Annotated in this window: 229 protein-coding genes, 13 tRNA genes, 1 other RNA gene and 2 pseudogenes (2 of these 245 running past the window's edge); 96 read left to right on the forward strand and 149 right to left on the reverse strand. The window is 25.6% G+C overall.

What is annotated here, in order from left to right; genetic code table 11:
• A protein-coding gene (locus H0H74_RS03175) for a type IA DNA topoisomerase (protein WP_394798662.1) crosses the window boundary here: on the forward strand, positions 1-564 show its 3' end. 1320 nt of this gene lie to the left of the window's left edge; 564 of the gene's 1884 nt are visible here — the last part of the coding sequence; the start codon falls outside the window, past its left edge; the stop codon is at positions 562-564.
• A gap of 15 nt (positions 565-579) precedes the next feature.
• Here H0H74_RS03175 and H0H74_RS01700 read toward each other — a convergent pair whose 3' ends face one another.
• Positions 580-1002, reverse strand: a complete 423-nt coding sequence (locus tag H0H74_RS01700; protein ID WP_185849506.1) for a hypothetical protein — start codon at positions 1000-1002, stop codon at positions 580-582.
• A 288-nt stretch (positions 1003-1290) separates the two neighbouring features.
• Between H0H74_RS01700 and rsmI the strand changes: the two genes are divergently transcribed.
• The gene (gene rsmI / locus H0H74_RS01705; protein WP_185848990.1) at positions 1291-1962 is read left to right on the forward strand and encodes a 16S rRNA (cytidine(1402)-2'-O)-methyltransferase; all 672 of its coding nucleotides are present in this window, start codon (positions 1291-1293) and stop codon (positions 1960-1962) included.
• On the opposite strand, the gene H0H74_RS01710 is transcribed toward rsmI, so the two are convergent.
• Positions 1963-2952, reverse strand: a complete 990-nt coding sequence (locus H0H74_RS01710; protein ID WP_185848991.1) for an aspartate-semialdehyde dehydrogenase — start codon at positions 2950-2952, stop codon at positions 1963-1965.
• A gap of 67 nt (positions 2953-3019) precedes the next feature.
• Between H0H74_RS01710 and gmk the strand changes: the two genes are divergently transcribed.
• Complete coding sequence (gene gmk, locus H0H74_RS01715) at positions 3020-3604, forward strand: guanylate kinase (protein ID WP_185848992.1); 585 nt, start codon at positions 3020-3022, stop codon at positions 3602-3604.
• An 83-nt stretch (positions 3605-3687) separates the two neighbouring features.
• On the opposite strand, the gene H0H74_RS01720 is transcribed toward gmk, so the two are convergent.
• Positions 3688-3761 (reverse strand) — tRNA-Asn (locus H0H74_RS01720).
• Positions 3739-4194: an RpiB/LacA/LacB family sugar-phosphate isomerase gene (locus tag H0H74_RS01725; protein ID WP_185848993.1), complete on the reverse strand. Its 456-nt coding sequence runs from the start codon at positions 4192-4194 to the stop codon at positions 3739-3741. The genes H0H74_RS01720 and H0H74_RS01725 overlap by 23 nt, the downstream gene beginning before the upstream one ends.
• A gap of 135 nt (positions 4195-4329) precedes the next feature.
• Between H0H74_RS01725 and H0H74_RS01730 the strand changes: the two genes are divergently transcribed.
• The 6 genes from H0H74_RS01730 (at position 4330) to H0H74_RS01755 (ending at position 8230) form a co-directional block, all read left to right on the forward strand.
• Positions 4330-5535 (forward strand): phosphoglycerate kinase, encoded by a 1206-nt coding sequence (locus H0H74_RS01730; protein WP_185848994.1) that lies wholly within the window; start codon positions 4330-4332, stop codon positions 5533-5535.
• 83 nt (positions 5536-5618) lie between these two features.
• Positions 5619-6233, forward strand: coding sequence for a superoxide dismutase (locus tag H0H74_RS01735; protein WP_185848995.1), 615 nt, complete (start codon positions 5619-5621; stop codon positions 6231-6233).
• Between the two features lie 10 nt (positions 6234-6243).
• On the forward strand, positions 6244-6603 hold the full coding sequence (gene folB, locus H0H74_RS01740; RefSeq protein ID WP_185848996.1) for a dihydroneopterin aldolase: 360 nt from the start codon (positions 6244-6246) through the stop codon (positions 6601-6603).
• A 1-nt stretch (position 6604) separates the two neighbouring features.
• Positions 6605-6675 (forward strand) — tRNA-Cys (locus tag H0H74_RS01745).
• A gap of 59 nt (positions 6676-6734) precedes the next feature.
• Positions 6735-7499 (forward strand): uroporphyrinogen-III synthase, encoded by a 765-nt coding sequence (locus tag H0H74_RS01750; RefSeq protein WP_185848997.1) that lies wholly within the window; start codon positions 6735-6737, stop codon positions 7497-7499.
• Complete coding sequence (locus H0H74_RS01755) at positions 7496-8230, forward strand: Ig-like domain-containing protein (protein WP_185848998.1); 735 nt, start codon at positions 7496-7498, stop codon at positions 8228-8230. The genes H0H74_RS01750 and H0H74_RS01755 overlap by 4 nt, the downstream gene beginning before the upstream one ends.
• 5 nt (positions 8231-8235) lie before the next feature.
• Here H0H74_RS01755 and glmS read toward each other — a convergent pair whose 3' ends face one another.
• A complete protein-coding gene (gene glmS, locus H0H74_RS01760; protein ID WP_185848999.1) occupies positions 8236-10086 on the reverse strand; it encodes a glutamine--fructose-6-phosphate transaminase (isomerizing) in 1851 nt (616 codons plus the stop codon).
• A 32-nt stretch (positions 10087-10118) separates the two neighbouring features.
• On the reverse strand, positions 10119-10937 hold the full coding sequence (locus tag H0H74_RS01765) for a glycogen/starch synthase (protein WP_185849000.1): 819 nt from the start codon (positions 10935-10937) through the stop codon (positions 10119-10121).
• Between the two features lie 156 nt (positions 10938-11093).
• Here H0H74_RS01765 and rnr point away from each other — a divergent pair, with 156 nt between their 5' ends.
• Positions 11094-13073 carry a ribonuclease R gene (gene rnr, locus H0H74_RS01770; protein ID WP_185849001.1) on the forward strand — a complete coding sequence of 660 codons (1980 nt, stop codon included), beginning with the start codon at positions 11094-11096 and terminating at the stop codon, positions 13071-13073.
• A gap of 10 nt (positions 13074-13083) precedes the next feature.
• Here the strand turns inward: rnr and coaD are convergent.
• Positions 13084-13554, reverse strand: a pseudogene (coaD, locus tag H0H74_RS01775) (pantetheine-phosphate adenylyltransferase).
• A gap of 93 nt (positions 13555-13647) precedes the next feature.
• Here coaD and H0H74_RS01780 point away from each other — a divergent pair.
• From H0H74_RS01780 to H0H74_RS01790, 3 genes are read left to right on the forward strand one after another with little or no spacing between them, the layout of a single operon-like run.
• Complete coding sequence (locus H0H74_RS01780) at positions 13648-14694, forward strand: PSP1 domain-containing protein (protein WP_185849002.1); 1047 nt, start codon at positions 13648-13650, stop codon at positions 14692-14694.
• Positions 14695-14749: 55 nt separating this feature from the next.
• Positions 14750-17014, forward strand: a complete 2265-nt coding sequence (locus H0H74_RS01785; protein WP_185849003.1) for a transglycosylase domain-containing protein — start codon at positions 14750-14752, stop codon at positions 17012-17014.
• A 3-nt stretch (positions 17015-17017) separates the two neighbouring features.
• A complete protein-coding gene (locus H0H74_RS01790) occupies positions 17018-17965 on the forward strand; it encodes an NAD(P)-dependent oxidoreductase (RefSeq protein WP_185849004.1) in 948 nt (315 codons plus the stop codon).
• A 236-nt stretch (positions 17966-18201) separates the two neighbouring features.
• On the opposite strand, the gene H0H74_RS01795 is transcribed toward H0H74_RS01790, so the two are convergent.
• The 4 genes from H0H74_RS01795 to H0H74_RS01810 all read right to left on the reverse strand — a co-directional run bounded on the left by H0H74_RS01795 (position 18202) and on the right by H0H74_RS01810 (position 22379).
• Positions 18202-19869 carry a diflavin oxidoreductase gene (locus H0H74_RS01795; protein WP_185849005.1) on the reverse strand — a complete coding sequence of 556 codons (1668 nt, stop codon included), beginning with the start codon at positions 19867-19869 and terminating at the stop codon, positions 18202-18204.
• A gap of 276 nt (positions 19870-20145) precedes the next feature.
• Positions 20146-21057: a cysteine synthase A gene (gene cysK, locus H0H74_RS01800; RefSeq protein WP_185849006.1), complete on the reverse strand. Its 912-nt coding sequence runs from the start codon at positions 21055-21057 to the stop codon at positions 20146-20148.
• A 16-nt stretch (positions 21058-21073) separates the two neighbouring features.
• On the reverse strand, positions 21074-21898 hold the full coding sequence (locus H0H74_RS01805) for a serine O-acetyltransferase (protein ID WP_185849007.1): 825 nt from the start codon (positions 21896-21898) through the stop codon (positions 21074-21076).
• 283 nt (positions 21899-22181) lie between these two features.
• Complete coding sequence (locus H0H74_RS01810; protein ID WP_185849008.1) at positions 22182-22379, reverse strand: hypothetical protein; 198 nt, start codon at positions 22377-22379, stop codon at positions 22182-22184.
• A 160-nt stretch (positions 22380-22539) separates the two neighbouring features.
• Here H0H74_RS01810 and H0H74_RS01815 point away from each other — a divergent pair, with 160 nt between their 5' ends.
• Positions 22540-23775 carry an NADP-dependent isocitrate dehydrogenase gene (locus H0H74_RS01815; protein WP_185849009.1) on the forward strand — a complete coding sequence of 412 codons (1236 nt, stop codon included), beginning with the start codon at positions 22540-22542 and terminating at the stop codon, positions 23773-23775.
• Here the strand turns inward: H0H74_RS01815 and H0H74_RS01820 are convergent, their stop codons facing one another.
• The 6 genes from H0H74_RS01820 to menB are packed head-to-tail and all read right to left on the reverse strand — an operon-like array spanning position 23776 to position 28340.
• Complete coding sequence (locus H0H74_RS01820) at positions 23776-24822, reverse strand: AMP-binding protein (protein ID WP_185849010.1); 1047 nt, start codon at positions 24820-24822, stop codon at positions 23776-23778.
• A 12-nt stretch (positions 24823-24834) separates the two neighbouring features.
• Entirely contained in the window at positions 24835-25161 is a 327-nt protein-coding gene (locus H0H74_RS03130; protein WP_238784084.1) for a hypothetical protein, read from the reverse strand.
• Positions 25125-25916 carry an enolase C-terminal domain-like protein gene (locus tag H0H74_RS01825; protein WP_238784085.1) on the reverse strand — a complete coding sequence of 264 codons (792 nt, stop codon included), beginning with the start codon at positions 25914-25916 and terminating at the stop codon, positions 25125-25127. Before H0H74_RS01825 ends, H0H74_RS03130 begins: the two co-directional genes overlap by 37 nt.
• Positions 25917-25922: 6 nt before the next feature.
• Positions 25923-26609: a metal-dependent hydrolase gene (locus H0H74_RS01830; protein WP_185849011.1), complete on the reverse strand. Its 687-nt coding sequence runs from the start codon at positions 26607-26609 to the stop codon at positions 25923-25925.
• A 4-nt stretch (positions 26610-26613) separates the two neighbouring features.
• Entirely contained in the window at positions 26614-27519 is a 906-nt protein-coding gene (gene menA / locus H0H74_RS01835) for a 1,4-dihydroxy-2-naphthoate octaprenyltransferase (protein ID WP_185849012.1), read from the reverse strand.
• A complete protein-coding gene (menB, locus tag H0H74_RS01840) occupies positions 27516-28340 on the reverse strand; it encodes a 1,4-dihydroxy-2-naphthoyl-CoA synthase (RefSeq protein WP_185849013.1) in 825 nt (274 codons plus the stop codon). Before menB ends, menA begins: the two co-directional genes overlap by 4 nt.
• A 66-nt stretch (positions 28341-28406) precedes the next feature.
• Here menB and H0H74_RS01845 point away from each other — a divergent pair, with 66 nt between their 5' ends.
• Complete coding sequence (locus H0H74_RS01845; protein ID WP_185849014.1) at positions 28407-28817, forward strand: hypothetical protein; 411 nt, start codon at positions 28407-28409, stop codon at positions 28815-28817.
• Here the strand turns inward: H0H74_RS01845 and nhaD are convergent.
• The 39 genes from nhaD to rplM form a co-directional block, all read right to left on the reverse strand.
• Positions 28788-30056 carry a sodium:proton antiporter NhaD gene (nhaD, locus tag H0H74_RS01850; protein ID WP_185849015.1) on the reverse strand — a complete coding sequence of 423 codons (1269 nt, stop codon included), beginning with the start codon at positions 30054-30056 and terminating at the stop codon, positions 28788-28790. The two genes, H0H74_RS01845 and nhaD, sit on opposite strands and share 30 nt — an antisense overlap.
• A gap of 40 nt (positions 30057-30096) precedes the next feature.
• A complete protein-coding gene (gene eno / locus H0H74_RS01855) occupies positions 30097-31392 on the reverse strand; it encodes a phosphopyruvate hydratase (RefSeq protein ID WP_185849016.1) in 1296 nt (431 codons plus the stop codon).
• Positions 31379-31825, reverse strand: coding sequence for a 50S ribosomal protein L17 (gene rplQ / locus H0H74_RS01860; RefSeq protein ID WP_185849017.1), 447 nt, complete (start codon positions 31823-31825; stop codon positions 31379-31381). The genes eno and rplQ overlap by 14 nt, the downstream gene beginning before the upstream one ends.
• Before the next feature lie 19 nt (positions 31826-31844).
• Positions 31845-32843, reverse strand: a complete 999-nt coding sequence (locus H0H74_RS01865) for a DNA-directed RNA polymerase subunit alpha (protein WP_185849018.1) — start codon at positions 32841-32843, stop codon at positions 31845-31847.
• Positions 32844-32864: 21 nt separating this feature from the next.
• Positions 32865-33476, reverse strand: coding sequence for a 30S ribosomal protein S4 (rpsD, locus tag H0H74_RS01870; protein ID WP_185849019.1), 612 nt, complete (start codon positions 33474-33476; stop codon positions 32865-32867).
• Between the two features lie 41 nt (positions 33477-33517).
• On the reverse strand, positions 33518-33904 hold the full coding sequence (gene rpsK, locus H0H74_RS01875) for a 30S ribosomal protein S11 (RefSeq protein ID WP_185849020.1): 387 nt from the start codon (positions 33902-33904) through the stop codon (positions 33518-33520).
• A gap of 3 nt (positions 33905-33907) precedes the next feature.
• The gene (rpsM, locus tag H0H74_RS01880) at positions 33908-34288 is read right to left on the reverse strand and encodes a 30S ribosomal protein S13 (RefSeq protein ID WP_185849021.1); all 381 of its coding nucleotides are present in this window, start codon (positions 34286-34288) and stop codon (positions 33908-33910) included.
• Positions 34289-34301: 13 nt separating this feature from the next.
• A complete protein-coding gene (gene rpmJ / locus H0H74_RS01885; RefSeq protein ID WP_014726677.1) occupies positions 34302-34418 on the reverse strand; it encodes a 50S ribosomal protein L36 in 117 nt (38 codons plus the stop codon).
• Positions 34419-34454: 36 nt separating this feature from the next.
• Positions 34455-34670, reverse strand: a complete 216-nt coding sequence (gene infA / locus H0H74_RS01890; protein WP_014726678.1) for a translation initiation factor IF-1 — start codon at positions 34668-34670, stop codon at positions 34455-34457.
• A 51-nt stretch (positions 34671-34721) separates the two neighbouring features.
• Positions 34722-36104 (reverse strand): preprotein translocase subunit SecY, encoded by a 1383-nt coding sequence (secY, locus tag H0H74_RS01895; RefSeq protein WP_185849022.1) that lies wholly within the window; start codon positions 36102-36104, stop codon positions 34722-34724.
• Entirely contained in the window at positions 36101-36574 is a 474-nt protein-coding gene (rplO, locus tag H0H74_RS01900) for a 50S ribosomal protein L15 (protein ID WP_185849023.1), read from the reverse strand. The genes secY and rplO overlap by 4 nt, the downstream gene beginning before the upstream one ends.
• Positions 36567-37076 (reverse strand): 30S ribosomal protein S5, encoded by a 510-nt coding sequence (gene rpsE, locus H0H74_RS01905; protein WP_185849024.1) that lies wholly within the window; start codon positions 37074-37076, stop codon positions 36567-36569. Before rpsE ends, rplO begins: the two co-directional genes overlap by 8 nt.
• A gap of 9 nt (positions 37077-37085) precedes the next feature.
• On the reverse strand, positions 37086-37409 hold the full coding sequence (gene rplR, locus H0H74_RS01910; RefSeq protein WP_185849025.1) for a 50S ribosomal protein L18: 324 nt from the start codon (positions 37407-37409) through the stop codon (positions 37086-37088).
• Between the two features lie 12 nt (positions 37410-37421).
• Positions 37422-37967, reverse strand: coding sequence for a 50S ribosomal protein L6 (gene rplF / locus H0H74_RS01915; RefSeq protein ID WP_185849026.1), 546 nt, complete (start codon positions 37965-37967; stop codon positions 37422-37424).
• A gap of 15 nt (positions 37968-37982) precedes the next feature.
• The gene (gene rpsH / locus H0H74_RS01920) at positions 37983-38372 is read right to left on the reverse strand and encodes a 30S ribosomal protein S8 (protein ID WP_317167889.1); all 390 of its coding nucleotides are present in this window, start codon (positions 38370-38372) and stop codon (positions 37983-37985) included.
• 11 nt (positions 38373-38383) lie between these two features.
• The gene (rpsN, locus tag H0H74_RS01925; RefSeq protein ID WP_185849028.1) at positions 38384-38653 is read right to left on the reverse strand and encodes a 30S ribosomal protein S14; all 270 of its coding nucleotides are present in this window, start codon (positions 38651-38653) and stop codon (positions 38384-38386) included.
• Between the two features lie 6 nt (positions 38654-38659).
• Positions 38660-39214 carry a 50S ribosomal protein L5 gene (rplE, locus tag H0H74_RS01930; protein ID WP_185849507.1) on the reverse strand — a complete coding sequence of 185 codons (555 nt, stop codon included), beginning with the start codon at positions 39212-39214 and terminating at the stop codon, positions 38660-38662.
• An 8-nt stretch (positions 39215-39222) separates the two neighbouring features.
• Positions 39223-39444: a 50S ribosomal protein L24 gene (gene rplX, locus H0H74_RS01935; RefSeq protein WP_185849029.1), complete on the reverse strand. Its 222-nt coding sequence runs from the start codon at positions 39442-39444 to the stop codon at positions 39223-39225.
• Positions 39445-39457: 13 nt separating this feature from the next.
• Positions 39458-39829, reverse strand: a complete 372-nt coding sequence (gene rplN / locus H0H74_RS01940; protein ID WP_185849030.1) for a 50S ribosomal protein L14 — start codon at positions 39827-39829, stop codon at positions 39458-39460.
• Positions 39829-40113, reverse strand: coding sequence for a 30S ribosomal protein S17 (gene rpsQ / locus H0H74_RS01945; protein WP_185849031.1), 285 nt, complete (start codon positions 40111-40113; stop codon positions 39829-39831). Before rpsQ ends, rplN begins: the two co-directional genes overlap by 1 nt.
• Complete coding sequence (gene rpmC, locus H0H74_RS01950) at positions 40097-40297, reverse strand: 50S ribosomal protein L29 (protein WP_185849032.1); 201 nt, start codon at positions 40295-40297, stop codon at positions 40097-40099. Before rpmC ends, rpsQ begins: the two co-directional genes overlap by 17 nt.
• Positions 40294-40713, reverse strand: a complete 420-nt coding sequence (gene rplP, locus H0H74_RS01955) for a 50S ribosomal protein L16 (protein ID WP_185849033.1) — start codon at positions 40711-40713, stop codon at positions 40294-40296. The genes rpmC and rplP overlap by 4 nt, the downstream gene beginning before the upstream one ends.
• Positions 40714-40727: 14 nt before the next feature.
• Positions 40728-41432 (reverse strand): 30S ribosomal protein S3, encoded by a 705-nt coding sequence (rpsC, locus tag H0H74_RS01960; RefSeq protein WP_185849034.1) that lies wholly within the window; start codon positions 41430-41432, stop codon positions 40728-40730.
• 6 nt (positions 41433-41438) lie between these two features.
• Entirely contained in the window at positions 41439-41813 is a 375-nt protein-coding gene (gene rplV, locus H0H74_RS01965; RefSeq protein WP_185849035.1) for a 50S ribosomal protein L22, read from the reverse strand.
• A 12-nt stretch (positions 41814-41825) separates the two neighbouring features.
• Positions 41826-42110 (reverse strand): 30S ribosomal protein S19, encoded by a 285-nt coding sequence (rpsS, locus tag H0H74_RS01970; protein ID WP_185849036.1) that lies wholly within the window; start codon positions 42108-42110, stop codon positions 41826-41828.
• 44 nt (positions 42111-42154) lie between these two features.
• Positions 42155-42979: a 50S ribosomal protein L2 gene (gene rplB, locus H0H74_RS01975; protein WP_185849037.1), complete on the reverse strand. Its 825-nt coding sequence runs from the start codon at positions 42977-42979 to the stop codon at positions 42155-42157.
• 5 nt (positions 42980-42984) lie between these two features.
• Positions 42985-43269, reverse strand: coding sequence for a 50S ribosomal protein L23 (locus tag H0H74_RS01980; RefSeq protein ID WP_185849038.1), 285 nt, complete (start codon positions 43267-43269; stop codon positions 42985-42987).
• Complete coding sequence (gene rplD, locus H0H74_RS01985; protein WP_185849039.1) at positions 43266-43898, reverse strand: 50S ribosomal protein L4; 633 nt, start codon at positions 43896-43898, stop codon at positions 43266-43268. The genes H0H74_RS01980 and rplD overlap by 4 nt, the downstream gene beginning before the upstream one ends.
• Positions 43889-44521: a 50S ribosomal protein L3 gene (rplC, locus tag H0H74_RS01990; RefSeq protein WP_185849040.1), complete on the reverse strand. Its 633-nt coding sequence runs from the start codon at positions 44519-44521 to the stop codon at positions 43889-43891. Before rplC ends, rplD begins: the two co-directional genes overlap by 10 nt.
• Positions 44522-44525: 4 nt before the next feature.
• Positions 44526-44831, reverse strand: a complete 306-nt coding sequence (gene rpsJ / locus H0H74_RS01995; RefSeq protein ID WP_012840772.1) for a 30S ribosomal protein S10 — start codon at positions 44829-44831, stop codon at positions 44526-44528.
• Positions 44832-44854: 23 nt separating this feature from the next.
• Complete coding sequence (fusA, locus tag H0H74_RS02000) at positions 44855-46960, reverse strand: elongation factor G (protein WP_185849041.1); 2106 nt, start codon at positions 46958-46960, stop codon at positions 44855-44857.
• A gap of 10 nt (positions 46961-46970) precedes the next feature.
• Positions 46971-47447, reverse strand: coding sequence for a 30S ribosomal protein S7 (gene rpsG / locus H0H74_RS02005; protein WP_185849042.1), 477 nt, complete (start codon positions 47445-47447; stop codon positions 46971-46973).
• 7 nt (positions 47448-47454) lie between these two features.
• On the reverse strand, positions 47455-47832 hold the full coding sequence (gene rpsL, locus H0H74_RS02010; RefSeq protein WP_185849043.1) for a 30S ribosomal protein S12: 378 nt from the start codon (positions 47830-47832) through the stop codon (positions 47455-47457).
• A 73-nt stretch (positions 47833-47905) separates the two neighbouring features.
• Positions 47906-48733, reverse strand: coding sequence for a type I methionyl aminopeptidase (gene map / locus H0H74_RS02015; RefSeq protein WP_185849044.1), 828 nt, complete (start codon positions 48731-48733; stop codon positions 47906-47908).
• Positions 48734-48740: 7 nt separating this feature from the next.
• Entirely contained in the window at positions 48741-50294 is a 1554-nt protein-coding gene (gene gpmI / locus H0H74_RS02020; protein ID WP_185849045.1) for a 2,3-bisphosphoglycerate-independent phosphoglycerate mutase, read from the reverse strand.
• Positions 50295-50299: 5 nt separating this feature from the next.
• On the reverse strand, positions 50300-51121 hold the full coding sequence (tsf, locus tag H0H74_RS02025; protein WP_185849046.1) for a translation elongation factor Ts: 822 nt from the start codon (positions 51119-51121) through the stop codon (positions 50300-50302).
• Positions 51118-51843 (reverse strand): 30S ribosomal protein S2, encoded by a 726-nt coding sequence (rpsB, locus tag H0H74_RS02030; protein ID WP_185849047.1) that lies wholly within the window; start codon positions 51841-51843, stop codon positions 51118-51120. Before rpsB ends, tsf begins: the two co-directional genes overlap by 4 nt.
• Before the next feature lie 22 nt (positions 51844-51865).
• Positions 51866-52243, reverse strand: a complete 378-nt coding sequence (rpsI, locus tag H0H74_RS02035) for a 30S ribosomal protein S9 (RefSeq protein ID WP_185849048.1) — start codon at positions 52241-52243, stop codon at positions 51866-51868.
• Positions 52240-52692, reverse strand: a complete 453-nt coding sequence (rplM, locus tag H0H74_RS02040; protein ID WP_185849049.1) for a 50S ribosomal protein L13 — start codon at positions 52690-52692, stop codon at positions 52240-52242. The genes rpsI and rplM overlap by 4 nt, the downstream gene beginning before the upstream one ends.
• Before the next feature lie 205 nt (positions 52693-52897).
• Here rplM and dnaK point away from each other — a divergent pair, with 205 nt between their 5' ends.
• Entirely contained in the window at positions 52898-54799 is a 1902-nt protein-coding gene (dnaK, locus tag H0H74_RS02045) for a molecular chaperone DnaK (protein ID WP_185849050.1), read from the forward strand.
• Between the two features lie 25 nt (positions 54800-54824).
• Here the strand turns inward: dnaK and H0H74_RS02050 are convergent, their stop codons facing one another.
• From H0H74_RS02050 to rsfS, 4 genes are read right to left on the reverse strand one after another with little or no spacing between them, the layout of a single operon-like run.
• Positions 54825-55496, reverse strand: coding sequence for a phosphatidylserine decarboxylase family protein (locus tag H0H74_RS02050; RefSeq protein ID WP_185849051.1), 672 nt, complete (start codon positions 55494-55496; stop codon positions 54825-54827).
• A gap of 50 nt (positions 55497-55546) precedes the next feature.
• Complete coding sequence (locus H0H74_RS02055) at positions 55547-56371, reverse strand: phosphatidate cytidylyltransferase (protein WP_185849052.1); 825 nt, start codon at positions 56369-56371, stop codon at positions 55547-55549.
• A gap of 30 nt (positions 56372-56401) precedes the next feature.
• Entirely contained in the window at positions 56402-58357 is a 1956-nt protein-coding gene (gene ftsH, locus H0H74_RS02060; protein WP_185849053.1) for an ATP-dependent zinc metalloprotease FtsH, read from the reverse strand.
• 58 nt (positions 58358-58415) lie between these two features.
• Complete coding sequence (rsfS, locus tag H0H74_RS02065; protein WP_185849054.1) at positions 58416-58727, reverse strand: ribosome silencing factor; 312 nt, start codon at positions 58725-58727, stop codon at positions 58416-58418.
• Positions 58728-58839: 112 nt separating this feature from the next.
• Here rsfS and H0H74_RS02070 point away from each other — a divergent pair, with 112 nt between their 5' ends.
• Complete coding sequence (locus tag H0H74_RS02070; RefSeq protein ID WP_185849055.1) at positions 58840-59604, forward strand: biotin--[acetyl-CoA-carboxylase] ligase; 765 nt, start codon at positions 58840-58842, stop codon at positions 59602-59604.
• On the opposite strand, the gene H0H74_RS02075 is transcribed toward H0H74_RS02070, so the two are convergent.
• Both H0H74_RS02075 and H0H74_RS02080 read right to left on the reverse strand, forming a co-directional pair.
• A complete protein-coding gene (locus H0H74_RS02075; RefSeq protein ID WP_185849056.1) occupies positions 59594-61399 on the reverse strand; it encodes a YidC/Oxa1 family insertase periplasmic-domain containing protein in 1806 nt (601 codons plus the stop codon). The two genes, H0H74_RS02070 and H0H74_RS02075, sit on opposite strands and share 11 nt — an antisense overlap.
• Complete coding sequence (locus H0H74_RS02080) at positions 61396-63018, reverse strand: CTP synthase (protein WP_185849057.1); 1623 nt, start codon at positions 63016-63018, stop codon at positions 61396-61398. Before H0H74_RS02080 ends, H0H74_RS02075 begins: the two co-directional genes overlap by 4 nt.
• Positions 63019-63135: 117 nt before the next feature.
• On the opposite strand from H0H74_RS02080, the gene ffs reads away from it, so the two are divergent.
• Together ffs and clpX are read left to right on the forward strand one after the other, a co-directional pair.
• Positions 63136-63237: signal recognition particle sRNA small type (ffs, locus tag H0H74_RS02085), an RNA gene on the forward strand.
• Between the two features lie 57 nt (positions 63238-63294).
• Positions 63295-64506 carry an ATP-dependent Clp protease ATP-binding subunit ClpX gene (gene clpX, locus H0H74_RS02090; RefSeq protein WP_185849058.1) on the forward strand — a complete coding sequence of 404 codons (1212 nt, stop codon included), beginning with the start codon at positions 63295-63297 and terminating at the stop codon, positions 64504-64506.
• On the opposite strand, the gene obgE is transcribed toward clpX, so the two are convergent.
• The 3 genes from obgE to lpdA (H0H74_RS02105) all read right to left on the reverse strand — a co-directional run bounded on the left by obgE (position 64507) and on the right by lpdA (H0H74_RS02105) (position 67634).
• Positions 64507-65493 carry a GTPase ObgE gene (obgE, locus tag H0H74_RS02095; RefSeq protein WP_185849059.1) on the reverse strand — a complete coding sequence of 329 codons (987 nt, stop codon included), beginning with the start codon at positions 65491-65493 and terminating at the stop codon, positions 64507-64509.
• A 6-nt stretch (positions 65494-65499) separates the two neighbouring features.
• On the reverse strand, positions 65500-66081 hold the full coding sequence (locus H0H74_RS02100; RefSeq protein ID WP_185849060.1) for a nucleoside monophosphate kinase: 582 nt from the start codon (positions 66079-66081) through the stop codon (positions 65500-65502).
• A gap of 152 nt (positions 66082-66233) precedes the next feature.
• Positions 66234-67634: a dihydrolipoyl dehydrogenase gene (gene lpdA / locus H0H74_RS02105; RefSeq protein ID WP_185849061.1), complete on the reverse strand. Its 1401-nt coding sequence runs from the start codon at positions 67632-67634 to the stop codon at positions 66234-66236.
• A 139-nt stretch (positions 67635-67773) separates the two neighbouring features.
• Between lpdA (H0H74_RS02105) and fsa the strand changes: the two genes are divergently transcribed.
• On the forward strand, positions 67774-68436 hold the full coding sequence (gene fsa, locus H0H74_RS02110) for a fructose-6-phosphate aldolase (RefSeq protein WP_185849062.1): 663 nt from the start codon (positions 67774-67776) through the stop codon (positions 68434-68436).
• Here the strand turns inward: fsa and H0H74_RS02115 are convergent, their stop codons facing one another.
• The 5 genes from H0H74_RS02115 to H0H74_RS02135 form a co-directional block, all read right to left on the reverse strand.
• Complete coding sequence (locus H0H74_RS02115; protein ID WP_185849063.1) at positions 68437-68748, reverse strand: hypothetical protein; 312 nt, start codon at positions 68746-68748, stop codon at positions 68437-68439. It lies immediately after the preceding gene.
• A gap of 10 nt (positions 68749-68758) precedes the next feature.
• Complete coding sequence (locus H0H74_RS02120; RefSeq protein WP_185849064.1) at positions 68759-69292, reverse strand: outer membrane protein assembly factor BamD; 534 nt, start codon at positions 69290-69292, stop codon at positions 68759-68761.
• Complete coding sequence (locus H0H74_RS02125) at positions 69289-69792, reverse strand: ferritin (RefSeq protein WP_185849065.1); 504 nt, start codon at positions 69790-69792, stop codon at positions 69289-69291. Before H0H74_RS02125 ends, H0H74_RS02120 begins: the two co-directional genes overlap by 4 nt.
• Positions 69793-69809: 17 nt before the next feature.
• The gene (gene dapA, locus H0H74_RS02130) at positions 69810-70697 is read right to left on the reverse strand and encodes a 4-hydroxy-tetrahydrodipicolinate synthase (RefSeq protein ID WP_185849066.1); all 888 of its coding nucleotides are present in this window, start codon (positions 70695-70697) and stop codon (positions 69810-69812) included.
• A gap of 96 nt (positions 70698-70793) precedes the next feature.
• On the reverse strand, positions 70794-71066 hold the full coding sequence (locus tag H0H74_RS02135; protein WP_185849067.1) for an RNA recognition motif domain-containing protein: 273 nt from the start codon (positions 71064-71066) through the stop codon (positions 70794-70796).
• A gap of 203 nt (positions 71067-71269) precedes the next feature.
• Between H0H74_RS02135 and pncB the strand changes: the two genes are divergently transcribed.
• From pncB to groL, 7 genes are all read left to right on the forward strand, one after another.
• A complete protein-coding gene (pncB, locus tag H0H74_RS02140; RefSeq protein ID WP_185849068.1) occupies positions 71270-72442 on the forward strand; it encodes a nicotinate phosphoribosyltransferase in 1173 nt (390 codons plus the stop codon).
• 77 nt (positions 72443-72519) lie between these two features.
• Positions 72520-73860 carry a tRNA (N6-isopentenyl adenosine(37)-C2)-methylthiotransferase MiaB gene (gene miaB / locus H0H74_RS02145; protein WP_394798656.1) on the forward strand — a complete coding sequence of 447 codons (1341 nt, stop codon included), beginning with the start codon at positions 72520-72522 and terminating at the stop codon, positions 73858-73860.
• Positions 73861-73863: 3 nt separating this feature from the next.
• The gene (locus H0H74_RS02150; RefSeq protein ID WP_185849070.1) at positions 73864-75108 is read left to right on the forward strand and encodes a sigma-54 interaction domain-containing protein; all 1245 of its coding nucleotides are present in this window, start codon (positions 73864-73866) and stop codon (positions 75106-75108) included.
• Complete coding sequence (locus tag H0H74_RS02155; RefSeq protein WP_185849071.1) at positions 75098-75583, forward strand: hypothetical protein; 486 nt, start codon at positions 75098-75100, stop codon at positions 75581-75583. Before H0H74_RS02150 ends, H0H74_RS02155 begins: the two co-directional genes overlap by 11 nt.
• Before the next feature lie 19 nt (positions 75584-75602).
• Positions 75603-75848: a preprotein translocase subunit SecG gene (gene secG, locus H0H74_RS02160; RefSeq protein WP_185849072.1), complete on the forward strand. Its 246-nt coding sequence runs from the start codon at positions 75603-75605 to the stop codon at positions 75846-75848.
• 126 nt (positions 75849-75974) lie between these two features.
• Positions 75975-76253: a co-chaperone GroES gene (locus H0H74_RS02165; protein ID WP_185849508.1), complete on the forward strand. Its 279-nt coding sequence runs from the start codon at positions 75975-75977 to the stop codon at positions 76251-76253.
• A 48-nt stretch (positions 76254-76301) separates the two neighbouring features.
• Entirely contained in the window at positions 76302-77945 is a 1644-nt protein-coding gene (gene groL, locus H0H74_RS02170) for a chaperonin GroEL (protein WP_185849073.1), read from the forward strand.
• A gap of 55 nt (positions 77946-78000) precedes the next feature.
• Here the strand turns inward: groL and H0H74_RS02175 are convergent, their stop codons facing one another.
• The 3 genes from H0H74_RS02175 to H0H74_RS02185 form a co-directional block, all read right to left on the reverse strand.
• The gene (locus H0H74_RS02175; RefSeq protein ID WP_394798657.1) at positions 78001-78501 is read right to left on the reverse strand and encodes a KdsC family phosphatase; all 501 of its coding nucleotides are present in this window, start codon (positions 78499-78501) and stop codon (positions 78001-78003) included.
• A 140-nt stretch (positions 78502-78641) separates the two neighbouring features.
• A complete protein-coding gene (locus H0H74_RS02180; RefSeq protein WP_185849075.1) occupies positions 78642-79043 on the reverse strand; it encodes a DUF3276 family protein in 402 nt (133 codons plus the stop codon).
• A 92-nt stretch (positions 79044-79135) separates the two neighbouring features.
• Complete coding sequence (locus tag H0H74_RS02185) at positions 79136-80860, reverse strand: ABC transporter ATP-binding protein (protein ID WP_185849076.1); 1725 nt, start codon at positions 80858-80860, stop codon at positions 79136-79138.
• Positions 80861-80963: 103 nt separating this feature from the next.
• Here H0H74_RS02185 and nusB point away from each other — a divergent pair, with 103 nt between their 5' ends.
• From nusB to H0H74_RS02205, 4 genes are read left to right on the forward strand one after another with little or no spacing between them, the layout of a single operon-like run.
• Positions 80964-81908 carry a transcription antitermination factor NusB gene (nusB, locus tag H0H74_RS02190; RefSeq protein WP_185849077.1) on the forward strand — a complete coding sequence of 315 codons (945 nt, stop codon included), beginning with the start codon at positions 80964-80966 and terminating at the stop codon, positions 81906-81908.
• 26 nt (positions 81909-81934) lie between these two features.
• The gene (yajC, locus tag H0H74_RS02195) at positions 81935-82276 is read left to right on the forward strand and encodes a preprotein translocase subunit YajC (RefSeq protein ID WP_185849078.1); all 342 of its coding nucleotides are present in this window, start codon (positions 81935-81937) and stop codon (positions 82274-82276) included.
• Entirely contained in the window at positions 82254-82907 is a 654-nt protein-coding gene (coaE, locus tag H0H74_RS02200; RefSeq protein ID WP_185849079.1) for a dephospho-CoA kinase, read from the forward strand. Before yajC ends, coaE begins: the two co-directional genes overlap by 23 nt.
• A 2-nt stretch (positions 82908-82909) precedes the next feature.
• Positions 82910-83023, forward strand: coding sequence for a 30S ribosomal protein THX (locus H0H74_RS02205; protein ID WP_185849080.1), 114 nt, complete (start codon positions 82910-82912; stop codon positions 83021-83023).
• Here the strand turns inward: H0H74_RS02205 and H0H74_RS02210 are convergent.
• Positions 83020-83718 carry a zinc metallopeptidase gene (locus H0H74_RS02210; RefSeq protein WP_185849081.1) on the reverse strand — a complete coding sequence of 233 codons (699 nt, stop codon included), beginning with the start codon at positions 83716-83718 and terminating at the stop codon, positions 83020-83022. The genes H0H74_RS02205 and H0H74_RS02210 overlap by 4 nt on opposite strands.
• 85 nt (positions 83719-83803) lie before the next feature.
• Here H0H74_RS02210 and H0H74_RS02215 point away from each other — a divergent pair, with 85 nt between their 5' ends.
• The gene (locus H0H74_RS02215) at positions 83804-85090 is read left to right on the forward strand and encodes an NAD(P)/FAD-dependent oxidoreductase (protein WP_185849082.1); all 1287 of its coding nucleotides are present in this window, start codon (positions 83804-83806) and stop codon (positions 85088-85090) included.
• Here the strand turns inward: H0H74_RS02215 and H0H74_RS02220 are convergent.
• The gene (locus H0H74_RS02220) at positions 85083-86123 is read right to left on the reverse strand and encodes a chorismate-binding protein (RefSeq protein ID WP_185849083.1); all 1041 of its coding nucleotides are present in this window, start codon (positions 86121-86123) and stop codon (positions 85083-85085) included. The genes H0H74_RS02215 and H0H74_RS02220 overlap by 8 nt on opposite strands.
• On the reverse strand, positions 86107-86562 hold the full coding sequence (locus H0H74_RS02225) for a hotdog fold thioesterase (RefSeq protein WP_185849084.1): 456 nt from the start codon (positions 86560-86562) through the stop codon (positions 86107-86109). Before H0H74_RS02225 ends, H0H74_RS02220 begins: the two co-directional genes overlap by 17 nt.
• A 112-nt stretch (positions 86563-86674) precedes the next feature.
• Between H0H74_RS02225 and H0H74_RS02230 the strand changes: the two genes are divergently transcribed.
• The 7 genes from H0H74_RS02230 to miaA all read left to right on the forward strand — a co-directional run bounded on the left by H0H74_RS02230 (position 86675) and on the right by miaA (position 93903).
• A complete protein-coding gene (locus H0H74_RS02230; protein ID WP_185849085.1) occupies positions 86675-87226 on the forward strand; it encodes an isopentenyl-diphosphate Delta-isomerase in 552 nt (183 codons plus the stop codon).
• Positions 87223-87633, forward strand: coding sequence for a 6-pyruvoyl trahydropterin synthase family protein (locus H0H74_RS02235; protein WP_185849086.1), 411 nt, complete (start codon positions 87223-87225; stop codon positions 87631-87633). The genes H0H74_RS02230 and H0H74_RS02235 overlap by 4 nt, the downstream gene beginning before the upstream one ends.
• Positions 87620-88729 (forward strand): glycine cleavage system aminomethyltransferase GcvT, encoded by a 1110-nt coding sequence (gcvT, locus tag H0H74_RS02240; RefSeq protein ID WP_185849087.1) that lies wholly within the window; start codon positions 87620-87622, stop codon positions 88727-88729. Before H0H74_RS02235 ends, gcvT begins: the two co-directional genes overlap by 14 nt.
• A 73-nt stretch (positions 88730-88802) precedes the next feature.
• Positions 88803-90107 carry an MATE family efflux transporter gene (locus H0H74_RS02245; protein WP_185849088.1) on the forward strand — a complete coding sequence of 435 codons (1305 nt, stop codon included), beginning with the start codon at positions 88803-88805 and terminating at the stop codon, positions 90105-90107.
• A gap of 122 nt (positions 90108-90229) precedes the next feature.
• Entirely contained in the window at positions 90230-91882 is a 1653-nt protein-coding gene (locus tag H0H74_RS02250; protein WP_185849089.1) for a DEAD/DEAH box helicase, read from the forward strand.
• A 6-nt stretch (positions 91883-91888) separates the two neighbouring features.
• Positions 91889-92974, forward strand: a complete 1086-nt coding sequence (aroC, locus tag H0H74_RS02255; RefSeq protein WP_185849090.1) for a chorismate synthase — start codon at positions 91889-91891, stop codon at positions 92972-92974.
• 38 nt (positions 92975-93012) lie between these two features.
• The gene (gene miaA / locus H0H74_RS02260; protein WP_317167890.1) at positions 93013-93903 is read left to right on the forward strand and encodes a tRNA (adenosine(37)-N6)-dimethylallyltransferase MiaA; all 891 of its coding nucleotides are present in this window, start codon (positions 93013-93015) and stop codon (positions 93901-93903) included.
• On the opposite strand, the gene H0H74_RS02265 is transcribed toward miaA, so the two are convergent.
• Together H0H74_RS02265 and H0H74_RS02270 are read right to left on the reverse strand one after the other, a co-directional pair.
• Positions 93863-93938, reverse strand: a tRNA-Val gene (locus H0H74_RS02265). The two genes, miaA and H0H74_RS02265, sit on opposite strands and share 41 nt — an antisense overlap.
• A 5-nt stretch (positions 93939-93943) precedes the next feature.
• On the reverse strand, positions 93944-95212 hold the full coding sequence (locus H0H74_RS02270; RefSeq protein ID WP_185849091.1) for a bifunctional folylpolyglutamate synthase/dihydrofolate synthase: 1269 nt from the start codon (positions 95210-95212) through the stop codon (positions 93944-93946).
• Positions 95213-95328: 116 nt separating this feature from the next.
• Here H0H74_RS02270 and glnS point away from each other — a divergent pair, with 116 nt between their 5' ends.
• Positions 95329-96987: a glutamine--tRNA ligase gene (gene glnS, locus H0H74_RS02275; RefSeq protein WP_317167891.1), complete on the forward strand. Its 1659-nt coding sequence runs from the start codon at positions 95329-95331 to the stop codon at positions 96985-96987.
• A 2-nt stretch (positions 96988-96989) separates the two neighbouring features.
• Here glnS and rpoC read toward each other — a convergent pair whose 3' ends face one another.
• The 17 genes from rpoC to ileS form a co-directional block, all read right to left on the reverse strand.
• On the reverse strand, positions 96990-101222 hold the full coding sequence (rpoC, locus tag H0H74_RS02280) for a DNA-directed RNA polymerase subunit beta' (RefSeq protein ID WP_185849092.1): 4233 nt from the start codon (positions 101220-101222) through the stop codon (positions 96990-96992).
• 32 nt (positions 101223-101254) lie between these two features.
• Positions 101255-105064 (reverse strand): DNA-directed RNA polymerase subunit beta, encoded by a 3810-nt coding sequence (gene rpoB, locus H0H74_RS02285; protein WP_185849093.1) that lies wholly within the window; start codon positions 105062-105064, stop codon positions 101255-101257.
• A gap of 39 nt (positions 105065-105103) precedes the next feature.
• On the reverse strand, positions 105104-105475 hold the full coding sequence (gene rplL / locus H0H74_RS02290) for a 50S ribosomal protein L7/L12 (protein WP_185849094.1): 372 nt from the start codon (positions 105473-105475) through the stop codon (positions 105104-105106).
• Positions 105476-105524: 49 nt separating this feature from the next.
• Positions 105525-106067, reverse strand: a complete 543-nt coding sequence (gene rplJ, locus H0H74_RS02295) for a 50S ribosomal protein L10 (protein WP_185849095.1) — start codon at positions 106065-106067, stop codon at positions 105525-105527.
• The gene (gene rplA / locus H0H74_RS02300) at positions 106064-106768 is read right to left on the reverse strand and encodes a 50S ribosomal protein L1 (protein ID WP_185849096.1); all 705 of its coding nucleotides are present in this window, start codon (positions 106766-106768) and stop codon (positions 106064-106066) included. The genes rplJ and rplA overlap by 4 nt, the downstream gene beginning before the upstream one ends.
• A gap of 10 nt (positions 106769-106778) precedes the next feature.
• Positions 106779-107216 (reverse strand): 50S ribosomal protein L11, encoded by a 438-nt coding sequence (rplK, locus tag H0H74_RS02305; protein WP_185849097.1) that lies wholly within the window; start codon positions 107214-107216, stop codon positions 106779-106781.
• A 7-nt stretch (positions 107217-107223) separates the two neighbouring features.
• Positions 107224-107778, reverse strand: a complete 555-nt coding sequence (nusG, locus tag H0H74_RS02310) for a transcription termination/antitermination protein NusG (protein ID WP_185849098.1) — start codon at positions 107776-107778, stop codon at positions 107224-107226.
• Positions 107775-107960, reverse strand: coding sequence for a preprotein translocase subunit SecE (secE, locus tag H0H74_RS02315; RefSeq protein ID WP_185849099.1), 186 nt, complete (start codon positions 107958-107960; stop codon positions 107775-107777). Before secE ends, nusG begins: the two co-directional genes overlap by 4 nt.
• Before the next feature lie 21 nt (positions 107961-107981).
• Positions 107982-108054 (reverse strand) — tRNA-Trp (locus tag H0H74_RS02320).
• Between the two features lie 18 nt (positions 108055-108072).
• Positions 108073-109260 carry an elongation factor Tu gene (tuf, locus tag H0H74_RS02325; RefSeq protein WP_185849100.1) on the reverse strand — a complete coding sequence of 396 codons (1188 nt, stop codon included), beginning with the start codon at positions 109258-109260 and terminating at the stop codon, positions 108073-108075.
• Between the two features lie 28 nt (positions 109261-109288).
• Positions 109289-109360, reverse strand: a tRNA-Thr gene (locus H0H74_RS02330).
• Between the two features lie 62 nt (positions 109361-109422).
• A tRNA-Gly gene (locus tag H0H74_RS02335) sits at positions 109423-109495 on the reverse strand.
• 10 nt (positions 109496-109505) lie between these two features.
• A tRNA-Tyr gene (locus H0H74_RS02340) sits at positions 109506-109589 on the reverse strand.
• A gap of 3 nt (positions 109590-109592) precedes the next feature.
• Positions 109593-109666 (reverse strand) — tRNA-Thr (locus H0H74_RS02345).
• A gap of 84 nt (positions 109667-109750) precedes the next feature.
• Positions 109751-110413: a lipoprotein signal peptidase gene (locus H0H74_RS02350; RefSeq protein WP_185849101.1), complete on the reverse strand. Its 663-nt coding sequence runs from the start codon at positions 110411-110413 to the stop codon at positions 109751-109753.
• Between the two features lie 7 nt (positions 110414-110420).
• Positions 110421-110816, reverse strand: a complete 396-nt coding sequence (locus H0H74_RS02355; RefSeq protein ID WP_185849102.1) for a TraR/DksA family transcriptional regulator — start codon at positions 110814-110816, stop codon at positions 110421-110423.
• Positions 110813-114277: an isoleucine--tRNA ligase gene (ileS, locus tag H0H74_RS02360; protein WP_185849103.1), complete on the reverse strand. Its 3465-nt coding sequence runs from the start codon at positions 114275-114277 to the stop codon at positions 110813-110815. Before ileS ends, H0H74_RS02355 begins: the two co-directional genes overlap by 4 nt.
• Positions 114278-114321: 44 nt before the next feature.
• Here ileS and mutS point away from each other — a divergent pair, with 44 nt between their 5' ends.
• The 3 genes from mutS (at position 114322) to H0H74_RS02375 (ending at position 117114) form a co-directional block, all read left to right on the forward strand.
• Positions 114322-116895, forward strand: coding sequence for a DNA mismatch repair protein MutS (gene mutS / locus H0H74_RS02365; RefSeq protein ID WP_185849104.1), 2574 nt, complete (start codon positions 114322-114324; stop codon positions 116893-116895).
• A gap of 51 nt (positions 116896-116946) precedes the next feature.
• Positions 116947-117019, forward strand: a tRNA-Gly gene (locus tag H0H74_RS02370).
• Between the two features lie 10 nt (positions 117020-117029).
• Positions 117030-117114 (forward strand) — tRNA-Leu (locus tag H0H74_RS02375).
• 6 nt (positions 117115-117120) lie between these two features.
• Here H0H74_RS02375 and guaB read toward each other — a convergent pair.
• Positions 117121-118587 carry an IMP dehydrogenase gene (gene guaB, locus H0H74_RS02380; protein WP_185849105.1) on the reverse strand — a complete coding sequence of 489 codons (1467 nt, stop codon included), beginning with the start codon at positions 118585-118587 and terminating at the stop codon, positions 117121-117123.
• A gap of 174 nt (positions 118588-118761) precedes the next feature.
• Between guaB and H0H74_RS02385 the strand changes: the two genes are divergently transcribed.
• The gene (locus H0H74_RS02385; protein WP_185849106.1) at positions 118762-119037 is read left to right on the forward strand and encodes a hypothetical protein; all 276 of its coding nucleotides are present in this window, start codon (positions 118762-118764) and stop codon (positions 119035-119037) included.
• 60 nt (positions 119038-119097) lie between these two features.
• On the opposite strand, the gene rplS is transcribed toward H0H74_RS02385, so the two are convergent.
• The 9 genes from rplS to H0H74_RS02430 all read right to left on the reverse strand — a co-directional run bounded on the left by rplS (position 119098) and on the right by H0H74_RS02430 (position 129421).
• A complete protein-coding gene (gene rplS / locus H0H74_RS02390; protein WP_185849107.1) occupies positions 119098-119442 on the reverse strand; it encodes a 50S ribosomal protein L19 in 345 nt (114 codons plus the stop codon).
• 24 nt (positions 119443-119466) lie between these two features.
• Positions 119467-120855: a phosphoglucosamine mutase gene (gene glmM / locus H0H74_RS02395; protein WP_185849108.1), complete on the reverse strand. Its 1389-nt coding sequence runs from the start codon at positions 120853-120855 to the stop codon at positions 119467-119469.
• 53 nt (positions 120856-120908) lie between these two features.
• Positions 120909-122114 carry an ABC transporter permease gene (locus tag H0H74_RS02400; RefSeq protein WP_185849109.1) on the reverse strand — a complete coding sequence of 402 codons (1206 nt, stop codon included), beginning with the start codon at positions 122112-122114 and terminating at the stop codon, positions 120909-120911.
• Between the two features lie 12 nt (positions 122115-122126).
• Positions 122127-123701, reverse strand: a complete 1575-nt coding sequence (dnaB, locus tag H0H74_RS02405; RefSeq protein WP_185849110.1) for a replicative DNA helicase — start codon at positions 123699-123701, stop codon at positions 122127-122129.
• Between the two features lie 37 nt (positions 123702-123738).
• A complete protein-coding gene (locus H0H74_RS02410) occupies positions 123739-124695 on the reverse strand; it encodes an acetyl-CoA carboxylase carboxyltransferase subunit alpha (protein WP_185849111.1) in 957 nt (318 codons plus the stop codon).
• Between the two features lie 22 nt (positions 124696-124717).
• A complete protein-coding gene (locus tag H0H74_RS02415) occupies positions 124718-125482 on the reverse strand; it encodes a succinate dehydrogenase/fumarate reductase iron-sulfur subunit (protein WP_185849112.1) in 765 nt (254 codons plus the stop codon).
• Between the two features lie 21 nt (positions 125483-125503).
• The gene (locus H0H74_RS02420) at positions 125504-127528 is read right to left on the reverse strand and encodes a fumarate reductase/succinate dehydrogenase flavoprotein subunit (protein ID WP_185849113.1); all 2025 of its coding nucleotides are present in this window, start codon (positions 127526-127528) and stop codon (positions 125504-125506) included.
• Between the two features lie 15 nt (positions 127529-127543).
• Entirely contained in the window at positions 127544-128194 is a 651-nt protein-coding gene (locus H0H74_RS02425; RefSeq protein ID WP_185849114.1) for a succinate dehydrogenase cytochrome b subunit, read from the reverse strand.
• Positions 128195-128266: 72 nt separating this feature from the next.
• Positions 128267-129421 (reverse strand): cysteine desulfurase family protein, encoded by a 1155-nt coding sequence (locus tag H0H74_RS02430; RefSeq protein WP_185849115.1) that lies wholly within the window; start codon positions 129419-129421, stop codon positions 128267-128269.
• A gap of 246 nt (positions 129422-129667) precedes the next feature.
• On the opposite strand from H0H74_RS02430, the gene rny reads away from it, so the two are divergent.
• The 3 genes from rny to lpdA (H0H74_RS02445) are packed head-to-tail and all read left to right on the forward strand — an operon-like array spanning position 129668 to position 133701.
• Positions 129668-131239 (forward strand): ribonuclease Y, encoded by a 1572-nt coding sequence (gene rny, locus H0H74_RS02435; RefSeq protein ID WP_185849116.1) that lies wholly within the window; start codon positions 129668-129670, stop codon positions 131237-131239.
• Positions 131240-131251: 12 nt separating this feature from the next.
• Positions 131252-132226, forward strand: coding sequence for a deoxyhypusine synthase family protein (locus tag H0H74_RS02440; RefSeq protein WP_185849117.1), 975 nt, complete (start codon positions 131252-131254; stop codon positions 132224-132226).
• Positions 132227-132276: 50 nt separating this feature from the next.
• Positions 132277-133701 (forward strand): dihydrolipoyl dehydrogenase, encoded by a 1425-nt coding sequence (gene lpdA, locus H0H74_RS02445; protein WP_185849118.1) that lies wholly within the window; start codon positions 132277-132279, stop codon positions 133699-133701.
• 10 nt (positions 133702-133711) lie between these two features.
• Here lpdA (H0H74_RS02445) and H0H74_RS02450 read toward each other — a convergent pair whose 3' ends face one another.
• Together H0H74_RS02450 and H0H74_RS02455 are read right to left on the reverse strand one after the other, a co-directional pair.
• A complete protein-coding gene (locus H0H74_RS02450) occupies positions 133712-134401 on the reverse strand; it encodes a uracil-DNA glycosylase (RefSeq protein WP_185849119.1) in 690 nt (229 codons plus the stop codon).
• 21 nt (positions 134402-134422) lie between these two features.
• Positions 134423-134761 (reverse strand): 4Fe-4S dicluster domain-containing protein, encoded by a 339-nt coding sequence (locus H0H74_RS02455; protein WP_185849120.1) that lies wholly within the window; start codon positions 134759-134761, stop codon positions 134423-134425.
• Positions 134762-134784: 23 nt separating this feature from the next.
• Between H0H74_RS02455 and H0H74_RS02460 the strand changes: the two genes are divergently transcribed.
• On the forward strand, positions 134785-135846 hold the full coding sequence (locus H0H74_RS02460) for an acyl-CoA reductase (protein WP_185849121.1): 1062 nt from the start codon (positions 134785-134787) through the stop codon (positions 135844-135846).
• Here the strand turns inward: H0H74_RS02460 and ribD are convergent.
• From ribD to H0H74_RS02480, 4 genes are all read right to left on the reverse strand, one after another.
• Positions 135789-136847 (reverse strand): bifunctional diaminohydroxyphosphoribosylaminopyrimidine deaminase/5-amino-6-(5-phosphoribosylamino)uracil reductase RibD, encoded by a 1059-nt coding sequence (gene ribD / locus H0H74_RS02465; RefSeq protein WP_185849122.1) that lies wholly within the window; start codon positions 136845-136847, stop codon positions 135789-135791. The genes H0H74_RS02460 and ribD overlap by 58 nt on opposite strands.
• Positions 136837-137607, reverse strand: coding sequence for a shikimate dehydrogenase family protein (locus H0H74_RS02470; RefSeq protein WP_185849123.1), 771 nt, complete (start codon positions 137605-137607; stop codon positions 136837-136839). Before H0H74_RS02470 ends, ribD begins: the two co-directional genes overlap by 11 nt.
• Positions 137608-137617: 10 nt before the next feature.
• Entirely contained in the window at positions 137618-137815 is a 198-nt protein-coding gene (rpsU, locus tag H0H74_RS02475; RefSeq protein ID WP_185849124.1) for a 30S ribosomal protein S21, read from the reverse strand.
• A gap of 15 nt (positions 137816-137830) precedes the next feature.
• Positions 137831-137905, reverse strand: a tRNA-Val gene (locus H0H74_RS02480).
• Positions 137906-137964: 59 nt separating this feature from the next.
• Here H0H74_RS02480 and recG point away from each other — a divergent pair.
• The 7 genes from recG to H0H74_RS02515 all read left to right on the forward strand — a co-directional run bounded on the left by recG (position 137965) and on the right by H0H74_RS02515 (position 146176).
• A complete protein-coding gene (gene recG / locus H0H74_RS02485) occupies positions 137965-140043 on the forward strand; it encodes an ATP-dependent DNA helicase RecG (protein WP_185849125.1) in 2079 nt (692 codons plus the stop codon).
• Between the two features lie 48 nt (positions 140044-140091).
• Positions 140092-142188 carry an ATP-dependent helicase gene (locus H0H74_RS02490; RefSeq protein ID WP_238784086.1) on the forward strand — a complete coding sequence of 699 codons (2097 nt, stop codon included), beginning with the start codon at positions 140092-140094 and terminating at the stop codon, positions 142186-142188.
• 9 nt (positions 142189-142197) lie between these two features.
• Positions 142198-143202, forward strand: a complete 1005-nt coding sequence (locus H0H74_RS02495; protein ID WP_185849127.1) for a cation diffusion facilitator family transporter — start codon at positions 142198-142200, stop codon at positions 143200-143202.
• A 9-nt stretch (positions 143203-143211) separates the two neighbouring features.
• Positions 143212-143802, forward strand: coding sequence for a DUF4290 domain-containing protein (locus H0H74_RS02500; RefSeq protein ID WP_185849128.1), 591 nt, complete (start codon positions 143212-143214; stop codon positions 143800-143802).
• Between the two features lie 10 nt (positions 143803-143812).
• Positions 143813-145126, forward strand: coding sequence for a UDP-N-acetylglucosamine 1-carboxyvinyltransferase (murA, locus tag H0H74_RS02505; protein WP_185849129.1), 1314 nt, complete (start codon positions 143813-143815; stop codon positions 145124-145126).
• A 167-nt stretch (positions 145127-145293) separates the two neighbouring features.
• Entirely contained in the window at positions 145294-145776 is a 483-nt protein-coding gene (gene greA, locus H0H74_RS02510; RefSeq protein ID WP_185849130.1) for a transcription elongation factor GreA, read from the forward strand.
• Complete coding sequence (locus H0H74_RS02515; protein ID WP_185849131.1) at positions 145769-146176, forward strand: HIT family protein; 408 nt, start codon at positions 145769-145771, stop codon at positions 146174-146176. Before greA ends, H0H74_RS02515 begins: the two co-directional genes overlap by 8 nt.
• 11 nt (positions 146177-146187) lie before the next feature.
• Here H0H74_RS02515 and H0H74_RS02520 read toward each other — a convergent pair whose 3' ends face one another.
• Positions 146188-146958 carry a type III pantothenate kinase gene (locus H0H74_RS02520; protein ID WP_185849132.1) on the reverse strand — a complete coding sequence of 257 codons (771 nt, stop codon included), beginning with the start codon at positions 146956-146958 and terminating at the stop codon, positions 146188-146190.
• Between the two features lie 102 nt (positions 146959-147060).
• Between H0H74_RS02520 and H0H74_RS02525 the strand changes: the two genes are divergently transcribed.
• Both H0H74_RS02525 and H0H74_RS02530 read left to right on the forward strand, forming a co-directional pair.
• Complete coding sequence (locus tag H0H74_RS02525) at positions 147061-147861, forward strand: alpha/beta fold hydrolase (protein WP_185849133.1); 801 nt, start codon at positions 147061-147063, stop codon at positions 147859-147861.
• An 11-nt stretch (positions 147862-147872) separates the two neighbouring features.
• A complete protein-coding gene (locus tag H0H74_RS02530; protein ID WP_185849134.1) occupies positions 147873-148466 on the forward strand; it encodes a 5-formyltetrahydrofolate cyclo-ligase in 594 nt (197 codons plus the stop codon).
• Here the strand turns inward: H0H74_RS02530 and rseP are convergent.
• On the reverse strand, positions 148450-149769 hold the full coding sequence (gene rseP, locus H0H74_RS02535) for an RIP metalloprotease RseP (protein ID WP_185849135.1): 1320 nt from the start codon (positions 149767-149769) through the stop codon (positions 148450-148452). The two genes, H0H74_RS02530 and rseP, sit on opposite strands and share 17 nt — an antisense overlap.
• Before the next feature lie 54 nt (positions 149770-149823).
• Between rseP and H0H74_RS02540 the strand changes: the two genes are divergently transcribed.
• Together H0H74_RS02540 and feoB are read left to right on the forward strand one after the other, a co-directional pair.
• Positions 149824-150057 carry a FeoA family protein gene (locus H0H74_RS02540; protein ID WP_185849136.1) on the forward strand — a complete coding sequence of 78 codons (234 nt, stop codon included), beginning with the start codon at positions 149824-149826 and terminating at the stop codon, positions 150055-150057.
• Positions 150057-152108 (forward strand): ferrous iron transport protein B, encoded by a 2052-nt coding sequence (gene feoB, locus H0H74_RS02545; protein WP_185849137.1) that lies wholly within the window; start codon positions 150057-150059, stop codon positions 152106-152108. The genes H0H74_RS02540 and feoB overlap by 1 nt, the downstream gene beginning before the upstream one ends.
• A gap of 132 nt (positions 152109-152240) precedes the next feature.
• Here feoB and H0H74_RS02550 read toward each other — a convergent pair whose 3' ends face one another.
• Complete coding sequence (locus H0H74_RS02550) at positions 152241-153212, reverse strand: D-alanine--D-alanine ligase (protein WP_185849138.1); 972 nt, start codon at positions 153210-153212, stop codon at positions 152241-152243.
• Between the two features lie 52 nt (positions 153213-153264).
• Between H0H74_RS02550 and H0H74_RS02555 the strand changes: the two genes are divergently transcribed.
• Positions 153265-154152 (forward strand): PASTA domain-containing protein, encoded by an 888-nt coding sequence (locus H0H74_RS02555; RefSeq protein WP_185849139.1) that lies wholly within the window; start codon positions 153265-153267, stop codon positions 154150-154152.
• Positions 154153-154156: 4 nt separating this feature from the next.
• A complete protein-coding gene (locus H0H74_RS02560; protein WP_185849140.1) occupies positions 154157-155158 on the forward strand; it encodes an RluA family pseudouridine synthase in 1002 nt (333 codons plus the stop codon).
• Here the strand turns inward: H0H74_RS02560 and mgtE are convergent.
• Positions 155153-156502 (reverse strand): magnesium transporter, encoded by a 1350-nt coding sequence (mgtE, locus tag H0H74_RS02565; RefSeq protein ID WP_185849141.1) that lies wholly within the window; start codon positions 156500-156502, stop codon positions 155153-155155. The genes H0H74_RS02560 and mgtE overlap by 6 nt on opposite strands.
• A gap of 165 nt (positions 156503-156667) precedes the next feature.
• On the opposite strand from mgtE, the gene leuS reads away from it, so the two are divergent.
• From leuS to rpoN, 6 genes are all read left to right on the forward strand, one after another.
• A complete protein-coding gene (gene leuS, locus H0H74_RS02570; protein ID WP_185849142.1) occupies positions 156668-159457 on the forward strand; it encodes a leucine--tRNA ligase in 2790 nt (929 codons plus the stop codon).
• 144 nt (positions 159458-159601) lie between these two features.
• Positions 159602-161032, forward strand: coding sequence for a Glu/Leu/Phe/Val family dehydrogenase (locus H0H74_RS02575; RefSeq protein ID WP_185849143.1), 1431 nt, complete (start codon positions 159602-159604; stop codon positions 161030-161032).
• Positions 161033-161072: 40 nt separating this feature from the next.
• Entirely contained in the window at positions 161073-161789 is a 717-nt protein-coding gene (pyrH, locus tag H0H74_RS02580; RefSeq protein ID WP_185849144.1) for a UMP kinase, read from the forward strand.
• Between the two features lie 4 nt (positions 161790-161793).
• On the forward strand, positions 161794-162348 hold the full coding sequence (frr, locus tag H0H74_RS02585) for a ribosome recycling factor (protein ID WP_185849145.1): 555 nt from the start codon (positions 161794-161796) through the stop codon (positions 162346-162348).
• On the forward strand, positions 162342-163742 hold the full coding sequence (asnS, locus tag H0H74_RS02590; protein ID WP_185849146.1) for an asparagine--tRNA ligase: 1401 nt from the start codon (positions 162342-162344) through the stop codon (positions 163740-163742). The genes frr and asnS overlap by 7 nt, the downstream gene beginning before the upstream one ends.
• 3 nt (positions 163743-163745) lie before the next feature.
• Positions 163746-165188 carry an RNA polymerase factor sigma-54 gene (gene rpoN / locus H0H74_RS02595; RefSeq protein ID WP_185849147.1) on the forward strand — a complete coding sequence of 481 codons (1443 nt, stop codon included), beginning with the start codon at positions 163746-163748 and terminating at the stop codon, positions 165186-165188.
• On the opposite strand, the gene H0H74_RS02600 is transcribed toward rpoN, so the two are convergent.
• From H0H74_RS02600 to H0H74_RS02625, 7 genes are all read right to left on the reverse strand, one after another.
• On the reverse strand, positions 165183-166541 hold the full coding sequence (locus H0H74_RS02600) for an aldehyde dehydrogenase family protein (RefSeq protein ID WP_185849148.1): 1359 nt from the start codon (positions 166539-166541) through the stop codon (positions 165183-165185). The two genes, rpoN and H0H74_RS02600, sit on opposite strands and share 6 nt — an antisense overlap.
• Positions 166542-166551: 10 nt before the next feature.
• Positions 166552-166995 (reverse strand): SufE family protein, encoded by a 444-nt coding sequence (locus tag H0H74_RS02605; protein ID WP_185849149.1) that lies wholly within the window; start codon positions 166993-166995, stop codon positions 166552-166554.
• A 45-nt stretch (positions 166996-167040) separates the two neighbouring features.
• The gene (gene metE, locus H0H74_RS02610; RefSeq protein ID WP_185849150.1) at positions 167041-169338 is read right to left on the reverse strand and encodes a 5-methyltetrahydropteroyltriglutamate--homocysteine S-methyltransferase; all 2298 of its coding nucleotides are present in this window, start codon (positions 169336-169338) and stop codon (positions 167041-167043) included.
• A gap of 87 nt (positions 169339-169425) precedes the next feature.
• Positions 169426-170292, reverse strand: coding sequence for an LbetaH super family domain-containing protein (locus tag H0H74_RS03135; protein ID WP_317167892.1), 867 nt, complete (start codon positions 170290-170292; stop codon positions 169426-169428).
• The gene (locus tag H0H74_RS03140) at positions 170229-170612 is read right to left on the reverse strand and encodes a putative sugar nucleotidyl transferase (protein WP_238784087.1); all 384 of its coding nucleotides are present in this window, start codon (positions 170610-170612) and stop codon (positions 170229-170231) included. The genes H0H74_RS03135 and H0H74_RS03140 overlap by 64 nt, the downstream gene beginning before the upstream one ends.
• A 14-nt stretch (positions 170613-170626) precedes the next feature.
• Entirely contained in the window at positions 170627-170881 is a 255-nt protein-coding gene (locus H0H74_RS02620) for a type B 50S ribosomal protein L31 (protein WP_185849151.1), read from the reverse strand.
• Between the two features lie 2 nt (positions 170882-170883).
• Positions 170884-171987: a 3-oxoacyl-ACP synthase III family protein gene (locus tag H0H74_RS02625; RefSeq protein WP_185849152.1), complete on the reverse strand. Its 1104-nt coding sequence runs from the start codon at positions 171985-171987 to the stop codon at positions 170884-170886.
• 73 nt (positions 171988-172060) lie between these two features.
• On the opposite strand from H0H74_RS02625, the gene ubiE reads away from it, so the two are divergent.
• The 5 genes from ubiE to H0H74_RS02650 are packed head-to-tail and all read left to right on the forward strand — an operon-like array spanning position 172061 to position 177712.
• Positions 172061-172789, forward strand: coding sequence for a bifunctional demethylmenaquinone methyltransferase/2-methoxy-6-polyprenyl-1,4-benzoquinol methylase UbiE (ubiE, locus tag H0H74_RS02630; protein ID WP_185849153.1), 729 nt, complete (start codon positions 172061-172063; stop codon positions 172787-172789).
• Between the two features lie 43 nt (positions 172790-172832).
• Positions 172833-174353: a GH3 auxin-responsive promoter family protein gene (locus tag H0H74_RS02635; RefSeq protein WP_185849154.1), complete on the forward strand. Its 1521-nt coding sequence runs from the start codon at positions 172833-172835 to the stop codon at positions 174351-174353.
• 42 nt (positions 174354-174395) lie between these two features.
• Positions 174396-174659, forward strand: a complete 264-nt coding sequence (rpsO, locus tag H0H74_RS02640) for a 30S ribosomal protein S15 (RefSeq protein WP_185849155.1) — start codon at positions 174396-174398, stop codon at positions 174657-174659.
• Positions 174660-174693: 34 nt separating this feature from the next.
• On the forward strand, positions 174694-176835 hold the full coding sequence (locus tag H0H74_RS02645) for a polyribonucleotide nucleotidyltransferase (protein WP_185849156.1): 2142 nt from the start codon (positions 174694-174696) through the stop codon (positions 176833-176835).
• 13 nt (positions 176836-176848) lie between these two features.
• Positions 176849-177712 carry a sigma-70 family RNA polymerase sigma factor gene (locus H0H74_RS02650; protein WP_185849511.1) on the forward strand — a complete coding sequence of 288 codons (864 nt, stop codon included), beginning with the start codon at positions 176849-176851 and terminating at the stop codon, positions 177710-177712.
• Between the two features lie 10 nt (positions 177713-177722).
• On the opposite strand, the gene H0H74_RS02655 is transcribed toward H0H74_RS02650, so the two are convergent.
• The 3 genes from H0H74_RS02655 to H0H74_RS02665 form a co-directional block, all read right to left on the reverse strand.
• Positions 177723-177797: transfer RNA gene (locus tag H0H74_RS02655), tRNA-Arg, on the reverse strand.
• 30 nt (positions 177798-177827) lie between these two features.
• Complete coding sequence (tpiA, locus tag H0H74_RS02660; protein ID WP_185849157.1) at positions 177828-178586, reverse strand: triose-phosphate isomerase; 759 nt, start codon at positions 178584-178586, stop codon at positions 177828-177830.
• 32 nt (positions 178587-178618) lie between these two features.
• Entirely contained in the window at positions 178619-179125 is a 507-nt protein-coding gene (locus H0H74_RS02665; protein WP_185849158.1) for a DUF1599 domain-containing protein, read from the reverse strand.
• Between the two features lie 45 nt (positions 179126-179170).
• On the opposite strand from H0H74_RS02665, the gene folP reads away from it, so the two are divergent.
• From folP to H0H74_RS02690, 5 genes are all read left to right on the forward strand, one after another.
• Positions 179171-180004, forward strand: a complete 834-nt coding sequence (folP, locus tag H0H74_RS02670) for a dihydropteroate synthase (protein WP_185849159.1) — start codon at positions 179171-179173, stop codon at positions 180002-180004.
• A gap of 23 nt (positions 180005-180027) precedes the next feature.
• Positions 180028-180819, forward strand: a complete 792-nt coding sequence (locus tag H0H74_RS02675; RefSeq protein ID WP_185849160.1) for a diadenylate cyclase — start codon at positions 180028-180030, stop codon at positions 180817-180819.
• A 34-nt stretch (positions 180820-180853) separates the two neighbouring features.
• Positions 180854-182164, forward strand: coding sequence for a UDP-N-acetylmuramoyl-tripeptide--D-alanyl-D-alanine ligase (locus tag H0H74_RS02680; protein WP_185849512.1), 1311 nt, complete (start codon positions 180854-180856; stop codon positions 182162-182164).
• 78 nt (positions 182165-182242) lie between these two features.
• On the forward strand, positions 182243-183247 hold the full coding sequence (gene pdhA, locus H0H74_RS02685) for a pyruvate dehydrogenase (acetyl-transferring) E1 component subunit alpha (RefSeq protein WP_185849161.1): 1005 nt from the start codon (positions 182243-182245) through the stop codon (positions 183245-183247).
• 20 nt (positions 183248-183267) lie between these two features.
• Entirely contained in the window at positions 183268-184425 is a 1158-nt protein-coding gene (locus H0H74_RS02690) for a dihydrolipoamide acetyltransferase family protein (protein ID WP_185849162.1), read from the forward strand.
• Here H0H74_RS02690 and H0H74_RS02695 read toward each other — a convergent pair.
• Both H0H74_RS02695 and H0H74_RS02700 read right to left on the reverse strand, forming a co-directional pair.
• The gene (locus H0H74_RS02695; RefSeq protein ID WP_185849163.1) at positions 184417-185136 is read right to left on the reverse strand and encodes a DUF475 domain-containing protein; all 720 of its coding nucleotides are present in this window, start codon (positions 185134-185136) and stop codon (positions 184417-184419) included. The genes H0H74_RS02690 and H0H74_RS02695 overlap by 9 nt on opposite strands.
• Before the next feature lie 2 nt (positions 185137-185138).
• Entirely contained in the window at positions 185139-186968 is a 1830-nt protein-coding gene (locus H0H74_RS02700; protein WP_185849164.1) for an ABC transporter ATP-binding protein, read from the reverse strand.
• A 107-nt stretch (positions 186969-187075) separates the two neighbouring features.
• Between H0H74_RS02700 and secD the strand changes: the two genes are divergently transcribed.
• Together secD and H0H74_RS02710 are read left to right on the forward strand one after the other, a co-directional pair.
• Positions 187076-189805: a protein translocase subunit SecD gene (gene secD, locus H0H74_RS02705; protein ID WP_185849165.1), complete on the forward strand. Its 2730-nt coding sequence runs from the start codon at positions 187076-187078 to the stop codon at positions 189803-189805.
• Positions 189802-190071 (forward strand): Sec-independent protein translocase subunit TatA/TatB, encoded by a 270-nt coding sequence (locus tag H0H74_RS02710; RefSeq protein WP_185849166.1) that lies wholly within the window; start codon positions 189802-189804, stop codon positions 190069-190071. Before secD ends, H0H74_RS02710 begins: the two co-directional genes overlap by 4 nt.
• A 3-nt stretch (positions 190072-190074) precedes the next feature.
• Here H0H74_RS02710 and H0H74_RS02715 read toward each other — a convergent pair whose 3' ends face one another.
• From H0H74_RS02715 to H0H74_RS02725, 3 genes are read right to left on the reverse strand one after another with little or no spacing between them, the layout of a single operon-like run.
• On the reverse strand, positions 190075-192192 hold the full coding sequence (locus H0H74_RS02715; RefSeq protein ID WP_185849167.1) for a SurA N-terminal domain-containing protein: 2118 nt from the start codon (positions 192190-192192) through the stop codon (positions 190075-190077).
• Positions 192189-193466: a hemolysin family protein gene (locus H0H74_RS02720; RefSeq protein WP_185849513.1), complete on the reverse strand. Its 1278-nt coding sequence runs from the start codon at positions 193464-193466 to the stop codon at positions 192189-192191. Before H0H74_RS02720 ends, H0H74_RS02715 begins: the two co-directional genes overlap by 4 nt.
• Before the next feature lies 1 nt (position 193467).
• A complete protein-coding gene (locus H0H74_RS02725) occupies positions 193468-193776 on the reverse strand; it encodes a hypothetical protein (RefSeq protein ID WP_238784088.1) in 309 nt (102 codons plus the stop codon).
• A 246-nt stretch (positions 193777-194022) separates the two neighbouring features.
• On the opposite strand from H0H74_RS02725, the gene H0H74_RS02730 reads away from it, so the two are divergent.
• Positions 194023-194095, forward strand: a tRNA-Phe gene (locus tag H0H74_RS02730).
• Between the two features lie 17 nt (positions 194096-194112).
• Here H0H74_RS02730 and H0H74_RS02735 read toward each other — a convergent pair.
• From H0H74_RS02735 to H0H74_RS02750, 4 genes are all read right to left on the reverse strand, one after another.
• Positions 194113-194625, reverse strand: coding sequence for an OmpH family outer membrane protein (locus H0H74_RS02735; RefSeq protein WP_185849168.1), 513 nt, complete (start codon positions 194623-194625; stop codon positions 194113-194115).
• Positions 194626-194654: 29 nt separating this feature from the next.
• Positions 194655-197171: a BamA/OMP85 family outer membrane protein gene (locus H0H74_RS02740; protein ID WP_185849169.1), complete on the reverse strand. Its 2517-nt coding sequence runs from the start codon at positions 197169-197171 to the stop codon at positions 194655-194657.
• Between the two features lie 12 nt (positions 197172-197183).
• A complete protein-coding gene (locus tag H0H74_RS02745; RefSeq protein ID WP_185849170.1) occupies positions 197184-197915 on the reverse strand; it encodes an isoprenyl transferase in 732 nt (243 codons plus the stop codon).
• Between the two features lie 61 nt (positions 197916-197976).
• Positions 197977-198861 (reverse strand): NAD kinase, encoded by an 885-nt coding sequence (locus tag H0H74_RS02750; protein ID WP_185849171.1) that lies wholly within the window; start codon positions 198859-198861, stop codon positions 197977-197979.
• 76 nt (positions 198862-198937) lie between these two features.
• On the opposite strand from H0H74_RS02750, the gene H0H74_RS02755 reads away from it, so the two are divergent.
• The 3 genes and pseudogenes from H0H74_RS02755 (at position 198938) to aroQ (ending at position 201018) form a co-directional block, all read left to right on the forward strand.
• Positions 198938-199873 carry a mevalonate kinase family protein gene (locus H0H74_RS02755; RefSeq protein ID WP_185849172.1) on the forward strand — a complete coding sequence of 312 codons (936 nt, stop codon included), beginning with the start codon at positions 198938-198940 and terminating at the stop codon, positions 199871-199873.
• Between the two features lie 10 nt (positions 199874-199883).
• On the forward strand, positions 199884-200597 hold the full coding sequence (locus tag H0H74_RS02760; protein WP_185849173.1) for a pseudouridine synthase: 714 nt from the start codon (positions 199884-199886) through the stop codon (positions 200595-200597).
• Positions 200594-201018 (forward strand): annotated as a pseudogene (aroQ, locus tag H0H74_RS02765) (type II 3-dehydroquinate dehydratase). The gene H0H74_RS02760 and the pseudogene aroQ overlap by 4 nt, the downstream one beginning before the upstream one ends.
• Here the strand turns inward: aroQ and H0H74_RS03145 are convergent.
• Genes H0H74_RS03145 through H0H74_RS02790 form a run of 6 tightly spaced genes read right to left on the reverse strand, consistent with a single transcriptional unit; the run spans position 200985 to position 204710 of the window.
• Positions 200985-201305 (reverse strand): hypothetical protein, encoded by a 321-nt coding sequence (locus H0H74_RS03145; RefSeq protein ID WP_238784089.1) that lies wholly within the window; start codon positions 201303-201305, stop codon positions 200985-200987. The pseudogene aroQ and the gene H0H74_RS03145 sit on opposite strands and share 34 nt — an antisense overlap.
• A gap of 29 nt (positions 201306-201334) precedes the next feature.
• Positions 201335-201613: a GTP-binding protein gene (locus H0H74_RS03150; RefSeq protein ID WP_317167882.1), complete on the reverse strand. Its 279-nt coding sequence runs from the start codon at positions 201611-201613 to the stop codon at positions 201335-201337.
• Positions 201588-202382 carry an alpha/beta fold hydrolase gene (locus tag H0H74_RS02775; protein ID WP_185849174.1) on the reverse strand — a complete coding sequence of 265 codons (795 nt, stop codon included), beginning with the start codon at positions 202380-202382 and terminating at the stop codon, positions 201588-201590. Before H0H74_RS02775 ends, H0H74_RS03150 begins: the two co-directional genes overlap by 26 nt.
• 18 nt (positions 202383-202400) lie before the next feature.
• On the reverse strand, positions 202401-203162 hold the full coding sequence (locus H0H74_RS02780; protein WP_185849175.1) for a ribonuclease III family protein: 762 nt from the start codon (positions 203160-203162) through the stop codon (positions 202401-202403).
• Positions 203152-204411: a beta-ketoacyl-ACP synthase II gene (gene fabF, locus H0H74_RS02785; protein ID WP_185849515.1), complete on the reverse strand. Its 1260-nt coding sequence runs from the start codon at positions 204409-204411 to the stop codon at positions 203152-203154. The genes H0H74_RS02780 and fabF overlap by 11 nt, the downstream gene beginning before the upstream one ends.
• A 29-nt stretch (positions 204412-204440) precedes the next feature.
• Positions 204441-204710 carry an acyl carrier protein gene (locus H0H74_RS02790; RefSeq protein ID WP_185849516.1) on the reverse strand — a complete coding sequence of 90 codons (270 nt, stop codon included), beginning with the start codon at positions 204708-204710 and terminating at the stop codon, positions 204441-204443.
• A gap of 89 nt (positions 204711-204799) precedes the next feature.
• On the opposite strand from H0H74_RS02790, the gene pckA reads away from it, so the two are divergent.
• Positions 204800-206383 carry a phosphoenolpyruvate carboxykinase (ATP) gene (gene pckA, locus H0H74_RS02795; protein WP_185849176.1) on the forward strand — a complete coding sequence of 528 codons (1584 nt, stop codon included), beginning with the start codon at positions 204800-204802 and terminating at the stop codon, positions 206381-206383.
• A gap of 6 nt (positions 206384-206389) precedes the next feature.
• Here the strand turns inward: pckA and H0H74_RS02800 are convergent, their stop codons facing one another.
• Positions 206390-206986, reverse strand: coding sequence for a riboflavin synthase (locus tag H0H74_RS02800; protein ID WP_185849177.1), 597 nt, complete (start codon positions 206984-206986; stop codon positions 206390-206392).
• Between the two features lie 50 nt (positions 206987-207036).
• On the opposite strand from H0H74_RS02800, the gene pdxA reads away from it, so the two are divergent.
• Positions 207037-208077: a 4-hydroxythreonine-4-phosphate dehydrogenase PdxA gene (gene pdxA, locus H0H74_RS02805; RefSeq protein ID WP_185849178.1), complete on the forward strand. Its 1041-nt coding sequence runs from the start codon at positions 207037-207039 to the stop codon at positions 208075-208077.
• Here the strand turns inward: pdxA and H0H74_RS02810 are convergent.
• Both H0H74_RS02810 and atpD read right to left on the reverse strand, forming a co-directional pair.
• The gene (locus H0H74_RS02810; RefSeq protein WP_185849179.1) at positions 208069-208308 is read right to left on the reverse strand and encodes a F0F1 ATP synthase subunit epsilon; all 240 of its coding nucleotides are present in this window, start codon (positions 208306-208308) and stop codon (positions 208069-208071) included. The two genes, pdxA and H0H74_RS02810, sit on opposite strands and share 9 nt — an antisense overlap.
• Before the next feature lie 4 nt (positions 208309-208312).
• Entirely contained in the window at positions 208313-209818 is a 1506-nt protein-coding gene (gene atpD, locus H0H74_RS02815; protein ID WP_185849517.1) for a F0F1 ATP synthase subunit beta, read from the reverse strand.
• A 76-nt stretch (positions 209819-209894) separates the two neighbouring features.
• Between atpD and H0H74_RS02820 the strand changes: the two genes are divergently transcribed.
• From H0H74_RS02820 to H0H74_RS02825, 3 genes are read left to right on the forward strand one after another with little or no spacing between them, the layout of a single operon-like run.
• Entirely contained in the window at positions 209895-210836 is a 942-nt protein-coding gene (locus H0H74_RS02820; RefSeq protein ID WP_185849180.1) for a bifunctional riboflavin kinase/FAD synthetase, read from the forward strand.
• Complete coding sequence (locus tag H0H74_RS03155) at positions 210817-211278, forward strand: hypothetical protein (protein ID WP_238784090.1); 462 nt, start codon at positions 210817-210819, stop codon at positions 211276-211278. Before H0H74_RS02820 ends, H0H74_RS03155 begins: the two co-directional genes overlap by 20 nt.
• Before the next feature lie 23 nt (positions 211279-211301).
• A complete protein-coding gene (locus H0H74_RS02825; protein ID WP_238784091.1) occupies positions 211302-213410 on the forward strand; it encodes a PD-(D/E)XK nuclease family protein in 2109 nt (702 codons plus the stop codon).
• Here the strand turns inward: H0H74_RS02825 and leuB are convergent.
• The 4 genes from leuB to H0H74_RS02845 are packed head-to-tail and all read right to left on the reverse strand — an operon-like array spanning position 213404 to position 217653.
• Positions 213404-214462, reverse strand: a complete 1059-nt coding sequence (gene leuB, locus H0H74_RS02830; protein WP_185849181.1) for a 3-isopropylmalate dehydrogenase — start codon at positions 214460-214462, stop codon at positions 213404-213406. The genes H0H74_RS02825 and leuB overlap by 7 nt on opposite strands.
• A 5-nt stretch (positions 214463-214467) precedes the next feature.
• Positions 214468-215061 (reverse strand): 3-isopropylmalate dehydratase small subunit, encoded by a 594-nt coding sequence (leuD, locus tag H0H74_RS02835; protein ID WP_185849182.1) that lies wholly within the window; start codon positions 215059-215061, stop codon positions 214468-214470.
• Positions 215036-216430: a 3-isopropylmalate dehydratase large subunit gene (gene leuC, locus H0H74_RS02840; RefSeq protein WP_185849183.1), complete on the reverse strand. Its 1395-nt coding sequence runs from the start codon at positions 216428-216430 to the stop codon at positions 215036-215038. Before leuC ends, leuD begins: the two co-directional genes overlap by 26 nt.
• Before the next feature lie 2 nt (positions 216431-216432).
• Positions 216433-217653 (reverse strand): 2-isopropylmalate synthase, encoded by a 1221-nt coding sequence (locus tag H0H74_RS02845; protein ID WP_185849184.1) that lies wholly within the window; start codon positions 217651-217653, stop codon positions 216433-216435.
• A 139-nt stretch (positions 217654-217792) separates the two neighbouring features.
• On the opposite strand from H0H74_RS02845, the gene H0H74_RS02850 reads away from it, so the two are divergent.
• The gene (locus H0H74_RS02850; RefSeq protein ID WP_185849185.1) at positions 217793-219352 is read left to right on the forward strand and encodes a hypothetical protein; all 1560 of its coding nucleotides are present in this window, start codon (positions 217793-217795) and stop codon (positions 219350-219352) included.
• Positions 219353-219759: 407 nt separating this feature from the next.
• A complete protein-coding gene (tyrS, locus tag H0H74_RS02855; protein ID WP_185849186.1) occupies positions 219760-221034 on the forward strand; it encodes a tyrosine--tRNA ligase in 1275 nt (424 codons plus the stop codon).
• A 2-nt stretch (positions 221035-221036) separates the two neighbouring features.
• Here tyrS and era read toward each other — a convergent pair whose 3' ends face one another.
• Positions 221037-221915: a GTPase Era gene (gene era, locus H0H74_RS02860; protein WP_185849518.1), complete on the reverse strand. Its 879-nt coding sequence runs from the start codon at positions 221913-221915 to the stop codon at positions 221037-221039.
• Between the two features lie 10 nt (positions 221916-221925).
• Positions 221926-224559, reverse strand: coding sequence for an ATP-dependent Clp protease ATP-binding subunit (locus tag H0H74_RS02865; protein ID WP_185849187.1), 2634 nt, complete (start codon positions 224557-224559; stop codon positions 221926-221928).
• 92 nt (positions 224560-224651) lie between these two features.
• Between H0H74_RS02865 and prfB the strand changes: the two genes are divergently transcribed.
• The 6 genes in view from prfB to menD are tightly spaced (at most 26 nt apart) and all read left to right on the forward strand, a layout consistent with a single transcriptional unit that may run on beyond the window.
• Positions 224652-225749 carry a peptide chain release factor 2 gene (gene prfB, locus H0H74_RS02870; RefSeq protein ID WP_185849188.1) on the forward strand — a complete coding sequence of 366 codons (1098 nt, stop codon included), beginning with the start codon at positions 224652-224654 and terminating at the stop codon, positions 225747-225749.
• Positions 225750-225775: 26 nt separating this feature from the next.
• Positions 225776-227167, forward strand: coding sequence for a type III PLP-dependent enzyme domain-containing protein (locus H0H74_RS02875; RefSeq protein WP_185849189.1), 1392 nt, complete (start codon positions 225776-225778; stop codon positions 227165-227167).
• Between the two features lie 2 nt (positions 227168-227169).
• Positions 227170-228027, forward strand: a complete 858-nt coding sequence (gene speB / locus H0H74_RS02880) for an agmatinase (protein WP_238784092.1) — start codon at positions 227170-227172, stop codon at positions 228025-228027.
• Between the two features lie 20 nt (positions 228028-228047).
• Positions 228048-228740 carry a (d)CMP kinase gene (gene cmk, locus H0H74_RS02885; RefSeq protein WP_185849190.1) on the forward strand — a complete coding sequence of 231 codons (693 nt, stop codon included), beginning with the start codon at positions 228048-228050 and terminating at the stop codon, positions 228738-228740.
• A 7-nt stretch (positions 228741-228747) separates the two neighbouring features.
• On the forward strand, positions 228748-229482 hold the full coding sequence (gene fabG, locus H0H74_RS02890) for a 3-oxoacyl-[acyl-carrier-protein] reductase (RefSeq protein WP_185849191.1): 735 nt from the start codon (positions 228748-228750) through the stop codon (positions 229480-229482).
• A gap of 7 nt (positions 229483-229489) precedes the next feature.
• Positions 229490-230686, forward strand: the 5' portion of a protein-coding gene (gene menD, locus H0H74_RS02895) for a 2-succinyl-5-enolpyruvyl-6-hydroxy-3-cyclohexene-1-carboxylic-acid synthase (RefSeq protein ID WP_185849192.1). 501 nt of this gene lie beyond the right edge of the window; 1197 of the gene's 1698 nt are visible here — the first part of the coding sequence; it begins with the start codon at positions 229490-229492; its stop codon lies off the right edge, out of view.

The following is a 230686-nucleotide window of genomic DNA, read 5'->3' on the forward strand; positions in this document are numbered from 1 at the left end:
GAAATGGGAATTTTAACTACTGATTTTTTAAAGAAAAATTTTCGTGAAATAATAAATTATGATTTTACTGCAAATTTGGAAAAAAATTTTGATATCATAGCTAAAGGAAAACAATCTTGGATCAAAACTATTGAAAACTTTTATGATGAATTTCATAAAAAAATACAATATGTTAAAAACAATGTTGATAAAATTCATAAAGAACGTTTTCTTGGAAAAGATCCAATATCTAATAAAAAAATTTTTGCAAAAATTGCGAGATATGGTCCTATTGTTCAAATGGGAGAATTTAATAAAAAAGAGAAACCTAAATTCTCTCCTTTATTAAATAGACAAAAAATAGAAACAATTTCTCTTTCAGAAGCTTTGAAAATTCTAGAACTACCTAAATCATTGGGGTTTTTTGAAAAAAAAGAAGTTTTATTAAAAATAAACAAATACAATATTTATATAAAATATAACAATAAATCAATTCCAATTGATGAAAAAATATTTTTCAACAATTTGTTAAATTTAGAACGAGTTATTAATATAATAATTGAAAACCGGAATAAAATAAATTGAATAATTATCTAATTATCAACTATCAAAATATCTTTGATTTAAATAAGTTGTTGGATACGCTTGATCATGACCTGTACGTCTAATGTGATCTAAATATTTAGGAATATAAGATAAAGCTTTGACTCTATCAGATAAAGACATACGATTCCAAATATTTTCAGCCATTCTTTTTTTTCCTACTTTATATTTATAATCCATCCAAAAACGGTTAAAAGATAAATCCGTAGGAATTTCTTCTATAGAAAAAGACGCTCTAGCATTTTTCATTTTATTTATAATAGACTCATTATAAGGTAAATATTTACCTATCCATATATAATGTGATAAAGAAAGTTTTTCAGGAAAAATAACTTCTCTTAAAAAACCATTCAAATCATATTTAAATATAATATCTCCAGATACTAAACGGCTTCTAAATATATATTGTTTACCTCTCATTATTATTAATTTCATCAGCATTAATTAATTTTTTTAATGCATTAACTTAATTATTATCACACGAATAACTATTTGACTTGGTGATGAAATTTTCAATTTTTTAAAAAAAAATATTTTACATAATCTAGATCTAGATATTTTAGAACTATTAAAATTTTTAATAAAACTGTAATAATTATTGTAAAAATTTCTCGTAAACTTCATAGCAAAAGTTATGAATTTTTATTTTTACAAAAATAGATTTACTCTATCTTTTTTCAGATAATTTTGAACATTTTAAATTTTAGTATGTTATATATTGTCCCTACTCCTATAGGAAATTTAGAAGATTTTACTTTCAGAAGTTTACGTATTTTGAAAGAAGTAGATTTGATTTTAGTAGAAAGTTATAAAACTTCCAGAAAATTATTGGATTTTTATAATATTAAAACTAATATAAATAAATATCATATTTATAATGAACATAAAATAATCCCCTCTCTCATCAAAGAAATTAAAAAAGGAAAAAAATTAGCATTAATATCTAACGCAGGAACTCCAAGTATATCTGATCCTGGTTTTTTACTTATAAGATCTTGTATTAAAGCCTCTATTTCCATAGAATGTTTGCCTGGTCCTACAGCTTTTGTTCCAGCATTAGTTTGTTCTGGAATATCTACTAATGAATTTATTTTTATTGGTTTTTTACCCAAAAAAAAAAGAAAAATAAAATTAGAAAATTTATCTAAAGAAAATAGAACCATTATATTATATGAATCACCTTACAGATTATTACAAACATTAAACGATATGAAATATTTTTTTGGATACAAAAGAAATATTGTTATATGCAAAGAAATATCTAAATATTTTCAAAATATCTCAAGAGGAAATATAGAAAAAATGATTTTATATTATCAAAATATAAAAAAAATATTAGGAGAGTATACTATCATTATAGAAAAAAATAATGAAAAATAATTAAACATATTTATTTTCTATTAAATATTCTGCAATTTGAATAGCATTGGTTGCCGCACCCTTACGAAGATTATCTGCCACTATCCAAATATTTATAGAATTTTTAAACGAAAAATCTTCTCGTATTCTTCCTACAAAGACTTCATCTTTTCCATGAGCATATAATGGCATTGGATAAATGTTTTCTTTTGGCTTATCTTGAACTATTATTCCTTTTGTTTTCAATAAGATTTCATATATACGATCTATACTAGGTTTTTTTGTAAATGTTATATTAACACTTTCTGAATGTCCTCCTATAACAGGGACACGCACAGCTGTAGCTGTTATTGCTATATTATCATCATTTATTATTTTTTTTGTTTCATTTATTAATTTCATTTCTTCTATCGTATATTCTTTATCTGTAAAATGATCACAATGAGGTAAAACATTTTGATAAATAGGATGTGGATACACTCTACAAGAAAAATTTCCATCTTTTTCTTTATATAACTGATCCAAAGCTTTTTTTCCAGTTCCTGTTACAGATTGATAAGTAGAAACAATAACTCTGTTAATTTTATATTCTACATGTAATGGGAATAATACCATAACTAATTGTATTGTAGAACAATTTGGATTGGCAATGATTTTATCTTGTTTACATAAACAAGAAGCATTGATTTCAGGAACAACTAGTTTTTTGTTTGGATCCATTCTCCATGCAGAAGAATTATCTATAACTATAGATCCTATTTTTGAAAATTTTGGGGCCCATTCTTTCGATATGTCAGACCCTGCTGAAAATAAAACAATATTAGGTTTTTTTAAAAATAAATCATATATACTAATAATTTTATATATTTTTTTTTTAAAAAAAAATTCCTTTCCTATAGATTTGTTGGAAGCGGAAAGATACAACTCTTTTAATGGAAAATTTTTTTTTTCTAAAATATCAATCATTACACGACCTACCATACCTGTTACACCTATTATTCCTAATTTCATTTCATATGAATTTTTATAAAAACTTAATTTTCCATGATGTTATAATAAAACAAAGTTAGATAAAATAATGAAAAAAGGAAAAATGATTATTTTGTCAGGTCCTTCTGGATCTGGAAAAACTACGATTTCGCATTGTTTACTTTCAAAATTTCCGGAATTAAAATTTTCTATATCATGTACTACGAGGTTAATTCGGGATGATGAAAAACATGGAAAAGATTATTACTTTTTACCTGTTAGTTCTTTTATTTCTAAAATAAAAAAATCCCAATTTGCAGAATGGGAAGAGGTTTATCCTAAATTATTTTATGGAACTTTGAAAAAAGAAATTTCCAAAATTTGGAAATCTAATCAACATATCTTATTTGATATAGATGTGAAAGGAGGATTAAATTTGAAAAAACAATATCCAAATAATTCTTTATCCATATTTATAATGGTAAATTCTATAAATCTTTTAAAAGAAAGACTTCTCACAAGATGTTATAAAAATTTAGATAAAAATAATACAAACATAAATATTCGTTTAAATAAAGCTAAAGAAGAAAACAGTTATGCTACTTTATTTGATTTTGTATTATTGAATATTAATTTATCTCAAACAAAAAAAAAAGCGATTCAAATAGTTTCCAATTTTATTTATGGAAAATGAAAATCGGGTCGATTGAATTTGAACCACCGACCACACGTTCACTAGACGTATATTCTAACCAATCTGAGCTACACCCCAATTGACTCCTCAGGCTGGATTCGAACCAGCGACACCCTGATTAACAGTCAGGTGCTCTAACCAACTGAGCTACTGAGGATTTTTGATATTTTTTCTGTTCTTATTTTATGTCTTCCTCCTTCAAAACTTGTTTCTAAAAAAATTCTCACAATTTCTATAATTTCATTCTCTTTTATGAGATAACGTGCTGGTAAACTAATAATATTAGCATTATTATGCTTTCTCGCCAAAACTGCAATTTCTTTTTTCCACACCAAAGCTGCACGAATTTTTCTATATTTATTGGCCGTCATTGCTGCTCCATTTCCGCTTCCACATATGATTATACCAAAATCAGCTTTTCCTTTATTTACAAATTCCGCTGTAGGATGAATAAAATCCGGATAATCAACTTTTTTTCCATATTCAGAAAAACCAAAATCTTTGATTTTATATCCTTTTTCAATTAAAAAATTATTTATTGCATATTTATAATGTACTCCTGTATGATCAGAACCTATTGCTATTAGCATTACATTTTTTAAAAAAAAAGTAAAGAAATAACAAATATACATTAAAAATTTTACAAAAAATATTTTATTTTCAATTGTTTTAGTTTTTAATTTATATTTTTATATTTATTTATATATATAATATGATAATTGATAATGACAAAGAAGATCAAAACTATTAACGATTTTAATTTTGAAAATCAAACGGCTCTAATAAGAGTTGATTTTAACGTTCCTATTAATAAATCTTATGAAATAACAGATGATACACGTATTCGATATAGCATTCCTACCATTCAAAAAATTCTTTATGAAAAAGGAAAAATTGTTCTTATTTCTCATTTTGGTAGACCCAAAGGAATTTCTTCTAAAATTTATTCTTTAAAATTCTTAGTTCATTATTTGTCTAAACAATTAAAAGTCACTGTAAATTTTCACGAACACTGTGTGGGTGAAACTGTAAGAAAAAAAGTTAATGAATTAAAAAACGGTGAAATTTTATTATTGGAAAATCTACGTTTCTACAAAGAAGAAGAAGAAGAAAATGAAAATTTTGCTTATGAATTATCGAAGTTAGGAGATATTTATGTTAATGATGCGTTTGGAGTTTCACATCGTTTTCACAGTTCTATTACTATTCTTCCGAAATTTTTTGGAAAAAAAAAATGTATTGGTTTTCTCATGAAAAAAGAAATACAGTTCATAGATAAATTTTCATATGGAAAAGGAAAAAGACCTATTACTATTTTATTAGGGGGAGCAAAAATATCTTCTAAGATAAAAATTATTGAAAATATTATTAATTTTGCAGATTATATTTTGATAGGAGGTGCAATGTCTTATCCTTTTATAAAAATGAAAGGAGGAATGATAGGAGATTCCATGATTGAAAAAAATCAATCAATTGAAAATACATTAAAAAAAATTTTCCATAAAAATAAAAATAATATCATACATCTTCCAAAAGATGTAATAATAGCTGATTCATTTAAAAATGAAGCCAACACTAAAATTTCTCCTATTCATTCTATTCCAAACGGATGGATGGGGTTAGATATAGGTCCTTTCTCCATAAAAAATTTTTGTAAGATTATAGAAAAATCTGAAACCATTTTATGGAATGGACCTGTAGGTGTTTTCGAGTTCTCAAATTTTTCTTATGGAACTAGATCAATAGCAAAATCTGTTGCAAATACAACTGAAAAAGGAGCATTTTCTTTAGTAGGAGGAGGAGACTCTATTGCTTCATTAAAAATGGAAAAATGTGATCAAAAAATCAGTTATTTATCAACAGGAGGAGGAGCTATGTTAGATAGCTTAAAAACTCAAACACTTCCTGGAATAAGTGCAGTAATACAATAATATAAATATAATATATAAATCCCAAGGTTTTTAATTATATTTGTTTTCAAACAAAAAACATATAAAATTAAAAAAAAATAACTATGTCATTTAAACTTCCAAAATTGCCTTATTCATATAAAGATTTTGAACCTTACATAGATAGAAAAACTATGGATATCCATTATAATAAACATCATGCTGCTTATACTAACAATCTAAATCAAGCTATTTTAAATACAAATATGATTAATCTTTCCATAAAAGAAATTTTGAAAAGAACTCATATGGAATCTCCAATAATACGAAATAATAGTGGAGGCTTTTATAATCATAATTTATTTTGGGAAATATTAACACCCAACACAGAATATACTCATCCAAGTCCATATTTAAATGAAATTTTTAAAGAAAATTTTAATTCTTTTGATTCTTTTAAAGAGAATTTTTCAAAAGTAGCAGCTAATCATTTTGGCTCTGGATGGATTTGGTTATGCGTAAAAAAAGAAAAATTAAGTATTTGTTCCACAATAAATCAAGATAATCCTCTTATGTATGGAATGGGTTGTGAAGGAATCCCCATATTGGGATTAGATGTATGGGAACATGCTTACTATCTACAATATCAAAATCGTCGTTTAGATTATATTTCTTCTTTTTGGAATATCGTGAATTGGATAAAAGTGGAAGAAAATTACAAAAAAAATATGAAAAAATAATACTTTTTTCATGGGAAAAATTGTACTAGAAAATATTAAACTATTTGGATTTCATGGATGTATGCCGGAAGAAGAATATGTTGGGTCTCACTATACGATAACTTTAGAAGTTGAATTTGATTTTTATCAAGCATCTGTTAGTGATGATTTATCCAAAACTATTAATTATGTAGATTTGTATTACATTGTTAAAGAAGAAATGAAGATCAATTCTAAATTGATTGAACATTTAGCACAAAGAATAATTCAAAGGATAAAAAAATACAAAAAACCTTTGATTAAATATACAAAAGTGAAAATTTGCAAAGAAAATCCACCATTACAAGGAAATATAATAGATAGAGTATGTGTGATTTTAGATAATAGTTAATGGCACTGTGGCCGAGTGGAAAGGCAGAGGTCTGCAAAACCTTTTATAGCGGTTCGATTCCGCTCTGTGCCTCTAAGAAATTTTATTTTAAATATTTTTGGCATTAAAAATTAAGAAATTCTGTTGCATATATGCATATAAAAAAAAGGATAAATAATATTCTTATTTCACAACCTCTTAGCACTGGTAATAATACTCCATATATAAAACTTAGCAAAAATAAAAACGTAAATATTGATTTTAGATCTTTTATAGAAGTAAAAGGAGCATCATCCAGTGATGTAAGAAGACAAAAAATCAATTTCTCTGATTTTACCGTAGTTCTTTTTATTAGTAAAAAATCTGTAGATCATTATTTTAGATTAGCAAAGTCTATGCGTTTTAAAGTTCCTATCTCAATGAGATATGTATGCCAAACAAAAACTATAGCTTATTATTTGCAAAAATATATTGTCTATAGAAAAAGAAAAATTCATATTGGAAATAAATCATTTAAAGATTTACTTCCTTATGTCAAAAAATATTCCAAAGATAAATTTCTTTTACCTTCTTCTGACATATTAAAAACAGAAATTCCAGATATGTTAAATAGACAAAATATTTTTTGGAGAAGAGCTATTTTATATAAAACAAATTCTAGTGATTTATCTGATTTAAAGCATATATATTATGATATTTTAGTTTTTTTTAATCCAGCAGAAATCAAATCTTTGTTTGATAATTTTCCTAACTTTGATCAGAATAATATCAAAATTGCTACTTTCGGAAAAAATACTTTAGACGCCGCTTATAAAGCAGGATTAAAAATTGATATAAAAGTTCCTACACCAGAATTTCCTTCTATGGCTATGGCTTTGGAAAAATATATTAAAAAATTAAACACAATTAGATATTGAAAATATTTTTTGTTTTCTTTTCTTTTTCAATTTTAATTTCTTGCGCAAATTATAAACCACTCACTGGAGGAAATATAGATATGTACCCTCCACGTTTTATATATTCTATTCCTAATAATTTTTCTACTTATGTTCAAATCAGTTTAAAAGAAATAAAAATATTTTTTGATGAAAATATTATATTAGATAATATATATGATCACAATCATATAATTATGAATCCTTTTTATATACGAAAATATGTGATTATTCATCCTGTAAATTTTCCTAAAAAATATATTAGTATTCGATTTATAAAATCTTTAAAAAAAAATACGACTTATAGTATTCAGTTCAATAACTGTATAAAAGATAATAAAGAAGGAAATGTTTTATATTTTTTTAAATATATTTTTTCTACTGGTAAAAATATAAATACAACCCATATTAAAGGAAATATAAAAAATTTTCTTGAATTTAAAAATAAAAAAAATACAATTATAGGATTATATGAATATAATGAAACAAATAAATATAACATTGAAAAAAAACCGGATTTTATTGCTTTTATAGATTATAAAAGTAATAAATATCAAATTCTACACATAAAAAAAGGAAAATATTTGTTATTTTGTTTCTATGATGAAAATGGAAATCAAATATATGAACCAAACAATAAAGAATTAATTTTTTTTAGAAAAACTTTATTCTTATTAGAAGATAAGGAATATCACATACAAATTTCAAAATAGTCTTATTATTCTACTGTTACTGATTTTGCTAAATTTCTTGGTTGATCAACATTTTTTCCACGTATATAAGCAATTTGATAAGCTAATAATTGAAGAGGAATAACAGTTATTAATGGACTAAGTATTTCAGAAATATTTGGGATTTTTATCACATGATCTGCCAAAAGATTAACTTGAACATCTCCTTCATTAATTATAGCAATAACTTTACCTTTTCTAGCTTTAATTTCTTGTATATTCCCAATAATTTTATCATAACATCCTTTTTTTGTAGCAATAATAACCACTGGCATGTTTTCATCAATTAAAGCTATAGGACCATGTTTCATTTCTGCAGCAGGATATCCTTCTGCATGAATATAGGATATTTCTTTTAATTTTAAAGCTCCTTCTAAAGCAACTGGAAAATTTATCCCTCTACCTAAATAAAGAAAATTGTTTACATCATAATATACTTGCGATATTCTTTTTATGGAATCATACATTTTCAATGTATAATCAACTTTTTCTGGAATAGAGCCAAGTTCTTTGCATAAGGATCTATATCGACTATCATTGATTATAGACCTATGTTTTCCGATGATCATAGCTAATAAAACAAGAACTGTAATTTGTGCACTAAAAGCTTTTGTAGAAGCTACACCAATTTCAGGACCTGCATGTGTATAAGCTCCGGCATCTACATTTCGTGCAATAGATGACCCAACTACATTACAAATTCCAAATACAAAAGCTCCTTTATTTTTTGCTAATTTTAGAGCGGCTAAAGTATCGGCTGTTTCTCCAGATTGGGAAATTACAATGATAACATCATTTTTTCCTATAATAGGGTTTCTATACCGAAATTCAGAAGCATACTCTACCTCTACTGGAATACGAGTCAGCTCCTCTAATAAATATTCTCCAATTAAACTAGCATGCCATGAGGTTCCACATGCTACTATAGTTATACATTTAGCATTAACAAAAATATCTTTATTAGATTCAATTCCATCAATACAAATAATTTTTTCCGGAATCAATAATCGTCCCCTTAAAGTATCCAAAATTGTTTTAGGTTGTTCATATATTTCTTTCAACATGAAATATTTATATTCTCCTTTTTCAATTTCTTTTAAATTAATTTTAAGTTTTTTAATGATTGGATTTAATTTATGATTATCTAGAATCTTTCTAAGATCTAATTCCTTCTCTTTTTTAAGAATAGCCATTTCTCCATCTTTTAAATAAAGAACATTTTTGGTATAATCTATAAAAGATATAGGGTCAGATGAAATAAAAAATTCTTTTTCTTTAATTCCTAAAGACAAAGGACTTCCCAATTTAGCAACGATAATTGTATCAGGATGAGATTTTTCTACTATAGCAATAGAATAAGCTCCTACGATTTCATTTAAAGAAATTCTTACAGCTTCTTCTAAAGATAATTTATTTTCTTTTTTAATATATTCAATTAAGTTTACAAGAACTTCTGTATCTGTTTTACTTTGAAAAGTAAATCCGTTTTTTAATAAAATAATTTTAATAGCATAATAATTTTCTATAATTCCATTATGAATCATAACAAGTTCATTAGAATTGGAAACATGAGGATGAGCGTTAATATTATCTGGAATTCCATGAGTGGCCCATCTTGTATGACCTATTCCAGTTGTTCCTTTTAATTTCGCTTTACAAGAAAAAATTTTTTTTTCCAATTCATAAACTCTTCCTTTGGCCTTATACAAATTATATCCAGTTTCATAAAAAACAGCTATTCCAGAACTATCATATCCTCTATACTCCAATTTTTTTAATCCATTAATGATAATAGGATAAGCTTCTTTATGACCCAAATAACCAATTATACCACACATTCTAGATAAAATTAGAAGTTTTTATCTATTTTTTAATTTATCTGTTCTAAAACAGTTTCTTTATAAAATTGTTGATAAACGGTCTCTATCTCTTCTACAGGATAATATTTTAAGACTAACAACTTGGTTGTTTTTATATAATCCTCTATTTCTTTTGGAAAAAAGAGATCTCCTTTTATAATAGCATCCGAGAAATACATACATAATTTGATTAGATTAAGATAATTTGGATTTTCTAACAATTTTAATTTTCTAGATTTGATGCCATCAAATTTTATCTTTTTAATGATATCTTTATTTAAAAACCCTTTAAAAGGTTTATTGTAAATAGATACAACTATTTTTACATTTTGATACACTGGATCACTTTTGTAAAAATGTTTAATATATAAAGGAATCAAAAAACTCATCCATCCATATATATGGATTATATCAGGTTTCCAATTTAATTTTTTAACAGTTTCTAAAACACCTTTTGTAAAAAATAAAGCTCTTTCATCGTTATCTTGAAAAAAAATTCCATTTTCATCTTCATCTATAGCCTTTCTTTTAAAATATTCTTCATTATCTATAAAATAAACTTGTAACCTAGCATCAGGAATGGATGCTACTTTTATTAACAAAGGTTGATCTATATCATTAATCACTAAATTCATACCTGATAAACGAATGACTTCATGTAATTGATGCCTTCTTTCATTAATTACTCCAAAACGAGGCATAAATATACGTACATCATTTCCTATTGATTGCATAAATTTAGTGGCTTTTAACACTGATAAAGATATCTGATTCTCTGAAGAAAAGGGAAATAAATCTGAAGAAACATATAGTATACGTTTACCTATCATCTTAGAGTTATTTTTATTTTTATAGTAAAAAAACGGATCATTGCAAATATAATAAATAATATCCTAAGTTTAATAATAAAAATGTAAAGTAATTTTTTTTGTCTAAAATCTTTAGATTGTAAAGTTTTTAACTCTTTATAGATATATGTTTTTGTTATGAAAAAGGAAAGAAAAATAAAAAAGAAACATCATAATTTATCCACAGGATTTATTAATATCACTAATCATGGATATGCATTTGTTCATATTAACGGATTGAAAAAAGATGTTTTTATTCCGAAAAATAAAACAAATCGAGCTTTAGAAGGAGATTTAGTAAAAGTTAGATTTTATAGTAAAAAAGGAATAAAAATGGAAGGAGAAGTATTAAAAATAATTAAAAGAAAAACCAAAAAATTTATTGGAATATTAAAATTTAACGTTAAAAATGAATACGGAATAGTATATAATACTAATCTTCATGTAGATATATTAATTCCAATACAAAAATTGGAAAAATGTCATCACAATGATAATGATAAAGTATTAGTTCAAATTATATCATGGCCTAAAAAATTTAAAAATCCTTTAGGAAAAATTATAAAAGTATTTGGATCTTCTGGAGAATATAAAACAGAAATTTATTCCTTATTAGAAGAATATGGAATGTCATACAAATTTTCAAAAAATTTGGAAAATGAAGCTAAAAAAATTTTTAACAAATCAATTTTAGATTTGGATCTAAATTTCAGAAGAGATATGCGAAATGTTAATACATTTACTATAGATCCTTTAAATGCAAAAGATTTTGATGATGCTCTTTCTATTAGAAAATTAAACTATGATACTTGGGAAATAGGAGTACACATATCTGATGTCTCTCACTATATAAAAGAAGGAAGTTCACTGGATAAAGAGGCATATTTACGTGCTACATCTGTTTATCTTGTAGAAGAAGTTATTCCTATGCTTCCCAAAATATTGTCTAATAATCTTTGTTCATTACAACCAAAAAAAGATAAATTAAGTTTTTCTTATATTTTTAACATTAATAGTCAAGGAAAAATATTGAAAGACTGGTTTGGAAAAACCATAATACGATCTGATAAAAAATTTTCATATAATGAAGTTCAATCTATTATAGATCAAAAAAAAGGAGATTATTATGAAGATATTTATACATTATTTTTATTTTCTAAAATATTAATTAAAAATCGATTAAAAAATGGAGCATTTTTTATAGAAAAAGTGGAAGTAAAATTCCATTTAGATGAAAAAAATAACCCAATATCTTTATATTTAGAAAAAAACAATGATGCACATCGTTTAATTGAAGAATTAATGTTATTAACTAATCGAAAAATTTCAGAATTTGTTAGTTTAAATTTAGATGGAGGTCTTTCTAAAAAACTCTATATATACAGAGTACACGATGTTCCAGATTTTCAGAAAATTTTTTTTCTCAAAAAAATTATAGAACCTTTAGGTTATTTTTTAGATATAAAAAATCTAAAAACTTCTATTAATCATTTATTAAAACAGATTAAAGGAAAACCAGAACAAAATATGATTGAAAATTTAGTTCTTCGTTCCATGAGCAAAGCTAAATATTCCACAAATAATATAGGGCATTATGGGCTTTCTTTTATTTATTACACACATTTTACTTCTCCTATAAGGAGATATTCAGATATAATAGCTCATCGTTTGTTATATCATTATTTAACAGTAAATAAAAATGAAATAAAAAATAAAAATGAAGAATATAAACTGAAAACAATAGAATTTTATGAAAAACAATCCCATTATTGTAGTTATAAAGAACGTTTAGCTATAGATGTAGAAAGAGAATTTTTAAAATATATGCAAGTTAAATATATAAAAAAATTTATAGGAGAAGAATTTTATGGTATTATTACAGGATTTACTGATTGGAGTATTTATATTGATTTATTATTGTTTCAAACTGAAGGAATGGTACGATTACGTGATATTAAAGAAGATTTTTATGTTCTAAATCCAAATAATTATAGTATAATTGGAAAAAAAAAAAGAAAAATTTATCATTTAGGAGACAAAGTAAAAGTAAAACTTATAGATGCTAATATAGAAAAGAAACAAATTATTCTTGATTGGATTGATAATATTAATATATAATTTTATTTTACTAAACTCTAACAGTGGAAGGCACAAATATAGTGTAATCTCCTCCATTTTTTATAATATCTCTTACAATATAAGAACTAATATGAGATTTTTCATGAGAAGAAAAAAGATAAACTGTTTCATTAATATTTTATTTGTAAAATTCATTTTCAGTCATAAATATATTTTTTTGAAATTCCAAATCTAATTGATTTCTAATTCCTCTTAACAAAAATTTAGCTTTTTTTTTTATGCAAAAAGAAATAGTCAGTCCATCAAATGAATCAATTTCTATTTTTTTTGACAACTTTAAAAAAGTTTTTTGTATCCACTTTTTTCTTTTTTCAAGAGAAAACATATTTTTTTTTTCAAAATTTTCTCCAATAGCTATAATAATTTTATCAAACAAATTTAAAGCTCTAATAATAATATCATAATGTCCTAAAGTAATAGGATCAAAAGATCCAGGAAATATTGCTATTTTTTTATTCATTTTTTAGAAATATATTTATATGTAAATTTTTTATTGAAACAAATAAAACAATTTATTTTTTTCTTTATAAACTTATTATTTTAATTAAATTAAATGAACAAATCATGTTCTGATTGTTTAAATAAATGTGCAAAAAAAGAAAATTTTTTTCAAAAAAAACAATGTTGTAAACTTAATACATTGGATTGGTTATCCAATATTAAATCTCCTTTTGAATATCAAAAATATGATATTGTAGAAATACAATTTAAAAATGATAGAAAAGAATTTTTTCTTAATCAAGAAAAAATTCCCCTTGATCAGGGAAACATTGTGACTGTAGAACCTAAATCTGGTATTGGATACGATGTAGGTATAGTTTCTTTAACTGGAGAACTCGTGAAATTACAAATAAGAAATAAAACTATTAATTCAAATACTTTTAAAAAGATATATAGAAAATCAACACATAAAGAAATAAATATTTGGAAATTTTTTAAAAAAAAAGAGTTTTCAACTCTTTTAAAAGCTAAAAAAATTGCAAAAAACTTGAATCTTTCTATGAAAATTTGTGATGTGGAATATCAAGGAGATGGAATAAAAGCTATTTTTTATTATACAGCCGAAAATAGAATTGATTTTAGAAAATTGATAAAAGAATTTGCTGTATATTTTCATACACGTGTAGAAATGCGTCAGATTGGATATAGACAAGAAGCGGCAAAAATTGGTGGAATTGGTTCTTGTGGTCGAGAGCTTTGTTGTTCAACTTGGCTGAAAAATTTTAAAAGTGTAACTACTAATTCTGCAAGATATCAACAACTTTCTATAAATATTCAAAAATTAACCGGCCAATGTAGCAAATTAAAGTGCTGTCTCAATTATGAATTAGATACTTATTTAGATGCCATAAAAGATTTTCCAGATTTCAATATCAAAATTCATACAGAAAAAGGAATTTCTAAGTGTATGAAAATTGATGTTTTTAAACGAGAGATGTGGTTTTCTTATATTAAAAATCCCAATACATGGTTCAAAATAAAAGTAAAAAAGATTAAAGAAATTTTAGAAAAAGATCAAATAGCACCCCCTTTAGAGGAATTGTCAACGGCCAACAGTATTCAAAAAACGGAATTAACATTTAAAAATTTATCTATATAATAACAAAAATATAATCATATTATTATGATAATAATAATAAAATTATTTTTCTTTCGTGTATAAAATTCATAAGTTTATTTTTTATTTTTGGTTTTTATTTATTATCGGAATAAGTAGTATCATTCTCATTTTTTATGCAGCTTCTAAAGGTTATTTAGGGACTTTACCTAGTACAAAAGATATAGAGAATCCTGCTATGAAAGTAGGATCAAAAGTTTATGATTCTAACGGGATATTATTAGGAAAATTTTTTTCCGAAAATAGAACTTTAGTTACTTATCAACAACTTCCAAAAGATCTTGTAAATGCACTTATTTCGAAAGAAGATATTCGTTTTAAATATCATTCTGGAATTGATGCTAAATCTTTTCTTAGAGCAATTCTTTCTTTAGGAAAAAAAGGAGGAGGGAGCACTATATCACAACAGTTAGCTAAACTTCTTTTTACAGGTCCATCTGCAAAAAATAAACTACAAAGAATTCATCAAAAACTTTTAGAGTGGGTAATGGCTATTGAATTAGAAAAGCGTTACACAAAAGAAGAAATCATTACTATGTATTATAATAAATTTGATTTTTTGTACAACGCAAAAGGAATAGAAACAGCAGCTCATACTTATTTTAATAAAAAGGTTTCGGAACTCAATTTAGGAGAATGTGCAACATTAGTTGGAATGTTAGAAAATCCTTCTTTATACAATCCAAAAAATTATCCTAGCAGAGCTAGAAAACAAAGAAATTTAGTTTTATATCAAATGAAAAAATATAATTTTTTAAATGTATATAAATATAAAAAAGAGTTGAGTAAACCTATAAAAATTAATTTTAAAATACAAAAAAAAGATTTTGAATTACTAACTTATTATGGTGAATTTTTAAAAAAAGAAATTCAGGAAGCTTTAGATGAACATAAAGAAAAAACTGGACAAAAACTTGATCTTTATTCTAGTGGATTAAAAATATATACATCTATTGATGCTAGAATGCAAGATTATGCAGAAAAAGCTGTAAAGAGACATCTTAGTCAATTACAAATTTCATTTAATCGTTTTCAAAAAAAAAATAAAAACGCTCCATTTTTAAATATTTCTCAAGAAAAAACAAAACGTATTCTCATATCTGCAATGCACAGGACGATTCTTTACCAAGATTTAAAACAAAAAGGATTAACGGAAAAAAAAATTATAGAAGAATTCAAAAAACCACAATTAATTAAATTATTTACTTGGAACGGCCCCAAAAAAATATTAATATCTCCATGGGATTTTATCCGGTATCAAAAAAGTATAATTCAAGCAGGAATGTTATCGATAGAAACCTCTACTGGATTTATTAAAGCATGGGTAGGAGGAATAGATTTTAATCATTTTCAATATGATCATGTAGCACAGACACAACGTCAAGTTGGTTCTGTTTTTAAACCTATTTTATATGCTGCAGCTATTAATGAATTACATTATAATCCCTGTACAAAAATTTCAAATGAAAAATTTCACTTAGGAAAATGGAGTCCTAGAAATTCTAATGGAAAATATGGAGGTTTTCTTACTTTAAAAGATGGATTAGCTTTTTCTGTAAACACTATTTCAGCTCGTTTAATATCACAATTAACTCCAGGTCCAGTAATTAATTTAGCAAAGGATATGGGGATAGAATCTATAATTCCTAAACATCCATCTATTGCGCTAGGTTCTGCAGATTTAACTTTATATGAAATGACAGGAGCATTCAATACATTTACTAATTATGGAATTTATGTTAAACCTAGTATTTTAGTAAAAATAGAAGATGAAAATGGAAATTTAATTAAAGAACATGTAGACATTAGTCAAAAACAAGTTTTTAGTGAAGAGGTAGGATATATTATGTTAAAATTAATGCAAGGAGTAGTAAAATATGGAACAGCCAAAAGATTACAATCATATAATCTTATAGGAGATATAGCTGGAAAAACAGGAACAACTAATGAAAACTCAGATGGATGGTTTATAGGCATGATTCCTAATTTAACTACTGGAGTTTGGGTTGGTTGGGAAGATCGGTTTTCTCATTTTGAGAACATTAAATTAGGACAAGGAGCAAATATGGCTTTACCTATATGGGCTTATTACATGAAAAGTTTATATAAAGATATTAATTTGATTTATCATAATAGATTATTGTTTCATAAGCCTAAAAATTATCAATCTTATTGGGACCATTGTAATGAAATCCATAAAGAAGAAAACATAATCAACGATAAAAAAAAAGAAGAAAATTCTTTAAATATAGATTTTGATATAAACTTAAATTCAGAAAGCAATAAAGATTATGATAAATGATATATGAAAATATTAATTTTAGATAAAAATCACCCTTTTATTGTATACAAACTAAAAAAAGAAGGATTTATTTGTGATGAAAATTACAATGATTCAATAGATAATATTAATATATCTGCATACGATGGCGTTATTTTAAGAAGCAGATTAAAGATAGATAAAAAATTTATTGAAAAAGCTATAAACTTGAAATTTATAGCTCGCATTGGATCTGGAATAGAGAATATAGACAAAAATTATGCTATCAAAAAAGGAATAACTTTAATTTCTTCTCCAGAAGGAAATAAAGATGCGGTAGCAGAACATGCTATAGGTATGCTTCTATGTATGATGAATTATATTATTCATTCACATATACAAATTACAAAAGGAAAATGGAGTAGAGAGGCTAATAGAGGAACAGAAATTATGGGAAAAACAATCGGTATTATTGGATATGGTAATACGGGAAAAGCCTTTGCAAAAAAACTTTCAGGTTTTGATGCTAAAATATTATGTTATGACATTTTATCTGAAATAGGAGATATTTACGCAAAACAGGTAAACATGAATACAATTTTTCAAAAATCAGACATAATAAGTTTACATGTTCCTTATACCAAAAAAACGGAAGGTATAATCAACTATAATTTCATAAAAAAATTTAGTAAACCTTTTTATTTGATAAATACTTCTCGTGGAAAATGTGTAATTACAAGTCATTTAGCAAAAGCATTAAAAAATGGAAAAATATGTGGAGCGTGTTTAGATGTATTGGAATATGAAAATTTTTCCTTTGATAATATTTCTATCCATCGAAAATTTACTAAAAGTTTTCTTGATCTTATTCATTCTAATAAAGTGATATTCACTCCACATATTGCAGGATGGACTAAAGAATCGAAATCCAAAATGGATAAAAAAATTGTAGAAAAAATTATTTTTTTTGAAAAAAAATTGAATCAAATATAATTTGATCAAATTCTAATGGATAAACAAATATATGATATTATAGTAAATTTTTTGTTAAACTAAACATTGCTGTTTAAAGTCATCCTTGTTATTTTTTTTGTGATTCTTTATGTTTACAGTAAAATCTTTATCCTAAAACTAAAAAAAGAATATAAAATGATATTATTGGTTTAATGTTATAACACTCTCCTATTATTTAGGCGATATATTTTCATATTTATAATTGAATTTTTAACTCAATACACATCTTTTAAATATCTCCCTTCTTTTTTCATTTTTTTTAGAAAAAGTTTTGAATCACATTTCCCTACTTTTTCTATAACATCACAAATCATTTTTTCTACATCTACACTCATAGGAATTTTGTTTCCACAAACATAAACATAAGCTCCATTTTTTATCCAAGAAAAAAATTCTGTTCTATTTTCCCATATTTTTTTTTGAACATAAATTTTTTTTTCTTGATCCCTAGAAAAAGATAGACTTACACGATGAAGAATTCCTTTTATTTTCCAATTTTGGATTTCTTTTTGATATAAAAAATCTGTATCAAAGTGTTGATCCCCAAAAAATAACCAATTTTTACCTATAGCTTCTGTTGCTTCTCTTTCATATAAAAAAGAACGAAATGGAGCAATACCAGTTCCAGGTCCAATAAGAATTATATCTTTATCTGATTTGGGTAATTTAAATAGTTGATTTCTATAAACAAAAAAATATAATTCATCTCCTATTTTGAGTTGAGATAAAAAATTAGAACAATGACCATATACAGTTTCTCCATTTAATTGAAAACGATGACGAGATACCGTAATATGAATTTCATTCCCATGAGCTGTAGGTGATGAAGAAATGGAATATAATCTAGGTTTTATGGGTTCCATAATTTTTATCAGATTTTTTAAAGAACATTTTTCCTTCATAGGAAATTCTATTAATAGATCAATAAGTTTCCATTTTTGATTTAATAAAATATTTTTTTTTTCTCTTAGATCAGATAAAAAAGAATATTTTTTCAAAAAATTTTCAGATAAACAAAAGATGTTAAAATTTTTCTTAAAAAGATCAAAAATTTTATTTTTATATTTTTCAAATTCTTTTTTCCTATTCTTTTTTACGTATTCTATAATCTTATCTACTTCATTAGAAGGATTTTCAGGAAAAACCCCTATAGAATCTCCAGGAAGATATTTAATTCTTTTTTGAAAAAAAATTTCAATATGATGAATTTCTTTCTTAGAACCCTTATCCTGATTGTTTAAAATTATATTATTTAAAATTTTACCATATATTTTTCTATTTTTCGTATTTATTTCACATTTTTTTTTTTTTAAAAAATTTATAATTTCAGAAAACCATTTTTCTGCTTGATTTTCATAATCAACATCACATTTATATATTGGAACAATTCTTCTGGCTCCTATGTTATGTAAACGTTTATCTACATCTTCTCCTGCTTTACAAAAATAAGTATAGGATTTGTCTCCTAATGCTAATACGCTATATTTCATTTTATTTAGAAAAAGATTTTTATTACAATGAATAAAATTAAAAAAAGATTTCGCAGAAGAAGGAGGATCTCCTTCTCCATGTGTACTCATTATAATGAAAAAATAATCCTCGTTTTCTAAATCTTGTAAACGGTATTGATCTAAACTGATCAATTTTATTTTCAATTTTTCATTTTTTGCTTTTTGATAAATATCAAAAGCCAAATTTTTAGCATTTCCTGTTTCCGTTCCATAAACTAACGTAATTTTTTTTTCCTCTTCTTTTCTAAATTCTTTAAAATCTTTTTTAAAAAATAACAATCCAGATATGTATCCATTCATCCATATAATTTCTTCTTTAGAGGATTCTTGTATTAACTTAAAAAATATTTTGCTATTTGACTCAGATAACATTTTAATTTTATTTTATACTTTAGAAGAAAAAAACTTTAAAATATCAGAATTAAAAACCATTATTTAATCTACAAATATTAAAAATTTCTACTAATTTTAATTTCATTAATTCATCTATAATATTTTAAAAAATAAATGAGTTAATATTTTATTAAATCAAAAAATTTTTTTCTAATTTCAGAGAACTAAAACGATTTTTGATTTTATGTAAAATTAATAACAATTTAGTCAAAATTACCTGATTTTGATAAAATCAAAATTTCCTTTTTTTTCTCATCATAAAAAAAGATTATCAACTGATAAATATCTTTCTCCAGTATCATAATTTAACGTTAATATTATGGATTTTTTTGAAAATTTAGATAATTCTTTTTCTATAGCAGACAGAGAAGCTCCAGTAGATATTCCAACAAGAATTCCTTCTTTTTTTGCAGTTTTTCTAACATAATGAAAAGCTTCTTCTTTAGATACTAAAAAAGATCCATCTAGTATTTTAACATTTAAAATAGACGGAATGAAACCTGCTCCTAATCCTTGTAAAGCGTGAGGATTGGGTTCCCCTCCAAATATAACTGGAGATTCTATAGGTTCTACAGAAAATATTTTTATATTTGGAAACTTATTTTTTAATACTTCTCCTATTCCAGTGATATGACCTCCAGTTCCTACTCCTGTAATGAAATAATCTATTCCTTTAGAAAAAGCATTAATAATTTCTTTTGCTGTTGTATTTTTATGTATATTAGGATTTGAAATATTGTCAAATTGTTTAGGCATCCAGGAATTTGGAATGGTCTCAATTAATTCTTCTGCTTTTTGAATAGCCCCTTTCATACCATTTTCTTTTGAAGTGAGAACAAATTTTGCTCCAAAAATAGAAAATAATTTTCTTCTTTCAATACTCATCGATTCTGGCATAACTAAAATGAGACGATAACCTTTAACAGAACAAACCATAGCTAATCCTATTCCTGTATTTCCAGAAGTAGGTTCTATGATAATATCTCCTTTATGAATAATTCCTTTTTTTTCTGCATCCTCTATCATAGATAAAGCAATTCTATCCTTTATGCTTCCTCCAGGATTATTTTTTTCCAATTTTATCCAGACCTGATGATTCGGAAACAATCTTTTAAGATGTACATGAGGCGTATTTCCGATAGTTTTTAAAATGCTATCAACTTTCATTTTGAATTTTTTTTGATTATATCATAAAATTAATGGGGTCAGGAAAAGGACTATTATTTCTCATTTTTATTTCGCTTTTTTGGTATACTATAGAAAAAGGGGGGATACTTTTTGTAACCCAAACATTCCCTCCAAGAACACTATCATGACCTATTACAGTTTCTCCTCCCAAAACAGTAGCTCCTGCATAAATTGTGACTCTATCTTCTATTGTAGGATGACGTTTTATATTTGCTAGTTTTTTATCTACATAAATTGCTCCTAAAGTTACACCTTGATATATTCTTACTTTATCTCCTATTTTAGTACTAGAACCTATAACTATTCCTGTTCCATGATCTACGGAAAAAGCTTTTCCTATTTTTGCAGAGGCATGAATATCTACTCCAGTTTTACTGTGTGCATATTCTGTAATCAATCTTGGAAGAATTGGAACATTTTGTATCCATAATTGATGTGCCATCCTATATAATGCAGTAGCAAAAAAACCGGGATAAGAAAGATAAATTTCTTCTATGACCGTTGCTGCAGGATCCGATTTTAATATCGCATTAGCATCTATAATCAACGTTTTATAAATATTAGGGACCTCTTTAAAAAAAACTTGCGTAAGATTATTGGAATCTTTTTCATTTATATCCAATTCAATAAAAATTTCATATAAAAGTATTTGTAATTTTTTGTAATGTTTTTTAAAACAAATTGCATTATTCAATATATTTTGATCTGGAGTAAATAAAGTATGAAATAATTTTTTCACAAAATCTTCAGATTTTTTTTTATCGGAAAAAACGTATTTTTTTTTATTATTTTCAAATAAAGTTGTTAAAAAATCTAACATTTATTTTTTTGATTTTTATTGTATCATATCACATATCCTGTATACAAAATGTATAACAGATTATTTCATATATTATTATATTATTGATCATTGAGTCTTCTTTCTTATTCTTTTGTTTGTAAGTAAAGATCATATGAAATTATAGATATTGTTTTGATTTTACTTTAACTAAATCTTTCCTAAAAAGTTTTTTTTATACACTGTCATAAAAAGAATTTTTATAATTTTTTTGATTCAGATAATCAATAGGAATGGAGGATTTATAAAATCGATTGATATCGTTTCATACTTGACTTGTATGAAGTTCTTGAAAAAAAATTTTATTTAATAAAATCAAATATAAGATTTGATTAATCCCTAAAAATCGTATAAAAACTATTTTTTTACAGAAAAAAAAAGTTTTTAATTCATCTTTTACATATATAGAATTAAGCTTAATTTTTTTGCAAAGATCAGATATATATGGGATTTTCCATTTCATATTTTTTATTCATTGTCATAGGTAAGGATAAGATATGGGTGATTATTATCCAATAACTATATAAACAATACACAAATATAAGAATTTCTTCTTTTTAAAAAAACATGTTATATTATATATATAATAATAAATCTTACAAAAAAAATAGCACAAAAAATTCATGAAAAAAATTAAAGTCACTAATCCTATAGTAGAAATAGATGGAGATGAAATGGCAAAAATTATATGGAAATATATAAAAAAATATTTTATTCTCCCTTATTTAGATATAAATATCATTTATTTTGATTTAGGAATAGAAAATAGAAATATTACAAATGATAAAATTACTATAGACGCTGCTCATGCTATAAAAAAATATAATGTAGGAATTAAATGCGCAACAATTACGCCAGATGAAGATAGAATGGAAGAATTCCATTTAAAAAAAATGTGGAAATCTCCAAATGGAACGATTAGAAATATTATTAATGGAACTATTTTTAGAGAACCTATTATAGTAAAAAATATTCCTCGTTTGATTCCAAATTGGAAAAATCCTATATGTATAGCTCGACATGCTTATGCTGATCAATATCAATCCACAGATTTTGTTATTGAAAAAAAAGGAAAATTATATATTTCTTTTGTTCCAGATGACAACGAAAACAAACCAAAAAAATTTAAAATTCATCATTTTATGGGTCCTGGGGTTGCCATGGGTATGTACAATACAGATCAGTCTATTTATGGATTTGCTCGTTCATGTTTTAACTATTCTATATATAAAAAATGGCCTCTATTTTTATCTACCAAAAATACTATATTGAAAGCATATGATGGAAGATTCAAAAATATCTTTCAAGAAATATATAATAATGAATTCAAATCAAAATTTGAAAATTTACAAATAACTTATGAACACCGCTTGATTGATGATATGCTTGCAAAAACAATTAAATCAAATGGAAAGTTTATATGGGCTTGTAAAAATTATGATGGAGATGTGTTATCGGATTGTATAGCTCAAGGATTTGGTTCTTTAGGAATGATGACTTCTATTTTACTTACTCAAGATGGGAAAACTTTAGAATCTGAAGCTGCTCACGGAACTATAACAAAACATTATAGATTGCATCAAAATAAACAAGAAACATCCACTAATCCTATTGCTTCTATTTTTTCTTGGACTCGTGGTCTTAAACATCGTGCAATTCTAGATAAAAATAGAGATTTAAAATTTTTTTCGGAAAAAATGGAACAAATATGTATAGACTTTATAGAATCAGGAAAAATGACTAAAGATTTATTTAAATTATCTTATGAAAACAAAAAAGGAGATAACTATTTGAACACTAAAACTTTTCTTAAAGAATTAAAAATATTTTTCGATAAAAAAATGAATGAAAATACATAATTATATTTTTATCAGTTTTTTTATAATTTCTTTTCTTTTAAATTTATCTAATAAATTTTCTGTAAAATGAGAAATAAAAAAAATATTTTTTGGTTTATAGAATTTTTTTTTATCGTTAAAAATATTATCTGGAATGTGTAATGAAAAAGGATTTCCTTCAATAATCAATATTACTTTTTCTCCTAAAAGTTGATCTGGAATTGAGGATATAAAAAATCGTTTATCACAAGGAATGAAAGAACTGATTTCTTTTTCTATTAATTCAGGAATAATTTTAATTCCCCCACTATTAATAATATTATCATATCTTCCTATCCAAGAAAATGTATTTTTTGATATCATATAAACAATATCATTTGTTTGCACAAATGAATCCATACAACATGAAGAAAAAATCCTTAAACAATTTCTATTATCTACACTCAAAGATATATCTTGAAATGATTTATAAAAAGTAGATTTATTTGATCCATTAATTTTTTTTATAGCTATATGACCTGAAGTTTCTGTCATTCCATAGGTTGAATAACAAATTGTTGAAATATTTTGCAATTTTTCTTCTAAAAAATTTGAGATAGAGTATCCTCCTATTAAAACAATTTTAATGTATTTTAAATATTTTAAACTGAAATAAACTTGTATAGGGACCATTGATGTAATATCAAAATGTTCTTTAATATTTTTTAAAGGATTAGATGATGGAGGAACACAATATATTTTCCATTTAAAAATAATAGCGCGGACTAAAAACATTTTAGCAGCTATAAAATCTGGAGATAAACATAATAATCCTCTAATTCCTTTTTTATTAAGTCCCAAAAATTCTACTGTTTTTACAGCTCTTTCATACATATGTTTTTTACGTAAAAAAATAACTTTAGGAATACCTGTTGTTCCAGATGTAAAAGATAATATAGGTTTATTATTATCATACCAATTTTTTAAAAATAAAAAAATGGTTTTTTTCCATAAATCTTTTTTTTTATTTTTTTCTTGAAAAAAACAAGAAGATGTTAATATTTTTTTAGAAGAAAAATCTATCCACATTTCTTTATGTATTTAATATAATAATGTTTCTATTCTCCATTTTTTAAATGGATTATACCAAATAAAACCCTTTTTAATTTCTAAAGGAGAAATCCAATTATTTACGTATAAAATACCAGTATTTAATCCATGTGTATTAAAATAACTACTATATTTTTGTTGCATTATAAAAGTCCATTGAGCAATAGCATTAATTCCAATATTACTTTCCAAAGATGAACTGATACACCATTTTATTTTTCTTTTATTGGCTTCTAATATCCATTCTTCAGATCCACGAAATCCACCGTTTATACTGGGTTTCAGTATAATGTATTTTGGATGAATAATATCCAACAACTTTTTTTTTTAATAAAAATACTGACACTTTCTAATTCTTCATCTAATGCTATAGGCAATTTGGATTTTTCACATATTTTTGACATATCACTCCAATTTCCAGGTGATATAGGCTGTTCCATTGAATCAACTATTCCCAAATCATAGAATTTATTTAAATAATATAAAGCTATCTGAATATTTTTAAAACAACCATTTGCATCCACACGTACTTTTATTAATGGATATCTCTTTTTTATCTCTTTTAAAATAAAAATTTGATAATCAATAAGTTTTTGATTTATTTTCATTTTTATGAACGAAAAACCTTTAGTAATTTGATTTTTTATTTCTTTTATTGGACTATTATTAAAAGAATTTAACCATATTAAACTGTTTATAGGTATTCCTTTTTTTCCATGTAAAAATTCAGAATGATATAATACAGGAAACTTATTTTCCAAACTTAAAAATGCTTGTTCTAATCCAAATAAAATAGATGAATATGAAATGTATTTATAATAATAATATATTTCTGTTTTTTTTAAAAAAAAAATTTTTTTAGAAAGATTTTCTAATTCTGTTTCAAATTTTTTTAAGTTTTTTAAAGCGGATTTATCCAATATTGGATTACATTCTCCTATTCCTACTTTATTATTTTTTTTTAATATAATAAACCATATAACATTTTTTTTAAATGTTCTATTGGAATTAAATATTTTTTTTCTAAAAAAAAATGTTTTTTTTTTTAAAAAACAATTTATATCTCTATGCATATTCAATTAAACATATATAATTTTTTCTTTCTCTAATAAAATTAATTCTTTTCCCTTTTCAAAAAATCTTTTTTTTGCTTGTTTTTTATCAATTTGAATATCTTGAAAAGTATTGTAATGAACGCCCAATATTTTATCACATTTCAAAAAATCTGAAGCAAGAATAGCTTCTTCTATATCCATAGTGTATCTTCCTCCTATTGGTAGAATAGAAAGTTTTAATTTACCAAAATGAGGAATCAAATTCATTTCATACATGACAGATGTATCTCCTGATATATATAAATTCCCTTCATCTGTATGTAAAAGAAAACCCCCTGGATTTCCTCCATAAGTCCCATCGTTAAAAACACTGGAATGGGTCGCCCAAACATATTTCAATTTTCCAAAAGGAAAAGATATAAAAGAACCATAATTAATGCCATATGTTTTTATTCCTTTTTTTCCAAAAAAAATAGATATTTCATAATTAGAAATTACTAAAGCATTATTAAATTTATGCGAAAATAATTCTACATCACAAACATGATCATAATGTGCATGAGTTAACAAAATATAATCTATTTTTTGAAATTTTTTCAAAAAATTCGTGTTTTTAAAAATAGGATTTTCAGAAAAAAAAGGATCTATTAATAAACATTTTTCATGTATTTCTAACATACATGTACTGTGAGAAAAAAAAGTAACTTTCATAAGTTTAATTTATGAAACTAATTCCTATACTAAATTCATATAAAAAAGTAAGCATCACTAATTTTTTCAATTCAGAATTAAAAAGTTTTTTTTCTTTCATATAAATTATATTTTTAATATGCAATATTAAAAATATAACAGGAAAAATAAAAAAAAACCATTGATAAATAGTTTTTTTATTTAAAAAAATAAAATATATTCCTAAAAGTATTGAAAGTGATATAACAAATGTATGATATAATTTCGCATATTTAATACCTAACCAAACAGCTGTAGTATATTTTCGATTTTCATAATCGTTATCCAAATCTCTCATGTTATTAATATTTAAAACTCCTATATTCAAAAGTCCTATAGATAAAGAAAGAATAAATATATCTATACATAAAGTGTATGTATACAAAAAATAGCTTCCTTCTACTGAAAAAAAACCAAAAAAAATCAGAACAAATAAATCGCCCATTCCTACCACATATCCATAAGGATATGATCCAATAGAATATTTTATTGAACTGCATATACATATAAAAATTCCTATAAATGATATAATAAAAATGAAAAAATTTTTCCATAAGATAGTTTCACAAAGCAAAAAAAATCCTGAAAAAAAAGATAATATAGAAAATATGTAGATAGCCTTTTTCATTTCTGATAAAGAAATAAAACCACATTGAATTGTTCTTTTAGGACCTATTCGTTTAAAATTATCTACTCCTGTTATACTATCTCCATAATCATTTGAAAAATTAGCCAATATTTGCAATAACAAAGCAGTAATAATACATAAAATATAAGCGATGATATTTACATTTGTTCTAGACTTGGATATAAAAAAACTCAAAGTGACTCCTGAGAAAGATAAAGGTAAAGTATGAATGCGAGCTGCATAAATCCAATACTTCAATTTCATAAAAATCTCGGAAATTTTTTAAAATCTGGAGATCTTTTTTCTAAAAAAGCTTTTTTTCCTTCTTGAGATTCTTCCATTAAATAAAACATCAAAGTAGCATCTCCTGCTAATTGCATTAATCCATGTTGTCCATCTAATTCGGCGTTTAGACAACGTTTGATCATCCTTAAAGACATAGGACTTCTCTTTTGTATAATTTTACACCATTCTATGGTTTTTTTTTCCAATTCTCTTTTTTTTACTACTTTATTAATCAATCCCATTTCTAAAGCTTCTCTAGCAGTATATTTTTTACATAAAAACCACATTTCTCGTGTTTTTTTCTGTCCAATATGACGGGCTAAATATGAACATCCAAATCCACCATCAAAAGAACCAACTTTTGGACCTACTTGACTAAAAATTGCATTATCAGAAGCTATAGTTAAATCACAAACAACATGCAAAACATGACCTCCTCCTATTGCATAACCATTAACCATGGCTATAACCGGTTTGGGTATTTCTCTTACTTTTTTATAAAAATCTAAAATATTTAATCTGGGAATTCCATTTTGATCTAAATACCCTCCCATTCCCCTTGTAGTTTGATCTCCTCCAGAACAAAAAGATTTTTCTCCAGATCCAGTTATAATTAATATATCTATATCATTTCTATTTCTACATATATTTATGGCATCTATCATTTCATTCACTGTTTCTACACGAAATGCATTATGACACCATGGTCTATTAATCTCTATTTTAGAAATTCCTTCTCCAAAAAAAAATAAAATATCTTTATATTTTTTAATTGGAACCCAATCTATAGTATAATTCATAATAAAAAAAATTAAAAATTGATGTTTATTTTGACAAAAAAACAAAAAAAGAGATTTCATTATGTTATGTTTCGTAACATGTTATCTATATCCACAGGAGTTTCAATAGGTATTATAGAAATACTTTTTTCCATTAAACTTGTTAAAAAATGGTTTACAAAAATACAATTTATACCATTAAAAAAATTTAAATATGTTTTAGTTGAAGCTCCTACTGAATTTTTTGTAATTTTAATTTTCTTTTATGCTTTTAGCGCCTTATTAGGAGGAATGATAACTGCTTTTTTTGCAAAAAATGCAAAAAAAGCTTATGCAATATTAACAGGTTTAATTTTATTTATCATTGTATTATTTCATATGTTTTTCTATCCATTTCCATTATGGTTTAAAATAATAATTTTACCTATTTTTTTTCCTTTTTCATACATAGGAGGAAATTTTATAGAATTATTGAAAAGAAAAAAATGGATAAATTAATAAATAAATAAATCCAGATATATATCCTATTAAAGCTATCCAACTAATTTTTTTTAAATACCAAAAAAAATTTATCTTTTCCATACTCATAGCTGCCACACCTGCAGCAGATCCTATAAGAAAAATACTTCCTCCTGTTCCAGAAACATAAGCCATAAAATGCCATAAATCATGATTTACAGGATAAGAAAACATAGCGATAGTAGCAGCGACTAAAGGAACGTTATCTATAATAGAAGAAATTAATCCAAATAAAAAAGTTGTAATTTTCCATGTATAAACAGTTTCATTAATCCAATGAGATAAACTATATAATTTTCCCATAGATTCTAAAGAAGAAACAGAAAGTAAAATTCCCAAAAAAAATAAAATACTAGACATATCTACTTTTTTGAACGTGTCATCTAAAATAGATTTTGATTTATATTTTTTAGATGCTATAAAAAGCATAATTCCTAAAGAAAACATCATACCCATATATGGAGGAATACCTATTATAGTTTTAAAAATTGGAACAAGTAACATTAAAAATAAACCTATTTTTAACATAAAAAAACCTCTATTTATAGAATCTCTTGATAGATTATTTTTTTTTATTTGAATATCTCCATTAAAAATAGGAATATAAGAAGCTATTAAAGTAGAAATTACCATACACAATATAGATGGTATAAATATTTTTTTTATGAGATGAGTTGTAGTTACTTTATTAGAAATCCATAACATAGTTGTTGTTATATCTCCAATAGGAGACCAAACTCCTCCTGCATTAGCAGATATAATAACTAATCCTAAATAATATAAACGATCTTTATAATTAGAAACTGTTTTTTTTAAAAGAGAAATCAAAACCATGGTAGCTGTAAGATTATCTATTATAGCAGATAACAAAAAAGAAACTATACTTATAATCCATAAAAATTTACGTTTTGTACTTGTACAAAACAATTCTTTTAAAGCTTCAAATCCAGAGTGTTTTTCAATGACAGCAATAATAGACATAGCTCCAATAAGAAAAAAAACAATTTCAGATGCTTTTCCTAAATGAAATAATAATAAATGTTTAGGATTTTTTTTCAGAATTAAATGTTGATCTAGTTCATAAACAGGAATATTTAAGTATATAATTAAAGACCAACAAGTAACAGCCATCAAAATAGATGGAATAACTTTATTTAAAGAAAAAAAATTCTCAAGAGTAATTAATAAATATCCAAAGATAAAAATTAAAATCACCATTGATTTTTATATTTTTCTATTTCTATTATTTATTAATTATTTAATTCCATTTTGAATAAAATGAATACTTTCCAAGATTATTTTCAATACGTAATAATTGATTATATTTTGAAATTCTTTCAGAACGACATAAAGAACCTGTTTTTATTTGTCCAATATTAAACGCGACAGAAAGATCCGAAATAAAAGAATCTTCAGTATCTCCAGAACGATGAGAAATTATATTTTTATATTTATTTTCTTTAGCTACATTTATTGTTTCAATTGTTTCTGTTAATGTTCCTACTTGATTGAGTTTAATTAAAATAGAATTTGCTACTTTTTTTTCTATTCCTTTATTCAATCTATTTACTTGTGTAACAAATAGATCATCTCCAACTAGTTGAACTTTATCTCCTATTTCATCAGTTAATAATTTCCATCCTTCCCAATCATCTTGACCCATACCGTCTTCAATAGATATAATTGGATATTTTTTTATTAAGTAAGATAAATAATTAATATGTTCTTCTCTTGATTTTATTGAATTTTTTGTTTTTTTTTCTGATTTTTCGAATTTAGAATAATTATATTGGTCATTTCTATAAAATTCAGATGCAGCACAATCTATAGCTATTGCTATTTGATCATAAGGTTCATAGTTTGCCGTATGTATAGCTTCTAATATATGATCTAGAACATCTTCAATTCCATTATTGAAATTAGGAGAAAAACCTCCTTCATCACCTACATTTGTAGAATAACCTTTTTTATTTAAAATGTTTTTCAATTGATAAAATACTTTATGTCCCATTTGAATTGCTTCTCCAAAAGAGTTTGCTTTCATAGGGACTATCATAAATTCTTGAAAAACTATGGAAGAAGCATTTGAATGTATTCCTCCATTTACAATATTTATTAAAGGGATAGGAAGAAAACAGGGATGAACTCCTCCTATATATCTATAAAGAGGAAGATCTAATTCATTAGATGCTGCTTTTACAGTTGCTAAAGATATTGCTAAAATAGCGTTAGATCCTAATCTTCTTTTATCTTTTGTTCCATCTAATTCTAACATTAGTTTATCAATACAGATTTGATCTAAAACAGATTTTCCAATCAATTCAGGAGCGATAATATCATTGACATTTTTAACGGCTTTTAAAACTCCTTTTCCAAAAAAAACATTTTCTTTATTATCACGTAATTCAAAAGCTTCATTTTTCCCTTTTGATGCTCCAGATGGAACAGAAGCACGTCCTAGTATGTTATTTTCTGTTATTACATCTACTTCTACAGTAGGATTACCCCTAGAATCCAATATTTGTCTAGCTTGAATTCTTTTAATTTTTATCATTATTCATTTTTTTATCTATTTTTTTTCTGCTACGTCTTACAGATTTAACTCTTTTTTTAGAAGTATAAATTTCATTAAAATCCACTAATTCTATAAGAGAAAAAGGAGCTTGATCTCCAAAACGAAATCCAGTCTTTATTATTCTAGTATACCCACCAGGACGTTCACGGACTTTTTCAAAAATGTTTTTATTAAATAATTCTGATACAGCTGTTTTATCTCTCAAATACGAAAAAATATTCCTTTTGGAATGAATTGTTTTAATTTTTGATTTTGTAATAATAGGTTCTATATATTTTCTCAAAGCCTTAGCTTTAGCTAAAGTGGTAAAAATTCTTTTCTTTTTTATAAGAGAAGAAGCCATATTGGAAAGAAGAGATTTACGATGTCCACATTTTCTTCCTAAATGATTATTTTTATTTCTATGATTCATTACAGATTTAATCTTTCTTTTATGATTCCTTCAATTTATATTCTTCTATATTCATTCCGAAATATAATCCTTTTTCCTTCATTTTATTTTCTAATTCATCTAGGGATTTTTTTCCAAAATTTCTCATTTTTAACATAGTATTTCTAGTACAACTCACTAAATCTTCTATAGTAATTATAGAGGCCAATTTTAAGCAATTTTTTGTACGAACAGATAAATCCATGTCACTTAATTTAGATTTTAACAATGTTCGCATTCGAATAAATTCTTCATTATATTTTTTATTTTCATTAATTTCTTCTTGTTTTTTTTCGCCTATTTTTTCATAAGAAAAAATAGAAAAATATTGAATTAATATTTTTGAAGCCTCTATTAAAGCTAATTTTGGACAGATTGATCCATCTGTTTTGATTTCTAATGAAAGATTTTCAAAATCAGTTTTCTGTCCTACACGACAATTTTCTATCGTGTATCTTACATTTTTGATAGGAGTAAAAATAGAATCTATAGGAATTGTTTCAATTGAATCTTCATTATTTTTTTTATTCTCTTCTGCTGGAATATAACCCCTTCCCTCTTCAATCGTAAAACTTATTTCTAAAGGAACTGATTCATCTTTATTACAAATAACTAAATCATCATTTAAAATCTGAAATCCAGAAATGAACTTATTTAAAATTTTTCCTGTTACTTGTTTTCCATGATTGACATAAGCGTTTACTTTTTCTTTACAAGTTCCTGATATGTTTTGTTTAAAACGAATTTTTTTGAAATTTAAAACAATTTCAGTTACATCTTCAATGACGCCTTTTATAGTAGAAAATTCATATTCAACTCCTTTAATTCTAATAGAAGTAACTGCAAATCCTCTAAGAGAACCCAATAAAACTCTTCTTAATGCATTTCCTAATGTAATTCCATATCCAGGTTCTAAAGGTTTTAAATGAAAAATACCTTTATTATCTGAAAACTCAGATATTGCAATTCTATCAGGTTTTACAAAGTCTAGAATAGCCATATAATTAATTTATCTACTATTTTATTTCGAATATAATTCAACAATTAATTGTTCTTTAATATTTTCGGGGATTTGTATTCTTTTTGGCATTATTCTAAATATACCAAACATGTTCTTTTCATCCAAAATTAACCATTCTACTAATGGACCTGTTTTTTTATTATGTATAGAATTTAATATTACAGGATGTTTTTTGGATTTTTCTTTTATTCCTATTTTATCTCCAGGTTTTAACCTAAAAGAAGGAATATTAACTACTTTATCATTAACAACAATATGTCTATGAGAAACAATTTGACGAGCGGAAGATCGAGATGGTGCAAATTTTAATCTAAAAACTATATTATCTAAACGACTTTCACATGCTTGTAATAATAATTCTCCGGTTATTCCTTTTTTTTTTGCCGCTTCAAAAAATAAACTTTCAAATTGTCGTTCCAATATTCCATAAGTATATCTCGCTTTTTGTTTTTCTATTAATTGAATAAAATATTCTGAACGTTTTCCTCTACGACGATTATTTCCATGTTGACTAGATGGGGATTTTTTTCTTTCAAAATATTTATCTTCACCATAAATACATTCTCCAAATCTTCTAGAAATTTTAGTTTTAGGTCCTGTATATTTTGCCATAATTTTTTGATCTTGATTTGAAAAATTTGATTTGAAGAAAATTAAACTCTTCTCCTTTTAGGAGGTCGACAACCATTGTGGGGAAGGGGAGTTATATCCTTAATCATTGTAACCATAATTCCAGTGTTACTTAACGCTCGTATAGCCGCATCTCTTCCAGCTCCAGGTCCTTTAACCTTTACTTCCACTTTTTTTAGTCCAGCATTTAAACCTTCTTTTGCTACATTTTCTGCTACCATTTGAGCAGCATATGGAGTATTTTTTTTAGATCCCTTAAAATTCATTTTTCCAGCAGAAGACCAGGCAATTACATCTCCTTTTTTATTTGTTAAAGTTATAATAATATTATTAAAAGTAGCTTGAATATGAGCCTCCCCGACAGAATCAACTACTACTGATCTTTTTTTCCCCAATGATGATTTTCCCATATTTTATTTGGTAACTTTTTTCTTATTTGCTACAGTTTTTTTTCTTCCTTTTCTAGTTCTACAATTATTTTTTGTTTTTTGCCCTCTTAATGGAAGTCCTTTCCTATGCCTAGTTCCTACATAACAACCTATATCCATCAATCGTTTAATATTAAATTGTTTTTCAGACCTTAGTTCTCCTTCAATCTTTACATATTCGGATATATACTTTCTGATTTTACTGATATCATCATCAGACCAATTTTCCACTTTTTTATTTTCATCTATTCCAATAGAGTTAAGTATTTTTTTTGACAAACTTTTTCCTATTCCATACAAATAAGTAAGACCAATAACACCTCTTTTAAATCTAGGAAGATCCACTCCTGAAATTCTTACAGACATAAAAAAAATTTACTTAACCTTGTTTTTGTTTAAATCTAGGATTTTTTTTATTAATAATACGAAGACGTTTTTTTCTACTAACAATTTTACAATTATCAGTTCTTTTTTTCAAAGATGCTCTTACTTTCATAATATAATTTTATTTTAAATTAAATATAATAATCTATTAATATCTATAAGTTATTCTTCCTCTCTCTAAATCATAAGAAGACATTTCTAATCTAACTTTATCTCCTGGCAATATTTTTATATAATGCATCCTCATCTTACCTGAGATATGAGCTTTAACAATACATCCATTTTCCAATTCTACACGAAACATTGCATTTGGAGATGACTCAATAATAGTACCATCAACTTCAATATGCTTTTGTTTAGCCATATGCAATAAAATAATAAACAATCATGTATTATAATATACACAAAAAAATTATTATCTAGTATATCTATTACTACGATAGTTCACCATCATTAATTCATCATAATGATAGTTCAACAGATATATGTTAACTTGTTGTGAAATATCTAAAATTACTCCTACTACGATTAGTAATGAAGTTCCTCCATAAAATAATGCAAAACTCTGAGTAAATCCCATACGGAAAACTATAGATGGAAGTATTGCTATGATTGCCAATAAAACGGCTCCAGGTAATGTTATTGTTGACAAAATATGATCTATGTATTCTGCAGTTTCTTTTCCAGGTTTAATTCTGGGAATATGTCCTCCATTTCTTTTCAAGTCGTCAGCCATTTGATTTACTGGAATAGCAATAGCTGTATAAAAGAAAGTAAAAACTATAACTAGTATAAAAATAGTTAAATTATACCATAAACCATAAATGTCTTGAAAAAGATGAAAAAAGTTTTTAATTTCGATATTTTTTACATAATCAGAAAAAGTTAATGGAAACAGCATAATAGCTTGAGAAAATATAATCGGCATAACACCAGCTGATGTCATTTTTAGTGGAATATATTGATGTTTCTTATGAATTAATTGAGAATCTAATTCTAAAGATTTATAATGAGAAACATATTGTACTGGAATTTTTCTAATCGCTTGAATGATTATAATAGAAAATAAAATAACTAATAACCATAACAAAAATTCAAGAAATAAGACTATTAATCCTCCATTTCCAGTTTCTAATTTACTAAAAATTTCTTTACTTATGGCATTTGGAAAGCGCGCTATTATTCCAGACATAATAATTAAGGAAATTCCATTTCCTATTCCTTTATCTGTTATTTTATCTCCTAACCACATAGTAAATAAAGTTCCAGAAGTTAAAATCATTATTCCTACAATCCAAAACATACTTTTTCCATAAAAAGTATTTAAGTCAATTAAATAAGCGTCCTTAGATGAATAAAAAGGAATAAATTGTTGAGTTAAAGAAATAAGATATACAGGAGCTTGTATTAAGCATATTCCTACCGTTAACCATCTAGTAATAAAACTAATTTGTTTTCTCCCACTTTCTCCATCTCTTTGTATTCTTTGTAAGTAAGGAATAATTATACACATTAATTGTATTATAATAGACGCAGATATGTAAGGCATAATACCTAAAGCTAAAATTGAAGCGCGATTAAAAGCTCCTCCTGTAAAAGAGGATAAAATCTGCATTAATCCTTTAGAACCTGAATTAAATTTTTCTATAAAATCACTAATCCCCAAAGGATTAATTCCTGGAAGAGGAACATAAGCACCAAAACGATATACTAATAATAAACTTAAAGTTATTATGATTTTTCTTCGTAATTCTTTTACATTCCAAATATTATAAAAAGTTGTTATAAAATTATTCATATAAACATAACTTTTCCTCCTATTTTTTTTATAGAATGTAAAGCTTTTTTGCTAAATTTGTGTGCATATATTTCTAATGGAGTATGAAGTTCTCCTCTCCCTAAAATTTTTACGATACTGTTTTTCTTAACTAAATTTTTTTTCAATAAAAATTCTTTATTTACAATATTATTATTATTTTCTTTTTTTTGATCAATGCAGTTTTGAATCGTGTCTAAATTAATTCCAACAATTTTTTTTCTGCAAGTTTTACCTTTAAATCCAAATTTAGGAATTCTTCTTTGAAGAGGCATTTGTCCTCCTTCAAATCCTTTTTTTTTAGAAAAACCAGATCTAGATTTTGCGCCTTTATGTCCTCTTCCACAAGTTCTTCCCTTACCAGAACCTTGTCCTCTTCCTAATCTTAATCTACCTTTTTTAGATCCATTATTTGGATGTAAAGAATTAATATTTAAGCAAGTTTTATCCATTATACACTTTTTTTGTAGTAATTCCTCTCTGTTTTGCTATAACATGAACATCTCTTATATTACTTAATGCTTTAATAGTAGCCTTTATAACATTGTGATGATTAGATGATCCCTTAGATTTAGATAAAACATTTCTCAATCCTACAGCTTCCAAAACAGCTCTTAAAGGTCCACCAGCAATGATTCCTGTTCCATCAGAAGCTGGTTTAATAAGAACACGTGCTCCCCCATATTTAGCTTCTTGCTCATGAGGAATAGTCCCATTAGAAATACATACTTTATAAAGACTTCTTTTTGCCTGTTCTCCAGCTTTATGAATGGCATCAGGAGCTTCTTTAGATTTTCCGAAACCATAACCGACTATTCCGTTTTCATTTCCTTTAATAACAATAGCGCTAAAACTAAAATATCTTCTTCCTTTAGTAACCTTACACACTCTTGTAACTCCAACTAGTTTTTCTTTCAATTCTAATCCTGTATATTTTATTTTCTTTTCAGACATATTTTTTTTTTAAAATTCTAACCCTGTCTCTCTAATTCCATCAGCTAGAGATTTTACCCGACCATGATACAAATATTTTCCTTTATCAAATACTAGTTTCTTTATTTTCAATTTTTTTGCTCTGTTTCCTAATAATTTACCTACCTCATTAGCTAATTCCGTTTTATTTTTTTTATTTTTTATAAAATCCTTTTCTACTGAAGAAGAAGAAACTAAAGTCTTTCCAGATAAATCATCTATTATTTGTGCATATATTTCTTTATTACTTCTAAAAACAGAAATTCTAGGTCTGAATGGATATCCAAAAATTTTTTTCGATTTTTTATTTTTCATTTTAAAATCATTCTAAGCAGATTTACCTGTTTTTCTTCGAACTTCTTCTCCAAAATATCTGATCCCTTTTCCTTTATAAGGTTCTGGTACTCTAAAAGATCTAATTTTTGCGGCTATTATACCTAATAATTGTTTATCATATGATTTTAGAATAATGATGGTATTTTTACTTTTTTCAGATTGAATCTCTATATTAATTTCTTTAGGAAGTTGTATCATAATATTATGAGAAAATCCCAAATTTAAATCTAAAATTTCTCCATTATAAGAAGCCCTGTATCCAACTCCTACTAACTCCAATTTTTTTTGAAATCCTTTTGTAACTCCTATAATCATATTTCTGATTAATATATTATATAAACCATGTAAAGATTTAGATTTTTTATTTTCTTGATTTCTCAAAATCAATAATTGATTATTATTTAATTTTAATTGGATTTCTTTTGAAATTTTTTGACTTAAGCTCCCTAAATATCCTTTAACTAATATTTTTTCATCAGTAATTTCTATATTTACATCATTAGGAATGAAAATAGGTTTTTTTCCAATTCTAGACATTTTTTAATTATTTAATCAATACACATAACATAATATTTCTCCTCCTATTTTTTTCTTTTTCGCTTGTTTATCTGTGATAATTCCACTGGAGGTAGAAATTATAGCAATCCCTAACCCATTTAACACTCTAGGGATATTTTTATATTTACAATATTTTCTTAATCCTGGTTTACTGATTCTAATAATTTTTTGAATAACAGAAGTTTTTTCTTTATAATATTTTAAAGCTATTTTTATTATTTTTTTATTGTCTTCTGTTTTATAACCTAAAATATATCCATTTTCTAATAAAACACGAACGATTTCTTTTTTTATTTTAGAAGATGATACCTCAATAATTTTATGTTTTGCTAAACTAGCATTTCTAATTCTAGTTATAAAATCAGCGATTACATCCATATATATACATTATTTTATTACCAACTTGCTTTTTTTACCCCAGGAATAAGTCCTTGAGAAACTAAATTTCTAAAAACAATACGAGATACTCCAAACTGACGCATATATCCTCTACACCTTCCAGTAATAGAACATCTATTTCTTAAACGAACAGGAGAAGCATTTTTAGGCAATTTTTGCAATAATTCATAATTTCCAGCTTTTTTTAAAGCTTTTCTTTTATTCGCATATTTCAAAACCATTTTTTCTCTTTTTCTTTGTCTTGCTTTAACAGATTCTTTAGCCATTTTTATTTATTTATTTTTTTTAAAAGGTATTCCAAATAAAGATAAAAGACTTTGAGCTTCCTCATTTTTTTTTGCAGAAGTAACAAACGTTATATTCATTCCCATATTTTTTTTGATTTTATCAATATTTATTTCAGGATAAATCAACTGCTCTACAATCCCCATATTATAATTTCCATGATTATCAAAACTACTTTTTTTGACTCCATTAAAATCTCTTACTCTAGGTAGAGAAACTACAATAAGTCTTTCCAAAAATTCGTACATCTTTACTCTTCTTAAAGTAACTTTAACTCCTATAGGCATTCCTTTTCTAAGCTTAAATCCAGATTCGTCATGTTTAGAATAACAAAAAATAGCTTTTTGTCCTGTAATATTTGTTATTTCATTCATAGAATGATCTATTATTTTTTTATCTAAAACGGAAGAACCAACCCCCTGATGAACTACTATTTTTTTTAATTTAGGAACTTCCATAATAGAATTATATCCAAATTTTTTTATTAAACTAGGAACTATTTTTTCTTGATAAAACTTTTGTAAGTTTGATTTATAAATCATTTTCATTTCTATTTAATTTTTTTTAAATTAGATAGATGTATGGGGGCTTCTTTTTTTATAATTCCTCCTTTAGGTCTTTTTGGAGTAGGTTTTGTATGTCTTTTTATCATATTTATACCACGTACAATAGCTTTATTTTTTTTATAAAAAACTTTTACGATCATTCCTTCAATTCCCTTGTAATTTCCTGATAAAATTAATACTTTATCTTCTTTTTTTATTTTTTTCATAAAAAAAATTTTTTTACAAAACTTCCTGTGCTAAAGAAATAATTTTCATATATTCTTTTTCCCTAAGTTCTCTTGCTACTGGACCAAAAACTCTTGTTCCCATTATCTCTCCAGAAGCATTAATTAATACACAAGCGTTATCATCAAAACTTATATAAGATCCATCTTTTCTTCTAGTTCTATTTTTTGTTCTAATTATCACAGCTTTACAAACTTGACCCTTTTTAACTGTACTACCCTTAGAAGTTGCTACTTTTATAGTAACTACTATTGTATCACCTAATAAAGCGTATCTTTTTTTAGATCCACCTAAAACTCTGATAATTAAAACTTCTTTAGCTCCTGTATTATCCGATACTTTACATCTAGATTCTTGTTGCAACATTACATATCAGATTTTTCCAAAATAGAGACTAATCTCCAACATTTTCTTTTACTCATAGGACGCATTTCCATAATTTTTACTTTATCTCCATTTTTAGATATATTTTTTTCATCATGAACCATATACTTTTTGTTTTTTGTTATACTTTTTCCATAATATTTATGCTTCATTTTTTTCATTTCATATACAATAATAGTTTTATCCATTTTGTCACTAACAACTACTCCTTCCCTTTGCTTTCTAGAATTCCGGATGTTTTTATCAGATTCACATTTTTTTTTCATTTATTCTTTTATTGTATTCAGTTTTTAATTTAGCAATCTTTCTTCTAAGAAATTTAATTTTTATAGGATTTTTGATCATCTTAATATGATGATTAAATTTTAAATTTTGAAAATTTCTTTGATCCTTATCAATTTGATTCATCAAATCACGAACTGACAAATTTTTCACGTTTAAACTATTCATGATTTTACTTCATTAGAAAAAATGAATTTCATTTTTATAGGAAGTTTTTGAGCAGCTAATCTTAACGCCTCTTTAGCTACATCCATTTCCACACCATTTATTTCAAATAAAATTCTACCAGGTTTAACTACAGATACCCAAAATTCAACAGGACCTTTTCCTTTTCCCATACGTACTTCTTGTGGTTTTTTCGTAGCAGGTTTATCAGGAAAAATATTTATCCATAATTGTCCTTCTCTTTTCATGTATCTTGTAGCAGCAACTCTAGCAGCTTCTAGTTGTCTAGAAGTTATCCAAGCCCCTTCTAAAGCTTTAATTCCATATAATCCTCTAGAAAGAAATATTCCTTTTTTAGCATTTCCACGAATTCTTCCTTTTTGTTTTTTTTTATATTTTGTTTTTTTTGGTTGTAACATATGATAAAAACAATTTATTTGTTTTTTTTTCTGTTAAAATGATAGGATTTATGTCCTCTTTGTTTTTTTTGAATCCCCAATAATGGAGATAATTCTCTTTTCCCATATATTTCTCCTTTCATTATCCATACTTTAATTCCTATACTTCCATAAACAGTATGAGCAACCGACATATGATAATCTACATCAGCACGAAAAGTTCCAAGAGAGATTCTTCCTTCTTTATAAGTTTCACATCTTGCCATTTCTGATCCATTAAGTCTTCCAGAAATCTGAACTCTTATACCTTGAGCATTCATTCTTATAGCAGAAAGAATAGACAATTTAATAGCTTTTTTATAAGAAATACGATTTTCTAATTGTCTAACTAAACCTTTAGCAACCAATGGAGCATCTAATTCAGGACGTTTGACTTCAGAAATATTGATTTGAACTTCTTTTTTAGTAAGTTTTTTCAATTCTTTTCTTACTGTATCTACTTCATCTCCTCTTTTCCCTATAACAAGTGCTGGTCTTGATGTTCTTATAGTAATTGTTATAAATTTTAAAGTTCTCTCTATAATAATGCGAGAAACAATTCCTTTTGGAAATCTAGCTTCTATATATCTTCTTACTTTAAAATCTTCTTGTATTCTATCTCTATAATTATTACACCAACTGGATTGCCATCCGGTTATAATTCCTAGGCGATTCACAATTGGATTTGTTTTTTGTCCCATAAAAAACTATGTTTCTTTTTTTTTATCTAATAAAACTACGATATTACTCGATCTTTTTCTTATCCTATGTCCTCTTCCTTGAGGAACAGGCCTTAACCTTTTCAAGGTTTTTCCTTGATCTACTTTAATTTCTTTTATGTATAAAAATCCTTTGTTTTCAGAATCATAAGATTGATTATTTTTTTTTTCCCAATTAGATAATAAAGAAAGAAGTAGCTTTTTGAAAATAAAAGAAACTTTTCTTTTTCTACTATGACTTAATAAGTCTATAGCTGTTTGTATTTCCTTATTTCGAATTAAATCTGCTATCAATCTCATTTTTCTCGGAGAATTTCTTACTCCATTCAAAGAAGCTGAAACTACATTAGTTTCTTGTTTCATGTTCCCCTAATTTTATTTTTTTATTTTTAATTTGCTCTTAGATCCAGCATGTCCTCTAAAAGTACGAGTAGGAGCAAACTCTCCAAGTTTATGACCAATCATATTTTCCGTAATATATACATTAATAAATTGTTTTCCATTATGAACAGCAAAAGTTTGTCCTACAAAATCAGGTAAAATAGTAGAAGGTCTAGACCAAGTTTTAATTATGCTTTTTTTATCTAATTTGATATTTTTTAATACTTTTTTGTGTAATTTTAGAGAAACATATGGTCCTTTTTTTAAAGATCTTGCCATAATTATTTTATATAAAATTTTTATTTTTTTCTTCTATAAAATTTTTATTTTTTTCTTCTTTGCAAAATATATTTATCAGAACTTTGTTTTTTAGAACGAGTTCTAAATCCCTTAGAAGGTTTTCCTTTTCTATTTCTAGGAATTCCTCCGGAAGCTTTTCCTTCTCCTCCTCCCATTGGATGATCTATAGGATTCATGGCAACACCACGTGTTCTAGGTCTTCGTCCTAAATGCCTATTTTTTCCTGCTTTACCATATATTTCTAATTGGTGATCAGGATTAGAAACAATTCCAATTGTGGCCATACAAGTAATCATTATCATTCTGATTTCTCCAGAAGGAAGTTTAATTGTAGCATATTTTTCATCTTTTGCAAACAGTTGTGCAAAAGATCCTGCACTTCTAGCTATTTTAGCTCCTTGTCCTGGTTTAAGTTCTATACAGGATATATTAGTCCCCAAAGGAATATTACTTAAAAAAGTAGAATTTCCTATATTGAAAGGAATGTTTTTACCAGAAATTACTTTTTGTCCTATTTTGAATCCTTCTATTGTAGGAATGTATCTTTTTTCTCCATCTTCATAATGAAGTAAAGAAATAAAAGAAGACCGATTAGGATCATATTCTATGGACTTTATAACGGCAGGAATCCCAAATTTTCTTCTTTTGAAATCTATTATTCTATATTTTCTTTTATGTCCACCTCCAAAATAACGCATGGTCATACGACCTGTATTATTTCTACCTCCAGATTTATTTTTTCCTTTTATTAAGGATTTTTCAGGATTAGAACTAGTAAGTTGATCAAAACAATTTACAATTCTAAAACGTTGACCAGGTGTTATAGGTTTTAATTTTTTTATTGACATAAAATTTATTTTCGATTTAGAAAATCAATTTTTTGATTTTCATGAAATTGAACAATAGCTTTTTTTATTTTATTAGTTTTTCCACAAAGAAATCCTTTTTTAGTATATTTGGATTTGTTTTTTCTAGGATAAATCATAGTTCTAATATTTTTTATAGAAAATCCAAATAGTTTTTTTATTTCTTTTTCAATTTGAATTTTATTACAATTTATATTTACAGAAAAAGTGTAACAACTATATTTTTCTCCTTTATAAGATTTTTCCGTAATAAAAGGTTTTATTAAAATCATATTATGGACAAAAATTTATATATTTTATTTATAGAATTTTCAGAAAGAATAATATATGGAAAATTTATCAGCGAAAAACAATCTAATTCATTTGCACTTAATAATTTAAAATTCTTCAAATTCCTAGAAGATAAATACAAATTTTTATTTGTTTTTCCAATTATCATTAATGACTTTTTATTTATTAATTTCAAGGATTTTAATAAATTTAAAATAAATTTAGTTTTTGGGGCATTTAATTGAAAATCTTCTATGATCATAATTTTATGATGCACTAATTTCTGCTCTAGAATAAACTTTCTAACCATATTTTTAGTACGTTTATTTAATTTTGTCAAATATTTTCTTGGTTTAGGCCCAAAAGTTCTGCCTCCTCCTCTAAAAATAGGATTTTTTATGTTTCCTTTTCTAGATCCTCCAGTTCCTTTTTGTCTATGTAATTTTCTGGTACTTCCAGAAATTTCTCCTCTTTCCTTAGATTTATGTGTACCCTGACGTTGAGCTAATAAATATCTTTTAACCTCTAAATATGTAGAGTGATGATAAGATTTTTTTAAAAAAATCTTATCATTAAATTCTATTTTTTTATTCGTGTAATTTCCTTTAATATCTAAAATTTTTAATTCCATTCTTTTTTTTGAATCATTAAATATGAATTTTTGTTACCTGGAACTGAACCTTTTAATATTAAAAAATTCTGATCAGAATCTATTTTCAATATTTTTAAATTTTTAACGGTTACATTTTTTTTACCCATTTTTCCAGCCATTTTTTTTCCTTTAAAAACACGTGAAGGATCAGATCCAGCTCCTATTGATCCTGGAGCTCTTAAACGATTATGTTGTCCATGAGTTCTTTCTCCTACTCCTGAAAAATTGTGTCTTTTAATTACACCTTGAAATCCTTTACCTTTAGAAATTCCTTTTACATGAACAAATTCTCCTTCTTTAAAAAAATTAATATTGATCGAATTTCCTAGAATGAAATTGGATATTTTGTTCACTCTAAATTCTAATAATTTTTTTTTTGGAGATAATCCTGCTTTTTTAAAATGATTGAATAAAGATTTATTAGTTTTTTTGATTTTCTTGTCATCTACACCCAATTGAATAGAAGAATAACCATCATTTTCTATTGTTTTTATTTGAGTGATATAACAAGGCCCCACCTGAATAATAGTACATGGAACATTTTCTCCATTTTTTAGAAAAATACTAGTCATCCCTATATTGATTCCGATTAGTCCAGACATATTTTCATACTTTTATTTCTGCTTCCACTCCACTAGGTAATTCTAATTTCATCAGTGCATCTACTGTTTTAGACGAAGCGTTATGAATTTGTAAAAGTCTTTTATGAGTAGGAAGAAAAAATTGTTCTCTAGATTTTTTATTTACGTGAGGAGAACGTAAAACCGTAAATATTTTTTTTTCAGTAGGCAAAGGAACTGGTCCATTCAATACTACTCCTGTTGGAAGGACTGAATTTACAATTCTTTCGGCCGATTTATCTAATAAATTATAATCATAAGATTTTAATTTAATTTTTATATCATGACCCATAGTATATCAATTTTTTTCTACTATTATTTTTTATTTATGTTTTTATTTTCTACAATTATATTGTCTATTACATTTTCAGGTACTGTATTATAATGAGAAAATTCCATAACAGAAGTTCCCCTTCCAGAAGAAAGTGTTCGCAATATGGTAACATATCCAAACATTTCTGATAATGGAACTAGAGCTTGAATTACTTTTATATTATTTCTGCTATTCATATTTTGCACAATTCCTCTTCTACGATTTAAATCTCCTATTATATCTCCCATATTTTCTTCCGGAATTAAAACTTCCAGTTTCATAATTGGTTCTAATAAAACAGGATTAGCTTTTTTAGCTGCTTTTCTAAAACCTAATTTTCCTGCTAATTCAAAAGATAATTGATCAGAATCAACAGAATGATAAGAACCATCTAAAACAGTAACCTTTGCACTATCTATTTCATATCCAGATAAAGGACCACTTTTCATCATTTCTCTAAATCCTTTTTCTATAGAAGGAATATATTCTTTTGGTATATTTCCTCCTTTTATTTTATTAATAAAAACTAAACCGGATTTACCTATATTTCCAGGTTCTAATCTAAATAATATATCAGCGTATTTTCCTCTCCCTCCTGTTTGTTTTTTATAAATTTCTCTATGCTCTACTAAACTGGTTAAAGCTTCTTTATATTCCACTTGAGGTTTTCCTTGATTTACCTCAACTTTAAATTCTCGTTTCATTCTATCTACAATTATTTCTAAATGAAGTTCACCCATTCCGGAAATAATAGTTTGACCTGTATAATCATCTGTCCTTACCTGAAAAGTAGGATCTTCTTCCATTAATTTTGATAAAGCAAAACTCATTTTGTCTATATCTGATTTGTATTTAGGTTCAATAGCTAAACCTATTACTGGTTCAGGAAATAATATTTTCTCCAATAAAATTGGATATTTTTCATCACACAAAGTATCACCTGTTTTAATGTCTTTAAAACCTACCACAGCTGCTATATCTCCAGCTCCAATTTTATCTACCGGATTTTGTTTATTTGCATGCATTTGATATATTCTAGAAATACGTTCTTTATTTCCGGATCTAGCATTAAAACTATAAGAACCTGATTTTATCTTTCCAGAATAAACTCTGAAAAAAGCTAAACGTCCCACGAAAGGATCACTTGAAATTTTAAAAGCTAAAGCAGAAAAAGGTTCGCCTTCACTAGGTTTTCTTTTTTCTTTTTTTTGATTAATAGGATTAATTCCTACTATATCCTTAACTTCAAGAGGAGAAGGTAAATATCTACATATAGCATCCAATATAGCTTGAACTCCTTTATTCTTAAAAGAAGATCCACATAAAATAGGAATTATTTTCATTTCAATTGTATTTTTCCGTAAAGAAAAAATAATATCCTCTTGTGATATAGAAGAATAATTTCCATATAAAAATTTTTCCATTATTACATCATCATGTTCAGATAATGTTTCAATCAATCTATTTTGATAATCATTGGCTATATTTCTCATATCATTTGGAATAGGAATTTTTTGATATGTCATTCCATAATTTTTTTCATCCCATATTATAGCCTGATTAGCTATCAAATCAACAACTCCTTTAAAATTATCTCCAATGCCAATAGGTATTTGTAAAGGAACTGAATTTGCTCCTAAAATTTTTTGTATTTGAGAACAAACATTAAAAAAATCGGAACCTTGACGATCCATTTTATTTACAAAAGCTATTCTAGGAATTCCATATTTATCTGCTTGTCTCCAAACAGTTTCAGATTGAGGCTCAACTCCATCTACTGCACTAAATAAAACTACCATCCCATCCAAAACTCTCATAGATCTTTCTACTTCTACGGTAAAATCTACATGTCCTGGAGTATCTATAATATTAATTTGATACTTTTTACTATTACACGTCCATTCACAACATGTAGCCGCAGAAGTTATAGTTATTCCACGTTCTTGTTCTTGTTGCATCCAATCCATAGTAGCAGCCCCATCATGAACTTCTCCTATTTTATGATTAATTCCCGTGTAAAATAAAATTCTTTCTGTTGTAGTAGTTTTTCCTGCATCAATATGTGCTGCAATTCCTATATTTCTTGTATATTTTAAATCTTTTGTCATAAAAAAACAACTAAAATCTGAAATGAGAAAAGGCTTTATTTGCTTCTGCCATTTTGTGAATATTCTCTTTTCTTTTCACAGCTTCACCTTGTTCTTGAAAAGCATCCCATATTTCATACGCCAATTTGTTAGCCATTGTTTTCTCATTTCTAATAGAAGCACAAGAAATTAACAATTTCATTGCTTTTGTTATTCTACTGTTAGAAGAAATAGGAACAGGAACTTGAATGTTAGATCCTCCCATACGACGACTTCTGACTTCCACATGAGGCATTACATTTTTTAATCCTTCTTTCCATATTTCCAACGCAGATTTTTCTTCTTTTTCCTTAATAACATCTATTTTTTTCATAGCATTATAAAATATACTATAAGCTATATTTTTCTTTCCACTTTTCATTAAATGATTAACAAAACGAGAGACCAAAGAATCATGGAATTTAGGATCAGGAAAATATACTTTTTCTTTTTTTTTAACTTTTCTCATTAATAATTTAATCTTTTTTCACTATTTTAGCTCCATACTTACTTCTACTTTTTTTTCTTCCATTAACTCCAGCTGTATCTCTAGCTCCCCGTACTATTTTATATTTTACACCGGGTAAATCCTTAACTCTACCCCCCTTAACCAAAACAATTGAATGTTCCTGTAAATTATGTCCTTCTCCTGTAATATAAGTAATTACTTCTCTACCATTTGTAAACCGAACGCGAGCTACTTTTCGCATAGCAGAATTGGGTTTTTTTGGTGTAGTAGTATAAACTCTAGTACATACTCCTCTTTTTTGAGGACAAAATTCTAAAGCTACAGATTTCCGTTTTTTAGAAACAGAAGTCCGTCCTTTTCTAATTAACTGCTGTATAGTAGGCATATCCTATATTTAAAAATGCAAATTATGCTATTTAATAATAAATTACAAAACTTATAAAAAAATAAAATTAATACTAAAGATTATCAATATGAATTTTTTGATTCTGAAATAGATCTTCTTCTAATGATTTAATATTAAGTTCTTTGTAAATATAACGAAAAGTTGAAAGTAAACAAGGCAATCCATCCACAATGGCTACATTATGTTCATAATGAGATGAAATTTTATTATCCAGTGTAGTTACCGTCCATCCATCTTTTTGAAAAACGATTTCAGAAGAGCCAATATTTACCATTGGTTCTATAGAAAGAACTAACCCTTCCTTTAATTTTAAACCTTTTCCTCTTTTTCCAAAATTTGGAATTTTAGGATCTTCGTGCATATTTTTTCCAATTCCATGACCCACAAAATCTTTTACTACATTAAAACCATTTTTTTCAATAAAAGATTGTATTGAGTAACCTATATCTCCAATACTATTTCCATATTTGCAATTAGATATTCCAATGTAAAGAGATTTTTTAGAACAATCCAAAAATTCTTTTGTCTTACGAGAGACTTTTCCAACTTCGAAAGTGTAAGCATGTTCTCCATAAAATCCATTCATATAAACTCCACAATCTATAGATAATATATCTCCTTCACATAAGGGCCTTTGATCAGGAATTCCATGTACAACTTGATGATTTGGAGAAACACACAAAGTATTTGGAAAATTATATAATCCTAAAAAAGCAGGTTTACCACCATGATCACAAATAAAATTTTGTGCAAGTTTATCCAAATAAAGAGTATTAATCCCTGGTTTTACTTCTTTAGCTAACATTCCTAATGTTTTGGAGGCTAAAAAAGCACTTTTTTTGATTAAAATTATTTCTTCAATAGTTTTCAACTGTATCAAAATAAAATTATTTTTTATGATATTTTATGATTATAGAAGTTCCACTCATAATTTTAGGAATAGGTAATTCCATTAATTGTAGAATGGTAGGAGCTACATCTGATAAAACTCCTTCTTTTCTTAAAAGAAGATCTTTTTTTTTTATATTTTTACCTAAAATAATAAAAGGGACTAAAGATGTGGTATGAGCTGTATGAGGGGTTCCATCTGAATTTATCATATAGTCTGCATTTCCATGATCTCCCACTATAATAACTGTATATGAATTTTTCATAGCTTCTTCAGAACAACATTTTACACATCTGTCAACAAACTCACATGCTTCTATTGTTTCTTTCATTTTACCAGTATGTCCAACCATATCGGGATTGGCAAAGTTTAAACAAATAAAATCTGATTGTTTTCTTTTTAATTCCGGAATAATTTTTTTCACAATATTTTCGGCACTCATTTCAGGCTTTAAATCATAAGTAGGAACTTTAGGAGATTGGCATAAAATTCTTACTTCTCGATTAAAAGGAGTTTCTCTTCCTCCTGAGAAAAAAAAAGTAACATGTGGATATTTTTCTGTTTCAGCTATACGTATTTGTTGTTTTCCTTCCCTTTCTAAAACTTCCCCCAAAGTATCCGACAAATATTCTTTTTCAAAAAGAACATGTACTCCTTTATATTTAGGATTAAAACAAGTCATAGTTATGTAATAAGATAAATTTAATTTTTCTATTCCTGAAAAAGGAATATTATTCCCCGTCAAAAGTTCTGTAATTTGCCTGGAACGATCAGAACGAAAATTAAAGCAAAAAACGACATCTCCATTTTTTATTCTTGAAACAGGAACTTCATTTTCATCAACAATTATTAAAGGAGACATAAACTCATCTGTTACTCCATCAGTATATAATTTTTCTATAGAAGAAACGATATTTCTAGTATATATTCCTTTTGAATGAACCATTGCATCATATGCTTTTTTAGTTCTTTCCCATTTATGATCACGATCCATAGAATAATACCTTCCAATAACGGAACATAATTTTCCTACATATTTATTAGTCACATTTAAAAGTTCTTTTATATAAAAAATACTTTTTTTTGGAGGAGAATCTCTTCCATCTGTAAAAATATGGATAAAAACATCTTTTATTTTTTTTTCGTGAGCTATTTTAAGAAAATAAAAAAGATGATTCATATGTGAATGAACACCTCCATCAGATAATAATCCAATAAAATGAATTCTTTTTCTAGAAAAAAAAATTTTATCAAAAAAAATATTTATTTTTTTTGCAAGCGAATTTTTTCTTATAGAAGTATTAATTTTTTCTAGACTCTGAATAATCTTACGACCAGATCCTAAATTAATATGACCTACTTCTGAATTACCCATCTGCCCTTTAGGTAATCCAACATCGGTTCCTGATGCTTTTAGTTTACTATAAGGATAATTTATAGAACAATAATCTATAAATGGAGTAGAAGCTTGTTCTATTGCGGAACAATAATAATTTTTTTGACAAGAAGATAAACCCCAACCATCTAGAATTATTAACATCAATTTTTTCATTTCATTCAACAATTAAAACTTACTCTTTTAAAGATATTTATTTTTAAATTTTTATCATATTTATCCAAATATTTTTGAACAGTTATTTTATTATTTTTTATAAATTTTTGATTTAAAAGAGTATTATCCCATACAAATTTTTTAATTTTTCCCTGAATTATTTTCTTTTTTATAGAATCAGATATATTCTCTTTTTCAACTTGGGTTTTAATAATTTCGGTTTCTTCATTGATTAATGAATCAGGAATTTCTTTTTCATTAATAGCGATAGGATTCATGGCAGCCACATGCATCGCTATATTTTTAGCCACAGATATATTTATTTCAGAGGAAAACCCAACTAATGATGCAATTTTGTTAGTATTGTGAGTATAATTTATAACAAATGGAGAATCAATTTTTTCAAAAATTTTTAATTCTAATTTTTCTTTTACTACCCCCATTTTACTTACAATCATTTCCCGAATATTTTCATTGTTATTATATGAACTATTCAAAAAATCAGTTTTATTATTAAATAATAACGATTTTTTCGAAAGTATGGATAAAAAATCCAGAAATTCATGGCTTTTAGATAAAAAATCAGTTTCGCATCTAATTCCTATAATTGTTCCACAAGAATGATTCAAATTAACGGAAGCAATAAGAGCTCCATCCTTCATTTGATACGAAGAACGATTGATTACTATTTTTTCTCCTTTTTTTCTTAAAAAACGGATTGCTTCATTGATATCCCCATTAGAATCAACTAATGCTTTTTTACAATCCATAATTCCAATTCCTGTTATTTTTCTAAGTTTATAAATTTCCTTTACAGAAACTTTCATAATTTTTTATTTGTAAAATTTTTGTTTTCACGTTCATTTTTATTAATAGAAATTCCATGTTGAATTGCTTCTGATACAAATTTTAGAATAATATCTATAGACTTAGAAGAATCATCATTAGAAGGGATAGGGTATTGAATATCATTAGGATCTGTATTAGTGTCTACCATGGCAAATACAGGTATTCTTAATTTTTTAGCTTCAGTCAAAGCTATTTTTTCTTTATTAGGATCTACCAAAAAAATACCACCTGGTATATGATTCATATTTGAAATACTTCCTAAATTTTTATATAATTTAGCATATAATCGGTCAATTAATAATCTTTCCTTCTTGGACAAAGTATCAAAAGTCCCATTTTTTTTCATTTTTTCTATATTATTCATTTTTTTTACAGACTTACGAATCGTTGTAAAATTTGTAAGCAATCCTCCTAACCATCTTTCTGTTATACAAGGCATATTTATACTTTTTGCATAAAAAGCAACTTTTTCTCTAGCTTGATCTTTGGTTCCTACCAATAATATCTTTTTTCCATTTATTGCTATTTTTTTTAACTCATTACAAGCTTCTTCTAATTTTGAAATTGTTTTTGATAAATCTATAATATGAATTCCTCCTTTTTTCATAAAAATGAAAGTACGCATATTAGGATTCCATTTTCGTGCAATATGTCCAAAATGAACACCAGCTTTTAATAAATCTTGAGTATTGATTTTCATTATATGTTTGTTAATTTAATTTCTAACGTTTTGAAAATTGATACTTTTTTCTAGCTTTTTTTTGACCAAATTTTTTCCTTTCTACTTCTCTAGAATCACGAGTTAATAAGCCTTCAGATTTTAGTTTACTTCTATTTTTCATATCAACTTGACAAAGCGCACGAGATATAGCAAGACGAATTGCTTCCGCTTGACCATTAAATCCCCCTCCAAAAACTTTTACATTTATATCAAAATGACTTAATTTTTTTATTATCTCAATAGGATACAGTATTTTTTTATGAAGATACACTGGAAAATATTGATCTAATTTTTTAGAATTAATAGTTATCAATCCATTTCCTGTTTTTAAATATATTCGTGCGAGAGACCTTTTTCTTCTTCCTATAGTATGTATCATGATTTTTTCAATTTCAATAAAATAGGTTTTTGAGCTTCATGTTTGTGTTTAGATTCTGGATATACATGTAGATTTTTAAATATTAAGCGTCCTAAACGATTTTTAGGTAACATTCCTCTAACTGATTTATATATTATATTTCTTGAATTTTTATTAAACAAATTTTTAATGGGAATAATTTTTTTTCCACTGGGATAACCAGTATAATAAATATATTTTTTATCATTCCATTTTTTTCCAGAAAGTCTAATTTTATTGGAATTAATAACGATTACATGATCTCCGCAATTGATATGTGGGGAAAAAAAAGGTTTATGTTTCCCCATTATAATACAAGCAATTTTAGTAGATAATCTCCCTAAAATTTGATTAGTTGCATCTATTATTATCCAATATTTGACCACTGAATTTTTTTTAGCCGAAATCGTTTTAAAACTCAAATAATCCATATTGTGTTTGATTTGATCTTATCAATATAAGGAATTTTAAAAATTTTTAATAAATGACTTTTTGTCATAAAAAACTTTTTTTATAAAAGCTTTTTATTGTCATACATCATCTATCCTTTATTTGTAAAGGTTTTATTTTCATTATGGCATAATGATTGAAGAAGTGCTATTGAATGAAATTAACATATGAAAAAACGTACTAAAAATGAGTAAAATTATAGGCATAGATCTGGGAACAACAAATTCTTGTGTAGCTGTAATGGAAATCAATGATCCTATTGTGATTCCTAACTCAGAAGGAAAAAGAACGACTCCATCTATAGTAGCTTTTGTAGAAGGAGGAGAAAGAAAAATAGGAGATCCTGCTAAAAGGCAAGCAGTAACTAACCCGCAAAAAACTATTTTTTCAATCAAAAGATTTATGGGAAGAATGTACTCAGAAGTCACTGAGGAATTAAAACATATACCTTATAAAGTTATAAAAGGGGGAAATAATACTCCTAGGGTTGATATAGAAAAAAGATTATATGCACCCCAGGAAATATCTGCAATGATTTTACAAAAAATGAAAAAAACAGCAGAAGATTATCTAGGAGAGGAAGTTAATAGAGCCGTAATCACGGTCCCTGCTTATTTTAACGATGCACAAAGACAAGCTACTAAAGAAGCTGGAGAGATAGCGGGATTAAAAGTAGAAAGAATTATAAACGAACCGACTGCAGCTGCTTTAGCTTATGGTTTAGATAAGAATAATCAAAATAAAAAAATAGTTGTATACGATTTAGGAGGAGGGACTTTTGATGTTTCTATTCTAGAGTTAGGGGATGGAGTTTTTGAAGTGCTGTCCACTAATGGGGATACTCATTTAGGGGGAGATGATTTCGATCAAGTTATCATTAATTATTTAGCAAATGAATTTAAATCTAAAGAAGGATTAGATCTTAGAAAAGATCCTATGGCTTTGCAACGTTTAAAAGAAGCGTCTGAAAAAGCTAAAATAGAATTATCTTCTTCAAATCAAACGGAGGTGAATCTTCCTTATATTACTGCTACAGAATCAGGCCCTAAACATTTAGTTTTAACCTTAATTCGGTCAAAATTTGAACAATTGTCAGAAAAATTAATACAACGTTCTATTCATCCTTGTTCTAAAGCATTAAAAGATGCAAATTTAACAACTCAAAATATAGATGAAGTAATTTTAGTAGGAGGATCTACTCGCATACCAAAAGTGCAAGAAGAAGTAGAAAAATTTTTTGGGAAAAAACCTTCTAAAGGTGTAAATCCAGATGAAGTTGTAGCTATTGGGGCTGCTATACAAGGAGGAGTATTAACAGGAGATGTACAAAATGTGTTGCTATTAGATGTTACTCCTTTATCTTTAGGAATTGAAACTTTAGGTGGAGTTTTCACTAAACTCATTGAATCTAATACTACAATACCCACCAAAAAATCAGAAATTTTTTCTACAGCATCTGATAATCAATCAGCCGTAACTATACGTGTAGGACAAGGGGAAAGGCCAATGTTCAACGATAATAAGGAAATAGGTCGATTTGATTTAGTAGATATTCCTCCAGCTCCTAGAGGAATTCCTCAAATTGAGGTAACTTTCGATATAGATGCTAATGGAATCCTTAATGTTTCTGCAAAAGATAAAGGAACAGGAAAAGAACAATCTATTCGTATTGAAACTTCTTCCGGTTTAAATCAAGAAGAAATAGAAAAAATGAAAAAAGAAGCAAAAGAAAACGCTATAAAAGATGAAAAAATAAAAAAAGAAATCGAAAACCTAAATGCTGCAGATAATCAAATTTTTCAGTCAGAAAAGCAATTGAAAGATTACGGAAACAAATTATCTGAAAATAATAAAAAAAATATAGAAAATTTTTTAGAAAAATTAAAAACAGCTCATTCTAAAAAAGATTTCGTTTCTATTGAAAATTATATGAAAAAATTAAACGAGGCTTGGACTAATGCTTCTAAAGAAATTTATAATACAGAAAATAAAAATAATCAATCAAATAAAAAAGAAAAAGAAGATGAAGAAAAAAGTAGCAAAGGAAATGAAAATGTACAAGATGTAGATTATGAAGAAGTAAAATAAAAAAATTGATGAAAAAGGGAGTATTTCATGATGGAATAATGGAGATTTTAGTTTCTCCTCCGGTAACTTTTTCTCCCTTTTTCACTAAAATTATAGAGTTTAATGGTAAGAGAACATCAACTCGAGATCCAAATTTAATAAAACCAAATTCATCTCCTTTTTTTACTATAGAATCTTTTTTCGCATAAAGAATAATGCGTCTAGCCAAAAAACCAGCTATTTGTCGAAATAATATTTGTTCTCCTTTATTTGTTTCCACTACTATTGTTGTATGCTCATTATATGAGGAAGATTTAGGAAGCCAAGCCATGATATATTTTCCAGGATGGTATTTTACATAAATAATTTTTCCAGAAACAGGAAATCTATTAACATGTACATTAAAAGGAGACATAAAAATGGAAATGCATATGCAGTTTTTTTTTAAAAATTCATTTTCAAAAATTTTTTTCACATTTAAAATTTTTCCATCAGCAGGAGAAATAATTATTTCTTTATTATAACTTTTTTTATGAATTTCATAAAAATTTCTTTTTGGATTTCTAAAAAAGAAAATTAAGAAAAAATAAAGTATAATGGAAAATACTGATATGGAGATACAAATTAATCGAGATAATAAAAAGAAAGAAAAAATTACTAACAATAATAGTATTACTAGTACGTATCCTAAAAATGGAATTCCTTCTTTATGAATCATGATTATAAGATTTTATTATAAATAAATCATGAATATTTTTACAATTTTATTTAAAAAATATAAACAATGCTAGCTACTACAGTAGCTATAATAGGGATTACAAAAATAAAACTATCTAATCTATCTAAAAAACCTCCATGTCCAGGAAACCAAATTCCAGAATTTTTTACACTATAAGATCTTTTGATAGTAGATTCTACAAGATCACCAATGGTAGAAAAAATAGGAACAGTAAAAGATAAAATAAACCAATATTTTTTACCCCATATTTTGTATAACAAAAATCCTAACATGATGCAAAAAAACAACCCCCCAATAACTCCTTCCATTGATTTTTTAGGAGAAATAGATGTAGCTATTTTTCTTTTCCCCCATTTTTTTCCTATTAAATAGGATAAAGAATCATTTGTCCATATTAAAATAAATATACCTAAAATTAATTGTTTTCCATGAAGAATCATAGTATATATATAAGATGCTAAATAAAATGGCATAATAATATAAGCCAATCCAAAAATTAGATGACTGGCTTGTACTATTTTTTCTTTATGAGAATATTTATCAGAGAATAGTTGAATAACAAGAAAGATTATAGAATAAGGAATAAAACAAATTATATATGGAATGAAACCCTTTTCTTTTTTCACAAAAAAATCTATAAGAATAGGAAGTAAAAAAAATAAAGAAGTAACTTTAATCAAAGTTGTATTAGTTTTTAATATTAATAAAAATTCAAATAAACAAAAAAAAGACAACATCATCATTACAATTCTAAAAGTTCTTTCTCCTTTTTCTATAGAAAAAATAATTGAAGTAACATAAATTAAACCGGTAAAAAATCTTATCAGTAAGTCTAAATCCTTCTTTTGTTTCATTATACATACTTTAAACAAAAATAAAAAAAATTAAGGAGAAGATATATTACTAACAGAACTTAACATATCACCAATTTCATCAGGATAAGGTCTTTCTCCAAATATTTTTTTCAAATCTTCTCTAAAAATAACTTCTTTTTCCAATAATTCATTGGCCAACATAGATAATTTTTTTTCATTGTTTTTCAATATATTTTTAGCTCTTTGATATTGTTCTGTTACAATCTTAGATATTTCTTCATCTATAATTTGAGCAGTTTTTTCGCTATAAGGTTTAGAAAAAGAAAATTCATTTTGTCCTGTAGAATCATAGTAAGAAATATTTCCAATTTTTTCATTCAATCCAAAAATAGCTACCATAGATTGAGCTTGTTTAGTTACTCTTTCTAAATCATTTAGAGCTCCAGTAGAAATGCTACTAAAAATAATTTCTTCTGCCGATCTTCCTGCTAATAATGCACATATTTCATCTTTCATTTGTTCAGGAGTTGTTAATTGTCTTTCCTCTGGGAGATACCATGCAGATCCCAATGATTTTCCTCTTGGAACTATGGTGACTTTTACTAAAGGAGAAGCATGTTCGAGCAACCAACTTATTGTTGCATGTCCAGCCTCATGATAAGCAATTCGTTTTTTTTCATTTGGTTTTATGATTTTATTCTTTTTTTCTAAACCTCCAATAATACGATCTATTGCATCAAGAAAATCCTGGTTTTCTATTTGAGATCTATCTCTTCTTGCCGCTATAAGAGCTGATTCATTACAAACATTAGCAATATCCGCTCCACTAAATCCTGGAGTTTGTCTTGATAAAAAATCTGTGTCTACGTTATTAGATAATACTAATTTTTTAAGATGTACACGAAAAATCTCTTTTCTTTCATTTAACTCTGGAGGATCTACTAATATAGTACGATCAAAACGACCAGGACGAAGTAAAGCTTTATCTAAAATATCAGATCTATTAGTCGCAGCTAATACGATTACATTAGTATGAGTACCAAACCCATCCATTTCTGTCAAAAGTTGATTTAAAGTATTCTCTCTTTCATCATTTGATCCAGCTATACTACTTTTTCCACGAGCTCTTCCTATAGCATCGATTTCATCGATAAATATTATACATGGAGATTTTTCCTTAGCTTTTTCAAATAAATCCCTTACTCTAGAAGCCCCGACTCCTACAAACATTTCTACAAAATCTGATCCTGATAAAGAAAAAAATGGAACTTTTGCTTCTCCAGCCACAGCTTTAGCCAATAAGGTTTTTCCTGTTCCTGGTGGTCCTATCAATAAAGCTCCTTTAGGAATTTTTCCTCCAAGCTTAGTATATTTTTTAGGACTTTTTAAAAATTCAACTATTTCTTGAACTTCTTCTTTAGCTCCTTCTAATCCAGCAACATCTTTAAACGTTATTTTTACATTATCATTTTCATCAAATAATCTAGCCTTAGATTTTCCTATATTAAATATTTGTCCTCCAGGACCTCCACTTGTAGATCCTATTCTCTTAAATAAAAAAATCCAGAAAATAATTAATAATATGAAAAATATACCATAATCAAAGAAAAATTTAGTAATGGTATATTCTTGCTGATTTTTAAAATCAATAAGAGTATTTAAATTATATTTTTTTTTATACTCTTCAAATTTTTTTTGAAAAAATTGCAAATCTCCTATTTCAAATTCATATTGTAATGGCTGTGTTATGAATCTTCTTTCATTTTCATTATTTCTAATAATATTTCGAGTAGAATTATTAAATGATAAAAATTCTTTTTTTAAATAAACATATACTATTTCTCTATGTTTTACTATTATTTTTTGCACTTCTCCTTTTGACAGGATGTCAAAAAAAGTATCTTGATCTATTTTTCTGGGATTCGAAAAAGAAGATTTAAAAAAAAATATTCCTACAAATATGGAAAATATGACTGCATATACCCAAAAAAAGTTATTTTTACTTTTTATTTTTTTATCTATCATATAGGTTTCTTCATTACTTAATTTTTAATAAAAACCTTAGTTATATTTTTTATGAATTTTAACTCCAAAGATTCTCTATATCATAATGTAATCTTAATTTTTTTTGAAAAATATGAACAACAATAGAAATATAATCAACTAAAATCCATTCTTTATTTTTTAACCCTTCTATATGCCAAGGTTTTTTTTGGAATTTTTCTATCGTGATTTTCTCTATAGATTGAAAAATAGCATATACTTGATTATTAGAATCTCCATTACAAATAACAAAATAATCACAAATAAAATTCCTTCTATCTTTTAAATTTATAATAGATATATTTTCTCCTTTAACCATTTGAATTCCTTCTATAATTTTATCTAATAGCAAAACAAAAATTATTTTTTAATATTGTTAAATAAATCAGCATTTATTAAATTTATTTCAAAAAACAAAAATAAGGTTTTCGTTTTAAAGAAGTTAATTTCCAATATAAAACATTTTGAAAAAATTTATTTGGCCTATCAATCTAATTATATTAAAAGAAACCAACTCTACAAATCAATATGCAAAAAAATATATTTATGAAAAATATAATTGGATAGTTATTTGGACGATGAATCAAACCAAAGGAATAGGAATGAACAAAAATTTTTGGCATACGGAAAACAAAAAGAATTTGACTTTTAGCATTGTTTTTAAACCTATTAAAACTTTATATATAAAAAAAATATATATCATGAATGTTATTACAAGCAATGCTATACATAAAACTTTGTCTAAATATTATAATCCAAAAAATAAAAAAAAAATTTGGATTAAATGGCCCAACGATATTATTATTGATGATAAAAAAGTAAGTGGAATTTTAATAGAAAATAATTTTTTTTCACAAGAAATTCATACTACTATTATTGGTATAGGTTTAAATGTTTATCAAAAAGAATTTAAAAAAGAATGGAATGCCTCTTCTTTAAAAAAGATTTTCAATCTAGATTTTGATTTAGATTATCTTTTTTATAGCATTATATACTTTATTCAAGAAGAATATCTTCTTTTTATAACTCATGGAGAGAAATTTATACGAGAATATTATATCAAACACCTATACTTAAAAGATAAAAGTGCTTTTTTTTATGTTTATAAAACAAATAATTATATTATCGGAATAATACGATCTATAACAGATCAAGGTTTTTTAATTGTTGAATTAAATAAAAAATTCTATTTTTTTTATCACAAAGAAATAAAATTTCTTATTCCGTAGCATTTCTATCCCTTTTATTTGATATTTCTTTGATTATCTTTTTCCAAGAATTACGTTTTATAATTTTTTTTTCCTGAATTTTTTCAAAAATTTTTTTTTCATCCAACATTAATTCCTTAATGAAAAAGAAAAATCCAATATTAATCATATTAGATGTTAAATAATATAAAGATAAAGCAGATGCATAGCTATTTATAAATAAAAGCATAACAATAGGCATTAAATATAATATAAAATTCATATTAGGAATAGAAGAAATATCACTTTCTTTTTGAGAAAAATCTCTTTTCCCATTATTACTCAATTTTGTATAAAATAACAATGCAGAAGAATACAATAAAGTAAGTAAACTCACATGATTTCCGTAAAAAGGAATAAAAAAAGGCAATTTTAAAATTGAATCATATGAAGTAAGATCTTCAACCCAAAAAAAAGATTTTCCTCTCAAATTAATTAAAGTAGGAAAAAATTTAAATAAAGAATAAAAAATAGGAATCTGAAATAATGCAGAAATACATCCAGACATTGGATTAATTCCTACATTATGATACAACTCCATAATAGCTCTTTGTCTTTTGAAAACATCTTCTCTATATTTATAATTTAATTTTTCTATCTCTGGACGAATTAATTTCATCATAGCACTTAATTTATATTGTTTATAAGTAATTGGAGATAGTATAAGTTTTACAACTATAGTCATCAAAACAATAATAAGTCCATAATTTAAATTTGTTTTCTCCAAAAATTGAAAAACTATTAAAAAAAAATACTTATTGATCCATTTAAGGAAACCCCATCCAAATGGAATAATATTTTCAAATCCATTTTGATATTTTTTTAACAAATTCAAATCTAAGGGACCAAAATAAAGACGAAAAGAAAGATGAAATTCTTTATTTTTTTCCGTGTTTATAAATGTTCGAAATTGAATTTTTTTTAAAAAAGATCCTGAAGAAAAATTTTCAGATCTAACAAAAACATTTTTCAATACTTTCTCAGGAACAAAAATAAAAGAGAAAAACTGTTGTTTATGAGCAATCCAATTTGCTTTATATATATTTATATCTTCCGTTTTTTTTTCAGACAAATATTTTACAGAAGCAGAAGAACCATTTGAATTATCATTAGAAACAGAATAATATACTTGAGTATAAGAATTTTCCCAATCTCTATCCTTTTCTAAGGATAGCATTTTATGTTCTAAATTTAAATAAAATCCTTTTTTTTTAAAAAAAGGAAAATTTCTAGTTTGTATAGAAAAACCAATATCATATTGGTTTTTTTTTCCTATTGTATATATATAATCTAAAAATCCTTTTCCATAAGGATTTTTAGCTCGCATAATAAGAGTTTGAATTCCCGATATTTCATCTTTTTCTAAAGAAAAAGGTTGAAAATATAAAGTATTTGTATCAATATTTAATCCTTCTTGATTAAGAAAAGATAATTTGTATAAAAAACTATAATTTTTTATTAAATAAAGATTTTTAGCATGATATGATAATAAAGAATCATATGCCTTATATTTCTTTAATAAAACTTCATTAATTCCCCCTCCTAAGCTAGATATTTTAAGCTTCAAAACATTGTTTTCTAACAAAAAAAAATTATTTTTTTTCCTTTTATCCTTTTCTGTGATAAAAATTTCTTTTTTTGTAAAAAATTCTTTACGATTAAAATCTTGTTTTCTGAAATTACTGTTATTGTTATTGATATAGGTAAAAATTATTAAAACAAATGATATAAGAATTAATCCTATTATAGAATTGTAATCTAAATTTTTATCCTTCATATATAAGAATAATTCTGAGAATTTATAGATACTTGTATAAAAGTAGTAAATAAAGGATGTGGATTTGTCACTCTACTTTGATATTCTGGATGATATTGAACTCCCAAGAAAAAAATATGATTTTCTAATTCTAATGCTTCTACTAAACCCGTATCCGGATTTATTCCAACTACTTTCATTCCAGCATTGGAGAAACATTCTAAATAATCATTATTAAATTCATATCTATGACGATGTCTTTCAAAGATTTCTTTTTTTCCTCCATAAATAGAAAATATTTTAGAACCTTCTAAAAGAGTACATTTCCAATCCCCTAAACGCATTGTTCCTCCTGTATGAGTTAATTTTTTTTGTTTTTCCATTAAACTTATTACTGGATAAGATGTTTTTGGATTTGTTTCATGACTTTCTGCTTTTTTTAATCCTAATACATTTCTAGCAAATTCTATTACAGCAATTTGCATTCCCAAACATATTCCAAAAAATGGAATTTTATTTTCTCTAGCATATTTTGCTGCAAGTATTTTTCCTTCTATTCCTCTATTTCCAAATCCTGGAGCGATCAAAATTCCTGAAATTCCTTTAAAATATTTTTTTATATTTTTTTCTTTAATCATTTCTGAATAAATCCATTTTATATCAACATAAGTTTCATTTTCTGTTCCTGCATGAATTAAAGCTTCTGTTATGGATTTATAAGAATCATGCAAAGAAACATATTTTCCAACTAATGCTATTTTAATTTCATATTTTGGATTTTTATATTTTTTAATATAAGTTTTCCATTTTTTTAAATCCGGAATAGTAATGGTAGATAAATTCAAATGATTTAATACTGCTTCATCAAAATTTTGTAGATGTAATAAACAAGGTATTTCATATATAATTTTAGTATCTATTGATTCAATAACATGCTTTGGTTTTACATTACAAAATAAAGCTAACTTTTTTCTAATATTATTGGATATATGTTTTTCTGTTCTACACACTAGAATATCTGCTTGAACTCCATTTTCCATTAAATGTCGTACAGAATGTTGCGTTGGTTTTGTTTTGATTTCTCCAGTAACTGCAATATGTGGAAGTAATGTCAAATGAATAACTAAACCATTAAACTTTCCTAATTCCCACTTTAATTGACGTACTGATTCAACATAAGGTAAACTTTCAATATCACCTACAGTCCCTCCTATTTCAGTAATAACAATATCATAATTTTTAGATTCTCCAAGAATTTTAATTCGTCTTTTAATCTCATTAGTAATATGAGGTATGACTTGTACTGTTTTTCCTAAATAGAATCCTTTTCTTTCATTATCTATCACGGTTTTATAGATTAAACCTGACGTTACGTTATTTTCTTTCGTTGTAGATTGATTTAAAAATCGTTCATAATGTCCTAAATCTAAATCTGTTTCTGCTCCATCTTTAGTTACAAAACATTCACCATGTTCATGGGGATTTAAAGTTCCTGGATCTATATTAAAATAAGGATCTAACTTTAATATAGAAACTTTATATCCCCTAGCTTTTAATAACATACCTAACGAAGCGGATACTATTCCTTTTCCCAATGAGGAGGTTACTCCTCCTGTAACAAAAATATATTTTGTTTCCATTATAAAAAATAAAATAACCAAATTCAACAGAAGATATTACCCCTATTATTAATAACAGAGAATTCTCATTCAAAAAAATGAGAATTTATGATTTTTTTTTTATATTTACCAAACTTGGAGCAAGTCCTACACAATCAGCTCCCTGTAAAATCCTCCAGGGTGGGAACACAGCAAAGGTAGTCAGGTTGTAGCGATGTGATGTAGTAAAGCTTGCTCCTTTTATGTTTATATATGTTATTATATAATATGTAAATCTAAAAAAAAGAATGGGTATTTATGAAAAATTCATTAAAATGTAATTTATGTGGAATAAATAAAAATGATACAACTTTTTTTGTATCAGGGATTAACGGACATATTTGTAATTTCTGCATAGAAAAAACTTATTCCATTATTCACAAAAAAATTTTAGAAAAAAATACTCATAAATACAATAACAATTTTAAAAAAGTCAAAAAACCCAAAGAAATAAAATCTTTTTTAGATCAGTATGTTGTAGGACAAAATGAAGCAAAAAAAATCATATCTGTCGCTGTTTATAATCATTATAAACGTATTCAACAATATAATAATAAAGATTTAACAAATGTAGAAATAGATAAATCTAACGTATTATTGATTGGAAAAACAGGAACAGGAAAAACTTTATTAGCAAAAAGTATATCAAAATTTTTGAAAATACCCTTTGCTATTGCCGATGCTACTACACTAACTGAAGCAGGTTATGTAGGTGAAGACGTGGAATCTATTTTAACAAAATTATTACAATCTGTGAATTATGATATAAATTCTGCTGAAAAAGGAATTATTTTTTTGGATGAAATAGATAAAATTTCTAGAAAAAGTAATAATCCTTCTATTACTCGAGATGTATCTGGAGAAGGAGTACAACAAGCTCTACTCAAAATATTGGAAGGATCCGTTATTAATGTTCCTCCACAAGGAGGAAGAAAACATCCAGATCAAAAAATGATACAAATAAATACAGAAAACATATTGTTCATAGCTGGAGGAACTTTTGATGGAATAGAAAAAATCATTTCTGATAGAATAGAAAAAATGCCTATAGGTTTTATTACTCATATCACTCAAAATAAAAGAAATAGAAAAAAAAATTATTTAAAAAATATTCTTTCTGAAGATTTAAAAAAATTTGGATTAATTCCTGAGATTATAGGAAGATTTCCTGTTGTTACTTATTTAAAACCATTAAACAAAAGCATGTTAAAAAATATTTTATTAGAACCAAAAAACGCTTTAATAAAACAATATCAAAAATTATTTGATATGGATCATATATCTTTGAATATTACAGACGAAGCACTAAATATTATAGTAGACAAGACTTTTCAACTAGGTTTAGGCGCTAGAGGACTACGTATATTTTGTGAAAAAATATTTTTAGATTATATGTTTGATATAGAAAATACTCAATCCACATTAGATATAAATAAAGATATTGTAGAACGGAAACTATCTTGTTCCTAATCATTCTTTAATTAACTTCCATAATATTTTTATCAATTCTGATAATCCCTCTTTTGTAAAAGAGGAAATGAAAATAATATTTTCTTTTAATTTTACAAAGAATTCTTTTATTTCTCTTTTTTTTTCATTATTTATTAAATCTGATTTAGATATCGCTAGTAAACGTTTTTTTTTTAAAAGACTTGAGTTAAATTTTTTTAACTCATTTAACAAGATAAAATATTCTTTTTTTTTATCACTTGTATCTGAAGAAATTAAAAATAACAAAACGGTATTTCGTTCTATATGTCTTAGAAAATAATGTCCAAGACCTTTCCCCTCAGATGCTTTTTCTATAATTCCAGGAATATCCGCTACTAAAAAAGAATTAAAACCTATCTCTACTACACCTATATGTGGTACTTTAGTTGTAAAAGCAAAATTTCCTATTTTTGGTTTTGCTTTTGTAATTGTAGAAAGTAAAGTAGATTTACCAGTATTAGGAAAACCTATAAATCCTACATCGGCCAAAATTTTTAATTCTAAAAAAACCCAATTTCCTTTTGTTTTGATTCCCGGTTGTGCATAACAAGGAGATTGATGAATTGAATTTTTAAAGAAAGCATTTCCTTTTCCTCCTTTTCCTCCTTCAAATAAAATTTCTTCCTGAAAATCTTTGGTTATTTCCATTATTATATTTTTCCTTTCATCTTTTACTACGGTTCCTATAGGAACTTCTATCAATAAATTATTTCCGTTTGCTCCAGTTATATTATTTCCTTTTCCTGGAGATCCGGATTTAGCTATCCAATGTTTATGATATCTTAAATGTAAAAAATTATGAATGTGAGAATTTCCTTTAATAATGATGTCCCCTCCTTTTCCTCCTGTTCCTCCATCAGGTCCCCCTCTGATTGTACGCCTATCTCTATAAAAATGTACGGATCCTATTCCTCCATCTCCACTTTTACAATAAATTTTTATAAAATCAACAAAATCATTTTTCATAATATATTAATATAACAGATTTATGATTTTTTTCTCTATAAAAATAGAAATTTTATCTACAGATAAAGAAGCGTTCAATTTTATTATATTATTTTTCCATTTGTGATTATTCCATATCAAAGAAGTTTCTTGATCATATTCTTTTATTCTTCTTTGAACTGTCATAATATCTGTATCATCATTACGATAACTCGTCTTTCCCCTTTTTAATAATCTATTTATTATCAAATTTTTTTGAATAAAAAAATAGAAAATTATATTAATCTCACCTAGACAAAATTTAGTTAATACTTCTTCTAAAGAGAAAATTTGATTTTTAGTTCTAGGATATCCATCATAAATGATTCCTTTAGCCTTAAAATGTTTTTGAATTTCTATGTTTAACATATTTGTAGTAATTATATCAGGAACTAATATTCCTTTATTAATATAACAACTAGCTAATTTTCCTAAATTAGTCTTTTTTTTCATGTGATCTCTGAATATCATTCCAGTAGATAGATGAATGAAACCAAATTTATTTGATATGATTTTAGCTTGAGTTCCTTTTCCACAACCTGGTGGTCCAAACAATATAATATGTATCATAAAATAATAAAAGTTATGAATTCCATGCAAAAAAAACACAGTATATGAGACATAAGAAAAATAGGTATTCTATTATCCGTATTAAGTACACAACAAAACGAATATATGTGTGGAAATATAGAAGAAAGAAGTGTATTTCTTAATTGAAAGACTTATAAATGAATAGCTTTTCCATAAGCATGAGCTATAGATTCTATAATAGATTCACTTAATGAAGGATGAGGGTGTATACTCTCCAAAATTTCATGACTGGTTGATTCTAATTTTCTAGCAACAACTACTTCTGGAATCAAATCTGTAACATGATTTCCTATCATATGACATCCTAACCACTCATCATATTTATCATCAAAAATAACTTTTACGAAACCATCCGTATTCTCATCAGAAATAGCTCTACCCAAAGCGCTAAAAGGAAATTTTCCTACTTTTATTTGAAATCCTTTCTCCTTAGATTCTTTCTCTGTATAACCTACTGAAGCTATTTCAGGAAGTGAATAAACACATTTTGGAATATTATTATAATCTATTTTTTTACAATTTAAACCTTTGATATTTTCAATGCAATTTATGGCCTCATTAGAGGCTACATGAGCTAAAGAAGGAGTTTTAATTACGTCTCCAATAGCATAATATCCATCTATATTTGTACGATAATTTTCGTCTACAACTATAAATCCTTTTTCTGTTTGAATTCCTACTTCTTCCAGTCCGATATGTTTAACATTGGGAACAACTCCTATTGCATATAGGATCGTATCTGCTTTTAATACAAGATTTTTCAATGATAATGTTTTAATATCAATGATTACTTCATTATTTTCAGTATTATATATAATTTGATTTATACTAGAAGATACATAGCTTTTAATTCCTATTTTATCAAAACAACGTTTCAAATAATCAGATATATCATCATCTCCACTAGGAAATAACTTAGGACATATTTCTATAATAGTAACTTTTGTTCCCATAGAATGATAAAAATAAGCCAATTCCAATCCTATAGAACCAGACCCTATAATTATCATTTTTTTTGGTAATGAAGAGAGAGACAGAGCTTCTTTATATGTTATAATTTTTTTTCGATCATATTGAATTTCTGTATCTATTTTAGGAATAGCTCCAGTAGAAATAATAATATGTGAAGCAGAGTATTCTCCTATACTTTTTTCATTTTTAAAAATTTCTATTTTTTTTCTTTTCTTTAACTGTGCATTTCCATAGATAACATGAACTCCATTTTTTTTCATCAAAAATAAAATCCCTTTTTTTATTTGATCTACGATTCTTCTACTTTTAGAAATAATTTCAGGATAATTTATTTCAATATTTTCATTTTTTATCCCAAACAATTCTCCATTTTTCTTTATAGATTGCAAAATTTTGGCACTATTCAAAAGTGATTTAGTAGGAATACAACCCCAATTTAGGCATATACCTCCAAGAGATTCTTTTTCTACTATAGCAGTTTTCATTCCAAGTTGTGCTGCACGTATAGAAGCTACATAACCTCCAGGACCACTACCTAAAATAATAACATCAAAATGCATAATCGTATTTATAAATAAATAAATTTACAGATTTTTCTGTTCAATATTAATTTCCTAAAGAAAAAACAATAAAAGTTCTTTATTCGTATGAATAATAATATATATAAATTTGTTTATATTTTTAGTACAAAAAAGAAATATGAAATTTTTCATAGATACAGCTAATTTAAAAGAAATAGATGAAGCGAGATCATTGGGGATGTTAGATGGAGTCACAACAAATCCATCTTTGATATCAAAGGAATCTGTCTCAAATCAAAAAGAAATTCAAAAACATTATATATCTATATGTGAACGTTTAAAAAATGATGAAAATGTAAGTGCAGAAGTTATCAGCACTAATTATATTGATATGATTAAAGAAGGAGAAAAACTTTCACTTCTCCATCCCAGAATTGTGGTCAAAATTCCTATGACAAAAAATGGAATCAAGGCCATTAAATATTTTTCTAATAAAATGATTAAAACAAACTGCACTCTCATTTTTTCTACAGGACAAGCTCTACTAGCAGCTAAGGCTGGAGCTAATTACGTTTCTCCATTTGTGGGTAGATTAGATGATGTGTCTTATAATGGATTAAATCTGATACAAGAAATAAAAAATGTGTATGATAATTATGATTTTGATACCAAAATATTGGCAGCTTCTATACGTCATTCTTTACACATTATAGAATGTTCCAAAATTGGTATACATGCTGTTACCTCTCCTATAAATGTTATTTATTCTTTATTAAATCATCCATTAACTAATATAGGACTAGAAAAATTTATAAAAGATTTTCATAGAAAAATAAAATAATCAAACTTTTATTTTTCCATTTAATAAATATTGAATAGAAATAGATGTAGATTTTGGTAGTTTTTCATATAATTTTGATAATTCAATTTGTTCTTTATTTTCAAAGATTTCTTCTAAATTATTTTTATTCAAAAAATTGAATTCTTCTAATTTAGAATCTAAATCTTTTTTAATTTGATTATTGATTTTCTGACATATATTTTCTAATATGCATATAGTTTCATATATATTTTTTCCCGATATTTTTTCCAATTGAACACGATCTACAGTTTCCGTATTTATTGGAACATTAATATTTTTTAAAAAATTCATAAAAAATTTATTATTGTTTTAATTTTTTATATAAAATCTTTAATTTTTTTGCATTAGAAGAATACGAAAAATCGTTCATATATTTTTCGTATGATTTTACAAAATCTTTTTTCTTAGAAAGTTGATATTGAGATACGCAAATTTTATACATAACTTTTTCTTTGAAACGGCTTTCTGGAAAATCGTTAATAAGATCTTGAAAGTAAATCAAAGAAGCCTGATATCTACCCATTAGAAAATAAGAATTAGCAATGCAATAATTTTTTTTTTCTATCTTTTTTAACAAATTATCAAGTAATCTATAAGCTTCTTTAATTTTTGAACTATCAGGATATTCTTTAATAAATTGATTGAATTTGTTAATTGCAATGTTAGTCTTTGTTTGATCTAAATCAAAATTTAGAGATGAAAAATAATGACGTTTTCCTTGTTCAAATAGGGTTTCTTCTTCTGAAAGAACTGATTTTTTTTCTGGTAAAAAAGAACATCCTTCAAAAAGGAAATTAATAAATAACACTGATATCAGAAAAATAATTCTAATCACAATTTTTTATTTTTATGAAAATTTTTCATATCTCTGTCAAATAAATATAATCCCCCTTTATCTTCTCCTATTAATTCAATTTTATCTAAAATCATTTTACTTAAAGCTTCTTCTTCTACCTGTTCTTCAACATACCATTGAAGAAAATTATATGTAAAATAATCTTTTTCATGCAAAGAAATTTCTACTAAAAAATTTATTTCCTTAGAAATTTTTTTCTCATGTTCAAACAATATCATAAATAATTCCCTTAAGGATCTGTATGTTATATTCATTGTTGAGATATTATTCAAAACAACATTTCCTCCTCTTTTATTAATATATCTAATTAACTTTAACATATGTGTTCTTTCTTCATTTGAATGATCATACAGAAATTCACATATTCCTTCATAACCTTTTTTTTCCACCCAAGAAGCCATATATAAATATAATTGAGAAGATTCTGATTCTTTATTTAATTGTCTTATTAATCCCGTTTGTATTTTTTCACTGAACATATTATATTTTTATAAAGTTATGAATTATTTATTTTCTTTAATGAATGTAAAATCTTTTTTCTTAAAGATGAAGTTCCCATTAATAATGGTAATCTTACATATGGATCACATATTCCTATTATATTTAGGAAAGTTTTAATCCCTGTAGGATTTCCTTCTTCATAAATAAGATCTATTATTTTAATAATTTTGTAAAAAATTAAAAAAGCTTTTTTTACATCGTTATTTCTCGCTAGAGAAATCATATTAGAAATTTGATCAGGCATTCCTTGAGCAATAACAGAAATAACACCTTCTCCTCCACCTAACACAACAGGTAAGGTTATAAAATCATCTCCTGATATTACACTAAAATTTTCTGGTTTATGTTCTAAAATTTTATAAGATTGTAAAATATTTCCGGAAGCTTCTTTTATCCCTATTATATTTTTGAAATCAAAAGCTAAACGTAAAGCAGTATCCGGAATAATATTAGATCCTGTTCTTTTAGGAACGTTATAAAGAATTATGTCGGCATCTGTACAATTGACAATAGATTTAAAATGTTGATATATTCCTTCTTGAGAAGGCCTATTGTAATAAGGAGAAACCGAAAGAATAGCATAAAAATCCGATAAGTTTTTTATGCTATTTATTCTTTTTATAACGTCTTTTGTATTATTCCCTCCTATTCCTAATATTAAAGGAATTTTTTTATAATTAGCGTTTTGAATACATTTTATAATGTCCGATTTTTCTTCCTTTTTTAAAGTAGCTGTTTCTGCTGTTGTTCCCAATGCAACTAAATAATCAACATTATTATCTACTACATATTTTACAAGATTTTCAAGTCCGTTGAAGTCAATTGTTCCATCCTTTTTAAAAGGAGTAACTAACGCTACACCTGTTCCATATAATTTTTTCATAGATGAAGTTTACTACATTTGATATTTATTATTTTGATATATTTAATCATTATTTGAAAAAATAAAAACAGATGTAAGCGCACATAGAAATAATGACTAATAATCTTTTTTTGCTCTTGGTCTAGCTGCAGATACAATGATATTCCTCCCCATAAATTCTGTTCCATTTAATTTTTCTATAGCTTGCTTGGCATTTTCTTCATTAGACATTTCTATAAATCCAAACCCTTTACTTCTTTTACTCGAAGTAGATTCATCAAAAATAATCTTGGCATGAGTAACCTCTCCTATAGATTCGAAATATTTTTTCAATTCTTGTTCTGTCATATCATAAGATAAATTACCTACGTATAGTTTCGTATTGTCCATATTAAAAATAAATTGTTTTAAAAGCAAATTTAGAGAAATATTTTTTCTAAAAAAGAAAAATATATTACTTGAATCAAAAGCAGTTTAAATAATGATTTATTTTTTTATTAAAAAAAAGTTTAAAAAAGGATAAAAAATGAATTTTTTAAATTTTTTGTATTAAATTGGAAAATTTTTTTCAATAATTATAAAAAATACCTTTAATGAATAATTTTTCTATTGTTTCATCATTATTGGATAATGATTTTTATAAATTTACAATGCAAAATGCTATTATTAAATTATTTCCATTAGTAAAAGCTAAATATGAATTTATAAATAGAGGAAAACACTCTTTTCCTAAGAATTTTGCTAAAATTCTAAAGGAAAACCTAAACAAAATGGCTTATTTAAAACTTTCAAATGAAGAAAGAATTTTTTTGGAAAAACACTGCCCCTATTTAGATTCTAAATATTTAGATTTTTTAAAAAAATATCAATATAATCCAAAAGAAGTAAATATATTTCAAAAAGGAGAGAATATACGAATGTATATAGAAGGATTATGGAGTCGTACTATATTGTGGGAAGTTCCTTTAATGGCCATTATATCTGAATTATATTATAAATTAACCGGAGCTAAAAATGTTTCAGAAAATAAAATTATAAGTATAACAAAAGAAAAATTAAAAAAATATAAAAAATTACAAGTTAAAATTGGAGAATATGGAACTAGAAGAAGATATTCTTATCAAGTACATAAATTAGTTTTAAAAATTTTAAAAGAAGAAGGCGAACCTTTTTTTATAGGAAGCAGTAATCTTCATCTTTCTCATGTTTTTTCAATAAAACCAATAGGAACTCATGGACATGAATGGGTAATGTTTCATGGAGCAAAATATGGATTTAATATAGCAGATCGAATTGCTATGGAAAACTGGTTGAATATTTACAAAGGTAATTTAGGAATAGCTTTATCCGATACATATACTTCTCCAATTTTTTTTAAAAATTTTAATAAAAAACTTTCAAATATTTTTAAAGGAGTAAGACACGATAGTGGAGATCCAATTTTCTTTGCTAAAGAGACTATAAAACATTACAAAAAATTGAAAATCAATCCTACAAGAAAAAAAATTATATTTTCAGATAATTTGAATCCATGTAAAGTAGCTTATATTTCTTCTTTTTGCAAAAAAAAAATAAATACTTGTTTTGGAATAGGAACAAATTTTACTAATGATGTAGGTTTTCCTTCTATGAATATTGTCATAAAAATGGTAAAAGCTCTTCCAGAAGAAAAATGGATATCAGTAGTCAAACTTTCTAATGTTAAAGAAAAATCTACAGGAAAAAAAAATATGATTTTTTTGGCCAAAAAGATCCTTCATATATAAGAGTTTTTTTTATCTATGACATAATGACATTATGTATTTTTATTGTAGTATGTATATATTAATAAAAATATAAAAATATGTATATGAAAAACAAAAGTTTTTATATTGAAAATTATGGTTGTCAAATGAATATATCAGATAGTGATATTATTACTTCTATTTTATTAAATAATGGTTTTATTTTATCTGAAAATTTAAATCAAGCAAACGTAATTTTGTTAAATGCTTGTTCTATTAGAGAAAAAGCAGAATTAACTCTAAAAAAAAAATTGGAACAATTAAAATTTTTAAAAAAAAAGAAAAGAATTTGGATTGGTATTATAGGATGTTTTTCAAAAAAAATTAAAAATTTTTTTTTGCAGGAAAAAATGGCTGATTTTTTTGTAAATCCAGATTCTTATAGAGAAATTCATAATTTTATTTATTATTCTATAGCAGGAAAACAGTATTCTCATTTTTCTAAAAAAAATGAAACTTATTCGGACATAAGTTTTGTAAAAACATCACATAATAAAAACAAAATAACAACTTTTTTAAGTATAACAAGAGGTTGTAACAATATGTGCACATTTTGTATCGTACCTTTTACCAGGGGAAGAGAAAGAAGTAGTGATCCATATTCCATAATTGATCAATGTAAACGTTTGTATCAAAACGGATATAAAGAAATAACTCTTTTAGGGCAAAATGTAGATTCTTATTCGTGGACAGAGATGATTCATAATCAGAAAAATATTGTAGAATTTTCAAAACTACTGGATCTTTTAGCTAAAGAAATTCCTCTTATGAGAATCAGATTTTCTACATCTAATCCTCATGATATGTCTGATAAAGTATTAGAAGTAATTTCTAAACATAGAAATATTTGTAAACATATTCATTTACCTGTTCAATCTGGAAGCAATAAAATATTAAAATTAATGAACAGAAAATATACACGGGAAAAATATCTTTTATTAGTTAAAAAAATTAAAAATATTATACCTGAATGTTCTATTTCTCATGATATCATGACCGGATTTTGTAACGAAAATGAAGAAGACCATCAAGAGACCATAAGTTTAATGAATGAAATCAAATATAATTATGGTTACATGTTTTCTTATTCTTCTAGGCCTGGGACTTATGCATATAGAAAATTTCAAGATAATGTTCCTGAAGATATAAAAAAAAGACGATTAAAAGAGATTATTGATTTGCAAATCAAACATTCATTTTATAGAATGCAAGAGCATTTAGGAAAAGTAGAAGAAGTTTTAATAGAAGGAGAATCAAAAAGAAATAATCAGTATTGGTATGGAAGAAATACACAGAATTTAATCGTAGTTTTTCCTAAAAAAACTTTAAATGTAGGAGATACAGCCTATGTAGAAATAATAGATACAACATCTGCTACTTTAATAGGAAAACAAAAATAAAATATGGAATCCGTTTCTATCCAAAATATAAAACAAAAATTTGGAATCATTGGATATGATTACGCTTTACATAGAGCCTTAGAAAAGGCTATACAAGTAGCTCCTACTGATATTTCTGTATTAGTTCTTGGAGAAAGTGGGGTCGGTAAAGAATTTATACCTAAAATTATTCATCAATATTCTTGCAGAAAGCATCATGGTTATATTGCAGTAAATTGTGGAGCTATTCCAGAAGGAACCATTGATAGTGAACTTTTTGGACATGAAAAAGGTTCTTTTACAGGAGCAACAAGCATGCGTAAAGGTTATTTTGAAGGATCAAATGGAGGAACAATCTTTTTAGATGAAGTCGGCGAACTTCCTTTAACTACACAAGTCCGTCTTCTTAGGATATTGGAATCTGGAGAATTTATTAAAGTAGGATCTTCTAAAATTCAAAAAACTAATATACGTATTGTTGCTGCTACTAATTTGAATATGATAGAATCCATACAAAAAGGAAAATTTAGAGAAGATTTATATTATCGTCTAAATACAGTACAAATTAATGTTCCTCCTTTACGTTTTCGTAAAAACGATATTAAATTTTTATTTAAAAAATTTTCCAATGATTTTGCAGAAAAATATCATATGCCTCCAGTAACGTTAACTGATGAATCTTTAAGATATTTGGAAGATTATTCTTGGCCTGGAAATATTAGACAATTAAAAAATCTCACAGAACAAATTTCTGTGGTGGAAACTAAACGTGAAATTTCTGTAGAAAAATTAAAAGAATATATTCCAGAAAATATTCCATCGATATCTTTTTCTAATCATAATGTAATAGAAACATCTTTTCATGATAGAGAAAGAGATTTTCTTTATCAAATTTTATTTGATATGAAAAAAAATTTTAATGATTTAAAAAGTATTACTTTTCAATTAATTAAAAATAATTCCGATGATAAATTTTTCGAAGAAAATCAACAACTTATGGAAAAAGTTTTTGGAAAAATAATTCATAATAGAGATGATTCCATTTTTCAGCTAGAAGATTCTTCTAAGTCTGAAGAAGATTTAGATTATGAAGAAGTAGAAGAAGATTTATCCAAAAACGAGTTATCTTCTTTTTCTTTACAAAAGAAAGAAATTGAATTTATTCAAAAAGCTTTGAAAAAAAATAATGGAAGAAGAAGAAAAACTGCAAAAGAATTAGGAATCTCAGAGAGGACTTTATACAGAAAAATTAAACAGTATGGCTTATAAAAGATTTTTTTTTATTTTTATTTTCACATTTTCTATAATTAGTTGTTACCATTCTTCTATTTCATCATTTTTTGATCCAAAAAAAACAATAGAAATAGGAGAAATTACAGAAGTAGTTAACATACCTAAAAGATCTATTTCTTTTGATTTCAAAAGAAATATTATGGATTATATAATGAAACATAATCCTTCTAATTTAGTATTAAGAAATGGAGATGTCGTTTTAGAAGGTGTATTTTTGAATTACGCCATTATTCCAATGGAAAATTATCCGTTAAAAAAAATTAAAGTTACAGCAAAGATATATTACAGAGACAATTTTGAACCAGAAAAAAATTGGGAAGAAAGTTTTGTTGTGTCTGAAGAATTTTATAATAAAAAAAATTTCTTTTCAAAAGAAATTATTGATAAAATCATAGAAAAATTAACAGTTAAAGTATATCATAAAATATTTCATGATTCTTCCATACAATAATTGGTAATAAAATAAATAAATGGAAAATACATCCATAATCATATTTGGTTTTTTTATTATTGTAATATGCCTTTTACTTATATTGGTAATATTAATACAAAACCCTAAAAAGGAGAGTATTCAACAATCTTTTATGGAAAAAAATTTTAGATTTTTTGGAATTAAAAGAACAAATACATTTTTGGAGAATATTACTTGGTTTTTATCCATTATTATATTTTTTTTAACTCTATTTTTCAATTTTTTATTGAAATCAAAACATTAAATAAAATAAAGTATGTCATAATGACATTTATCATTGCTCAAATAAAAAAAATTGTAAATTTTTTCATTTGGCATGTTTTTGGCTTTGAACGATGTAGAATCATTAACCTTAAAAATTATTTATAATATGGTGGAAGTTAAGATTAAACCTTTAGCAGATCGCGTTCTTGTACAACCTGATCCTGCTGAAACAAAAACTGCTTCAGGTATTATTATTCCTGATACAGCAAAAGAAAAACCACAAAAAGGAACTATAATAGCAGTAGGTAAAGGAAAGAAAGATGAACCTATGAATCTAAAAGAAGGAGATAGAGTTTTGTACGGAAAATACTCTGGAACAGAATTAAAATGGGAAGGGGAAGAATATCTCATTATGCGAGAATCTGATGTTATAGCTATCATATGATTCATATAACTTTATTAATAAGGTAAATTCATTAAAATTTAAAAAATTATGGCAAAAGATATTAAATTTGATATTGAAGCGAGAGATAAGTTAAAAAAAGGAGTAGATGCATTAGCGAATGCAGTTAAGGTTACTTTAGGACCAAAGGGTCGTAATGTTGTATTGCAAAAATCTTTTGGAGGACCTCAAGTAACTAAAGATGGTGTTACTGTTGCTAAGGAAATTGAGTTAGAAGATCCTATAGAAAATCTTGGGGCTCAAATGGTTAAAGAAGTCGCTTCTAAAACTAATGATGTAGCTGGAGATGGAACTACAACTGCTACTGTATTAGCTCAAGCTATTGTTAGAGAAGGATTAAAAAATGTGGCTGCTGGAGCTAATCCTATGGATTTAAAAAGGGGGATCGATAAAGCTTTAGAAGTCGTTATATTAGATTTAAAAAGACAATCTAGGGAAGTTGGAGGAAATACAGAAAAAATAAAACAAGTAGCTTCTATTTCTGCAAATAATGATGAAAAAACTGGTTCTTTGATTGCGGATGCTTTTGAAAAAGTAGGAAAAGAAGGAGTTATTACTGTTGAAGAAGCAAAAGGAACAGATACATCTGTAGATGTGGTTGAAGGAATGCAATTTGATAGAGGTTATCAGTCTCCTTATTTTGTAACAAATACTGAAAAAATGATAACAGAATTTGATCAACCTCAAATTTTATTATCTGATAAAAAAATAGCAGCAATGAAAGATTTGTTGCCTATATTAGAACCTGTAGCACAATCCGGAAAACCTTTATTAATTATTTCTGAAGAAGTAGAAGGAGAAGCATTAGCGACATTAGTTGTCAATAAAATACGAGGAACTTTGAAAGTCGCAGCTATTAAAGCTCCTGGTTTTGGAGACAGAAGAAAAGCTATGTTAGAAGATATTGCTATCCTTACAGGGGGAACTGTAATTTCTGAGGAAACAGGAAGTAAATTAGAGGATGTAAAATTACATATGCTGGGAAAAGCAGAAAGAGTTATTATAGATAAAGATAATACTACAATAGTTAATGGAGGAGGAAATAAAAAAGATATAAGAGCACGTGTGGATCAAATTAAAGCTCAAATAGAATCTACAACATCTGATTATGATAAGGAAAAATTACAAGAACGTCTTGCAAAATTAGCTGGGGGTGTAGCTGTTCTTTATGTTGGGGCAGCTTCTGAAGTTGAAATGAAAGAAAAAAAAGATCGTGTAGATGATGCTTTGAATGCAACTAGAGCAGCGGTTGAAGAAGGAATAGTTGCAGGAGGTGGAGTAGCTTTGGTTCGTGCTATAAAATCTTTAGATAATGCAAGAGGAGATAATACAGATCAAGATACTGGAATCCAAATAGTAAGAAGAACACTTGAAGAACCTTTACGTCAGATTGTAGCTAATGCAGGAGGGGAAGGATCTGTTGTTGTAGCTAAAGTTGCAGAAGGAAAAGGAGATTTTGGGTATGATGCTAAAATTGGTGAATATAAAAATATGATAGTGGAAGGAATCATAGATCCAACTAAAGTAGCTAGAGTCGCATTAGAAAATGCTGCATCTGTATCAGGGATGTTACTAACTACTGAATGTGTTGTCACAGAAATAAAGAAAGACGAGTCTAATGCCGCTCCTCCTATGCCAGGAGCTGGAGGAGGTGGAATGGGTGGAATGATGTAAACACAATTAAAAAAAAAATAGTGTCCTTGTGAGACACTATTTTTTTTTTAAAGTATTAAAACCAATTTTTTTGAATTTTCAGAGTTTGTTCTATAACATCTCTAACACATCCTCTTCCTCCTTTTTTAGGAGAAATATATTTCGCTACATCTTTAACTTCTTGAACGGCATCTATTGGAGAACAAGGTAAGGCTACAGATTTCATTATCTCTATATCAGGAATATCATCTCCCATATAGAGAACTTTTTTTTTAGTGATATTTAAAATATTGCAGTACTCATCTAAATATTTTTTTTTATCATCCACTCCTTGATAAATATAACGAATATTCAAACCTCTTAAACGTTTAAAAACCATTAAATCTGATCCTCTTGTTATAATACATAAATTATATCCTTTTTTTTTTGCTAATTGCATTGCATATCCATCTTTAACAAACATTTGTCTAACCAGATTTCCATCTGGAAATAGATTTAAAGTGCAATTTGTTAATACTCCATCTACATCAAATATGAAAGTATTAATATCATTCATTATACTTATATAATTTTCCATATGTTCCATTAAACATAATAAAAATAAAATAAAATAGTTATTTTATTTATTGTTGTTTTGTAATGCAAACAACTTCACAAATAAAAAAGAATATTATTACAACATACTGCTATTTATTATTAATATTAAATAATTAATTTTTAAATATCTTCAAAATTAATATTTGTAAAATTCTTTATTTCTGATGTTTTTTTTTGCACATCCTTAACTTCTTGATTATATGTAGTGTGATTTTTAAAATCTTTTTGATGACGTTCTGAAATTACTTCTCTTCCTTTTTCATTAATAATAAACCGAATCATATCATCAAGTATACTTTGAAATTTTGAAAAATCTTCTTTATACAAATAAATTTTGTGTTTTTTATAAGTAACTTCTCCTGTTTCAGAAAAATTTTTCTTACTTTCAGTTATAGTCAAATAATAATCACCAGCTCTTGTTTCTCTTGCATCAAAAAAATAAGTTCTACTACCAGTTTTTAGAGTTCGTGAACAAATTTCATTTCTTTCATTTCTTTCTTTGATATTTTCTTTTTCGTCCATTTCAATATTATATTATAATCCTAATTAGCAAATCTAAACAAAAAAAATGGTCCATACTATTTTTAATATAATTATTCAAAATTAAATTTTGACTAAAAAATATTATAATTTTTTATTTTTGATATTTTTCCGTTTTTCAAAACAATAAACAAATCAAAATCAGAAATATAAGAAATATCATGAGTTATGATAATAATAGTGCTATACTTCATTTTTTCTTTAACATAATGAATAATTAATTTTCTGGTTTTTTGATCTATAGCAGAAAAACTATCATCAAATATAAGAATTTTTGGATTTCTTATTATAGCTCTAGCTATACATATTCTTTGTTTTTGTCCTCCAGATAGAGTAATTCCTCTTTCTCCTATAATAGTTTCATATCCATTTTTAAAATTTATAATGTCATTTTCTATCATAGCTATTCTAGCTGCATCATATACTTCATATGGAGTGACTTGATCTACAGTTCCTAAAGCTATGTTATTATAAATAGAATCTGAAAAAAGAAAAGATTCTTGAGGTACATAACCAATATTATTTCTAAAATTGTACAAATTATGATTTTTTAAAGATAAATTATCTATTAATATTTCTCCTTGATTTGGGTCATATAAACGGGATATTAGTCTTCCTATGGTTGTTTTACCTGATCCTGTTTCTCCTGTTAAAATCAAAGTTTTTCCTTTCATCAAAGTAAAAGATAGTTTTTTAACTGTATGATTATATTGTTTTACATTTTTGCTATTACAATAAAAAAAACTCACATTTTTAAATTGAATTTTTCCAAATATTTTCGTTTCTATCAAATTATTATTCAATATATCAGGTTTCTCTTTCAAAAATTCACTAATACGAATTTGCGATACTTTAGCTCTTTCTGCAATAGAAACGACCCACCCTAATATAATAAAAGGAAAAATTAAAACATTTATATATGTGAAGAATTCAGCAATACTTCCAATTTCTTTTATTTCTCCTTCAAAATATTTTTTTCCTCCAAAAAAAAGAATTAATAAATGACAAATTCCCATAAAAAATATAATAACAGAGGATAATATAATGTCAATTCTAGCTAATTCTATATTTTTTTTTTGGTATTTTAATATAATTTTTCTATATTTTTTTTGAAAAAAAGATTCTGATACAAATGATTTAATAACATGAATTCCTGAAAAAGTTTCTTGTATAAAAGAACAGATAAGAGATTGAAAATTTTGAACTTCTTCGCTTTTATTAGTAATATAAACACTAATATAATAGATAAAAATAAAAAGAATAGGAATAGGTAAAATAACATAAAAAGTTAAAATTTTGTTAATTCGTAACATTTGCATAAAAACCATAAAAAAAAGAATAATAAGATTCAAAAAATACATTATTCCAGGACCTATATATTGTCTAATAAAAGAAACATCCTCTGTAAGACGGTTCATTAAATCTCCTGTAGAATTTTTTTTATAGAAGGATAAACTCAATTTTTGATAATGTGAAAAAATTTCATTTTTTATATCAAATTCTATCATTCTAGACGTACTAATTATACATTTCCGCATATGATACTTTACAAACCCAGCTATAATTGGAACTATTAATATAATACTGGTATAAATACAAATCTCTTTTTTTATAGAAAAAGAATTTGATGTATTTGAAAAGTTTGTAAACAGATCTTTTATGGTATTAACAGACTTTCCTATATAAGGAATAGGAAGTATAGTTAAAATATTTGATATTAAAATTAATAAAAATCCTATACACAAACGTAATTTGTACTTTTGACAATATCTTTTGCTAAAAGCAAATAAACCACTCATATAACACACAAAAATACAAACTTTTTAAGTTTGATTTTTTATTTATATTAATTATACAATAAATTTTTTCGTGCATAAAAAATCAACATTATTACAATAAAAAATGTCAATAAGACGACACTTCAGAATAAGAAGTTTACAATTTTTATATGCTCAACATTTATCTAAAATGGATTCAAAAAAAGTTGAAGAAAATATGCTTAAAAGTATTGATTCCTTGCATCACTTGTATATTTTTCTTCTTTATTTAATTTTAAAAATTAGAGAAAATGTTATAAAAAAAAATTTATATAACAAGAATAAAAATCAAACAAACATCATACAAAAATTTGCATACAATTCAGTAATAAAAATTTTATCTAAAAATAAATATTTAATAGAAGAATATCATTCCACAAAAAATTCAGGAAAAATTTTATGGAATCAACAAGATGAATATATTTTTATGTTTTTGCAAGAAATGCAAAAAGAATCAAATTTTTGCAAAAAATATTATGGAAAAACCTTTTCTTCTTCTTTCGAAGAAGAAAAAAGATTTATAATAATGTATTATAAAAATTTTGTTATTCCAAATAAAAAATTAATGGAATCTATAGAAGATTTATATTACATTAATGGAGAAGAAGATTTATACATAGCTCATACCATGGTATGTAAGACTTTACAATTTATCAATCATTCAACTCCTAAAAATTTTAAATTATACAATATTTATAAGAATGATGAAAATAAGAAATTTATTATCGATTTATATAGAAATACAATTTTTCATAAAGAAGAATTTAATGATTTAATTAATGATATATCAAATAATTGGGACATAAAAAGAATAGCAATTATAGATTTAATTATATTGCAAATGGCTATTTGCGAATTTTTATATTTTCCAAATATCCCCCCTAAAGCAACTATGAATGAATATATTGAAATTACAAAAATATTTTGTATGGAAAAGAGCAAAATTTTTATTAATGGAATATTAGACCAAATATTTAAATTTTTATATAAAAAAAATAAAATATTCAAAATAGGAAAAGGACTTATGTAAGTCCATTAAACAAAATATTACGTTTTATGTTTTTCTCACTACAACAAAATTCTATTGCAAACACTATTTGTATGTTTGTATTGATTTTCATTATATTTTATTTTTTTATGATCCGTCCTCAAATAAAAAAGCAAAAAATTGAAAAACGGTTTCAGGAAAATTTAAAAAAAGGAAATCATATAGTAACAAATTCAGGAATACATGGTAAAATCACAGATGTTACAGATCATTTTTGTATACTAGAGACTATTACAGGAAAAATAAAAATTGAAAAAAATACAATTTCAAAAGAATTAACACAATTACGTTATAGTAGTAATAATAAGAACAATACTATTATAGATTATGACAAAAAAAACAGAAAATAAAAAAATAAAATTAGTAGGAATAACAGGAAAAATGGGATCTGGAAAAAGCTTATTTTCTTCTTTTTTCAAAAAAAAAGGGATTCCTGTTTATTCTTCAGATCAAAGAGGAAAAATATTGATGAATCAAATCGAGATTATAAAAAAAAATATTATAAAATACTTTGGTAAAAATTCTTATGAAAAAGATAAAATAAATAAATTTTATTTATCTAAAATTGTATTTAAAAATCCTATTGCGCTAAAATTATTGTGTTCCATTGTACATCCATGGATATTATTTGATTTTAAACAATGGATATCATCTATATCTAGACGGAAACAAATACAGAAACAAACTATGTATGTAATAAAGGAATCAGCCATATTATTTGAAAGCGGAAGTTATAAAGAATGTGATTTTGTTATAACTATAACTTCACCCAAAGAAAATATGATCGAAAGAATAATAAAAAGAGATAATTTAAATGAAAATCAAATTGCAGATCGTTTAAAAAATCAAATATCTAATATAAAAAGAGAAAATAAATCCGATTTTATAATTAAAAATTATTTATCCACATACCATTTACAAAAAGAGGCTGATATAACACATAAATTGTTAAAAAGACTAATTCTACAAAAAAATCAATAAATATGGGCAAAGGAGATAAAAAAACTAGAAAAGGAAAAATAAGAAATAAAACCTATGGGAATCTTCGTCCAAATCCAAGAAATGCCAAAAAAAAAAAGAAAAAAAAAAGTAATTAAAAATGTTCTTCTTTTTTATCAGTGAAAATAGATAAAAAATATATTAATTGAGCTAAACTACCTAAAGCAGAAACCACATAAGTCAAAGCTGCCCAATTTAGGGATTCTTTTGCTTTATGATATTCTTGATAATTCACCACATTTTTATTCCTGAGCCAGGTTAAAGCTCTGTTACTCGCATCAAATTCTATAGGTAATGTGATAAAAGAAAAAACAACTACTAAAAAAAATAATCCTATTCCTAATTGAAGAATTAAAGAGTCTTTTCCTCCTGAACTATAAAAAATAGTTAATCCAGACATTATTGCTATATTAATAAATTTAGAACTAAAATTCAAAATAGGGACTAGGTGATTCCGTAATTTTAATAAATTATAACCTAATCTGTGTTGTAAAGCATGACCACATTCATGAGCAGCTACTGCTACTGAAGCTGCAGTTCTATCGTTATACACTTTTTCGCTCAAATTAATTGTTTTATTTATAGGATTATAATGATCTGTTAATTCTCCTTCTACAGAAAGGACATTAACATCAAATATTCCATGATCTGTCAACATTTTTTCTGCTATCTCTTTTCCACTCATACGCGAATGTAAGTAAACCTTAGAATAAGCTATAAACTTATTCTTTAATATTGTATTAACTATAACACTTATTAAAAAAGTAGTTCCCACAATGAAATAGTAAGTCATAAAAATCTATTTTTGAACAAAATTATTAATTTATCAATTAAAATGAAAATATATATAAATTAGCTTATATGTCAAATTTTTGACGATGAATATACCAAGAGTAAACAACCTAAAAAGAGTCGTTATTATTGGTGCTGGATTTGCTGGATTACAAGTAGCAAAAAAATTAAGAAGAGATAAATTTCAGGTGGTGCTTATAGATAAAAATAATTACCATACTTTCCAACCCTTATTATATCAAGTGGCTACAGCAGGTTTAGAACCAGACTCTATAGCGCACTCTATTAGAAACATTATAAAAAAAACAAAAAACTTTTTTTTTAGATTAGCAACCGTTCATTATATCAACACAAAAGAACAAAAAATATACACAAATGTAGGAAGTTTATCCTATGATTATTTGATTATGGCAACAGGATCTGTTACTAATTATTTTGGTAACAAAAATATAGAGTTTTTTGCTTTGCCCATGAAATCTATTCCAGAAGCTTTAAATTTGAGAAGTCTCATTTTACAAGATTTTGAATCCGCTTTATTAACAAAAAATGATAAAGAAAAAGAAAGATTAATGACTTTTGTTATTGTAGGAGGAGGCCCGACTGGAGTTGAATTAGCTGGAGCTTTAGCTGAAATGAAGAAATACGTATTGCCACATGATTATCCTGATTTAGATATTCAACATATGAATATTCATTTACTACAAGCTACTTCTAGATTATTAGATGGAATGTCTGAACAATCAGCTAAACAAGCTTACAAAAATTTGAAAGAATTAGGAGTTATCATTTGGTTGAATTCTTTAGTTAAAGATTATAATGGTGAAATAGTTTTTATGGAAAAAAATAAAAAAATAGAATCTTCTAATGTAATATGGGCTGCGGGAGTCAAAGGAGCTATTATAAAAGGTTTTATAAAAGAAGATGTAGAAGGAAATAGAATTTTAGTAGATAATTATCTTAAGGCTATAAGATATAAAAATATTTTTGCTATTGGAGATATAGCTTGTATGAATAAAAATAATTACCATCCTAATGGTATTCCTATGACAGCTCAACCTGCTATACAACAAGGTAATTATTTAGCTAAAAATTTAAATTGTATTGATGATAAAACAAATATAAAACCTTTTGTTTATAAAAATTTAGGTTCTATGGCAACTATTGGTAGAAATAAAGCGGTATGTGATTTCCCTTATTTAAAATTAAAAGGTTTTTTAGCGTGGATAGTTTGGATGTTTGTTCATTTGGTCAGTTTAGTAGGTTTTAGAAATCGAGCAATAGCTTTAACAAATTGGATTATTCAATATTTTCATTATAATAAGAGTGTACGTTTAATTATAAGACCATTTCATAGAAAAAAAAAAATCATTTAAAAATGAGTTGAGAAAGAATATTTTTTATTTTATTTTCTGTTTCCATATACTCTTGATAAATATTGCTATCCACAGTAATTCCACTTCCAGCATATAAAGTCATTTCTTTTTTATCTTCTTTGATTCTGACACATCTTAAATTAAGATACAATTCCATTTTTTTTTTATTGACTATTCCAATGTATCCTGTATAGAAATTTCTTTCATATCCCTCATTTTTATGAATAAAATCTAAAGATTTTTTTTTTGGAAATCCACATATAGAAGGACTTGGATGCAAACGATTTAATATTTCATAATAATCAGGGTCTTCATAAAAAGAAAAAGAAATTGGAGTTTCTAAATGTTTTAAGTGACCAATTTTTATAACTCTAGTATTTTCTATATGAACAGAACCTTGATAAGATTTTAATAAATGAAGAATATGTTTGATTACAATTTTATGTTCTTCTATTTCTTTCATCGTCCATTTACTAGTAGATTTCCAAATAGTTCCTGCTAAAGCTGAAGTTTTTAATTTTTTATTATAGCATTTCATTAGTAATTCAGGAGAACATCCTATCCAAAATCCATAATGAAAATCATACCAAAGATTAATTAAAGCATTGGGATAAGCATAAATTAATTTTAAAAATGTATTTCTAAAATAAAAATTCCGAAAAGGAATTTTTATAGATCTGGATAAAACAACTTTCTTAAAAAATCCTTCTTTTATATTTTCAATAGCCTTTTTTATTAAGTTTTTATATTTACAAGAATGCCTTAAAAAGGCAGAATTTTTTTCCCAAAAAAAAGAAAAAATGTTCCCTTTTTTTTGTATATCTACATAATAAATTTTTTTTGGATATATTTTAATAGTATGATCTTGATTAAAATTTTTAATTAAAAAAAATTTTTCACCTGCATAATCACAGTGAGAATAAAAAAATATTTTTTGATCATAAGGTTTTTTAAAAATAACAAAATTATTTTTTTTATAATAATTTTCTATAATTTTTTTATAGAAAGAAAAATAACTAATTTTTGTTGACATATTTGTTTTTATAAATTATAATATTAGTTAGTTTACAAAAACTAATGATATTTTTTTTCTCATCAAAAACATTAACTTGAATAAAATGTAAAATATTTCCTTTATGAGAAATTTGAGCTTTGGCAAATAAAATTCCTTTTTTTATAGTTCTAATATGATTTGCAGAAATTTCAATACTAAAAACATTAAAATTATTCTTTTTTTCATTTTTAATGTTTATAAAAGAAATACAACTTCCAACACTTTCAGCTAAAATTATAGTAGCTCCTCCATGAAGATATCCAAAAGGTTGTAGTATTTTATGATTTATAGGCATTTTTGCTATCAATGTATCTAATTTAGTAGATAAAAAAACAAACTTAATTTGCATTATATTTATCAATGTGTTTTTTTTAAAATTATTTAATTCGTTTAATAATTCTTGAATTTTTTTTCTCATAATTAATACTAAAAAAAAGAAAAAACATAAATAAATAAAAATGAATTAATTTAATATTATTTTGTCTATTATTTTTTTAATATGCCAAAATAAAAAATCAGTAAATATGAATATGAAAAGGAAAAAATTAGATAAAAATTATGAAAATCTTATTCCTTTAATAGGAATAGAAAATCAAATTATCGGATTTGAAAAAAAAGAAAAAATTCATACAGAAGGATTATTACATAGTGCAGTTTCTGTTTTTATTTTTAATTTGGAAAATAATTTAATGTTGCAAAAAAGATCTTCAAAAAAATATCATTCTTCTTTGCTTTGGACTAATACTTGTTGTAGTCATCCTAGGAAAAACGAATCTGTTTTAACAGCTGCTCATCGTTGTTTGATAGAAGAAATGGGTTTTGATTGCTTTTTAGAACAAAAGTTTAGCTTTACTTATCATGAATTTTTAAGTAATGGATTAATAGAGAATGAATTAGATCATGTTTTTGTAGGATTTTATGAAAAATCGCCAATTATAAATTTTAAAGAAGTAGACAATTGGAAATGGATTTCATTAAATGAATTAATTGAAAATATTAATGTTTATCCAGATTCTTATACCATTTGGTTAAAAATTATTGTTAAAAATTATTTAAATCAATTAAAATGTATTAAAATATGATAGCTACTATAAGTCGAAAAGGATATTTTAGTGCGGCACATAGACTGTACAATAATCGTTGGGATTATCAAAAAAATGTTGATACATTTGGTAAATGTGCATATTTAAACTATCATGGACATAATTATGAATATATTGTAAGTATAACAGGAGAAATAAATACGGAAACAGGATTTGTTTTCAATTTACAAAAATTGAAACATATTCTTTCTGATGAAATAGAAAAATTTTTTGATCATAAAAATATTAATTTAGATATTAAAGAATTTTCATCTATTAATCCCACAATAGAAAATGTTGTGATTTTCATGTGGAATCAAATAAATAAAAGAATATCTTCTAACTTAAATTTAAAAATAACTTTGTACGAAACGAAAAACAATTTTGTTGAATATGAAGGAAAATAATATAATTAAAAAAACTATTTTATATGATAATCACGTTCGTTTAGGGGCAAAAATGGTTAATTATTCCGGTTTTTATATGCCACTTCAATATACTTCTTCTTTGACTGAACATATGTCTGTAAGAAATTATGCTGGAATTTTTGACGTAAGTCATATGGGAAAATTCATTTTGAAAGGAAAACATTCCGAAAATCTAATTCAATATTTAACCACAAATGATCTATCTAAAATAAAAATTGGACAAGCTCAATATACTTGTTTAATTAATAAAAAAGGAGGAATTATAGATGATTTAGTTATTTATAAAATATCAAAAGATAAATTTTTACTTATAGTTAACGCTGTTAATATTGAGAAAAATAAGAAATGGATAAATGATCATATTACAAAATATGAATATTCTGACATAAAATTAATAGATAATTCTTTAAAATATTCTCTTTTAGCTATTCAAGGTCCATTATCTTTATTTTATATTCAAAAATTAACAAATATTTCGTTAAATAAAATTTCTTTTTATCATTTCGAAATAGGAGAATTTTCAGGGATAAAAAATATATTAATTTCTAGAACAGGATATACAGGATCTAAAGGAGTTGAAATCTATGTTTCCAATAAAAATGCGGAAAAAATATGGAACAATATTCTAAAAATAGAAAATAAAATAATTCCTTGCGGAATAGCAAGTAGAAATTCATTGAGATTAGAAATGGGATACCGTTTATATGGACAAGATCTTTCTGAAAAAATCACTCCTATAGAAGCCAATTTATCTTGGATAATTAAATTTGAAAAAGAATTTATAGCAAAAAAAATATTACAAAGGCAAAAAAAAGAAGGAAAATATAAAAAATTTATATCCTTTATTATTGAAGATAAAAACAAAATTCCAAGAGAAAAACACTTATTAATAGATGAAAATGATACTACTATTGGTTATGTGACTTCTGGTGTTTACTCTCCAATTCTAAAAAAAGGGATTGGATTAGGATATTTAACAAATCAAAAAAAAATAAATTCTGTATTCCTTTTTATAAGAAATAAAAAAATCCCCATAAAGATGGTAGAATTACCTTTTATTAGAATAAAAAATTAAATATTCAAAAAAAAATCATAGTTCTATTGAAAAAAAAAACATAATTTATTTTAAACATATTAAAAAAAATTTTTTGTTAGCTATTCCTATATTTTTTACTCAATTAGGTGTAATATTTATAGGATTATCTGATAATATAATGGTTGGTCTTTTGGGAAAAAAAGCTTTAGCCTCAGTTTCATTAGCCAATGCGGTTTTTTTTATTATGATTATTTTTGGATTGGGAATATCCACAGCTATTTCTTCTTTAATCGCATCGATAGATGTAAAAGAAGAATACAAAAAGGGGGCTATTATTTTTCATCATGGATTAGTTTTGAATTTTTTTTTATCCATATTTATGTATGGATTAACACATATATTTTGTTATATTTTTCCTTATTTAGGACAACCTGAAGAAATATTAAATGAAACTATATCTTTTTTAAAGATAATATCCATTTCTTTTATACCTTGGATGATATTCGAAGTTTTTCGAAAATTTTCAGAAGGATTATCACTTGTAATTCCTGGTCTTATTGTAACTTGGATCTCTGCTTTTATTAATATTATACTAAATTATATATTTATCAACGGAATTTATGGGGTTCCTAAACTAGGCCTTGTTGGTGTCGCTTATGCCACTTTAGTATCTCGTACAATTATGCTAATTGGCATTTTTATCTTGTTATATAAATACAAAAAAATACATAATTATTACAATCAGTTAGAATATTTTCTTTTAGAAAAAGAATATATGAAAAGAATATTGAAAATAGGAATTCCTTCTGGATTACATATGTTATTTGAAATGAGTGCTTTTGCTGTTTCTTCTTTTATATCAGGAAAATGTGGAATCAAAGTGTTAGCAGCGCATCAAATAGTTATTAGTTTAGTTTCTTCCACTTTTCTTTTGAGTACAGGTTTTTCTGTAGCTGCTACTATAAGAATAGGTAATCAATTTGCTTTAAAAAATTATTTAGAATTAAAAAGAATAGGAAAATCTATTTTTTTTATGGGGATTATTTTTATGTTAATCTGTAGTTCTTTCTTCTTTTTCTTTCGAAATTATATCCCTTACATTTACATAAAAAATGATGATGAAGTTATAAAACTTGCAGAAAAAATGATTGTTATTGCTAGTATTTTTCAATTATCTGACGGATTACAAGGAATTCTTCTCGGAGCATTAAGAGGATTACAAGATGTTCATATTCCAATGTGGATTAGTTTTTTTTCTTATTGTGTTATTGCTATACCTGCAGCATGGTTTTTATCTATTAAAATGGGTGGGGTAGGAATATGGATTGGATTAGGATTAGGATTAACTATATCAGCTATATTACTTTTTATAAGATATAAAACTATAATTAAAAGACTCATGAAAGAAATTCAATAAACGTTTAATATTCAACTGAATAATTATATATATGATATTATAGTTCATATTAAATATATATATTTGTTGTGCAACATATTGAGTAAAAAATTTTAATATCATTTTTACTATTCTCTTAATTTATGAAAACATTTCAAGAATACAATTTTTTCAACGAAAATATAATTAAAGCTATAGAATCTATTGGATTTAAGCATCCAACCCCAATACAAGAAAAAGTTATCCCTTTTTTATTGTCTTCAGAAAAAGATATTATAGCACTAGCTCAAACTGGTACAGGAAAAACAGCAGCTTTTGGACTCCCAATCATTCAAAAAATAAATTTTGAATCATCTTTTCCTCAAGCTTTAATTTTGTGTCCTACAAGAGAATTATGTATACAAATAACACGTGATCTTTGTCGTTTTTCAAAATTTTCGTCATTTATAAAAATTGTTTCTTTATATGGAGGAGCTAATATAAATTCTCAAATACAATCTTTAAAAAAGAAAACTCATATTATAGTAGGAACTCCAGGAAGAATTATTGATTTAATCAAAAGAAAAAAATTATTTTTTAACAAAATTCAATATTTAGTGCTCGATGAAGCAGATGAAATGTTAAATATGGGATTTAAAGATGAATTAGATTATATAATAGAAAAATTGCCAAAAAAAAAACAAAGTTTATTGTTCTCGGCAACAATGTCTAGATATATGAACGTGATAGCTCATAAATATTTAATAGATCCTGTAGAGATTATTACAGGAAAAAAAAATATAGGTTCCGATGATGTTAAACACGTTTATTATATGATAACAAATTTGAATAAAAAATATTTTGCTTTAAAAAGAATTGTAGATATAAATCCTGATATTTATGGAATTATATTTTGTAGTACTAAAAAAGAAACCAAAGAAATAACCGAATTTTTAATTAAAGATGGTTATAATGCTGATGCTTTACATGGAGATCTTTCACAAACACAACGTGAATTTGTTATGAATAGATTTAGAAACAAAAATTTGCAATTCCTTGTCGCAACAGATGTTGCCGCTCGTGGATTAGATGTGAACAATATTACTCATGTAATTAATTATAGTATTCCAAAAGAAAGTGAAATTTATGTCCATAGAAGTGGACGGACTGGAAGAGCTGGAAATACAGGAATTTCTGTTTGTATTATTCAAGCTAAAGAAATTAGAAATTTAAAAGAATTTGAAAGAAAAATTGGAAAAAATTTCGACCGTATTATGGTTCCTACTGGAGAAGAAATATGCGAAAGACAATTGTTTCATTTTATAGAAAAAGTAAAAAAAGTAGTTGTAGATGAGAAATTAATGAAAAAATTTCTTCCTGAAATACAAAAAAATCTAGAATTTCTTGATAAAAAGGAGTTGATAAAACGTTTTTCCTGGATTGGATTTAATCATTTTATAAATTATTATAAAAATTCTAAAGATTTAAATCCTATTTCTTACAAAGACAAAGAAACCTATAATTCTAATTCTTTATATCATAAAAAAAGATTTTTTTCAAAAATAAAAAAATCAAAAAAAGAATCTTTTTCAAAACTTTTCTTAAATATAGGATCTAAAGATAATTTAACAAAATTAGGATTGATAAACTTGATCAACCAAGCAGTTAATAATTCACGTATTAATATTGGTCATATAGAAATTTTATCAAATTCTTCATTATTTGAAGTAGAAAAACGTTATAGAAATAAAATATTAATAGGAATGAGCAGAATCAATCATCTGGGAAGACCTCTTTCGATAGAAATTAAAAATTAAACTTTTATGGCAGGGAATATTTTTGGAAATTTGTTTAGAGTTAGTACTTTTGGGGAGAGTCATGGAATAGCATTAGGTGGGATTATTGATGGATGTCCAGCAGGAATAGAGTTAAATTTTCAAGAAATTCAATATGAATTAAATAGAAGAAAACCTGGACAATCATCCATCGTTACTCAAAGAAATGAACCTGATAAAGTAAATTTTTTATCTGGTATTTTCAATAACAAGACCACAGGAACACCCATAGGTTTTATTATTGATAACAAAGATCATAAATCTGATGATTATAATCACATTAGAGAAATTTATCGTCCGTCACATTCAGATTTTACATATGAAAAAAAATATGGAATAAGAGATTACAAAGGAGGAGGACGTTCTTCTGCAAGAGAAACTATATGCCGAGTAGTAGCTGGTGCTATTGCTAAACAATTAATAAAAGATATTACAATTACATCTTATGTTTCCTCTGTAGGAGAGATATCTATAAATAAATCTTACCAAGAACTAGATTTATCTAGAGAATCAATAGAAAAAAATCCTATAAGATGTCCAGATCCATATACTGCGGAAAAAATGATATCTAAAATTAAAAAAATAAAAAATCAAGGAGATACAATAGGAGGGATTATCACTTGTGTGATTAAAAATGTCCCAATAGGAATTGGAGAACCTGTTTTTGAAAAATTACATGCTGAACTAGGAAAAGCTATGCTTTCAATTAATGCTGTAAAAGGATTTGAATATGGAAGTGGATTTCATGGAACTAAAATAACAGGTTCTCAACATAATGATTTGTTTCAAAAAGATGGAACAACTAAAACAAACTTATCCGGAGGAATACAAGGTGGAATTTCAAATGGAATGGATATTTATTTTAGAATTGCGTTCAAACCTGTAGCCACAATTATGAAAAAACAAAAAACTATAGATAAACATGGAAATTTTATATTTATGGAAGGAAAAGGAAGACATGATCCTTGTGTTTTACCTCGCGCCATTCCTATTGTTGAATCTATGACCGCCTTAGTTCTAGCAGATTATTGGATGTATACTAAATTATCTAAATATTCTTCAATTTCAAATTGAATCAAAAATTTCTCATTTTTATTTTAGGTCCTACTTGTGTGGGGAAAACTTCTCTTTCCTTATTTCTAGCTGAAAAATTCAATACTGAAATTTTATCTTGCGATTCTAGACAATTTTACAAAGAATTAAAAATAGGGACTTCTATGCCCACTATGAAAGATTTATCTCGTATTCCTCATCATTTTATAGGACATTTAAGTATTCATCAAGTATACAATGCTAAATTGTTTGAAATAGATTCCTTAAAAAAAATTTCAAAATTATTCACTAAATATTCCATATTGATTATGGTAGGAGGATCTGGTTTATATGAAAAAGCAGTAACAGAAGGATTATCTGAATTTCCTGAAATCAATTCCGATATTAGAAATCATTTGATTTATCATTTTAAAAAAAAAGGAATTTCCTTTTTACAAAAAGAATTCTTAAAATTCAAAAAATCAGGAGAATCAATAGATATTTCCAATCCTATACGTTTAATTCGGTATTTAGAAATAGTTCAGTCTACAGGAAAAAATCCTTCTTTTTTTTACAAAAAAAAAAAAAGAAATTTTGTAATCTTGAAAATAGGATTAATAATGCCTAGATATGATCTCTATTCTAGAATAAATAATAGAGTAGATAATATGATAAAAATAGGTTTATTAGATGAAGCCAAGCTTTATTATCATTACAGAGATTTAAATAGTTTACAAACTATAGGATATAAAGAAATATTTGAATTTTTTTATGATAAAAAAAATGATTTGAATGAAAGTATAGAAAAAATAAAAAAAAATACTAGAAAATACGCAAAAAGACAATTGACTTGGTACAAAAAAGACACATCAATTATATGGTTTGATCCGAAAGAAAAAGATAAAATTTTTAATTTCATTTTAAAAATAGTGGGCAATACTGGATTTGAACCAGTGACCCCCTGCTTGTAAAACAGATGCTCTAAACCAAACTGAGCTAATTGCCCTATTTTCAAATGTAAGAAAAAAAATTTTTATAATATAACAAAATTTCAGATACAACAAACGTACTTCCAGTTATTAAAATCAAATCATTTTGATTTGCTTGATTTTTAGCATGCAAAAAAGCTTTTTTCACAGAAAGAAAAAAATTTATTTTCTCATGATTTTTAAATATTTTATTAACTAATTTTGTTAAATCATGAATAGAATATTTTCTATCTATGTTAGGTTGACAAAAATAATAAAAAGATTCAACAGGAAAATATTTTAATAATTGATCTACTTTTTTTTCTCTAACAAAACCCAAAACTAAATGTAATTTTTCATATGATTCTTTTTTTAATTGTCTATTAATTACATATGCACCTTCTTCATTATGGGCTATATCACAAATAATTTTTGGATTTTTTTGTTGTAAAATATGCCATCTTCCTTTAAAGGAAGTATTTTTTATCACATTTTTTAATCCTTTTTTTATCGATTGATTAGATACTATGATATTTTTTCTATAATGTAAAACATTTATAATTTTTAATACTACACTTCGATTTAAATTTTGATAATCTGCTTCAAAAGGCATCTTATATTGAGAATCTTTTTTAGATTTTATAGAAAAATAAATTGGAGAATTTTTTTTTAAAGCTTCTTGAATAAAAATAGATTGAACATCTCTCAATATTTTGCTTCCTATTATGACTGATACGTTTTTTTTTATAATTCCTGCTTTTTCCAAAGCTATTTTTAATTGATTATTTCCAAGAGTTTCTGTATGATCTATACTAATATTTGTAATTACAGATATTTCTGGGGTAATCAAATTAGTAGAATCCAATCTTCCTCCCATGCCTACTTCAATAATTGCTATATTTATCTTTTTTTCTTTAAAATATTTAAAAGCTAATGCCGTATTCATCTCAAAAAATGAGATTCTTTCTTTTTCTATAAATTTTTTATTTTCATTTATAAAATCTATGATAAAATTTTTTTCTATTAAAATACCATTACAGGTTATTCTTTCTCTAAAATCTATTAAATGAGGAGAAGTAAACAGTCCTATTTTATATTTTTCTTCTTGTAAAATAGAAGATAACATATGTACTGTAGATCCTTTTCCATTTGTCCCTCCCACATGTATACTTTTAAAAAAATTTTGAGGATCTCCTAAATAAGAACAAAAATTTTTTATTCTCTCTAAACCTGGTTTATATGATTTCAATCCTGTTTTTTGATAAATTGGAAGACGTTCAAAAATCCATTGAACTGTTTCTGTATAATTCAAGTCCAAACTATTAAAAATAATATAGCACAAAAATATATTTTTTTCAAAAAATTGATTATATTCGCACTATAATTGATTTCTAATTATTTTTTGTAATAGAATCACACCTACATTTTATTGAAAAAATTATAGAGGAAGATATAAAAAATGGATTTCCTATTAAAAAAATTAGATTTCGTTTTCCTCCTGAACCTAATGGGTATCTTCATATTGGTCATGTGAAAGCTATATGTTTGAACTTTGAGTTAAGTAAAAAATATAAATCGCCAATAAACTTAAGATTTGATGATACCAATCCTATAGGAGAGAGTAAAAAATTTATAGATTCTATAAAAAAAGATATTCTTTTTTTAGGGTTTCACTGGGATAATGAAAATTATGCTTCAGATTATTTTCATAAACTTTATGAATGGGCTATAAAATTAATTACAGAAAACAAAGCTTATGTCGATGATCAACCTCAAAATATCATCCAATTTCAAAGAAAAAATCCTTTTGAAATTGGAATCAATAGTAATTATAGAAACAGATCTACAGATGAAAATCTGTTTTTATTCGAAAAAATGAAAAACGGGTTTTTCGAAGAAGGATCTTGTGTTTTGAGAGCTAAAATTAATATGAGTTCATCAAATATGAACATGCGAGATCCAATTATGTATAGAATTTTAAAAAAAAAACATCATAGAACTGGATATCAATGGTGTATTTATCCTACTTATGATTGGACGCATGGTTTATGTGATTATATAGAACAAATATCTCATTCTTTATGTTCTTTAGAATTTGAAAATAGACGTCCATTATATAATTGGTATATAAATCAAATTTATAATAAAAATAAAGAAGATAAAATAAAACCTAAACAAATAGAGTTTTCAAGATTAAACTTGAGTCATACTATAACTAGTAAAAGAAAAATTCAATATTTAATTGAAAAAAAAGTTATTCAATCTTGGGATGACCCACGAATTTTTACAATATCTGGATTACGTCGTAAAGGATATACTTCTGTTTCTTTAAAAAATTTTATTCATCAAATAGGAATTACAAAAAGGAATAATATCATAGATATATCTTTTTTAGAATTTTGTATTAGAGATCATTTAAACAAAATAGCTCCTAGAGCTATGGTCGTATTACATCCCATTAAATTAATTATTGATAATTATTTAAATAATATCACTGAGTGGGTAGAAGCAGAAAATAATCCAGAAGATTTTAATTTAGGAAATAGAAAAATTCCATTTTCTAAGTTTCTCTATATTGAAAAAGATGATTTTTTGGAAAAAGAAGAAAAAAATTTTTTTCGTCTTAGTATCGGAAAAGAAGTAAGACTTAAAAATGCTTATATTATAAAAGCAAATTCTGTAATAAAAAATTCTGAAGGAAAAATAAAGGAAATACATTGTACCTATGATCCTAAAAGTAAATCTGGAAAAAAAAATAAAACTGAAGAAAAAGGAAGAGTGAAAAGTACTTTACATTGGGTATCTGTAAAACATTCTTTTCCCATAGAAATTAATTTATATAATTCTCTTTTTTTAAAGAGAAATCCAAACATAGATGATTTTCAGACATTTATTAATCCTAAATCTATAGATAAAATTATAGCTTGTGCAGAACCTTCCTTAAAAAAGGCAAAGAAAGGTGATCATTTTCAATTTCAAAGAATTGGCTATTTTTATGTGGATAGAAAAATTACAAATGATAAAAATCAAATCATTTTCAATAAAACAGTGTCTATAAGAAACCAATGGAAAAAAATGAAAAATTAAATTTATTCCAATATTTCTGGATAAATGTTTTCATACTCTCTTAATCCGGTTCCTGCAGGAATTTTGTGTCCTACGATTACATTTTCCTTTAATCCGTGTAAATAATCAACTTTGCTACTTATAGCTGCTTCACTTAGAACCTTTGTTGTTTCTTGAAATGAAGCAGCAGATATAAAAGATTTAGTTTGTAACGCTGCTCTTGTTATTCCTTGTAATATAGGCCTTGCTGTAGCAGGAATTGCATTTCTGGTTTTTATTAATTTTTTATTTTTATATTTTAAAACTGCATTTTCATTTCTAAGATCTCTGTAACTAATAATATCTCCATTTTTAAATATTTCAGAATCTCCGTAATTTTCAACTACTCTCATTTGAGAAATTTTATCATTTTCTTCTATAAAGTCATCTTTATATTCTATACTTCCTTCCAAAAATTTAGTATCTCCTACATCTATAACTTCTACCTTTCTCATCATTTGTAAAACGATAACTTCAAAATGCTTATCATTAATTTTTACACCTTGTAAACGATACACCTCTTGTATTTCTTTTATTAAATATTCTTGCACGGCCCTAGGTCCCCTTATATTCAGAATATCATTAGGAGTAACAGCTCCATCTGATAAAGGCATCCCTGCTTTTACATAATCATTTTCTTGTACAAGAATTTGATTGGATAATTTTACAAGATATTTTCTAACTTCTCCAGTCTTAGATTCTACAATAATTTCTCTATTTCCTCTTTTTATTTTTCCATGACTAACTATTCCATCCATTTCTGATACTACTGCTGGATTAGATGGATTCCTAGCTTCAAACAATTCAGATAAACGAGGTAATCCTCCTGTAATATCTCCAGACTTAGCTGTTCTTCTTGGAACTTTAACTAATATTTTTCCTATATCTATTTTCTCTTCATCTTCTACCATTAAATGAGCTCCTACTGGTAAATTATATACTTTTAATTCTTCATTCTTTTCATCAAGAATTTTTAATGTTGGTATCAAATTTTTATTTCTAACTTCCGTTATTACTTTTTCTTGAAATCCAGTTTGTTCATCTATTTCTACTTGAAAAGTAACACCTTGTTCTAAATGTTGATAAGATATCACACCAGCAAATTCTGCAACAATAACTGCATTATACAGATCCCATTTGCAAATCAAATCTCCAGATTTTAATTGATCTCCATGTTTGACATATAAATAAGCGCCATAAGGAATATTATTGACCATTAAAACAGATGATTTTTTCAAGTTGAAAAGTTTCATTTCTGTAGATCTAGAAACTACTATTCCTATTTGATCAGAATCTTGTTTCGTTTTTACTAACTTTAAATCTTCAAATTCTACAATTCCATCATATTTCGCTTTTATTTGTGAAGATTCTGTAATGTTTCCAGCTGTTCCTCCAACATGAAAAGTACGTAAAGTTAATTGAGTTCCTGGCTCCCCAATAGATTGAGCTGCAATAACCCCAACAGCTTCTCCTTTTTGAACTATTTCTCCTGTAGATAAATTACGACCGTAACATTTAGAACAAATCCCCATTCTTGCTTCACAAGTCAAAGGTGATCTTACTTCTACTGTTTCAATTTCAGATTTATCAATAATTTCCGCTATTTTTTCATCAATCATCTCTCCTGAAGAAACTATCAATTGATTTTCTTTATAAAAAATATCATTTAAAGATATACGTCCCAAAATTCTATCAAATAAAGTTTCCACTATTTCTTCATTTTTTTTCAATGCAGAGATTTCCAATCCTCGTAAAGTTTTACAATCTTCCATTTTAATAATAACATCTTGTGCTGCATCTACCAAACGTCTTGTAAGATATCCGGCATCTGCAGTTTTTAATGCAGTATCCGCTAACCCTTTTCTAGCTCCATGAGTAGATATAAAATATTCTAAAATAGAAAGTCCTTCTCTAAAATTGGATAAAATAGGATTTTCAATAATCTCACCTCCAGAAGATCCTGCTTTTTGAGGTTTAGCCATTAACCCACGCATACCTGAAAGCTGACGTATTTGCTCTTTAGAACCTCTTGCTCCAGAATCTAACATCATATATACAGGATTAAATCCTTGTCTATCTTCTCTCATATATTTCATGACTTTTTCTGTAAGCATAGCATTAGTGTTTGTCCATATATCAATTACTTGATTATAACGTTCATTATTCGTGATCAATCCCATATTATAATTCATTTTTACGTTATCTACTTGTTTAATCGCATAATTAACCATCTTTTTTTTATTGTCAGGAATAATAATATCTCCTAGCCCAAAAGATAAACCTCCTTTAAATGCATTATAAAAACCTAATTCTTTAATATTATCCAGAAAATTAGCAGTAGTAGGAACATCTGTTATATGTAATATTTTACCTATAATTTCTCTTAGAGATTTTTTAGTAAGAGATTCATTAATAAATCCTACTTTTTTAGGGACAACTTGATTAAATAATACTCTACCTACAGTAGTTTCTATTATTTTAGAAACAAATTTTTCTTTTTCACGAAGATTAACTTTAACTTTTATCAAAGCATGTAAATCTACTACACCTTGATTGTATGCAATTTCCACTTCTTCTGGAGAATAAAAAATAATCCCCTCTCCTTTTACTTTTTTTGTTAAATTTGAAAGTAAAGGTTTAGTCATATAATATAATCCTAAAACCATATCTTGAGAAGGAACTGTGATAGGAGATCCATTAGCAGGATTCAATATATTTTGAGAAGCCAACATCAAAATTTGAGCTTCTAATATAGCTCCATGAGATAATGGCAAATGAACGGCCATTTGATCCCCATCAAAATCTGCATTAAAAGCAGCGCAAACTAAAGGATGTAATTGAATTGCTTTTCCTTCTATTAATTTTGGTTGAAATGCTTGAATACCTAATCTATGTAACGTAGGAGCTCTATTTAATAATATAGGATGACCCTTTAAAACATTTTCTAAAATATCCCAGATCATAGGATCTCTTTTATCAATAATTCTTTTAGAAGATTTTACTGTTTTTACTATTCCTCTTTCAATCAACTTTCGTATAATAAAAGGTTTATAAAGTTCTGCAGCCATATCTTTAGGCAATCCACATTCATGCAATTTTAAGTGCGGGCCTACCACAATAACAGATCGTGCTGAATAATCTACTCTTTTTCCAAGAAGATTTTGTCTAAAACGACCTTGTTTTCCTTTTAATGTGTCGGATAAGGATTTTAAAGGACGATTACCTTCTGATTTCACGGCAGAAACTTTTCTTGAATTATCAAAAAGAGAATCTACTGCTTCTTGTAGCATTCTTTTTTCATTTCGTAAAATGACTTCAGGCGCTTTAATTTCTATAAGTCTTTTTAAACGATTATTTCTTATAAGCACACGACGATACAAATCCGTCATATCAGAAGCCGCATAACGTCCTCCATCCAAAGGAACTAAAGGTCGTAATTCAGGAGGAATAACGGACAATACATGAATAATCATCCAAGATGGACTTCCTCCATTTTTTTTCCCTTCTTTAAAAGATTCAACAACTTGCAAACGTTTCAACGCTTCAATACGTCTTTGTTTAGAAGTTTCGTTATGAGCCTGATTTCTCAGTTCCATAGATAAAAGATCCAAATCTACTCGATTTAAAAGATCTTCTATACATTCTGCTCCCATTTTAGCAATAAACTTATTTGGATCAGAATCTTCTAATTGTTGATTTTCCTTTGAAAGTTTGTTTAAGGTTTGTAAATATTCTTCTTCAGTAAGAAAATCTCCTTTTTGGAAAGAGGATCCATCTGAACGGATCCCTGTTCCTCCTTGAATAACAACATATCGTTCATAATAAATAATCATTTCAAGTTTTTTAGAAGATAAACCTAATAAATATCCTATTTTATTAGGAGAAGATCGAAAACACCAAATATGAACAACAGGGACTACAAGATTTATATGTCCCATACGTTCTCTTCTTACTTTTTTTTCAGTAACTTCAACTCCACATCTATCACAAACAATACTTTTATAACGAATTCTTTTATATTTTCCACAAGCACATTCATAATCTTTCACTGGACCAAAAATTCGTTCACAAAAAAGGCCGTCTCTTTCTGGTTTATGAGTCCGATAATTGATTGTCTCTGGCTTTAAAACTTCTCCATGAGATTCCTTTAATATAATTTCTGGAGAAGATAATCGAATAGTTACTTTATTGAAGTTATTGCTTTTTTTTCTATTCATTTTTTATTTTATCTATAGAACAACAAAAAAATTTACTCTTCTAAACGAACATCCAATCCTAATCCCTTTAATTCATAACAAAGAACATTAAAAGATTCTGGATTGTTAGGTTCAGGCATTGGTTCTCCTTTCACTATGGATTCATAAGTTTTAGCTCTCCCAGACACATCATCTGATTTAACAGTTAAAATCTCACGTAAAATATTAGAAGCTCCAAAAGCTTCTAAAGCCCAAACTTCCATTTCTCCAAAACGTTGCCCTCCAAATTGAGCTTTACCTCCTAAAGGTTGTTGGGTTATTAAAGAATAAGGCCCTATTGAACGTGCATGCATTTTATCATCTACCATATGACCTAGCTTTAACATATATATCACTCCTACAGTAGCAGGTTGATCGAATCTTTCTCCCGTACCTCCATCAAATAAATAAGTGGTTCCAAAACGAGGTATTTTTGCTTTATCTGTATATTTACAAATTTCTTCTATAGTGGCTCCATCAAATATAGGCGTTGAAAATTTCATATTTAATTTTTGTCCAGCCCACCCCAATACAGTTTCATATATTTGTCCTATATTCATTCTAGAAGGAACTCCTAAAGGGTTCAAAACAATATCTACAGGACTTCCATCTTCTAAAAAAGGCATATCTTCTTGTCTTAAAATTCTAGCTACTACTCCTTTATTTCCATGTCTCCCTGCCATTTTATCTCCTACTTTTAACTTCCTTTTTTTAGCAATATATACTTTAGCCATTTTTATAATTCCTGAAGGTAATTCATCTCCAACCGTAATAGAAAATTTTTTGTGTTTAAAAGTACTCTTTAAGTCATTTACTGCTATTTTATAATTATGTAATATTTCTGATATCAAATCATTAATTTTTATATCATCAATCCAATTTCCAAAACGAATTTCTATATAATCCTTAATACTACTAAGTATTTTTATAGTAAATTTCGTCCCTTTTTTTATAATTTCTTGTTCTTTTTCATTAAAAATAGAACTATTACATAACTTTCCATCTAAAATAGTCCCTAATTTTTTAACCAATAAATTTTTAAGATTTAAAAATTTTTTTTCATATTCTTTTTCTAAACGTGTTATTTTAATTTTATCCTGAGCTCTAGATGTTTTATCTTTTATACTTCTAGTAAAAAGTTTTGTATCTATAACAACTCCAAATAATGACGGTTCAGCTCTTAAAGAAGCATCCTTTACATTTCCTGCTTTCTCCCCAAAAATAGCTCTTAATAATTTTTCTTCTGGTGTGGGATCAGATTCTCCTTTTGGAGTTATTTTTCCAATAAGAATATCACCGGGTTTTACTTCTGCTCCTACTCTTATAATTCCATTTTCATCTAAATCTTTAGTTGCCTCTTCACTAACATTAGGAATATCATTGGTTAATTCTTCCATACCTAATTTTGTATCACGAACTTCTAAAGAATATTCATCTATATGAATAGAAGTGAACCAATCTTCACTTACTACTTTTTCGGAAATTAAAACAGCATCTTCAAAATTATAACCATTACATGGAATAAAAGCAGCTTTTAAATTTCTTCCTAAAGCTAATTCTCCATTTTCTGTAGCATAACCTTCACATAAAATTTGACCTTGAATTACTTTCATTCCTTTTTTTACAATAGGTTTTAAAGTTATACATGTATTCTGATTTGTTTTTCTGAATTTGATTAAATCATAAACTTGAATTTTAGGATCAAAACTAGATAAATCTTCTTTATCTGTTTTATCATAACGAATAATTATTTTTTTCGCATCAACATATTCTACAAATCCATTTTTTTTTGCATTAATTAATATACGAGAATCTCTCGATACTTGTTTTTCTAATCCAGTTCCTACAATAGGTGCTTCAGGTTTTAATAATGGAACCGCCTGACGCATCATGTTAGATCCCATTAAAGCTCTATTTGCATCATCATGTTCTAAAAAAGGAATTAGAGAAGCGGAAATAGAAGCTATTTGATTAGGCGCTACATCTATATAATCGACTTGATTCGGATTTACTATAGGAAAATCTCCATCTTCACGAACTATAATTCTATCAGATAAAAAATTTCCATATCTATCAATAGCATTAGCTTGTGCTATAATTTTTCCTTCTTCTTCTTCTGCACTTAAATATTTTACTTTAGACTGTAAATCTACTTTTTTATTAGAGACAATTCGATAAGGAGTTTCAACAAATCCCATATTATTTATCTTTGCAAATACAGAAAGAGAAGATATTAATCCTATATTAGGCCCTTCTGGAGTTTCTATAGGACATAATCTTCCATAATGAGAATAATTAACATCTCTAACTTCAAATCCTGCTCTTTCTCTAGAGAGACCACCAGGACCTAACGCTGAAAGTCTTCTTTTATGAGTAATCTCAGACAAAGGATTTGTTTGATCCATAAACTGAGATAATTGATTTGTTCCAAAAAAAGTATTTATTACAGATGATAAAGTTTTAGCATTAATAAGATCTATAGGCATAAATACTTCATTATCACGAACATTCATTCTTTCTCTTATAGTTCTAGCCATTCTTGCTAAACCAATACTGAATTGAGTATAAAGTTGCTCTCCTACTGTTCTTACTCGTCTGTTAGATAAATGATCAATATCATCCACTTCTCTTTTTGAGTTAAATAAAGCATTCAAATGTTCTACTATTGCAATAATATCTTTTTTAGTCAAAACTAAATAATCAGGATTTATATTTAGACCAAGACGTTTATTTAAACGATATCTTCCTACAGGACCTAAACTGTATCTAGCATCAGAGAAAAAAAGTTTATCTATAACACCTCTAGCTGTTTCTTCATCTGGAGGCTCAGTATTTCTGAGTTGTCTATAAATATATTCTACTGCTTCTTTTTCAGAATTAGTTGGATCTTTATGTAAAGTATTATAAATAATAGAATAATCTTTTTTTCTTCCTCCTTCCTTATGTAATAAAATAGTTTTTATTTCATGATGAATCATAAGATCAATATGTTCTTCTTTCAAAACAACATTTCTGTCTATAAGAATTTCATTTTTTTCCACAGATAAAACTTCTCCTGTATCTTCATCAACAAAATCCTCATGCCAAATTTTCAGTACTCTAGCTGCTAAAGTTCTATTTAGAATATTTTTTTCATTTCCTATGATTTTCATTTCTTCTGATAAATCAAATATTTCTAGTATATCTTTGTCCCTTTCATATCCTATCGCACGTAATAAAGTTGTCATAGGGAGTTTTTTCTTTCTATCAATATATGCATACATAACATTATTAATATCTGTAGCGAACTCTATCCATGATCCTTTAAATGGAATAATTCTAGCGGAATAAAGTTTGGTTCCATTCGCATGGTGAGATTGACCAAAAAAAACACCAGGAGAACGATGTAATTGAGATACAATGACTCTTTCCGATCCATTAAAAATAAAAGAACCAGAAGGAGTCATGTAAGGACATGTTCCTAAATAAACATCTTGATACACTGTTTCAAAATCTTCATGTTCAGGATCAGTACAATACAATTTCAATTTAGCCTTTAAAGGAACACTGTAAGTTAAACCTCTTTCTATGCACTCTTCGATTGAATATCTAGGAGAATCTATAGAATATCCTTTAAATTCTAAAACAAAAGAATTCCTAGCATCAGAGATAGGAAAATTTTCTGTAAAAGCTTTGAATAATCCTTCGTTTTTTCTATCTTCCGGTTTCGCGTCTAATTGAAAAAATTCTTTAAATGATTTGATTTGAATATCCAAAAAATCCGGATATTCCACTTGTTTTGCTACTGAAGCAAAAGTGATTCTTTTTTTTTCTATATTCACCAATTTTAATTTAATGGATAATTTAAAAAAAATGCAAATTTTCTATTTCAATTCAACTTCAGCTCCTATTTCTTCAAATTTATTTTTAAAATCTTCTGCTTCTTTTTTATTTACAGATTCTTTAAGAAGACTGGGAATATTATCTACTAAATCCTTAGACTCCTTAAGACCTTTTCCAGTAATTTCTTTAACTAATTTTACTACAGATAATTTAGAATTTCCAGATGATTTCAAAATTATATTAAAAATACTTTTTTCCTCTTTTTCAGAAGTTTTTTCTTCTTTAGATAAAGTATTTTCCATTTTAACTGAAGTAGATGGTTCTATTCCATATTCTTTTTTTAAAAGTGTAGCTAATTCATTAACTTGTTTTACAGTTAAATTGACTAATTGTTCTGCTAGCTTTTCTATCATTTTGTTATTTATTTTTTAATATTAGTTAAGTAATAGAGTACTTAGATTTTCATTTCTTATCAGAAGATAAAGCTTCTAAAATTTCACATATTTTATATTTTGTCGAATTTAAAAGAGATGAAACAATATTTCTTGTTGAAAATTGAAGTATATTTAAAATTTCAGTAAGGAGATATTCTTTAGACTTAAGATGAATCAGTAGATTCAAATCTTTATTTCCTCCAAAATAAAAAGATTCTTGAGCATAAACTCCTTTTAAATAAGGTTTATCAATTTTTTCTTGAACATGAAAGTTCATTATAATCTTTGAAGCAACATTTGCCCCATTCGAACTTGAATACAACATAGTTGTATTTCCATTTAAAATAGGAAAGAAAGAATCAAATTTTTGATTTTTTATTTTGTTTATAGCTTTTTTTAATAAAGTATTTTTTACCATTTTCATTTTAATGCTATGTTCATGAAAATTTTTTCTTAGAATAGATATTTGATTAGAATTTAAATCGGATATATTAATCAAATATATTGTTTCATTATTAGATAGTATGGAAACTAGTTCCAACAATTCTTTTCTTTTATTTTCTTTATTCATTTGTTCACGAAACTTTTTAAATCTAATGCTAGACCATAACTCATAGTACTAGATAAATAAATACTTTTTATATAAGATCCTTTAGATTTATATGTAGAAGGTTTATTACGAATAATTGTTTTTATAAATTCTTTGATATTTTCTAATAAGTATTGATGTAAAAATGAAACTCTTCCTATCGAAGCATGAACAATTCCATAACGATCTGTTTTGAAAGTTATTTTTCCAGATTTAATTTCTCTGATAGGTTTTTCTGGATTTACGGAAATAGTTTCCATTTTTGGGTTGGGCATCAATCCTTTAGGCCCCAATATTTTTCCTAGAGTACCTAATTGATTCATTACAGAAGGAGTCGCTACAATAATATCAATGTCGGTCCATCCAGATTTAATTTTTTCAATATAGTTTAATCCAACATAATCCGCACCTGCTTCTTTAGCTTCTGACTCTTTATCTTTTGGGACTAAAGCTAAAATACAAATATTTTTACCTGTTCCATGAGGTAACGAAACCGTCCCTCTTACCATTTGATTAGGCAAACGAATATTTACGCCAAGATGAACAGAAATATCAACAGATGCATCAAATTTTACAAAATCAATTTCTTTAATAAGAAGTATTGCTTCTTCTAAAGAATACTTTTTTTTACTAGAAATTTTATCTAGAATTTTCTTTTTATTTTTAGTTAATTTTTTTGACATGAAGTTTTTTTTATCTATAAATTTCTATTCCCATAGATCTAGCGGTTCCGGAAACCATAGATATAGCAGATTCAATAGAAAAACAATTAAAATCTTCCATTTTATTATTCGCAATTATTCTAACTTCATTTAAACTTATTTTTCCTATTTTAGAACGATTAGATTCTTTAGAACCTTTTTCTTTTTTTACTATATTCAGCAACTGAATAGAAACTGGAGGCTTTTTGATTAAAAAAGAAAATGATTTATCTTCATATACAGTTATTATTACAGGACATATTTCTCCTATTTTATTTTGAGTCATAGAATTATATTGTTTACAAAATTCCATAATATTTACTCCAGAACTCCCCAAAATAGGCCCGATAGGAGGAGCTGGACTAGCCTTTCCTCCATTTAGGTTTTGGATTTTAATTCTTTTTATCACTTTTTTATTTGTTTTAATCATGATTTTCTTAGATTTTTTCTATCTGTGTAAAATTCAATTCTAATGGAGTTTTTCTACCAAAAATTAAAACAGCTAATTCCAATTTTCTTTTTTCTTCATTTATCTTTTCAATTGTTCCATTAAACCCTGTAAAAGGACCATCTATAACTTTAATTGTTTCTCCTACTATAAAAGGAATACTAATATTTTCATAACTTTCAGAAAGTTGATCTATTTTTCCTAACATTTTATTTACTTCTTCTTTTCTCATAGGAATAGGAATAGCGGAAGGCCCTTTTCCTTCACTTAAAAAAGTTATGACACCCGGAACATTTTTGATCGCATGAGAAGCTTCTCCTTCTAAATTTGCTTCTATCATAACATATCCAGGATAATGAACTTTTTCTCTATGTATTTTTTTCCCTTTTCTCATTTGTATAACTTTCTCGATAGGAACTAATACTTTTCCTATCTGTTCTTGAAATCCATGATCTCTAACTTCATTCTCAATATATGATTTCACTTTGTTTTCTTGTCCACTCATAGTTTTTATGACATACCATTTTCTTTCTAAATCGCTCATAAAGAAAATAATTTTTTAATCAAAAAAATAAAAAAACCATCCACCCCATATAAAAATATGGATAAGAATATGGAAAAAAAAGAGACAATCATTGTTGTTGATTGTAAATCATCCCATTTAGGCCATGTAATACAATGAAAAAATTCGTTATAAATTTCTAAAAAAAAATTATTTCTTTTCATGTATATATATAATACTCAATGCACGGACGGTAAGAATCGAACTTACGACCTTCGGTTTTGGAGACCGATGCTCTACCAACTGAGCTACATCCGTTTTTTAATATTTGTGAAATCAATCCATTATATGAATAACTTGCCCCGCTCCTACAGTTTTTCCTCCTTCACGAATAGCAAAACGTAAATTCTCACTTAATGCTATAGGCTGATGTAATTCTACTTCCATAGAGACATTATCTCCAGGCATTACCATTTCTACTCCATTTGGAAGATGAATTTCCCCTGTAACATCTGTTGTTCTAAAATAAAACTGAGGACGATATTTATTATGAAAAGGAGTGTGTCTTCCCCCTTCCTCTTTTGTAAGAATGTATACTTCTGCTTTAAATTTCTTATGAGGTTTTACAGATCCCGGTTTTCCTACAACCATTCCTCTTTTGATATCTTTTTTTTCTATTCCACGTAATAATAAACCTACATTATCTCCTGCTTGTCCTTTATCTAAAATTTTTCTAAACATTTCAACTCCTGTTACTGTAGATGATAATTTATTTTCTCCCATTCCAATAATATCAACTAAATCTCCTGTATTCACAATTCCACTTTCAATACGACCTGTCGCTACTGTTCCTCTTCCTGTTATAGTAAAAACATCCTCGACAGGCATCAAAAAAGGTTTGTCCATTTCACGAATGGGTTCAGGAATATAATCATCTAACATTTTCATCAAATCTTTTATTTTTTCTACCCATTTTTTTTCTCCATTTAAAGCACCTAAAGCTGATCCTTGTATAATAGGAATATTATCTCCATCATATTCATACTTGGAAAGTAGCTCTCTAATTTCCATTTCTACTAATTCTAATAATTCTGAATCATCTACTTGATCTACTTTATTCATAAATACTACAATTTTTGGAACACCTACTTGTCGAGATAATAATATATGTTCTCTAGTTTGAGGCATAGGGCCGTCTGTAGCTGCTACAACTAAAATAGCTCCATCCATTTGAGCTGCTCCTGTGATCATATTTTTAACATAATCTGCATGTCCAGGACAATCAACATGGGCATAATGTCTTTTCTCAGTTTCGTATTCTACATGAGAAGTATTAATAGTAATTCCTCTAGCCTTCTCTTCAGGAGCATTATCTATTGCATCAAAACTTTTTTCTTCTGCTAAACCAATTTCTGATAAAACTTTTGTAATTGCAGCAGTTAATGTTGTTTTTCCATGGTCTACATGACCCGTGGTTCCTATATTTACATGTGGTTTGTCTCGTTTAAATTTTTCTTTTGCCATGATATTAAAAATATTGAGTTTTTTGAAAAGCCAACGGCGGGAATTGAACCCGTGACCTCTTCCTTACCAAGGAAGTGCTCTACCACTGAGCTACATTGGCCATATTTTTGTATTATAATAATAAATCTCATTCCATCATATATATATACCTACTAACCATAGAGCGGAAGACGGGATTCGAACCCGCGACATTCAACTTGGAAGGCTGATGCTCTACCAACTGAGCTACTTCCGCTATATTATGATGGGGAGAGCAGGATTCGAACCTGCGAAGGAAAAACCAACAGATTTACAGTCTGTCCTCGTTAACCGGACTTGAGTATCTCCCCAAAAGCCGATGGAGGGATTCGAACCCACGACCCCGAGATTACAAATCACGTGCTCTGACCAACTGAGCTACACCGGCTATTCAAATTTGATTCGTAATAATGAAAATCAAGGCAATACAAATCTATAGAGATTTTTATAAATCTCAAAAAAATAATAAACGTTATAAAATTTCTACATTTTTAATTTTACGTTTAAATATGAGTAATGAAAATCCACCAATGGATATCACAATATCAGATAAATTAAAAATGGGTTTAAAAAATTGGAAATTATAATTTCCAAAAAATGGAATCCAGTGAGGAAGATTAGTGTCTATTATAGGAAAATAAAACATATCAACAACACATCCCTCCATAAAAGAAGCGTATCCTCCTGTATGATCTTTTCCAAGATTAAAAAAATCGGAATTTATTTTAGATATTCCAATGTAAGGAATCCATTCTTGGGATTTTTGACTATAAATCGTTCCAGAATTGAATAAAACCCCATATAAAGCACTATCTAAAAAATTTCCCACAGCTCCTGATAAAATTAAACTAATAGGAATAGTTAAATATTTAGAAGATCCTTTTTTTATATTTTTGTAAAGAAAAATAAAAATAAAAAAAACTAAAAAAAATCGAGAAATACTCAATAATATTTTTCCATAATATCCTCCTCCAAAATTAACACCATAAGCCATTCCTGGATTTTCTACAAAAAAAATCCAGAAAAAAGGGAAAATAGAAATTCCACTCCCTAATTCAAAATGAGTTTTAATATAAATTTTTAAAACTTGATCTATTGTTAAAATAGAAAAAATAATTAAAAAAAATTTTTTCAAAAAAAATTTATCTATTTATTTTTTCTACCAATCTTTTTCCTTCAACACTTAAAGTAGTATGAGGGACTGCCATGAGACGTTCTTTAGGAATTAATTTTTTAGTGATCCGACAAATTCCATAATCCTTGTTTTCCACTCTAATTAAAGCCGAATTTAAACTTTTAATAAACTTCTGTAAATGTTCCACTATTTGTGCATTTTGTTCCTTACTCAATGTTTCTGATCCTTCCTCAAAAGCTTTGAAAGTAGGATAAGTGTCATCTGTTCCATTATTTTGATCATTGTAAAAAGATTCCTTAAAAATTGATAAATCTTTTTTTGCTTTTTTCAATTTTTCAAGTATAAGTTTTCGAAATTCTTTCCTTTCTTCCATAGAATATCTTTGTTTTACTTGTCCTTTCATTTTTTTATATTTTCTTCTACTTTTCGAATCTGCATATATAATATGAATTTTTTTTCAAAATAGATTTTTTCTTTTTTCTCCTCTTTATCTATCTTTTTTTGTAAAAAAACGTTGACAGAAAGAGTTTCTCTACAAATAAAATCTTTGTTTTTTTGTAAAATGATTTGTATTTTTTGAAAATCATGATTTTCCTTTACACTTAAATACACAAGTATTTTTTCGATTACATTATATTTACGATATTTTCTTAATTTTTGTATATATCGAATTAATTCTCTTATAAATCCCTCTTCCCAAAGAGAATCTGTAATACGTAAATCTAATGCTATCGTAAATTTCGAATCAAATAAAACTGACCAACCTTTAATATATTCAGTACTAATTTTGACATCTTCTAAAAAAAGAAGAATTTTTTCTTTTTTCAGAAAAAGAAAACATTTTTTATTTTTTTCTATTTCTCTAATTTTTTCTTGACTAAATTTTTTGATAAGCTCAGAAATTATTGGAACTTTATTTCCGAACTTAGGTCCAAGAGATTGATAATTAGGTTTTATATATTTTATATATTCAAGATTTTTGTAGGAAGAAGGAAATTTTACTTCTTTTACATTAGCTTCTTGAAAAATTATTTCAGAGAATTGTTTCAATTGAAAACGAATTTTTTTATCAGAAACAAGAATAAGCAATTTTTGTAAAGGTTGTCGAATTTTTATTTTATTTTTTTTTCTTACAGAAAAAACCATAGCAATTATTTTCTGAATCCAAAGCATTCTATTTTCCAATTCTTTATTAATTAAATTATAATCATAACTAGGATAACTTGTTAAATGAATGCTTTTAAAATTTTCTTTTTTAGTAATAGAATTTAAATCAACATATAATTTTTCAGAAAAAAATGGAACAATGGGAGAAATTAACTTGGCTACAACAATTAAACATTTATAAAGAATTTGATATGCAGATATTTTATTTTTTGTATATTTTTCTTTCCAAAACCTTCTTCGGCATAATCTAACATACCAGTTACTTAACTTGTCTATAACAAAAGATGAAATCAAACGTGAAACTTTAGTGGGATTATAGTTAGCATAGTAATTATCTGTTTTTTGAATAAGAGTGTTTAATTCAGAAAGAATCCAAAAATCTAATCCTGTATAAGAATTAAAACATTCCTTTTCTTTTTCTTTATAAGAAAAACCATCAATATTAGCATATAAAACAAAAAAAGAATAAATATTATATAGTGTTCCAAAAAATTTATTTATAATAGTGTGAATCTCCTTTATGTCAAATTTTAAATTATCCCAAGGTTCAGAATTGAATATAATATACCAACGTATGGCGTCAGGACCATAATTATCGATTACGTCAAAAGGATTTATAGTATTCCCTTTGCTTTTTGACATTTTACGACCATTTTGATCCAAAATTAATCCAGTTGATACAACATTTTTATATGCTATAGAATTAAATAACAAACTACTAATAGCATGCAAAGTAAAAAACCATCCTCGTGTTTGATCTATTCCTTCAGAAATAAAATCAGCGGGAAATAATATATTTTTATCTATATATTCTCTATTTTCAAACGGATAATGAAATTGAGCATATGGCATTGCTCCAGAATCAAACCATACATCAATTAAATCAGATTCTCTTTTCATAGGTTTTCCTTTAGAAGAAACCAAAATGATTCTATCCAAAACATGTTTGTGTAAATCTATTTTATCATAATTATGATCACTCATATCATCTAATGTAAAATCTTCAAAAACATTATGTGACATAAATCCACATTTAATAGATTTTTTAATTTCCAAGATTAACTCTTTAATTGATCCTACTACTATTTTTTCATCTCCTTTTTCTGTACTCCAAATAGGAAGAGGTGTCCCCCAATATCTAGAACGTGAAAGATTCCAATCTTTTATATTTCTTAACCAAGAATCAAAACGTTTTTTTCCTGTAAAAGGAGGATGCCATTGAATTTTTTGATTTAAACGAATCATTTTATCTTTCATTTCTGAAGTTTTTATAAACCATGAATTTAGTAGATAATAAAGTATTGGTTTTTCCGTCCTCCAACAGTGTGGATAAAAATGAATATGTTTTTCCGTCCTAAATATTTTTTTTTCTTTTTCTAGAAAAAGAATTATCTCTTGATCTACTGAAAAAAAATTTTTTTGATTTGTAGTATTAAATTCATTTTTAACATATTTTTCAGAAAATCCATAAGGAAAATTTTTTATAAATTTTCCTTGAAAATCAACCAAGGGAATAGGAATATTTTCTTCATTTAAAACTAACATTGGAGGAATGTCATATTTCTTAGAAATTATAAAATCATCCATTCCAAATGTAGGAGAGATATGAACAATTCCAGTTCCTTCATTTACATTAACAAAATCTCCTGCTATGATTCTAAATGCATTTTTTTCATTATAATAAGGTTTAAACCAAGGCAATAATTGTTCATATTTACAAAATATTAATTCTTTTCCTTTAAACTTATATACTATTAAATAAGGAATTTTATGACTTTTATTATTATAAGCATCTAATTCAGTATTAGTTGAAACAGAATAGAACTGATCTGACAATAATATTTTATGAATTAATTTTTCAGAAAAAACAATATTTTCTTTTAAAAAAGTATAGGTGTTATAGGTTTTAACTAATACATAGTCTATATCATAACCAAAAGCTAATGCTGTATTTGAAGGAATGGTCCAAGGAGCAGTTGTCCATGATATAAAATATATATCACCTAAAATGTTTTTAAATTTTTCAGGTAAAGTATTTTTAATGGCCTTAAATTTTAAAAATGGAGATAATTGTTTTACTTCTTTATAAGTTCCCGGCATGTTCAATTCATGATAACTTAATCCTGTTCCTGCAGCAGGGGAATAAGGCTGTATTGTAAAACCTTTATAAATAAGACTTTTATCATATAATTTTTTAATTAGCCACCATACACTTTCTATATACTTTGCATTATAAGTAATAAATGAACTATCTAAATCTATGAAATATCCTATTTTTTCCGTAAAAAATTTCCATTTTTTCAATGATTTGTTCACAAAACTTTTACAAAGATTATTATATTCTTCTACACTAATTTTCTTTCCTATATCATTTTTAGTAATTCCTATATCTTTTTCTACATTTAATTCTATAGGGAGTCCATGCGTATCCCACCCTGCTTTTCTAAATACTTTTTTACCTTTAAGAGCATGATATCTACAAAAAATGTCCTTGATAATTCTGGTTAAAATATGATGAACACCAGGATTTCCATTTAAAGATGGAGGCCCCTCATATAAAATATACGAAAGAGCATTTTTCCTGTTATAAAAATTAGAATTATTTTGAAAAATCTTATGTTTTTTCCAATATTGATATATTTCTGTAGTTATATGATTAAGATCCAATTTTTTATATTCTCTAAATATTTTTGACATAAGGCAATAATAAATTAACAATCTTCTATTTTAATAATTTTGATATGAACAAAAACGAAACCTTTTATTATAAAAAAAAAGAAGAAACTCCATTAATTAAGCAATATAATGATATAAAAACTAAATATCCAGATACAATTTTATTATTTCAAGTTGGGGATTTTTATGAAACTTTTGGAGAAGATGCCATTAAATGTTCTCAAACGTTAAATATCGTTTTAACCAAACGAGCCCACATACATTTAGCAGGGTTTCCTTATCATTCTTTGAGTACTTACTTACCGAAATTGATACGTTCAGGATTCCGTGTCGCTATTTGTGATCAATTAGAAGAGCCAAAAAAAGGTAAAAATCTTGTAAAAAGAGGGGTCACAGAACTTGTAACTCCAGGAGTATCTATCAATGAAAATATTGTATCCTCTAAATCAAATAATTTTTTAGCCTCTATTTACGTAGAAAAAAATCAAAATTTTGGGTTAAGTTTCTTAGATATTTCTACTGGAGAATTTTTTGTAACAGAAGATACAAAAAATAATGTTTTACAATATTTAAAACATTTTCATCCTAGTGAAATCATTTTTCAAAAAAAGGAAAAAAAATTTTTTGATAAATTTTTAAAAGGAAAATATTATACTTTTTTTATGGAAGATTGTATGTTTGATTATTCATCAGCATATGAAAAATTAATATCGCACTTTGAAATTAATTCTTTAAAAGGATTTGGCATTAATGATTTAAAATTAGGTATTATTTCTTGTGGAGCCGTTTTATCTTATTTACACAATACATTACATTTCAACATAAAACATATTTCTAATATACGAAGAATAAAAAAGGAAGAATATATGAAAATAGATGATTTTACCTTTAAAAATTTAGAAATATTTCATCCTTTGAACAAAGAAGGAGCTTCTTTAATAAATATTTTAGACCATACTATAACTCCTATGGGGGGAAGATTATTAAAAAATTGGATTATTTTTCCTTTAAAAAATTTATTTCATATCAGAAAACGTCATCAAATAGTGGAAGAATTATGCATTAACAACATAATACGTACTTTTATAAAAACAAAATTAAAAAGTGTTTACGATATAGAAAGAATAATTTCTAAAATCGCCATTGGAAAAATTTCTCCCCGTGAAATGTATACGCTATATAAATCTTTGATTTCTATAAACGAAATACAAAAAAAATGTTTATGTCAGGGATCTGAAATTCTTACAAACATTGGAAACTCTTTTCAAGATTGTAATTTAGTATGTGAAAAAATAGCTAATACAATACAAGAAAATCCTCCACATCAAATTGAAAAAGGAAAAGGAAATGTTATAATTAAAGGATTTTCTAAGAAATTAGATGAAATTCGTATGATATATTTTTATCAAAAAGAATATTTAGAAAAACTTTGTTCAATAGAGAAATTAAAAACAGGAATTAATAATTTAAAAATCGGATATAACAATATTTTCGGATATTTTTTTGAAGTAAAAATTTCTAAAAAAGAAAAAGTACCCTCACACTGGATCCAAAAACAAACATTGACAAATTCTATTCGATATATTACTGAAGAGTTAAAAAATTATGAATTAAAAATTTTCAATGCAGAACAAAAAATTTTTTTTTTGGAAAAAGAAATATTTCATAATCTAATGAATCAAGTATTAGAAAAAATAATCCCCTTACAAAAAAATGCAAAAACAATTGCCAAATTAGATGTATTATGTTCTTTTTCTAGTTTAGCGTTAGAAAATAATTATGTCGAACCAACAGTTAACGATTCTTCAAAAATATCTATAATAAAAGGACGACATCCAGTTATTGAAAGACAATTTATTTCAAAAACTTCTTATATTCCTAATGATATTATTTTAAATAAATCTAATCAACAAATATTAATCATCACAGGTCCTAACATGTCAGGAAAATCTGCTTTTTTACGTCAAACTGCCATTATTATACTTATGGCTCATATTGGAAGTTTTGTTCCTGCTAAACAGGCAGAAATAGGATTAGTAGATAAAATATTCAGTAGAGTTGGTGCATCCGATAATATTTCTTTAGGAGAATCTACTTTCATGGTAGAGATGAATGAAACAGCAAATATATTAAACAATCTTTCCAAAAGAAGTTTTCTCATTTTAGATGAAATAGGAAGAGGAACAAGTACTTATGATGGAATTTCTATAGCAAAATCTATCATTGAATTTTTACATGAAAAAAATTTTCGCCCTCTAACTTTATTTGCTACACATTATCATGAATTAAATGAAATGAGTCTTTCTTTTAAAAGAATAAAAAACTATCATATTTCTGTAAAAGAAATAAATGACAACATTGTTTTTATGCGAAAACTAGTAACTGGAGGAACTGAACATAGTTTTGGGATTTATGTAGCTAAAATATCGGGTATGCCTATAGAAATTATTGAAAGAGCAAAAGAAATACGAAATACATTAAAATTAAAAAAAAATAAAACAGAAATTAATAAAGAAAAAACTTTTTTTTTATTAAAAAGAATAATTTTTTCTTTAAAAAGAATAAAGAATATTGATTCTTTATCACTACAAGATGCAATAATTAAAATTAACGAAATTAAAGATTTGTTGAATTATTAAAATTTGCTCTATATATAAAAGAGTATTTAAATTAGTTATTTTAAAATCAGTGCGAGAATAGCTCAATTGGTAGAGCACGACCTTGCCAAGGTCGGGGCTGCGGGTTCAAATCCCGTTTCTCGCTTTTATTAACCACCCGGATGGTGGAATTGGTAGACACACAGGACTTAAAATCCTGTGATCATTGTGATCGTACGGGTTCAAATCCCGTTCCGGGTATTTTTCTTATTTACTATAATGAAAGTAATTAGGTGATTCTTTAGTGATATTTACACTATGCGGATGGTTTTCTTTCAATCCTGAATTAGTTATTATCACGAATTTACCTGTTTTCATGAGTTCTGTGATATTGGAAACTCCACAATACCCCATTCCAGAACGTAATCCTCCACAAATTTGATAAATTACATCTTTCATTTTTCCTTTATAAGGAACTATAGCTTCTATTCCTTCTGGAACAGATTTTTCGTTAAATTGGAAATAACGATCTTTACTTCCTCTTTTCATAGCTATTAATGACCCCATTCCTACATAAGTTTTAAATTTTCTTCCTTGAAAAATAACTTCTTCTCCTGGAGCTTCATCTGTTCCAGCAAATAAACTTCCAATCATAACAGCACTAGCTCCAGCAGCAATAGCTTTTACTACGTCTCCTGAATATCTTATACCTCCATCAGAAATGATGCTAACATTTCTTTTTTTAGCATATTCATATACATCATTAATAGCTGTAATTTGTGGCATACCTACTCCAGCAATAACTCTTGTTGTACATATAGAACCGGAACCAATTCCTACTTTTAAAACACTAGAACCTGCATCTATTAAATCTTTAGCTCCCTCCATAGTTACGACATTTCCTGTCAATAATGTTATTTCCGGAAAAGAATTCCTGATTAATTTTATTGTTTCTAATATTTTATAAGAATGACCGTGGGCTGAATCTATAGCTATGATATCAGCTCCTACTTTTACCAAAGATTTTACTCTTTCCATAGTTTTTTTATCTATTCCAACCGCTGCCCCTACACGTAAACGACCTCTAGAATCTTTACAGGCATTAGGATATTCAATAAGATTATCAATATCCCTAATCGTAATTAATCCCACTAATTTATTATAATCATCCACAATAGGTAATTTTTCTATTCTTCCTTTTAATAAAATATTTTTAGCTTTTTCTAGAGTTATATTTTTTTTAGATGTAATTAATTTTTCTTTTGTCATAACTTCTTCTACTATAGAGTCCAAATTCGGACGATACTTAATATCTCTTCTGGTAATAATTCCTACTAATGAATGATCTTTTTCTATGACAGGTAATCCGGAAATTTTAAATTTTTCCATAAGATATTGAGCATATCTTAATGTTGAATCTCTAGAAAGAGTAATGGGATCATCTATCATTCCACTTTCACTTCTTTTTACTCTATAAACTTCTTCTGACTGATTTTCTATATTCATATTTTTATGAATAATTCCTATTCCTCCTTCTCTAGCTATGGATATGGCTAAAGATGATTCCGTTACTGTGTCCATGGCAGCGCTTAATATAGGAATATTCATAGTAATATCAAGTGTAAGAGAAGTTTTAAGAGAGACTTCTGATGGAAGAGTAGAAGAGTAAGAAGGAACAAGTAAAACATCATCAAAAGTAAGAGCTTTTTTTAAAATTTTTTTATTTAAAGACATAATTTTTATTTTAAAATATATAATTTTGTTTTATTATAGTTTATAAAACATAATATTCTTATTTTCAATCTCTTTTCAAAAGAAAAAAAAAAATACAAATAATGATATATTTTTTCATTCCAAATTTTTATATAAATTTGCCCAGAATATGTAATAACTGAAATACTATCGATTATGATGAAAAAATTAAGAATTACAGTCACTACGATTTTGTTAGCAATATTTTTATTTACTATTAGTTGCAATAACAAAAATAAAAATGAAAGTAACTCTACTACAACAGAAGAGGATAAGACAGCTAATAACAATGAAAATCAAACAGATTCTAATAACACGAATACACCTCCTACAACTAGTGAGGACTCCTCAAAAAATAACAACAATGAGGAAAACAACAATAATACATCTGAAAAAGAAAAAGTAACAACTGAAGAAAACGATAAAAAATAGAGAGAATAAAAATTTAAGCAGAAGCGAAAAAAAAAGTGTACGCACTTTTTTTTTCGCTTCTCAGCTTTTTACTCTTGCTTTTTTTCCTTTTAGAGTTCTAAAATAATAAATTTTGGATCTTCGGACTTTTCCTTTTTTATTTACCTCTATTTTTCGTATGTTAGGTTGATTAAAAATAAATATACGTTCTATTCCTATTCCTGCACTTATTTTCCGAATAGTAAATGTTTTAGTTAATCCTTTTCCTTGTTTTTTTATAACCACTCCTTTAAAAGATTGAATTCTTTTTTTTTCTCCTTCTTTAATTTCAAAAAAAACAGTGATTGTATCTCCTGAATGAAATAATGGAAAATGATTTTTAGATAAAAATTTATCTTCTATATATTTTAGAATATTTTGAAACATGATTTGATTGTAATTAATAATTAATCATAATTTTTTAATCTCATATATAATTTCTTTCGATAAGAAATCAGCTCTTTTTCTTGAAGTACTTTCTGAATGTATTCTGATAATATTTTCAGTATTTGATTTTCTTATATGTATCCATTCATTATATTTAAAATAAATTTTAATTCCATCACTAAAATCCATTTTTTTTCCTTTATATTTTTTTTTTATTGTTTTTAATAATATTTTAATTCGTTCATGAGAATAAAACCGAATTTTTTTTTTCGACATAAAATAATTAGAATATCTTTTCTTTAATTTAGATAATGGAATGTTGGAAAATTTAGCTATTTGAGTAAGAAATAACGCAATTCCAATCAATGCATCTCTTCCATAACGTAAATTAGGATAAATAATCCCTCCATTTCCTTCTCCTCCAATAACAGCATTAACTTTTTTCATTTTTTTTACAACATGGATTTCTCCAACAGGAGTTGAATAATAAGAAACCCCTTTTTTTATAGAAAGATCTTTTAATGCATGAGAAGATGATAAAGTAGAAACAACAGGACCTAATTGATTTTCCAATATGTAATCTGCTATAGACACTAAAGTATACTCTTCTCCAAAAAAGTCTCCGTTTTCGCAAACAAACACTACACGATCCACATCAGGATCCACGGAAATTCCTAAATTTGCTTTTAGATACGGAACTTTTTTACATATTTCTCTTAAATTTTTTTTAATAGGTTCAGGGTTGTGCACAAAATCACCATGAGGATCACAATACATCTCAATAACATGAACCCCCAAATATTTTAACAAAAGAGGAACTGCAATTCCTCCTGTAGAATTAATTCCATCTACTACAATTTTTAGTTTAGCTTTTTGAATAATATTTTTGTCTATAATAGGTAACGAAAGAATTTTTTCTATATGTTTTTGAATATAATTTTTTTTATAATAAAGTTTACCTAATTTTTTATATGAAGAAAAATTAAAATATTTTTTTTCTACTATATAGATTAATTTTTTAAAATCTTTTTCAGATAAAAATTCTCCATAAGAGTTGAACATTTTCAATCCATTCCAATTTTTAGGATTATGACTTGCCGTTAACATTACACCGCCATCAGCTTTTTCATTTATCACAGCAAAACCAACAGTCGGGGTTGTAGATAAACCGATATTTACAATATTCACACCAAGACTTTGAAAAGTAATTATTAAAAATTGTTGAAATAAATCAGAAGAAACTCTTCCATCTCTTCCTAATATTATAATAAATTTTTTTTTATTTTTATATTTTTTTTTTATCCAAAAAATATATCCTGCAGCAAATTGAATTATATCTATAGGAGAAAATCCATTTCCCACTTTTCCTCCCAAAGTACCTCTTATTCCAGATGAAGATTTTACAAGAACCAAAGATTTATAAATTTTTATTTATAAAACAAAAATACAAAATTAAATTTTTTGATTTATTCAAATTCTATAACTTTTATGGGATAGATTTTTTTAATGAAAAACAAAGAAGGGAAAAATATTGTAATAAAACAAATAAAAATAACAGATAAATTGATAATGATAATATGATATATTTTAAAATAAATGGGAACAAAATCAACAAAATATTGTATTTTATTTAATGATATTAAATGAAATTTTTTTTGCCCTATTAATAAAGAAATTCCAATGCTATTTCCTATAATTAATGAAGGAATCAATATTTGTATGATATAAAACAAGAATATTTTATGTATAACTTTATTTTCAGCTCCTAAAATTTTTAAAATACCTATGGTTTTGATTCTTTCTAAAAGAAGTATTAAAATAAATACAATCATATTAATAGTTACGGATGCAAAAATAATCAGACTAATAACGATAATATTTACATCAAAAATGTTTATCCATTTTATAATATCATGATTGTTTTGAATAGTTTGAACTGAAAATTCTTTAGGGATTTTATGAAAAATTTTTTTCTCTATATTATCATAGGAAACAAAAATTTCAAATTTTTCTACTAAATCTTTTTTACACCCGTAAATCTGTTGAATAGATTTTATATTTCCAATAATATATATATCATCAAATTCAGATATTCCAGTTTCATATAAACCAGAAACTTTAAATCTTTCTGAAAAAAGAATAGGTTTTCCTTTTTTATCAAAAAACATAAAATTTATTTTTATGCTTGATCCAATGTTTAATCCTAGTGATAAAGATACTTTTTTAGATAAAATCACATTGTGATTCCACAAGAGTTTTTTTTTATTTTCTGTAATTAAAAAATATTGAAAAAAAACGGGATTATAATCTTCATATAATCCTTTAAATATATATCTATCTATTTTTCTATTTGTAGAAACAATCACATTTTTTTCAGAAATTCCATGAATTTGTTTAACTAGATTAGATTTGAAAAATTTCTTTTTTTTTATAGAAAAAAAAGGATTACTTTTTGTTGAATTATTTTTATGTACAAGGATTTGTCCTCTAATATTTAATAGTTTATCTTTTATGATTTTTTTAAAACCAAATCCTATAGAAAAAGTTAAAAAAGCTATAATCAGACCAAAAATTATTGTTGTTTGTGTTATTAGAACTATTGTTCTAAGAGTTTTATTTTTTCTACAATCTTCCCAAACTGTTTTTCGGGAAAAAAACCATTCAAAATTCAATTTTATATTTTACTAAATATCTCCATCCAAATAATTTTCATTATTGGAGTCCATTTTATTAGATTCTGATAATGGATTATTTTCAAAATCTTCATAAGATTCATTAGAAGGAGACATAAAAAAATCTTCTTGATCAAGAACATTTTTTTTGTAATCTTCTTCCCAAACTAATGAAGTATATTTTTTTTCTTCTAAATTTACAAATTGAGATTGATCACTTATAAATTTTAAACGAAATTTATCTAATCCTCCATTTCTATGTTTGGAAATTATAATTTCGGCTTGACCTATGCAAGAATCATTGTCTTCATCCGAGTCCCAAATTTTAAATCCATAATATTCGGGTCTATAAATAAATAGAACTATATCTGCATCTTGTTCTATAGCACCTGATTCCCGTAAATCAGATAATACAGGACGTTTACTCCCTCCTCTTGTTTCTACTGCTCTAGAAAGTTGAGATAAAGCTATTATTGGAATATCAAGTTCTTTCGCTATAGATTTTAAACTTCTAGAAATAACTGATATTTCTTGTTCTCTATTTTGGAATTTAGAACCATGATCATGAATTCCCATCAACTGCATATAATCTATAAATATTAATTTAATTTTATGTTGGGATATTAAACGACGACACTTTGCACGTAAACTAAATATAGATAAAGAAGGAGTATCATCTATAAATAAAGGAATATTCTTTAAATTTTTTGTTTTATGAAGTAAACGATCCCAATCTAATTTAGATAAATTTGCTCTTTTAATTTTTTCTGATGATATCCCAGTTTCTGACGAAATTAACTTTGTAATTAATTGAATTGAAGACATTTCTAATGAAAAAATTATAATTGGAATTTTTTGATCTACAACTATATTTTTAACCATAGATAACATAAAAGTTGTTTTTCCCATTCCAGGTCTGGAAGCTAATATAATTAAATCAGAATTCTGCCATCCAGAAGTAATATGATCCAGTTTATGAAATCCAGAAGAAATACCACTTAATCCTTCTTTCTCTGTTTTTTTAATTTTTTCAATAGCTTTTTGTATAAGACATTGAGTGGTTTCATATTTCTTTGTTATTAAATATTTTTGATTAATTTCAAAAAGTTTTGATTCGGCATGATCTAAAAGATCAAAAACATCTGTACTTTCATCATAACATTTTTGAATAATATTAGAAGATATACTAATTAATTTTCTTAAAATAAATTTTTGTAATACTATGCGACTATGATACTCTATATGTGCAGAAGAAATAACTTTTTGTGTTAATTCTATTAAATATAATTCCCCTCCTACTGATTCCAATTTTCCACTTTTTCGAAGTTCATTTAAAACAGTGTATAGATCAACAGGTTTAGAATTATGATATAATTTTTGTATCGAAAAAAATATTTCTTGATGTTCTTTTTTATAAAAAATTTCAGGAAAAAGTATATCAATAACTTCATCTAAACCTTTTTTATCTATCATAATAGCTCCTATTATAGCTTCTTCTAAATCATATGCTTGAGGAGGTATTTTTCCTTTTTTTGTTATTGAATTGAAACAAAATTTATTCGTTTTTTCCTGTATAATATTATTCATAAAATCATTTTAAAACATGGACAAATAGAATAAAAATTTATTCATCAAAAAAACCAATAGAAATATACTTATTTTTTCTTTTTTTAATAAGAGATTCTATCTTAATTTCAGATAAAGTCTTATAATGTTTAATAATTTGTTTTTTTACAAATTTAAAAGCTTTTTCAGGAAAAAAATGAGCTCCTCCTAAAGGTTCCTTAATTACATCATCTACAAGATTTAACTTGTACATATTTTCTGCCGTCAATTTTAATGCTTCTGCCGATTTTTCTTTATTATCACGATTACCCCAAAGTATTGTAGAACAACTTTCAGGAGAAATAACAGAAAACCATGAATTTTCCATCATTAACACTTTATCTCCTACTCCAATCCCTAAAGCTCCTCCACTAGCCCCCTCTCCTATAATTAAAACAATAATAGGAACTTTTAAACACATCATTTCATAAATATTTTTCCCAATCGCTTCTCCTTGACCTCTTTTTTCTGCTTCAATTCCAGGAAAAGCTCCTGGTGTATCAATAAAAGTTATAACAGGTTTTTCAAATTTTTCTGCTAATTTCATAAGACGTAAAGCTTTTCTGTATCCTTCCGGATTCGGCATCCCAAACCTTCTATATTGTCTATCTTTGGTATTTTTTCCTTTTTGAGTTCCAATTAACATAAAAGTATAATCCTCTATTTTTCCAAAACCTCCTACTATAGCTTTATCATCACCAAAATGACGATCTCCATGTAATTCTATAAAAGAATCTTTTTTTGTTATGGAATGTATGTAATCTAAAGTATAAGGTCTATTTGGGTGTCTAGATAATTGGACTCTTTGCCAAGGAGTTAAATTATTGTGTACCTTTTTAATGGTTTTCTCCAATTTGAATTGCAATTGATTGCAAACTTCTTTCATGTTTATTCCACTTTTTTTTTCTATTAGTACACAGTTTATATATTGATCCTGAATTTCTTGTATTGGTTTTTCAAAATCTAAATATTCCATATTCAAAAAAAAAAGAACAGATTTAAATAATAAATGATTGAATGTATTCCCGATTCATAAAAGAAATATACTCTGTAGATATTCCTTTTGGACATTCAACTTCACATGCTTTAGTATTAGTACAACTACCAAATCCTTCTTCATCCATTTTTTTTATCATATTTGAAACTCTTTTTTTTCTCTCTATTTTTCCTTGAGGTAACAAAGCAAGTTGTGAAACTTTTGCTGAAACAAATAGCATAGCCGATCTATTTTTGCATGCCGCTACGCATGCTCCGCAACCAATACATGTAGCAGCGTCAAAAGCTTTATCTGCTTTTTCTTTTGGAATCGGAATCATATTTCCATCTATTGTTTTTCCAAATGTATTTACAGATATGTAACCACCTGACATAATAATTCTATCAAAAGAAGACCTATCGACAACAAGATCTTTAATTATAGGAAAAGGTTTTGCCCTCCAAGGTTCTACATATATAGTTTCTCCATCATGAAAACGACGCATATGAAGTTGACAAGTCGTAATTAAATTATCTGGGCCATGAGCTCTTCCATTAATATATAGAGAACACATTCCACAAATTCCTTCACGACAATCATGATCAAATGATATAGGAGAAGACCCTTTATCCTTACTGCATATAATTTGATTGTTTAAAATATCTAACATTTCTAAAAATGAACTATTAGGAGATATATTATCTATTTGATAAGTTTTAAAATAACCTTTTTCTTCACGATTTTTTTGTCTCCATATTTTTAACTTAAAATTCATAAGTTCTTTCATATAAAAAACTTTAATTGTGTTTTATTTATAAGAGCGAGACTGCACTTTTACAAAAGTAAAATTTAAATTTTCTTTGTGCATGATTTCATCACTTATAGGATGATTTTCTTTGTATTCCCATACAGAAACATATTTATAATGAATGTCATCACGAAGAGCTTCTCCTTCTTGTGTTTGATATTCTTCACGAAAATGACTACCACAAGATTCTTTTCGATTTAAAGCATCCATAGCCATTAATTCTCCTAATTCTAAAAAATCTGCGACACGTCCAGCTTTTTCTAATTCAAAATTTAATCCATCTTCAATATTTCCGGGAACAAAAGCATTTTTCCAAAATTCATTACGAAGTTCTTGTATATTTTTTATAGCTTCACGTAATCCAACATGATTTCTACTCATCCCTACATATTTCCACATAATATTTCCAAGTTTTTTATGAAAAAAATCAACAGGCATATTTCCATTATTTTGGATAAGTTTTTGAATTCTATTTTTCACATTTTTTTCTGATAGCTGAAAAGCTACATGTTTTGTAGAAATTTTTTCTGTTATACATTCAGATAAATAGTCTGCTATGGTATATGGTAAAATGAAATAACCATCAGCTAATCCTTGCATTAATGCAGAAGCTCCTAAGCGATTAGCTCCATGATCAGAAAAATTAGATTCTCCTATAATATAACATCCAGGTATAGAAGACATTAAATTGTAATCTACCCATAAACCTCCCATTGTATAATGTACTGCTGGATAAATTTTCATAGGAGTTTGGTAAGGATTACTATTGGTTATTTTTTCATACATATGAAATAAATTTCCATATTTAGATTCCATTACTTCTTTTCCTAATTTCATTTGATCCAATGAATTGGATTGTTTAATTCCAAGTTCATTTGTTTTTTCTTTTCCATATTTTTCTATAGAAAAACTAAAATCTAAAAATACACCTTCTTTATTTTCATTATTCTCTATTCCAAATCCTTTATCACAACGTTCTTTAGCAGCTCTAGAAGCGACATCCCTTGGAACAAGATTTCCAAATGAAGGATAGCGTCTTTCAAGATAATAATCTCTATCATCTTCATTTATATCCTCTGGTTTTTTAGATCCATTTCGTATAGAAATAGAATCTTCTAATTTTTTTGGGACCCATATTCTTCCATCATTTCTTAATGATTCAGACATTAATGTTAATTTTGATTGATAATTTCCATGAACTGGAATACAAGTAGGATGTATTTGAGTGTAACAAGGATTAGCGAAATATCCTCCTTTTTTATGAACTTTCCATATAGCACTAGCATTAGATCCCATAGCATTAGTGGATAAAAAAAATATATTACCGTAACCTCCTGAAGCGATAACGACAGCATGTGCTGCATGTCTTTCTATTTCTCCAGAAATAAGATTCCGAGCAATAATACCTTTAGCGGAACCATCTACAATAACTAAATCTAACATTTCATGACGATTATACATTTTTATTCTTCCTAATCCTATTTGTCTAGACATAGAAGAATAACATGCTAATAAAAGCTGTTGACCTGTTTGTCCCTTAGCGTAAAAAGTTCTAGAAACTTTTGTCCCCCCAAAAGATCTAGTGTCTAAATATCCGGCATAATCACGAGCGAATGGGACTCCTTGAGCTACACATTGATCGATAATATTAGACGATATTTCTGCTAAACGATATACATTTGCTTCTCTAGATCTATAATCACCACCTTTAATGGTATCATAAAAAAGTTGATAAATTGAATCATTATCTCCTTTATAATTTTTAGAAGCATTAATTCCACCTTGTGCTGCCACAGAATGAGCTCTTCTTGGAGAATCTTGATAACAAAAGGCTTTAACTCTATATCCCAATTCTGATAAAGATGCAGCAGCTGAACCTCCAGCAAGTCCTGTTCCAACTACAATAATTTCAATATTGGATCTATTATTGGGAGATACTAATTTTAAAGTAGATTTATGATCTTTCCATTTATGAGTTAACGAACTGACTGGAATTTTAGAATTGAATTTATAAGAACTTATCATCAAAAAAATTAGTTATCATTCATTAAAAAAAAACCAAATAGCAATAATAGAAAAACCAGAACAAATAAACCAAAGATATAAAAAACTAAATTTTTGTATCCAAGCTAATCTTTTTTTATTGGATAAACCTAAAGATTGGAAAGAAGATTGAAATCCATGGTTTAAATGAATCCCTAAAATAAAAAATGAAAATACATATATCAATGTATAAAAAGGATTTTTGAACAAAGAAACAACTATATTATAATCAGAAATTAGATGACGATGATCTGAGTACTTCATAGGAATCATGAAATTAATAAGATGTAAAACTAAAAAAGATAAAATTAAAATTCCTGTATATACCATTGAACGACTACTAAACGAAGTAATGGAATAAGAATTTATAGCGTAATCTATTTCTCCTTTGACTTTTTTATTTTCTAAATGTAACTTAATTCCGAATAAAATATGAATAAAAAAACCTATAGCAAGAACATATTCCATTATTCGAATAAATATATTTTCTCTCATAAAAAAAACAGCATCGTTAAAAGCTTTTTCTCCTGAAAAAAGAAATAAATTAACACTCAAATGCAATAGCAAAAAAATCATTAAAAAAACTCCTGTTATAGACATAACCACTTTCTTCCCAACAGAGGATTGAAAAAAATTGCAATGATTCACTGATTATATTTATGTTATGTATATGTAGTAAATATAAATAAGATATTTGAATTACAAATATTTATTTGACCCTTATTTTCTAATTTTTTGTAGAGCTTCCACAAGTAAATCTACATCTTTTTTCTCATTAAAAATTCCAAAAGAAATTCTAATAGGCATTGTTTGGTTTAATAAAAATTTATCTGTTATAGATTGAATCACATGAGATTTTTTTTTAAGATTGCTATGGCAAGAACTCCCTTTAGAAACAGAAACTCCCATCAAATCTAAATGAAAATATAATAAATGATTTTTTTTTGTGGGATACAAAAAATTCAATATAGAAGGAATGCTTTTATCAGGATGAGATGATAATCCATTAAAAATAATATTAGGAATTATTTTTTTCAATTCTGAAATACAATAAGATTTTAAATTTTGTATTTTTTTTATGTGACTTGTAGAATTGCAATAAGATAATCGTATAGCTTCTGATAACCCCGCTATTCCATGTATATTTTCTGTTCCTGAACGAATTCCATACTCCTGAAAACCTCCAGTAATCAAAGGTTTCATTTTTTTTAAAATATTATTTCTTATAAAAGCAAAACCTATTCCTTTTGGCCCATAAAATTTGTGTGCACTTGCAGTAGCGAAATCAAAAGATAATTTTTTTACGTTAATAGGAAAATTTCCTACAACTTGTATAGTATCTGAATGAAAATAAGCATTATATTTTTTACATAAAAAAATTACTTTCTCTACTTCTAACAAATTTCCGATTTCATTATTAGCATACATTAAACTCACAAGCGTTTTTTTATATATATTTTTTTTCAATACTTCTTCCATATTATTAAAATCTAATACTCCTTTTTTATCAATTGAAATAAAATTTACAGATATTTTATATCTGAGAGATAAATCTAAAATTGTTTGTAAGACAGATGGATGTTCTAACTGTGAAGTTAAAATATGTCTAATCTCTAAATCTAATATTGAAGATCTTAATACAAGATTATTTGCTTCAGTTCCTCCTGAAGTAAAAATAATCTCGGAAGGAGATGCTTTAATATTTTTAGCTACACAAATTCTAGATTCCTCTAAAATAGAACGAGCTTCTCTTCCATAACTATGCTGTACTGAAGAAGGATTCCCTAATGAATATTTTAATGTGTTTGTCATTACTTTCACAACTTCGTTTCTTATAGGAGTAGAAGCTGCGTTATCCAAATATGCTCGTTTCATTTCCTATTCTTAAAATTTTTAAATACACATACAAAAATATATAATGTATTCAAATTCCGTTTGTTAAAATATATTCTAATAAAAAATCTCATCTTTAATTTTGTATATTTATTTATAGTTTTTTTTGGGGGGAAAAAATCTTCTTTGTAAAGAAACTTTATAGTTTTTGTTAAATATTTGTTGTTTTAATTAATAATAATAATGTTATTAAAATGTCTATTTTATTTTTATTTAAATTGAGTGAATATGAAAATAAATGTTGGGTTTTCGGTCCTAATGGGGTTTTTGATTGGAATTATTACATGTTATTTTTTTGGAAAAAAAACTATATTAAAAAAATATATTCAATTATTAGAAAAAGCTAATTTTCAAGCAAAAAAAATCATAAAAAACGCAGAAAAAGAAGGAGAATCCATAAAAAGAAAAAAGATGTTTCAAGTAAAAGAAAAATTTATAGAACTTAAATCTAAACATGAAAAAGATGTTTTTTTAAGAGAAAAAAGAATAATTGATATAGAAAACAAAACAAAAGAAAAAGAAAATAGATTGTCTAAAGAAGTAGAAATTTATTTTAAAAAAAATAATCGTTTAGAAGCACAAATACATGATTACGAAAAAAAATACAAAATTCTTAAAAAAAAACAAGAAGAATTTGAAAATATGCATACTCAACAAATGGAATTACTTGAAAAAATATCTAATTATTCTTCTGAAGAAGCTAAAAACGAATTAATTGAAATTCTTAAAGGAGAGGCAAAAGCGAAAGCACAAACTCACATACAAAACATTATAGAAGAATCACAATTAACTGCAAAAATGGAAGCAAAAAAAATTGTTATTCAAGCAATTCAAAGAATTGGAACAGAACAAGCTGTTGAAAATGCCGTATCTGTTTTTAACATAGAATCAGATGATGTGAAAGGTCGTATAATTGGAAGAGAAGGAAGAAATATAAGAGCTTTAGAAAAAGCAACAGGAGTCGAAATTATTGTAGATGATACTCCGGAAGCTATTCTTTTATCTTGCTTTAATCCTATACGAAGAGAAATAGCGAGACTATCTCTTCATAAATTAGTTCTAGATGGACGTATACATCCAGCTAGAATTGAAGAAATAGTAGAAAAAACAGAAAAACAAATTGAAGAAGAAATAATAGAAATAGGAAAAAAAAATATTATAGATTTAGGAATTCATGGAATACATCCTGAATTAATCCGAATGATAGGAAGAATGAAATATCGCTCTTCTTATGGACAAAATCTTTTACAACACTCTCGTGAAGTGGCTCATTTATCAGGAATATTAGCTTCTGAATTAGGATTAAATTCAAAATTGGCAAAACGTGCCGGATTATTACATGATATAGGAAAAGTACCTGAAAATGAATCAGAACTTCCTCATGCTATTTTAGGAATGCAATGGGCAGAAAAATATGGAGAAAACATGGAAGTTTGTAATGCCATTGGTTCACATCATGATGAAATAGAAATGAAAGTATTACTATCTCCCATAGTACAAATTTCAGATTCTATTAGTGGAGCCCGTCCTGGAGTAAGAAGAAATTCTTTTGAATCTTATTCAAAAAGGCTAAAAAATTTGGAAGATATAGCATTTAGTTTTGATGGAGTCAAGAAAGCTTTTGCAATTCAAGCAGGAAGAGAACTACGTGTATTAGTTGAAAGTGATAAAATTGATGATAAAAAAGCCTTTCAATTATCTTGTGACATAACGGAAAAAATAAAAAACGAAATGACTTATCCTGGTCAAATTAAAGTGACAGTGATTAGAGAAACTAGAGCTGTACAAATAGCTAGATAAAATAATAAAATTATGAAAGACTCTCCTATTACTTCTTTTATTAAAAAATACTTTCTTCATTTTAATGCTTTAACTTTATCAGAAGCAGCTAAAGCATATAAATCTCATATTCAAAATAATGGAAAAATGATGATTACATTAGCAGGAGCAATGAGTACGGCAGAATTGGGAAAAATTCTATCTGAAATGATACGAAAAGACCAAGTTCATATTATTTCTTGTACAGGAGCTAATTTGGAAGAAGATATATTGAATTTAATAGCTCATTCTTTTTACAAAAGAATACCTAATTATAGAGATTTAACTCCTAATGAGGAAAAAAATTTTTTAAAAAAAGGTTATTACAGAGTAACAGATACTTGTATTCCAGAAGAACAAGCTTTTAAAAAATTACAAAAATATATCTTAAAAGCATGGATCAAAGCTCAAGAAAAATCAGAACGTTATTTTCCTCATGAATATATTTATCAATTATTATTAGAAAATATTTTAGAACCCTATTACAACATAAACTCAGAAGATAGTTGGGTATTAGCTGCAGCAAAAAAAAATTTACCTCTCATAGTTCCAGGATGGGAAGATAGCACAATAGGAAATATTTTTGCTTCATATTGTATGAAAAAACTATTTAAACCTTTTCTTGTAAAAAACGGAATTGAATATATGATGTATTTAGCAAAATGGTATCAAAAAGAATCTGTTAAACATAAAATAGGTTTTTTTCAAATTGGAGGTGGAATATCAGGAGATTTTCCTATTTGTGTAGTTCCTATGTTATCTCAAGATATAGGATTTCATCCTACTCCGTTCTGGTCTTATTTTTGTCAAATTTCTGATTCGACTACCAGTTATGGATCTTATTCTGGAGCTATTCCTAATGAAAAAATAACTTGGGGAAAACTTGATGAAGATACTCCAAAATTTATTATTGAATCAGATGCAACTATAGTTGCTCCGCTTATTTTTGCATACATATTAAATATGTAATTTAATTATGATTATGTATGTAACTTTATAAAATATAAAATATTTTTGTAATGAAAAATTTATATGATCTTATTGTTATTGGTTCTGGACCAGGAGGATATATATCCGCTATTAGAGCAAGCCAATTAGGCCTTCGTACTGCTATTATAGAAAAGGATCAAGAATTGGGGGGGACATGTTTAAATGTCGGTTGCATTCCTTCTAAATCTCTTTTGGATTCTTCTAAATATTTTTCATTAGCTAAAAATAATTATTCTTCACATGGAATTTTTTTTGAAAAATTATTTTTTGATTTCGGAAAAATGATGAATAGAAAAAATGAAATAGTAAGAAATATAAATAGTGGGATAAAATATTTAATGAAAAAAAATAAAATTGATTTATATCAAGGAATAGGTTCGTTTAAAACAAAAAATATTCTATCTCTAAAGGATATAAAATCGTTGCAAGAAAAAAAAGAAATACAATTTAAATATTGTATAATATCTACAGGATCTAAGCCTTTAGGTTTGTCTAAGCTCAATTTTGATATAAAAAATAGAATTATTTCATCTACAGAAGCTCTTAACTTAACAGAGATTCCAAAAAAACTAATCATAATTGGAGGGGGAATAATCGGATTAGAGTTGGGTTCTGTTTTTAATAGATTAGGAAGTAAAGTTATCATCATAGAAAACATGAATCAAATCATATCAAATATGGACGATTCTTTAAGTCAAGAAATGCGAAAAATATTAGAAAAATCTTCTATTCAAATAGAAACTTCTTTATCTATTACCAATATATTTAAAGAAAATCATGAAGAAGTATCTGTTTTTGCTAAAAATCATCATAATGGAAAAGAAGTTAAATTTATAGGAAATTATTGTCTTTTATCAATAGGAAGAAAACCATATACAAAAAACTTGGAATTAGAAAAGATCCAAATTAAAATCGATGAAAAAGGATTTATACTCGTTGATGATAATTTGCAAACTTCTATTAATAACATATATGCTATCGGAGATGTTATAGGAGGAAAAATGTTAGCACATAAAGCTGAAGAAGAAGGTCTATATGTAGCAGAACATATAGTGGGACAAAAACCGAATAAATTAAACTATGATTTAATCCCATCGATAATTTATACTTATCCTGAAGTATCTAGTATTGGGAAATCAGAAAATGAAATTAAAAAAGATAAAATAGAATATAATGTAGGTATTTTTCCTATGAAAATCTTAGGAAGAGCTCGTACTAGTGGCTGTACAGACGGTTTTTTAAAAATGATTTCTCACAAAAAAACAGATGACATATTAGGAGTTCATATAATAGGAGATCATGCTGCTGATATGATTATGGAAGCATCTGTAGCTATGGAATTTAAATCATCTTCAGAGGATATATATAGAATATGTCATCCTCATCCTACTTTTAGTGAAGCATTCAAAGAAGCAGCTCTATTAAATTTTGAAAATCGTTCTATACATATGTAAATATTTTTAACTAACACCAAAGAATAGTTTTTTTCCCTATTTTTTTTAGAAAATCATTGGTTTTTTCAAAATGTTTAGATCCAAAAAATCCCATATGAGCAGAAAAAGGAGATGGATGTGATGTTTTTAAAATGTAATGATTATGAAAAGAATTAATTAAAGATATTTTTCTTTGAGCATATTTTCCCCACAGAAGAAAAACAATATTTTTTTTTCTATTAGAAATAGTTCGTATTATTTGATCTGTAAAAAATTCCCATCCTATATTTTTATGAGATAAAGGATAATCTTTTCTAACTGTTAATATTGAATTTAACAATAGGACTCCTTGTTTCGCCCAATGAATCAAAGATCCACTAGTAGGATATAAATTTTTTTTATCATTATTTAAACAATTATTTACTTCTGTAAATATATTTTTTAACGAAGGAGGAAAAGGAAGCCCATCAGAAACCGAAAAACAAAGACCATCAGCTTGATTTTCTTTATAATAAGGATCTTGTCCTATAATAACTACTTTTAATTTTTTAAAAGAACAATATTTGAAACAAGAAAATATATTTTCTTGTTTAGGAAAACAAACAAAATGATTATACTCGATTCTAAGAATATTTAATAATTTGATAAAATAAGATTTATGATATTCATTTTTTAAGAACATTTTCCAATGAAAATTCACATTTGATTTCTCTCCTAGCATAGCATATTTATAATATTACGATTAACTAAGATTTCCATGCAAAAAATTCTTTTTTTTTAAAAGGTCCTTTTTATTTTCATAATTTTTTGTATCCGGTATACAACATTGAACTGGACAAACTATAATACATTGTGGTTCTTCATAAAACCCTACGCATTCTGTGCATTTTTCAGAAACAATAAAATATATATCTTTTTTTTTAGGTTCTTGAAATATGGTTGGATCCAATATTTCATTCTTTTTCAAAGAAGTTCCATCTGACATTCTCCATTTTTTTCCTCCTTCATAAATTGCTTGATTCGGACATTCGAGTTCACAAGCCCCACAATTGATACATTTTTCTGTAATTTCTATGGACATAGAATTTGAAAAAATTAAAAACTATGATTAAAACTTTCGATAAGTTAGGATGTTTCTTAAGAGAAGTTAAGAAATTTTATACACATGATAAATATATTTCCAAAAATTTTTTAAAATTTTTTCCTTTTTTTCAAAAAATTATAAAAAAAATAACTATAGAAAATAATTGGTTTAGAATAGAGGATTTATTAATAACTTTTGATCAATGGGGAGAAACTCTTAAAAAAGAAAAGTTAGAATGTTGGATTAACAAATACTCCTTTCTTATTGCAAAGAAATCTAAAAAAATTCTTGTTATTATGCCTGGAAACATTCCTATGGTGGGATTTCATGATTTTCTGTGTGTGCTTTTATCAGGACATAAAATCATAATTAAATTATCTAAAGAAGATAATTTATTAATTCCATTTTTATGTAGAATAATAATACATGAAAAACCCATATTGAAAAATATGATAAAATTTACAAATAACGTTTTTTATGAAGAATTTGATTATGTAATAGCTACGGGAAATAATAATACAGCCCGTTATTTTGAATATTTTTTTAGAAAATACCCTATATTACTCAGAAAAAGTAGAACATCTGTTTCTGTATTACAAGGAGATGAAACAGAAGAGGAATTGATTTCTTTAAATCAAGATATATTAACTTATTCAGGAAGGGGATGTAGAAACGTAGGTAAGATATTTATACCTTATGGATATGATGTTCATTTGATTTTAAGGAAATCATTTATATCCGAATATATTACAAAAAACTACAAGTATACAGATAATTATAGATATTATCTATCCATTTATATTATGAATGAAGTTTCTTTTCAAAGAAATCATTTTGTTCTTTTCAAAGAAGAAAAAAATGATCATAGTCCAATATCTGTAGTTTATTATGAATTTTATGAAAACTTAAATCAAGTAAGAAAAATAATTTTAGAAAAAAAAAACCATATACAATGTATAGTATCTAAAAATTTTTTAGAAAAAGAAATTCCTTTTGGAAAAACACAACATCCGAAATTAGAAGATTATGCAGATGAAATTGATACAATTGAGTTTTTGACTGGATACTTCAATATGAATTGATCTTTATCAAGATCAATTTTCTTTGAAATTATTCCTTTTATTTTAGGTGCTTTCAGTCCACTTTTTAATATTTTTTGGCACATGAAAATACGGCATTCATCCCAAATATTTTCTTTTATAAAATTTTCTAGGGTTTTTTTTCCTCCTTCTACTATTAATGATAATATTTTTTTTTTATATAAAAAATTCAATATTTGATTTATTATTTTTTCTTCAAAAGAAATTTGAATATACTCTATATTTTTTCGGTTTTTTTGGTATTTTTCTGTAAATACAATAGTGTGTTGTGAACTATCCAAAATAAAATAAGAATTAGAGATGCTTAGTTTTTGATCAATAAAAATTCTAACAGGGTTTTTTCCGAACCATTTTCTAACATTTAATTTTGGATTATCGTTCAACACAGTTTTTTTTCCTACTAAAATTCCATCTTCTTCAGATCTCCATTTATGATTTAGTTGCCTAGCATATATTCCACTGATCCAATTATCTTTTTTATTTTCTGAATATATAAAACCATCATTACTTTGTGCCCATTTTAATATGATAAAAGGACGCTTTTTTTCATAAAAAGTAAAAAAACGTTTATTTAAGACCCGACATTGATCTATTAAAACATTTTCTATAACTTCAATTCCATATTTTTTTAATTTTTTAATGCCTAATCCTTTGACCTTATCACAAGGATCTTGTATCCCCACTACTACTCTTGGAATATTTTTTCTAATTATCAAATCAACACAAGGAGGAGTTTCTCCAAAATGTACACATGGTTCTAAGGTTACATATAAAGTACAATCGAGAAATAAGCATTTATTTTTTATATTATTAATAGCTAAAAATTCAGCATGATACATTCCTTTTTTATAATGACATCCTTCTGATAAAACAAACCCATTTCTTTCTATTACACATCCAACCATAGGATTAGGAGATGTAAGTCCTAATCCATTTTTAGCTATCTGTATAGCTCTTTTCATAAAAATTTCTTTATATTTCATGAATTTGATTTTTCCATATATTCCAAGACTCCTCTGCTTGAATATATAACATTTCTAATCCATTTTTGATTAAAGCTCCTTTTTTTTCTGCTTTTTTTAAAAACAAAGTTTTATTAGGATTATAAACTAAATCATAAAAATAATGTTCAGAAGAAATATATTGATAAGGTAAAGATGGACATGAATTTATATTAGGATATGTTCCTACAGGAGTGCAATTGATGATAATTTTGTATTCTTTTAATAAATTTTGATTTATATCTTCATAAACTAAAAAACTTTTTTTTCTTTTTCTAGAAACATATTGATATGAAATTTGCAATTTTTCCAAAACAAATGAAATTGTTTTAGAAACTCCTCCCGTTCCTAAAATTAATGCTTTCAAATTTCTTTTATTTTCAAATTGATTTAAATCTTTTTTAAAAGAATACTCAAATCCTAAAACATCTGTATTAAACCCAGTTCTACATTTATTGTGAATTTTTACTACATTTACGGATCCTATAGATTTTGCTTTAGGCATAATTTTAGTTAAAAAAGGAATAATACTTGTTTTATAAGGAATTGTCACGTTACACCCTTTCAAATAAGGATTTTGAAAAACAAACAATACATTTTCTATTCTGGGAATATCAAAAATTTCATAATTTACATTGATGATAGACTCATTTTTGAATTTTTCTATAAAAAATCTTTTGGAAAAAGAATATTTAATATCTCTTCCTATCAGTCCATAAATTTTTGTTTTTTCATGTTCCATAAAAAAAAATCTATTCTTCTTTTTTCAATTTCATACGTTCTCTATATTTTGCTTTTAATATTTCATTTCTTCTTCCTTCAGAAGGTTTTATATATTGTTGTTTTTCTCTAAATTCTTTTAGAATACGAGTTTTATCAAATTTTTTTTTACATTTTTTTAAAGCTTTATCAATTGATTCTCCTTCTCTAACAGTAGTAATTAAGATCATAATAAATAGTTCTTGTGGACACTATCGGATTTGAACCGATGACCTCTACTCTGTCAAAGTAGCGCTCTAAACCTACTGAGCTAAATGTCCTTTAAAATCAACAAAATTAAGTATTTTTTGATATATAATGGATTATAATTTACTTTTTTATGTCCTGTAATATTCTAAAAAAATCTATAAAATATTTAAAAGGATTAAGTTTAAGAAAAGCTTATTTATTTAATACTGAATTAAATCTTTATACATATGAAGACTTACTTTCTTTTTATCCTAAGGCATACATGCATATATACACACTAAAAAATATATCAGAATTATCAAACAACAATAATAATTTTGTCCAAATACTAGGAAAAATAACTAAGATTGAAGAAATAAATTATAAAAATAAAAAAGGAAAAATGTTGATAGCATATCTGGCAGATCAAACAGGTATTATTGAGTTAATTTGGTTTCGAAAAAATAATTTTATAAGAAATATAACAAAAAATGTTACAGTAATAGTTTCCGGTAAAATTAAATACTTTCAAAATAAAATTCAAATTGTTCATCCAAATATTAAAGAATTCCAATCTTCTTCTTCAGTAAAGAATCATTCTATATTTCCTGTTTATTATATTCCTAAAAATTTAAAAGAAAAAGGAATAAATAATTCTTTTATGATCAATTTGTTACAAAATCTTATAAAAGAGTCAAAAAATGACATAAATGAATTTTTTTTTCAAAACTTTATTAATAAAAAATTAATGTCAAGAAAAAAAGCTTTAATTCAAATTCATTTTCCAGAATCTTTAGATTCTTTATCACAAGCTCAACATTCTTTAAAATTTGAAGAATTATTTCTATTAAAACTCTTTTTTTTATCTAAAAAAGAAATAGCACACAGTTCTCCTTTTACAAAATTAGGGAAGAATTTTCATAATTTTTATAAATATTTTCTACCTTTTACTCTAACAGAAGAACAAAAAAAGGTATTTAAAGAGATATGGAATGATTTAAAAAAACCTATTCAAATGAATAGACTATTGCAAGGAGAAGTAGGATGTGGAAAGACTATCATAGCTATGTTATCTATGCTTGTGGCTTTAGATAATGGATTTCAATCTTGTTTAATGGCTCCTACTGAAGTTTTAGCTATACAACATTATTATTATATAAAAAAAATGTTTTCAAAAATTGGAATTAAAATATCGTTATTAACAAGTTCTATTTCTGATTCTATACGAAAATCTCTCTATCATGAAATATTAACAGGAAAAATATCTATTGTAATAGGGACACATTCTTTAATTCAAGAAAAAGTTCAATTTCAAAATCTTGGATTAGCTATCATAGATGAAGAACAACGTTTTGGAGTAGAACAAAGAGAAAAAATTTGGAAAAAAGATAATAAGCCTCCTCATATTCTAATTATGACAGCAACTCCTATTCCTAGAACCTTAGCTAAGATTATTTATCATGATTTGAATATTTCTATTATAAAAAAACTGCCTTTAGGAAGAAAACCTATTAAAACTATTCATTTTTGGAATAAAAATCGAGATGATGCTTTTCAAATAGTAAAAGATCAAATTTTAAAAGGAAGACAAGTTTATATTATATATCCAACCATAAATACTTCTTTGAAATATAAAAACTTAATGAAAGGATATCAAGAAATCAAAGAAAAATTTAAAAATTTGGAAAATGAAATTGGAATTTTGCATGGAGAAATGAATTTTCAAGAAAAAAATATACAAATTAACCGATTTTTACGCGGAAAAACTAAAATTTTAATAGCAACTACAGTTATAGAAGTAGGGGTCAATGTACCTAATGCATCAGTCATTCTAATAGAAAATGCAGATTTTTTCGGATTATCTCAATTGCATCAATTAAGAGGAAGAGTAGGAAGAGGAATTCATAAAAGTTATTGTATTCTTATTACTGACAAAAAAATCAGTGTAGAAGGTTTTTTAAGAATTAAAAAAATGTGTGAAACAAATAAAGGATTAGAAATTGCTAAAGAAGATCTAAAATTACGTGGTGGTGGGGATTTAATAGGAACTAAACAAAGTGGAAAAAATTATTTCCGTATTGTAAATCTGATTAAGGATTATAAATTAATCAAAGAAGTTTTTCCAATTACTAAAATTTTTTTGAAAAAAAATCCTAATTTTTTAAATGATATGAAAACAAGAAATATTATTTATGAATACTATAAAAATAAATGGAAAATTTGTAAATAAATAAGTGATGATTATATGAATTCTCTAAATAGCTTTCAACGTAAAATTATGGAAACTATTAATGGGCCTATACTAGTTATTGCTGGAGCAGGATCAGGAAAAACTCGTGTCATTACACACCGTATTGTTCATATGATTCAAGAGATAGGAATATCTCCTTCTAATATATTGGCTTTGACTTTCACCAAAAAGGCTGCTAACGAAATGAAAAATCGTATTTCTAACATGATGACGAATCAAATAAATTTTGATCAAATAACACTAGGAACTTTTCATTCTGTATTTTCCAGTCTTTTAAGAAAAGAATCCCATTGGTTAGGGTTCAAATCAAATTATACTATTTATGATCATAAAGATTCAGAAAATGTTATAAAAAAAATATTAAAAGAGGTAGATATAAATACATCCTTGAATTATAAAGAAATAAGAATAAAAATTTCGGAGTACAAAAACAATTTGTATTATTTTAATAAAGAATTGGAAGATAAAAAATTAGATTTTTTTACTAAGATCTATAAATCTTATATAAAGCGTTGTTTTCAATCGAATGCGTTAGATTTTGATGATATATTACTTCATACCAATTACTTGTTTTTTTATTTTCCAAATATACTTAAAAAGTACCAAAAAAAATTCAAATATATATTAATTGATGAATATCAAGATACTAATTTATCTCAATACACCATCATAAAAAATTTAGTTTCTAAACACAAAAACCTTTTTGTAGTAGGAGATGACGCTCAAAGTATTTATTCTTTTCGTGGAGCTAATATTTCAAATATTTTAAATTTTCATATTGATTATAAAAATGCTAAAATTTTTCGTCTTGAACAAAATTATCGTTCTACTAATCATATAGTGCAAGCCTCTAATAGCATTATTTCTTTTAATAAAAATCAGATATTTAAAAAAATATGGACAAATAATGAAAAAGGAGAAAAAATAAGAATATATTGTGCTTCTTCTGAATTAGAAGAAGCACAATATATTGCTTCTTCTATTCTTTCAATAAAAAATAAAACAAATTTACGATATGAAAATTTCGCTATTCTTTACAGATCAAACAGACAATCACATATTATAGAATCTTCATTAAAGAAAAAAAAGATTCCATATCGGATATATGGATCTATTTCACTTGAAAATAGAAAGGAAATTAGAGATTTTTTAGCTTATCTTAGAGTTATTGTAAATCCAAATGATGAAGAATCTTTATTACGTATTGTAAAAAAAGGAAACCAAAAAATAGTAAAAAACATATTAAGTTTATCTAAAAAAAAAGAAAACACAGTTTACGATATAATAAAAAATATTGAAAATTATCAATCCTTATTAAGGATAAATAACAAGACAAAAAATAGACTTATCAATTTAACTTACGCAATAGAAAAGTTACATATTAACGTAAAACAAGATAATGCATATATCATAGCAAAAAATGTAGTAAGTTTTTTATTAAAAGAAAACTATAAAAATTATAATTATGAAGATTTTCAATATATACTTGATAATATATTTCAATACGTTAAAGAACAAAAAGAATTAAAAGATAATGGAGATACAAGTTTATTTGGTTTTTTACAGTGTTTTTATTTGGAAATAAATGATGATATCAATGATGAAGAAGATGAAAAAAATAAAGTTTCATTAATGACAGTTCATTTATCCAAAGGATTAGAATTTTCCATTGTTTTTATTACAGGATTAGAAGAGAATTTATTCCCATCAAAATCTGATTTTGAAAATCAGTTCAAAATAGAGGAAGAACGTCGTTTATTTTATGTTGCTTTAACTAGAGCTCAAAAAGAAGCAATTCTAACTTATGCAAAATATAGATTTATATGGGGGAAAAAAAAAGAAAATACTCCTAGTCGTTTCATTAACGAACTTAATAAAAATTTCATTAATATAGAAAATTATGAATATATACCAGAAAAAAAAGAAATTCATTCTTTGAATCATGAAGATAAAAATTCTAAATGTTTAGAAATCAAAAAAGGAATAAAAGTTTTTCACAAAAATTTTGGAGTGGGAACTATTGTAAAATTACAAAATCAAAATCAAATAGCTTTAATAAAATTTCAAAAATCGGGAGAAAGAAGAATTTTGCTCAAATTAGATAAACTTGTTATTTACTCATAACAATAATTTATGGATGATTCAAAAAAAATTAAATTAAATTTTTATTTACAAAAAATAATTTGTTTTGTAGCAATTGTTTTATTTTTCATAAAATTAATCACTTGGCATATTACTTCTTCACTTTCTATATTTAGTGATGCGATGGAAAGTTTAATTAATATCATTAGTGGTTTTATTGGATTATGCAGTCTTTATATATCATCTTTACCTAAAGATCAGAATCATCCGTATGGACATGGTAAGATAGAATTTATATCAACAGCTATAGAAGGTGTTTTAATTTCTATAGTAGGAATTACTATTTTTATAAATACTTTTATACGTATTAAATATAACATGCATGAAATTCTTTTCTCAAGATTAGATTATGGTCTTTTTTTAATGTCTTTTACCGGTATTATCAATTATTTTTTAGGATTTTTAGCTTGTAAGATAGGACATAAAAACGGAGCTTTAACATTAGTGGCTAGTGGCAAACATCTTCAAATAGATACTTATTCTACTTTTGGAATAGTTGTAGGATTAATTTTATTAAATATTACCAAATGTGCATGGATAGACCCTATTATTTCTATTATTTTTTCATCCGTAATTTTGTATACAGGATTCAAATTATTGAGAAATGCTACAGCTGGTATCATGGATGAATCTGATAAAAAACTTTTAAAAAAATTATCCTTCTATCTAAACGAAAATAGGGATATTCATTGGATCGATCTTCATCATTTAAAAATCATTAAATATGGAAGTGCATTGCATATAGATTGTCATTTAATTGTTCCATGGTTTTTTAATATAAAAGAAGCTAATCAGGAAGTAAAAAAGTTAACTCAACTAACTAAAAATGAATTTGGATCTAAAGTAGAATTATCGGTTCACGTTGAAGCTTGTTCTAATAAGCATTGTACATTTTGTTTTAACCATTTTTGTAAAGTAAGAAAAAACATCTTTCAAAAAAGAATTCTTTGGACTTTGGATAAAATATCTTATTACAACAATAATACTAAATTTTAAATAGATATTATGGAATACAACACTAATCGTTTCAAATTGGTGATACCAGAATATGGGAGAAATATTCATAAAATGATAGATTACGCCATACAAATAAAAAATAGAAAAAAAAGAAATCAATGTGCATGGGGTATTATAAAATTAATGACAGGTTCTGTTCATCCTAAATTTCAAAAGTCAATTCCTTATTTTCAACATAAACTATGGAATCAGTTATTTATTATGTCTAAATATCAATTAGATATTGATACTCCCTTTCCTAAACCGAATCCAAAAGAAACCTATAAAATTAATTTTTGTAACAAAAAAGTAGTATATCCTGAATACTTAACTAAGTTTAGATATTATGGAAAAATAATAAGAAATATGATTCACGCAGCAATACGTTGCAAAGATACGCAAAAAAAAGAAGGATTATTTTATGCAATAGCTAATACCATGAAAAAAAATTATTTAAGATGGAATAAAAGTATGGTGGAAGATGACGTTATTTTTAAAGATTTAAAAGAACTTTCAAAAGGAAAAATATGTTTGATGAAAAATACAGATTCATTATTACAATGTTCTCATATTTTGAGATATAAAAAAAAATATTACTAAAATAGTAATAATGGGGACTTTCAAAATAAAAGGAGGATTATCTTTAAAAGGAGAAATTCAACCACAAGGGGCAAAAAATGAATCTTTACAGGTATTATGTGCTGTATTATTAACTTCAGAAAAATTGAGAATAAAAAATATTCCAGAAATAGGAGATGTTAAATGTTTAATGCAAATTCTTAAAGATTTAGGAGTTTTAATAAAAAAAAATGGAATTGGAGATTATACTTTTCAAGCAAAAAATATAAACACTGAATATTTAAATACAAAAAGATTTCGTGAATATGGAAAATCTATAAGAGGATCAATCATGATTGCAGGGCCTTTACTTGCTAGATTTGGAAAAGTTCGTATTCCGATTCCTGGAGGAGATAGAATAGGGAGGCGACGTTTAGATCCTCATTTAACAGGATTAAGATTATTAGGAAGTAATATACATTATTATAATGAATCCAAATATTTTGATTTACGTATAACTAAAAATAGTTTAACTGGAGAGTATATTTTAATGGAAGAAGCTTCTATAACGGGTACAGCTAATGTTATTATGGCTTCTACTTTAGCTAAAGGAAAAACTACTATTTATAATGCAGCTTGTGAACCTTATATTCAACAATTATGTAAATTATTAAATAAAATGGGAGCAAAAATTAAAGGAATAGGATCTAATTTAATTAATGTAATTGGAGTTAAAGAATTAGGAGGATGTGATCACACCATATTGCCTGATATGGTGGAAATAGGGAGTTGGATCGGGTTAGCTGCTATTACTTGTTCTGAAATTAGAATTAAAAATGTTAGTTGGAAAAATTTAGGAATCGTTCCTTATACATTTCAAAAAATGGGAATTAAATTAGAAAAAGATAAAGATAACATTTATATCCCATCACAAAAATCTTACCAAATTAAAAAATCATTAAATAATGCAATATTAACAATATCCGATGCTCCATGGCCTGGACTAACTCCAGATTTATTAAGCATTTTAACTGTAGTAGCCACTCAAGCTAAAGGAAGTGTTTTAATTCATCAGAAAATGTTTGAAAGCAGATTATTTTTCGTAGATAAACTCATTGAAATGGGAGCTCAAATCATATTATGTGATCCTCATAGAGCTACTGTTATAGGACTAAATCATAAATCTTCTCTAAAAGGATCGATATTAAATTCTCCCGATATAAGAGCAGGAATTTCTCTTCTTATAGCAGCTCTTTCTGCTAAAGGAACTAGTATTATTAAAAATATAGAACAAATAGATAGGGGATACGAAAATATAGATCAAAGACTACGTCTTTTGGGAGCAGATATTCTAAGAACAAAATGATTAAAAATTCAAGTTTTTATACTTTTACAAAAAAATGAGATATTTTTTGCTATGTATGAAACATGTGTTTTATTTCAAAATCATATAACTTTATCATAGAACTTTATATGTCGTTTAAATAGATAAATTGAATGAAAAAGATCAGAAAAAAATAATAATGAAAAATTATGGACAAATTTGAATATATAACTAAAGAAGGATTAGAAAAATTAAAAAAAGAAATAGAAAGACTAGAAAACATAGAACGTCCAAAAATATCCATGCAAATAGCGGAAGCTAGAGATAAAGGAGATTTATCAGAAAACGCAGAATATGATGCGATAAAAGAAGCTCAAGGTTTTTTAGAAATGAATATAGCTAAGTTAAAAAAAAAATTATCCAACGCACGGATCATAGATGAATCACAAATTAATAGAACTAGAGTTTCTATTCTTTCCACTGTGAAAGTAAAAAATTTAACCTATGGAGGAGAGCAAATATATACCTTAGTTCCAGAGGGAGAAGCAGATTTAAAATTAGGAAAAATATCTATAAATACACCTATATCAACAGGATTACTTGGAAAACAGGTAGGTCAAATAGCTCATATTAAGTTGCCTAATAAAATGATACTTGATTATGAAATTTTAGAAATAGCATTTAGTGAATAGCAATATATTTCAAAAAATAATTAATAATGAAATTTTAGCTTATAAAATAGCGGAAAATTCAGATCATTTAGCTTTTTTAGATATTTATCCTATAAAAATAGGACATACTTTAGTAATACCGAAAAAAAGTGATAGAGATAAAATTTTTTCTTTATCGGAAAAAGAATTTATCTCTATTATGTCTTTTACAAGAAAAATAGCTATAGGAATAGAAAGAATCATTCCTTGCAATCGTGTAGGTATATTTGTGATGGGTTTTGAAATTCCTCATGTGCATATTCATTTAATTCCTATGGATAAAGAAAGTGATGCAAATTTTTCTAAAAATAGAATGGTTTTATCTTCAAAAAATTTTCAAATTTTGTCAGAAAAAATAAAAAAATGTATTCAAAAAATATAAAAAAAATAATTTTAATGATTACAATGAAATAGAATTTTTAACCCTTTTATAGTGTGTAATTTGTCTTTTATATGAATTTTTTTTGTCAAAGGTGTATATATATGAGAAAGTCCTCCGGTAGCAATAACAAAACAATTTGTTTTCAACTCTTGATTCACTCTATTTATTAAACCTTCTACCATACTTAAATACCCATATATAATTCCACTTTGAATACATGTTTCTGTATACTGTCCTAATATACTAGTAGGCTTTTTTAATTCAATTTGTGATAATTGAGCTGTATTCCCAATTAACGCTATTAAAGAACTGTTAACTCCCGGAGCAATAATAACACCTTTAAGTTTTCCATATTTATCTGTACAAGTTAAACTTAATGCAGTTCCAAAATCTACTACTAAAGTGGTATTTTTATTATTGTATAATGTGTATGCAGCTATAGCGTTAGCATACAAATCTGTACCTAACTGATGAGAGTGATGTTTCACAGGAGAAACTGAATTTCTATCAACAATAATAGGTTTTATTTTATGTATTTCATATAAAGATTGTTCCACAATATTTGTAAGAGTAGGAACAACTGATCCAATCACAATATTTTGTATAAATTTATAAAAAATACCATACTGTTGATAGATATTTCTAAATAAGAAAATATATTCATCTAGAGATCTATGTGGAGTACTATTAATAATCCACGAACAATTGCATTCTAAATTAGAATTATTATCAAATAGTCCAAAACGAAGACTAGAATTTCCAATGTTTATTGTTAATAACATGATTCATCTCATTTTTGAATATTAAAAACGTATTTTGAATCAAATAATTGTTATTCTGCAATTTCATATTATAATATATAATAATAGTATAATATATATCATATGACTAATATTTGTAAAATAAATTTTAAAATAAAAGGAAAAGGAATTCCTATAGTATTATTACATGGATTCATGGAAAGTTTAGATATATGGAATTATATATATTGCAGTATTTCTAATAAATATAGAGTTATTTTAATTGATTTTCCAGGTCATGGAAAAAGTATTTTAACGTTAGAAGAAAATACAATTTTTACGATGGAAAAAGCTGCAAAGCTTGTTAAAGAAATTTTAGAAAAAGAAAATATACAAAAAGCTGTTTTTGTGGGACATTCTATGGGGGGATATGTTTCTTTAGCTATGGCAGAAAAATATCCAGAAATGTTTTTAGGTTTATGTTTACTACATTCTACAACAGAATCAGATACACTTGAAAAAAAAAAGGTACGTATTCATTCTATTCAATTGGCTATTAACAATTATCCATTATTTATATCCACAAGTATAAAAAAATTGTTTGATTGTAAAAAATTATCTTCTTTACAAGAAGAAATTTTTTTTACAAAAAAAATTGCTTCATATACTTCTATTCAGAGTATTATTTCTTTTTCAAAAGGAATGTTAATACGAAAAAATAGAAAATTTTTGCTAGAAACAACTAAATTTCCAAAATTATATATAGCTGGTTTATACGATTTAATTCTTGACATAAATAAAATCTATAAAGAAACTAAAAACGGAAATAAAACTTATTTTGTTGCAATACCTACAGGTCATATGGGGCACATAGAAAACCCTAAAGAAGTAATAAAAATATTAGAAAATTTTATAAATTTTTCTATTCTTTCTTATAGTATATAAACATAAATTTTATGAATAAAAAAAAATTACGTGAAAAATATTTTCATATGAGAAAGTCTATTCCTCAAAAGGAAATTTCAAGAATGAGTTATGAAATTTTTTTCCAATTAAAAAAAATATTTTTTATTTGGAAAAAAACATATTATCACATTTTTTTGCCCATATATGAATATAAAGAAATAGATACATTTATCATGATTAATTTTTTACTCAAGATAGGAAAATGCGTTACGATCCCCTGTTCTAATTTTCGTGAGTTATCTATGGATAATTGTTTATTTCATAATAATATTATTTTAAAAAAAAAAAAATATGGGATTTTAGAACCTATTCCTATACATAAATACACTGTTTCAATCTCTCTTATTGATGTAATATTTATTCCTTTATTAATATTTGACTTAAAAGGTTATAGAGTAGGTTACGGAAAGGGCTTTTATGATAGATTTATCTCTTCATGTGAAAAAAAGGCTATTAAAATAGGTTTAAGTTTTTTTCCTCCCATAGGAGAAATTAAAAATATACATAAAAACGACTTATCAATAGATATAGGAATTACTCCCAATCATATTTTTTTCTTTGAAAAATTTAAAGGAAAACTTTGAAAATATCCCAAATGATGATAAACATCATAATTAAACTAATTATGAAAAATCCGTAAACAGTGCAACGTTCAATAATTTCTTCATTTATTTTCTTTCTTGTTATCATTTCTATCATGATAAATAATATATAACCCCCATCTAATGATGGAATGGGAAATAAATTTAAAAAAGCTAACCAAATGGATAAAGTAGCAGTTAAAGTCCAAAAAATATCCCAATTCCATTTAGATGGAAATTCTTTAGCTATGGAAAAAAGACTCCCTATTTGTTTATAAGCTTTAGTTTCTATATGAAAAACATTTTTAAAAAAAAAGATTTGATTTTTTAAAACATACCAAGCTTTTTTTATTCCATGAGGAATGCTTTCAAAAAAAGAATAATTCTTTTTTTCCAATAAAAAAATTTGATCTAAATCCATAAAATTCTTTAAATAAATTCCTAAAATTCCTTTTGAATTCAGGAAAATTTCTTTTTGAATAAGTTTTCCATTTCTATTAATGGATATTAATATGTTCTCATTTTTATATTTTGATAATAAATCCTTTAATTGATCAGAAAACAGGACAAATTCAGAATTTATGGCTAATATTTCATCATTATTTTTTAATCCATACTTTTCTGCTTCAGAATTTTGGATCACATAATTGATTATAGGAGGAACGCGAGGTTTAATAAAAAAATTAAACTCTTTCCTATCAAAAAGGAATTTTTTCTTGTTATTATTTAATGATAATTTGATAATATTACCCATACGATCTACAGTAATAGAATTTCCAAAAATAATTTCTTTAGAAATATCATTGAAGTATGGAATATATTTATCGTTTACGAATAAAATTTTATCTCCATTTTTTAATCCTATTTTTTCTCCTAAAGAATCAACTTCTATTCCGTATTTAACATTTTTTGTAGGAAGATAAGTTTCTCCATATTTAAACAATAAAAAAGTAAAAATTAAAACGGATAATAATATATTAAAAAAAATGCCTCCAGAAATGATTAATAATCTTTTTATTGATGATTTAGAGCGAAATTCCCAATTTTTAGTTTGATTTTCTGATTTGTCATCCATCATCATTCCAGACATTTTAACATATCCTCCTAAAGGAAGCCAGCCTATTCCATAAATAGTATGTCCTATCTTTTTTTTTAAAAGAGAAAACCAAGGGTCAAAAAATAAAAAAAATCTTTCAACTCTTACTTTAAATACCTGAGCTATAATAAAATGACCTAATTCATGGACAACAACTAATATAGAAATGCTAAGTAGCAATTGTATAGATCTAATTAAAATTGATGACATTTCTCAAATTTAAAAAATATAAATTTAAACCTTTATTCCAAAATAAAATATATTTTGAATTTATCTAATCTTAAAAAAGGAGAAAAAGGAGTTATTAAAGGATATAAAAATGATAATTTTCCCATAAAATTATTAGAATTAGGAATTTTACCTGGTGTAAAATTCGAAATTATTTTTGTTTCTATTTTTTATGATCCATTATGTATAAGCTATGATCAATCTTGCTTAGCTTTACGAAAAAAAGAAGCTGAAAATATTATAATAGAACCTATTATCAACAAAAAATAATGCAAAAAATTAAATTAGCGCTTGTTGGAAATCCAAATGTAGGAAAAACTTCTTTGTTCAATAAATTAACTGGACTTAACCAAAAAGTTGGAAACTATATAGGAGTTACAGTAGACAAAAAAATAGGATATTTTCATTATGAAAACATATGCTATCAAATTATAGATCTTCCTGGAACTTATAGTATATATTCTTCATCTGAAGATGAAGAAATAGTTAGCAGATTGCTAAACAATATAAATGATTTAGATCACCCAGATAAAATTATGGTAGTAGCAGATTCTTCAAATCTGAAGAAAAGTCTTCTTTTACTTAGACAGATACAAGATTTAGGATTTCCTGTTCTTTTTGTATTAAATATGCTTGATGAAGCAGAAAAAAAGGGAATATTCATTAATGTAGAAAAACTAAAAAAATTTCTTATAACAGAAATTGTCTTGATTAACGCAAGAAAAGGAATTGGTTTGAATGAGATTAAAAAAAAAATAAAAAACTTAAATCAAAAAACAAGAGAAACCTATTTTTTCAATCCAGGATTACATTATTCTCTTGCTATTAATGATGTAAAAAATAATTATAAAGTAAATACTTATCAAGCTTGGTACTATTTAGCTCATAATATAAAATTTTTAAAAGAAGACTGTTTATTATTATTAAATGAAATCAAAAAAAAATATAATATTTTTCCAAAAAGATTACAGATAAAGGAAATATTAGATAGATATGAAGAAATAGAAAAAATTTTATCAAAAACAGTTTATAAATTAATTTCAAATAAAGAAAAAAACTATTTAGAATTTTCTAAAAAAATAGATAATTGTTTAATAGTACACCCTTTTTGGGGTTATTTTATTTTTTTATTTTTTTTATTTTTCATTTTCCAATGTATTTTTTTTTGGTCAGAAATTCCCAAACAATTTATAGAATTTTTTTTTTCTTTTATACAAAAAAAATTAGTGAATGTTTACCCCGGTCCTTTAAATAATTTTTTTTTACAAGGAATATTACCTGCAGTAAGCACCATAATCTCTTTTATTCCACAAATCTCTATTTTACTATTTTTTCTTCTTTTTATGGAAGAAAGTGGTTACATAAGCAGAGTTATATTTTTAATGGATAGGATTATGCGTCCTTTTGGATTAAATGGAAAAAGTATTGTTCCTCTTATTTCTAGCATAGCTTGCGCTATTCCCGCAATTATATCAGCTCGACATATCGAAAATCCCAGAGATCGTTTAATTACTATTTTAGTAACTCCTTTTATGACCTGTTCTGCAAGATTACCTGTTTATACTTTAATTATATCTTTAATTATACCGGATAAAAGATGGTATTTCATTCAACTAAAAGGAATAGTGCTCATGTTGATGTATATTTTAGGAATTATATCCGCTTTGAGTGTATCAATAATTTTGCATCATTTCTTGAAAAAGAATTATAAAAGTCATCTTATAATGGAAATTCCTACCTATAAAATCCCTATGTTCAAAAACATATTGATTACTCTATGGATAAATCTGAAATCGTTTATTATAAATGCAGGAAAAATGATCTTATTGATTAATATACTGATTTGGGTTTTGGGAACTTTTGGCCCTTCAGAAAATTCATCGAAAAAAAATTTAATCATAAATATACAAAGAAAAGAATTATCTCATTCTTATTTGGGACTATTAGGAAAAAAAATGGAACCTGTAATTCATCCATTGGGATATGATTGGAAAATCGGAATAGGGTTGCTATCATCTCTTGTAGCAAGAGAAGTTTTTGTTAGTACTATGGCTTCTGTATACAGTATAGAGGAAAAAGAAAATTTTTTAAAGGAAAAAATGAAAAAAGAAATTTCCCCTAAAACTAAAAAACCTATTTATAATTTAGCAACAGGAATTTCTTTACTATTCTTTTATGCGTTTTCTATGCAATGTATGAGCACCTTATCCATAGTAAAAAAAGAAACAAAATCTTGGAAATGGCCAATAATACAGTTTTTTTTTATGACTTTATTAGCTTATATAGTTTCATTGTTAACATATCAAACATTAAAAAAATAAAATGTGTCAATATATTATAATAGGTTTATTTTTTTTATATTCAATTTTTTATTTACTTAAGAGATTATTAAATTTTTTTTGTGCAAAAAAAAATTTATGCAAGAAAAAATGTAATTGCAAATTATGAAATTTTTATTTATTCATTTTTTCAATTATAGAATTTTTAAATACATCGGATAAAGAAATCCCAACTTTTTTCAATTGTTTTGGAAAAATACTCTCTTCTGAAAGACCTGGAACTGTATTAATTTCTAAAAAAAAAGGTTCATCATTTACAATGATATATTCAGCTCTAGATATTCCTGATAAATTTAGGAAATTATATACTTTTTTTGCTATTTTTCGTATTTTATTCTCAATATTAGGTAATAATTTTGCCGGTGTGATTTCTTTAGATTTTCCAGAATATTTTGATTCAAAATCAAAAAAATCATTTTGACTAATTATTTCTGTTATTGGTAAAACAATAATTTCATTTTTAAATGAAAAAACACCTACTGAAACCTCTCTTCCTTTAAGAAAAGATTCTATAATAATTTCTTCATCTTCCAAAAAAGCTTTTTGTACTGCATCAAATAAATTTTTTTCTTCATAAACTTTACTGATTCCTAAACTAGATCCAGATCTGTTCGGTTTAACAAAACAAGGAAGTCCTACTTTGTTTAAAATTTTTTTGATACAAAAAACTTGATTTTTATTTAAAAAAAAAGATTCAGCAGTATTAATTCCAAAATATTTCAACAAAGTTAAACAATACTTTTTATTAAAAGTAACATTAGCATGATGAAAATTACATCCTGTATAAGGAATTTTTAATAGATCAAAATAAGCTTGTAATATTCCATCCTCTCCTGGAGTTCCATGTATAGCATTAAATACACAATCAAATTTTAGGTGTTTCATTCCGTAAACAGTAAAATCTTGTTTATTTATGATATATTCTTTATTTTTTTCATCTTTCATAAACCATTTATCTTTGAAAAGATATACCCGATAAGGATCAAATTCTTTCCTGCATAAGTTTTCGTAAACAACTTTTCCGCTTTTTAGTGAAATAATAGATTCTTTTGAATATCCGCCCATAATAACAGCTATTTTTTTCATGAATTATTTTTAATTTTATTGATTTCATTTTATTGGAATATTTATTTTTTTCATGAATTATTCAAAATATTTTGTAATATTCATCATAAATTTTTTAATTGCTGTATTGATTTTATATAAAATGACTCAACTGGCATTAAAATGGGTAGATATTTATACAAAACATGGTTCTTACGTTGTAGTTCCTGATTTGAGAGATTTGACTTTATCTCAATCTATATCTGTTTTAAAAAAATTAGGTCTTAAATACGATATAGATACATCACGTTATGATCCTAATTTTAGGATTAATCAAATTATTTCCTTTTCTCCAGAAGCTGGGGATCATGTAAAAGAAGGAAGACATGTATATATACAAGTGAATTCTAAATTCACTCAATCTGTTTTACCTAACATCATAAATAAAAACAAACAAATAGCAATAAAATTGCTTCATGCTAATCATATATCTGTTAAAGAAATCAAATATATTCATGACATGAATAAAGATACCGTTTTAAAAGTTTTATATAAAAAAAAACCTATTCAATTTGGATATAAATTTCCTATGATCCAAGATGGAATCACTTTGATCATTGGAAAAGGATATGAAAGGAATAATTTTGGAGTTCCTAATGTGATTGGAATGTCATTACATTCGGCTATTTATACTTTAAAAAATCAATCATTTCATGTTATTAATTTTTACTATGATCATAGTATAATAAATCCTTATAAAAACGCAAAAGTATATCGTCAAAAACCTGATCCTGGAACTATTCAAGATAAAAATAAATCTATTGAACTTTGGTTAACTTCAAAAGAATTGTTAGATCATTTAATTCAAGGAGAAGAAAAAGATTTTAAAAAACAAGAAGAAAAAATTCAAGGGGAAGAAAAAGATTTTAAAAAACAAGAAGAAAAAATTCAAGGGGAAGAAAAAAAGATAGAATCAGATTAGTTTAATGAAAAAAATTAAAATTATTGCAAATAAAAATCAAAAAGAAATTCGTATTGATAAGTTTTTGAAAAAAAATATACAAAATATTAGCAGAAATCAAATTCAAAAATTAACTTCTTTAGGAAAAGTTACAGTGAATCAAAATGATGTAAAAAAAAATTATAAGATAAAACCTTTGGATTTTGTAGAAATAGAAGTTTCTAATATTCCTATATTAGATTATTTAGAATATAGAAATATTATTGCAGAAAAAATAAATCTTGATATTGTCTATGAAGATCAAGATATTATTGTAGTTAATAAACCTGCAGGAATGGTGGTACATCCGGGATATGGGAATGAGAAAGGAACATTAATTCATGGAATTAAATATCATTTCCAAAATTCAAATTTAAATAATTTTGATTTATATAGAAGTGGATTAATTCATAGATTAGATAAAGATACATCAGGTTTATTAGTTTTAGCGAAAAATGAATATTCTAAAAAATATTTATTCCAACAATTTTACTCCAGAACCATTCAAAGAGAATATAGAGCTTTAATATGGGGAAATTTACTTGAAGAAAAAGGAATTATAACTGGTTTTATAGGAAGAGACCCTAAAAATAGAAAAAGAATGGCTATTTTTAGAAAAAATGAACCTTATAAAGGAAAATATTCTGTAACACATTACAAAGTATTAGAAAGATTTAAACATTTAACATATATTTCTTGTAATATAAAAACAGGAAAAACACACCAAATAAGGGCTCATTTTAAATATTTGGGTCATCCATTATTTCACGATTCTATTTATGGAGGAAATAGAATTTTTATGAAAAAAAAATGTTCAAATCAAAGTATAGAATTTTTGAAAACTTGTTTAAAAATATTACCCAGACAAGCTTTACATGCTATATCTCTTTCTTTTATGCATCCAAAAAATGAAAAATGTTATTTTTACTGTCCTATTCCTGAAGATTTTAAAATTGTTTTACAAAAATGTAGAAAAATTTTTTTATAATAAAGTTCCATGCAAAAGAAAACAAGATATAGAAAAATATATAATGAGTCCAACAACATCTACTAATGTAGCGACAAAAGGAGCTGAAGAAATAGCGGGATCTCCTCTTAATTTTTTAATGATAAAAGGCAACATTGAGCCACTTAATGTTCCCCACAATACCACTCCAATCAAGGATAAAAATACTGTAACTCCTACTAATATCCAATGAGATCCATAATTAAACAAATTGATTTTATGCCAAGCAATTACACGGATAAAACCTGTTAATCCTAAAATACTACCTAAAAAAAAGCCACAAATAATTTCTCTTCGCATCACGATCCACCAATCTTTTATTTTTACCTCCCCTAAAGACATTGCTTGTATAATTAAGCTTGCAGCTTGAGATCCACTATTTCCACCACTTGAAACAACTAAAGGAATAAACAAAGCAAGAACTACAGCTTTTTCTATAACACTTGAAAATTTTTGCATAACTGTAGTTGTTAACATTTCTCCTATAAACAATAAAATCAGCCATCCTGCTCTTTTTTTAATAAGTTTATATAAAGGAACGTTTAAATAAGATTGATTTAAAGCTTCCATTCCTCCTATTTTTTGAAAATCCTCTCTATAATTTTCATTTAAAACCCATAAAATATCATCTACAGTTACTATTCCTAATAAAAAATTCTGATCATCTATAACTGGAAGTGAAATTCTATTAGTCATAGAAAACATTTTATTAGCTTTTTCTTCCGAATCTGTAATATTTAAAGCTTCAACAGATAGACCATCTATTAAATCGTATACTTTTGTATTTGGATCTACTAATAAAAATTCTCGTATTTTTATATCATCTATTAGTTTCCCTTTTTGGTCTATGATATAGACGATTTCTATAACATCACTATTCTTGACCTCTTTACGAATATAATCTAAAACTTCTTGCACACTCCAAGTTTCTTGAACAGCAAGATAATATGGAATCATCAAACGACCTACACTATTTTTAGGATATCCTAGAGATACTAAAGTTTCACATTTTTCTTCTGGATTTAAATATTTAATTAAATCTTTCAAAACACTTTTTGGTAGATTTTCTAAAAAATAAACACGATCATTCACCGATAAATTATTTAATAATTCCATTTTTTTAATGGAAGACAAACCTTTTATAATTTTTTTTTTTATAGATAAATCTAATACTCTAAAAATAGAAATAGCTTTACGTAATTTTAACAAACTAAATATTTTTACAATATTATTAGGATTGTTATGAATAATTTTTATTAATCTATTTACAGTTTGATTATTTAGAAATTTATCGTTATTTAAATAATCTTGTTCCTCATTAAACATTTTTTATTTGTTTTTATAAAAATTTTTTGAGATAATAACATGATTGGATTCATTTTCGCAAAAAAATAAAGTAATTTTTATATTTTTCTGCAGAAAAAAATTAAAATTACGTAATAAAATCATTGTAATATATATGAATATGCATAGTTTTAAAAAAAACTAAAAATGGAATATAATTTTCGTGAAATAGAAAAACGTTGGCAAATATATTGGAAAAAACATAACGTTTTTCATACAAAAGAGAATGAAAAAATAAAAAAATACTACATTTTGAATATGTTTCCTTATCCTTCTGGAACAGGTCTTCATGTAGGACATTGTTTAGGTTATATAGCATCAGATGTTTATGCTAGATATAAACGAGCAGAAGGATATAATGTTTTAAACCCCATAGGATTTGATTCCTTTGGACTTCCTGCAGAACAATATGCTATACAAACAGGAAAACATCCTAACGATACCATTCGTGAAAATTCACGTAGATATAAAAAACAAATGAATAAAATAGGACTTTCTTTTGACTGGAATAGAAAATTATATACTAGTAATCCAAATTATTATCGATGGACTCAATGGATGTTTATTCAAATTTTTAATTCTTGGTATGATAAAAATAGTGAACAAGCTAAATCTATAGATATTTTAATTGAAGAATTTAATAAAAACGGAAATAATTTCATTAACGCAAACACTACGTCAAATTATAAATTCAATTCAAAAACATGGAATCAATTTAATCCATACGAAAAAGAATCTATTCTTTTAGATTACAGATTAGCTTTTTTATGTAAAAATACAGTTAATTGGTGTCCGGATTTAGGAACGGTATTAGCCAATGATGAAATAAAAAATGGAAAAAGTGAAAGAGGAGGATATCCAGTATACAAAAAAAAAATGTTACAATGGCATATAAGAATTTCTGCATATGCAGAAAGACTCATAAAAGGATTAAATCTTATTCATTGTTCTCAATCTTTAAAAAAATTACAATATAATTGGATAGGAAAATCAATAGGAGTTTCTATTTTATTAAAAATTATTTCACCTATTGGTGAATTTAATCAAATTGAATTATTTACTTCTCATCCAGAAATGATATTTGGAATGACTTTCATCGTATTATCTACAGATCACCCTCTTGCAGAAAAGATAAGTATTTTTTCTTTACAAGATCATAAAAATGTTTTAACATATCTTACTAAAGAATTTTCCACATACGAAAATACGAAAAATATTTCTGGGGTTTTTACAGGAAATTATGTTTTACATCCTTTTATTTCTAATAAAAAAATTCCCATTTATATCAGTAATTTTTTCACTGTAAATAATCAAACTAAATCTATGATAGGAATCCCTGGGGATGAAGAAAAAAGTAAAAAATTTGCCCAAAAATTTGGAATAGAAATCATAGAAGTTTTAGATATGAATGAAACATGTATTAATTCTAATTTTTTAAATGGATTAAATCGTAAACAAGCAAAAGAGAAAATCATAAAAGTTCTCCTAAATAAAAAAATAGGAAAAGCTAAAACTAGTTATAAGATTCGTGATGCTGTTTTTTCTAGACAAAGATATTGGGGAGAACCAATTCCTATTTATTTCAAAAATAAAATCCCCAAAACAATTCCCGTTAATAAATTACCTATTATACTTCCCAAAATAGATAATTTTCATCCTGAAGATGGAAAACCTCCATTAAGTCGAGCTATAAATTGGGCTTGGGATGAAAAAAATATGAAAATTGTTCCTAATATTCTTATTGATCAAAAATATGTTTTTCCAATAGAAACTAGTACAATGCCTAGTTGGGCAGGATCAAGTTGGTATTTTCTTAGATATATGGACGCGCATAATAATAAATTTTTTCTTGATAAAGAAAAAGAAAATTATTGGAAAAACGTTGATTTATATATTGGTGGATCTGAACATAGTACTGGGCATTTGATCTATGCTAGATTTTGGAACAAATTTTTACTAGATAGAGGATGGATCACGACTGAGGAGCCTTTCAAAAAAATATTGAATCAAGGAATGATTTTGAGTTATTCTGCTATTATACTTAAAGTAATAGGGGAAAATATTTTTGTGTCTTATGGATTAAAAAATAAAAAACATGCATATTCTTCTTTTCAAGAAGTATATGTGGATCTCTTTTTAATTAAAAAAAACAATGAATTAGATATTAATAGGTTTAAGAAATACAGGCCTGAATTTTATTCATCTGTTTTTATTTTGGAAAGAGGGGTCTTTTTTTGTAAAAGGAAATTGGAAAAAATGTCAAAATCTAAATATAATGTAATAAATCCTGATGATATTTATGAAAAATATGGATCAGATATATTTCGTATTTATGAAATGTTTTTAGGTCCTATTAATCAATCTAAACCTTGGGATGAAAAAAAAATAAATGGAATAAAAAATTTTATAAATAAATTTTGGTGTTTATTTCATAATAATAAAATCTTTAAAATAAGTGAAATCAATCCAACATTTCAAGAATTTCAAATTTTACATAACACCATAAAAAAAATACAAAATAAAATGCAATCTTTTTCTTGGAATACATCTATTAGTTTATTAATGATAATAACTAATCAGTTAACTACGTTAAAATGTAATAAAAGAAAAATATTAGAACCTTTGGTTCAATTGATAGCTCCATTTGCTCCTCATATATCCGAAGAATTATGGTATAAGCTGGGGAAAAGAAAATCTATTATATATTATAATATTCCAATTTTTAATCCAAAATATATAGTGGAAAAAGAAATAACATATCCGATTATGTTTAATGGAAAATTAAAATTTTTAGAAAAATTTGATTCTAGAACTTCAATAGAAGAAATAAAAAATAAAATATTGAGTCATCCTAAAACAAAGTTTTTTTTGAAAAAAAAGACTTTTCAAAAATTAATTTTAGTCCCTAAAAAAGTAATAAATATTTTATTTAAATAAATTTTTTAAAATGACCTCATGTTCCATTATTAAATCCATATTTTTATGGATTAAAATTTATACATAAAACGTAGATTTGTACTCGATAATGTAGCATTCATTTTTGTATTTTTCATTCTATAGAAATGTGTAAAAACTTTTTTTATGTCAAAAAACCAAAATAAAACTGGTGCATATAGTTTTTTTAATTGTATAGAAAAAAATTTTGATAAAGCTGCACGATTTATTTCTTCTATTGAAAAAGGTCTTTTAGAACAAATTAAAGCTTGCAATGCTGTATATCGAATGCATTTTCCTGTGAAAATAGGAAAAGAAATTAGAGTCATTGAAGCGTATAGAGTTCAACATTCTCATCATAAACTTCCTTGTAAAGGAGGGATTCGATATAGTATTAAAGTTAATCAAGATGAAGTTATGACTTTAGCTGCTTTAATGACCTATAAATGTGCTATAGTTGATGTCCCTTTTGGAGGAGCTAAAGGTGGAATAAAAATTGATCCTCAAACTATATCAGCAGAAAATATAGAAAAGATAACACGACGTTATACCTCTGAATTAATTAAAAAAAATTTTATTGGACCGGGAATAGATGTTCCTGCTCCTGATTATGGAACTGGAGAAAGAGAAATGAGTTGGATTTTTGATACTTTTTTATCTCTTCGTTCTGGAGACGTGGATGCATTAGCTTGTGTTACAGGAAAACCCGTTTCTCAAGGAGGAGTCAGAGGAAGAAAAGAAGCAACAGGATTAGGCGTTTTTTATGGAATAAGAGAATTATGTCATGTGAAAGAAGATATGTATTCTGTTGGTCTTGATGTTGGATTAGTGGGAAAAAAAATTATCATACAAGGATTAGGAAATGTTGGGTATCATGCGGCCACTTTTTTTCATGAATCAGGAGCTCTAATAATAGCTTTAGCAGAAAGGGAAGGTGCTATTTATAATGAAAAAGGATTAAATGTATCCAAAGTTTTTTCACATTTAAAAAACACTGGATCTATATTAAATTTCCCAGAATCAAAAAATATAGAGAATACAGAAAAGGCCTTAGAATTAGAATGTGATATTTTAATACCAGCAGCGTTAGAAAACGTGATTCATAAAAATAATGCGAATCGTATTAAAGCTAAAATTATTGGAGAAGCAGCAAATGGACCTATAACTCCTGAGGCTGATGAAATATTGGAGAAAAAGGGAGTAATTATTGTTCCTGATATTTATTTAAATGCAGGAGGAGTTACTGTTTCTTATTTTGAATGGCTAAAAAATTTAAGTCATGTCCGTTATGGACGTATGGAAAAAAAATTTAGCGAAAATATGAATACAGAATTATTACAAGTTATAGAAACAATATGCAAAAAAAAGATTTTAACAGAAGAAAAAAAAATTATTTTAAGAGGACCAAGAGAAATAGATTTAGTACGTAGCGGATTGGAAGATACAATGATCAATGGATTTCACAAAATCCGTGATTTAAAAAAATCATCAAAAATAGAAAACATGCGTACTGCAGCATTTGTACTAGCTATAAATAAAATTATAGATTCTTATGAAAAACTAGGAATTTTTCCATAACATACTTTATTCTGAAAAAAACGATAAAAATATATTTTTCATGAAGTACAAAAGATTATTATTGAAATTGAGTGGAGAAGCTCTGATGGGAGATAACGAATTCGGACTTCATTCTACTCGTCTTCAACAATATGCTGAAGAAGTAAAAAAAGTCGTGGATATGGGAGCTCAAGTGGCTATAGTTATTGGAGGAGGGAATATATTTAGAGGATTTTCTAGAATAAAGGAAAAAGCTATTAATCGTATTGAAGGAGATTACATGGGGATGTTAGCTACCGTTATTAACGGTATAGCCTTTCAATCATATTTAGAAAATGTAGGAATATGTGCCTATATTCAAACAGCTATTAGAATGGATGAAATTGCGGAACCTTTTGGAAAAGATAGAGCGATACACCATCTTGAAAAAGGAAGGGTTGTTATATTTGTAGCAGGGTTAGGAAATCCTTATTTTACTACAGATACAGCCGCTGTTTTACGTGCTATTGAAATAAAAGCGGATGTATTATTAAAAGGAACCAGAGTAGATGGCATTTACACAACAGATCCAGAAAAAGATAAATATGCTAAAAAACTCAAAAACATATCTTTTGACATGGCATATAAAATGAGAATTCAAGTAATGGATCAAACCGCTTTTATTTTAGGAAATGAAAATGATTTACCGATTATTATTTTTGATATTAATAGAAAAGGAAATTTTAAAAAAGTAATTTCTGGAGAAGAAATAGGAACTATGGTTTCTAAAAAAAAATAAAATTATGGATGAATTAAACAACATTTTTTCCTCTTGCAAGGAAGATATGGAGGCAATTTTGAAAAAACTGAAAAAAGAAATTCATCGTATTCGATTAGGCAGTAAATCTGTCTCTTCTTTTTTAGAAAAAATAAAAATAAAATGTTATGGAACTTTTTTACCACTTATAGAAGTAGCCAATATTTCTATTATAGATAATATGAATATTTCTATTCATCCTTGGGATTGTTCTATTATTTCATCTATAGATAAAGCTATTATTGATGCTAATTTAGGTTTTATTCCGACAAATAAAGGAGATTCTATTCATATACATTTACCTGTAATTACAGAAGAAAGTAGAAAAAATATGATAAAAAAAATCAAGTTACAAACAGAAGATGCAAAAGTTTTTGTAAGAAAAATTAGAAAAAAAAATAATCAACATGTAAAAAAATTAAAGATATCAGAAGATGTTTCTAAAATAGGAGAAAATCGTATACAAAAAATAACGAATGAATATATACAAAAAATAGAAAATTTCTTTCTTCATAAAGAAAAAGAAATATTAAAATGGTAAGAAAATATTCAGTCAAAGAATTATTAAATAAAGGAAAATTTTTCATAAATCAAAAAGTATTAGTTGAAGGATGGATCCGCTCTTTTCGTTCTTCTATTTTCATTATTTTAAATGATGGATCTACAATTAAAAATCTACAAATTATTTTGTCCAAAAAATTGGATAAAATAATTATAAAAAAAATAACAATTGGAAGTTCAATTAGAGTTATAGGGATCGTAAAAAAAAGTATTGGTAAAAAACAATATATTGAACTTCAATCTTTAGATATAACTATATATGAATCAGTAAATCCAGAAATTCTTCAAAAATCTATTTTGCAACCTAAAAAGCATAGTTTTAAAAAACTTCGTGAACAGGCTCATTTACGTTTTCGAACAAACATTTTTAGTTGTATTATGCGAATTCGTCATCATGTTGCTTTTTGTATTCATAAATATTTTCATGAACATGGTTTTTTTTATCTTCATACTCCAATTATTACTACTTCAAATTGTGAAGGAACCGGAAAAATGTTTCAGATTACAACTATGGATTTTAAAAATAAACCAATAGATTATGAAAAAGATTTTTTTAAATGTAAAACTTATCTTAGTGTATCTGGACAATTAGAAGCAGAAACCGCTTCTTTGGGATTAGGAAAGGTGTATACTTTTGGTCCTGTGTTTAGAGCTGAAAACTCCAATACTTCTAGACATTTATCGGAATTTTGGATGATTGAACCGGAAATTGCTTTTTATCACTTAGAAGAAAATATAAATTTAGCTGAAGATTTTTTAAAGTTTATTATCAAATACATTATTGAAAATAGCATAGAAGATTTGGTGTTTTTAAATCAATATTTGGAAAAATGGAACGAAAAGAAAAAAAACTACCTTTTAGAAAAACTAGAACTTATCTTAAAATTTCCATTTAAGAAAATTAGTTATACAGAAGCTGTAAAAATTCTTGATCAAGAAAAAAATGTAAAATTCTTACACCCAATTACTTGGGGAATGGATTTACAATCTGAGCATGAACAATATTTGGTCGATAAATATTTTAAAATTCCTGTAATTGTATTTGATTATCCTTGTAGCATTAAAGCTTTTTATATGCGCATAAATGATGACGGAAAAACTGTTAGAGCTATGGATGTTTTATTTCCTGAAATAGGAGAAATTATTGGAGGATCTCAAAGAGAAGAACGTTATGATATATTATTGAAACGGATGAAAGATACAAATACAGACGAAAATAAACTTTGGTGGTATTTAGATACACGTCGTTTTGGTTCTGTTCCTCATAGTGGATTTGGGTTAGGTTTTGATCGTTTAGTTCAATTTATCACAGGAATGAATAACATTCGTGATGTTATCCCATTTCCTAGGACTCCAAACAATGCAGAATTTTAAAACATGTTGAAACAACAGTTATTACAAAAAGGGCAACATAAGCTTTCTCCACAACAAATCAGATTAATGAAATTAGTTCAATTATCTACTTTAGATTTTGAACAAAGAGTTCAACAAGAATTGGAAGAAAATCCAGCTTTAGAATTAGAAGAAGAAGAAAATTGTTCGGACTTAGAAGAGTATTCGGATACATTAGAAAATGAGGTAAATCTTACAGAAGATCAAAATATTTCACCTGAAATTGATGAATATTTTAGTGATGATGAAATAGAAGATTTTAAAATTAATAGCCAAAATTATACTATGAAAAAGTATATTCCTATTATTTCCGGAATTTCTTTTCAAGAATATTTAAAAAATCAATTGCATACATTTCATTTAAATGAAAAAGATTTATTAATTGCTGATTTTATATTAGGAAATATAGATGATGATGGTTATATTAGAAGAAAAATTACATCTATAGTGGACGATATTTTTCTAATACTTGGAATATTTGTTTCTAAAGAAAAAGTTGAAAAGTTACTTGTAAATTATATACAAAAACTAGATCCTATAGGTGTAGGATCCAGAAATCTACAAGAATGTTTGTTGATTCAATTAGATCAAAAAAAGATCACTCAAGAAGTTTTTTTATCGAAAAAAATCATACAAAATTATTTTGAATCTTTTGTAAAAAAACATTATAAAAAATTACAAAAAAAATTGGGGATAACAAAAAAAAATTTAAAAATAGCTATTGATCAAATAAAAAAATTAAATCCTAAACCAGGTAAAATTTACTCTGATAATACTAAAAATTTGGATCATATTATTCCGGATTTTAATATTTATATTTCAGATGAAAAATTAGAACTTTCTATAAATCAAAGAAATATTCCAGAATTAAAAGTATCATCTTTATATTTAGATATGTTAAGATCTTATAAAAAAAATATAAAGAGAAATGAAAAAACGATTGTGTTTTTAAAACAAAAAATAGATTCAGCAAAATGGTTTGTCGATGCTATAAAACAACGTCAAAATACATTGATGCTTATAATGAATGCTATTATGGATTATCAAAAAGAATATTTTTTAACTGGAAATCCAATTAAAATCAAACCTATGATTTTAAAGAATATTTCCAAAAAAATTGGAGTGGGTATTTCTACTGTTTCGCGTGTAGCTAATAATAAATATGTTAATACACCATATGGAACTTTTTTAATTAAAAGTTTTTTTTCTGAAAAAATGATAAATCAAGAAGGAAAAGAAATTTCTTCCATTGAAATTAAAAAACTTTTAGGAGAATCAATAGATAAAGAAAATAAAAAAAAACCTTTCACTGATGTAAAATTATCCGAAATACTCAAAAAAAAAGGCTATCTAGTAGCTAGAAGAACTATTGCTAAATATAGAGATCAAATGCATATTCCTGTTGCAAGAATGCGAAAAAATTTATGATTTTTTTATAATTACAGTTTTCCAATTAGAAAATTCTTTTATAGATAAAGATGACAATTCTCTCCCATATCCGGATTTTTTTACTCCTCCAAAAGGAAAACGTGAATCTGATTTTACAATTTCATTAATGAAAACCATCCCAGTATCTATTTCTTTTGAAATTTTTTCTGCTTTTTCTAAATCTTTTGTCCAAATAGAAGCTCCGAGTCCATATGGGGTATTATTGACAATATTAGAAATTGTTTTTTCTTGAGAAAAAGAGGAAACAATTCCTATCGGACCAAATATTTCTTCTTTTTGTACTATACAGTTTTCATTTTCTACTCTTAATAAAGAAGGGGAAAAAAAATTACCATCTCTGGTAATTTCTAAACATATTTTTCCTCCATTCAATATAACATCCTTATATTGTTGATACAGTTTTTCAGATAAATCATTACGAGAAATATAACCTATTTTAGTTGATTTATCATATAAGTTTGCTTTGTGATATTTTTTCATTTCTTGTATAACTGCATCTATAAAATCATTCATGATTGTTTTATCTACAATAAATCTTTTTGCAGAAAGACATGTCTGTCCTGTATTATTCAATCTAGATTCTGTAGCTAATTTTGCTATTTTTTTTATATTTTCTACATCTTTCATCACAACAAATGCGTCATTTCCTCCTAATTCTAAAATAGATTTTTTAATATATTTTCCAGATAATGATCCTATAATACTCCCAACTAAAGCACTTCCTGTAAAAGTGACTCCTTGTATTACAGGATGTGCTATAACAGATTCTATCTTGTTAACATCTATTAATAAAATTTGAAAAGTCCCTTTAGGAAAACCGGATTCTAAAAATATTTTTTCTAAAATTAGAGAAGATTCTGTTGTATTAAGAGCTGGTTTAATAAGAATTACATTTCCTAATAATAAATTAGAAATAGTAGATCTTATCGTTTGCCAAATGGGATAATTCCAAGGCATTATTCCTAATATAGCCCCTATAGATTCAAACTTTACATAAGAAAGTTCATATTCAGTATGAATTTTTTCAAAAAAGATAGATTCTTTTAATTCACAATAATATTTACACAAATTAATACTTTTATTTACTTCTGCATAAGACTGAGTAATGGGTTTTCCCATTTCTTGAGTAATAGAATAAGCTATAAAATCTATAGATTTTTGCATACAAGAATAAAGTTTCATTAAACATTTAATCTTAGAATTAAAGGAATAATTTTTCCATTTATTGTATGCATTATGAGCCTCATTCAATTTAATATTAATATTTTTATTAGATAAAAAATAATAAGTTTTTAATACATTATCATCTACAGGATTAATAGTCTGAAACATATCATTTTTTTTAAATTCGGTCATTCAAGCTAACAGATATTTTAGCATTAAAGGCTATAGCATAAAATTTTATTTTTTTTAAAAATAAAAGCATTCCATTAGCTCTAATAGGAGATAAGAAAGTTTGAAATCCTATTTCATAAATAAAATTAGCATTAGAATAAATAATTTCAAAAGGAAAGAGTCCTGAATATACTCGAATCATAAGAGCAGCCATTCCTCTAGGTAATAAAGCATCACTATCCGCTTCAAAAAAAATACGTGATTCATTCAATTTAGCCTCTAACCAAACTTTGGATTGACATCCATGAATTAATTTATCTTTAGACCTAAATTCAGGTGATTTTTGAGACATTTTTTTTCCTAAGTCTATCAAATACTCATATTTCTCCTCCCAATTTTTAAGAATTTTAAATTCATTTTTTATTATTTTTTCTTTTTTGTGTAAAGTCATTTCTAAATTTTTAGATCAACATAAAAATATACACTTTTCTTCTTTCTAAGATAGATTGGATAATTTTAGTCTAGCCATTTTTGCAGCTTTTGTCATGTTCTGAAGAGATATCAATACTTCCTTCCATTTTCTAGTTTTTAGACCACAATCTGGATTTACCCAAAGATTTTTTATAGACAATTTTTTTGAAGCTTTTTCTATCAAGTCAAATATTTCTTCTACGGTTGGTATTCTTGGAGAATGAATATCATATACTCCTGGACCTATTTCATTAGGATAAGAAAAAACTGAAAAAGCTTTTAACAACTCCATTTTAGATCTAGAAGTTTCTATTGTGATGACATCTGCATCCAGATCTGCTATATATTCAAATATATCGTTAAATTCACTATAGCACATGTGTGTATGTATTTGAGTTTCATCTTTTACTACACTTGAAGAAATACGAAAAGCCTTAATAGACCAATCAAAATAAGATTTCCAATCCTTTTTTTTCAAAGGAAGTCCTTCTCTTAGAGCTGGTTCATCAATTTGAATAATCTGAATCCCAGATCTTTCTAAAGATAGAACTTCTTCTCGAATAGCCCAAGCTATTTGATTTGCTGTATGAGAAATAGGTTGATCATTTCTAACAAAAGACCATTGTAAAATTGTAACAGGACCAGTTAGCATTCCTTTCATTAATTTTTTTGTTTGAGATTGGGCGAAACATATCCATTCAACAGTCATATCTCCAATACGATCAACATCTCCATAAATAACAGGAGGCTTAACACAACGACTGCCATAACTTTGTACCCATCCATTTTCAGTAGAAAGCATTCCTTTTAATTTATCGGAAAAATATTCTACCATATCAGTTCTTTCGAACTCTCCATGAACTAAGACATCTAAATCTATTTCCTCTTGCTTTCTAATAACATCTACAATAAAATTTTTAATTTTTTCATCATATTTTTCTTGACTCAGTTCTTTTTTTCGAAATTTATTTCGCAAACTCCGTATTTCTTTTGTTTGAGGAAAAGATCCTATAGTGGTAGTAGGAAATAGAGGAAGATGAAATTTTTCTTTCTGCTTTTTTTGTCTAATATGAAAATGATTATCTCTTTCTATATCTTTATCTGTTATCTTTGTCGCTCTTTCTTTTATTTTTTGATCACAAAAAATAGAGGATGATTTTTCAAGTAAAGAAGAATTACTAAATAAAATACTTTTCTCTCCTTTTATAATTCTTTCTAAATCATTCAATTCATAAATTTTTTGTTTTGCAAAAGACATTCTATTTTTAATATCTATGTGAATAGAATGCTCAGACTCTATATCTATAGGAACGTGCAAAAGAGAACAATTAGGAGCAATCATAATTCTATCTTCTCCTATAGATTCTATCGTTTTTTCTATCTTTTGAATAGAACTAGCATAATTATTTTTCCATATATTTTTTCCATCAATAAGTCCTAAAGATAGAATCATTTTTGATTCACTTGAAAAAAAGGAAAGTATTTTTTCCAATTGGGTTGAATCTTCCACTACATCTATATGTAAAGCTTGAACAGATATATTTTGAAAAAGAGATATATTATCTGATATTCCATCAAAATAAGAAGTTAACATAATATTAATTCCAGAACAAAATTTAGATATTTCCCCATAAGCATATTTAAAAACTTCTTTTTCTTTTTCAGACATATCTAAAACTAAAATAGGTTCATCTAATTGAATCCAATGAACTCCTACTTCTTTTAATTTTTTTATGATTTTGATATAAACAGGAATAATATTTTCTATTAAATCCATTCTATGAAAGGATTTTTCTTTTTCTTTTCCTAAAAATAAATAGGATACAGGTCCAATTAATACAGGTTTAATTTTTTTGACCAATTTTAATATTCTTTTAGATTCCTCTAATTCATCAAAAATTTTTTTCGAAAAAATAAAAAATTTTTGATTTTTATTAAATTCTGGAACTATATAATGATAATTAGTATTAAACCATTTTGTCATTTCCATAGCTTTAATATCCCATCCATTTTTTTGAAAACCTCTAGCCATAGAAAAATATAAATCAATATTACTGTGAATTTTTGGAATAGAAAAATAAGATTCTGAAATCACTCCTAACAATAAAGACATATCCAGAACATGATCATAAAAACTAAAATCATTGCATGGAATTAAATCTAAATTAGCCTTTTCTTGCGTTTTCCAGTTTTCTACTCTTATTTTTCTTCCCACTTCAAACAAAGCATTAGAATCAATTTTGTTTGACCAATAAGCTTCACAAGCTTTTTTTAACTCTCTTTTTATCCCTATGCGAGGATAACCTAAATTATGTTTCAGCATAAAACAACTTTTTATTATTTTTATTTTTATCCATACATATCATACAAGCAAGATATACGATGTATAATAAAGAATAAAAAAAATTCATTAAATATCCAATAATTGATATAAATATTCTAAAATTTTTTTGTCTAAAATAGAAAAATTTTTATTTCTTCTATTCATCATAATTGTAGCAGTTTCACAAATTTTATTGAAAGGAATTCTTTTCTGATTTTGAATTCCTCCCAAAGAAAAAGAAGGAATATATCTAGGAGGAAATCCATATCCAAAAATACTATCACTAACACCTACGATCGTAGCTGTATTAAATTGAGTATTTATTGCTGATTTGGAATGGTCTCCCATTATTATACCAATAAATTGTAAATCGGTAGGAAAAAAGATTTTTTTCTCATAATTCCAAATTGTTACTTTTTGATAATCATTCCTCAAATTAGAAATATTAGTTCCAGCTCCTAAATTACACCACTCTCCTAAAACAGAATTTCCTAAAAATCCATCGTGAACTTTGTTAGAATAAGAAAAAATCACAGAATTAAAAATTTCTCCTCCTACTTTACAAAAAGTAGCAATAGTTGTTCCTCCATATATTTTTGATCCTATATTCAATGTAGTGTTTTTTCCAATTGATACTGGACCTCTGATTACGGACCCTTCCATAATTTTAACTCCCTTTTCAATATATATGGGACCATATTGAGCATTTAATACAATATTATTTGCTTTTATATCCTCTTCTAAAAAAACTTTATCCTTGCAAATAACATGATTGTTACCTAACAAAGGAGAAGATTTTTTTCCTTTTGTGAAAAATAAAAAATCTTTTTTTAGTACTTTTTCATTATTTATAAATATATCCCATGGATATTGAATATGAATAACTCGTTTTACATGATACGTTTTTTTGTATATTCTTGAAAAAGAAAGAATATCTTCTTTATCGAAAAAAATTTTTTTTTTATAGCAATCATTTTTTCATTAAAAAAAATAGTTTCATTTTCTTTTAAAGAAAAAAGAATTTGAATTAACTCTTCATTAGGAAGAAATGAAGAATTAATTAACAATATATTTTCAAAAAATGAATATTTTTTTTTTGAGTATTTTTCAGATAAAAATGGTTGTGTAATAACACAATTCACATTTTTTCCAATATATTTTTCCCATCTTTCTTTTATTGAAAACAATCCTAATCTAATTTCTGATACAGGTCTAGTCAGTGTTATAGGAAATAATTTTTTCCATTCTATTCCATCATATAATATAAAATTCATAACTGAATATATTTTTATAATTTTTTATATTTTTCATATTTTTTCTTAAACTTCTCAGCTGGACCTGTTTTTCCTAAAAACCTTTTTTCTCCAGTAAAAAATGGATGTGAATAACTAGATATTTCCATTTTATATAATGGATAATCACTTCCATCTATATGGATGAAATCTTTTGTTATAACTGTTGATTTACAAATAATCATTTTTTCATTATTAATATCTTTGAAAACAACAGGTCTGTAATTTTCTGGATGTATTTTTTTTTTCATATTTATTTTTTTTTGTTTGGAAAACGGTAAATCATTCCATTAATATTCATTCCAGCCCCTAAAGAAGCCATAATAATTGTATCTCCAGGATTTATCTCATGAGGAGGCATTTCCCCTTTAAGAATTAAATCTAATAAAGTAGGAACAGTCGCAACAGAAGAATTTCCAAATTTTTGTATTGTCATAGGCATAATTTTTGATAGAAAATCCTTTTTTAAGGATGTGTAATTATATAGTTTCAATAATCTTTTCAAAATTGCATAATCCATTTTAGCATTAGCTTGATGAAGAAGAATTTTTTTGATATCCTTAAGATGTAAATTTGCATGATCAAGTATATTTTTTAACATATTTGGAACTTCTGTTAGTGCATATTCATAAATTCTTCTCCCATTCATTCTAATATTTACTAAAGATTTTTTATAGTTGGGATTTAAAGAAGGACCATTAGTTAAATAATATAATTTCTCATTGTTATCACATTGAGTATCGTAATGAATAATTCCATGTCTTTCTCCTTCTAAATATTCTGTAGCAGACAATACAGCTGCTCCTGCCCCATCGGAAAAAATCATTGCATTTCTATCATGTGGATCTATAACTTTAGATAAAGTTTCAGAACTAGTAATCAATATATTTTTTGCATATTTAGATCGTAAAAGTTGATCCGCAAGAATCATTCCTTCTATCCATCCTGTACAACCAAAAATCATATCATACGGCCTACATTTTTTATTTCTTATTTGAAGTTTATTCTTTATTTTAGCAGCTATGGAAGGCATAAAATCAGATTGGAAAGAAATAGGATGAATATCTCCATAGTTATGAGCCGATATGATATAATCTATTTTTTCTTTATAAATTTTAGAATTTATCAAAGCTCTTTTTGCCGCAATAGCAGCAATATCAGAATTTAATAATCCTTTATTTATATATCTTCTTTCCTCTATTTCTGTAATTTTTTGAAACTTGTTAATAATTTCCTCATTAGGTTTTTCAATTTTTAATCCTTTTTGATCGTAAAATCTATGTTTCAAAAAATGATCTTTTCTTATAATTTTTTTTGGTAAATAATGTCCTGTACCTGTAATGATTGATCGAATCATTTCTTTAAAAAAATTAAAAAACCATTTTTTTTATTCATATTTTTCTGAATTTAAAAAGTAAATTCCAAATATTATGAACAAATATTTTCTTTCTTCGAAAGAAGAGAAATTGAAAAATATGTTTGATCATATTGCTAATAAATACGATTTGATCAATCACGTATTATCTTTTGGAATAGATTTTATATGGAGAAGAAAAACAATTCATTTATTATACAAATTTAGTAAAACAAAAATTCCAAAAATACTAGATTTAGCTACTGGCACTGGAGATATAGCTATTTTGTTAGCCAATAAGTTCAAAGACGCTTCTATCACAGGATTAGATCCATCTGATAAAATGATAAAAATAGCTAAACAAAAAATAAAAAACAATTTTTTAGAAAAAAAAATTAAAATCATTCAAGGATATTCGCAAAATATTCCGTTTCAAAATGAAACTTTTGATATAGTAACTATTGCTTTTGGAATAAGAAATTTTCAATATATTCATCATTCTATTAGAGAAATACATAGAATCTTAAAACCTTCAGGAATTTTAGTAATTTTAGAATTTTCTAAACCTTCTAACTACTGGATAAAAAAAATTTATTATTTTTATTTCCATTTTGTAAAAAAAATCGGATTTTTTATATCTAAAAATCATTTTGCCTACAATTACTTAAAGGAATCTATATTATCTTTTCCCTATTGGGATAAAAAAATGAATAATCTTTTAAAATATCATAAATTCGATCCAATCCATATACAAAAATTAACATTTGGAATTGTTTCTCTTTACTTATTCAAAATAAATAAATGACAAAATTCATTTTTATAACTTTTAACTAAAATATTTTTTCATAATGATCAAGTATTTATCTGGATATTTTACATCTACTTTTCTTAAAAAAAGAATTAAAAACATAGAATTTTTTATGCGTTATCCAATAGAAATACAAAATCAATTAATCAATCAATTAATTTTGTATGCAAAAAATACAGAATTTGGAAAAAAATATGGATTTCGTGATATCAAAAAATATCAACAATTCTCTGAAAGAATTCCTATATGTAAGTATTCTGATTTACAATCAGTCATTAACAGAATCCGTAGAGGAGAAAAAAACATATTATGGCCAGGAGAAGTAAAATGGTTTGCAAGATCCTCTGGTACAACTAACGAAAGAAGCAAATACATTCCTGTAACTAAGTTATCTATGAATGCATGTCATTATAAAGCAGGAAAAGACATGTTATCTATCTATATTCATAATCATCCTAAAACAAAGATTTTTTTTGGAAAAGCTGTTCGTTTAGGGGGAAGTTACGAATTACATAGAAAATATAATACATTTTATGGTGATTTATCTTCCATTTTAATTAAAAATATGCCTTTTTGGGTTGAAAATATTTGTGTTCCTAAAAAAAAAATAGCCTTAATGAGTGAATGGGAAAAAAAATTAGAAAATATAGTGAAAGAAACAGGTCATAAAGATGTTAGAATTTTATTAGGCGTTTGCTCTTGGTTATTGATTTTTTTAAAAAAATTATTAAAAAAATTTGACAAAAAAAAAATAAACGAAATATGGCCTAATATAGAGGCCATATTTCATGGAGGAGTCTATTTGAAACCTTATATTCATCAATATGAAAAATTATTTGATAAATCTATAAATTATTATGATGTATATAGTGCATCAGAAGGTTTTTTTGCTATACAAGATCAAAAAAATGTTGAAGATCTCTTATTATTATTAAATCATGGTATATTTTATGAGTTTATTCCTACAGAAGAAATAGATAATACGGAACCCAAAATCTTTTCTATTGAAAAGGTAGAATTAAATAAAAATTATGCGCTTGTAATTTCTACTAATGCAGGATTATGGAGATACGTAGTTGGAGATACTGTTAGATTTACTAGTTTATCTCCATATCGAATTTCTATTTCAGGAAGAACAACTCATTATATAAATTCTTTTGGGGAAGAATTAATTGTTGAAAATGCAGAAAAAGCTTTAAATAAAGCTTGTATGAAAACAAATTCCATTATTCATGAATATACTGCAGGACCTGTATATATGAATCAAAAAAATTCTGGAGCTCATGAATGGATTATCGAATTTGAAAAACATCCAAGAAATTTATGTGATTTTAGGAATATTTTGGATAATGAATTAAAATCTTTGAATTCAGATTACGAAATTAAACGATATAAAAATATAGTTTTAGGGCCTCCTATTATATATGTGGCCAGAAATGGTTTATTTTATGACTGGTTAAAAAAAAACAAAAAATTAGGGGGACAAAATAAAGTCCCTCGTTTATCCAATGATAGAAGATATATTGATTCCATTCTAAAAATGGAAAAAAATAAAGTATAGTTTCAAAAAAATATTTTTAACTTTAAAAAGTTATTATGAAATATGGAAATAGAGAAAAAAAAAGAAATATTCAAAACTTATGGAAGTTCTGTTTACGATACAGGTTCTTCCAAAGCTCAAGTTGCTTTATTTACTTATCGTATTAATCATTTAAATAATCATCTTAAAAAGAATAAAAAAGATTTTAATACAGAAAGAGCTTTAGTAAAAATGGTAGGAAAAAGAAAAAAACTATTAAAATATATAGAAAAACATGACATTAACAGTTACAAAAATATAATTAAACATTTAGGATTAAGAAAATAAAACTAACGCTATTTCTACAGATAAAATAAAAAATATGCCAGATATAGTAAAAGAAACCATCTCTATGAAAGATGGTCGTACTATTATTATAGAAACAGGAAGATTAGCAAAACAAGCAGATGGATCAGTTATAGTACGTGTAAAAAATACGATGCTTTTGGCAACTGTAGTGGTTTCCAAAGAAATAAAAAAAGAAACCAATTTTTTGCCTTTAACAGTAGATTATAGAGAGAAATATTCTGCAGGAGGAAAAATTCCTGGAGGTTTTATAAAAAGAGAGGGAAGACCTTCTGATGAAGAAATTTTAACAATGAGATTAGTAGATCGTGTTTTAAGACCAACGTTTCCAGACTGGTTTAAAAAAGAAATACAAATTATGATTTCGTTACTTTCATATGACAAAACCGTTTTACCAGATGGTTTAGCTGGATTGGCTGCATCAACAGCTTTGTCAGTTGCAGGTATTCCTTTTAATGGCCCGATATCAGAAATTCGTATTATCCGTTTAAATGGAAAATTTATTATTAATCCTAGTTTAGATCAGTTAAAAGAAGCAGATATAGATTTGATAGTAGGGGCTTCAAATCATTCTATTCTTATGATAGAAGGAGAAATGAAGGAAATCAAGGAAAATGAATTTTTAGAAATTATAATTGCAGCCCATCAAGCTATAAAACCACAAATAGAAGCTCAAATTCGTTTAGTTGATAAACTATCAAATAATCGTATTTTTTTCTTTGATGATCAAGAATTAATGAATTCTTCCCAAGAAAATAATATGTTGAAAAAAGAACTTTTTTCATTTTCATATGAAAAAATTGAAGAAATTTACAAAAATTTTTTAGATAAAAAAACTAGATCCAATCAAGAAAAGATTGTACTAAATGATTTCAAAAAGAAATTTTTAACAGAAGAAAAAATAGAGGAAAAAAAAACTATTATTGATCAATTTTTTGAAGAAATTAGAAAAAATATAACTAGAAATTTAGTTTTAAAGAAAGGAGTTCGATTGGATGGGAGGACTAACAAACAAATACGTCCAATATCTAGTTTAGTTGATTATTTACCTGGAGTTCATGGTTCCGCTCTATTCTCAAGAGGAGAAACTCAATCTTTAACTACAGTCACATTAGGATCGTCTTTAGATGCGAATAGAATTGATAATGTTATTATGGAAAATCAGGAAAAATTTTATTTACATTATAATTTTCCACCTTTTTCTACAGGAGAAATTCGTTCTATAAGAGGAGTTTCTAGACGTGAAGTGGGGCATGGAAATTTAGCTCAACGTGCATTGAAAAATATTATACCAAAGAATCCATATACAATTCGTGTTGTTTCGGATATTCTAGAATCTAATGGATCGTCTTCTATGGCTACAGTTTGTGCTGCTAGTTTAGCATTAATGGATGCAGGAATCCCTATAAAAAAACCTGTTTCCGGAATTGCTATGGGATTGTTTATGGAAAATGAAAAAAAAGTTATAATATCAGATATTATAGGAGAAGAAGATTATTTTGGCGATTTAGATTTCAAAATAACAGGAACTAAATGTGGAATTACAGCTTGTCAAATGGATGTAAAAAAAATGATAGGAGTAACATACGATCTTTTGAATCAAATTTTAATGCAAGCTCTAGAAGGGCGTCTTTTTATTTTAAAAAAAATGTTAGAAACTTTACCTAAATATAGGAAAAAAATGAAACCAAATGCTCCAAAAATATATACTTTTAATATTCCAAAATATTTTATAGGTTCAGTTATAGGTCCTGGAGGAAAAGTAATTCAAGAAATACAATCATGTACAAATACAAATATCTTAATTGAAGAAAAAGGAGATTTAGGGTGCATTGAAATCATAGGAAAAGATGATGAAAAAATAGAAAAGGCAGTCAATAGAATTAAAAAAATTGCTTTTGTCCCTGAATTAGGAAAAGTTTATAAAGCAAAAGTAAAATCCATAAAAGATTTTGGTGCTTTTGTTGAAATTTCTAAAGGAATAGAAGGGTTGTTGCATATTTCGGAAATAGGATGGAGAAGATTGAATAATATAGAAGAAGAGTTACATGTAGGAGATATTATTGACGTTAAATTTATGGGAATGGATGAAAAAAATAAAAAAATGAAACTCTCTAGAAAAGTACTTTTACCCCGTCCTGGAAAAAAAAATGAATAAAAAGAAAAAAAATATGAGACAACTTAAAATTACTAAACAAGTAACTAATCGTGAGTCTGAATCGTTAGATAAATACCTTCATGAAATAGGAAAAATTCCGTTATTAACTCCAGAAGAAGAAGTAGAATACGCTCGTAGAGCAAGGGAAGGAGATGCGAGTGCTATAGATAAACTTGTTAATGCCAATTTACGCTTTGTTGTTTCTGTTGCTAAACAATATCAAAATCAAGGATTAAGTTTGTGTGATCTCATTAATGAAGGAAATTTAGGTTTAATAAAAGGAATATTACGTTTTGATGAAACAAGAGGATTTAAATGCATATCCTATGTTGTTTGGTGGATTAGACAAGCTATTTTACAAGCTATCGCTGAACAATCACGTTCGATTAGACAACCTACCAATAAATTAGCTTTATTAAATAAAATATTGAAAACTCTTGCTCAATTAGAGCAAGAATTACAAAGAACTCCTTCTGCAAGAGAAATAGCAGAATATTTAGATATGAATGAGAAAGATGTCGAAGACTCCATAAAAAATTCAGGAAGACATGTTTCAATGGACGCCCCATTGATAGAAGGAGAAGATTCAAATTTATATGATTTAGTTAGATCTGATGAATCTCCTCGTCCAGATGAACATTTGGAAAAAGAATCTTTACGAAAAGATATAAAAAGAATTTTAGAAACTTTAAGTGAAAGAGAACGTCGTGTTATCATTTTACATTTCGGATTAAATGGATCACCACCTATGACTTTAGAAGAAGTAGGACAATTTTGCGATTTAACAAGAGAACGTGTTAGACAAATTGAAAGCATAGCTTTAAAAAGATTAAAACATTCTTCCAGAAGCAAAATATTAAAACCTTATTTAGGGTAATAGGACAACACGACCTCGAAGGGATTCGAACCCATAACCTTCTGATCCGTAGTCAGATGCTCTATCCAAATTAAGCTACGAGGCCTATATATATGATTAAATATACTAATAAATATTATGATTGCACAATTTTCAAAAATTTTTCAATCTGAAGAGATGAGTTTCCTACAAGTCCTCCATCTATATCCTTTTGAGAAAAAAGATCTTTTGCATTAAGATCATTAATACTTCCTCCATATAAAATGGATATTTTATTAGAAACACTTTCTCCATACTTTTCTAAAAATAAGGAACGAATAAATTCATGCATTGTCTGAGCTTGTTCAAATGTAGCAGTTTTTCCTGTTCCAATTGCCCATATTGGTTCATATGCTATATAAAAATATTTTATATTATTTGAGGGACATTGAAAAACAGTTTCTTTTAACTGACATTCAACCGTTTTAAATTGTTGATTATTAGATCTTTCATATAAAGATTCTCCTACACAAAAAATAATATTAAAATTATATTTTAATGCTATTTTCATTTTTTCTAATAAAATATTTTTTTTTTCAAAAAAAAATTCTCTACGTTCACTGTGTCCTAATATAACTTTTTGAATTCCTATAGACTTTAACATGGAAGCTGACACTTCTCCTGTGTAAGAACCTTTGTCTTTATGATGAATATTTTGAGCCGCAATATTTAAAGTTGTTCCTTGTAAAATTTGATTTGAAATATGCAAAAAAGGAAAAGAGGGAGCTAAAATAATTTCTTTATTATGATTTATTTTTCTCTCAAAAACAATTTTTAAAAAATTTCTAATAAAAAAAGTTGTATCATGAAAGTCATAATTCATTTTCCAATTTGCAATAACAACCTTTTTCCTCATTTTTGTTACGAAAATATTTATAAATATAAATATTATTTTTTTAAAAAATTTTGTTTTAATAAAAAAATGATTTCTACTAATATTTCAAAACAAAATTTTTCTAATTCTTTGAATAAAATTTTTTCTTTATTCTTTTTTAAATATGAAATATGTTCCAAAACATTATTTATAGAAAAAAACTTTAAAGTTTTGTCTGTATTATTTGTATAATTTTTTATTTTTTCAAATTTTTTATTATAGATTAAAATCACATCATTGTGTGATATTTCATGAAAGTTAGATGTAAAATAAACATCCAATTTGATTAGTATAATTATCAAATAATTTACGATATCTATATACGTATCTGTTATTTTTTCCTCTTTAATTTTTTGATATCCTTTTGATCGAATATTCTTGATCCGGATTACTTTAATAAAAATTTGATCTATTATAGAATAATTATGAAAAAATTTCCATGATAATCCATAATCTTTTAATTTTTCTAAAAAAAGTTTTCTACATTTTTGAATAATCAAATCAACAGAATAAAGATTCATATCATTTAATTTTATAACAAATTACATACAATAAATAGTTTTTTCATGATAATTAATTGTGCAGGTGCTTTATTACATTTAAAAGAACCAAAAGTAATGGGTATCGTAAATTTAACTCCTGATTCTTTTTATGATGGTGGAAAATTATGTTCTGAATATAAAATATTACAACATATAGAAACTTTATTAAATGAAGGTTCTGATTTTATAGACGTTGGAGGTTGTTCCACTAGGCCAGGATCCAGATCTATAACAGAAGAAGAAGAAATAAAAAGAGTAATAAAACCTATTCATACTATAATAAAAAATTTTCCAAATATTAGAATATCTATAGATACCTTTCGAAGTGAAGTAGCTAGAATAGCAGTAGAAGAAGGAGTGGTAATGATAAATGATATATCAGGAGGGAAACTTGATAAAAATATGTTTCCCTTATTAGGAAAACTTAAAATTCCATATATATTAAATCACATGAAAGGAATTCCTGAAAATATGCAAAAAAATCCATATTATAATGAAAATATAATAACAGAAATAAATAATTTTTTCTCTGAAAAAATTTACTATTTAAAAAAACATGGAATTCAAGATATTATTTTAGATCCCGGATTTGGTTTTGGAAAAACATTAGAACAAAATTTTCAATTATTAAAACATTTATCTTTATTTGGATTTCAAGATCATCCAATTTTAGTTGGGATATCCAGAAAATCTATGATAAAATTCATTTTAAAAACTTCTTGTGAAGAATCATTAAATGCTACTTCCATTATTCATACCATAGCCCTTTTAAATGGATCCAAATTTTTACGTGTACATGATGTTAAAGAAGCTGTAGAATGCATTAAATTAGTGCAATATTATAGAAAAATTTTATAATTCATTAATACTTGTATTATTTTTTGCGTGAATTTTTTTTTTCATTATTACATTTATTGAAAATTTCTATCATTGATATTTTAGATATTTTTTTAGTAACCATTATTCTATTTCAAATATACAGACTGGTTTACAGAACTCCTGCTTTAAACATTTTTTACGGAATCATTGCAACTTTTATTTTCTGGAAAATAGTAGAAATTTATCAAATGAAACTTCTTAGCATAGTTATAAGTGCTTTTTTTAAAGGAGGTTTTTTAGCTTTAATCATTGTATTTCAACCAGAAATTAGAAAATTTTTACTCATAGTAGGGAGCAGGATTTTTTTCAAAAAATTTATATTTTCTCTTTTTAAAAAATCAGGAGTTTCAATTAAAACTGAAACTATAGATAGTATTGTAAATGCTTGTGCTATCTTTTCTGGAGATAAAACAGGAGTTTTAATAGTTATTCAGTTACATCAAGATTTAAAAGAATTTATACAAAATGGAGATGAAATGGATGCTAAAGTAAATATTTCTATTTTAGAAAGCATTTTTTATAAAAATAGTCCGTTACATGATGGAGCTGTAGTTATTATAGAAAATAAAATAATAAAAACAAGAGCAATTCTTCCTGTTTCTTACAATAAAGAAATTCCATCTCGTTTGGGGTTACGACATAGAGCTGCCATTGGTTTATCTGAGAAAACAGATGCTATATGTCTTGTTATATCCGAAGAAACAGGTTATATCTCTTATATAAAAGATCAAAAAAGAACTGTTATCACTAACATTAATAATTTAAAAATGAAACTTGAAGAAGACTTACTTTAATTAATAAAAGTAAGTACATTACATGATTTATTTTATGAACATTCAAAATATATATCAATTGTATTCTATTTCTTCTGGTATAGAAATAAACAGTAAAAAAGTTAAAAAAGGATCTATATTTGTTGCTTTAAAAGGAAAAAATTTTGATGGAAATCAATTTGCATATGAAGCAATTTCAAATGGAGCGATACTAGCTGTAGTTGATGATAACAAAAAATATGCTTTTTGCAAAAAGATTGTTTCTGTATACAATACATTATATTTTCTGCATGAATTAGCAATGTATCATAGATATAGATTACACCATGTTCCTATTATAGCTATAACTGGAAGTAATGGAAAAACTACGACAAAAGAACTTACTACAACTATTCTGTCTAAGAAATACAAAAGAGTTCATTGTACCCAAAATAATTTCAATAATCATATAGGGGTCCCATTAACTGTACTTTCTATGCCTATGAATACACAAATATCTGTAATGGAAATCGGGGCAAATCATGAAAGAGAGATAGAAAAAATGTGCAATATTATTCATCCAGATTATGGATATATTACTAATTTTGGAAAAGCTCATTTAGAAGGTTTTAAAAATATAGAAGGGATCATCCGTGGTAAATTAGAGTTATATGATTTTTTAAAAAAAAATAAAAAAGTGGTATTTGTAAATGGAGATGATCCTATACAATTGTGTAATAGTATAGGAATGAACAGATATATTTTTTCAGAAAAAAAAAAAAAATCCAATATAAATTCGGATATAAATATTGAATATTTATGGAAAAAGAATAATCTGAAATCTGTTTTATGTATTAAAAATAGAAAAATTATTTCCTCTTTAATAGGAAATTATAATTTATATAATATAGCTTCTGCTATTGCTATTGGAACATATTTCAAAGTTCCTTTAAAAAAAATAAAAGAGGCAGTAGAAGAATATGTTCCTAATAATCATCGTTCTCAAATTTTAAAAAAAAAGAATGTAAAAATTATTATAGATTGTTATAATGCTAATCCAACTAGTATGATAGAAGCTCTAACCTTTTTTAATAATATAAAAGGGAAAAAAATAGTAATATTAGGTGATATGTTAGAATTGGGATTATTTTCTAATGATGAACATGAAAAAATTATTTCTTTTATAAAAAAAAGCAATATTAACTTTTCTTTTCTAATCGGAGATATTTTCTTTAATACAAAAAAGACTTCTTCTAAAATTAGAAAATTTATAAACAAAAAAAATTTTATCGAATGGATTAAAAAATATTCTATTCAAAAAACGGATTATATTCTTATCAAAGGATCTAGAAGAATTGCATTAGAAAGTCTTATTGGTTTAATTTAAATTCTGTATATTGAATTTTACAAGATTAAATTTTTTTTGTATTATGATGTTTGTATTAAATTTTTCTTTATTCATGAAATGAAAGAAATTACCCCAAAAACCTATATAAAGTGGTTTAAAGATATGTCGTTTTGGAGAAAATTTGAGGATAAATGTCGTTCCTTATATTTAAAACAAAAAATTAGAGGATTTTTGCATTTGTATAATGGACAAGAAGCAATTCCTGCTGGATTAACCCATGCAATGGATTTATCCAAAGATAAGATTATTACCGCTTATAGATGTCATATTTTGCCAATATCTATGGGAGTAGATCCGAAAAAAGTAATGGCGGAACTTTTAGGAAAAAAAACAGGAACTTCTCATGGAATAGGAGGATCTATGCATATATTTAGTAAAGAACATCGTTTTTATGGGGGTCATGGAATTGTGGGAGGACAAATTCCGTTAGGAGCAGGAATTGCTTTTGCTGATAAATATTTTAATAGAAAAGCTGTAACTCTAACTATTATGGGAGATGGAGCGGTTAGGCAAGGATCTTTACATGAAACATTTAATATGGCCATGATATGGAAACTTCCTGTTGTCTTTATATGTGAAAACAATAAATATGCTATGGGAACTTCTGTAAAAAGAAGTAGTAATGTAGAAGATATTTATAAGATAGGAGAATCATATGGGATGCCTTCTTATCCTGTAGATGGAATGGATCCAGAAAAAATAGCACAAGCTGCTTATGTTGCTTTAGAAAGAGCTAGAAAAGGAAAAGGTGCTACTTTTTTGGATATTAAAACATATAGATATAGAGGACATTCTATGTCAGATTCTGAATTTTATCGGAGTAAAGAGGAAGTCCATTTGTACAAAAAAAAAGATCCCATTATAAAATTAAAAAACATTATTATCCAAAATAAATGGAAGACCATAGAAAATTTAAATGCGATAGAAAATGAAGTTAAAGAAGAGGTGGAATCCTGTGTTGATTTTGCAGAAAATTCAGATTTTCCTTCTTTAGAAAAAATGTATGATATTGTTTATCATGAAAAAAATTATCCTTTTTTAGATCAAGTTTTACCTTCATAAAATAACTTAAAATAAAAATAATGGCAGAAATAATATCTATGCCCCAATTAAGTGACACAATGAAAGAGGGGACTGTAATCAAATGGAATAAAAAAATAGGAGATAAAGTTTCAGAAGGTGATATTTTAGCTGAAATAGAAACTGATAAAGCTACTCAAGATTTTGAGATAGATGTTAGTGGTGTTTTACTTTTTATTGGAGTTAAAGAAGGGGAAACTACTCGTGTAAATGACGTATTAGCGATCATAGGAAATGAAGGGGAAGATATAAGTCATATCATTTCTAAATTAGAATCTAAAAAAAAAGAACAAGGAAATCAAGAAATCAAAAAAGAGAACGGAAAAAAAAATAAAAAAATATTTATCTCTCCTGTAGCAAAAAAAATGGCTAAAAAAATAGGTATTCCTATAAATAAAATAAAAGGAAGTGGAGAATATGGGAGAATTATCAAAAGAGATATAGAATTTTACGAAAAAAAAAACCAAAATGAAAGTGAAACCCAAGAGACTGTTCATTCTTCTATTAGAAAAAAAATAGCAGAACATTTAACTTATTCTAAATTCTCAGCTCCACATTATTATTTATTTAGTGAAATAAATATGGATAAGTTAATTGGATTTAGGAAAAATTTAAATGATAAACTTTCCTTAGAAGAAAAAATATCATTCAATGATATTATTATAAAAGCAGTGGCTAAATCTCTATCAAAACATCCTGATATGAATGTATCATGGAACGAAGAAAGAATCATAATACATCCAAATATTCACATTGGCGTTGCTGTAGCTATAAAAGATGGATTAATAGTTCCAGTTATTAAAAATGCAGATCAAAAATCATTGCTGCAAATTTCTAAAGAAATTAAAGATAAAGCGTCACGTTCAAAATCAAAAAAAATACAACCAGAAGAAATAGAAAATAGTACTTTCACCGTTTCTAATTTAGGAATGTATGGAATAGAATCTTTTACTTCTATTATAAATACACCTAATACGTCTATATTATCTATAGGATCTATTATGATACGTCCAATTGTTAAAAATTATAAAATTGAAATAGGAAATATTATGAAAATTACATTATCTTGTGATCATAGAATTATAGATGGAGCTAAAGGAAGTGAATATATTCATTCTCTTAAAAATTTTCTAGAAGATCCTATTACCATATTATTTTGATTTATTTATTATTTTTTTTATACATGATAAAAAAATGGGAAATATGAATATTGAAAAAATTAATAAAGAAAATGTTTTTTCTGAAAAGAAAAATGAAAATAAATTAGGAATATGTTTTTTTGAAAAAAAAACAAGTTTCATTCCGAGAATAATAATTACGAAAAAAGCAGAATGTTTTAATTCTGGAAATTTATCCATTAATTGAACAAAAAATTGTGCAATTAATCGCATCGACAAAATTCCTATACATACACCTAAAAAAATTAATATTAAATTTTCTGATAAAGCAACAGAAGCAAAAATATTATCAATAGAAAAAGCTAAATCCATCATTTCTATCATAAAAATGACTTTCCAAAAATAATATTGTGTATTTTCATTTTTTAGATGATTTGATATAGAATTTTTTTTTCGAAAAAAATGATTTAATCCTACAAAAATCAAATAAATTCCTCCTAATGGTTTTAACCACCATATTTTTATTAATATGGAAGCAAATAATAGACATAAACCTCGAAAAAAATAAGCGCCAATAATTCCATATTTTATGGCTTTTTTTCTATCTTCTTTTTTAAGATTTATAATCATAGAAGCTAACACTGTTGCATTATCTATAGATAGAATACTTTCTATTAAAAATAAGTTTCCTATAATATAAATAGATAGAAGAGGATGATGAATAATTTCTGAAAAATATTTTTCAATATTCATTTTTAAAAACTTTGTATAGCCATTAACTTACTATAAGTTCCTTTTTTTGAGATTAGAGTATTGTGTTGTCCTTGTTCTATAATTTTTCCTTTTTCCAACACAATAATATAATCTGCATTTTGTATAATATAAGAAGATAATTTATGTGCTATTACAAGAGATGTTCTATTTTTTATTAGATCATTTAATGCTTTTTGAACTGTAATTTCCGATTCTGGATCTAATAATGAAGTTGCTTCATCCAAAATCATAATTGGAGGATTTTTAAACACAGCTCTAGCTATGCTAATTCTTTGTTTTTGACCTAAGGATAATTTATTTCCGTTATATCCAATAATTGTATCATATCCTTTTGGTAGTTTTTCTATAAAACAATGTGCGTTAGCAATTTTAGCTGCTTGTATGACAGAATTGATAGATATTTTTTCTGATCCTAATGCTATATTATTAAAAACAGAATCATTAAAAAGAACCGGTTCTTGAGTTACAAATCCTAATAATCTCCTATAATCTTTAATTTTTAAATGTTTAATATTCGTTCCATCTACAGTAATTTTACCAGATGTTGCATCATAAAAATTAGCTAATAAATTAGCAATAGTAGATTTTCCACTACCAGATCTACCTACTAAAACTACAGTTTTTCCTTTTTTTAAAGAAAAACTTAAATTTTGAATTAATATCAATTTATTGTGAGTATATGACACATTACGAAATAAAATTTCATTTTCAAAATGAAAAATAGATTTATATTTAATTTTATTATTTGATACACATTTTGTATTCAAAATTTCGACAATACGTTCTGCTGCTGCTCTTCCTTTTTGAATATTGGATATAGAATTAACTAAACTTTTCGCTGGATTAATAATTTGGAAAAATAGTCCTATAAAAGGAAAAAGTATTTCTGCACCCATTCCTTTTTTTTCCAAAAAAAGTTTTCCTCCATACCAAATAATTAAAATTATTGTTATAGAGCCTAAAAATTCGCTCATAGGAGAAGCGAGTTCTTTTTTCCTATTAACACGAGAAGAAAGTATTTTCTGATATTCAGATACTTGTTCAAAACGTTTTTGCATTTGATTCTCTGCATTGAAAATATTTATAATTTTAGTAGAATTTAAAGTTTCTTCTATAACAGAAAATAATTTACCTAACTGATTTTGAGCTCCTCTTGCATCTTTTTTTAAACTATTTCCTATAATAGATAAAAAAAAACCCATTAAAGGGAGCAGCAAAAAAGAAAATAATGTCAATTGATAATTCATAAAAAATAAGGTAAGCAAATGAAAAGTAATCATTATAGGAGAACTAATCAAATTAGCTAAAGAACTAACAATGGAAACTTCTATTTCATTAACATCATTAGATAATCTAGACATTAAATCTCCATTTCTATTGTTTGAAAAAAAAATTATGGGTAAAGAAAGTATTTTTTTGTGAAAATCGTTTCGAATATTTCGAACTATAGAAGTCTTTATTCCTATTAAAAAATATTCAGCTAAGTATCGAAAAACATTTCTAATTAAAAAAAGAAAAATAATGAAAATACAAAATACAGCTAAAGTATTTATTTTTCCATACTTATATGATAATATTTTGATGTGATTATGAAAATATTTTATAATAAAATCAAAATATTCATTAAAAGAATTAAAAAATGTTGTTTTATTTTTGTGTTCTGATGATTCAAGTAAAATGCTCAACACAGGTGAAATAGATATTATGGATATAACTGAAAATAAAGAATATAAAAAATTACATATTATATTAATAATATAATGATATTTATAAGCCTTTGAATAAGCTAAAATTTTTTCAAGTGCATTCATTTAATTCTCTTAAACCCAATAAAGATAATTATAAAAATTTTTTAATCTGTTGATAAAATAATAATTTCACATATAAATTTTTTTATGCAAATCGATAGAAAAAAAAAATGCGTATAAGAAACTTTTTTACGATTTTTGTAACTATAATATTGACCACAATTTGTTTATATTACATATCATATAGCATATATTCTGAAAAAAATAATAAAAAAACTTTAAATCTAGGATTAGATTTAAAAGGAGGAATTAGTATGATTTTAGATATATCTGAAAAAGATTTGTTACAAAAATTTTCTGAAAATTCTCAAAATTTTATTTTTCTAAAAGCATTAGAAAATGCAGATATTAAAAAAAAAGAAAATCCAAATATAGATTATTTATCATCTTTCATTAATTTCTTTAATCAAGAAACAAAAAATCAAAAATTAAATATCAATTTATCTTCTACAAATTTATTTGGAAATAATTCGAATAATGAAGATATTAATTTTAATAGTTCTGATTCAGAAGTGGAAAAATTTTTAAGAAAAAAAGTAGAATCATCTATGATTTCTATTCAGAATATTTTAAGATCTAGAATAGATAGATTTGGAATCATACAACCCAATATTCAACGAATAAAAAATTCTAATCGAATTTTAATAGAATTGTCTGGAATAAAAAATATAGATAGAATAAAAAATATTTTAGAAAAAAAAGCGGAATTACATTTTTTTGAAACTTATAATTTTCAAGAAATTATTTCATACTTTAATACAATCAATAAAAAATATTATGGAAATAAATTTTTTATTGATTTTTTAAATCTTCCTCTTATAAAATCTTCAAATGTAGTCGGATTAGTTCATATAAAATATAAAAAAATCATTTCCGATTTTTTAAATTCTCCAGAAGCTATAAATTCTTTACCCTATCATTTACATGATGTAAAATTTTTGTGGGGATCTAAAAATTTAGATAACTTTTTTCAATTATTTGCTGTAAAAATCAATAATGAAAAAACATTTCATTCTTTAAATGGAGATGTGGTTACCCATGCTTACAAATCTTTTGGTCCTTTAAATGAAACATTTATAAATATAAAAATGAATCAAGAAGGAACTAAAAAATGGAAAATGTTCACAGAAAGAAATATGGGGAAAAGTATCGCAATAGTACTTGATAATTTAGTATATGCAGCCCCTGTAGTAAAATCAGTCATCCCAAATGGGATGTCTCAAATATATGGAAATTTTTCAATACAAGAATCTAATGATTTAATAAATGTATTAAATACAGGAGAATTGCCTACCTCTGTAAGAGTAATTCAAACTGACATAATGGGTCCCTCTTTAGGAAAAGAATCTATTCTAAGAGGAATCATATCTTTTTTAATAGCCTTATTTTTTATATTTATTTGGATGTTTTTTTACTACTCAATTCCAGGGTTATATGCTGATATTATTCTAATTTTTAATATCATATTTATTTTTGGGGTTCTCATTTCTATGAATGCAGTGTTAACTTTTCCTGGTATCGCAGGGATTATACTAACATTAGCAATGTCTATGGATGCTAATATTATCATTTATGAAAAAATAAAAGAAAATATTCAAAATAAGATCTCCACATTAATATCTATTAATAATAGTTACACATTACAGGGGGCTTTATCATCTATTATAGATGGACAAATAACGACTTTATTATGTGGAATCATTTTATTTTATTTTGGAACAGGACCAATTCGAGGATTTTCTACTACCTTAATTATTGGAATTATTATATCTATGTTTACTTCAACTTGTTTAGGAAGATTATTTTTAGAATGGCATTTAAAAAAATATAAAAAAATTTTTTTTCAAAAAAAAATGTTAATTCTTGTTTTGAATAAAATTAAAAATATGCAATATGACTTTTTGACCAAAAGAAAATGGGTTTATATGATTTCTTGTGCTCTCGTTATTATTAGTATATTTTCTTTTTTCTTAAAAGGATTCAATCTTGGATTAGATTTTGTTGGAGGACGTTCTTATGTAATTCTTTTTGATCGTAAAATAGTTCCTGAAAAGATTTCAGAAATTTTATCAAAAACATTCATAGAAAATGGAAAACCTTCCTTTCCTAGGGTACAAACATTCGGAGATGAAAATCAACTCAAAATAGTCACAAAATACAAAATATGGGAAGAAAATAACCAAGCTGACGAAATAATTTTAAAAAAAATGTTCACAGCTTTAAAATCTTTTTTTCCTATAAATTTTGATAACTTTAAAAATATAAAAAAAAATAAGTCATTAGGCATTATATCTATTGAAAAAGTAGGACCTATAGTCGCTATAGATATGATTCACAAAGCTTTTATTTCTATTACAATTTCTTTAATAGGTATTTTTGCATATATCTTTATAAGATTCAAAAAATGGCAATTTGGATTAGGAGCAGTAGTTTCTCTAATTCACGATTCAATTATCGTTCTTGGAATATTTTCTTTTTTTCACAAAAAATTTCCTATTCTAGAAATAGATCAAACTTTTATAGCTGCTTTATTAACGATAATAGGCTATTCTATCAATGATACCGTAATAGTTTATGATAAAATTAGAAACATTTCAAAAGAAACATTGTTTATGATGAAAGAAACCATAAATAAAGGAATCTGTAGTTCTCTTACTAGAACTATAAATACTTCTTTTATTACTTTATTAGTAATTTTGATTATTTTCTTATTTGGAGGAAAAGTTCTTCATAGTTTTCTATTAGCTCTATTTATTGGAATCAGTGTTGGAACTTATTCCTCCATATTCATAGCTCCATCTATAGTATATGATTGTTGTAAAAAAAATATAAAAAAATGAAAAATTTTTTATTTATTAGTATAGAAGAAAGTTTCTTTATCATTTTTATAGCCATACTTGTTTTTGGCCCTAAAAAAATACCAGACATAGCTCGTGGATTGGGAGAAGGAATACGTTATTTAAGAAATGCTAAAACGAAAATTAAAAATGAAATAATTCAAAATAATGTTAATCAATCTATAAAAAAAAAAGAAATTTATGAAGAAAAAAAAGGAAACAAACATATCCCTCCTTATTCTATAAAACGAAATAATTCAATCAATTAAATATTATATATTTTTTCTATAATCTTTAATATTAGATTTTTCAATTAATACATTTCCTATTTCTTCTAAAATATTTTTTCTTAAAAAAGTATTCAAAGTTTCTATCTCGGAATAAGAAAATTTTTTATATGTATTAAAACGTTTCAATGGTCTTATAAAAAAGACACCTTTTTCTCCTAATATTGGTTTAGAAGTTTCATATAATTTTGAGGAAAAAGCATATCCTGCCACTTTAGGTTCTTGATTGTTTTCAATCATAGACTGATAAAAATTGATTTTGCAAGATTTATTTATTTTTTTAGAAAAAAGAAAAGCTATTTCTTCCAAATTTTTACATTTATTTTTCATTATTTTATATAGATAATGATCTATTTTTTTATTAATCAGAAAAGGAATAATATTGTTTTTTATTTCTTCAATGGGAAATCCTTTTTTTTGAATCTTAGATAAAAAAACCATGATGTAATCTTTATTTGAAGTGTAAAAAATTTTTTTATCTCCCTCTTTTCTCTTTTTTTCATAAGACCAATTTATGATTTCTTTGTCCAATTCTGTATTCAAATCATCAATATTCCATTGATAATTTTTTATTTCTTTCAAAAAAATAGTTTCATATCTTTTTTTTCTTGCATTATTAAGAAACGTATTAAGATTTAAATTTTTATTTTCTTTCATAAATTGTACAACTTCTTGATACAAAATATTTTCTGTTTTTTTTGATGGAGTTAGTGTTTTGATTATTATAGCAAATTGATAAGTAGGTTTGATATCTTTTACTTCATCAATTCTAATAATATGGTATCCAAATTTAGTTTCAGTCAAACCTATTGTTCCTTTTTTATTTTTTGAAGAAAAGAAATTAAACGAACCCTTAAATGCTTCATTTTGTTCTTCATATTTTATCCATCCTAAACTTCCTTTATTTTTTTTTGCACTGATGACATCATCAGATTTTTCCATTACTAAAGAATTGAATTTATTAGGATTTTTCATAACAATATCATATATTATTTTCGCTATTTTTTCAGCTTTCTTTTTAGTTCTATTTTTAGGAAAACGTATAGAATCCTTATGAGAAATTAATATATGACTGGATAAAACTGTATTATATACCATTTTTTTTCCAGTGAGTTTAGCCATAATATAAATATTATTGTCTTTAACTGGACCAAACATACTTCCGATTTTATTTTTCTTATCCAAGAAATGTTGCAAAACAATAGGAAGATTTTTTTTCAAATAAAAATTTGAATCAAAAGGTTTTTCAGATTGATTAGAAACAATTGTAGAATTATGATTGGAAAACTTAAATTGATTAAACAATTTTTTTATTTCTATATCCATATTTCTTTCATCAGAAGATGATGGATGAGAACGAAAAATTACAAAACTAAGATTTCTTAAATTTTCTTTTTTGTAAAGAAATTTGTTTTTTTTAATAAAATCATAAATTTCATGACTTTTTATTATATTACATTTTTTTTCTATTTCTGAATAAGGAATAAATATATAATCTATTATAGAAAATAAATTTTTATCTTTATAATTTAATTGAGCTTCTATAAAAGATGTATTTAATCCATGCATTAACATTTCTACATATTTTTTTGTAATTATTCTTTTCGGAATATTCTTTTTTTCATAAGACCAAATATTTTTTTCTATTTCTACTTGAGGGGTTAAATTCAAAGGTAATTTTTCTAAATATTTTAAATATAATTGAAATTTTTTCATATCCATTTTTCCTTTTTCATTTTGAAAATCAATAATTTTACTATATATCGATTGCTTTTCTATTGCTTTCCAAAAATCTTTTTCTGTACTTTGTATTCCTAATTTTTTGGCTTGTTGATTTAATACTTTTTCATGAATTAATAATTTCCAAGCATCATTTTTCAAATAATGATCAGGCTCATTTTCACGAAATCGTTTCAAAAATTTAAAACAATCAAGGTATTCTTCTAAAAAGACATTCTCTCCATTTACTTTTCCAATAATAGTGGAATTTTCAGTAAAAAATTTAAGCAAAATGTTAGGATCTAATATAAAAAATATCAAGGATATGCTTATAAAAAAGAAAATTATCCATGTATTTTTTCTAATTTTTTCTAAAAAACTCATTCTAAAATTTCTTTTTTAAGGAAAACTTCTTCTATTTTATTTTTAGACACTTTTTTTATTTCAATATAAAAATTTTTCTTGAGAAGAATTTGATCTCCACTTCTTGGAATATCTCCTGTATAAGTTACAATCAAACCTCCTAAAGTTTCATATTTATCAGATTTAGGAAGATCTAAATTATATTTAGCATTAATAAAATCGATTTCTAAACGAGCAGAAAACAAAAATTCATGATCATTTAATTTATTATCCAATAATAAATTTTCATCATGTTCATCTCTAATGTCTCCAAGAAATTCTTCTAAAATATCTTCTATAGTTATCATTCCTGCTGTCCCCCCATACTCATCTAATACTATAGCGATACTTCTTTTTTTTTTGATTAAAAGATCCATGATTTCCCTGACGGGAGTTGTGACATAAACTAATTCTACTGATCTAATTATAGAATCAATATTTTTTGGTTTTTTCAATAATTCTAAATAATGAATGTAACCTATAATATTATCTATGTTATTTTTATAAATAACGATTTTAGATAATCCACTTTCTGTAAAAAGATTTCTAATATTATCTATAGAAGAAAAAACTAGATTAGAAGAAACTATTTCTTTTCTAGGGACCATACATTCTCGTGCTTTTTTTTCAGAAAAATCCAAAGCTTTATGAAAAATTTCAATTTCAGATTCTATGAATTCTTTTCCTCTTACATTTTTTTCTATATTTTCTGATAAAAAACAAATCAAATCTTCTTTATCAAAAATTTTTTTTTTATCATTTTTTTGTTCTCCTAAAATTTTTAAAAAAACATTAGAAATCCAAATAATAGAATTCGTAATAGGATAAAATATTTTGTATATAACATATACAGGAACAATGAATAAACTCAATAATTCATTTGAATACACACTAAATATTATTTTTGGAATAAATTCTCCAATAATTAAAATAATAGTAGCAGAAAAAACTGTTTCTAAAAAAATTATCCATAAAGAATTATCCAAGAATTCTTTTGGAAAAAAAGACAAAAATAATTTTCCCATATGAATACCATATATAACTAAAGATATGGTATTACCAATTAGCATTGTCGTAATAAACTTTTTAGAATTACTAATACTTTTTGAAAGAAGTTTAGAATGAAAAGATCCTTTCTTTTTTTCTTTTTCTAATTCTATTTTAAATAAACTAGAAGAAATTAAAGCCATTTCCATTCCAGAAAAAAAAGCAGATACAAGTATAGTAATAAAAACTATACTAATATGAAAAATTATATTATTTAATAGGAAAAGTCCCACTAATATTTTTTAATCTAATTTTTTTTAAATCTTCAGAAGCTTCTATTCCATTTGTCGCATGCAGTATAATCCCATTTGAATTAGATATAACTGTATATTTGTTATTAAATATTCTTTTATTTCTTCTATCCCAGAAAATTTCATCAGTTTTCAAAAAAAACCCTTCAGGATTCATAATTTTGATATTTCCTTTAATGTGATAAAATATTTTATCAACTGATTTTACCCAATCTGCACTAAGATAAGTATATTTGTTATCATTTTTATCATAAATAAATAAATTCAAACCATTTGGAAATAAAGTATAAAAAGCATATTCTTTGATTACGGAAGAATAAATTACAAATTTTAAAAATCCTTTTTCTTTATAAAAAAAACTTGTTTTAATAAAAATATTTTTAGGAACTTCTTTTTTATTTATCCTTATTAAGGATTTTCTATTTACACAAGAAAATAGAAAAAAAAATAATAAAAAAAAATAATAACAAAATTTATTACTGATTATTTTATTGTACTTTTGTTTTTATGTTTTGGTATCTTAGCTCAGTAGGTAGAGCAAAGGACTGAAAATCCTTGTGTCCCCGGTTCGATTCCGGGAGATACCACTTTTCCACTTACTTACTTATCTTACTCCTAATTCCTTTTTAACTTCTTCAGTTATATCTTCACCTTTATTAACTAAAACGCCTTTTCCAGGACTACAATCATCAACTCTTATAATACTTTTATCTTTATCTATTACTTTATGAATAGCATTTTCTATTTTCTTATATATAGGATTTAATAATTTATTTTGTTTTTTGGTTAAATCATCTGAAGCAGTTTTTTGATAAGCATGAGCTCTTGCTTGTAAAATCTCTAATTCTTTTTTAAGAATTGGATTTTTATTTTTTTGAAATTTTTCTGCTTTTTTATGAAATTCTTTTGCTAATTTATCTAATATATTTTCATGAATTTTGCTAATTCTATCTAATTCCTTTTGAGCAGTAGAAAATTCTGGCATTTTCTCTATCAAAGCCATACTATTAAGACAAACTATTTTTTTATGACATTCTTGATCCTTAGAATATGAAGAATATGAATATCCAAATAAAGAAATAAATAATAGAAAATAAAAAATGGTATTTTTTTTCATATAATTTTTGTGTTTTTATTTGTATTGTTTTACAAATCTTTTCCTACTATAAAATGTATTTTCCATTTTGATTTATTAAAACCATGAATTATATCACTATTTATAGGATATCCAAAATCCACTCCTAAAAAACCTATTGGAGTCCAAAATAAACGAAATCCAAATCCAAAAGATTTATTCATAATTAATGGATTAAATTTTTGATAAGAATCACTAATATTTCCTCCCTCCATAAAACAAGTTGTCCAAATTTTTAATTTGGATAAATTCTTAATTAAATAACGTATTTCAAAAATAAGTTTGTTATAAATTGTTCCTACATTATCAGAAATTTGATGATTAAAAGAATATCCTCTTAATGGAATATGATCTTTATCATATAATTTTGATCCTAAAAAATTATTATGCACTCCCCCCATATAAAATTTTTGAAACGAAAATAATTCTTTTGAATGGTTATATTGTCCTAAATAACCTAATTCTCCTCCCGTTTTCAATATCATATTATCTATGATTTTTTTATACCAAAAGAAAATTATTTTCAATTTAAAATATTCCATCCATTCTTTATTATTATTCTTCAAAATTACGGAATATGGAAGAGTAAACATGCTATTCAACTGCATTTTGGATCCTTGAAATGGAAAAATAATATCAGGTTTTATTGAAAGTCTTTGCAATGAAATTAAATAACTTAGATTATTGAGTTTATATTTTGGATCTAAATTAGAAGAGGTTTTTTTTTGAAAAATGAGTTGTTCGTAATCTATAGATGTCAAAATTTTTGAATAAGGATCTAAAAAATTTAAAAACTTATTTAAATAAACAGAAATTCCTATTTTTTCTAAAAATTGATTTTCTTCATGTGATACTTTAATATTCTTATATACTTGAGATAAAAAATTTAAATCTTCTTTGGTTTTTATTTTTTTTATTGAATATTGACTCTTAAAAGTAAGAGAAGTAGGATTGTTTCTCTCTATCCAAGGTTCTGTAAAAGAAAATCCATAAGATTTAAAATCTTTTCCTAATTGACTATGAATAGTTAATTTTTGTCCATCTCCTTGAGGAATAGGACCTTTAAAATTCCATTTTAAAATATTTTTAAAAGAAAAATTTCCAATATTCAACTTAAAATTTCCAATAACTTTTTTAAAGTCTGTTCCTCCAAAACCTCCATGAAACTGAAATTCATTAGTATTTTTTTCTACAACATGCCATTCTACATCTATCAATCCATCTTTTTCATTTAGCTTAATTTTATGATATATTTTATCAAAAAGACTTAATTTTTCTAAATTTAATAAACTATGTTTTACGTTATGAATAGAAAAAAGATCACCCGGATAAGTTCTCAATTCTCTTCTAATAACATGATCTTTAGTTATTGAATTTCCTAATATTATGACTTTATTTATATATGCAGGTCTATTTTCTTTTATTCGAATTTCCAAATCTATTTTATTATCTAAAATTTTTTTTTCTATAAAAAAAATATTAACAAATAAATAGCCTAAATTTACATAAGAATAGAGAATACTCTTAGTATAAGAAGAATTTAAAATATTTCTTTTAATTTCAACTTGATTATATACATCTCCCTTTTTGTAAAAAAAAATCTTATTCAAAAAATCTGTTTTTAAGTTTTTATTTCCTAATATATTAACGTTTCCTAAATAATATTTTTTTCCTTCTATAATTTTTATTTTAATTCTATAATTTCCGGATTTTTTTCTCCACACAGAATCCAAAAATACCTGAATGTCAAGATATCCCATAGATTTATATTTGTTGATAATATTTTTTAAATCTTCTTTTATATTTTCTTGAACAAAAAGAGGTTTTTGAATTATGGAAATTATGGGATAAAGATTTTTTTTAGTTTTACTCATTAAATCAAGTAATTCTTTCTCTTGAATTACTTGATTACCATCAAATAATATTTCTTCTATTTCAATTTTTTTTCCTTTATTAACATACAAACATAGTACATTTTTATTATTAAAATTCTTATTTATTTCACATTTTATATCAACTTCATGATATCCTTTTTTTGTATAATATTCTTGTATATCATTTTTTATAGTTTGAATTAAATCACCAGATATTTTATCTCCAATTTTTATTTTTTTTATGTTAGGAAACTGATCTTTTTTAATTCCTTTCAATTTTATTTCATGAATTTCTTCTAAATCTTCCAGTTCAAAAAATAAATCAATCTCATTTTTATACACATTTTTTTTAAAAACAGATACTTTTCCAAAAAGATTACTTTTCCACAATTTTTTTATAGCATTATCCGTTTTAATTCCATCAATATCAATCGATTCTCCAGTATAAATTCCTGACAATCTAGAAATAAAATGACTATCATATTTAGTTTTACCTATAATATGAATTTCTTTGACAATGAAAGAAGAATTATTTTTGTTATTATTTGCATTAGAATAGTGTTCTTCATTTTGAACAAATAATGAATATCCTGGTTGGATTTGTATTATTATTAATAAATAAAAAATGCTGCTTATTAAAATGTTTCTTTTCATGAATACAAAAAATTATTCTACGTTTCCAAAACGACGTTTTCTTTTTTGATAATTTATTATAGCTTCGAAAAAATCTTTCTTTCGAAAATCAGGCCATAAAATATTTGTAAAATATAACTCCGCATAAGCAGACTGCCAAAGTAAAAAATTGCTAATACGTTGTTCTCCACTAGTTCTTATAATTAAATCTACATCTGGTAAATCTTTAGTATATAAATGATTTTGAAAAAAAGAACAATTTATATCTTTTAATGAAAAGAAACCATTGTATATTTTTTCAGAAATATTTTTTGTTGCTCTTAAAATTTCTTCTCTACCACTATAACTCAATGCTAAAATCAAAGTAACAGATGTGTTATGTTTTGTTTTTTTCATGAAAAAAAATAATTCTTTTTGAATTACTTCAGAAAATTTTTCCATTTCTCCTATGGTAAGAATTTTTACATTTTTTTCATGAATTTCTTCTAAATGAATTTTTAAATTAGTATGAAATAAATGCATTAAATTATCTATTTCTTCTTTAGGTCTATTCCAGTTTTCTGATGAAAACACATATAGAGTGATATAAGGAATTCCTAATTCTTTACATCCATTTATAGTATCTCTTACAGATTGTATCGCTTTTTCATGACCAAATGTCCTTATTTTTCCTCTTTTTTCAGCCCAACGACCATTTCCATCCATGATAATAGCAACATGATGAGGAATGTTATTATAATCTATTTTTTCTAATAATTTTTTCATAAAAAGTCATAAACACATCTCTTAACAAAGATATAAATAAAAAATAAAGATATTTTCACATTTAATTTCGTTGATCCATTCCCCATAAAAGTTTTTCTCTCAATGTTTTATAATATGTATTTTTTTTTTCTTGAATAAGATATATGTAAAAAGGAGCTTTTTGAATATATAATTTATTCTCCTGATTCAAAGAAGTTAATCTTGTATCCATAGACAAAGAATAAGATTTTACACGACTATGTATTTTTAAGTAAACTTTTTGATGATCTGATATAATTAATGGGCGTGAGAATAAATTATGTGGAGATATAGGTGTTAAAACAAAATTTTTATTTTCAGGACTAATAATAGGCCCACCACAGCTCAGAGAATATCCCGTCGATCCAGTCGGTGTGGAAATGATTAATCCATCAGCCCAATAAGAAGTTAAAAATTCATTATCTATATAAACATCTATAGTGATCATAGATACTGTTTCTTTTCTAAGAATAACAATTTCGTTTAATGCAAAATTAAAAAATTTTTTATGATTTTTTATAGAAGTTTCTAACGATAATAAACTTCTGGGCATTATATAAAGTTTTTTATTAAAAATTTGATCTATTTTTTTTATAAAAACATCTTTATTAAAAGTAGCTAAAAAACCTAAATTCCCTGTATTAACTCCAACTATAGGAATACCGGAATCTCTAATTAATGTAATAGCAGATAATATAGTTCCATCTCCTCCAAAAGTAAACATTAAACTAAAATCTCTATTTAATTCTTTATAATGAGAAAATACAGGAAAATCTAAATTTTTGAATTCTTCAAAAGAAGACAAAACATTAAAAAATGATTTTTCAATATGGATTTCTATTGAATGACTAGAAGCATAACCTATGAACTGATTTAAATATGGTATATTTTTTTCACAAAACCTTTGTCCATATATGGCTATTTTCATTGTTTAAATTTTCTAACTAAATTGGAAAAATTACGAAATTATATATTAATTATAAAAATTAAGAGTTTTTTTTAGAATGAAAGAATCTTTGTTTCCTGCAAAAATATTACTATTTGGAGAATATGTAATTTTGAAAAATTCAAGTGGACTTTCTATTCCTCATAATATTTACAAAGGAACTTTAAAAGTTCCTTCTAATTCTGGATTAGATAAAAATATTTTATATTCTAATTCTGAGATTAAAAAATTTCATAATTTTTTATCTATCTATGCTAGAAAAAAAAAATGCATTTCAACAAAACTAGATTTAAAAAAATTGCATGAAGATATACAAAAAGGTATATTTTTTCATTCGAACATTCCTCAAGGATATGGAGTGGGAAGTTCTGGAGCATTAGTAGCTGCTATTTATGATAAATACGCAAAAAATAAATTGAATAAATGTTTTAAAAAACAAAATATCATAATCTTAAAAAAGATATTCAGTCAAATGGAATCTTTTTTTCATGGAAAAAGTTCTGGTATAGATCCTTTAATTTGTTATTTAAATCAACCTTTATTCATTAGATCAGAAACAGATATTTCTATAATAGGGATCCCAAAAAAAAATACAGGAAAAGGAGCTATTTTTTTATTAAATTCTGGAATTCCAAGTAAAACTAATTCTATGATAAAATTGTTCTTAAAAAAATTAAAACATGACAGTTTCAAAACTATTCTTATAGAATTTATAAAATATAATGAAAAATGCATTGAAGCTTTTTTAAAGGAAGATTTTAATATTTTATTAAAAAATGTTAAACTATTATCTAATTGGGTCTTTCATCATTTTAGTCCTATGATTTCTAAAGATTTTTTGAAAATATGGGAGTATGGTATATTCAATAATATTTACTATTTAAAGTTATGTGGTTCTGGAGGAGGTGGTTTTTTTTTAGGATTCACATCGAATTATGATTTATCCAAAAAAAAATTGAAAAAATACACAATGGAAGTCCTTTTTCGTTTTTAATTCATTTTTTATGCATAAAAAAATTAGATTAAATCATTATTTATCCAATGCAGGGATTGCTTCCAGAAGAAAAGCGGATGAACTTATTCAATCTGGAGTAATAGAAGTGAATGGAAAATTTGTTTTCAAGTTAGGAACTGTTATTTGTACAAATGATATTGTAAAATTTCATGGATCGAGAATTAAATCTAAAAATAAAGTTTATATACTACTCAACAAACCTAAAGGTTTTATTACTACTACACGAGATCAATTTAATAGAAAAACAGTAATGAATTTAATCCCCTTCTTCTTTGAATATAGAATTTTTCCTGTAGGAAGATTAGATTATTCTACTACAGGTGTTTTGCTTCTAACAAATGACGGATATCTAGCTGAAAAGATGACTCATCCTAAATATCATGTAAAAAAAATATATCATGTATCATTAAATAAAAAAATTAAAAATGAAGATTTAGATAAAATAAGAAAAGGAAAAATTTATCTAAAAGAGGGAAAAGTAAAAGTCATTTTTATAAATAAAAAAAATAACGCTAAAAATCAAATAGAAATAGGATTGTATATAGGATGGAATAAAGTCATTAAACGAATATTTAAAAAACTAGATTATCAAGTTATTCGATTAGATCGTATTAATTTTGGGGGACTTTCAAAAAAAAATCTAAAAATAGGAGACTGGTGTTTTTTAAATAAAGAAAAAATAGAAAATATTACTAAAACATGAAAAAAATAACCATTATCAACGGTCCTAATTTAAATCTTTTAGGAATAAGGGAACCTGAATTATACGGAAATCTAAATTTTTTAGATTATCTCAACGAATTAAAAAAAAAAAAATATTTTCTAATATAGAAATTATTTATTATCAAAATAATAGTGAAGGAAAAATTATAGATATTTTACATACTGTAGGATTCAAATCGGATGGAATTGTCCTAAACGCAGGTGCTTATACTCATACTTCTGTAGCAATTGCTGATGCTATAAAATCCATTCACTCTCCTGTTATAGAAGTTCATATTTCTAATATTTATTCCAGAGAATCTTTTAGACGAAAGTCGTTTCTTTCTTCTGTTTGTAACGGTACAATTTTTGGTTTTGGATTAAAATCTTATGAATTAGGAATAATGAGTTTTTTTTTATGATCTTGATAAGAATCATTTAGTTTTTTGATAAACTGAATTAAATTATTAATTCCATATTTATCTTTCACGGAGACTTTAAACCATATAGGCATATAAAATCCATTTTTTTGAATTTTCTTAATACATAAAGAAATATTTTCATCAACAAGTCTATGATTTTTCAATTTATCTGTTTTTGTGAAAATAATACTAAAATGTATTTTCGCATCATTTAGTTTTTGAATAAAATCTAAATCTATTTTTTGTATAATGAATCTACAATCTATTAATAAAAATAAAAAAGTCATGTTTTTTTTATAAAAAATATAATCTTTAATTAATCCTTGTGTTTTTTTTTTATTTTTTTTGCAGAAAAAAATCCATATCCTGGTAAATCTACCAAATACCATTTATGATTTATTAAAAAATAATTTATGCATTGTGTCCTTCCAGGATAAGAAGAAATTTTGGCTATTTTTTTTTTAGCTATGCTATTTATTAAACTAGATTTTCCAACATTAGAACGCCCTATAAAAGCATATTCAGGAAAATAATGAATAAATAATTGATTAATGTTTTTTAAACTTCCTTTAAATTTTACAGAAGTAATTTTCATGGTTAAAATCAAATTTGGAAAGCCATTTTTCTAATATTTCTATAAATGTTTTGGGGTGTTCCATCATAGGAACATGTCCACATTTATCTATCCAATGTAATTCTGAATGAGGTAATAATCTATGAAATTCTTTTGCTACTTCTGGAGGAGTGACATGATCTTGTTTTCCCCAAATTAAGCAAATAGGTTGATGAATGATAGATAAATCTTTAGACATATTATATTTCATAGCACTTTTTGCAATATATAAAGTTTTAATTCCTTTTTTTTTATCATTTACAATATGAAAAACTTCATCTACTAATTCTTTAGTAGCTATATTAGGATCATAAAATACTTCTTGTGATTTTTTTCTAATATATTCATAATTTTCTCTTTTAGGGAAAGCATCTCCAAAAGCTTTTTCGAATAAACCGGAACTTCCTGTCAAAACTAGAGAATGAACTAAATCTATTCTTTTTTTTGCTATAATTAAAGCAATATGTCCTCCCAAGGAATTTCCTATTAAAGTAGCTTTTTTAATTCCTATTTCCATTATAAATTGAGTTACATATTTAGATATATTATAAATATTAGTCAATAGCAATGGCATATTATAAAGAGGTAATGAAGGAATGATGACTTGATAACCTTTTTTTGGAAAAAAATCTAAAAGAGCTTTGAAATTACTCAACCCTCCCATTAATCCATGTAGCAAAATCAAAGGATGACCTTTTCCTTTTTTTATATAAGGAAATTTTTTTTCTTTTTTTTTAATAAGATTAAGCATAACATCATACGATTTTCTTTATTTTATGTTTTTAAGTATTTTTTTATTTTTTTTGCATTGTTTTTGAACGATCAAATAAGCTTCTTTAGCTGCCATTTCTTCTGATTTCTTCTTAGAATAACCTCTTCCTTTAGTTTGAATTCCACATTCTGATATTGTAAATTCAGACAAATAAATAATTTTATTTTTATCTTCTTTGTCTTCTCTAAAAGTTTTAAAATTTATAAAAAATTTATTTTTTTGAGACCATTCTATAATCCATACTTTATAACTGAAAATTTCATTTTGTAATTTTTCAATATTTACATGGTTGTGTAAAATTTTTTTATGTACAAAATCTTCACATCCTTGATATCCTGTGTCTAAATAAATGAATCCTATTAAAGCTTCAAGAGTATTCCCCAGTATATTATCAGATATTATAGATTTATCCAAAAAAATATCTGTAATAGTTAATTTTTTAGAAATTTCATTTAAATTTCTTCTACATACAATTTTAGATCGTATTTGAGTTAGTTCTCCTTCTTTTTTTTCAGGAAATTTTTCACACAAAAAATGTGATATGATAGAATTTAATACAGCATCTCCCAAAAATTCTAACCTTTGAAAATTAATAGAATAATTTTGATTTAAATTTCTTTTTTTTGTAGAAAAACTATATATAAATACTTCTTTTAAAAATTTAGTATTTTTTGGACGAAAACCTAATATTTTTATTAATTTATCAACTAATACAGAATAGTCATTTTTTTCAAAAAAAGCACTATTTTCAGATAACATTTATTTTTTTAAATAAAATACAAACATTATGTCCTCCAAAACCAAAAGTATTGCATAGACTAATTTTAACTTCTTTTTTTATTGCTTGATTCGGAGTTAAATTCACTTTCGAATTAATATTTTTATCTATATGGAATAAGTTTATAGTTGGAGGAATAAAGCCTTTTGTTAAAGGAAGAATAGATGCAATTGCTTCTATTGCTCCAGCTGCCCCTAATAAATGTCCCGTCATAGATTTTGTAGAATTAATATCTATATTATGTATATTTTCATGAAATACTTCTTGAATAGCTTTTATCTCTGCAATATCTCCTAATCTAGTAGATGTCCCATGAGAATTAATGTGATCAACTTCTTGATATTCAATACCTGCGTCTTTAATAGCGGATTTCATAGCTAAAACAATTCCTTTTCCTTCTGGATGAGGAGTCGTGATATGATAAGCATCTCCAGACATCCCCACTCCTACTATTTCAGCATATATATTGGCTCCTCTTTCTTGAGCATGTTGATATTCTTCAAGGACAAGACAACCAGCACCTTCTCCTAATACAAAACCATCTCTATTTTCGTCAAAAGGGCGTGATGCAGTTTTATAATCTTCGTTTCTAGTAGATAATGCATGTAAAGCATTAAATCCTCCTACTCCACTTTGTGTTATAGCAGCCTCAGACCCTCCAGTAATCATAATATCAGCTTTTCCTAAACATATTAAATGATAAGCATCTACAATAGCATTAGAAGATGAAGCGCAAGCAGATACCGTAGCATAATTCGGTCCATGAAGACCATAATTCATAGAAATAAAACCAGCAGTAATATCTATTAGCATTTTAGGAATAAAAAACGGACTAAATTTAGGATATTTTCCTCCATGTACATAATCGGAAATAGACTCCTCTAAATTTAATAGACCTCCAATTCCAGATGCCCAAATTACTCCTATTCTTTCTCTTTCTTCTTTTGAAAAATTGATTTCACTATTTTTTATCGCTTCTTCAGAAGCGATAATTCCATATTGTGCACAAGGATCTAATTTTCGTATTTCTTTTTTATTAAAAAAAATACTTGGATCATAATTTTTTAACTCACAAGCAAATTTAGTCTTATATTTTTTAGTATCAAAATAAGTAATAGGACTACAACCATTTCTTCCGTTAATAAGAGAGACCCAATACTCTTCCACAGTATTACCTATAGGAGTAATAGAACCAATGCCAGTTACAACTACTTTTTTTAAGTTATCCATATTCATAATCCATAAAAAAAAATGTCTGTCTAATCAATTTTTTTTTCTTCTGCATTTTTTTTATCCATCAAAAGATTTTCTATAGCTTGTATGGCTTCACCTACTGTTGTTATTTTTTCAGCTTTTTCATCTGAAATACTAATATTAAACTCTTTTTCAAATTCCATAATGAGTTCTACTATATCTAGGGAATCTGCTCCTAGATCATTGGTAAAATTAGCGGTAGGAGTTATATCACTTTCTTCTACACTTAATTTTTCTACGATAATAGCATTGACTTTAGATGCAATATCAGACATAAATTCATAATTTTTTTTATGATACAAAATTAGTAAACTTTTGTAAATCATATATAAATTTGCTTTATGCATAATATAGTATATGACATATGATATCTTTTGATATAGAAAATTATGGAATTTTTAATTCTTCATATAATTGGCAATTGACACCCGATGAATTACAAAAAATCATTGTTCAAAAAAAAATGGGAGTAGAAACAGAATCAGGAGTTATAGCCATAAATACAGGTTTTTTTACGGGAAGATCTCCTAAAGATCGATTTATTGTAAAAGATGATGTTACAGAACAAAAAATTTGGTGGGATGAAAAATTTAATCAATCTTTTGATTCAAAAAAATTTGATTCTTTATATCAAAAAATGACTCAATATTTATCGGGAAAAACATTATATATCCGAGATGGATATCTTTGTTCCGATAAACGTTATCAATTAAATGTTCGTTCTATTAGTGAATATCCATGGTCTGATCTATTTATTCATAATCTTTTTTTAAGATTTACAAAAGGGGAAAGAGTTTTTCCGAATTGGTTATTATTATGTGCTCCAGGATTTCAGGCAAATCCCATAAAAGATGGAACACGAAACAAAAATTTTTCTATATTAAATTTTTCTAAAAAAATAATTCTGATTGGGGGGTCAGGATATACAGGAGAAATCAAAAAATCTATATTTTCTGTTCTAAATTTTATACTTCCTATGTATAAAAATGTTTTTCCTATGCATTGTGCTGCAAATGTAGGAAAAGAAAAAAAAGATACAGCTCTTTTTTTTGGATTATCCGGGACAGGAAAAACTACTATTTCTAGTGATTTCAACAGAAATTTAGTAGGAGATGATGAACATGGATGGACTTATGATAACATAATCTTTAATTTTGAAGGAGGATGTTATGCTAAAATATTGGGTATTTCTCAAAAAAATGAACCTATGATTTATCATGCTATAAAGAAAGGAGCTATGTTAGAAAACATAATTTTTAAAAAAAAAACTAGAGAAGTTGATTTTTTAAATGATACCATTACTCAAAATATAAGAATTAGCTACCCCATTTATTTTATAAAAAATATAGAAAAAAAGTTATTATCTTCTAATATAAAAAATATTTTTTTTCTAACATATGACGCTTTTGGAGTTTTACCTCCAATATCTAAACTCAATAAAGCACAATCTTCTTATTATTTTTTATTAGGATACACATCTAAAGTAGCTGGAACTGAATTAAATATTAAAAAACCAAAAGCAACTTTTTCTTCTTGTTTTGGAGCTCCATTTATGCCTTTACATCCTATTCAATATACAAAAATGTTAATGAAAAAATTAGATGAGACTGAAATAAACGTTTGGATGGTTAATACCGGATTGATATCGGGAGGTTATTCGTCTGGATATCGTATGAAATTAGATGATACACGTAAAATTGTCCAAAATGCTTTGGATGGTTTTTTATCGGAAGTCCCTTATGAAAAATATCCTATTTTTAATTTTAAAATACCGAAATGTTGTCCAGGAGTATCGTCTAACATATTAAATCCGAAAAACTCATGGAAAAATGAAAAAATGTATCAAGATCAAGTTAAAACACTTGCCAAAAAATTTATTAAACATTTTGATATATACAGACAATACATAGATAAAAACATTTCATCTGGAGAACCTTTTTTAGAATAAGTATATTTATATAAAATATTCTTTGATATATTTTTTAATATATTTTCCTATAATATCAAATTCTATATTTACAATATCACCGACTTTCATCATACGTAAATTGGTTTTTTCATAAGTGTAAGGCAAAATAGATACATTAAATATATATTTATCACATGTTATTATAGTAAGACTTATTCCATTAATAGCAATAGAACCTTTTTCTACAACTATAGAATCCAATTTTTTTTGAAATCTAAAAAAAAATAACCAGCTTCCATTTCTATTTTCAATTTTAATAATCGTAGCAATCGTATCAACATGTCCTTGAACTATATGCCCATTTAATCTCCTATGCAATGTTATTCCTCTTTCTAAATTTACTTCATCTTGAATTTTTAAAAAATTTAAATTAGTACATAATAAAGTTTCTTCAGAAGCTAAGACGGAATAAGTTTTTTTATTAATATTCATAATACTTAAACATATTCCATTATGACAAATACTTTGATTGATTTGAATTTCGTTATTCAAAAATGGATTATTAAAAGTTATATAAAGATTATTTTTATCACGATTTAATTGATATACTTTTGCCGTGCATTCTATGATTCCAGTAAACATAATGATTTATAATTTTTTTCAAATTAATTAAATATTATATATTATTATTTATGAATTATAGAAAAAAAAAAATTAGAGTAGGGTTTACCACAGGTGATATTAACGGAATAGGAATAGAGATTTTTTTGAAAGTATGTTATAAAAAAAAACTTTTAGATTTTTTTACCCCAATATTATTTGGATCTACTAAATTATGTTTTTATTATAAGAAAATTTTAAATATGGATATTAGTAATATACGAGAAGTAAAAAATTTGAAAGAAGTTATTGATTATAAAATAAATGTACTCAATATATGGAAAGAAGATATTAAATTTGAATCTATAAAAATAAATCATCCCGAATCAGTAAAATATCCCGTTTTATCTTTAAAAAAAGCTGTAACAGCTTTAAAAGAAGGAAAAATAGATGTACTTGTAACAGCTCCAGTTAATAAAAAATGTATGAATTTCAAAAATTTTTCATTTGTTGGTCACACTGAATATCTACAAAATATTTTAGAGGGTGAATCCTTAATGTTAATGATTCACGATATTTTAAAAATAGCTTTAGTAACCAATCATTTACCCTTAAAAAGGGTAAGTTCAGAATTAAGTATCAAAAAAATAATAAAATCAATTAAAATTTTACATCAATCTCTTATCATTGATTTTTCTATAGAAAAACCTAAAATTGCAGTTTTAGGATGTAACCCACATTCAAGTGATAATGGATTAATGGGAAATGAAGAAAAAACAAAAATTAAACCAGCTGTTGATAGTTTATTTCAAAAACAAGGGTGGTTAGTTTTTGGCCCTTATTCTTCAGATAGTTTTTTTGGAAATCAAAGTTATAGAAATTTTGACGCTGTTTTAGCTATGTATCACGACCAAGGATTAATTCCTTTTAAAACATTAACTTTTAATCAAGGAGTTAATTTTACAGCTGGTCTTTCTCACATACGAACATCTCCCGATCATGGTGTCGCCTATGACATAGCTAAAAAAGGAATAGCCAATGAAAATTCATTTGAAGAAGCGATTTTTAGTGCTATAAAAATATTCAAAAATAGAAAAGAACATAAAAAATTTAGTTCATATAAATTATTGTAAAATTACAGTCACTATATTTTTTTTTACTTGTAAAAGTCCACCTTTTATTTTAATTTCCTTATTTACATCTTTTTTATCTGATTTTAATTTCAAAAGACCATTTTTTAATATAGAAATGAATGGAGCGTGATTTTTTAATATTTGAAAATATCCATGAAATCCAGGGGCTATTACAGAAATAATATTTTCTTGATACAAAATTTTATGAGAACTAATAATTTTTATTTTCATAAGTTTATTCAGATAACATTTTTTTTCCACTTTCCATAACCTGTTCAATTGTTCCTTTTAAATTGAAAGCGGCTTCTGGGATATCATCTAATTCTCCATCTATTATCATATTAAATCCTTTTATAGTGTCTTCAATTTTTACAAATTCTCCTTCTATCCCCGTAAATTGTTTCGCTACATGAAATGGTTGAGACAAAAAACGTTGAACACGTCTAGCTCTAGAAACTATTAATTGATCTTCTTCACTTAATTCTTCTACACCAAGAATAGCTATGATGTCTTGTAAAGAATTATATTTTTGCAAGATTTTTTTTACCCTTTGTGCGCAATTATAATGATTTTCATTTATTATATCTGGAGATAAAATACGTGAAGTAGAATCTAAAGGGTCTACTGCGGGATAAATTCCTAAAGATGCTATTCTTCTGGAAAGAACAGTGGTTGCATCCAAATGAGAAAATGTGATAGCAGGGGCAGGATCTGTTAAATCATCTGCAGGAACATAGACTGCTTGTACGGAAGTGATAGATCCTGTTTTTGTAGAAGTTATTCTTTCCTGCATAGACCCCATTTCAGATGATAAAGTAGGTTGATATCCTACTGATGAAGGAATTCTTCCTAATAAAGCTGAAACTTCTGATCCAGCTTGAGTAAAACGAAATATATTATCTATAAAAAACAATACATCTTGTCCTTTTTTCCCTTCTAAATATTGATCTCTGTAATATTCAGCCAAGGTTAATCCGGATAAAGCAACTCTTGCTCTAGCTCCAGGAGGTTCGTTCATTTGACCAAAAACAAAAGCGGCTTTAGATTCTCTCAAATATTCCTTATCTACCTTAGAAATATCCCAATATCCTTTTTTCATTGATTCCATAAAAGATTTTCCATATTTTATAATTCCAGATTCCAACATTTCTCTTAATAAATCGTTTCCTTCTCTAGATCTTTCTCCAACTCCTGCAAAAACAGATCTACCTCCATGTCCTTTTGCTACATTATTAATTAATTCCTGTATCAATACAGTTTTTCCTACTCCAGCTCCACCGAATAATCCGATTTTTCCTCCTTTAGGATAAGGTTCTATTAAATCTATAACTTTAATTCCTGTATACAAAATCTCTGTATCAGTAGATAAATCTACAAATGCAGGAGGTTCACTATGAATAGGTTTAGTTTTAGATCTATCAATATCTCCTAATCCATCTATACAATTTCCTAAAACATTAAAAACTCTACCATTAATAGATTCCCCTATAGGAACACAAATTGGTTTATCTAATGCATAAACTTCTTGACCTCTTTGCAATCCGTCTGTGATTTCCAAAGAAATACAACGAACATTATTTTCTCCCATATGTTGTTGAACTTCTAATACGATTTTATTTTTAGATGAATGTACTTCCAAAGCGTCATAAATTTTAGGAAGATAAGATCCTCCTTCAAAAGAAACATCAATTACTGGTCCTATAATTTGAGTAATTATTCCTTTAAATTTTTTTTTATGCATCATACAATCCCTTTTTTTTCAAGATTTATACAATTATATTTGTAATTGTAAATGTAAAAGAAAAAAGATAAAAATTTTGAAAATTTATTCATTAATTGATGAATTTTCTTCTTTATTTCCATGTGTATTGACACTTGGAATTTTTGATGGCGTTCATATAGGTCATCAAAAAATTATTAAAAATTTAATTTTAAGATCTAAAAAAAAATATTGTTCCGTATTACTCACTTTTCAACCACATCCAAAAGAAATATTAAATCATGATAAAAAATTTTTTTATTTAAATACTCTTTCTGAAAGAATATATCACTTAAAAAAAACAGGAATAGAACACTTGATTATTCATCCCTTTACTACAAATTTTTCAAGATTAAGAACAAAAGATTTTTTTCAAAAAATTTTACATCCTAAATATCAAATTAAACAAATCATTACGGGATACGATTCTCATATTGGAAGAAATAGAGATAACTCTTATGAAGAATTAAAAAAACTATATCATATTTATGGAATTAAAGCTTATCAAGTCAGTCCTTACAAATTAAGAGAAAAAATAGTGAGTTCGACTCACATACGTGAGTCTCTTTTATTAGGAGATATAAAATGGGCAAACCAAGCTTTAGGGTATTTTTATACATTATCTGGAAATGTTATACGAGGAAAGGGAATAGGAAGAACTATTAATTTTCCGACTGCAAATCTACAAGTAGATTCCAAAAAATTGATTCCTAAAAAGGGTGTTTATGCTGTAAAAATTAATTATTTAAATAATATGTATTTAGGAATGTTAAATATAGGAATAAATCCTACCATAGAAAAAGAAAATAAAAAAATAAAGATAGAAGTCCATATATTTGATTTTTTTGAAAATATATATGGAAAAAAAATAGATATTTTAATGATTGGTATCATACGTAATGAAAAAAAATTTGATTCTATTCAAGAATTGAAAAAACAAATATGTACAGACAAAATGAATATACAAAAATTTTTTACTCGTGAAAAAACGAATCGATAAAATTATAAAATCCATATTGAAAAACTTTAATCATAAAATTATTTTCATATCTAAAACTTCTACTATTATAGAATATATAAAAAATAAATACAGTTCTAAATTTCATTCAAAAACTCAATTTTTTACAATAAAAGAATTTCTGGAAAAAATTTCCGGACTAAAAATTTTAGATAATCATTCAATACTACTTTATTTTCTTTCCCTTTTAAAAAAAGATGATTTTATGGAAAAAAATTTTAATGATTTTTTTAATTGGGGGCCTAAAATATTAAATGATTTTCAAAATATAGATTTTAATCTAGTTGATATTGAACGTTTTTTTTCTTATATGATTTCTACAGAAAAGATAAATAAATGGGATCTTGATCTTTTAGAGAAAAAAAATTTTTTTTTTGGGAAAAAATTCGTGAATACTATTATATTTTACAATCTCAACTTTTAAAAAGAGGAATCACTTATTATGGAATGCTTTTCAAAATAGTTATTTCTCGTTTAGATTCTTTTTTATCTCAAAATTTTAATACAAAAATTGTATTATTTATTGTTGAAAATATTGCATTTAATGAATGTGAAAAAATTTTTGCTAAAAAAATTTTTCAAAAAGGATTAGTTTATGATTTATGTAAAAAAAATGTTTCATTTTCAATTTTAGAATATTTAAACAAAAAAGGAATTTTTAATTCTGAAACACGTTTACAATATGATCATATTAAAATTATTGGCGTTTCAAAAGAAATAGAACAAGTGAAAGTAGTGGAAAATATCATATGTAAATTGATAAAAAAAGATCAAAAACCTAAAAAAATACTCTTAATTCCAGGAGATAACTATTTAACTATTCCATTATTATATTCTATAAAAAAATTAGGGATTAATATATCTTTTAATATAGATTATTCATTAAATAATATTCCTATTTATTATACTTTTTATTCTATATTTCAATTACTGTTAAAAAAAAATAAATTCCAAAAATTTACTAGAAAAGATGTTATAAAAGTATTATCCAATGGATATATTCAAAAATTTTTTTTAAAAAAAAATTTAGTATTAAAAAAATTGAATATAGAAAATGATTCGGATTTTGTTTCCGAACACGAGATAAAAAAATATTTACATACAAATGACTTATGGATTATTTTTAAAATTTCAACTAATAATATAAAAATGATTCTTATAAGTCTTATTGGCTTTATTAGGAAATTTATAAAATTGCTTCTTACGAAAAAAAGAAAACATTTTTTGGAATTAAAATTCATTTTTAAATTAGAAATTTATATACAAAAATTAAGAATAATAGTTAGAAAAACTAAAAATTTATCTATAGGAATCAATGATGTATTTAACATGTATGAGCAGTTTACTCATACAGAAAACATACGTTATATACGTAAAAATAAAATAGGATTATATATAACAGGTTTTACAGACATTTTTTTTGAAAATTTCGATATTGTAATCATAACATCCTTCAATGAAGGAGTCATACCTAGAAATCATAAAAATCCCTCTTTCATTCCCTTTAGTACAGGTACTAAACTAAATATCAATGATTTAAATGAAAATTTTTATTTTCATCATTTCACGAGAATTATTCAATGTTCAAAAAAAACATATTTAATATATAAAAATCAACCAGATGAAATTAATTCTGGAGAAAAAAGTCGTTTTATTCATAGAATAGAAATAAACTCTAAAATTTCAACAGAAAAAATAAACAAACCATTTTTTCCTATTCTTTCTATAAATTCAATAAAACAACCTATTGTAATTGATAAAACGAAATCTATAATTCAGTGTTTACATGAATTAATGGATAGAGGGTTATCCCCTTCTTCTATTCATTTATACAATTATAATCCCCTTTTATTCTATTATAAGAAAATACTTAAGCTGAATGATCCAGAAAAAACGTATTATAAAAAAAAAATAGGAAAGATGATCCATAAAATATTAAAAATATTATATGATCCTATCAAAAAAAATTTAATAACTATCGATTCTATTCAGAAAATGAAAAAAAATTATGCACTTATTATAAAAAATTATATAAAAAATTTCATTTCATGGGATGAAAAATTGGTTAAAAATGGACATAAGATTTTTATCCAAGAAATAGAACGAAAAGTATCTACGACATTAAATATTGGATCAAAAAAAGTAAAATTGCATGGGATTATAGATCGTATAGATGAATATGATGGAATCACTCGTATTCTTGATTATAAAATAGGATATTCAAAATTTAAAGAAATGAACATTTCTTCAAAAAATATTGAAAACATTTTTTACGATACAAATTATACGAATATTATGCAACTACTTATTTATGTTTATTTGTGGTTTGAATCTTCTGTATTTAAAGGAAGTAAAAAAAAACCTCCTATTATAGGAATTGTTTCTCCCAAAATGAATGGAAACATATTCCAAGTTCCTGTAAACATTTTTAAAATACAAAATAAAAAAACGAACATAACATATGTAGATTATAAAATAAACGTTCTTCCATTTCTGATAAGAAGAATTTCTGATATTCTAGATCCTAGGATTCCTATTATAGAAAAAATTTACTGATTTATAATATATTTTTCTATATAATTTCCTACTTCTTCAGTAGTGGAAGATAATTTTGAATTAACAATATCTGGAGTACATATTTTTTCTTCAATAGAATTTCTAACAGCTTCTTCTAAAAGATTTTTTTCTTTATGCATTCCAAAATATTCTAACATCATAGAAACTGAAAGTATACATCCTAAAGGATTTGCGATATTTTTTCCTTTTGCTTGAGGATAAGATCCATGTACAGGTTCAAACATGGATTTATAATTTCCTATAGAAGCCGAAGGTAATAACCCTAAAGAACTTGTTAAAACACTCGATTCGTCTGAAAGAATATCTCCAAACATATTATCCGTTAAAATAATATCAAATTTTTTAGGATTCATAATAATTTGCATAGCTGCATTGTCGATATACAAAAAATCTAGATTGACATCTGTATAATCCATAGATATTTTCTGAATGACTTCTCTCCATAATCTAGAAGTCTCTAATACATTAGCTTTATCTACTAATGTTACTTTTCTTTTACGAGAAAGAGCTGCTTTAAAAGCCATTTCTCCAATTTTTTCTATTTCTTTTTTAGAATAAATACAATAATCATAAGCTTTTTCTCCATTTTTACAACGACCTTTTTTTCCAAAATAAATACCGCTTGTTAATTCTCGATATATAATGAAATCAACTTCATGTAAGAATTCCTTTTTTATAGGAGATTTATCTAAAATTGGGAATATTACTATAGGACGAATATTACAATATAAATTCATTCTTTTTCTTAGTTTTAATAATCCATCTTCAGGTCTCATTCCTCTTGAATTATGATCATGTTTTGGATCTCCTATGCAACCAAATAAAACCGCATCTGATTTTAAACAACTATCTATAGTTTTTTCTGGCATAGGATTTCCAAATTTTTCTATAGCTTTGGATCCAGCTAAAACATTTTGATAATGAAAATTATGACCATATTTTCTAGCTATAGAATTTAAAACTTTGATAGCCTGTCTAATTACTTCAGGTCCTATCCCATCTCCTTCTATTACAGAAATATTTTTTATCATATTAATTAAAAAAATTTTTTATTTTTTTCAAAAGTTTTTACGTCATTTTTAATAGAAATCAAAAAATCTATATCATCATATCCATTGATAAAACAATTTTTTTTATATGGATGTATTTGGAAATTATCAAATTTTCCTGTTTTTAGTATTGTAACTTTTTGATTAATTAAATCAACTTTTATTTTAGTTTTCGGATTTTCTTCAACTGTATTGAATAATTTTCTTAAGAAAGATTCAGAGATCTCTACAGTTAATAATCCATTGTTTAATGCATTTTCTTTAAAAATATCAGCAAAGAAACTAGATATTATCACCCTAAATCCATAATCAAAAATAGCCCAAGCAGCATGTTCACGACTGGATCCACAACCAAAGTTTCTTCCTGATAAAAGGATTTTCCCATGAAAATTAAAATCATTTAATATAAAATTTTTATTTAAGGATCCATTTTTATTATAACGCCAATCGATAAAAAGATTTTTTACACACTCTTCACGTTTAATTTCTTTCAAAAAACGAGCAGGGATAATTTGATCTGTATCTACATCCTCTATAGATAATGGAACAGCTTGGCTAATTAACATCGTAAATTTTTTCATGAATATATTTATTAATATCTACAATTTTTCCTTCAATAGCTATAATAGCTGCCGTTAAAGGACTTGCAAGTAAAGTACGAGATCCTGGTCCCTGTCTTCCTTCAAAATTTCTATTAGATGTGGAAATACAATATTCTCCTGAAGGAATTTTGTCCTCATTCATTCCTAAACAAGCAGAACATCCTGGCTGACGAAAATCAAATCCAGAGTCTTTAAAAATCTTATCTAATCCTTCTTTTTCAGCTTGTTTAACAACTTGATTTGATCCAGGAACAATCATTACTTGTACATGATTTGCTTTTCTTTTTCCTTTTATTATAGAAGCGACTAATCTTAAATCTTCTATTCTAGAATTTGTGCAACTTCCTATAAAAATGTAATTAATTATTTTCCCTATCAAAGATTCACCTAATGAAAATCCCATGTACTTCATAGATTTATGATCTATGTTTGATTTTGGAATCCTTTCAGATATTTTGATTGACATTCCAGGATTTGTTCCATAAGTTATCATAGGTTCAATATTTTCGGCATTGAATACATATTCCTTATCAAACATTATATCGTCATTTTTTTTTAAAAATTTCCAATATTCTATAATTTTTTTCTCTTTAATTTTCGGAAAATTTTTACATTTTCTTACATAATCAAAAGTGGTTTGATCTGGTGCTATTAATCCCCCCTTCGCTCCCATTTCAATGCTCATATTACAAATAGTCATTCGACCTTCCATACTCATTTTTTTAATGGTAGACCCCGTATATTCTACGAAATAACCTACTCCAGCATCCACTCCTAATTTTGATATGATATATAAAATTACATCCTTTGGAGTAACTCCTTTTCTTAAATTTCCATTTAATTGTATTTTCATTTGTTTAGGTTTGGATAACAATAAACATTGACTAGCCATAACCATAGAGACTTGACTGGTTCCAATTCCAAAAGCTATGCATCCAAAAGCTCCATGAGTAGAAGTATGACTATCTCCACAAACTATTGTCATCCCCGGTAAAGTATGACCTAATTCAGGCCCAATCACATGAACAATCCCATTATTTTTATTTCCCAATTCATATAATGTTATTCCAAATTTATTACAATTATCTGTTAATAAGTTTATTTGTTTTCTAGATAAAGGATCTGAAATAGGTAAATGTTGATTAATTGTAGGAACGTTATGATCTGCCGTTGCTATAATTTGATTTGGTCTAAAAACAGATAAATTTCTTTTTTCTAACTCTAAAAAAGCTTGAGGACTTGTTACTTCATGTATGTAATGTCTATCTATATAAATAACATATATTTCATTTTCCAATTTCTTTATAACATGTGCCTCCCAAATTTTATCGAACAATGATTTTGGCATTTTTATACAACATTTATTCTTCTACTATTCGTATGATTTGTGTGTAATATTTTATGATTTTTACCATTTAAATTAGCTTTTTCTAATATTTTTTTTAATTCTATGTCAGTAATTTCTTTTTTTTCATCTGCGTATTTTAAAAAAATAGAATAAACTAAATCTAAAGAATTTTTATTTAGAAAATAACCCAATTTTTTATAACGATAAGCTAAAGCCGCTCTTCCACTTCTAGCAGTAAGAATTATTGAAGATTGATTTATACCAACATCTTCTGGATTAATACTTTCATAAGTTTCCCTTTTTTTAATAACCCCATCTTGATGTATTCCAGAAGAGTGAGAAAAAGCGTTAATTCCTACTATAGCTTTATTAGCTTGGACTTTCATTCCAGTACATTCTGATACTAAACAACTTGCAGAATAAATTAATTTTGTATTAATATTAGTAAATAAATTTAAATAGGAATTTTGTTTAATAATCATGACAATTTCTTCTAGTGAAGTATTTCCTGCTCTTTCTCCAATTCCATTAATGGTACATTCTACTTGACCCGCACCATTCATGATTCCAGATAATGAATTAGCTGTAGCCAATCCTAAATCATTATGACAGTGAGTAGATAATATAATTTTATGAATTCCTTTGACATTCTCTTTTAAAAAACGGATTTTATCTCCGTATTCTTTTGGTAAACAATATCCTGTAGTATCAGGAATATTAATGACCGTTGCTCCATGCTTAATTACATTTTCACACACTTTCGCTAAAAATTCATTTTCTGTACGTCCTGCATCTTCAGCATAAAATTCTACATCTTCTACAAATTTTTTTGCATATCTCACCGCATATATAGCTCTTTCTATAATTTTTTCTGGAGTACTATTAAATTTATAACGGATATGACAATTTGAAGTCCCTATTCCAGTATGAATTCTGGGTCTACTAGCATATTTTAATGCTAGACCGGCTATTTCTATATCTTTTTCTACAGCTCTAGATAAGGCGCAAACTATTATAGTCTTTTTCACAGACTTACAAATCTCTTGAACCGATTGATAATCTCCTGGACTTGAAGTGGGAAATCCAGCTTCTATCACATCTACTCCTAAAAGTTCCAATTTTTTAGCGATTTTTACTTTTTCTTTAGTATTTAATTTGCATCCTGGAACTTGTTCTCCATCTCGTAAAGTTGTATCAAAAATTTGTATTCTTTTTTTTTCCATATCATTGGATTATTTTCGTCAAAACTATTTTTTCCAAAAAGAAAATAGAAATAAATTATTGTAATACTTACAATATCTAATTAATAAAATTATTTTATATTTTTCTACTAATCAAATTAAATATCATTATAATATTACAATGTCTAATTACAATAATAAATCAGATCATCTTTTTTTATTAATTCAAACTTTATCAAAATCCGAAAAGAGAAATTTCAGAATTTATACAAATCGTATAAAACGAAATAAATACGCTAAATTCATAAAACTGTTCGAAATTATGAGTAAAATGAGTTTTTATAACGAACAAAAAATATTAAAAAATACACCGATAAGAAAAGAACAATTATCTAATATTAAAGCTCATTTATATAAACAAATTTTGACTAGTCTTAAAAAATTACAACATTTTGTAGAAAATCATGACATACAAATACGTGAATATTTAGATTTTTCTAAAATTTTATATAACAAAGGCTTATATATACAAAGCTTAAAATTATTAGGAAAAGCAAAAATTATTGCTAGATGCTATGAATCTAATACCATTCTACTGGAATTAGTTGAATTTGAAAAAATGATAGAATCCCAACATATAACTAGGAGTCTTTATTCAAGATCTGTAGAATTATCCTCAGAATCAAAAGAATTAATTGAAAGAATTCAATGTAATAATGCATTATCGAACCTTTCTTTAGAACTATATGGTTTATATTTAAAAGTAGGATATGTAAGAAATGAAAAAGATAAAATATTTATAGAAACATATTTTCGCACAAATCTTCCAAAATTTGATATTGATAAACTCAGTTTTTACGAAAAATTATCTTTATATCAAGCTCAAGTGTGGTATCATTACATTAGACAAGATTTTGTAATGTGCTATAGATCATCTTCTAAATGGATAGAATTGTTTCAAAATTATACAAAAGCAAAAAATGTAGCTCCTGTAAGCTATTTAAAAGGATATCATTATTTGTTAGACACCTTATTTTATTTGAATCATTATTCAAAATTTATTCATGTATTCAAACAGTTTGAACAAGAAGTACAAAACGGAAAAATATTGATAAATGATAACACGAAAATATTAATTTTTATGTACACATATACTAACCGTATCAACAAACATTATATGGAAGGAAGCTTTTCAGAAGGAGTTAAAAAAGTAATTCCCCCATTATTTATGGAATTTAATAAAATTTTTAATCGTTTGGACTCCCATTATATTATGATTCTTTACTATAAAATTGCTTGTTTATATTTTGGGAGTGGAGATAATGAAAATACTATTCGGTATTTATCAAAAATTATGGAAAATAAAAAAAAAAATTTACGACAAGATTTACAATGTTTTGCTAGACTTTTACACTTAATCGCTTGTTATGAAAGTGGATTAGACGAAAATATGGATCAAAAAATTCAATCCACATATAAATTCTTTATCCAAATGGATGATTGGTATATTGTGCAAAAAAAGATTATTCATTTTTTTAAAAATTTAGGAAATATTTATCCTCACCAAATTAAAAATCAGTTTGAAAAATTAAGAGATCAATTAGTTAAATATAACGATCACCCTTATGAAAAAAGGACTTTCTTGTATTTAGATATTATTTCTTGGCTAAATTCAAAAATAGAAAATAAATCTGTAGAATTAATCATAAAAGAAAAATTTTTAAAAAATAATTTTAAATAAAATTGTTTAATTCAATAAAAATATAACACTAAAAAAAAGAATCATAAAAAATGAAAAAAAAAAATGAATCAAAGCTCTCAATAAAAAAGAAAAATTGAAATTTGAAATATCATAAGAGTCAATGATTGAATAAAAAAAAATCAAAATACTCAAAAATAATCTCATTGAACCACTCAATATATAAATATATGTAATGTGTTTATATTTTTTTGTAAACAAAAAAAAAAAATAAAATAAATTGTTGATAGGTAATAAAAAAACATATATTTTTAATACAAAAAGAAAATATTTTTCTAGAAAAAAAGCACTAAGAATAACGTGAACTAAACTGAAAAAAAAAGTAAACAAATTATATGTTATAATTTTTTTTATCATAATCGTTAAAATTACTAACCATTGTTTCTCCTATGCAAAATATTATCGATGAACTCTCATGGAGAGGTTTAATTAAAAACAAAGTTCCTGGCATAGAAAATCAATTAAAAAAACCTACAAATATGTATATAGGTTTTGATCCTACATCTGATTCTTTACACATAGGAAGTCTTTTACCTATTATTATGTTAATTCATTTTCAAAAAAAAGGACATAAATCTTTAGCATTAATTGGTGGAGCTACAGGATTTATAGGAGATCCTTCCGATAAGGAAGATAAAAGAATTTTTTTAAGTAAAGAAACTCTGAAAAAAAATACGGAATCTATAAAAAATCAAATGTTAAGACTTTTAAATTTTTATTCAGAAAAAATAGAATTGTTAAATAATTTCGATTGGATTCGAAATATTTATTTTATAGATTTTATTCGTGAAATAGGAAAACATTTTCCTATAAATTATATGATGTCTAAAGATTCTGTAAAAAAAAGAATTAATAATAAAAAAAACGGAATATCCTTCACTGAATTTTCTTATTCTCTTATACAAGGATATGATTTTTTGTATTTAAATCAAACAAAAAATTGCCAATTACAAGTGGGAGGATCTGATCAATGGGGAAACATTACGACAGGTATAGAATTAATTCGAAAAAAAACAGGAAAAAAAGCATATGGAATCACTTTTCCTTTAATAATAAAACCTAATGGAATTAAATTTGGTAAAAGCGAAAAAGGAGAAAATATATGGCTGGATAAAAATAAAACATCTCCATATAAATTTTATCAATTTTGGATGAATCTTTCTGATTTTGAAGTTGAAAAATATATAAAAATATATACTTTTTTTTCTAAAGAAGAAGTTGATAACTTAATTTTTCAACATAGAAAATATCCAAATAAAAGATTGTTGCAGAAAAAACTGGCTAATGAAATAACTAAATGGGTTCATGGAAACGAAATTTCCAAAAAAGTAATAGAAATCACAAATATATTATTCGAAAAAATAAATGAACCTTTTCAATCCTTAGATGATAAAATTTTCATTTCTATATATAATCATATTCCACATATGCTTCTATCTTGTGATGAATTTAAAAAAGGAATTTTTTTATTAGATCTTTTAAAAAAAAGTGGTTTTTTTTATTCTAAAAGTGAAGCAAATCGCGCTTTAAAAGCAAATTCAATTCATTTAAATAAAATTATTGTGAAAGAAAATATTCTGATTAAAAAAGAAAACATAATAGGAAAAAAATATATTTTATTCAAATTTGGAAAAAAAGAATTTTTTATTATAAAAATTGAATGAATTTAATATCCAAAACATCTTAATTTTTTATAATCGTATCGCCAATTTTTACAAACTTCTACATTGAATTTTAATTCAATATTCTTATTAAAGAAAAGTTCTATGCTTTTTATAGAAAAAAATTTTAATTTCTTAATAGCATTTCCTTTTTCTCCTATTAATATTCCTTTTTGAGAATCTCGTTCTACATATATGTAAGATAATATATATATAAAAGTTTTTTTTTCTTTAAAAAATTCCGTGTGTATTTCTACGGAATAAGGAATTTCTTTTTTATAAAAAAAAAATATTTTCTCTCTAATTATTTCGTTTACAAAAAAACGTTTAGATTTATTACTTAAATAATCTTTAGGATAATAAGGTGGATGTTCAGATAATAAAGATATAATTTTATTCATTAATAGATCTTGATTTATTCTTTTCAGTGCGGATATTGGTAATATTTCTGAATAAGGAAATAACCTATGCCAATAATTTATGGTATGATATAATATGTTTTTTTTATATTGTGTTCCTATTTTATCTATTTTATTAATCAATATAATGATGGGGATATTTTTCTTTTTAATCTGATTGAATATTGAAACGTCTTCAAATTTTCCTATTTCTGTAGTAATCAAAATAATATCTGCATCTTCTAATGATTTTTTTACATATTGCATCATAATTTTTTGCATAGGATAAATAGGATTAATTATTCCTGGAGTGTCCGAAAATACAATCTGAAAATTTGATCGATTAATAATTCCTAATATTCTATGACGAGTAGTTTGTGGTTTATGTGTTATGATAGAAAGTTTTTCTCCAACAAGAGAATTCATTAAAGTAGATTTTCCTACATTAGGAGATCCTATAATATTAACAAAACCGGATTTATAAATCACTTAATTATTAGTGTTTTAAAATGTTAATATTCTCAATTTTTTCTGATTGTCTAAATACAATTCCTTGTTCTTTGAAAAAATCTATTAAAATTCTATGATTTTTTTGTATTTTACCTTTTATAATTTCCTTAGAAAGATTATTTAAAATATCGTGTTGAATAACCCTTTTTAAGGGTCTAGCTCCAAAATGAAGGTCGTATCCTTTTTCCGACAAATATTCTATAGCTTCATTAGTTGATTCTATCCAAATATTTTTCTTGTTATATAACATTTTTCCTAATTTTTTCATTTGTAATTTAACAATATCTCTTATTTCTTTTCTAGAAAGAAATTTAAACAAGATAATTTCATCTATACGATTAATGAATTCAGGTCTTACAATATTTTTTAATAAATCTATTAAAGCTTTTTTTTTCTCCTCCATTCTATTAGAATAAATTTCTTGATCCAAATTTTCCTGAATGATATCTGCTCCTATATTGGAAGTCATAATAATAATAGTATTTGTAAAATTAACTGTTCTTCCTTTATTATCAGTTAATCTTCCATCATCCAAAATTTGTAAAAGTATATTAAAAACATCTGAATGAGCTTTTTCGATTTCATCTAACAAAATAACGCTATAAGGACGTCTACGTATAGCTTCTGTCAATTGTCCACTTTCATCGTAACCTACATATCCAGGAGGAGCTCCTATTAATCTACTTACAGAATGACGTTCTTGATATTCGCTCATATCTATACGAACCATATTATTATCACTATCAAACAAATATTCTGCTAAAGTTTTAGCTAGTTCCGTTTTTCCTACTCCTGTACTCCCCATAAAAAGAAAAGATCCTATAGGTTTTTTTTCATCTTGTAACCCTGCTCTAGAGCGTCGTATTGCATTTGCGATAGATTGAATAGCATCATTTTGTCCTATAACTCTTCTGTGTAATTCTTTTTCCAAAAATAATAATTTTTCTTTTTCACTTTTCAACATTTTAGTAACTGGAATTCCAGTCCATTTAGATACTACTTGAGCGATATCTTCTCTACAAACTTCTTCTTGTATCATTTTTTTTCCCTTATCTTCTTGTTTTTTTAATTCATTTTCTAACGTTTTTACTTTATTTTCTTCTTCTTTAATTTTTCCATATCTTAATTCTGCTACTTTTCCATAATCACCAGATCTTTCTGCTTGTTCTGCTTCAAATTTGTAATTTTCTATTTTATCTTTCGCTTTTTGAATTCCTTCAACTAAATCTTTTTCATTTTGCCATTGAGCTTGCAATAGCATTTTTTCTTCATTCAATTTAGATAATTCTTTTTTTAAAGGAATTAATTGTTTTTCATCATTTTCTCTTTTTAAAGCTTCTATTTGTATTTCCATATGCATAATTTTCCTATGTAAGACATCCAATTCTTCTGGTTTTGAATTGATTTCCATTCTTAACTTAGAAGCGGATTCATCCACAAGATCAATAGCTTTATCTGGTAAAAAACGTTCATTAATATAACGTTTAGATAATTCTACAGCAGCTATAATTGCTTCATCTTTTATTCTTACTTTATGATGACTCTCATATTTTTCTTTAATCCCACGTAATATAGATATTGCATCATCAATAGAAGGTTCATCTACGTATACTTGTTGAAATCTTCTTTCTAAAGCTTTGTCTATTCTAAAGTATTTTTGATATTCATTTAAAGTTGTAGCTCCTATAGCTCTAAGTTCCCCTCTAGCTAATGCTGGTTTTAAAATATTTGCGGCATCCATAGCACCTTCACCTCCTCCTGCCCCAACTAAAGTATGAATTTCATCAATAAACAAAATGATTTCTCCATCTGAAGATGTTACTTCTTTTACTACAGCTTTAAGACGTTCTTCAAATTCACCTTTGTACTTAGCCCCTGCAATTAGAGAAGCCATATCCAAAGAAAATACTTGTTTATTTTTTAAATTATCTGGAATATCTCTACTAATAATACGATGAGCTAAACCTTCAGCTATAGCTGTTTTCCCTACTCCTGCCTCACCAATCAAAATTGGATTATTTTTTGTCCTCCTAGATAAGATTTGTAAAACTCTACGTATTTCTTCATCACGTCCAACAACAGGATCCAATTTTCCTTTATAAGCCCATTTATTAAGATTTTTTGCATATTTATCTAAAGCATTATAAATATTTTCTTCTGTAGAAGAAACCACTTTTCCATTTTTTCTTCTTATGTTTTCAATAACTTTTTTTATTTTTTTTTCTGTGATTCCTTGATCTATTAATAATTGTGAAGTATGATCAAAACTCATAAAAATTCCATAAAAAATATGCTCTACAGAAATAAATTCATCTTTTAAGAAATCCGCATAATTTTCTGCTATGTTCAACATTTTAGTTACATATAAACTAAAATGTTGAGTCAAAGGTCCACTAAGTATTTTTGGATAAGAGTAAATAATACGATCTAATTCAACAATTATTGATTTAGAATTCACTTGTAATTCTTTTAAAAGAAAAGGGATTATATTTTTCTCAATTTTAAAAATTGATTTTAAAATGTGCGCATTTTCAATAGACTGTTGATTATTTTTTAAGGCAATATGTTTCGCTTCTTGTATCACTTCTTGTGATTTAATCGTAAACTTATTATAATTCATATGAAAATGAAATTTATATTTTATAATATAAAAAAATTTGTGATCAACATAGTTATCAAAACGAATTATTTCAAAATATTTATTTTCGCACTATGATAAAAAAAGAAGAAATACAATCTCTTTCAGAAAGAATTCATAAGATCTATAATATTCTCAAAATAGATCAAATTCAGGAATATATAAATAAGGAACAAGAAAAAATATCAAGTCCTAACTTTTGGAAATATTATAAAAAATCTAAAAATTCTATAAAATATATGCATGATATGAAAACATGTATAAAAGATTTTACAGAATTAAAAAATGTTTTTGAAGAGTTAGAAATAATATTTTCTCTCTCTAAAGAAGAAAATCTAGAAAAGGAACTTGAAGTTCAATTCCATAAAACTAAAAAATTACTTTCAAATATTGAGTTCAAAAATACTCTTTCTGAAAAAGAAGATTCTTTCAATGCTATACTACAAATCTCTTCTGGAGCTGGAGGTACTGAAAGTTGTGATTGGACTTCCATGTTAATGAGGATGTATTATATGTGGGCGGAAAAAAAAAAATTTATGGTAAAGAAAATCCACCATGTATCTGGAGATATTACTGGAATTAAATCCGTTACTTTAGAAATTGATGGTCTTTATGCTTTCGGTTATTTGAAAGGAGAAAATGGAGTACATAGATTGATCCGAATATCTCCATTTGATAGTAATTCAAAACGTCATACTTCTTTTTCTTCTGTATATGTTTATCCTATGATAAATGATCATATTAATATAGATATAAAAACATCAGATATACAATGGGAAACTTTTCGTTCTAGTGGATCAGGAGGTCAGAATGTAAATAAAGTAGAAACAGGAGTAAGATTACGTCATAATCCTACAGGAATTACCATAGAAAATACAGAAACTCGTTCTCAAATACAAAATAGACAAAAAGCTTTGCAATTGTTAAAATCTAGATTGTTTGAAATAGAAATGATTAAAAAAAATGAAAAAAAAGAAAAAATAGAATCTACAAAAAAAAAAATAGAATGGGGGTCTCAAATCAGAAATTATATTATGCATCCCTATAAATTAGTAAAAGATTTAAGAACCGGTCATGAAACTACACAAATTCAATCTGTTATGGATGGAGGGATAGATATTTTTTTAAAAAAATTCTTAATATATAATAGAGGAAATAAAAATACAAATTAATTTTCTTATTTTATTTACAACTTTCAATGAAAATCCGTTACTCTGATCTTATAGATCAAACTTTTGATTTTCCCACTGAGGAATTTTCTATAAAAAATAATCTTTTAGAATTTCACGGAATTCCATTAATGAATCTTATAAAAAAATATGGAACTCCATTAAAATTTACATATTTACCAAAAATATCTCAAAATATACGAAAAGCCAGAAGATGGTTTGAAAAAGCTATTCACTCCAATCAATATAATAATAAATATACTTATTGTTATTGTACAAAAAGTTCACATTTTTCTTTTGTTTTAGAAGAAGCTTTGAAAAATAATATTAGCATTGAAACTTCATATGCATATGATATAGAGATTGTTAAAAATCTTTATCGCAAAGGAAAAACTACTAAAAATATTGAAGTTATATGCAATGGATTTAAACCTAAAAATTATATTGAGAATATATCAGAACTTATTAATAACGGATTCTATAATACAATTCCAATATTAGATAATTCTGACGAATTAGAAAAATTAAGTTTATTTGTTAATTATCCTTTTAAATTAGGTATACGTATAGCTTCTGAAGAGGAACCTAAATTTGAATTTTATACTTCTAGATTAGGAATTGGATATAAAGATATTATTGTTTTTTATTTGAATAAAATAAAAAATAATCCTAAAGTGGAGTTAAAAATGTTACATTTTTTCATAAATACAGGAATAAAAGATACTGCTTATTATTGGAATGAACTTTTCAAATGTTTACATATTTATGCTCAATTAAAAAAAATAGCACCAGAATTAGAAATTTTAAATATAGGAGGAGGTTTTCCCATTAAAACATCCATGTCTTTTAAGTATAATTATGAATACATGGCTAATGAAATTGTTTATCAGATAAAAAAATTTTGCCAAAAAGAAAATATTTCAGAACCTCATATTTACACAGAATTTGGAGCTTATACCGTAGGAGAAAGTGGGGGGATTTTATATAAAATACTTAATCAAAAACGTCAAAATGATAGAGAAAAATGGAATATGATAGATAGCTCTTTTATGACTACACTTCCTGACACTTGGGCAATAAGTCGTAGATTTATTATGATGGCAATTAATCGTTGGAATGATTGTTATGAAAGAGTTTTTTTAGGAGGTTTAACATGTGATAGTGATGATTATTATAATTCAGAGCAACATATGAATGCAATATATCTTCCTTGTTTTCATCAAAAAATTCCGCTTTATATTGGATTTTTTAATACTGGAGCTTATCAAGATACAATTAGTGGATATGGTGGAGTTCATCATTGTTTAATTCCTCAACCTATTCATATATTGATAGATCATGACGAAAGAAAAAATTTTGAATATAAAATATTTAGACAATCACAAAGTCCAGAAGAAGTTCTAAAAATATTAGGTTATTAAAATTGAATCATAAAAAAAAAACTTTTGCGGGAATCGCTAAAAAATATGCAACGTTTGATAAATCTCAAACAGTCCTTATCCCAGTTCCATATGATTATACTCAAACATGGAAAAAGGGTTCTAAAAAAGGTCCTAATGCTTTTTTAGCTGCAGCAGAACATATGGAATTATATGATATTGAAACCAATTCAGAAGTTTATAAAAAAGGAATTTTTCTTGTACCCTCTATTGTAGATTCTTCTATTTCTACAAAAAGAATGATTAAAAAAGTATATAATACTACAAAAAAGTTTCTTTATAAAGAAAAATTCTTAACATTTATAGGAGGTGATCATTCTATATCAATAGGGAGTATTAGAGCTTTAGGAGAAAAATATACAAATTTAAGCATACTTCATATGGACGCGCACACAGATTTACGTCCTGTGTATAAAGGAAGTCCCTATAATCATGCTTGTTCCATGTATGAAGCCTCCCAAAAATATCCTTTAATACAAATAGGAATTCGTAGTATGGATATAATAGAAAAAAAATATATTCAAAAAGGAAATATATTTTATATGCATGAAATTTATCATAATGATTTGTGGATGAAAAATGCCATTCATAAATTATCTGAAAATGTATTTATCAGTATAGATATAGATGTTTTTGATCCTAGTATAGCCCCTTCCACAGGGACTCCTGAACCAGGAGGATTATCCTGGTATACGGCTTTGAAATTTTTTAAAAAAGTTTTTAAGAAAAAAAATGTAATAGGATTTGATATTGTTGAACTTTTACCCAATAAAAACGAATATTCTACAGATTTTCTAGCTGTTAAGCTTTATTATAAATTACTATCATATAAACACATATAAATTAATTATAAATAATTAATATGAATCAAAAAATTATTATAGCTATAGATGGATATTCTTCATCAGGAAAAAGTACTTTAGCAAAAGCTATTTCCAAAAAATTTAAATATAAATATATAGACAGTGGTTCTCTGTATAGAACTATAGCTTTAATTGCTATTCGAAAAAAAATTTTTGATAGTGATTTGTGGAATATAAGAAATTTTATTCCTATTTTGAAAGAAATGAGTTTAAAATTTAAATGGAATCAAAAATCTAATCAAATAGATATTTTTTTAAATGGAGAAAATATTCAACAGAAAATTAGATCAGAACAAGTAGAAAATAAAGTAAGTTTAATAGCTCAAATACCAGAAATAAGAGAAAAACTAACTCTTATGCAAAGAAATATTGGAAAAAATAAAGGAATTGTTATAGATGGAAGAGATATTGGGAACTATGTATTTCCTAAATCAGAATTAAAAATATTTATGAAAGGATCTATAGAAATTCGTTCTTACAGAAGATATTTAGATCTGAAAAAAAGAGGAGAAGAAGTTTCTTATGAAGAAGTAAGAAAAAATCTAATTCATAGAGATATAATGGATATATCACGAAATATTTCTCCACTCAAAAAATCTGTAGATTCTATAGAAATAGATAACACATTTTTAAGTATAGAAGAACAATTAAATCTCATTTTTAAATTTATAAAAAATAAAAGGAAAAAATAATCATCATATGAAACTATTAAATGGAAAAATAGCTATAGTTACAGGAGGTTCAGGAGATATAGGTAGATCTATAGTAAAAATTTTTGTACAACATGGAGCTAATGTTATTTTTACATTTTTTTCCTCAAAAAAGGAAGCAGAAGAACTAGAATTTAAATTTAAAAATTTCGTAGAAGCATATAAAATAGATCTTTCGGATTTTAATTCATCAGAAAATTTAGTACAAGAAGTTATAAAGAAATATGGAAATATAGATATATTAGTAAATAATGCAGGTGTTATAAAAGATAATTTTTTGCTTAAAATATCGAAAAAGGATTGGGATTATGTTATTAAAACTAATTTATATTCTATGTTTAATTTAACTAAACATGCTATTCATCCTATGATGAAACAAAAAAGAGGAAGCATCATTAATATGAGTTCTGTTGTAGGATTAACGGGAAATATTGGACAATCTAATTATGCAGCATCTAAAGCAGGAATTATTGGATTCACAAAATCAATAGCCAGAGAATTAGGAAAAAAAAATATTCGTTGTAATGCTATAGCTCCTGGATATATCGTAACAAAAATGAATTCTCATTTTAAAACTAAAATCAAAGAAAGTTGGATAAAAAATATTCCATTAAAAAGAGCAGGAACTCCTAAAGATATAGCAAACTCTGCTTTATTTCTTGCTTCAGATTTATCAAACTATATCACTGGGACTGTGTTAAATGTAAATGGAGGATTAATTTAAATCATTAATGTATTCAAGTAAAAAAATTGTACAAAGTTTAGGTGAAATTTTAAAAGCAAAATCTATATTCAATATAATCATATCTCCAGGATCTAGAAATGCTCCAATCATTATACATTTTACTCTACACAAAGATTTTAGTACTTACAGTATCGTAGATGAACGATGTGCATCTTTTTTTGCTTTAGGAATGGCTCAACAAATAAGAAAACCTGTAGTTATTAGTTGCACTTCTGGATCTGCGGTCGTAAATTGTTATCCTGCAATTACAGAAGCTTTTTATCAAAGTATTCCCCTGATTTTAGTAACTGCAGATAGGCCAAAAAAAATTATAGATGTATTTGAAGGACAATCGATTCATCAAGAAAATATTTTTCAAAAACATGTAGAAACTTCTATTCAATTAACAGAAGATGAATCTGAATCAGGAATATGGTATAATGATAGATTAATAAATGAATCTATAAATAAGTGTATTTTTAAAAATAAACCTGTACATATTAATATTCCATTTTCAGAACCACTTTATGACACCACAAATCATTTACAAGTAAAACCTAAAATTATAAAAACCATACCTGTTAAAAATTATATCGAAACCTACAATTATAAAAAAGAACAGTATATATGGAAAAAATATAAAAAAAAAATGATTTTATTAGGATTATATTATCCAGAAAATAAAAAGAATATGGAGAAAGTTTTAAGAAACTTAAGCTTAGATCCTTCTATCATAATTCTCACAGAAACTACATCTCATGTATATGGAAAACTATTTTTTTCAAATATAGATCAACTTATTTTTAATATGAAACCCAAAAAATGGACAAAATTAAAACCTCATATTTTATTAACCGTTGGAGTCAATATTATATCCAAAAAAATTAAATTTCTTTTAAGAAAAGATCCTCCAATATATCATTGGCATATAGGTGAACATTATAAAAATTATCCAGATACTTATTATAAATTAACTACTTATTGGCCTATAAATCCAGAATTATTTTTTAAAATTTTGAATAATTATAATAATTTATTATCTATTTCTGTTTCGAATTACAGAAAAAAATGGGAAAAATTAAAAAAAGAAAAAATGAAAAAACATAAATTCTTTTTAAAAAAAGAAGAAAGTTTTTCAGATTTAAAAGTTCTATTTTTTGTATTTAAAGCTATACCTAATCATACTATTCTACAATTAGGAAAT

Origin of the sequence: Blattabacterium cuenoti, from assembly GCF_014251315.1 — a bacterium.
Lineage (GTDB): Bacteria > Bacteroidota > Bacteroidia > Flavobacteriales > Blattabacteriaceae > Blattabacterium > Blattabacterium cuenoti_AJ.

Bases quoted from the DNA above. Each gene is read 5' to 3' on its own strand.
- H0H74_RS01805 (WP_185849007.1), bottom strand. From the start codon at position 21,898: ATGTTAGATTTTTTAACAACTTTATTTGAAAATAATAAAAAAAAATAC.
- H0H74_RS02680 (WP_185849512.1), top strand. From the start codon at position 180,854: ATGAACATTCAAAATATATATCAATTGTATTCTATTTCTTCTGGTATA.
- tsf (WP_185849046.1), bottom strand. From the start codon at position 51,121: ATGAAAGTTTCTGTAAAGGAAATTTATAAACTTAGAAAAATAACAGGA.
- leuB (WP_185849181.1), bottom strand. From the start codon at position 214,462: ATGATAAAAAATATTTCTGTAATAGAAGGAGATGGGATAGGACCTGAA.
- H0H74_RS02420 (WP_185849113.1), bottom strand. From the start codon at position 127,528: ATGATAAGTTCTTATAAATTCAATTCTAAAATTCCAGTCAGTTCGTTA.
- gmk (WP_185848992.1), top strand. From the start codon at position 3,020: ATGAAAAAAGGAAAAATGATTATTTTGTCAGGTCCTTCTGGATCTGGA.
- menB (WP_185849013.1), bottom strand. From the start codon at position 28,340: ATGAATTATACTATAGATTGGGTTCCAATTAAAAAATATAAAGATATT.
- miaB (WP_394798656.1), top strand. From the start codon at position 72,520: ATGTATATGAAAAACAAAAGTTTTTATATTGAAAATTATGGTTGTCAA.
- H0H74_RS02550 (WP_185849138.1), bottom strand. From the start codon at position 153,212: ATGAAAAAAATAGCTGTTATTATGGGCGGATATTCAAAAGAATCTATT.
- H0H74_RS02180 (WP_185849075.1), bottom strand. From the start codon at position 79,043: ATGGACGAAAAAGAAAATATCAAAGAAAGAAATGAAAGAAATGAAATT.
- H0H74_RS02825 (WP_238784091.1), top strand. From the start codon at position 211,302: ATGCTTTTCAAAATAGTTATTTCTCGTTTAGATTCTTTTTTATCTCAA.
- fusA (WP_185849041.1), bottom strand. From the start codon at position 46,960: ATGACAAAAGATTTAAAATATACAAGAAATATAGGAATTGCAGCACAT.
- dapA (WP_185849066.1), bottom strand. From the start codon at position 70,697: ATGAAAAAATTATATGGAACAGGTGTAGCGTTAGTTACTCCTTTTAAA.
- H0H74_RS02710 (WP_185849166.1), top strand. From the start codon at position 189,802: ATGAAAAATTTTTTATTTATTAGTATAGAAGAAAGTTTCTTTATCATT.
- dnaK (WP_185849050.1), top strand. From the start codon at position 52,898: ATGAGTAAAATTATAGGCATAGATCTGGGAACAACAAATTCTTGTGTA.
- rplE (WP_185849507.1), bottom strand. From the start codon at position 39,214: ATGATTTATAAATCAAACTTACAAAAGTTTTATCAAGAAAAAATAGTT.
- glmS (WP_185848999.1), bottom strand. From the start codon at position 10,086: ATGTGTGGTATAATTGGTTATTTGGGTCATAAAGAAGCTTATCCTATT.
- H0H74_RS02740 (WP_185849169.1), bottom strand. From the start codon at position 197,171: ATGAAAAGAAACATTTTAATAAGCAGCATTTTTTATTTATTAATAATA.
- mgtE (WP_185849141.1), bottom strand. From the start codon at position 156,502: ATGTTTAATGAGGAACAAGATTATTTAAATAACGATAAATTTCTAAAT.
- pncB (WP_185849068.1), top strand. From the start codon at position 71,270: ATGAATAATTTTTCTATTGTTTCATCATTATTGGATAATGATTTTTAT.
- rpsQ (WP_185849031.1), bottom strand. From the start codon at position 40,113: ATGAAAAAAAAATGTGAATCTGATAAAAACATCCGGAATTCTAGAAAG.
- H0H74_RS02410 (WP_185849111.1), bottom strand. From the start codon at position 124,695: ATGGAATATTTAGATTTTGAAAAACCAATACAAGAAATTCAGGATCAA.
- aroC (WP_185849090.1), top strand. From the start codon at position 91,889: ATGGCAGGGAATATTTTTGGAAATTTGTTTAGAGTTAGTACTTTTGGG.
- murA (WP_185849129.1), top strand. From the start codon at position 143,813: ATGGGGACTTTCAAAATAAAAGGAGGATTATCTTTAAAAGGAGAAATT.
- H0H74_RS02520 (WP_185849132.1), bottom strand. From the start codon at position 146,958: ATGTTATTAACAATAAACATTGGAAATTCTAGTCTTCGTTTTGGACTA.
- H0H74_RS01725 (WP_185848993.1), bottom strand. From the start codon at position 4,194: ATGCTAATAGCAATAGGTTCTGATCATACAGGAGTACATTATAAATAT.
- H0H74_RS02355 (WP_185849102.1), bottom strand. From the start codon at position 110,816: ATGAAAGGACAAGTAAAACAAAGATATTCTATGGAAGAAAGGAAAGAA.
- H0H74_RS01780 (WP_185849002.1), top strand. From the start codon at position 13,648: ATGAACAAATCATGTTCTGATTGTTTAAATAAATGTGCAAAAAAAGAA.
- rpsG (WP_185849042.1), bottom strand. From the start codon at position 47,447: ATGAGAAAAGTTAAAAAAAAAGAAAAAGTATATTTTCCTGATCCTAAA.
- H0H74_RS02150 (WP_185849070.1), top strand. From the start codon at position 73,864: ATGGAATCCGTTTCTATCCAAAATATAAAACAAAAATTTGGAATCATT.
- rpsO (WP_185849155.1), top strand. From the start codon at position 174,396: ATGGAAATAGAGAAAAAAAAAGAAATATTCAAAACTTATGGAAGTTCT.
- tyrS (WP_185849186.1), top strand. From the start codon at position 219,760: ATGCAAAATATTATCGATGAACTCTCATGGAGAGGTTTAATTAAAAAC.
- H0H74_RS02175 (WP_394798657.1), bottom strand. From the start codon at position 78,501: ATGGAAAATTATATAAGTATAATGAATGATATTAATACTTTCATATTT.
- H0H74_RS02430 (WP_185849115.1), bottom strand. From the start codon at position 129,421: ATGAAACGAGCATATTTGGATAACGCAGCTTCTACTCCTATAAGAAAC.
- rpsI (WP_185849048.1), bottom strand. From the start codon at position 52,243: ATGATACATACTATAGGAAGAAGAAAAAGGTCTCTCGCACGAATATAT.
- pdhA (WP_185849161.1), top strand. From the start codon at position 182,243: ATGAAAGAAATTACCCCAAAAACCTATATAAAGTGGTTTAAAGATATG.
- leuD (WP_185849182.1), bottom strand. From the start codon at position 215,061: ATGAAAAAATTTACGATGTTAATTAGCCAAGCTGTTCCATTATCTATA.
- rpoC (WP_185849092.1), bottom strand. From the start codon at position 101,222: ATGAATAGAAAAAAAAGCAATAACTTCAATAAAGTAACTATTCGATTA.
- H0H74_RS02650 (WP_185849511.1), top strand. From the start codon at position 176,849: ATGAGACAACTTAAAATTACTAAACAAGTAACTAATCGTGAGTCTGAA.
- cysK (WP_185849006.1), bottom strand. From the start codon at position 21,057: ATGAAAGTTGATAGCATTTTAAAAACTATCGGAAATACGCCTCATGTA.
- H0H74_RS02125 (WP_185849065.1), bottom strand. From the start codon at position 69,792: ATGTTCAGTGAAAAAATACAAACGGGATTAATAAGACAATTAAATAAA.
- secE (WP_185849099.1), bottom strand. From the start codon at position 107,960: ATGAAAAGAAATAATTTTTTTTTAGAAATTTATAACGAATTTTTTCAT.
- rpsB (WP_185849047.1), bottom strand. From the start codon at position 51,843: ATGAAAATCAATACTCAAGATTTATTAAAAGCTGGTGTTCATTTTGGA.
- asnS (WP_185849146.1), top strand. From the start codon at position 162,342: ATGGTAAGAAAATATTCAGTCAAAGAATTATTAAATAAAGGAAAATTT.
- H0H74_RS02415 (WP_185849112.1), bottom strand. From the start codon at position 125,482: ATGAAAGAACTTATGAATTTTAAGTTAAAAATATGGAGACAAAAAAAT.
- rplF (WP_185849026.1), bottom strand. From the start codon at position 37,967: ATGTCTAGAATTGGAAAAAAACCTATTTTCATTCCTAATGATGTAAAT.
- H0H74_RS01790 (WP_185849004.1), top strand. From the start codon at position 17,018: ATGAAAATATTAATTTTAGATAAAAATCACCCTTTTATTGTATACAAA.
- dnaB (WP_185849110.1), bottom strand. From the start codon at position 123,701: ATGAATAATATTATACAGGAAAAAACGAATAAATTTTGTTTCAATTCA.
- fabF (WP_185849515.1), bottom strand. From the start codon at position 204,411: ATGGATAACTTAAAAAAAGTAGTTGTAACTGGCATTGGTTCTATTACT.
- H0H74_RS02645 (WP_185849156.1), top strand. From the start codon at position 174,694: ATGCCAGATATAGTAAAAGAAACCATCTCTATGAAAGATGGTCGTACT.
- rpoN (WP_185849147.1), top strand. From the start codon at position 163,746: ATGTTGAAACAACAGTTATTACAAAAAGGGCAACATAAGCTTTCTCCA.
- rplQ (WP_185849017.1), bottom strand. From the start codon at position 31,825: ATGAATCATAGAAATAAAAATAATCATTTAGGAAGAAAATGTGGACAT.
- rpsK (WP_185849020.1), bottom strand. From the start codon at position 33,904: ATGGGAAAATCATCATTGGGGAAAAAAAGATCAGTAGTAGTTGATTCT.
- H0H74_RS02230 (WP_185849085.1), top strand. From the start codon at position 86,675: ATGAAAAGGAAAAAATTAGATAAAAATTATGAAAATCTTATTCCTTTA.
- rplB (WP_185849037.1), bottom strand. From the start codon at position 42,979: ATGTCAATAAAAAAATTAAAACCTATAACACCTGGTCAACGTTTTAGA.
- rpsC (WP_185849034.1), bottom strand. From the start codon at position 41,432: ATGGGACAAAAAACAAATCCAATTGTGAATCGCCTAGGAATTATAACC.
- H0H74_RS03145 (WP_238784089.1), bottom strand. From the start codon at position 201,305: ATGACTTTTTTATTTTTATTAATAGATTGTAGATTCATTATACAAAAA.
- rpsN (WP_185849028.1), bottom strand. From the start codon at position 38,653: ATGGCTAAAGAATCTGTTAAAGCAAGACAAAGAAAAAGAGAAAAAATG.
- obgE (WP_185849059.1), bottom strand. From the start codon at position 65,493: ATGAAAAATGATTTTGTTGATTTTATAAAAATTTATTGTAAAAGTGGA.
- H0H74_RS02600 (WP_185849148.1), bottom strand. From the start codon at position 166,541: ATGTTTCAGACTATTAATCCTGTAGATGATAATGTATTAAAAACTTAT.
- H0H74_RS02760 (WP_185849173.1), top strand. From the start codon at position 199,884: ATGCATAAAAAAATTAGATTAAATCATTATTTATCCAATGCAGGGATT.
- H0H74_RS01730 (WP_185848994.1), top strand. From the start codon at position 4,330: ATGACAAAGAAGATCAAAACTATTAACGATTTTAATTTTGAAAATCAA.
- H0H74_RS02080 (WP_185849057.1), bottom strand. From the start codon at position 63,018: ATGGAAACAAAATATATTTTTGTTACAGGAGGAGTAACCTCCTCATTG.
- rpmC (WP_185849032.1), bottom strand. From the start codon at position 40,297: ATGAATAGTTTAAACGTGAAAAATTTGTCAGTTCGTGATTTGATGAAT.
- rplC (WP_185849040.1), bottom strand. From the start codon at position 44,521: ATGTCTGGACTAATCGGAATCAATATAGGGATGACTAGTATTTTTCTA.
- coaE (WP_185849079.1), top strand. From the start codon at position 82,254: ATGACAAAAAAAACAGAAAATAAAAAAATAAAATTAGTAGGAATAACA.
- ftsH (WP_185849053.1), bottom strand. From the start codon at position 58,357: ATGATAGATAAAAAAATAAAAAGTAAAAATAACTTTTTTTGGGTATAT.
- H0H74_RS02155 (WP_185849071.1), top strand. From the start codon at position 75,098: ATGGCTTATAAAAGATTTTTTTTTATTTTTATTTTCACATTTTCTATA.
- H0H74_RS02460 (WP_185849121.1), top strand. From the start codon at position 134,785: ATGATTAAAACTTTCGATAAGTTAGGATGTTTCTTAAGAGAAGTTAAG.
- H0H74_RS02775 (WP_185849174.1), bottom strand. From the start codon at position 202,382: ATGCTTAATCTTATTAAAAAAAAAGAAAAAAAATTTCCTTATATAAAA.
- H0H74_RS02700 (WP_185849164.1), bottom strand. From the start codon at position 186,968: ATGAATGCACTTGAAAAAATTTTAGCTTATTCAAAGGCTTATAAATAT.
- folB (WP_185848996.1), top strand. From the start codon at position 6,244: ATGGGAAAAATTGTACTAGAAAATATTAAACTATTTGGATTTCATGGA.
- atpD (WP_185849517.1), bottom strand. From the start codon at position 209,818: ATGCATAAAAAAAAATTTAAAGGAATAATTACTCAAATTATAGGACCA.
- secD (WP_185849165.1), top strand. From the start codon at position 187,076: ATGCGTATAAGAAACTTTTTTACGATTTTTGTAACTATAATATTGACC.
- ribD (WP_185849122.1), bottom strand. From the start codon at position 136,847: ATGAAATATAAAGAAATTTTTATGAAAAGAGCTATACAGATAGCTAAA.
- H0H74_RS02810 (WP_185849179.1), bottom strand. From the start codon at position 208,308: ATGAAAATAAAAATTATTAGTTCTCATAAAATTTTGTATCAAGAAAAT.
- H0H74_RS02250 (WP_185849089.1), top strand. From the start codon at position 90,230: ATGAAAACATTTCAAGAATACAATTTTTTCAACGAAAATATAATTAAA.
- rplD (WP_185849039.1), bottom strand. From the start codon at position 43,898: ATGGAATTAAAAATTTTAGATATTAAAGGAAATTACACGAATAAAAAA.
- rpsS (WP_185849036.1), bottom strand. From the start codon at position 42,110: ATGGCAAGATCTTTAAAAAAAGGACCATATGTTTCTCTAAAATTACAC.
- rplP (WP_185849033.1), bottom strand. From the start codon at position 40,713: ATGTTACAACCAAAAAAAACAAAATATAAAAAAAAACAAAAAGGAAGA.
- H0H74_RS01765 (WP_185849000.1), bottom strand. From the start codon at position 10,937: ATGATAGGTAAACGTATACTATATGTTTCTTCAGATTTATTTCCCTTT.
- H0H74_RS02695 (WP_185849163.1), bottom strand. From the start codon at position 185,136: ATGAATATTGAAAAATATTTTTCAGAAATTATTCATCATCCTCTTCTA.
- H0H74_RS02850 (WP_185849185.1), top strand. From the start codon at position 217,793: ATGTCTAATTACAATAATAAATCAGATCATCTTTTTTTATTAATTCAA.
- H0H74_RS01830 (WP_185849011.1), bottom strand. From the start codon at position 26,609: ATGAAAGTTACTTTTTTTTCTCACAGTACATGTATGTTAGAAATACAT.
- H0H74_RS02605 (WP_185849149.1), bottom strand. From the start codon at position 166,995: ATGACTTTACACAAAAAAGAAAAAATAATAAAAAATGAATTTAAAATT.
- H0H74_RS02555 (WP_185849139.1), top strand. From the start codon at position 153,265: ATGAATTATTCAAAATATTTTGTAATATTCATCATAAATTTTTTAATT.
- H0H74_RS02100 (WP_185849060.1), bottom strand. From the start codon at position 66,081: ATGATACATATTATATTGTTTGGACCACCAGGTTGTGGAAAAGGAACT.
- leuS (WP_185849142.1), top strand. From the start codon at position 156,668: ATGGAATATAATTTTCGTGAAATAGAAAAACGTTGGCAAATATATTGG.
- H0H74_RS02450 (WP_185849119.1), bottom strand. From the start codon at position 134,401: ATGCTAGGAGAGAAATCAAATGTGAATTTTCATTGGAAAATGTTCTTA.
- H0H74_RS02235 (WP_185849086.1), top strand. From the start codon at position 87,223: ATGATAGCTACTATAAGTCGAAAAGGATATTTTAGTGCGGCACATAGA.
- H0H74_RS02755 (WP_185849172.1), top strand. From the start codon at position 198,938: ATGAAAGAATCTTTGTTTCCTGCAAAAATATTACTATTTGGAGAATAT.
- leuC (WP_185849183.1), bottom strand. From the start codon at position 216,430: ATGCCAAAATCATTGTTCGATAAAATTTGGGAGGCACATGTTATAAAG.
- infA (WP_014726678.1), bottom strand. From the start codon at position 34,670: ATGGCTAAACAAAAGCATATTGAAGTTGATGGTACTATTATTGAGTCA.
- rpsM (WP_185849021.1), bottom strand. From the start codon at position 34,288: ATGTCTGTAAGAATTTCAGGAGTGGATCTTCCTAGATTTAAAAGAGGT.
- H0H74_RS02135 (WP_185849067.1), bottom strand. From the start codon at position 71,066: ATGGACAATACGAAACTATACGTAGGTAATTTATCTTATGATATGACA.
- menA (WP_185849012.1), bottom strand. From the start codon at position 27,519: ATGAAATTGAAGTATTGGATTTATGCAGCTCGCATTCATACTTTACCT.
- mutS (WP_185849104.1), top strand. From the start codon at position 114,322: ATGAACAAAAACGAAACCTTTTATTATAAAAAAAAAGAAGAAACTCCA.
- H0H74_RS02750 (WP_185849171.1), bottom strand. From the start codon at position 198,861: ATGAAAATAGCCATATATGGACAAAGGTTTTGTGAAAAAAATATACCA.
- nusG (WP_185849098.1), bottom strand. From the start codon at position 107,778: ATGAGCGATTTAGAAAGAAAATGGTATGTCATAAAAACTATGAGTGGA.
- gcvT (WP_185849087.1), top strand. From the start codon at position 87,620: ATGAAGGAAAATAATATAATTAAAAAAACTATTTTATATGATAATCAC.
- H0H74_RS01700 (WP_185849506.1), bottom strand. From the start codon at position 1,002: ATGAGAGGTAAACAATATATATTTAGAAGCCGTTTAGTATCTGGAGAT.
- H0H74_RS02215 (WP_185849082.1), top strand. From the start codon at position 83,804: ATGAATATACCAAGAGTAAACAACCTAAAAAGAGTCGTTATTATTGGT.
- feoB (WP_185849137.1), top strand. From the start codon at position 150,057: ATGCAAAAAATTAAATTAGCGCTTGTTGGAAATCCAAATGTAGGAAAA.
- rplK (WP_185849097.1), bottom strand. From the start codon at position 107,216: ATGATTAAAACAAATAAAAAAGTGATAAAAAGAATTAAAATCCAAAAC.
- H0H74_RS02800 (WP_185849177.1), bottom strand. From the start codon at position 206,986: ATGTTTACTGGAATCATAGAATGCACGGCAAAAGTATATCAATTAAAT.
- H0H74_RS01845 (WP_185849014.1), top strand. From the start codon at position 28,407: ATGTTTCGTAACATGTTATCTATATCCACAGGAGTTTCAATAGGTATT.
- lpdA (WP_185849061.1), bottom strand. From the start codon at position 67,634: ATGCATTTTGATGTTATTATTTTAGGTAGTGGTCCTGGAGGTTATGTA.
- H0H74_RS01750 (WP_185848997.1), top strand. From the start codon at position 6,735: ATGCATATAAAAAAAAGGATAAATAATATTCTTATTTCACAACCTCTT.
- H0H74_RS01980 (WP_185849038.1), bottom strand. From the start codon at position 43,269: ATGATTTTAATAAAACCTTTTATTACGGAAAAATCTTATAAAGGAGAA.
- groL (WP_185849073.1), top strand. From the start codon at position 76,302: ATGGCAAAAGATATTAAATTTGATATTGAAGCGAGAGATAAGTTAAAA.
- ubiE (WP_185849153.1), top strand. From the start codon at position 172,061: ATGAACAAATATTTTCTTTCTTCGAAAGAAGAGAAATTGAAAAATATG.
- greA (WP_185849130.1), top strand. From the start codon at position 145,294: ATGGACAAATTTGAATATATAACTAAAGAAGGATTAGAAAAATTAAAA.
- fabG (WP_185849191.1), top strand. From the start codon at position 228,748: ATGAAACTATTAAATGGAAAAATAGCTATAGTTACAGGAGGTTCAGGA.
- H0H74_RS02050 (WP_185849051.1), bottom strand. From the start codon at position 55,496: ATGATTCATAAAGAAGGAATTCCATTTTTAGGATACGTACTAGTAATA.
- rsmI (WP_185848990.1), top strand. From the start codon at position 1,291: ATGTTATATATTGTCCCTACTCCTATAGGAAATTTAGAAGATTTTACT.
- rpsJ (WP_012840772.1), bottom strand. From the start codon at position 44,831: ATGGGTCATGATATAAAAATTAAATTAAAATCTTATGATTATAATTTA.
- H0H74_RS01820 (WP_185849010.1), bottom strand. From the start codon at position 24,822: ATGTGGATAGATTTTTCTTCTAAAAAAATATTAACATCTTCTTGTTTT.
- H0H74_RS02625 (WP_185849152.1), bottom strand. From the start codon at position 171,987: ATGATTCGATCAATCATTACAGGTACAGGACATTATTTACCAAAAAAA.
- metE (WP_185849150.1), bottom strand. From the start codon at position 169,338: ATGCTGAAACATAATTTAGGTTATCCTCGCATAGGGATAAAAAGAGAG.
- recG (WP_185849125.1), top strand. From the start codon at position 137,965: ATGTCCTGTAATATTCTAAAAAAATCTATAAAATATTTAAAAGGATTA.
- rpsE (WP_185849024.1), bottom strand. From the start codon at position 37,076: ATGTCTGAAAAGAAAATAAAATATACAGGATTAGAATTGAAAGAAAAA.
- clpX (WP_185849058.1), top strand. From the start codon at position 63,295: ATGAAAAATTCATTAAAATGTAATTTATGTGGAATAAATAAAAATGAT.
- yajC (WP_185849078.1), top strand. From the start codon at position 81,935: ATGTTTTTCTCACTACAACAAAATTCTATTGCAAACACTATTTGTATG.
- H0H74_RS02470 (WP_185849123.1), bottom strand. From the start codon at position 137,607: ATGGAACATGAAAAAACAAAAATTTATGGACTGATAGGAAGAGATATT.
- H0H74_RS02115 (WP_185849063.1), bottom strand. From the start codon at position 68,748: ATGAATTTTTTAAAAAATATTAATGTTCCAATAAATACGGAAACTGTA.
- nusB (WP_185849077.1), top strand. From the start codon at position 80,964: ATGTCAATAAGACGACACTTCAGAATAAGAAGTTTACAATTTTTATAT.
- cmk (WP_185849190.1), top strand. From the start codon at position 228,048: ATGAATCAAAAAATTATTATAGCTATAGATGGATATTCTTCATCAGGA.
- H0H74_RS02620 (WP_185849151.1), bottom strand. From the start codon at position 170,881: ATGAAAAAAAAAATACATCCAGAAAATTACAGACCTGTTGTTTTCAAA.
- H0H74_RS02455 (WP_185849120.1), bottom strand. From the start codon at position 134,761: ATGTCCATAGAAATTACAGAAAAATGTATCAATTGTGGGGCTTGTGAA.
- pdxA (WP_185849178.1), top strand. From the start codon at position 207,037: ATGAATTATAGAAAAAAAAAAATTAGAGTAGGGTTTACCACAGGTGAT.
- rplV (WP_185849035.1), bottom strand. From the start codon at position 41,813: ATGAAACAAGAAACTAATGTAGTTTCAGCTTCTTTGAATGGAGTAAGA.
- guaB (WP_185849105.1), bottom strand. From the start codon at position 118,587: ATGTCTTTAAATAAAAAAATTTTAAAAAAAGCTCTTACTTTTGATGAT.
- H0H74_RS01865 (WP_185849018.1), bottom strand. From the start codon at position 32,843: ATGGCTATTCTAGACTTTGTAAAACCTGATAGAATTGCAATATCTGAG.
- tpiA (WP_185849157.1), bottom strand. From the start codon at position 178,586: ATGAGGAAAAAGGTTGTTATTGCAAATTGGAAAATGAATTATGACTTT.
- H0H74_RS03150 (WP_317167882.1), bottom strand. From the start codon at position 201,613: ATGAAAATTACTTCTGTAAAATTTAAAGGAAGTTTAAAAAACATTAAT.
- H0H74_RS01710 (WP_185848991.1), bottom strand. From the start codon at position 2,952: ATGAAATTAGGAATAATAGGTGTAACAGGTATGGTAGGTCGTGTAATG.
- secG (WP_185849072.1), top strand. From the start codon at position 75,603: ATGGAAAATACATCCATAATCATATTTGGTTTTTTTATTATTGTAATA.
- H0H74_RS02530 (WP_185849134.1), top strand. From the start codon at position 147,873: ATGAATAAAAAAAAATTACGTGAAAAATATTTTCATATGAGAAAGTCT.
- H0H74_RS02495 (WP_185849127.1), top strand. From the start codon at position 142,198: ATGGATGATTCAAAAAAAATTAAATTAAATTTTTATTTACAAAAAATA.
- H0H74_RS02210 (WP_185849081.1), bottom strand. From the start codon at position 83,718: ATGACTTACTATTTCATTGTGGGAACTACTTTTTTAATAAGTGTTATA.
- rplJ (WP_185849095.1), bottom strand. From the start codon at position 106,067: ATGAATAAAGAAAATAAAAGAAAAGAATTGTTGGAACTAGTTTCCATA.
- H0H74_RS01735 (WP_185848995.1), top strand. From the start codon at position 5,619: ATGTCATTTAAACTTCCAAAATTGCCTTATTCATATAAAGATTTTGAA.
- H0H74_RS02165 (WP_185849508.1), top strand. From the start codon at position 75,975: ATGGTGGAAGTTAAGATTAAACCTTTAGCAGATCGCGTTCTTGTACAA.
- rseP (WP_185849135.1), bottom strand. From the start codon at position 149,769: ATGTCATCAATTTTAATTAGATCTATACAATTGCTACTTAGCATTTCT.
- rplS (WP_185849107.1), bottom strand. From the start codon at position 119,442: ATGTTTCAAAATATTCTAAAATATATAGAAGATAAATTTTTATCTAAA.
- H0H74_RS01795 (WP_185849005.1), bottom strand. From the start codon at position 19,869: ATGTTATCTGAGTCAAATAGCAAAATATTTTTTAAGTTAATACAAGAA.
- tuf (WP_185849100.1), bottom strand. From the start codon at position 109,260: ATGGCAAAAGAAAAATTTAAACGAGACAAACCACATGTAAATATAGGA.
- pyrH (WP_185849144.1), top strand. From the start codon at position 161,073: ATGAAGTACAAAAGATTATTATTGAAATTGAGTGGAGAAGCTCTGATG.
- nhaD (WP_185849015.1), bottom strand. From the start codon at position 30,056: ATGGTGATTTTAATTTTTATCTTTGGATATTTATTAATTACTCTTGAG.
- H0H74_RS02575 (WP_185849143.1), top strand. From the start codon at position 159,602: ATGTCAAAAAACCAAAATAAAACTGGTGCATATAGTTTTTTTAATTGT.
- H0H74_RS02790 (WP_185849516.1), bottom strand. From the start codon at position 204,710: ATGTCTGATATTGCATCTAAAGTCAATGCTATTATCGTAGAAAAATTA.
- H0H74_RS02875 (WP_185849189.1), top strand. From the start codon at position 225,776: ATGAAAATCCGTTACTCTGATCTTATAGATCAAACTTTTGATTTTCCC.
- H0H74_RS02865 (WP_185849187.1), bottom strand. From the start codon at position 224,559: ATGAATTATAATAAGTTTACGATTAAATCACAAGAAGTGATACAAGAA.
- folP (WP_185849159.1), top strand. From the start codon at position 179,171: ATGATAATTAATTGTGCAGGTGCTTTATTACATTTAAAAGAACCAAAA.
- H0H74_RS02690 (WP_185849162.1), top strand. From the start codon at position 183,268: ATGGCAGAAATAATATCTATGCCCCAATTAAGTGACACAATGAAAGAG.
- rpsU (WP_185849124.1), bottom strand. From the start codon at position 137,815: ATGATCTTAATTACTACTGTTAGAGAAGGAGAATCAATTGATAAAGCT.
- H0H74_RS02055 (WP_185849052.1), bottom strand. From the start codon at position 56,371: ATGAAACAAAAGAAGGATTTAGACTTACTGATAAGATTTTTTACCGGT.
- frr (WP_185849145.1), top strand. From the start codon at position 161,794: ATGGATGAATTAAACAACATTTTTTCCTCTTGCAAGGAAGATATGGAG.
- H0H74_RS02220 (WP_185849083.1), bottom strand. From the start codon at position 86,123: ATGTCAACAAAAATTAGTTATTTTTCTTTCTATAAAAAAATTATAGAA.
- ileS (WP_185849103.1), bottom strand. From the start codon at position 114,277: ATGTCAAAAATATTTAGAGAATATAAAAAATTGGATCTTAATCATATA.
- rnr (WP_185849001.1), top strand. From the start codon at position 11,094: ATGAAAAAGGAAAGAAAAATAAAAAAGAAACATCATAATTTATCCACA.
- H0H74_RS02735 (WP_185849168.1), bottom strand. From the start codon at position 194,625: ATGAAAAAAAATACCATTTTTTATTTTCTATTATTTATTTCTTTATTT.
- H0H74_RS01810 (WP_185849008.1), bottom strand. From the start codon at position 22,379: ATGAAATGGAAAATCCCATATATATCTGATCTTTGCAAAAAAATTAAG.
- rpmJ (WP_014726677.1), bottom strand. From the start codon at position 34,418: ATGAAAGTAAGAGCATCTTTGAAAAAAAGAACTGATAATTGTAAAATT.
- rplO (WP_185849023.1), bottom strand. From the start codon at position 36,574: ATGGATAAAACTTGCTTAAATATTAATTCTTTACATCCAAATAATGGA.
- H0H74_RS02385 (WP_185849106.1), top strand. From the start codon at position 118,762: ATGATGAAAAAATTAAGAATTACAGTCACTACGATTTTGTTAGCAATA.
- H0H74_RS02745 (WP_185849170.1), bottom strand. From the start codon at position 197,915: ATGAAAAAATTATTAGAAAAAATAGATTATAATAACATTCCTCATCAT.
- H0H74_RS02715 (WP_185849167.1), bottom strand. From the start codon at position 192,192: ATGAGTTTTTTAGAAAAAATTAGAAAAAATACATGGATAATTTTCTTT.
- rplN (WP_185849030.1), bottom strand. From the start codon at position 39,829: ATGTTGCAACAAGAATCTAGATGTAAAGTATCGGATAATACAGGAGCT.
- rny (WP_185849116.1), top strand. From the start codon at position 129,668: ATGAAAATAAATGTTGGGTTTTCGGTCCTAATGGGGTTTTTGATTGGA.
- H0H74_RS02075 (WP_185849056.1), bottom strand. From the start codon at position 61,399: ATGAAGGATAAAAATTTAGATTACAATTCTATAATAGGATTAATTCTT.
- prfB (WP_185849188.1), top strand. From the start codon at position 224,652: ATGATAAAAAAAGAAGAAATACAATCTCTTTCAGAAAGAATTCATAAG.
- H0H74_RS02635 (WP_185849154.1), top strand. From the start codon at position 172,833: ATGATCAAGTATTTATCTGGATATTTTACATCTACTTTTCTTAAAAAA.
- gpmI (WP_185849045.1), bottom strand. From the start codon at position 50,294: ATGAAAAAATTGATGTTAATAATTCTAGATGGTTGGGGTTTATCTTCT.
- H0H74_RS02185 (WP_185849076.1), bottom strand. From the start codon at position 80,860: ATGAGTGGTTTATTTGCTTTTAGCAAAAGATATTGTCAAAAGTACAAA.
- H0H74_RS02440 (WP_185849117.1), top strand. From the start codon at position 131,252: ATGAAAGACTCTCCTATTACTTCTTTTATTAAAAAATACTTTCTTCAT.
- rplX (WP_185849029.1), bottom strand. From the start codon at position 39,444: ATGAAAAAAATAAAAAAAGAAGATAAAGTATTAATTTTATCAGGAAAT.
- rplR (WP_185849025.1), bottom strand. From the start codon at position 37,409: ATGAAAAATAAAAAATCGAAAAAAATTTTTGGATATCCATTCAGACCT.
- rplA (WP_185849096.1), bottom strand. From the start codon at position 106,768: ATGTCAAAAAAATTAACTAAAAATAAAAAGAAAATTCTAGATAAAATT.
- secY (WP_185849022.1), bottom strand. From the start codon at position 36,104: ATGAATAATTTTATAACAACTTTTTATAATATTTGGAATGTAAAAGAA.
- H0H74_RS02225 (WP_185849084.1), bottom strand. From the start codon at position 86,562: ATGAGAAAAAAAATTCAAGAATTATTAAACGAATTAAATAATTTTAAA.
- H0H74_RS02500 (WP_185849128.1), top strand. From the start codon at position 143,212: ATGGAATACAACACTAATCGTTTCAAATTGGTGATACCAGAATATGGG.
- H0H74_RS02525 (WP_185849133.1), top strand. From the start codon at position 147,061: ATGACTAATATTTGTAAAATAAATTTTAAAATAAAAGGAAAAGGAATT.
- H0H74_RS02560 (WP_185849140.1), top strand. From the start codon at position 154,157: ATGAAAAAAATTAAAATTATTGCAAATAAAAATCAAAAAGAAATTCGT.
- H0H74_RS01825 (WP_238784085.1), bottom strand. From the start codon at position 25,916: ATGCATAGAGATATAAATTGTTTTTTAAAAAAAAAAACATTTTTTTTT.
- H0H74_RS02845 (WP_185849184.1), bottom strand. From the start codon at position 217,653: ATGGAAAAAAAAAGAATACAAATTTTTGATACAACTTTACGAGATGGA.
- pckA (WP_185849176.1), top strand. From the start codon at position 204,800: ATGATATCTTTTGATATAGAAAATTATGGAATTTTTAATTCTTCATAT.
- rplL (WP_185849094.1), bottom strand. From the start codon at position 105,475: ATGATAGAAAAGCTAGCAGAACAATTAGTCAATTTAACTGTAAAACAA.
- H0H74_RS03140 (WP_238784087.1), bottom strand. From the start codon at position 170,612: ATGAATTTTATATTATATGATGGAATAGAATGGAAAAAATTATTTCCT.
- H0H74_RS02490 (WP_238784086.1), top strand. From the start codon at position 140,092: ATGGAAACTATTAATGGGCCTATACTAGTTATTGCTGGAGCAGGATCA.
- H0H74_RS02205 (WP_185849080.1), top strand. From the start codon at position 82,910: ATGGGCAAAGGAGATAAAAAAACTAGAAAAGGAAAAATAAGAAATAAA.
- H0H74_RS02780 (WP_185849175.1), bottom strand. From the start codon at position 203,162: ATGTTATCTGAAAATAGTGCTTTTTTTGAAAAAAATGACTATTCTGTA.
- rplM (WP_185849049.1), bottom strand. From the start codon at position 52,692: ATGGATTATTTGAGTTTTAAAACGATTTCGGCTAAAAAAAATTCAGTG.
- rpsL (WP_185849043.1), bottom strand. From the start codon at position 47,832: ATGCCTACTATACAGCAGTTAATTAGAAAAGGACGGACTTCTGTTTCT.
- rpsD (WP_185849019.1), bottom strand. From the start codon at position 33,476: ATGGCAAAATATACAGGACCTAAAACTAAAATTTCTAGAAGATTTGGA.
- lpdA (WP_185849118.1), top strand. From the start codon at position 132,277: ATGAAAAATTTATATGATCTTATTGTTATTGGTTCTGGACCAGGAGGA.
- H0H74_RS02665 (WP_185849158.1), bottom strand. From the start codon at position 179,125: ATGAATCTTTATTCTGTTGATTTGATTATTCAAAAATGTAGAAAACTT.
- H0H74_RS01815 (WP_185849009.1), top strand. From the start codon at position 22,540: ATGAAAAAAATTAAAGTCACTAATCCTATAGTAGAAATAGATGGAGAT.
- fsa (WP_185849062.1), top strand. From the start codon at position 67,774: ATGAAATTTTTCATAGATACAGCTAATTTAAAAGAAATAGATGAAGCG.
- eno (WP_185849016.1), bottom strand. From the start codon at position 31,392: ATGATAAAAATTAAAAGAATTCAAGCTAGACAAATATTGGATTCTAGG.